The sequence below is a fragment of the Microbacterium sp. TW_SC_2 genome, assembly GCF_055361165.1.
The window spans coordinates 1,134,572-1,363,967 of sequence record NZ_CM143952.1 but is presented as its reverse complement, the minus strand read 5'-3'; the positions used below and the strand labels follow the sequence as shown (position 1 = coordinate 1,363,967).

Here is a 229,396-nt window from a genome sequence, read left to right as displayed (position 1 = left end):
AGATGGCGGAACCGTGCACGCGCGGGATGACCTGCACCTCGGCGTCGAGCGGACGGATGTCCGCCAGTCCACGACCGTCGATGCGCACGCTGTCCTTGAGGATGCGACCGCGGACGATCTTCTTCGTCACGGACTTGTACGCCGCAGAGAACTCGAGCGGAGCCGCGGCCGGGAGCGAGCCCGACTCGGTGGCCTCGATGAGCTGAGCCTTGACGCGATCCTTGATCGCGTCGTCGGCGTTCTGACGCTCGGTCTTGTCGGCGATCTGGTAGACGCCCACCAGGTCGTCGTAGGAACGCTCCGCGACGAAGTCGTAGACCTCGCTGCTGTACGCGGGGAAGACCGGGTAAACGCCCGGCTCCTTCGACGCGGTGGCGGCGAGTTCGGCCTGCGCCTTCACCAGCTGGGCGATGAACGGCTTCGAGGCCTCGAGGCCCTGTGCGACGACGTCCTCATTCGGCTTCGTGGCGCCGGCCTTGATCAGGTTCCAGCTGCCCTCGGTGGCCTCGGCCTCGACCATCATGATCGCGACGTCTTCGGTTCCGTCGGACTTGGTGACGACACGACCGGCGACGATCAGGTCGAACACGGCCTCGGAGACCTGCTCCGCGGTCGGGAAGGCGACCCACTGGTCGGCCTGCTCGCCGTTGCCGGGGATGAGCGCGAGACGCACACCGGCGACCGGACCGGAGAACGGCAGACCGGAGATCTGCGTCGACGCGGAAGCGGCGTTGATGGCGAGAGCATCGTAGAACTCGCCGGGAGCGATCGAGAGGACCGAGATGACGATCTGGACCTCGTTGCGCAGACCGCCGACGAACGACGGCCGCAGCGGACGGTCGATCAGACGGCAGACGAGGATCGCCTCGGTGGAGGGACGACCCTCACGACGGAAGAACGAGCCGGGGATCTTGCCTGCGGCGTAGGAGCGCTCCTCGACATCGACCGTCAGCGGGAAGAAGTCGAAGCCCTCGCGCGGGTGCTTGCCTGCGCTGGTGGCCGAGAGGAGCATGGTCTCGCCGTCGAGGTACGCGGCGACTGCGCCCTGAGCCTGCTGCGCGAGGCGGCCGGTCTCGAAGCGGATGGTGCGGGTGCCGAAGCGGCCGTTGTCGAGAACGGCCTCGGTGGCGGTGATTTCAGGACCTTCCAAGAGGTCTCTCCTTCTTTGTTTAGACTCGCGAATCCGTGTGACGCGCGAGCGCATTCATGAAGGAGCGGATGCAGCCGATACGGGCGCGCGGGCATTCCCGCGAATCTCACCTACGCTGGCCACCAGTGGAATGCCACCCGGCGCCGAACGCCGAGGAACCCACCACAGGGGACCAGCTCTCTGCCGATCGCTCCATGATTCGATGTGAAATTGGATCGGTTGACGCAATGCAACCCCGTCCACACTACCAGCGCGGCCCGAAAATCCCCTGATCCGCCTGCTTCCCGCGATTCCGACATCGGGCAGCCACGCACTGTTCACATCCGCGTTGCTTCGCGGCACGCGGGGTCGGCTCTGCTGTGAACATGCGCATGTCAGTGATCGGTTGCGGGTACCTCGGTGCCGTGCACGCCGCAGCCATGGCCTCGATCGGACACGACGTGGTGGGGATCGACGTCGACGAAGGCAAGGTGGCCAGCCTCTCGGAGGGCACCGCGCCCTTCTTCGAGCCTCAGCTCTCGCAGCTGCTCCGGTCGGGTCTGGCCTCCGATCGACTTCGCTTCAGCACGCACATGGAGGATGCCCGTGGTGCTCGCGTGCACTTCGTCGCTGTGGGCACACCGCAGATCTCCGGGGGCCACGCCGCCGACCTGCGTTTCGTGGACGCCGCCATCGACGCCTTGCTCCCCCACCTGGGGCCAGGGGATGTCGTGGCCGGGAAGTCGACGGTCCCTGTGGGGACGGCGGCACGCCTGTCCGAACGGGTGGCGGAGAGCGGGGCGACGCTCGTCTGGAACCCCGAGTTCCTGCGAGAGGGGTGGGCCGTGCACGACACGCTCACGCCGGATCGCATCGTGGTCGGCGTGCCCGACGGGGCGCAGGGAGCAGAGGCGTCGTCGGTGCTGGCCGAGGTCTACGCGCCCGCTGTGGACGGAGGGACGCCGTACCTCGTGACGGACCTCGCGACGGCCGAGCTGGTCAAGGGCGCCGCGAACGCCTTCCTGGCCACGAAGATCTCTTTCATCAACGCGATGGCGGAGATCGCCGACGCATCCGGGGCCGACGTCGCCCTCCTCGCCGACGCTCTGGGATACGACACCCGCATCGGTCGTCGTTATCTGGGTTCGGGGATCGGCTTCGGCGGCGGATGCCTCCCGAAGGACATCCGCTCCTTCACGGCTCGGGCGGAAGAACTCGGGCGGGGCGAAGCCGTCGGCTTCCTCCGAGAGGTCGACAAGATCAACCTCCGTCGGCGCGACCACGCAGTGCAGTTGGTGATCGACGCCCTCGGCGGGACGGTCTTCGGCCGGCGCATCGCTGTGCTGGGAGCCGCCTTCAAACCGTTCAGCGACGATATCCGCGACTCCCCCGCTCTCGAGGTCGCCGTGCGCCTGCGAGGGCTCGGCGCGGACGTGGTGGTGACCGATCCCGCCGCGATCACGAATGCGGCGGCCCTGCACCCTCAGCTCGAATACTCCCGTGATCGCGATGAAGCACTCCGTGAGGCCGATGCCGTGCTCGTGGTCACGGAGTGGGACGAGTACCGACGCGATCTGACGCCATCGCATGCCGCCGGGCTCGTACGGCGCCAGATCGTGATCGACGGGCGAAATTGCCTGGACCCCGAGGCGTGGCGCGCTGCCGGGTGGGACTATCGCGGAATGGGGCGCCGCTGAGCGCCGCGGAACGGGTGGTGTGGGTGCCGGGGAACGGGTGCGGCTGGGCACGCAGAGGGACGGTTCGGCTGGGCACGCAGAGGGGCCGCTCGACGCTTTTCGGGCCGGGTCGGTTGGAGTATCAGAATACTGCCTTGAGCTGGGCTTTTCGGGGTTCGAATGTCGGTGGTCGGGGGTTGACTGGGGGGTATGAACAGTGCTGCGGGGATCATCGATCGGGTCGTGAACGGCCGTGGTCGTGTGCCCACCGATGCGATCGCGGCGCTGTCGGATGCCGAGAAGATGGAGCTGTTGCGGCAGGCGGGTGAGATCCAGCGGCTCTTGGACGCCGTGGTGGTGGAGACCGTGGCGACGGTGCCCTCGATTCCAGCCGGTTCGGGAACTCCGGGGTTCTGCGGGTTGTTCGGGTGCGCGACCATGAACGAACTTCTCCAGCGGGTCCTGCGCGTGGACGGGCGGGAAGCGGCACGAGTGGTGAAGGTCGCCGCCGGGGTGCACCGGGAGCTGAACTTCTCGACCGGTGGGTGGCAGCCGGCGTTGTTCCCGGCGCTGCGGGAGGCGCTCATGGACGGCGTGATCGGGGTGTCGGGGTTCGCGGCCGCGACGGGGCCGATTCTGACGGCGGGGCGGCGGATCACCGTCGAGGAGCGGATGCAGGCGGACGCGCAGTTGGCGGACCTGGCGCGCGGAATGACAGCGGCAGACGATGACGGCGAGGATGCCGTCGATGGTGACGTCGCCCCGCCGGCGACGCCGGAGGACTTGCGGTTGTGCGCCCGGGTGATCATGGCGTATCTCGACCCCGACGGCGCCAAGCCCTCCGCGGAGACGGCGATGCGCGGACGTGGGGTGCGGTTCGGGCGGGAGAAGAACGGACTCATCCCGCTCCAGGGGGACCTGCTCCCGGAAGTCGCCGCGCAGATGCAGCGCATCTGGGACGCGTACTTGAACCCGAAAGTCGACGGACCACCCCTCCCGGGTGTGCAATTCACGCCCTCAGGCGATGATGAGGACTCGACATTCGGTGCGGACAAGTTTGACGACGACGTCACTCTCCCCGCTGACGACGCGGGCGGGATGATCGACACCCGTACCCGGGCACAGAAACAGCACGACGCCCTCGCCGCCGCCCTCGGGATCGCAGCCCGCCACGACGACATGCCCCGACTCGGCGGCGCCGCACCGACACTGACCGTGTCCGTGACCGCGGAAGACTACGCGACCGGGCGCGGATGGGCGCACGTCGACGGCATCGACACCCCGGTGTCCGTCGCCACCGCGGCACACACGGCGTGTGGCGGGACGGTGCAGCGGGTGCTGTTCGACCCCGACGGCCGGATCGTCGGCATCGGGGTCACCGACCGGATCTTCACCGTGCACCAGAGACGGGCGATCACCCTCCGCGACAAGGAATGCCTCATCCCCGGGTGTCACGTCCCCGCGTCCTGGTGCGAGATCCACCACGTCGACGAACACGCCCGCGGCGGCCCCACCCACACCGACAACGGAGTCGCCCTGTGCTGGCACCACCACCGCACCCTCGACACCAGCGGATGGGAGATCCGCATGACCAACGGGGTCCCACACGTGCGGGGGCCGGCGTGGTGGGACCCCGCCCGACGATGGCGCACACCCCGACCCCTGCTCCCTACCACCCTCACCGGGTGAAGGCGGTCGCTACCCCACGGACACGCCCTGCGACGCGGACGAGCGGCCGAGATACACGTAGTCGTCGTGCTTGGCCGAGCGGCCGTCCCCCGCTGCCCTGCCGTGCAGCCGACGCCAGACCCAGGGCAGTGCGTGACGACGCCACCAGATGCCTGTACTGATGCGCTCATGCTCGTGCAGCGCGGCATCGAGCAGTCCGAGCGCATCGGCGTGCGGCACCCCGAGCACCTCCCCCGCACGATAGGCGAGGAAGCGGTGGCCGCGACTGCTGAGGTGCACCAGGTCCTCTCCCCAGTTCGGTCGCTCGCCGAGAGTCGGGTGGAGATCGGTGTCGATCAGGATCGCGCCCGTGCGGGTGGCGACTCCGGCGAGCGCGGTTGCGAATGCCGCGAAGCGTGCGGTGTAGATCACCGCCGCGCGCCGATCCGGGAGGAACGGTGTGAGCAGGAGCACGTCCGCGCCGGTCGCGCGCAGGCGGGTGACCGCATCCTCCACCCGCGCGGCGAGCGCCGGGATGTCGACGCGGTGCTTCACCAGATCGTTCGCTCCGATCAGGATCGAGACGAGGTCGGGACGCAACGCGAGGGCCCGCTCCAGTTGCGAGCCGCAGACATCCGACACCCGCTTGGAACGGATCGCCAGGTTGGCGTAGTGCAGACCGCCCCGAGCCGCGAGCAGGAGTGCGAGTCGGTCCGCCCACCCGCGCAGAGCACCGTCCGGTGCCGGGTCACAGAGTCCCTCGGTCAGGGAGTCGCCGAGAGCGACGTAGCGCTGCCACCGCCGCGGCGGGGCCTGCCGCGACGGTTCCGGACGCACGCTGCGGCGAGCACGCAGCGCCGTGTCGACGCCCTGCAGCTCCCGTGCCTCCTCATAGTGGCCGAGAAGCTGATCGCAGACGCTCCCCCATGATCGCGATTGAACCGCCTGGTGGCCGGCCGTCCCGAAAGCACGTCGCTTGCGGGCGTCTCCGGTGAGGTCGGCGACGCGCATCCGTAGGTCCTCCCGATCTCCCGGGCGGTACAGCCAGCCGTCGATTCCCATCCGTACGAGGTCGAGGGGGCCACCGCGTCCCGTCGCGACCACGGGCACCCCGCTGGCATGCGCCTCCTGCAGCGTCTGGCCGAAGGTCTCGCTCTCCCCCGGGTGCACGAAGACATCGAACGAGGCCATCGCCGCGGCGAGCGCGTCTCCACTGAGCTGACCCAGAAAGAGTGCCTGGGGAAGCAACGCCTCCAAGCGCGCTCTGCTCGGTCCGTCTCCGACGATCACCAGTCGCGCCCCGGGAATGGACTGCAGGATCGCGAGGTCCTCGACCTGCTTCTCCGGGGCCAGCCGTCCGACGTAGCCGATCACCACATCCGCTCCCCACGAGGCACGCAGAGCGGTGTCTCGACGCTCCGGCCGGAATCGCTCGGCGTCGACGCCTCTCCCCCAGCGTCGCAGCCGGTCGACGCCCCACCGCTCGAGCTGCTGAGCGGACTCGCCGGAGGGAGCGAGCGTGAGCGTCGCGCGTCGGTGCAGCCGAGCGATGTGCGTCTGGGCGATGTGGGTGGTCGCGGCGATGCCATAGCGCTCGGTGTACGCCGCGACATCGGTCTGGTAGGCCGCCACCGAGGGCACCGACAGGCGCTCGGCCGCGAGAACGCCCCGCCAGCCGAGTGCGAACGGTGAGGCGAGGTGCACGATGTCGGGTCGGAAGCGCTGCAGAGACGCGGCGACCCGGTAGGCGGGCGAGGTCCCCACGCGAACGCTGCGATAACCGGGGAGCGCCAGGCTGGGGATCGCCTCGACGCCGGCTCCGGCGACCTCGCTGGGCATCCCGTGCGCGGCGGGAGCGATCACGTGCGCCTGATGACCCGTTCGCTCGAGGTGACTCAGGATCTGGAGGACCGATCCGGTGACACCGTTCATGTGGGGAAGGAAGGACTCCGTCACGATGGCGATTCTCACCTGCCCAGGATGACGGCGCCGACGACCGGGAAGCGCCGAAATCGGGGGCGAGCACCAGATGTTCATCGGATGCTGGATCGCAGGTCACCGGCTATGCGCTCGTTGGTTCCCGTTCACCGACTCGCGGCAGTGTGGGCGTGTGCTCGCAGATCTCCTCGCCCCCACCGCACTGGGCCCCTGGAGTCTCGCGCTGATGGGACTGCTGGTGCTCGGCGACGCCTTCATCGTCGTCATCCCGGGCGAGATCGCCGTCACCGCGCTGGGGGCTCTGTCCGTGAGCACCGGGTCTCCCGCGTTGTGGGCCGTGATCGTCTGCGCCGCGCTGGCGGCGAGCGCGGGCGATGTGTGCTGCTACCTGATCGGACGTTTCGTCGGCACGGAGCGCTGGGGGTGGATGCGAGCACCCCGCGTCCGCCGGGCTCTGGCATGGGCGCAGCGACGACTCGACACCGGTACCGCGACCGTGCTCTTCACCGCACGGTTCGTGCCCTTCGCGCGACTCGCGATCAACCTCGTCGCCGGAGCGTCACGCATTCCTCCGGTCCGCTACCTGCCCCTGGTGTCGCTCGCCGCCACCGGGTGGGCCGCCTACCAGGCCGCGGTGGGCGCCGCCATCGCAGCGATCGTGCCGGGTGGGCCGATGGTCGCCCTCCCCCTGTCGATCGCCGTCGCCGTGGGCATCGGCGTCCTGATCGATCTGATCTCCCGCCGCGTGCGCCGGTGAGGGCCCCACGCACGGAACAGTGCCCTAGGCTGGCGAACATGAGCACCGAAGAAGGCGCCGTCTCCCCCGAGGAGATGAAGCGCAAGTTCAAGGAAGCGCTCGAGAAGAAGAACGCGCACCACCGGCAGGGCGAAGCCCACCTCGACGGCGATTCCGCCGTGCATGGTGCCGCAGCCCCGCAGACGCGGCGCGAGTTCCGACGCAAGAGCGGTTGACCACACGGATGCGGGAGCCGAATCGCTTCGGCTCCCGCATCCCTCATCCGCCCCCCTCTCGGGGTGCGATCATCCCTGCGCGGCGCGGGCGCGTGCCCGTGCTTCCTTGGCTTCCATCTCGGTCAGTGCCGAGTCCTTCAGTTCCTGAACGTCGGATGCCTGCTTCTCGTCCGACATCCCGTGCGCGTCGACGCCGTCGAGCAGCGCCTCATCGAACGGCAGCTCTCCGCTGAGGACCTGTCGCACACGATCCCGGTCGATCTGCTTGGTCCAGGTGCCGATGAGCAACGTCGCGACGGCGTTGCCGGTGAAGTTCGTCAGTGCGCGTCCTTCCGACATGAAGCGATCGATGCCGACGATGACGCCCACGCCGTCCACCAGGTCGGGACGGTAGGCCTGGAGGCCTCCGGCGAGAGTGGCGAGTCCCGCACCGGTGACGCCGGCCGCACCCTTGCTCGCCACGATCATGAACACCAGCAGCCCGATCTGCTCGCCGATCGACATCGGCTGCCCCATCCCGGTCGCGATGAACAACGACGCCATCGTGAGGTAGATCGCGGTGCCGTCGAGGTTGAACGAGTAGCCGGTCGGGACCGTGATGCCGACCACCGGCTTGGAGACGCCCACGTGCTCCATCTTCGCGATCAGTCGAGGGAGAGCCGACTCGGACGACGACGTGCCGACGATCAGCAGATACTCCCGGGACAGGTACTTGATGAGGCTGAAGATGTTCACTCGGGTCACGGCCCACAGCAGGACCCCCAGGATGACGACGATGAACAGGAAGCACGTGATGTAGAACGCGATCATCAGGGTGCCCAGGCTCCAGATCGCCGCGACGCCGGTCTTGCCGACCACGGCGGCGATCGCACCGAAGGCGCCGATCGGCGCGAGCCACAGGATCATGCCGAGGATGCGGAACACGAGCTTCTGCAGCTGCTTGACCGCCTCCATGATGGGCGCACCGCGCTCGCCGAGTCCCTGCAGCGCGAAACCGACCAGCAGGGCGATGAACAGCACCTGCAGCACGCTCTCCCCCGTGAAGGCGGAGAAGAAGGTGGTGGGAATGATCCCGAGGATGAACTCCTGCGTGGTCTTGGCCTCCGTGTCCGTGGTGTCGTACGTCGACGACGCCATGTCGAGACCGGCACCGGGGTGGATGATGTTGCCGACGACCAGACCGATCGCGAGCGCGAAGGTCGACATGATCATGAAGTACAGCAGCGCGAGGCCGCCGATCTTCCCGACCGTCGCCGCCTTCGCGATCGACCCGACTCCCACCACGATCGTGCAGAAGATGATCGGCGCGATCATCATCTTGATCAGAGCGACGAACCCTTTGCCGAGCGCCTCGAAGCCCTGCCCGACCTCGGGCCAGATGAGCCCGACCATCGCCCCCAGCACGACAGCGAGCAGCACCGAGATGTAGAGCCAGGTGTGACGGTCCCAGGACTGCTTGCCCCGCCGCCAGTGGAACCCGGGAAGGGAGAACCCCGTCGTGATGGCCATGTTTCCTCCTTGATCATGAACGTCTTCGTCTCATGCCGTCAGCGTCTGCGCTGACTGATGACCCCACGGTGGTCGACTTCACATGCCCGCACCATTTGTGGTCGTATTGGTCACGACCACGACCACGACCGAAGAAGATCGGAGCCGCCATGGCTCTCGCCGCAGCGACCCGCAGCGCCGCGTCCCGGGTCTTCCTCGTCCTGCTGCTCGCCGCAGTGCTGATCGGAGCCCTGGTCGCCGTGTTCCTGGTGATCGAGGCACAGCGCGCGACCCACGCCGAAGCGGAGCGCGTCACCGCGGCGACCGCCGTCACGATCGCGGCGACACCGGTCGTCCAGGACACTCTCGACGCCGTCGTCGCCGCTGGTGCCGTCGACGCTGACGCGGAAGCCGCCGCGGAGGTGCTGGAGCCGTATGCGCTCGATGTGATCGCCGCCGCCTGCCTCGACTTCGTCACGATCATGACGGTGGACGGCATCCGCGTCACCCACCCTGACCTCGATCAGATCGGCGAGCCGTACATCGGCACGATTCCCGACGAGCCCCGCGCGCTCACCGAGATCTTCACCGGGACGCTCGGACCCTCGGTGCGCACGATCGTCCCGGTGACCGATGACGCCGGCGAGCTCGTCGGCTGGGCCGCGGCCGGAGTCACGACCGAATCGATCTCCGAGACCCTCGTCCGCCGACTGCCGCTGTCGCTCGGCATCACCCTGGGCCTCGTGGCCGTGGGCGCACTCGGAGCGGGCTTGGCGCGGCGCGTCACCCGACGCATCGCCGGCGACATGCCCCCGGGCCAGGTGCGTGACGCCGTCTCCTCCTACGAGTCCATCCGGACGCTGGGGGAAGCGCTGCGCGCGCAGACGCACGAGCACGGCAACCGCATGCACACCGCCGTCGCGCTCCTGGAGCTCGACCGCACCGCCGAGGCGATCGAGATCCTCACCGAGACCTCCCGACAGAGCCAATCGCTCGTCGACCAGGTGACGGCACGGCGACACGGCGATCCCGTGGTCGGCGCCCTTCTGCTCGGCAAGGCCTCCCAGGCGAAGGAGCGGGGAATCGACTGGCGGGTGCGCATCGAGCCGGAGACACCGCGCTCGCCGCTGTCGACCGTGGACAGCGTCTCCGTGCTCGGGAATCTGATCGACAATGCCATGGATGCCGCGGCGGACGGACCGGACCGCTGGGTCTCCGTCGCCCTGAGCCCGGCCGATCACGGCGGGGTCGTGCTCGAGGTCGCCGACAGCGGACCCGGCATCGCTGACGACGTGCGCGCGCACATCTTCGACCCGGGCTTCTCCACCAAGCCGTCGGGCGTCGACGGGCGCGGCGTCGGTCTCGCGCTCGTGCACTCGGTCGTCACCGGCGCCGGCGGATCGGTGGACCTGTCGCTGCGTCCGACGACGTTCCGTGTGGTCCTCCCCGCCGCATCCGCTCACCGGAGGAGATCATGATCCGCACGCTGCTGGTCGACGACGACGCCCTCACCCTCGAACTCCACCGCGACTACGTGGGGCGCCTGGACGGTTTTCTCGTCGCCGGCGAATGCACGGGAGCCCGAGCCGCCGTGAGCGCCGTTCTGGACAGCCCGGGGCCCGGCGCCTTCGACCTGGTCCTGCTCGACATGACCATGCCCGACGGATCGGGGCTCGACGTGCTGCGCGCACTGCGGTCGCGCTCCGCCGCCGTCGACGTGATCGCGATCACCGGGGTGCGCGATGCGGAGACCGTCCGTCAGATGGCCGCACTCGGCGTGTTCCACTATCTCGTCAAGCCGTTCCCCTTCGCCGTGTTCCAGGAGCGGTTGGAGCAGTACCGGGCACACCGCGATCAGGCGAGATCCACCGAGGGCGAGGCGACGCAGGCCGAGATCGACGCGCTGCTGGGGCGCGCGACCGGGGCGATCACGCTTCCGAAGGGGTTGTCCGCATCGTCACTCGAGCGGGTGACGACGGAGGTGCGAGCGGCGGGACCGCTGTCGGCGAGCGAGGCCGCCGCCCGACTGGGCATGTCACGGGTCGCGGTTCGTCGCTACCTCGAACATCTCGCCGCCGAGGGGGTGCTGGTCCGGACCGCCCGGTACGGGGCCCGCGGCCGCCCGGAGACGGAGTACGGCTGGAAGCGCTGACCGCGGCATACCCGGATCAGCGCTTCCGCCGTCATGACTCACTCGCCCGCGAGACCGCCCAGCATGTGCCCGAACGAGCGGCCTTCACCGAGGTAGGTCGCAGGGTCGTAGGGATCGACGACCGCGACGCTCTCGCGACGCGCGATCGCATCGGCGAGTTCACGCGCACCCTTCTCGACGCGCTTCGCGAGGGGTGCGACGTCATCCCCCGCGTCACCCCAGTCGCTCGAGGCCGCGAAGACGCCGGTCGAGACCGCGTCGGCGTGCAGGTAGGCGAACAGAGGGCGGATGGCGTAGTCGATCGCGAGGGAATGCCGCGCGGTGCCGGCGTTCGCACCGATCAGCACCGGCTTCCCGGTGAGCGCATCAGGGTCGAGCACATCGATGAACGACTTGAACAACCCGGAGTAGCTCGTGGAGAAGATCGGCGTCACCGCGATCAGCGCGTCCGCCGAGACCACGGTGTTGATGGCGGTCTCCAGGGCGGGCGGAGCGAAGCCGGTGAGCAGGTTGTTCGTGATGTCGTGCGCGTAGTCGCGCAGCTCGATCACGTCGACGCTCACGTCGATGTCGCGTGCACGCAGCGCCTTGCTCGTCTCCGCCGCCAGGCGATCGGCGAGCATGCGCGTGGAGGACGGGTTCGACAGTCCGGCGGAGACGACCGCGATGCGGCGCGTGGTCATCTCAAGCCCCCTTCCGGCTCAGCCCGAATGCCGCACCTGCCGGGGCAGGGGTGTCCTGGTAGGGCGAGTCGCCCGTCAGGTTGTCACCGCGGTTGGCGCCGGGGCGCGCCTGGCGGGTGGGGCCGTCGCCGAACTCCGCCTTCACGCGGGCCGCGTGCGTCGGAGCATCCGGCACGCCGGCCGGGCGGTCCTTCGCCAGCTCCTTGCGGAGCACCGGCACGACTTCGGAGCCGAGGATGTCGAGCTGATCCAGCACCGTCTTCAGCGGGAGTCCCGCGTGATCGATCAGGAAGAGCTGACGCTGGTAGTCACCGTAGTGCTCGCGCATGCCCGCGTAGCGATCGATCACCTGCTGAGGGGAACCCACTGTCAACGGCGTCATCTCGGTGAAGTCCTCCATGCTCGGACCGTGACCGTAGACCGGCGCGTTGTCGAAGTACGGACGGAACTGATTCACCGCATCCTGCGACTTCGCCGCCATGAAGACCTGCCCGCCGAGGCCGACGATCGCCTGCTCCGGGGTGCCGTGCCCGTAGTGCGCGTACCGCTGGCGGTACAGCTCGATCAGGCGCTGGTAGTGCTCCTTCGGCCAGAAGATGTTGTTCGCGAAGAAGCCGTCGCCGTAATAGGCCGCCTGTTCGGCGATCTCGGGCGTGCGGATGGAGCCGTGCCACACGAACGGGGCGATGCCGTCGAGCGGGCGGGGGGTCGAGGTGAAGCCCTGCAACGGTGTGCGGAACTTGCCTTCCCAGTCCACGACGTCCTCGCGCCACAGCTTGTGCAGCAGCGCGTAGTTCTCGATCGCGAGCGGCAGTCCCTGGCGGATGTCCTGACCGAACCAGGGGTAGACGGGGCCGGTGTTGCCCCGGCCGAGCATGAGGTCCATGCGGCCGCCGGACACGTGCTGCAGCATCGCGTACTCCTCGGCGATGCGCACGGGGTCGTTGGTCGTGATGAGCGTGGTCGAGGTGGAGACGATCAGTCGCTCCGTCTGCGCCGCGAGGGCGGCGAGGAAGGTCGTCGGACTCGACGACCAGAAGGGCGGGTTGTGGTGCTCGCCGATCGCGAAGACATCGAGACCGACCTCTTCGGCGTGACGGGCGATCGCCATCGTCGCGGAGATCCGCTCCTGCTCGCTCGGCGTCACACCTGTGGTCGGGTCGCGGGTGATGTCGCTGACCGACATGATGCCGAACTGCATCGCCGGGGCGCCTGACTGCTCGTCCATGATTACTCCGTTTTCTCCGAAACGGACGACTCCGCATCCGTTTCTATTCACTTGAATGTATATGAGTCAACGCGAACGCGACAACTTTATTCCCCGCGATACCCTCACAGTATGAGCAGCGCCGGCGCGGATATCGCAGACCCCCCGACCGGGGCCACGCCCAAGCCCCGACGACGCGTTCCGTTCTGGGACAACGCGCGCTACGCGTGCATCGTGCTCGTCGTCCTCGGGCACGCCATCCAGCGCCTGATCTACGATTCCGACATCGCTTTCGCGTTCTACCTGGCTCTGTACGCGTTCCACATGCCCGCGTTCGCGATCATCTCCGGGTACTTCTCCAAGTCCGGATCGCCCACCAAGACGCAGATGGCCCGGATCATCACCGACATCCTGATCCCGTACCTGATCTTCGAGCTCCTGTGGACCCTCACGAAGTGGCTCGTGGAGGGACAGGCGAATCCCAACATCACCCAGCCGTCCTGGACACTGTGGTTCCTGCTCGCCCTCGGCATCTTCCGCCTCGTCCTCCCCTATCTGGCACTCCTGCGCTGGCCCCTGCTGTGGACGATCGTGATCTCGATCGGCGCGGGATATCTGCCCAACGTCGACAGCACCTTCTCGCTGTCGCGCACCCTCGGGCTGCTCCCCTTCTTCGCCTTCGGCTGGTGGTTGCGCGAACACGACATCGTCGCGCGCTTCCGGCTGCTCGACGTCCGCCCCTGGTGGATCCGAGTCGTCGCGCTGGCGATCCTCGGCGGCACGGGCTGGGCCGCATGGAACTGGCTTCCCGTCTGGCAGGAGGTGGATCTGCGGCACTGGCTGTTCTACGAGGACTCGTACGCGGATCTGGGCGGTGAGCAATGGTGGGCCGGGGGCGTGCGGCTCGCGCTGATGCTCCTCGCACTGCTGCTGAGCGCCTCGTTCTTCGCCCTCGTCCCGCGGGGAACCTACTGGTGGACGACCTTCGGGCAGTACACGATGTACGTGTTCCTGCTGCACTCCTTCGTGCTCTACCCGTTCCGCGAGACCGGCGTGCTGCGCGATCTCGAGCCGACGTGGCTGTGGCTGCCGCTGGTCACGGTCCTCTCGGTCGTCGTGGCGCTTCTGCTGGCCACCGCGCCCGTACGCCGCGTGTTCCGCCCGCTGGTGGAGCCGCGGCCGACGTGGCTCTTCTCCGACCCCGCTCTCGCCTCGCGCGAGGGCCGGCGCAATGATCCGACCGGGTCCCGTCGTCCCCGGGAGGAGCCCCGCACGACCTCGGGAACGGACGCGGCCGAAGGCACCCGGGGGTGAGCCGGGCCCAGGATGTGCGCGATCGGATCGTCGAGCGCACGGATGCCACCGGATTCGCCGCGCACGGCCTGCACGTCCGCATCGGTGCGGACACGGCCGAGCACCGTTGGACGCCCGACACCCGTGAGGAGATCCATTCGGTGGCGAAGGGAGTGAGCGTGCTGGCCGCCGCCCTCGCTGCCGACGACGGACTCGTGTCCTTCGACGCGCCGATCGCGACCTTCCTCCCGGACCTGCGCCTGGGAGCCGGCGTCGAACACGTCACGCTGCGCCACCTGCTGACCATGTCGAGCGGGATCGACCTGCCGTGGTCGGAATCGATGATGACCGACTGGCCGGATCTCGCGGTCGAGTTCCTGGGGCGCCCCTCCCGGGGGCGCGTCTTCCAGTACTCCAATGCGAGCACCTACACCGCCATGCGGGTGCTCGCCGCGCGGATCGGCGATGTGCACGCGTATCTCGACGCCCGGCTGTTGCAGCCGCTCGATATCCGGGACACGGTCTGGAGGCGCTGCCCGAACGGACACATCCTCGCAGGGGAGGGCCTGCCGCTGCGCACGGAGGAGCTGGCGCGCATCGGCCGGCTCATCCGCGACCGTGGTGCCTGGGAGGGGCGGCAACTGGTCTCGCCCGAGTGGATCGATCAGATGCACTCGGACGGCGTGATCACGGGCTCGGGCCCCGGGTACGGCCGCTACGCGCTCGCGGGCTGGGACGGACCGGGCGATGCGTGGCGACTGCACGGTGCGCACGGCCAACTCGTGATCTTCTCCGACGACGCCGTGGTCACGATCACCGCGGACGACCATTTCGGGGCGGACGCGATGGCGGCCTTCGTCGTCTCGACTCTCCGGGAGTGAGGATGCCGCGCGCGTGAGCTCCGGTGTCAGTCGAAGAGCTCGGCGCCGATGTACGACCCGGGCGTCGCCCCGGCGGGGATCGCCCAGATCCCCGAGCCGACGTGGCGGAGGTACTCGTTCATCCGGTCGGTCGACAGCCGCCGCTGCAGGGTGATGAACTGCGCAGGGTCTCGCTGGTACGAGAGGAAGAAGAGCCCCGCGTCGAGACGTCCGAGGTCGTTGTTGCCGTCGACGTAGTTGTAGCCGCGGCGCAGGATCCGCACTCCCCCGTTCTGCTCGGGATGCGCGAGCCGGACGTGACTGTCGGCGTCGATCGCCGAGCCTCGGAAGTTCGGTGCCGTGAACTCGGTGCCTCCGGACAGCGGAGCCCCTTCCCCCTTGTCACGACCGATGATGGCGTCCTGCTCCGACAGCCGCACGCGGTCCCAGGTCTCGATCAGCATCGCGATCTTCCGAGCGACCAGGTAGGAGCCGCCGGCGAGCCAGCTCGGCTCGTCGGTGTCCGCGACCCACACGTGCTCGTCGAGAGCCTGCTGGTCATCCGCGAGGATGTTCGCGGTGCCGTCCTTGTACCCGAACAGGTTGCGCGGCGTCGCCTGCGCCGCCGTGGTGCGGGAGGTCTTGCCGAAGCCGAGCTGGGACCACCGCAGTCGAGCGCGTCCGAACGCGATCCGGCTCAGATTGCGGATGGCGTGCACGGCGACCTGAGGGTCGTCCGCGCAGGCCTGGATGCACAGATCGCCGTGGGAGTTCTCCGGATCGAGGTCATCGCCCAGGAACGCGGGAAGACGCTCGAGCCCCGCGGGGCGGAGCTCGGCGATGCCGTAGCGGTCGCCGTCCTCGTTCTCGAAGAGGCCGGGACCGAACCCGAACGTGATCGTGAGACCGGAGGACGAGAGACCGAGCGCTTCGCCGGTGTCGTCCGGCGGCGCCTCCGCGGGACCGCCGACCGCACCGGTCGCACTCACCTCGAGTCCTTGGCTCATGCGGGATGCCGCGTACGACCAGTCCTGCAGCAACGAGATCAGGTCGTCGCGGTCGGTCCGGGGCATCATGTCGAAGGAGGCGAAGTGGAGATGGTCCTGCACCGCCGTGGTGATCCCGGCCTGATGCGCACCGAAATACGCATACGGAGAGCGGGCGTCGTCCGCGGCCCGCGCACGTCCCAACGCGACTCCGCTCGCGAGACCGGCGCCCGCGCCGACCGCGAGCCCCGCCACGCCGCCGCCGATCGCCAGCCCGAGCAGGCCGCGCCTGCTCAGACCGGCCGTCGCGGGCGTCGTCTCCTGATCGGCGGCCGTCGTCCCATCCTCGGCCACGCCATCCACTCCTCGTTCGTCCATGTCGCGCGCCGCACCCGGTCCGCGGGTCAGTCCAGCACCGTGGACGTCAGCCGCGACAGCGGCTCGGCCAGCGCGTTGATGAGGTCGGTGAACTCGCGCTTGTCGGCGTCGGTCAGCGCGGAGTATCCGACGAAGCCGTCGCTCAGGGAACCGTGCACGGCGAGCGACTCCTCGAGCGCGGCGTAGCCCGCCTCGATCTCCGACACCAGTGCTGCTCCGTCGTCGCCCTGCGCGGAAGCGAAGTCCTGCACGAGGGAGAAGGCCATCTTGGATCCTTCGACGTTCGCGGCGAAGTCGTAGAGATCCGTTCCGGACCACCAGTCCTCCTCGCCGGAGATCTTGCCGGTCGCGACCTCGTCGAGCAACGCGATCGCCCCGTTCGAGATGCCGGCGATCCCCTGGTCCTCCAGCGCTGTGGTGAAGTCGTCGGAGTGCACGTAGTCGTACAGCTCCTGCACGTCGGCGAGCAGCAGGTCTCCGAAGTCGGCGCGCTCCTCGGGCGTGGACGGAGCCCAGTCCTGCCACGCAGGCGTCTCGCCGTCGGCGTTCAGGGCATCCTGCGCGGGCACCCACAGATCCTTCTCGACGCGGTGGAAGCCGGTCCAGTCCAGGCCCTCGGCCACGGCGTCGACCTCGCGGTAGTCGATCCGCGGATCCAGGTCTCCCAACGCCTCCGCCACCGGTTCGATGCGCTCGTAGAACGCACGTGTCTGCGGGAAGAGCGTACGGGCGGTGTCGTCATCGCCCGACTCGTAGGCGGTGACGAAGTCCTCGACGGCGGGCACCAGCTGGCCGACCTGGTCTTTCACGAAAGCGGCGTAGAGATCGACGGCCTGCTGCTTCTGCTCGGCGTCGGGGCCCTCGACCGAGATGCGGTCTCCCGTCACGGTGAAGGCCGTCTTGCCGACGCCCTCGCCGATCATGCCCGGCTTGCAGAGCGTGTAGTACTCCCCCGGCTGCGCGACGACGGTGAGCGTGCGCGACGCCGCGGGGGCGATGTTCTCCACCTCGCCCACGATACGAAGTCCGTCCTCGGCGAGCAGGTAGAACTCCGTCACCTGATCGGTGTCGTTCGTGACCGCGAAGGTGAGCGTGCCACTCTCGGCAGTCGACTCCGAAACGGTGCAGGAGCTGTCGGTCGACGACACGGCGAAGGCGTCTGCGGCGGCGACGTCGCTCTTCGCGACGCATCCGCTCAGGATGAGGGCGGTCGCTCCGGTGGCGGCGAGGGCGCCGAGGATGCGCGGGGAGGTGGTCATGCTGCTCCTTGTCGTGAGAGAGAGTGCGTCGTGTCGTCTGTGGGCGCGGCGGGGCTCCGCGGCGAGGCGGGCCTGCGGGAGCGGAGTCCGCGGACGTAGAACGATCCGACGAGGGTGATGTAGAGGGTCCAGGCGATGACCTGCAGCCAGGTCATCGCAGGCATGAAGCCGACGGTCGCCTGCAGGATCGCGGCGACCGGCCCGCCCGGAGCGACGGACGCCGAGACGTCGAACGCCCAACCGAAGGGGAAGCCGGCCCCGCCGATCGCGACGCCGCCCGTGAGCGGATCGACGGGAGCGGCGGCCGTGAAGGGGCCCGGGAGCGCCCCGGCCTCCTGCAGATCCATGACCGCGTAGGCCAGGACACCGGCGGCGACGATCACGAGGAATCCGCCGGTCCAGGCGAAGAAGCGACGCAGGTCGAGCTTCACCGCTCCTCGGGCGATCAGCCACCCGACCGTCGCCGCCACGGCGAGCCCCAGCAGGGCACCCAGGAGCGCGGAGGGCGCGTCGCCGAAGGACTGCACCATCGACCAGAGCAGCAGTGTGGTCTCGATCCCCTCGCGGGCCACGGAGACGAATCCGATCGCCACCAGCGCCCAGAGACCGCCCGCGGTGAGCGCGCGATCGATGCCGCCCTCGAGCGTGGCCTTCATGGTCCGACCGGCGCGCTGCATCCAGAAGATCATCCAGGTGACCATGGCCACGGCCACCAGCGACAGACCGCCGCCGATCAATTCCTGCGCCTCGAAGGTCAAGGAGTACGCGCCGAAGGTGAGGACGGCGCCGATCCCGAGCGCGAGCGCGATCGCGAGACCGACGCCGCCCCACATCCGCGGCAGCACGTCGCTGCGACCGATCCGTCGGAGGTACGCGACGAGGATGCCGACGACGAGTGCGGCCTCGAGGCCTTCGCGAAGGCCGATCAGGAAGGTGGCGAGCACGGAAGACTTTCTGACGACTATGAAGGTAAGGCATTCCTTACCACCGACAGACTGTAGCACTGCCCGGGCATACCGGCGAAAACCCGACGGCGGTCCCGCGGGTAACGCGACGCAACACTCAGCCATCGCAGACGCAACCGATCTACTCTCGGTGCATGGCAGAACTCTCGCTTCCCATCCTCGACCTCTCCCGGCTCGATGACGGCCCGGACGCCGCCGCACAGTTCCGCGACGACCTGCGCGCCGCGACTCACGACGTCGGCTTCTTCTACCTGACGGGCACCGGCATCTCCCCCGAACTCGAATCGCGGCTGCACCGGGCGGCGCTCGACTTCTTCGCACTGCCCGACGAGGACAAGCTCGCGATCGAGAACGTCAAGAGCCCCCACTTCCGGGGGTATACCCGGGTCGGCGGAGAGCGCACGCAGGGGAAGGTCGATTGGCGAGAGCAGATCGACATCGGACCCGAGCGAGAAGCCATCGAGGGCGGGCCTGCCTTCAACCGCCTGACCGGACCGAACCTCTGGCCTGCGGCGCAGCCGGAACTGCGAGAGATCGTCACCGAGTGGCACGACACTCTGACCGGCGTCTCGCGCAAGCTGCTCCGCGCCTGGGCGAAGACACTGGGGGCCGAGGAGACGTACTTCGACGAGCACTTCGGAGACCCCTCGACGCTGATCAAGATCGTCCGTTACCCCGGCTCGCACGAACCCGAGCCGCAGCAGGGCGTCGGAGCGCACAAGGACTCGGGCGTGCTCACGCTGCTCTGGGTCGAACCCGGCAAGGGCGGGCTGCAGGTCGAGCGCGACGGCGAGTGGGTGGATGCCCCGCCCGTTCCCGGCGCCTTCGTCGTCAACATCGGCGAACTGCTCGAGTACGCGACGGGGGGCTACTTGAAGGCGACCAATCACCGCGTGGTGTCGCCGAAAGCCCCCGACGAGCGCATCTCGATCCCGTTCTTCTTCAACCCGGGGCTCGATGCACGGCTGCCCTTGATCGAGCTTCCGCCGGAGCTCGCCGCGCACGCGAACGGCGTCACGGAAGACCCCGACAACCCGATCCACGCCTCGTACGGCGAGAACGCGCTCAAGTCACGCCTGCGCGCGCACCCCGACGTCGCCGCGATCCACCACCCCGATCTGGTGAGAAAGCCTGCCTGATCCGACCGCTCCTCTGCTGCACCCTCTCAGAACGTCTCGGTGCCGCTCAGGGCCACGATCTCTCTGAGCGCGTGCAGGTGTCCGGCGAACGCCTCGCGACCGACATGCGTCGATCGCACCCACGTGCGCGTTCGGCCTCCGAGCCGATCCTTGCGGGATACGACGTAGTCCGCGGCGTGCAGGTGCGCGATCGCCTTGCTCAGGGGCGAGTCCCCGCACTGCAGGATCTCGCGCAGGGTCGCGAAGTCGAGTTCGATGCCCTCACTGAGCGACGCCATCAGCGAGAACCGGATGGGTGAGGCGAAGTGATCGTCGAGCCGTGTACGGGGGTGCGGGCGAGGCGTCCCCTCCGAGTCATTCACGGACATCACGTCCGCGCACGAACGAGACGGCGACGAACAGCAGGACGATCCCCGCTCCGCCCACCGCTCCCGCGACGAGGGAGGACCCGTCCGCGCCGCGATCAGCGAGAACGAGGGCCAGGAGCGCCGACGCCGACAGGGCGAAGGCCGTCACGTGCGGCCACCGCCACGCCGCCCCGATGCCGGGGAGCCCCAGCTCCGTCCTGGCCGCGAGAACCCAGGCGAACAACAGCAGAGCGACGAGGAGCACGAGCACCGAGGTGATGACACCGTCCTGGGCGGAAGCGAGGAAGGTGAGAGCGCCCATCGCCACCCCGACGAGGACCGTCCCCCGGCGGGCCCAGGGCGACAGGGGCGTGCGCGCGGTTCGAGGAGCCCGCGGGCCCCGTGACGCGCGGGCGAGTTGGACGAGGCCGTGCCCTCCGAAGCCCACCAGGACGACGACGCCGGGCAGCAGCGTGACGACCGGCGGGAGGTCAGGATCGAAAGCGGCGAAACCGAAGAGGATCAGTGCTCCCAGCCCCAGCAGCACGACACCGACCAGCGACGGCCATCGGGACCGCGTCATGCGCCACTGCATCCCGCTGCGCTGCGCCATACCGCTGGCGAGTTGCGTCCATACCAGGAACGTGAAGAGCACGATCTGGGTCTCTCCGGGAATCCCCCGCTGGAGCGTCCCTGCGAGCGCCGTCAGGTACACGCCCGTGACCAGGGCGTTGGCGATCTGCAGCCACGCGAGCGCTCGTCGATCGACCGCATATCCACGACGACCGGCCACGGCCTGTGCGTGATCCAGATACTGCTGCGCGAGTTCGGGGCTCGGCGGGGCGAGTGGTTCCTGTCCCGGGACCGGCTTGTGCTCCATGATCGACCTCCTCCACTTTCCGACAGGAAAGTCTCCTTCTTTCCTACGGGAAAGTCAGAGGAAGGTCAACCCATCCCGTCGAACCACGGTGCGGGGAAAAACGAAGGCCGCCCCACACCAGGGACGGCCTTCCAAGAATGTTTTGCGCGATAGCACGCAGGGTCGCTTTATCGGCGAAGACCCAGACGTTCGATCAGCGAGCGGTAGCGCGCGATGTCGATGTCCTGGAGGTAGCCGAGCAGACGACGGCGCTGACCCACCATGAGGAACAGGCCACGACGCGAGTGGTGGTCGTGCTTGTGCTCCTTGAGGTGTTCGGTGAGGTCCTTGATGCGCTGCGTCAGCATTGCGACCTGCACCTCGGGGGATCCGGTGTCACCGGGGTGCGTCGCGTACTCTTCCATGATCGCCTTCTTGGCGTCAGACTCGAGTGGCATAGATGGGATCCCCTTTCAGTTCGTTGCGCGGCGCCCGACGCCTGATGCGAGGGCTCTCTTTATCCGCGGCCGATCAAACGGCAACCTGAAGAGTCTACCAGCCCTCGGCCGCCCTCCACGACCGTGACGCAGAGAACCCCGAGCCCTCACGGGCTCGGGGTTCCGAGATCAGTCCGCTTGCGCGCGGCGATCAGTCCTGCTGCAGGGCGCCCTGCAGGTCGAGCGTGATCGTGACGTCCTTGCCCACGAGCACGCCGCCGGTCTCGAGCGCGGAGTTCCAGGTCAGGCCGAAGTCTTCGCGGTTGATCACGGTCTTCGCCGACGCGCCGGCCTTGTAGTTGCCCCACGGGTCGCTGCCGAAGCCGCCGAAGTCGAGCTCGAAGCTGACGGGCTTGGTGATGCCGCGGATGGTCAGGTCGCCGTCGACGAACAGCTCGCCGTCCTCAGCGCGGGCACCGGTGGAGACGAACTCCATGGTGGGGAAGTTCTCGGTGTCGAAGAAGTCGCCCGAGCGGAGGTGGGTGTCGCGACCCTCGTCCTTGGTGTCGATCGAGGTCACGTCGACGCTCGCCTCGACCTTGGCCTCCAGGGGGTTCTCCGGGGCGATCAGCGTCGCGCTCTTCACTCCGAAGGTGCCGCGCACCTTCGAGATCATCATGTGGCGGACGCTGAAGGTGACCTCGCTGTGCGACGGGTCCAGCACCCAGGTGCCGGAACGGTAACCGGGGATGTCGATGGTGGTCATGGGATCTCCTTCACGTGACGGGGGCCGCGCTTGCGGCATACGAGTACAGAACTCGCATTCACGAGAATACATTCCCGCGGATGTGATTCTCCTCCATGCGCGTCGGCGGAGAAGACGGAACGCGCCTCTCTCCAGGACGGAGAGAGGCGCGTTCGATGGGTGATGTCAGCCGACGGCGACCAGATCGATGATGAAGATCAGCGCCTTGCCGGACAGGAAGTGACCGGAACCGGCGGGGCCGTACGCCAGGTGCGGCGGGATGGTGAGCTCGCGACGTCCGCCGACCTTCATGCCGGGGATGCCGTCCTGCCAGCCCTGGATCAGGCCGCGGAGCGGGAACTGGATGGTCTCTCCCCGGCCCCAGGAGGAGTCGAACTCCTCGCCGGAGTCGAACTCGACACCGGCGTAGTGCACGGTGACGGTGTCGCCGGGCTTCGCCTCGTCGCCGTCGCCCGTGATGATGTCTCGGATGACGAGCTCCGCGGGAGCAGGACCGGTGGGAGCGTCGAATTCAGGCTTTGTGCGATCAGTCATGTCTCCATCCAACCGGAGCGCACGGGACGGGTCAACGCGACCGGACCCGCTGACAGCGAACATCCGGCACAAGACCCTCTTGACACATGACGGTCACGGGAGGACGCTGTGTACAGATCAACTCAGCGCCCGATTGACATGCAGGCATCGCCGCAGCATCGGGCGCTGAGTCTGTCCCCACCCGCGTTCGACCGCTGAGGCCTGCGCCCGCTCCGGGGCGCGTCAGTAGGCGAGCAGCGCGGCTCGGACGGCACGGGTGCGGATGAGCAGAGCGCGTTCATCCTCGGCGGCCAGGGGGTCCCGACCGGTGAGCGCCCGCTGGCGCACCGCGGCCAACGCCGTGGCGTCCTTGATGAACTCCCGCATGAGGGGCCGGCGATCGCCGCGCAGCTGCGCCGCCCAGCCGAGTCCCACCTTGCGCCCGGCCGGCGTGGCGAGCATCGTCACCTCTTCGGGCGTGAACCACCCGGCGGCGGCGTACTCGCTGAGGCGGGCGCGGGTGAGCCGGGCTTCCTCACGCTTCAGCGCGATGATCGCGATGATGAAGCCGATGAACAGCGGCACCTGCAGCGTGATGTAGAGCACGAAGAAGTCGGCGAACGTCGCCGATCCGTTCCACAGCGCGTGCAGCAGGATCGCGCCGAGCATGCCGAGCAGCCCCGCACCCATCGCGGTGCCGGCGGAGGCGTGCCGACGAGCGGCGAGGCCGATCGTGAAGCCGGTGAGTGCCGTGAACATGGCGTGCGCGAACGGCGAGAGCAGGGCGCGCACCACGAAGGTCACCGTGAGCTGCTCCCCTCCCCCCTCGATCAGGCTGATGGCGAAGTACTGGATGTTCTCGGTGAACGCGAAACCGGCACCCACCAGCGCGCCGTAGACGACGCCGTCGACCGGACCGTCGAACGCGCGGCGGGCGACCACGAAGATGAGGAAGACGCCGAGGCCCTTCCAGAACTCCTCCACGATGGGGGCCTGCACGACGGCGGTCAGCGCGTCATCGCGGATGCCGAAGAGCAGCGTGATGCCGAGGTCGAACAGCAGCGTCAGCCCCACGGCGGCGATCGCTCCCCACGCGACTGCGAACACCAGGAGCCGCTTGGGCTCCGGATCCCATCGGTCGATCATCCGCACGCCGAGCAGCACGACCGTGAGCGGGATGAGCGCGAGCACCAGACCGATCACCGAAGCCACCGGCCCGAGCGCCCAGACGAAGTAGCCGATCAGCGCGAGCAGCACGAAACCGAGAGCGCCGAACAGCCAGAACGAGACCGAATGCCCCTTCTTCGTCGGCACCGGGAGCGACGGCAGCGCCTCAGCCGGGGAGGGCGCGACCGGGGCGGGCGGCGAGTACGCGGTGGGCTGAGCCAATGCCGACGCATAGGTCGGGTGCTGCGAGAACTGCGGCGGCGTGTACGGGGACTGCGAATACTGCGGCGGCGTGTACGGCGACGGCTGCTGCGATGGGGACGGTCCTCCGAAAGTCATAGCGACAGCCTAGGGCCGACAAGGGATCGGCCGACGTTGTGGCGGACTCGTCCAAGCGCCGCCCGCGCTGCACCCGGTAGCGTAGAAGCATGCGGTTCGCTCATCTGCGCCGTGCTGATTCCTCTCGCCCGGCTCTCGCCGTGGTGGAAGACGCCGACGCCATCCTCGTCTCCGATCTCCTCACCGACCCTCCTGCGACCCTGCAGCAGCTGATCGAGGGAGGAGACGAGACCCTCGACGCCCTGCGCGCCGCACTGTCATCCGGCACGGCGCCGCGGCATCCGCTCGACGACTGGACCTTCGATTCCGCGGTCCTCGCACCCCCCGCGGTCCTCGCCGTCGGGCTCAACTACGCCGCGCACTCCAGCGAGCTCGGGCTGAAGACCGACACCGCCCCGACGGTGTTCACGCTGTGGCCGAACTCGCTCACCGGGCACGAGCACACCACGTCCTGGCCGCGGACGCTCAGCGAAGCCGTCGACTACGAAGCCGAGCTCGGCGTCCTGATCGGCACTCCGGCCAAGGACGTCTCAGAAGCGGATGCCCTGGACCACGTGTGGGGATACACCGTGGTCAACGACATCACGGCCCGCAACGTGCAGTTCGCGGAGGCTCAGTGGTCGCGCTGCAAGTCGTTCGACGGCTTCACACCGACCGGACCCTTCGCCGTCACGGCCGACGAGGTCGCCGACCCGCAGGATCTGCACATCTGGACGATCGTGGACGGCCACACGGTGCAGGACGCCTCCACGGATCAGATGGTGCGCTCCGTCGCGACCCTCATCGCCCACCTGTCGCAGTCGCTGACCCTGCTCCCCGGCACCCTGATCTCGACAGGGAGCCCCGGCGGGGCCGGCTACTCGCGCGACCCGCAGATCTTCCTCCGCGACCGCTCGACGGTCACGGTCGGGATCGACGGGATCGGCGCGCTCACCACGCACTGCCGCATCCTCGACTGATCTCGCAGCGACGGCGTCACCGCCGCGACCAGGAACGGAGAAAGGCCCCGGGCGATTCGCACCGGGGCCTTTCCGCTGTCGGATCAGACGTCGAGGATGTCCTCCGGAGCGATGATCGGGATCGCCGCCGTCACGGCCTCGAGACCGGACAGCCGGGCCGGGGAGAGCTGCTTGATGACCTCGTCGCGAGACATGAGGCCGGCCTCCACCACGAGGTCGGCGACGTTGCGGTTGGTCAGCAGGGCGGTCTTCGCGAGCGCGGCGGCCGCGGCGTAGCCGATGAAGGGAGTCAGCGCGGTGATGACGCCGACGGAGGCACCGACCATGGCGCCGAGTCGGTCGCGGTTGGCCGTGATCCCGTCGACGCAGTTGACGCGCAGGGTCCACATCGCCTGACGCATCCACGTGATCGACTGGAAGATCGAGTGCGCGATCACAGGCTCGAAGGCGTTGAGCTGCAGCTGACCGCCTTCCACGGCCATCGTCACCGTCATGTCGGCGCCGACCACGGCGAACGCCACCTGGTTGACGACCTCGGGGATCACCGGGTTGACCTTGCCGGGCATGATGCTCGAGCCCGCCTGCATGGCCGGGAGGTTGATCTCGCCGAAGCCCGCCTGCGGGCCGGACGACAGCAGGCGCAGGTCGTTGCAGATCTTCGACAGCTTGATCGCATTGCGCTTGAGCGTCGAGGAGAACGACATGAACGACCCCGTGTCGCTCGTGGATTCGACGAGGTCCGTCGCGGTCTCCAGGTCGAGACCGGTGATCTCCCGGAGATGGTGCAGCACGGCAGGCGCGTAATCGACGTGCGTGGTGATGCCCGTGCCGATCGCCGTCGCCCCCATGTTGATCTCGAACATCAGCGACGCGTTCTCGGTCAGTCGACTGTGGTCCTCACCCAGGGTGGTCGCGAAGCCGTTGAACTCCTGGCCGAGCGTCATCGGGACCGCGTCCTGGAGCTGCGTGCGTCCGACCTTGAGGATGTCGTGGAACTCGACCGCCTTGCCGAGGAAGGAGCGGCGGAGGAGATCGAGCTCCTCCAGCAGTGAGCGCAGCGTGAGCGACAGACCGATCTTGACCGCCGTCGGGTAGACGTCGTTCGTGGACTGGCTGCGGTTCGTGTGGTCGATCGGCGAGAGGAAGGCGTAGTCGCCCTTCTCGCGTCCGGCCATCTCGAGCGCGACGTTGGTGATGACCTCGTTCGCGTTCATGTTCGTGGACGTCCCGGCCCCGCCCTGGATCACGCCGACCGTGAACTGGTCGTGGAACTCGCCGTCGATGACGCGCTGCGCCGCCCGGTCGATCAGATCGGCCCGTTCCGGGTCGAGCACACCGATCTGCCGGTTCGCGCGGGCGCTGGCCTGCTTGACCATCGCGAGCGCGCGGACGAGATCGGGGTAGACGGAGATCGGTCGCTTGGTGATCGGGAAGTTCGCGTCGGCGCGGGCGGTGTGGATCCCCCAGTACGCGTCGACGGGAATCTCCATGCTCCCGAGCGAATCGGTCTCGGTGCGGGTCAGGGCAGGCGCGGCAGAAGCCATGTCACATCCTCGTGGGTCGTGGCGGGTGGAAAAGGGTGGGGGATGCCGTCCAGTCTACGCGGATGCCGCTGTCCACCCCGGTGCCGCCACTCGGAGTTCAGTGCGGCGCCGCGCGCGTGTACTCGCTGATCACGACACCCGAGCGGAACGCGGTCGTCGCCACCTCGTCGAATCGCTCCGGTGCGTACGGGCCGGGCGCGAAGAGCGGGACGCCCGAGCCGAACAGCACCGGGTTGCGCTTGAGCACCAGACGGTCGATCTCTCCCGACAAGGTCGCGGCCATGGCTCCTCCCCCGCACAGCCAGAGGGATCTCCCCTGCTCACGCTTCAGCGCCCGCACGACGGCGACGGGATCGTCATCCCTCGTCTCGACGTCATCCACCTCGGCACGGCGCGTACGCGAGAAGACGATCTGCCGCAGATGCCGGTAAGGGCTGCGCACGCCCAGCGGCAGGCCGACGGCGTAGGTGTTCCAGCCCATCAGGACCGTGTCGAACATCGGAGTCGTGCGCTCGATGCCGACCGAGTCGGCGAGATCGGTCGGGATCGTGTCGGGGTAGGTCTCGGCGATCGCCTGCATGTGGTCGCCGTCGACCGGGAAACCGTCGAACTGCCCCTCCGGGCCCGCGATGAAGCCGTCGAGGCTGACGGCGACGTAGTAGACGAGTTCTCGCATAATGCTCCAATCACAACATTCGTAGTGGTCAATATACAACATGCGTAGTGGTGACGGTAGCCTCGTCACATGGCCAGAAACGACACCAGACGACGAGTGATCGCCGATGCCGGACTCCGGGTCCTGGCGGAGGACGGGTCGCGCGGCCTCACCCATCGCGCCGTCGACGAGGCCGCCGAGGTGCCCCCCGGCACCACGTCGAACTACTTCCGCTCCCGAGAGGCCCTCATCGCCGGCCTCGTGGACCGGATCGGTGAGCGGCTGGCCCCGACGGCGGAGCAACTCGCCGCGCGGGCGAACGGGGTGCCCGGCGCCGCTCTCTTCGCCGACTACCTGCGCGACATCGTCCGCCGGCTCACGGACGACCGTCAGGTGACGCTGGCGCTGTTCGAGCTCCGCCTCGAGAGCAGCCGCCGCCCTGACCTGGCCGCGATCCTCGGCGCCTGGCAGCGCTCCGGGTTCGAGGACGACGTCGCGTTCAACACCGCGGCAGGACTCCCGGGTGGCCGACGCGAGATCGCACTGTTCCACTACGCGATCGACGGACTCCTGCTCGATCGCCTGACGACCTCGATCGATCCCGACACCTCGACGGACGAGGTGATCGACGACCTGGTGACCGGCATCCTGCGCTGAGGCCTGCTCAGCGCCCGGGCTTGCGCGAGAACGCCTCCAGGCGCTCGTCCGGCGTCAATCTCGCCATCCGCTCCAGCCAGGCCTCCGAGAACACGTCCCCGGTCGGCGCCGCCGTGACCGGGACGACCGTATGGGTGATGGTCTCGGGGTGCACGTGCACGAGCTGGAAGGCCTGGGCGGCGTCCATGCCGTTGACGTCCGCAGCGGGGAGCGACACGTTCATGGTGTAGCAGGTCGCCGACGCCGCGCTCACGGGAACCCCGGCGAAGTCTCCGTGCGCGGAGTAGTGCAGGTGGCCGGCGAGGATTCCGCGCACATCGCTGCCTCGGATGATCGCGGCGAGTTCGTCCTGATGGCGCAGTTCGAGGATGTCGAACAGCGGCAGGTGACTCGGCAGCGGAGGATGGTGCATCGCGATCAGCGTGCCGTGCGGCGCCGGCTCCTCGAGCACGCCGGCCAACCACGCGAGCTGCGCGTCGTCGAGGTCTCCGTGATGCCAGCCGGGCACGCTGGTGTCGAGCGCGATCACCCGCAGGCCGTCGAGATCCCAGACGCCCGTCACCGGTTCCTCGGTCGGCGCCAGGCCCAGCAGGCTCTCTCGGAGCGCCGGACGCTCGTCGTGATTGCCGGCGACCCAGATCACGACGGTGTCGAGGGCAGCCGCCACCGGATCGATCGCCGCACGGAGACGGCGATAGGCCTCGGGCTCACCGAGATCGGCGAGGTCCCCCGTCACGACGATCGCCGCCGGGCGCGGGTGCACCCGCCGGATCGCATCGAGTGTGCGGGCGAAGTTCTGCTCGACGTCGAAACGTCCTCCCAGTCGCGCACCGCCCGCGAGGAAGTGCGGATCGCTGACGTGGATCAGCACATGCGAGGCCGGCCGATGGCGGCCGAACACGTACTCGTTCCCGGAGGTCGCAGTCATGGGCCCAGCCTAGGACGCCACCGCGGAGACGCGCATCAGCGCCTCGCGCCTCAGCGCCCGCCGATCAATGACCGACGACGATGATCAGGATGCCGCCGACCACGGCAGCCGCGCACAGGGCGAAGCACGCGTAGGCGCCGAAGAGCGACGTGCGCTTCTGCCCCTCGGTCAGCGGACTCTTCCGCGCCTGCTTCGCCGCCTGCTTCGCCGCGCGCTTGAGCTCCTTCTCCGAGATCACCGTGATGGCGTCGGTGAACTCGGCGGGACTCACCACGGGCGCCCGACCGCTGCGGACGAGCAGCCGCAGACCGACCGCGTAGAAGGTGACGATCGCCGCCGCCCCGAGGAGCGCCGCGACGAACACGAGGAGGAACGCGGTCCAGTCGATCGAGACGCTCACTTCGCCTCCTCCTTCTGCTCGGCCTTCGCCAGCGCCGCCCGCTGCTGACGACGCGTCGGGGGCGGGGAGTCGGGCAGGTCCACCGCGAGACCGGACTCTGCCACGTCGCTCATCGCGTTCGCGTGCGTCACGGCGTTGCGGCGCGAACGCAGGAAGAGGCCGATGATGACCACGAGGGCGAGCAGCGTGTCGATCGCGATGCCCCAGATGCCGAGCCAGTTGATCAGCAGCGCGGCGACCGCCCCCACGGCTCCCGCAGCCGGGAGCGTCAGCAGCCAGCCGATGGCGATGCGCCCGGCTGTCCTCCAGCGCACGGTCGAACCCCGACGTCCGAGTCCGGAGCCGATCACCGACCCCGAGGCCACCTGCGTGGTCGACAGGGCGAACCCGAAGGCGCTGGACGCGAGGATCGTGGCGGCGGTCGAGCTCTCGGCGGAGAACCCCTGCGCGGGCTTGACATCGGTCAGCCCCTTGCCGAGCGTGCGGATGATGCGCCATCCGCCGAGGTAGGTCCCCAGGGCGATCGTCACGGCACACGCCACGATGACCCAGAGATACGGATCCGCCTGCGAGCTGCTCTGCCACCCGACCGTGATCAGGGCGAGCGTGATGACACCCATCGTCTTCTGCGCGTCATTCGTGCCGTGCGCGAGGGCGACGAGCGAGGAGGTGAAGATCTGCCCCCACCGGAAGCCGTCGCGACCGTCGGGCTTGCCGTCGTAGCGCCGCGTGATGGAGTAGGCGATCTTCGTCGCGATGAACGCGATGATCAGCGCCGTGACCGGAGCGATCATGGCCGGAAGGATGATCTTGGACAGGACCATGCCGAAGTCGATGCCGCCGACACCCACTCCCACCATGGTGGCGCCGATCAGGCCGCCGAACAGCGCGTGCGAGGAGCTGGACGGGAGGCCGAGCAGCCAGGTCAGCATGTTCCAGGTGATCGCGCCGATCAGACCCGCGAAGATCATCGGCAGGAAGATCTGGGCCTGATCCTGGATGCTCTCCTCGCGGATGATGCCGTGCGAGACGGTCTTGGACACCTCCGTCGAGAGGAAGGCGCCGACCAGGTTCAGCACAGCCGCCAGGAGGACGGCGGTCTTGGGCTTCAGAGCGCCGGTCGCGATGGGCGTGGCCATCGCATTCGCGGTGTCGTGAAAGCCGTTCGTGAAGTCGAAGAAGAGTGCCAGCAAGATCACCAGCACGACGATGAGGGCTGCGGTTTCCACCGGTCGCTTTCGGTCGTTGAGGAAGAGGGAGATGTCGACGGGATCGACGTGATGAACGAAGAGTTCACCGTGGGTTTGACTTCCGTTAACCGGCCCCGTTGAATCCTCCCACCGTCCCCGGTGCCGGTCAACTCGACCTGGGATAGCGTGGAACGGTGACTCACGCCCCGATCGCCGATCGCCGTCCGACCGCCCGCACCCACCACGGGGACACCGTGGACGACCCGTACGAGTGGTTGCGTGCGAAGGATGATGCCGAGGTGGTGGCCCATCTGGAGGCGGAGAACGCGCACACCGAGGCCGCCACCGCGCACCTCGCCGACCTGCGCGAACGCCTCTTCCAGGAGATCAAGGGACGTGTTCAGGAGACCGATCTCTCCGTGCCGACGCGCCGGGGCGACTGGTGGTACTACAGCCGCACCGAGGAGGGGGCGCAGTACGGCATCCACTGCCGTGCCGCCGCCGTCGCGGACGACTGGACTCCCCCGGTGCTGGAATCGGGCGTCCCCGTTCCCGGCGAGGTCGTGCTCCTCGACGGGAACGTCGAGGCCGAAGGGCACGAGTTCTTCTCGCTCGGCGCCTTCGACACCTCGGACGATGCGGACAAGCTGCTGTGGTCGACCGACTTCGAGGGCGACGAGGTGTACACGGTGCACGTGCGCGACCTCGTCACCGGCGAGATGCTCGAGGACGAGATCCCGAACACGGGCAGTGCGTTCTTCACTCCTGACGGCACCGCGATCCTCTACACCACCCGCGATGACGCCTGGCGCCCCGACACCCTGTGGCTGCACCGGCTGGGAACGCCGCTCAGCGCCGATGTGACGCTGTTCCACGAGGCCGACGAGAAATACTGGCTCGGCGCCGGGATCACCCGCAGCCGCCGGTACCTGGTGATCGGGGTGGGCTCGAGCATCACGAGCGAGGAGTACCTCGTCGATCTGACCGGCGACCTGACGGCGACCCCGCGCCTCGTCTGGCCGCGCCGCGAAGGCGTCGAGTACTCGGTGGACCACGCCGTCGTCGAGGGAGAGGACCGCCTGCTGATCCTGCACAACGACGGTGCGCTGGACTTCGAACTGGTCTCGGTGCCGGCCGCGGCCCCCGACGGCGATCGCCATGTCGTGATCCCCCACGTCGCCGGTCGTCGCCTGCTCGGCATGGACGCTTTCCGCGATTTCGCCACGGTCGAGTACCGCAGCGAGGGGCTGGAGCGCGTCGGCCTGCTCGACTACACGACCGACGTCGTCGACGAGCTCGCCTTCGATGAGCCGCTGTATTCGGCGGGTGTCAGCGGGAACCCCGAATGGCACTCCCCGTTCCTGCGGTTGGGCTTCACGTCCTTCGTCACGCCGGGCACCGTCTACGACCTCGACCTGTCGAGCAAAGAGCTCCTGCTGCGCAAGCGCGCGACGGTGCTCGGCGGCTACGAGCCGACCGACTACGGGCAGCAGCGCGCCTGGGCCACCGCTGACGACGGCACGCAGGTACCGATCTCCCTCGTCTGGAAGCGATCGTTCGGCGGGCCGGGTGACGAGCCGCGGCCGCTGCATCTCTACGGCTACGGCTCGTACGAGCACTCGATCGATCCCGGGTTCTCCGTCGCTCGTCTCTCGGAGCTCGACCGCGGCGTGATCTTCGCGGTCGCGCATGTCCGTGGCGGCGGTGAGATGGGGCGCCAGTGGTACGAAGACGGCAAGCTGCTCCAGAAGAGGAACACCTTCACCGATTTCGTGGCCTGCGCACGCCACCTGGTCGCGACCGGGATGACCTCCCCGGATCGTCTGGTGGCGGAAGGCGGCAGTGCCGGTGGACTCCTGATGGGCGCCGTGACCAACCTCGCCCCTGATCTCTTCGCCGGAGTGCTCGCCGCGGTGCCGTTCGTGGACGCCCTCACGACGATCCTCGATCCGTCATTGCCGCTGACGGTGATCGAGTGGGACGAGTGGGGCGATCCGCTGCACGATGCCGACGTCTATGCGTACATGAAGTCGTACACGCCCTACGAGAACGTCCGCGACGGTGTGCGCTACCCGCGCATCCTGGCCGTCACCTCGCTCAACGACACCCGGGTGCTCTACGTCGAGCCCGCCAAGTGGGTGGCACGGTTGCGTGAGGCCGGCGCCGAGCAGGTCCTGCTGAAGTGCGAGATGGTGGCGGGACACGGCGGCGTCAGCGGCCGATACAACTCCTGGCGCGAGCGGGCGTTCGAGCTCGCCTGGCTGCTGGACACAGTCGGTCTCGGCGAGGTCTGACGCAGAGCGGCCCGGGCCGACGAACGAGACGCCGCTGTGCACCCTTCGGGGCACAGCGGCGTCTCGTTCGTGGGTGAGACTCAGCCGAAGAGTGCGGCGGCCTCGTCATAGCGACTGCGCGGCACGGTGTTCAGCTCGCCCAGCGCCTCGGCGAAAGGCACACGCACGATCTCGGTGCCCCGGAGCGAGACCATCCGCCCCCAGGCCTCCTCGACGAGCGCATCGGCCGCATGCAGCCCGAGGCGGGTGGCGAGGACGCGGTCGAAGCCCGAGGGCGATCCGCCGCGCTGGATGTGACCGAGCACGGTCGAGCGTGTCTCGATGCCGGTGATCCGCTCGATCTCCGGGGCGAGGATCTCGCTGATGCCGCCGAGGCGCGGACGGTTGAAGGCGTCGAGGCCCTTGTCGCTGTAGGCCTCGTCCATGCCGGTGAGCGTGAAGCCCTCGGAGACCACGACGAGCGGGGCGCGCCCTCGGTCGTGTGCGCTGCTGACCAGCGCGGTGATGTCGTCGATCGACATCGGCACCTCGGGGATGCAGATGACGTGCGCGCCGGCGGCCATGCCCGCGTGCAGAGCGATCCAGCCGACGTGCCGGCCCATGACCTCGGCGACCATGCACCGCTGGTGCGAGTCGCCGGTGGTGCGGAGGCGGTCCATCGCATCGGTGGCGATGTTCACCGCGGTGTCGAAGCCGAAGGAGTAGTCGGTGGCGCGGAGGTCGTTGTCGATCGTCTTGGGGACGCCGATCACGTTGATGCCGTCCTTCGCGAGACGATCGGCCGCTGCGAGCGTGCCTTCTCCGCCGATGGCCACGATGCCGTCGATGCGGTGCCCGTAGAGGGTCTTCGCGATGTTCTCGGCTCCGCCGCGCGGTCCTTCGTAGGGGTTTGTGCGGCTGGTGCCGAGGATGGTGCCGCCGACCTTCGACAGGCCCTTCACCTCGTGGCGGGTCAGGGGGAAGAAGTCACCGTCGACCACACCGCGCCACCCATCGCGGATCCCCACGAACTCGATGTCGTAGGTCGTGGTGCCCTTGAGCACGATGCCGCGGATCACCGCGTTGAGACCGGGGCAGTCGCCGCCGCTCGTCAGGATGCCGATCTTCATGCTGCCGCCTTCAGACGTTCGGGAATGGGGGAAAGGCGACGTTGCCTGGATCGACCCTAGCGCTCCCACGACGCCAGGCGCCATTCGAGCCGAGCGAAAAACCGTGATCTTGACGAGCGAAATGGGGCGAAGTACCGAACTTCGCATCTGCAGCGAGTTTCAGCCGAGAACCGGCGTCAAGAACCCCTGTTCTTTCCGCCGGTTCTGAACCCGGGTCGTCTCGCCGTCACTCCCCGCCCAGCGCCTGCCGGAGCAGGTGCATGAGCGCGGCGAGCTGGATCGGCTCCGCCGCGGCTTCGTCGGATGCCTCGCCGTCCAGCGCACGGGCCGCCAGCCCCTGCTTCTGGTCGATCAGTTCGGCGATCTTCGTGTCGATCGTGTGCGCGGCGATGATGCGCCACGCCGTCACCGGCTCGTCCTGACCGATGCGGTGCACACGGTCGATGGCCTGCGTCTGCTCGGCGGCCGTCCACGACAGCTCGGCCAGGACGACGTTGGACGCCGCCTGCAGGTTGAGTCCCACGCCCGCAGCCGTGAGCGAGCAGACGGCGATGCCGACCTCGGGGTCGCCGTTGAAGTCGTCGATCGCCTGCTGGCGGGTCGTCGAGGTCTGGTCGCCGCGGATCGAGACCGCGCGGATGCCGACGGAGGCGAAGTGCGCTTCGGCACGATCCATGACGTCGATGTGCTTCGCGAAGAACACCACCTTGCCCACCGAGCGCTGCAGCTGGGCCGCGTAGTCCGCGGCGAGCTGCGCCTTGGCCTGACCGATGCGGCGCACCATGGTGAACACGTTGTCGCCGCCGGTTCCCGCTGCCTTCGACTCCTCGAGCTCGTTGTGCGCGACGAGGCGCACGATGTCGTCGTCGATCTCGCCGGCGGCGAGGCCCCGGTCGCCGCGTGCGTCGAGGATCCGGCGGTACTTCGCCGCCAACCGCTCTCCCAGCTCGCGCTCGGCCTGGCGGATGCCGCGGCCGAACTCGTCGTCCAGCTGCACGGGCAGGTCCGCCACCAGCTTGTCGGGCAGGTCGGCTGCGACGTCCTTCTTCTTCCGACGAACGATGCCCATCGAGATCACGGCTTCGCGCGCCTCCGGGTAGAACGCCTTGTCGGCGGGCGTGAAGCCGGTCGCGTCGAGCTTCTCCATCAGCTCCGGACCGGGCTTCTCCCCCGTGGTCCATCCGAGGAAGCGCCAGATCGCGTCGAAGTCCTCGACATCGTTGATCAGCGGCGTTCCCGTGAGAGCGAGCATCAGCGGCTTCCCGCCGGGAGTGCGCTCCCGCACCCGCGACGCCAGGGAGAGCACGTTCTGCGAACGCTGCGAGCTGAGGTTCTTGATGAAGTGCGCCTCGTCGACGACCATGCCGCGCAGACCCAGAGACGCGAGCCACGAGAGGTGGCGGTCGAGGATCTCGTAGTTCACGATGAACACGTCTGCGAACGCGTCGATGTCGGTGCCGTCGCCCTGGATCACGGTCGCTCGCCGCTGCGGCGTCCAGCGCTCCACCTCGCGGGCCCAGTTCATCTTCACGACGTTGGGGACGACGGCCAGCAACGGGTATGCATCGGCGACCGAGGCGGCGAGCAGTGACTGCGCCGTCTTGCCGAGGCCGGGCTCATCGGCGAGCAGGAAGCTGCGGTGTCCGGCGCGCACCGACTCGATGAAGCGCGACTGGTGGACCATCACCTCGAGACCCTTGGGCGAGAGGTGATCGTACTCGGGCGCCGGAGGGAGCTCCATGCTGGCGACGACGCCGCCCGCACCGGTCTCGAACGACTTGTACAGCGGCCCCATGAGCTCCCAGCCGTCCAGGCGACGGCGGGGTGTGGTGTCGGCGCGCGGTGTCAGATCCGGAGCCAGGAAGGGGTTGGCCAGCTGTCGGGCCTCGACCGACGGGGGCGTCACCTGACGCTCCGCGATGGCCGCGGAGACCACAGGCATCTGCACAGGGGCGATGTCCGCGATGATCAGCTCCTCCGGTGCGAGTTCGGCACCGGATTCGAGCAGCCAGTCGCGGCGCATGCGCTTCGCGACGGGCGAGGTCGCCTGGTCGGCCTCCAACAGCTGGATCAGCGAGGTGTCGCGAGCGGCCGTCTTCGCGAGGATCGTCGCGACGCCGTCGAGGCGCTTGAGCAGCTCGGCGCGGGTGGGGTCGCCGATCTCGCTGTCGGCCTTCACCCGAGCGCGCTCTTCGCGGACCAGGAACGCGATGACCTGGAACTTCACCCTGTTGGTGGGCCCCAGCTTCCCGCGCTGGGACTTGGCCTCGATCTCGCGCACCTTGCGCGCGAGGATCGGGATGAGAGGTGCCTCGTCATCGCGACGGGACGTCTTCTTTCGCCGCGTGGCGGCGGTTGCCGTGGTCGGCATGCTCCTCCTGAGCGTGAAGGCTGTGCGTCTCAGATGCACGAGCCGTTCTCGATGTCCGCGTGTGGCATGAGCCATGACCGTACGGACCGTAGATCCGTTCCGCCCGATGCACGTGTCGCGTGTGGGGACCGGTCGGAACCACTCCGAGTCTACGGCATCACCGGGGCGCGGGTGAAGACGCCGCGCAGAGCCGCTAGAGCGAGACGCCGAGCACGCGCGCCGCGTCGGTCACGTCTTCGGCCATCTGCGCCATCAGCTTCTCGATGCCTTCGAAGGCGACCATCCCGCGCAGACGCTCGACGAACTCCACGGTCACATCGTGCCCGTACAGGTCGAGACCGGTCTCCCCGAGCACATGCGCCTCGACCTGTCGGACGAGGACATCGTCGAACGTCGGGTTGGTGCCCACGGAGATCGCCGACGGATGCCGGATGCCGGTGTCGTGATCGACCAGCCAGCCCGCGTAGACACCGTCGGCCGGCACGAAGGCATCCGTGATGGTCGAGAGATTGGCGGTGGGGAAACCCAGCTCCCGTCCGCGCTTGAGCCCGTGCACGACCTCGCCGCGCACGTCGGGGTGTCGGCCGAGCACGCGCGCCGCCGCGGCGACATCGCCCTGGATCAGGAGCTCGCGGATCCACGTGGACGACACGCGACGGGCGGAGTCCGCGAGGTACACCTCTTCGACCACCTCGACCGAGAACCCGTGGCGCGGGCCCAGCTCGCGCAACAGAGCGGGGGTGCCGGCGCCGCCGTGCCCGAACCGGAAGTCCTCGCCGACGAGCACGGTCGACACGGCCAGCGCGTGGACGAGGATGTCGGCGACGAACTGCTCCGCACTGCGGGAGGCCAGTTCCTCGTCGAAGGTGAGCAGCAGGGTCGCGTCCAGGCCGAGTTCGCCCAGCAGCTCGAGCTTGCGGTCGACCGACACCACGTTCTCCGGGCACCGATCCGGCCGCAGGACGGCGAGGGGGTTGCGGTCGAAGGTCACCGCCACGGCTCGTGCACCGGTCGAGGCGGCGAGATCCTTCACGCGCGCGATCACGGCGCGGTGCCCGGCGTGCACACCGTCGAACTTCCCGATCGCCACCACGCTGGGCCCGAAGTCGGCCGGAACCTCCGCGATGTCGCGGAAGACGATCACGCGGAGACCGCCGTGCGGAGCTGCCCCGCGGAGACCGGGCGGTGCGTGCGCAGCCACCAGATGCCGAACACCGGGAGGACCAGAGGGATGAACAGATACCCGCGGCCGAAGAGCGACCAGACCGTCTCGTGCTGGAACAGCGCGGGAAGCAGGATGCTGAGCAGACCCACCACGATGACGCCGGTGAGTTCGAACACGATCGCCACCCACGCGACCGTGTACCAGCCGCGGCGCCGCGCGAGGACGAGGGCGAGCGTCGCGAGGATGTAGACCAGGGCGGCCAGTGCCGACAGGGAGTATGCGAGCGGCGCCTCGTCGAACCGACGCACGATCTGGACGAAGCTGCGGCCCGTCGCGGCGAGCGCCATGACGGCGTAGACGATCACCAGGACGCGACCGATTCCGGTCATCCGAGTGGAGGGGGCGGTGGAGCTCATAGCGCATACCATCCTAGAGCCGCCGGAGGAGGCCGGCTCTCGCCGGCTGATCCCTCAGGCGATCTGGATCGTCCAGATCGCCTGCATGCGCCACAGCATCACGGCGATCGCCAACGCGGCGACGCCGAGGATCACGGTGCTCCACCGGCTGCGCTCCATGAGCGCCCAGAGCACCGCGCCGATCGGCAGCAGCGCCGCCGACACCAGGTACACCCAGAACTCCAGCAGATCCCCGGTCGGCGGGTTCCCGGCGAGCGGCGCGATGATCGCCACGACGACCTGGATGACCAGCAGCAGCTCGACGAGCGCCAGGACGCCGACCGTGTAGTCGCTGGGTCTGCGACCGGCGAGTCCGGCCACGAGGGCGAAGACCCCGGCCGCGCACGCGAGGACGATCTGCGTGACGGTGAACCAGAGGATCATCGCGAGACCTCCGGCATGTTCATCGCGCTCTTCAGATCGGCGCCCCGCTTCTCCACGATCCCCACCAGGGCGCCCTGCTCGTCGATCGCGGCCGCGATCGCGTGCGTCACCCGCGTCGCCTGACCAGCGAGACGCTTGCCGTGGCGCAGATCGCGAGCCTCCTCGGTCGACACCGGCAACGGTTGCAGGATCCGAGCGGCGGCGTCCGCCGGAGTCAGGGTCGCCGCGCCTTCGAGCTCCTCCACGGTCACCGCGCCCTGCACCGAGAAGGGCCCGACGTGCGTGCGACGCAGCGCGGTCAGATGACCGCCGACGCCGAGCGCCGCGCCCAGATCGCGGGCGAGCGACCGGATGTAGGTGCCCGACGAGCAGTCCACGATCACGTCGAGGTCTCTGACCCCGTCGCCCTCGCGGTCGGAGATGACATCGAAGCGAGAGACGACCACATCCCGCGCCGCCAGCACGACCTCTTCGCCGGCGCGCACGCGGTCGTAGGCACGACGTCCGTCGACCTTGATGGCGGAGACCGAGCTCGGCACCTGCGAGATCGCGCCGGTGAGGTCCGCGACACCTGCCGCGATCCCCTCGGCGGACACCGAGGCCATCGCGGCGGAATCCGCGCGTTCGACGATCTCGCCGTCCGCGTCGTCCGTGTCGGTGGTCTGCCCGAGGCGAATGGTCGCTTCGTAGGTCTTGTCCGCTCCCACGACGTACGTGAGAAGGCGGGTCGCCCCTTCGATGCCGATCACGAGGAGACCGGTCGCCATCGGATCGAGCGTCCCGGCATGACCGACCTTCCGCGTCCCGAAGGCGCGGCGGGTGCGCGCGACCACGTCATGGCTGGTGAGCCCAGCCGGCTTGTCGACGAGGAGGATGCCGGGCGAGACCATCTCTCCAGCCTACGCGGAGACACGCCCTCGACCGCACGCGATCCGGGGCGCGGGAGGCACTCGCCTAGGCTGTTCGAGTGACCGCGATCGTCTCTCCCCCTCCCCCGCGGAAGGACCTCCTTCTCGCGGAGTGGTATCGCTCGAACGCCCGTGATCTGCCGTGGCGACGCGCGGACTTCCACGAGACGTTCGGGGCCTGGGGCGTCCTCGTGAGCGAGTTCATGCTCCAGCAGACACCCGTCGCGCGCGTCATCCCTCATCTGGAGGCCTGGCTGGCCCGCTGGCCCGACCCGACGGCGATGGCGGCCGCGACGCCCGCCGATGTCGTGCAGCAGTGGGCGAACCTCGGCTACCCCCGCCGCGCTCTCTGGCTGCACCGCGCGGCCGTGGAGGTCACGGAGCGCCACGGCGGCGTCGTTCCGCGCGACGTCGACGCGCTGCTCGCCCTGTCGGGGATCGGCGACTACACCGCGCGGGCGGTCTCCGTGTTCGCCTACGGCGACCGGCACCCGGTCGTCGACACGAACACACGCCGGGTGCTCGCGCGCGCCGTCGAGGGCCGCGCGCACCCCGCGGCGCCGTCACGCCGCGATCTGGTGCTGATGGACTCGCTGCTCCCCGCATCCGCCGCCGATTCCGCCGTGTTCAATGCGGCAGCGATGGAGCTCGGCGCGACGGTGTGCACGGCGCGCGCCCCGCGATGCGACATCTGTCCGCTCCTGGCCGACTGCGCCTGGGTCGCGGCAGGACGGCCCGACACGGGCGATGCCCGCCGTCGCCAGGCGACCTACGAAGGATCGGACCGACAGGCGCGCGGCGCCGTGCTGCGGACGCTGCGCACCGAGGCCCCGGCCGGGGTTCCCCTGGAGATGGTGCTGCCCGACTGGCCCGACGACGCGCAACGCGATCGCGCGATCGACTCGCTCATCGCCGATGGGCTGGCGGAAGCCGTCGACGGAGTGCTCGCTCTCCCCCGCTGAGCCTCACGCATGCTGGTCGGTGCGATGGGCCAGGACCGTGAGCTCCACGCGGGTGCGCACGTCGAGCTTGGTGAAGATCCGCCCCAGATGCACCTCCACCGTGCGCACGGACACGCGGAGCGACTCGGCGATCTCGCGGTTGCTCGCTCCACCGGCCACGAGCATCGCCACCTCGACTTCCCGAGCCGTGAGTCGCGCCGACCACGCTCGCCGGCATGCGGCGAGAGACTCGGTGCGGGGACTCGCCTGTGCGCCCGCCTCCCGCCGACGAGCCCGCCTGCGCTCCACCGCTCGCGACCACGCGGTGGCCCCGGAGATCTCGAACAGTCGCAGCGCGGCGCGGAGATGCTCGTCGTCCGCGGCCCCGTCGCCGTGGTCGGCGCACAGCGCGGCGAGGGCGAGTTCCACCTGACCCCGGGAGAACGGCGAACGGATCTCCCGCGCCGCCCGGTGGATCTCCTGGCGACGCTGCCGCCAGTCGGCCGTCGTCGCCTCGGCGGCACGGCGGCCGAGGTGTTCCGCGAGCGCGACATCCGGCGGACGGATCGCGCGTCGCATCGGCACGCCGGACATCGGCGACTCCTGGGCATCGAGTCCCGGCACGGCGAGGCAGGGCTCGGGAGCGCCGCGGTCGAGCCAGAGACGTCGCGCCGCTTCGGCGTCGTCGGCGGCACCCGCCAGGGAGGACTGGATGCTGCGGTCGACGAGGAGGTCGATCCGGGCCGTCGGAGGCAGGGAGGACGTCAGCGCGCGCGCGAGCGGACCGAGTTCACCCAGGACGGCGACGTCCAAGCGCCGAGCGAGCACCACGCCGAGGCCGGCGAAAGGGATCGCGATCGGAAGCTCGAGCGCCGCGGCGTGCAATCGGTCGCGGGCGATCGCCACGTCGCCCCGCCAGAAGAGCAGCAGCGCCTCGACCACGCGGCGGTAGGCGCGGACGACGGGACTGCGCTCGAATCCCACGATGAGCGGATCGGAGTCGTCCTCGACCCCGGTGGCGCCGGCGTCGAGCACCTGGAGTGCACGATCGATCTCGCCCCGCCCAGCCGACCGCAACGCTCTCAGCATGCGCCCGCTGAGCGGACCGGAGCCCGACGCCCCGTCGATGTCGGTGTCGCCCACGAGCAGCCAGCTGAGCGCGATCACCGGATCCCGCAGCTCCTGCTCCCGCTGGAGGCGAGAGCTCCCCTCGCGCACGGCGTCGAGCCAGGCGCGCATGCGTCGTCGATCGCCGCGCTCGGCGCACAGGACAGCCGCGAGTGCCGCGGCCTGTGTCCACAGGAGCCAATCCTCCGCATCCTGCGTCGTCGGCCGGAAGGCGCGAGGCTGGATGTCGGGGACCGCGCCCTGCAGGTGGGCCTGAGCGACGAGGAGTCCTGCGAGCCCCCGCAGACGCCCGCGCTCCGTCCCCGCCGGGAACAGAGCCGAGAGGCGCTCGGATGCTTCCACGGCGTAGCCGGCTCCGATCGCCGCAGCACCGGCCAGCAGCTCGGACCGCTCCCGATCCGAACCGTCGCCGTGCGCACGGGCCTCGCCGGCGACCTCCAGAGCTCGGTCGCACCGGCCGGCCGCGGAGAGTTCCCGGGCGACCCCGATGAGTCTGCGCGCGCTGTCCGGGCTTCCCTGGAGCGATGCGCGCGCCCGATGCCAATCACGGCTCACGGCGTCCCCGCACGCGTCGAAGACCCGGGCGAGGCGTTCATGGACGGCGATGTGTTCACCGGGGCCCGTCGTCCGCTCGATCCAGATCGCGCAGCGCCGATCGACGAAGCGGATGCGCCCTGCTCGGATGCGCAGGTCCGCGCCCACCGGCCCCGACGCGAGCTCCGCGGCATCACGTCCGTCGAGCGCGAGGACGGGCGCGAGCCGATCGTCGCGACCGAGGGCGACGGCGAGGAGCACGGTGCGGTCGGCGGCGGAGAGCTCCCGTGCCTGGAAGGCCTCCGCGATCGCGGGGACCAGGGGCAGCGGTGACGGCAGCGGACGGAGGCCATGCCGCTGCGCCGGGGTCAACGCCCCGGCCACCTGTCTGATCGTGGCGGCATCGCCGCTGACCCTGCGTGCGAGAGCCGTCAGCACATGCGGAGCGCAACTGATCCGTGCGGCGAGGAGTTCGTCGATCAACGACTCCATCGCCGACGGTACGGCGGAAGAATGCGGGTGTGCGCGCGAAACGTCGATGCTGGTCCCCCTCAGCTATGCGAGCCACCCATCTCGCATCGCTGAGAATACCAAACCGAGGTCAGCTCGCGTCGGATCCCTCCACGGATTCCTTGCCCGAGTCCTCACCCGAGTGCTCATCGGATTCGTCCGCACGTCGATACGGGTCCGCCTCGCCGGCGTGCGCCGCCGAAGACGCGAGCTTCGCCACCTCGGAGTCGCGCTCCCGGGCCTCGCGCAGCAGCGCGGAGATGTGGTCCGCGTTCTCGGGCAGCGCGTCCGGGATGAACTCCAGCGTCGGCACGAGACGCGTGCTGAGCTGTCGCCCGACCTCGCTGCGGAGCATCCCGGTCGCGGAGGCGAGCGCGGCACCGCTGGCGATGCGCTCCTCCTCGGTGCCGAGAACCGTGTAGAACACGGATGCGTGCTGCAGGTCGCCGCTGACGCGGCAGTCGGTCAGCGTCACGAACCCGAGCCGCGGGTCACGAAGCCCCTTTTCGAGGCGTTCCGCAAGGATCACTCGGATGCGGTCCGCGAGACGAGCCTGTCGTTCACCAGCCATTTTCTCTCCCTCTTGGACGACGTCTTCGGGCGCCCTCCTCCCCGTTGCGCTCCTTGCGGAGCCGGAGCGAAGGACGCCCGAAGATGTCGAATGTGACTATCAGCCTCGCGGCTTCTCGATCAGCTCGGTGGTCTCGATCTCATCGCCGATCTGGATGTCGTTGAACTTGCCGAGGCCGATACCGGCCTCGTAGTCCGTACGCACCTCGGTGACATCGTCCTTGAAGCGTCGCAGCGACTCGATGGCGAGACCATCGGCCAGCACGACACCGTCGCGGATGACGCGCGCCTTGGCGTTTCGCGTGATCGTTCCCGACCGCACGATGACACCGGCGATGTTGCCGAACTTGGAGGACCGGAAGACCTCGCGGATCTCCGCGACGCCCGACTGGACCTCTTCGTACTCCGGCTTGAGCATGCCCTTGAGCGAGCTCTCGACCTCGTCGATCGCGTTGTAGATGACCGAGTAGAACCGGATGTCCACGCCCTCGCGGGAAGCGCGCTCACGCGCCTTCGTGTCGGGGCGGACATTGAATCCGACGATGATCGCGTTGTCGATCGTCGCCAGGTTCACGTCCGACTCGGTGATCGCACCGACGCCGCGGTGGATGATGCGCAGCTGCACCGAATCATCGACCTCGATCTTGAGGAGCGACTCCTCCAGCGCCTCGACGGCACCGGAGACGTCACCCTTGATGATGAGGTTGAGCGACTCGACCTTGCCCTCCTGGAGAGCACGGGTGAAGTCCTCGAGCGAGATGCGCTTGCGGGCCTTGGCCAGCTGGGCGTTGCGCTCGACGGCTTCGCGCTTCTCGGCGATCTGTCGGGCCAGACGGTCCTCCTCGGTGACGAGGAACACATCGCCGGCGCGGGGCACGGAGTTCAGACCCTGCACCTGGACCGGACGCGACGGGTACGCCTCAGCGACCGCATCGCCGTTCTCGTCGACCATCGCCCGCACACGGCCGTAGGCCGTGCCGGCCACGATCGGGTCACCGATCCGGAGCGTTCCGGACTGGATCAGCACCGTCGCGATCGAACCGCGGCCCTTGTCGAGCTTCGCCTCGATGGCGACACCGCGAGCGGCCTTGTTCGGGTTGGCCGTGAGGTCGAGGCCGGCGTCCGCGGTGAGCAGCACCGCGTCCAGAAGCTCCTGGATACCGGTGCCGGCACGCGCCGACACGTCGACGAACATCACGTCGCCACCGAACTCCTCGGCCACCAGACCGTACTCGGTGAGCTGCTGGCGCACCTTGGACGGGTTGGCATCGGGCTTGTCCACCTTGTTGACCGCGACCACGATCGGCACTCCTGCCGCCTGCGCGTGGTTCAGCGCCTCCACCGTCTGCGGCATGATGCCGTCGTCGGCGGCGACCACGAGGATCGCGAGGTCGGTCACCTGCGCACCACGGGCACGCATGGCGGTGAACGCCTCGTGACCAGGGGTGTCGATGAAGGTGATCGCGCGCTCGATGTTCTCGTGCTCGGTCCAGACCTGGTAGGCACCGATGTGCTGCGTGATGCCGCCGGCTTCGCCGTCGATCACGTTGGTCTGGCGGATGGCGTCGAGCAGACGGGTCTTACCGTGGTCGACGTGACCCATGACGGTGACGACCGGCGGACGGATCTCGAGGTCGTCCTCGTCCTCCTCCTCGAGCTCCTGCTCGAGGTTCAGGCCGAAGCCCTCGAGGAGCTCCTTGTCCTCGTCCTCGGGCGAGACCATCTGGATCTTGTAGCCGAGCTCCTCACCGAGGACCTCGAACGTCGCCTCGTCCAGCGACTCGGTGGCCGTGGCCATCTCGCCGAGGTTGAAGAGGATCGTCACCAGGGTTCCGGGCTGCACCGTGTAGCCGGTCAGCGTCTCGATCTTGTCGGCGAAGTCCGCGATGGATGCGCCGCGACGCATGCGGATCGTCTCACCGTTTCCCCGGGTGACGTTGACGCCACCGACGACCGGGGCGCTCCGCATCTCGAACTCTTGCCGCTTCGCCCGCCGCGACTTGCGCTGCTTGCTCTTGCCGCCGCCCTTGCCGAAGGCACCTGCGGTACCTCCACCGGGACCACGTCCGCGACCGCCACCGCCACCGGGGCGGCCTGCGAAGCCTCCGCCGGGACGAGCGCCGGGACCGCCGGCACCACCGGGACCGCCGGCACCACCGGGACGGCCGGGGCCGCCGGAGCGCTGCTGGAACGGTGCGCCGCCGGGACGTCCACCCTGACCGCCGCGCGGAGCGCCGGGACGAGGGGAACCGGGACGGGGTGCACCCGGACGCGGGGCGCCGGGGCGAGGCGCCTGCGGGCGCGGGATGTTGCCGGGGGTCGGGCTGGGGCGCTGGCCCATCCCCTGCGCCGAGGCGAAGGGGTTGTTGCCGGGGCGCGGTCCTGCGGGCCGCTGGCCCATACCCTGAGCCGACGAGAACGGGTTGTTGCCGGGGCGCGGCGCGCCCGGCTTCGGGGCACCGCCGTCCGCGGGCTTGGCGTCGGCGGGCTTGGCGTCGGCAGCAGCCGCGGGGGCTTCTGCGGCGGGCGCCTTCTCGGCCGGAGCCTTCTCGGCCGGAGCGGCCTCGACGGGTGCCGGCTCGGCGGGTGCCGGCTCGGCGGGTGCCGGTGCCGGCTTCGGACCCGGCTTCGGCCCGGGGGTCGGAGCCGAGGAACCGGGCTTGGCGGCCGATCCGTTCGACTTCGCCGCCGGCTTGGCGGGTGCCTTCGCTGCCGGGGCCGCCTCAGAGGCAGCCTTCAGCGAGCCATCGGCCTCGATCGCCGCGCGCAGCTTGCGCGCCACGGGAGGCTCGATCGTGGAAGAGGGGCTCTTGACGAACTCACCGAGTTCTTTGAGCTTTGCAAGTGCGATCTTGCTGTCGACGCCGAGTTCGGCGGCGATCTCATGTACGCGTGGTTTACCAGCCACAATTCTCCTGTCTGAGTCGGTCCACCCAGACAGGGCAGACCACTAGTCGCGGACGGGTCTCATTTCGAGCCGTTCACTTTGTTTCCATAGCTGTTCAGCCTTTGTTTCTTGGTGGATGCTGTTCGAAGGTCCGCGTGTCCAGCTGAGTGGTCACACGCAGTGCTCGCCCGAAAGCCCGACGCCGCAGAGCGGCATCCATGCAATCGGGTGTCGGATGCACCCACGCGCCACGCCCCGGCAGTACCGCACGCTCATCGATGATGAGGATGTTGTCCTGGTTCACCACCCTGAGAAGAGTGGAGCGGGAAGCACGCATGCGGCAACCGACGCACGTTCGTACGGGTTCCATCTTACACCTGCGTTTCGTCTCGCATCCCCAGCGGGGCCGCGTCGACCGGAGAGGGCGAGCCTCAGTCGAGGACGCTGTCCGGCTGGATGTCGATCTTCGCGCCCGTGAGCTTGGCGGCGAGACGGGCGTTCTGCCCCTCCTTGCCGATCGCGAGCGACAGCTGATAATCGGGCACGAGAGCCCGCACGGCCTTCGTGTTCGCGTCGAGGATGAAGGCGCTGGTCACCTTGGCCGGAGACAGCGCGTTGGCGACGAACGCCGCAAGTTCCGGGTTGTGATCCACGATGTCGATCTTCTCGCCCGAGAGCTCCTCCGTGACGGCGCGGACGCGCCGACCCATCTCGCCGATGCAGGCGCCCTTCGCGTTGATGGCGGGGTCGTTCGCGACCACGGCGATCTTCGTGCGGTGTCCGGCTTCCCGGGCGAGCGAGACGATCTCGACCAGACCCGCGGCGATCTCCGGGACCTCCAGGGCGAAGAGCTTGCGGACGAGGCCGGGGTGCGTGCGCGAGACCGTGATCTGCGGCCCCTTGAGTCCCTTGGCGACGCTGGTGACGTACACGCGGAGACGGGCACCGTGCGTGTACTCCTCGCTCGGGACCTGCTCCTCGGGAGGGAGGATGGCCTCCACCGAGCCGAGATCGACGTGGATCATGCGGGGGTTGGGTCCCTGCTGGATCACGCCGGCGACGATGTCGCCCTCCTTGCCGCGGAATTCCCCGAGAACCGCCTCGTCGGCGATGTCGCGCAGGCGCTGGCTGATGACCTGCTTCGCTGCGAAGGCGGCGATGCGGCCGAAGTCATCCGGCGTCGCGTCCTCTTCGCCGATGATCGCGCCTTCCTCGTCGCGGACGACCTGCAGGACGGCGACGTGGCCCGTCTTGCGGTCGAGCGAGACGCGCACGCCTTCGACAGGTGCGCCGTCGAAGGAGACGTGCTTGGAGTACGCCGTCAAGATGGCCTGTTCGATGATCGACACGAGTTCGTCGAAGGGAATCGCCTTCTCCTTCTCGATCCCACGCAGCAGACTCAGTTCGATATCCATGACGGCCTCTCTATTCAGCTCTCGTCGCGTCCGTGTGCACACGCGACATCCGTACAACGATACCGTGTGTGTCGCCGCGGTGCCACGACGCGCAGCTCGTCGCCGGCACGATCCGAGCGATGAGTGGACGGATCAGGCGGCAGGCGCGGACGGCAGCGCGTTGACCGCGGCGATCAGGCGGAACAGATTGCCGACCTGCCGTTGATTGAGGTGCAGGGCGAGCCGCGGCAGCTCCACCTCGTCACCGTCGGCGCGTTCCACCGGGTGCGCGGTGGCGCGTTCGATGCGGCCCGAAGCGAGCATCGCGGCGAACCGCTCGTTCAACATCTCGAGCTCGGCATCGGTCGGGGCGGCACGCAGACGCAGCACGAGCGTGTCGCCGATCCACCGCAGCGAGACGTAGTTCCGCCAGAAGCCCGCGATCTGCTTTCGGGCGTCCTCGACGGAATCCGTGATGATCACCCGATCGAAATCACCCTCCGAGATCACGCCGGTCGGCGCGAGGTCCTCCTCGACGAAGCGACGAAGGCCCTGCCAGAAACGTCCGCCCTTCTCATCCAGCAGGACGATCGGGGTCGGTTCGGCCTTCCCTGTCTGCTGGAGTGTGAGCAGCTCGAACATCTCGTCGAGAGTGCCGAAACCGCCCGGGAGGCAGATGAACCCCTGCGACTCCTTGATGAGCATCAGCTTGCGCGTGAAGAAGTACTTCATCGCCACGACCTGGTCCTGGCCGGCGACGACGCTGTTCGGCTTCTCCTCGAAGGGCAGGCGGATCGAGACACCGAGCGAGAGCTCCGGCCCGGCCCCTTCGGCGGCCGCCTGCATGATGCCGGGACCGGCGCCGGTGACGACCATCCAGCCGTCACCGGCGAGGGCTGCGGCGACGTCGCGCGCCTGCACGTAGAGCGGATCGTCGTGCAGCGTGCGCGCCGACCCGAACACCGTGACCTTGGGGATCCCGCGGAACGGAGCGAACAACCGGAACGCATCACGCATCTCGGCGAGGGCCGCCGACGCGATCTTCAGGTCCAGCCGATCCGTGTCGTCCTCGCCGAGCAGGATCGACGTGCGCAGCAGCCGCATCACCAGTCGGCGATCCGATCTCACGCCGGCCTCGTCGAGAACCGCGTTGATCTCGGCGCTGAGCGCGTCCGGGAGAGCCTCGTCGGTCATGCGATCAGCGCCCGGTGAGTCGCGAGACCGCCTCCGCGACGGAGAGCGGATCGCGATCGCCCGAGCGGCGATCCCAGAGCTCGACCTGGCCGTCCGCGGCGCCACGCCCCACGATCACGATCTGCGGCACGCCGATCAGTTCGGCGTCGCCGAACTTGACGCCGGGCGAGACCTTCGGGCGATCGTCGTAGAGCACGTCGAGCCCCGCCGTCTCCAGCTGGGCAGCGAGCTCGCCTGCGACGTCGAAGGCCACCTGATCCCGACCGGCCGCGACGACCTGCACATCGAAAGGCGAGACCGAGGCCGGCCAGATCAATCCCTTGTCATCGTTGTTGAGCTCGGCGATGATCGCGAGGATGCGGGTGACACCGATGCCGTAGGAGCCCATCGTGACCGTGACGAGCTTGCCGTTCTCGTTCAGCACCTTGAGACCGAGCGCCTCGGCATACTTGCGACCGAGCTGGAAGACGTGCCCGATCTCCATGCCGCGGGCGAGTTCGACCGGACCGGAGCCGTCGGGGGCGGGATCGCCCGCACGGACGTTCGCGATCTCCACGATCCCGTCCGCCACGAAGTCGCGGCCGGCCACCACGGAGTGGGCGTGCTTCTGATCGATGTTCGCACCGGTGATCCAGCTGGTGCCCTCACTCACGCGGGGGTCGACCAGGTAGCGGATCTCCGTGGCCGACTCCTCGCCGAGCACGGCGCCGGTCTCGGACCACGGGCCGATGTAGCCCTTGACCAGCAGCGGATGCGCCAGGAAGTCCTCCGGCGTCGCCGTCTCGACCTCGGCCGGCGCGAACGCCACCTCGGCGCGCTTGGGGTCGACCTCGCGGTCGCCCGGGATGCCGACGACGACGAGTTCGCGGGAACCGTCGAGGTGCCGGAGTGCGAGGACGACGTTCTTGAGCGTGTCGGCCGCCGTGACATCGCGGTCGAGCACGACCTTCGCGTGGGCGACCAGGGTCTCGATCGTCGGAGTGTCGGGCGAGTCGAAGACCACCGGACGCGCGTCGGCGTCGAACGCGATCGGCTCGGGGACGGCAGTCGTGAACGCCTCGACGTTCGCCGCGTATCCGCCGGCACTGCGCACGAAGGTGTCCTCGCCGACCGGCGTCGGGTGCAGGAACTCCTCGCTGCGGGAACCGCCCATGGCGCCGGCATCCGCCTGCACGATCACATATTCGAGGCCCAGGCGCTGGAAGATGCGCTCGTACGCGTCGCGCTGCGCCTGGTAGCTGACGTCGAGCCCCTCGTCGGAGGCATCGAACGAGTAGGCGTCTTTCATCGTGAACTCGCGCCCGCGGAGCAGGCCGGCGCGCGGACGCGCCTCGTCGCGGTACTTGTCCTGGATCTGATAGATCGTCAGGGGCAGGTCCTTGTACGAGGAGTACAGGTCCTTGACCAGGAGGGTGAACGCCTCCTCGTGCGTGGGCGCGAGCAGGTAGTCGCCGCCCTTGCGGTCCTGGAGGCGGAAGAGCAGATCGCCGTATTCGTCCCACCGCCCGGTCGCCTGGTACGCCTCGCGGGGCATCAGCGCCGGGAAGTGCACCTCCTGGGCGCCGGCGGCGGCCATCTCGTCGCGGACGACCTTCTCGATCTTCGCCTTCACGCGCAGCCCGAGCGGCAGCCAGGCGAAGATGCCCGACGCCTGCGGGCGGATGTACCCGGCGCGGATCAGCAGCTTGTGGCTGGAGACCTCGGCGCCTGCCGGGTCTTCACGGAGTGTGCGGAGGAAGAAATTCGAGAGACGAGTGACCACGGGCCAAGTCTAGTGACCCGTGGCCCTCGTCTTCGCGGGCGCCTCCGGGCGGGCGCTCCGTCCGGAACGGCCTCCCCGCGGTCAGTTCAACGCGGGGAGCCCGGACGGCACGACGCCGCCCTTGTACAGGCTCGCGGCGAGCTCCTGGAGCGCCGTGAGCGCAACCCGCTGCGGAAGCGGCCCGTAGGAGATGCGGGCGACGCCGATCTTCTCGTACTCCGAGGCGGCCAGTGCCCCCGGGACGCCGATGACGCTGATCTTGCGCTCTCCGATGCCCTCGACCAGCTGGCGCGTCACATTCGCATCCAGCAGACCGGGGATGAACACCGACGTCGCGCCCGCGTCGATGAAGGCGCGGCCCCGCTGGATCGCATCCGCGACGCTCTCCTGGACGGGGCGTCCGCCGGAGCGGACGAAGGCGTCGGTGCGGGCGTTGAGCGCGAACGGCACGCCCTCGGCCTCGGCAGCCTTCACGATCGCCTCGACCGCGGCGACCGACTCGTCGAGCGGCTTGAGCCGGTCTTCGACGTTGGCACCGACGACGCCGGCGCCGATCGCGAGGCGGGCGGTCTCCCCCGCGTCGCCGTATCCGTCGTCGAGATCGGCGGTGACCGGGACCCGGACGGCAGCGGCGATGCGCCCGACCATGTCGATCATCACCTCGCGCGGCGTGGCTCCGTCCTCATAGCCGAAGGAGGCGGCGATGCCGTGTCCGGCGGTGGCGATCGCGTGCGTCTCGGGGAGAGCGGCGACGGCGCGAGCCGACACGACATCCCACACGTTCACGACGCGGAGGATCTCCGGAGCGTCATAGAGTCCGATCAGGGTCTGGGCTTTCGAAGCTGCAGTGGTCATGCCTCCACGCTAACGCGGGCTCCCGACCTCGGGGCCGGAGCACGCGGAACGCGTTCGAGGCGACCTAGGGTGGGGGCATGCCTCAGCGCCGATCGCACGTCGCCTCCTCCGCCGCCCAGACCGAGCTCGCCGCCGCCCTGGCAGCCCTGCGCGAGTCATCGGATGCACCGGTCGGATTCCCGGCCGATGTCCTCGCCGAGGCCGAGGCGTCCACCGCCACCGCCCCGGACCTCGACCTGCGGGACGTCCCCTTCGCGACCCTCGATCCGGAGGGCTCTCGCGACCTCGACCAGGCGTTCCACCTCGAGCGTCGCGGCCGCGACGGTTACACCGTGCGATATGCCATCGCCGATGTCCCCGGCTTCGTCACCCCGGGTGGAGCGGTGGACACGGAAGCCCGTCGTCGCGGTCAGACGCTGTACGCGGCGGACGGCTCGATCCCGCTGCACCCGCGCGTGCTCAGCGAGGATCGCGCGTCGCTGCTGGCAGATGTGGAGCGCCCGGCGCTGGTGTGGACCTTCGCACTCGACGACGCGGGCAGCGTCTCCGACTTCCGTCTGGAGCGCGCGCTCATCCGCTCGCGCGGTCAGCTGGAGTACGTCACGACGCAGCAGATGCTCGACCGCGGTGACGAGGGGCCCTGGACGCTGCTGCCGGAGATCGGCGCACTGCGGATCGAACAGGAGCGCCTCCGCGGCGGGGCGAGCCTCAACCTCCCCGACGAGGAGGTCGTGCGCGCGGACGACGGCTCCTACGCGATCGAGCGGCGGCACCCGCTCCCCGTCGAGGAGTGGAACGCGCAGCTGTCTCTGATGACGGGGATGGCGGCCGCCTCGGTGATGCTCGACGCCGGCGTCGGGGTCCTGCGCACCATGCCGGAACCGGACGAGAAGTCCTTCGAGGCGTTCCGCCATCAGACCGAGGCTCTCGGCCGCCCCTGGACGACCGGTCGCTACGGCGACTATCTGCGGGAACTCGATCGCGCCGATCCGATGACGCTCCCCGTCCTGGAGGCGGCGGCCATGCTGTTCCGGGGCGCGGGCTATGCGGTCTTCGACGGCACCGCGCCGGAGGACACCGTGCAGGCGGCGATCGGAGCGCCCTACGCCCATGCCACCGCTCCCCTGCGCCGGCTGGTCGATCGCTGGTCCCTCGCGATCTGTCTCGACACCGCGAACGGCCAGGGCGCTCCCGCGTGGGCGCGCGACTCCCTCGGCGACCTTCCGTCTCTCATGCAGCAGTCCGGACAGCGGGCATCGCAACTGAACTCCGCGACCGTCAACGCGGTCGAGGCCGCCCTGCTCACGCCGCTCGTCGGCCGCACCCTCGCGGCGACCGTGATCGAGCTGCGCGGAGACGACCGCGCGTCAATCCAGATCGCCGATCCGGCGGTGACGGCATCCGCTCCCCTGCCGGCGGGCGCCGCCCCGGGGGACGTCATCTCGCTGCGGGTCGTGAGCGCCGAGATCGCCCGGGGAGAGATCGAGTTCGCACTCTGACCCCGCGGGGCCTCAGCCGGCCGGCACCGCTGTCGTGGTCATGACCAACAGCTGCGGATCGCTGAGATCGAGCGAGACGGTGATCGAGGAGAATTCCGCGAGCGAGGAGACATGCGTTCCTCCGCAGAGGATCACGGCCTCGCCCTCCGGCAGCGCACAGTGCCACCGGCGCCGGTCGACGATCGTCGGTCCGTCGACCTCGATGCGGCTCGGCGCGGCCGACGCCACCCAGGCGGCCAACTGCGCGTTCACACTCGCCTCGCGCGCCGCGAGAGTCGAGCCGAACGTCTCGGTGTCGAAACCGGCGCGCCGCAGGCTCTTGCCCAGGCGATACTCGTCGACGCTGCCGTCGTCGTGGATCCTGCTGGACTGATTCGCTCGACCTTCGAAGTCGGGCGTGCCCAGTGCATCCGTCCCGGGGTCCTTGCGCCACAGGTCGGCGACGGCCAGGTCGAGCGCGAGCGAGGCGAGATGGCACGCTGTGTGGCCTCGGCTGAGCCCGGCGCGGCGCCCGGCGTCGACGTCGAGACGGACCGAGGCGCCGGCCACGAGCGAGGCCGGAGCGTCGCCGTCCAACCGGTGTCCGACCAGCCACGTCCACCCTTCGGCTCCGCGCTTGACCGGGATGTCCGCGCCCGTCGCGAATTCGCCCGTGTCGCTCACCGCGGCCATGAGCGCTTCCGTGACGTGCGTGCGCTCGGCTCCGATGGTGAGGACGCCGGAATCGCCCGGCTGATCCGGCCAGGTGTGATCCACGGGGTGGAACGGGGTGGTGTCGGTGACGATCACGACGCCGTCCGGGGTCGACTCGACCCGCATGACGAGGCCGTCCGCCGTGAGCGAGCCGTCGGGGAAGGAGACGACGGTGGCAGACATGGAACTCCTCTGGGCGCGAGGTCGGTCAGGGCGCGAGGTCGGTGAGGTGACGACGTCGATCAGGCGTGGGGACGATCAGACCGTGATGACCTGGGCGGTGCCGAGCGCGGCATCCGGCCCCATCTCGGCGGCGATGCGGTTCGCCTCTTCGATCAGCGTGGCGACGATGTCGGCCTCGGGGACGGTCTTGATGACCTCGCCCTTGACGAAGATCTGCCCCTTGCCGTTGCCGGAGGCGACGCCCAGGTCGGCCTCGCGAGCCTCACCGGGGCCGTTCACGACGCAGCCCATCACGGCGACACGCAGCGGCACGGTCATGTCCTTGAGACCCTCCGTCACGTTCTCCGCGAGCGTGTACACATCGACCTGCGCGCGTCCGCACGAGGGGCACGACACGATCTCCAGCTTGCGTTCGCGCAGGTTCAGCGACTGCAGGATCTGGTGGCCGACCTTGACCTCTTCGGCGGGCGGTGCGGAAAGGGAGACACGGATCGTGTCGCCGATTCCTTCGCCGAGCAGGATGCCGAAGGCCGTCGCACTCTTGATGGTGCCCTGGAAGGCGGGTCCCGCCTCGGTGACGCCGAGGTGCAGGGGCCAGTCGCCCCGTTCAGCGAGCAGCCGATAGGCCTTGACCATCACGATCGGGTCGTTGTGCTTGACCGAGATCTTGAAGTCGTGGAAGTCGTGCTCTTCGAAGAGCGAGGCCTCCCAGACGGCGCTCTCCACGAGGGCTTCCGCGGTCGCCTTGCCGTACTTCGTGAGGATGCGGCGGTCGAGGGAGCCCGCGTTCACGCCGATGCGCAACGAGACGCCCGCGGCCTTGGCCGCGGCGGCGATCTTGCCCACGTTGCCGTCGAACTCGCGGATGTTGCCCGGGTTCACGCGCACTGCCCCGCACCCGGCGTCGATCGCGGTGTACACGTAGCGCGGCTGGAAGTGGATGTCGGCGATCACGGGGATCTGGCTCTTCATCGCGATGATCTTGAGCGCATCCGCGTCGTCCTGATGCGGAACGGCGACGCGCACGATCTCGCAGCCGGACGCCGTGAGCTCGGCGATCTGCTGCAGGGTTCCGTTGATGTCGGTCGTCTTGGTCGTGGTCATCGACTGCACGGACACCGGGGCGTTGCCGCCGACGAGCACTTTGCCGACCTTGATCTGACGGGTCTTCCGGCGCGGGGCGAGGACTTCGGGGATCTTCGGCATCCCGAGATTGACTGCTGGCACACCCCGATTCTACGTCCCCCGGATGCACGCGGGCTGGATGCCGGTCGGACGGTGCGCCCCGTCATGCGCCCGGAGCGAACATCCGCGGTGTGATAGTTTCACCCCATGCTCGCGAACGTCACCTGGTGGCCCGCCTCCTAGGCGGTGTGTTCGCGTTCCCACGAATCCAGACCGCCTCCGGGGCGGTCTTTTCGTTTGCGCCGAGCCGGAGCCTTGCACAGGAGACATCGATGACCCTCTCACGACTCGGCGAGCTCAGCCGTGATCCGAACGCGTCCTTCGTCCTGATCGCGCGCGACGGCGCCGACACGGTCGAGCTGCTCAGCGGCGACGTGGTGGACGTCGATCTGCTCGCCGACATCCCGCTCACGATCGACGGGACCGCGCGCGAGGTCTTCTCCCTGGTGCCGTACCGCCAGGTGCGCGAGCGCGGATTCGTCGCCCAGGACGACGGAGCCCCGTTGCGGTGCCTCATCGTCGAGGAGCACCTGCACATCCCGACACCGGAACTGCTCGACGCCCTCCCCTCCTCTCCCGTTCCGCTGCACGACGAGGGCTTCGACATCGCGGACGACGAGTACGCCGCGATCGTCGAGACCGTGATCGCCGACGAGATCGGCCGGGGAGAAGGCGCGAACTTCGTGATCCGCCGCGACTTCACCGCCCGCATCGATGTCGACGACCGCACAGCGGCGCTGACGTGGTTCAGAGCCCTGCTCGCACACGAGCGCGGCGCCTACTGGACCTTCGCCGTCTTCACCCCCGGCCACATCTCGGTGGGGGCCAGCCCGGAGGCTCATGTCGTGGCTCGCGGTGGTGTCGTCACGATGAATCCGATCTCGGGCACCTTCCGTCACCCCGCCGGCGGCTCGACCCGCGAGACGCTGGTCGACTTCCTCTCCTCCACGAAGGAGACGGAAGAGCTGTTCATGGTGGTCGACGAGGAGCTCAAGATGATGAGCGCCGTGTGCTCGGACGGCGGTCGCATCACCGGGCCGCATCTGAAGGAGATGTCCCGCCTGACGCACACCGAGTACATGCTGCGCGGTCGCAGCCGCCTCGACCCGCGCGACATCCTGCGCGAGACCATGTTCGCGCCGACCGTCACGGGCTCGCCGATGCAGAACGCCTGTGCCGTCATCCGTCGCCACGAGCAGAAGCCGCGAGGCTACTACTCCGGCGTCGCGGCACTCTTCACCCCGAACGACCAGGGCGGCCACGATCTCGACGCGCCGATCCTGATCCGCACCGTGTATCTCGAGGACGGTGCTCTGCGGGTTCCTGTCGGTGCCACGCTCGTGCGACACTCGGACCCCCAGGGCGAGGTGAGCGAGACCCACGGCAAGGCTGCGGGAGTGCTCGGCGCGATCGGGGCGATCGACCGGGACCGGGTCGCCGAGGCGCGCAGTGACGCGGACGCGCCCGGTGCGCCGCTCAGCCTCGCCGACGACTCGGTCGTCGCGGAGCTGCTCGCCTCCCGCAATTCGCGACTCGCGGAGTTCTGGCTGAATCCGCAGGACGACGATGCGGTCGGACCGTTCACGGGGCACTCGGCAGTGGTGGTCGACGCCGAGGACCGCTTCACCACGATGCTGGCGCATCAGCTGCGCCACCTCGGGCTCGACGTCGCCATCGCACCGTGGAGCGCGGTGACGGATGCGGAACTCGATGAGGCGGATCTCGTGATCGCCGGACCCGGCCCCGGTGATCCGCGCGACGTCGAGAGCCCGCGCATCGCTCGTATGCGCGCGATCGTCCACCGCCGCATCGACGCCGAGCGTCCTCTGCTCGCCGTGTGCCTCAGCCATCAGATCCTCAGCGACCGGCTGGGCATCGCGCTGACGCCGCTCGCCGCACCGCACCAGGGTCTGCAGAAGTCGATCCCGGTGTTCGGCGAGGACGCCTCGATCGGCTTCTACAACACCTTCACGGCGCGAGTCGCCCCGGGAACGACAGAGGTCGACGGCGCCGAGGTCTCCGCCGACGCGGCGACCGGTGACGTGTACGCCCTCCGCGGAGCGCACTTCTCCTCGGTGCAGGGGCACCTGGAATCCATCCTGTCCCGCGACGGGATCCGCACTCTGGAACGGCTCGTCACCCACGCGCTGAACTGACGCGCGTCGGGGCTCCCGGCCTCAGCCCAGGATGTCGATCGGGCGGAACAGGTCGGCGATGATCAGCAGCGCACCCATCGCGATCAGCAGGGTCGCCACGATCACCGTCAGGGGCACCAGGCGGGTGGCGTCGACCGGCGCAGGCGGGGGCCGGCGGAACAGTTTCGCCCAGCCTCGGCGGATGCCCTCCCACAGTGCGACGACGATGTGACCGCCGTCGAGCGGCAGCAACGGGATGAGGTTGAAGACGAAGAGGGCGATGTTCAGGGATCCCAAGAGGCCGAGCAGCACCGCGAACCGGTTGAGGACGGGTGAGTCCGTCGCCGCGACCTCCCCGGCCAGACGTCCGACTCCGACGACGCTCAGCGGCCCGTTCGGATCTCGTTCCCCGCCGGTCACGAGGGCGACTCCGACGTCCCAGAGGCGCACCGGGAGCGTGACGATGAGCGATCCCACTCGGGCGATGGTGTCGCCCGTCATCTCCACGCCGGCGCCGACGGGCTGCGGGACGAATCCCATCTGCGACGCCATCCCGACGTAACCGACCTCCTTGACGATCTCCTCGCCGCCCTCGTCGAGCAACGGCTGACCGCTCGCGTCGGTCAGCGTGCGCTCCGCGGAGATCGGCGTGATGCGGAGATCCTGTTCGGCGCCGTCGCGGACCACGACCAGATCGAGGGTTTCTCCCGGCGCCGCCTGCACGATCGCGGTGGCCTCGGCGAACGTCGAGACCGGTGTGCCGTCGATCGACACCAGGACGTCGCCCGGCATGATGCCGGCCTCGGCGGCGGGTGTCGCGGGATCATCCGGCTGACACTCGGTCTGGGCCGATCCCGCCGGGACCACGCACTCGTTGACCGAGGCGATCGTGGTCGTCCCCTGCTGCACGCCGATCCCGGAGACCAGCACGGTGAAGATCACCACCGCGAGGAACAGGTTCATGAGCGGCCCGCCGAGCATCACGATCACGCGCTTCCAGACCGGCAGGCGGTAGAACACACGGTCCTCGGCACCCTCGGCGATCGTCTCGTCGTTGACCGAGCGCGCATCCTGGATCAGCGAGCGGAACAGTCCCTTGGCCGGGCCGGTGCTGCTCGACGCCGGGTACATCCCCGACATCGAGATGAATCCGCCGACGGGCAGCAGCTTGACGCCGTACTCGGTCTCGCCGATGCGCTTCGACCACAGACGCGGTCCGAAGCCGATCATGTACTGACCGACGCGCACGCCGAAGAGCTTCGCGGGGACGAGATGGCCCACCTCGTGCAGACCGATCGACAATCCGAGACCGATGAGCATGAAGAGGATGCCACCCAGATAGAGGAGGATTTCCACCTGCTCACGGTACAGGGCCGCGTCTAGGAATCCGCCCACACGCGTCGGGGATCGCCGGTGTTCCCGGCCGGGCCGCACCGGGAACCGCGCCCTGCCGTGAGATCATGGATGCGACATGTCGATTGAACAACAACCGAGCCTGCCTCCCGTGCTCCGCCCCGCGAACCCGCCCCGGCGTGAGCTGTCCGAACTCGCTTCTCGTTTCGCCCGCGAGGTGCGCGGCGAGGTGAGCGGCGTCGCCGTCTCCGGCATCACGCTGGCGACGGCCGATCTCCGCCCCGGCGAGGCCTTCGTGGCGATCCAGGGGGTGAACCGTCACGGCGCAGAGTTCTCGGCAACCGCTGCCGAGAAGGGTGCCGTCGCGATCATCACCGATGAAGCCGGCGCGGGCATCGCCGCGTCCGCCGGCCTTCCCGTGCTCGTCGTGGACGACCCGCGCAGTGTGCTCGGGGGCCTCAGCGCCTGGGTGTACGGCACCGAGGCCACCGATCCGCTCCCCCTGCTGTTCGCGACCACGGGGACCAACGGCAAGACCAGCGTGTCGCATCTGCTGGAGGGCATCCTCGATCAGCTCGGCGTCGTCGCGGGGCTCTCCTCGACGGCCGAGCGGCACATCGCCGGCGAGGTCATCGTCTCGCGGCTCACCACCCCCGAGGCCTCCGAGATGCACGCCCTCCTCGCCCTCATGCGCGAGCGGGATGTCGAGGCAGTCGCCGTCGAGGTCAGCGCGCAGGCGCTCTCGCGGCATCGTGTCGACGGCCTCGTCTTCGACGTCGCCGGATTCACCAACCTCAGCCACGACCACCTCGACGACTACGCCGACATGGAGGAGTACTTCGAGGCGAAGCTTCCGCTGTTCCGACCGGATCGGGCGCGGCGCGGCGTCGTCTGCCTCGACTCCGCCGCCGGGGCGACCGTGGTCGATCGCTCCGAGATCCCCGTGGTCACGGTCGGCACGCCGTCGATCGCCGCGGATCCGGATGCCGCGGCGAAGGCCGACTGGGTCGTCGTGATCGACGACGAACGCGCCTCGGGGACCACATTCACGATGACCGGCCCATCCGGCGCGCTCACCACCACGGTTCCCGTCATCGGGCCGCACATGGCAGCCAACGCCGCTCTCGCGATCGTGATGCTGCACGAGGGCGGGTACGCCTGGGAGCGCATCGCGCAGGCGCTGGACCGCGACGGCGGCATCCGCGCGTACCTGCCCGGGCGGACGCAACTGGTCTCCGGCGACCGCGGCCCGGCCGTGTTCGTCGACTTCGGACACTCCCCCGACGCCTTCGAGAAGACCCTGGCCGCCGTCCGTCGGGTGACCCCCGGCCGGGTCGTCATGCTGTTCGGCGCCGACGGAGACCGCGACGCCAGCAAACGCTACGACATGGCACGGACCGCCGTCGACGGCAGCGACATCCTCGTCGTCACGGATCACCATCCGCGCTTCGAGGATCCCGAGTCGATCAGGGCGACGCTCATCGCCGGTGCACGCGAGGCGCGACCGGATGCCGAGATACACGAGTATTCGCCGCCGGAGCGGGCGATCGTCGCCGCCGTCGCTCTCGTCGGCGAGGGCGACGCGATCCTGTGGGCCGGACCGGGGCATCAGGACTATCGGGACATCCGGGGCGTCCGCACCCCGTACTCCGCGCGCGAACTGGCACGGCGTGCTCTCAAGGCAGCGGGCTGGCCGGTGCCCGACTCGCATTGGCCGGTGCCCTACGCCGACGAGGACTGACGCTCCGCGAGCGGTCTCGCGCGCGCCTCAGGACGCGCCGGCGATGAGGCGGTCGGCGGTGTCGCGGGCCCACAGCTCCGCGGCATGCAGCGTCTCGACCGTGAGCGCGTCGGGCGGCTCGTGCGCGTCGACGACCCGAGCGATCGTGTCGACGATGCCGAGGAACGGCAGCCGTCCGTCGTGGAAGGCGTGGACGGCCTGCTCGTTCGCCGCGTTGTAGACGGCCGGGAAGGTCTGTCCGGCTCGGCCCACCGACTTCGCCAGAGCGACCGCGGGGAATGCGGTGTCATCGAGGGGTTCGAACGTCCATGACGTGGCCGCCGTCCAGTCGATCGGTGCGCCGACGCCGCCGACACGGTGCGGCCAGTCGAGCCCGAGGGAGATCGGCAGGCGCATGTCGGGCGGCGAGGCCTGCGCGATCGTCGACCCGTCGATGAACTCGACCATGGAGTGCACGATCGACTGCGGGTGCACCACCACCTCGATGTCGTCGTACGGGACGTCGAAGAGAAGATGCGCCTCGATCACCTCGAGGCCTTTGTTCACGAGGGTCGCCGAGTTCGTCGTCACCATCCGGCCCATGTCCCAGGTCGGGTGCGCCAGCGCCTCGGCGGGGGTGACGGACTCCATGTCGGCACGACCGCGTCCGCGGAAGGGTCCGCCCGATGCCGTCACGACGAGCCGTCGGACCTCATCGCGACCGCCGCTGCGCAATGCCTGCGCGATGGCGGAGTGCTCCGAGTCGACCGGGACGATCTGCCCGGGCGCGGCCGCAGCCTGCACCAGCTGACCCCCCACGATCAGGGATTCCTTGTTCGCAAGAGCGAGCGTCCGCCCGGCCTCGAGCGCGGCGAGCGTCGAACCGAGACCGATGGATCCCGTGATCGCGTTGAGGACCACATCCGCGTCGACGTCGCGGACCAGCTGCTCCGCCTCGTCCGCGCCGAGCGCGGTGTGCTCCACCTGGAACTGCGCTGCCTGGGCCGCCATCATCTCGGCGTTCGTGCCCGCTGCGAGACCCACGAGCTCGAAGCGACGAGGGTTCGCGCGGATCACGTCCAACGCCTGAGTGCCGATGGAGCCGGTGGAGCCGAGGACGATGATGCGACGCATGTCGCCAGCCTATGTCACGCGGCGCGAGCGCCTCTTCCCGGCAGAGGCCCGAGACTCACTGGCCCTGAACCGGGGTGGTCGCGAGGATGTCCACGACGAACACGAGGCTCTCCTCCTGGAGTTCGTTGCCCTCGGAAGCGCCGTACGCGTCGGCCGGCGGCATCTGGACCACGACCTGGGAGCCCACCTTCTGCCCTTCGAGCGCGGTGCGGAACCCGGTCACGACACCCGTGGTCTGGAACTGCGAGGGCACGGCGTCGCGGCCCCAGCTGGAGTCGAACTCCTCGCCGTCCGACCACTTGACTCCGCGGTACTGGACCACCACGAGGTCGCCCGAGGCGACCGTCGCTCCGTCACCCTGCTTGAGCACGGCGACCTTCGTCTCGGTCGGCTCGTCGCCGTCCGGGATGGTGATGGTCGGCGCGCCGTCGTCATCCAGCTCGACCGTCGGCATCCCGGGTGTCGGGTCGACCGGTGTGCCGGTGGCGACCTCGGGCAGGTGCTCCACGGCTTCCGCATAGACGACGACGTTGCTCGCTCCTTCGCCGAGAACGCTGCTCGGCAGCGCCAGCACGGTCTGGGTGCCGACCGGCTCGCACTCCAGCGCGGCGACGAACAGCGACGACTGGTTGGTGTCGAGGAGCACGGGGAGGAGGCCGTCCTCGCCCCGCACGGACGAGTCGAGCACCTCGCCGGTCGCGGCATCCACGATCTGATAGCGGACCGACACGAGGTCGTTGACGCCGATCTCCTCGCCGTCGCCGGCCGAGACCACCGTGCGCTCCACCCCGGCGAACGCGGCGTCGGCGGGAACGCTCACCGTGGCGTCGGCACCTTCACCGTCGATCACGACCGCATCGGAGGTGGCGCCCGGCTGTGCGTCGAGGGCGCATTCGTTGGCAGCGGGGTCCGGCGTGCTCGACGCCTCCGGCGAGCCGCCCCCGGCGCAACCGGAGAGCAGCAGGGTCGCCGCGGCGACCGTGGACAGGATGACGAGCGGACGCTTGCGCACAGTGAGACCTCTGATTCGCGGGCAGGACATCCCATCCTCTCGCATTCCCCTTTGCTCGCGCTGTGAGACGCGCTCGAGCGTTCATTCCAACGAAGACATGGATCCGGGGGTAACCTGCTCTGATGACCTCTGAGCCGTCCGTCGAGCCCGAATCCGTGCCAGACGAGACGACGCCGGAGGAGACTGCGAAGCCTCGCCACGCCGGTTTCGCCTACTCGCTGGGTCGCGGACTGATCACCCCGCTCGCGCGCCTCGTCTACCGACCGCGCATCGAGGGACGTGACCGGGTGCCGCAGACCGGCGCAGTGATCTTCGCCAGCAACCACCTCTCGTTCATCGACTCGATCGCGATCCCGGTGGCGGCACCGCGTCCGGTGCACTTCCTGGCGAAGTCGAGTTACTTCGAGGGAACCGGCTTCCGCGGCTGGCTGAGCAAGACGTTCTTCGAATCCATCGGCGCGATCCCGGTCCGGCGCGGGGCGGGCCAGGCCGCGCTCGATGCCCTCGACCTCCAGCGCCAGCTGCTTGACGACGGACTTGCCGTGGCGCTCTACCCGGAGGGCACGCGCTCCACCGACGGACGTCTCTACAAAGGACGCACGGGCGTGGCCTTCCTCGCTCTGCAGACCGGCGCTCCCGTCGTGCCGGTGGGACTCGTCGGCACTGACAAGGTGATGCCGGTCGGCGCCACGGTCCCGCGCATCTCGGAGCGGATCACGGTCCGATTCGGCGAGCCCCTCGACCTCTCCCCGCACGGCCCCGCCACGAGCGGACGGGCGCGACGACTCGCCACCGACGAGATCATGGCCGCGATCCACGCGCTCTCCGGTCAGGAACTCGCGGGTGCCTACAACGAGGCCCCCGCGCAGAGCACCATCGAGAAGATCAAGCAGGCGCTGCCGCACGAACGGCGCTGACGGCTCCCCCGCTCAGCTCCCCGCGGTCACGGTCGCCTCGTGGCGGACCGGGAAGTTCACGGAGTTCGCGATGAAGCACCACTCGTTCGCCTGCACGTGCGCCTGTTCGGCGGCCTCGATCATCGATGCGTCGGCGACGATGACTTCCGGGCGCAGCATGACCTCGACGAAAGCTCCCCCGCCCGCGCCGTTCTCGCGCATGACTCCGCTCGCGGTATCCCGGTAGGAGACCACCACCACGCCGGCCGTCACGCAGGCGTGCAGGTACGACAGCAGGTGGCACTCGGACAGAGAGGCGAGCAGGAGGTCCTCGGGGTTCCACCGCGTCGGATCACCACGGAAGGGCTTGTCGGCGGAGGCGAGGAGATCGGGTTTGCCCTCGACCTCGATCGTCACGTCTCGCCGGTATGCGCGGTACCCGCTCGTACCCGTGCCGCTGTTGCCCGTCCACGTGGACGTCACGGCGTATCGATGCTCGCCGAGGATGTGAGATGCGCCAGCCATGCGGACCAGTCTGCCATCCGTCTCCGGCGCCGTGCACGGACGCAGCGGCGACCACCCCGGAGATGGGGGCGGTTACCCCGGAGGTAGGCTTGTCGGGTGCTGGAGACTCTGACTGTGCAGGATGCCGTGGAACTCGCCGTCGTCGAGCGAAGCGGATTCGTCGAATCCCGCCATGCGGGAGCGGCGGTGGTGCTCTCACCGGACGGCGACGTCATCGCCCGGCACGGCAATCCCGATGCCCTGATCCTCCCGCGCTCGAGCCTCAAGCCGCTGCAGGCCATCGCCTGCATCACCGCGGGCGCCGTGCTCGAGGGCGAGCAGCTGGCGCTTTCGACGGCCAGCCACACCGGGACCGACCGGCACGCGGAGACCGTGCGCGACATGCTCACCGAGGGCGGACTCACCGAGGACCATCTCGGTTGCCCTGTGGCCTGGCCGACCGACACCGCGACGCGCGACGACATGGTGCGCGAGCACGGCGCCCAGGCTCGTATCCGCATGAACTGTTCCGGCAAGCACGCCGCGATGCTCCGCGCCTGCGTGGCGACAGGCTGGCCCACCGACGGCTACCTCGATCCCGCCCACCCGCTGCAGGCACACATCCGCGACGTGATCGAGCGACTCACCGGCGAGAAGGTGGCGCATCTCGCGATCGACGGCTGCGGCGCCCCGGTGTACGCGATCACGCTCCTCGGGCTCACGCGCGCGATCCACCGCATCGGAACCGCATCCGACCGCTCCCCCTTCGCGCTGCATCGGGTCGCGGGCTCGCTCGTTCGCGCCGTGCGCGAGCACCCCTGGACCATCGAGGGTCCTGGTCGCCCTGACACGATCGCGACAGAGAAGCTCGGGGTGTTCACGAAGGGCGGAGCGGAGGGCGTCATGGTGATGGTCGCCCCGAACGGCACGACCGTCGGCCTGAAGATGCTCGACGGCTCGGCACGCGCTTCGACGCTCGTCGCGGCGACGTTGCTCGCTCGCGCGGGCGCGCTCTCCGATGCGGATGTGGCATCGCTGACGGATGCCCTGACGCTCGGCGTGCTCGGCGGCGGCGTCGAGGTCGGTCGCATCCGTGTCGGCGCAGGCATCTGAGCTTCGGAGTCGATGTCGCGCCGGTGCCGCTCTTCCTGCCGGTGTCGCTCACACAGGACCACTCTCGCGTCGATGGTCACGGCGCAGACGCGCGGTCGTCGCCTCCGGCGACCGTGATGCCGGCAGGTTCGGTGCGCGCGGTGCGGGCACCACGGGCGTGGCCTCCGCACGAGGGGTGAACCCCGGCACGACCACCCGACGCGGCTCACCGTCGCCCTGCACCACCCAGGCTCGTCCGGCGTGCGGGAGGGCATAGGGCGGCAGGCTCCGCACCCCCGCGAGCAGCCGAAGCTCCGAGGGATGCTCCACCCGCACGATGATGCCTCCCTCGAGGCGCGCCCGCTGAAGGACGGTCCCGCGGCGCTGCCAGGTCTCGGCGTCGCCCACGATCAGCCGATCGAGACGGACGGTGTGCGCCGCGGCATCCACCGGGGTGGGACGGGCGACGGGCTCTGATTCGCCCAGAACGACGACCTCGTGATGCGGGTGGTCGGCGCGGAGCCGTTGCGCGATCGCCGGGGCGTTCGGCGTCACGATCGCCGTGATCCCACTCCCGGGTGACCAGCGGGGCACGATGTCGCGCGGAGCGGAGCGCTCGGCCGTCTCTTCGACCCAGGCGATCTGGACCTCGCGTACACCGATACGTGCTCGGCCGGAAGGGCGCGTCCGCAGAAAGCTCTCGCCGTCCCCGCCCGCCGTCAGGTGCTCCACGCGGCTCGACATCCGGAGGAGGGCGCGGAGCGGGAGCGCCTCGAGCACACGTCCCACGGGGCCGGCGCTCCGCGACGCCGTGATGGCGAAGGTGGTCTGCGTCGCGGTCCGTATCACCTGCTCCCAGTTCCGCAGGAACATCTGCCCATGGTCCGGCGGGAACCGGGCGACGAGCAGATCCAGGTCATCGCAGAGCACGAGCGCCCCCGGCACCTGCGTCCCACCCGCCCACGCGGCGAGAGCGTCCCAGGCCTCTTCCGGGTCGCCGCTCACCCACACCGCGTCGGGCCGTTGCGCCGCGAGCACCCGGAGAGCGGACGTCCGACCCGCCCCGCTCGCTCCCAGGATCGCGATGCCCCGGTCCGCCCCCGCTCGGAGCATCTCCGTGGGCTGGCGCTGATGCTCCGGGTCATCCGCACGCCCGAGCACGAGAGCGTCTGCGTGCATCGCATCATCCGCGAGGTCGCCGAGTGGCAGGACGGTCGGAAGCGATGGCAGCCAAGGGGCAGGTGCGGCGTCGCTGTCCTCCCACCGCGTCGCCGTCTCTCTCAGATCCGCGGCATCCGTGCGCGCCACCCGCACAGCCACGGGTGCGACATCCTGCGGACGACGCACGAAACCCCGACCTCGGGAGCTCTGACCGCCCGCGATCTCCGCCGCCGCGGCGGACCCGATCACGAGGCGGCTGTCCGCCGCGTCGACGACGCGGAGTCCGATGCGCAGAGGACAGTTGGTGGCGAGTCCGTCACGGATCACGCCCGAGGCGCGCTGCGTCCCGAGGATCAGGTGCATTCCGAGAGCACGCCCTCGCGCTGCGACACCGGTGAAGACGGCACCGAGGTCGGGGTGCTCCTGGAGGAGCGCCGCGAACTCATCGACCACGATCACCAGACGGGGAATCGCCACCTCGCTCACATCGCGGGCACCCGCTGCCGCGAGAAGCGCCTCCCGTCGTCGCAGTTCCGCCGTGAGGCTGGAGACCCCGCGGCGCGCGCCGTCCTCTTCGAGGTCGGTGATCACCGCGGCAACCTGACGCAGCGCCCGCAGCGGCTCGAACGAGGTGCCGCCCTTGAAGTCCACCAGGACGAACGACACACGATCCGGACCGTTCGCCTGTGCTATGGCGGTGACCCAGCTCACCAGCAGCTCGCTCTTGCCCGACCCGGTCATGCCGATGACGATCGCGTGCGGTCCGTCCGCCACGATGTCCACGACCACCACCTCACCCCACCCGCCCCGGCCGATCGTCGCCGGGAGCCCGTGAGGCGCGGAGCGCTGCGACAGGTCACGCAGGGACACGCTCAGCGGCACATCCTCCGCATCGACGGCGGATGCCTCTCCCCCGCCCTCCCGCAGCACGGCCGCGAACTGCGCTCGAGACACCCCCTCCGCTGCCACCTCCACGGTGCGCTCCGGCGTCCGCACGAGTGCGCGGCCCGGTTCGACGATGTCGACGACGGTCGTGATCCCCTCCGGCACGTCGGAGCCCGTCGGCAGAACCCAGATGACGGCGTCGGCGTCGGTCCGAACGCTGTCGGGCGCCACGATCGCCAGGCGGAAGGCTCCCGTCCGCACGCGCCCGTCGCGCAGACGACCGGCTCCCCCCTCGTCGCCGTCGGCGACCGGCCGGGCGGATCCGTCGCCGTCGACGACGACGTGAGCGGCACCGAATCGCAGCCAGAGCTGGACCGCGACCGCTCGCGCCACGGCCGCGACGACGGGCCGGGGACCCCGCAGGCACAGCCCCCGCCCGAGCAGCACCCGCACCGGCGCATCCGGCAGCTTCGCACAGCGCGCCTGGAACTCCCGGCCACGGGCCCCTTCTCCTCCGGTCGTGTGGATGCCGCTCGGCACCGTTCCCCGGCCGATCACGACCTCGGTTGCAGGTCCGAGAGGCTCCGGACCGCGCAACGGACGCTGAGCCAGGCAGGCCGCAGCATCGGGGTGGCGGTGCCACAGCCGTTCGGCCACGTCCCGGCGTCTGTCCGTCAGCTCCTGCTCTGCCCCGTTCCACAGGACCTCCAGGTCGGCATCAGTCGTGCGCCGCTCTCGGCGCCGATTGCGCGCGCCGTCGACGAGCGAGGCGACGAGCATCAGTGGGCCGAGGGCCGCGAAGCAGAGGGCGTAGATGGACCCGGAGAGGAGCCACAGCACCACGCCCGCCGCGACAGGGACGATCGCGGCGATGAAGGGTAGCGGCGGTCGTCGCGTCGGAGGAGGTGCGACGGGGAGGGCGATGCTCGACGAGTCCATGTGGACCATTCGACCCGACGTGCCTCAGCGCCGGGCGTCATCCACAGGAGAGGAACGCCTACTCGGCAGAATCTGCTTCCGGGGACGAAGAGTCGGCCTGGTCGCTCACCTGAACGATGATGAGGGTGACGTTGTCGCGGCCACCGTTCTCCAGCGCCGCCGCGAGCATCGCGTCGACGGCCGGACCGGGCTCCGCATTCTCACGCAGGAAGTGCTGGATGCCGTAGTCGGTGAGTTCCTTCGTCAGCCCGTCGGAGCAGATGACGAAACGATCCCCCGCCTGGACATCGATCGTGATGTAGTCGGGAGCGGTGAGTTCGCTCGCTCCGACAGCGCGGGTGATGACGTTGCTGTAGGGGTGCCCTTCGGCTTCCTCCGGGCTGATCTTGCCCGCTGCGATGAGTTCCTGGACGACGGAATGATCCGTCGTCACCTGGACCAGACGGTCGTCGCGAAGCAGGTAGACGCGGGAGTCGCCGATGTTCAGGGTGACCCAGTTCGGATCCTCGGCGTCCAGATCGAGGAAGACGCCGGTGAGCGTGGTGCCCGTTCCCTCGTCCGTCGTCTCAGGATGCCCCGCGATGTCGGCGACGGCGCGCTCGAGCGCGTGTTCGATCGCCGGACGACTCACTGCTCCGTCGGCGAGCATCCCCTGCAGCTGGGCCACGGTGCTCTGACTCGCGATCTCGCCGCCCGCGTGTCCGCCCATACCGTCGGCGACGATGAAGAGCGGGTACTCGGCCAGGAACGCGTCCTGATTGTTGTCTCGACGTCGACCCTGATCGGTGACTCCGGCCCAGGAGAGCAGCAGGCGGCGCTGTGCAACCGTGACGCTGCGCGTCATCGTCGTCGTCTCAGCCACGTGCTGCCTCCGATGGATCTGCGGCCAGTCGGACGGTCGCAGCATACTCACACATCGTAGTGGAACCCCTCATCGCGTTCACACCTGAGCGGCGGGATCGGCCGCCAGCGGGAAGAGCGCGTCGATGATCTCGAGCTCTCCGGCGTCCGGAGTCCAGGACCCTCCCGCTTCGGCGTTCGACTCGATCTGGGCCACGGACGTGGCCCCGGCGATCACGCTCGACACCACGGGATTGGCGAGCAACCACCCGAAGGTCGCCTGGACCATCGTGATGTCACGCTCGGAGCAGAAGCGCTGGAACTCCTCGAGAGCGTCCCAGGGCGCATTCTCCCAGACATGTCGGCGGCTCGACATGATCCGACTGCCGGAAGGGCCGCCGTCGCGGGTGAACTTCCCGGTGAGCAGGCCGTTGTGCAGCGGGAAGAAGGGGAAGAAGCCCAGGCCGTAGCGCGCGGCGGCCGGGAGGACCTCGCGCTCCGCCGCGCGTGCCAGCAGGGAATAGTGGTTCTGGGCGGAGATGAAGCGACCGGTCGAGCGTGCCCGGGAGGTGAACTCCGCTTCCGCGATCTGCCATCCCGAGAAGTTGGAGTGCCCGTAGTAACGGATCTTCCCCTCGCGGACCAGCTCATCGAGGGCGTCGATCGTCTCGGCGATCGGGGTCTGCGGATCAGGGAGGTGCAGCTGGTACAGATCGATCCAGTCTGTCCGCAGACGACGAAGCGACTCCTCCACGGCACGGCGCACGTAGCGGCGTGACCCGAGGCCCGCCGGGAAGTCGTATCCCATGTCGCGGTCGTGCCCGAACTTCGTCGCGAGCACCACGCGATCGCGACGGCCCTCCAGGGCTTCTCCCATCAACGTCTCGCTGGTCCCGGCGACGGCGCCGTAGATGTCCGCGGTGTCGAACAGGGTGATGCCGTTCGCGATGGCGGCATCGATCACCTCACGCGTGCCCTCGAGGGTCTCGGTGACGGTTCCGGCGCGACCGAAGTTGTTGCACCCGAGACCGGTCGGGGAGACGAGAAGACCGGACGCACCGACACGGCGCTGTGACATGACCATGTCTTCCACGTTAGTCGAGACACCGGGCACCAGATGTCCGAACGCGACAGTGCCCCCGACCGGGATCGGGGGCGCTGTCTCACATGTCAGGCCGGAGGCTGCGTGGGGTTGGTCGGCGGTGCCGGGGGCGCCGGCGGAGTCGCCGGGGGCGCCGGCGGTGCCGCGGGGGGCGGCGTCACCGGAGGAACCGGAGGATTGGCCGGCGCGCCGGTCTCGGGAGCAGGAGGCGGCGCGTACCCGGGCTGAGCCGGAGGCGCGTAGCCGGGCTGCGCCGGAGGAGCGTAGCCCTGCGGAGCGGGCGGGGCGTACCCCTGCGGAGCCGGGGCTCCGTAGCCCTGCGGGGCGCCGTATCCCTGCGGGGCCGCGGCCGCGGGCTGCGTCGGAACGCCGTCCCAGACCGTGCGGTCGCCGAGGAAGCCGTTGCCGGCCCACGGAGCCGGGGCGACGTTGGTGTTCCAGCGCGACTTGTCGAAGGCGTTGATACCGAGCCACACGATCGACAGGAAGATGTAGAGGATGACCCAGACGGCGTCCTTCTGCAGCTTGAGACCGACGCGCCAGGCTGCGAGGACCGAGAGCACCCCGAGGGCGAGCGAGAAGAGCGCGCCGATGCCGATCCAGGACAGGAGGATCGTGCCACCGATGCCGTACAGCACGAGCCAGGGACTCAGGTCACCGAGCTTGAAGAAGACCATCGTGTTGTAGACGGGCACCCAGGCGCGCCATCCACCCTGGACTCCGGCCTTCTGGAAGATCTTCATGTAGAAGAGGGACCCCACCACGTATGCGGCGATGGCCACCAGGAAGACCACGAAGGAATATGCGAGGAGCAGGCCGATATAGCCCGAACCGTAGTCGTCGTAACCCATGAGACTCACATTTCTTTGGTCTCGGGAGACGGCTTTCGTCCCCCGGTACGAAGCGACCGCTTCGCCTTGCACATGGTATCGGTGCGCATTCCACCGGGCAACGCCCCACGCGGGCAGATGTCCCCATGCGGCACGGCTCAGTGCGCGACCACGAGCTCCAGCACTCCGTCGCTCGTGGCGTCGCGGAGGTCGATCCCCCGCTTCGCCGCCCAGGCGCGGAAAGCTCGAACCGAATCGATCCGCGGACGATCCTCCGCCAGCGCCCGCACGAGGAGGCCCTTCGACTTCTTGTTGAAGTGGTTGAGCGCGCGTGAGCCGGCGCCGTCGTCGGTGACCACTCGCACGTAGGCGGAGGGCACGCCCGGCGGAATCGGGCCGAGCGCGGCATACGCCTCGCTGCGCAGGTCGAGGACGAAGGACGGCCCCTCCTCTGCGATCGCGGCGGTCGTCGCCTGCGCCCAGTGCCGACGGAGCGCGGGGACACCGGGCAAGGAGGTGCCGGCGGCGAGCCGATACGGCGGGATCCCATCGAGCGCACCGATCGGCCCGAGCGGCGCGCTGTGGATCCAGACATGCGCACCCAGCCATCGACGGGAGGCTGCGGACAGAGTGCCGGCATCGAGAGCGTCGAACACGACGCCCGTATACGGTCCACGGCCGGCATCGTCGCCGCCGTCCGCAGGTCGCGGTTATGGGCGACGTCACCGACCTGACGGGCGCTCAGCTTCAGCACCCGACGCGCCGCGTCCTCGTCCGCGGAGAGGGAGACGAGCGCGTCGAGAACCGCCTGGCGCTGCCCGGTCAGCGCGGGGAGCGCCAGCTCCGGCACCGCGAGGGCCGGGCCCTCGCCGCCCGGCCGTTTGGTCTCCGAAGGAGGGAGCAGGACTTTCATGAGGGCTCCAGGGTTGCGAACACGGGAAGGCGCCGCGAAGATGCGGCGCACACACAGACGCGTCCGCCTCAGGACCCGGTGAAGGGTGCCCGAGGCGGACGCGTCGAGATGAACTGCTCAGGCGATGAGCGCCGCGTTGCCGGCAACGATCGTCAGGGTGTCGCCCTCCATGGAGAGGAACCCGTCCTGCGCGTTGGCCAGCACCTTGGTGCCATCCGTCTGGGTGATCCGGACCTGACCCTCGGCGAGGATGGCCAGCACCGGCTCGTGGCCGGTCATGAAGCCGATCTCACCCTCGACGGTCTTGGCGACCACGAGGCTCGCCTCTCCCGTCCAGACCTCCGCGTCTGCGGAGACGAGGCTGACGTGGAGCGCCATGGTCAGCCGTTCTCCTTCTGGATCTTCGCCCACTGCTCTTCGACGTCGTTGATGCCACCGACGTTGAAGAAGGCCTGCTCGGCGACGTGGTCGAAGTCACCGCGGGTGATCGCATCGAACGACTCGATGGTCTCCTTGAGCGGCACGGTCGAACCCTCGACACCGGTGAACTTCTTCGCCATGTAGGTGTTCTGCGAGAGGAACTGCTGGATGCGACGTGCACGCGACACGACGATCTTGTCTTCCTCGGACAGCTCGTCGACACCGAGGATCGCGATGATCTCCTGCAGTTCCTTGTTCTTCTGGAGGATCTGCTTGACCGTGGTCGCGACGCGGTAGTGGTCCTCGCCCAAGTACCGGGGGTCCATGATCCGCGACGTCGAGGTCAGCGGGTCGATGGCCGGGTACAGACCCTTCGACGCGATCTCACGGGAGAGCTCCGTCGTGGCGTCGAGGTGCGCGAACGTGGTCGCCGGAGCCGGGTCGGTGTAGTCATCGGCCGGCACGTAGATCGCCTGCAGCGAGGTGATCGAGTGGCCACGGGTCGACGTGATGCGCTCCTGGAGGAGACCCATCTCGTCGGCCAGGTTGGGCTGGTAGCCCACCGCGGACGGCATACGGCCGAGAAGCGTGGAGACCTCGGAACCTGCCTGCGTGAAGCGGAAGATGTTGTCGATGAAGAGCAGCACGTCCTGCTTCTGCACGTCGCGGAAGTACTCCGCCATCGTCAGAGCCGAGAGGGCCACGCGCAGACGCGTTCCCGGCGGCTCGTCCATCTGGCCGAACACGAGGGCCGTCTTGTCGAAGACGCCGGCCTCTTCCATCTCGTGGATCAGGTCGTTGCCCTCACGGGTACGCTCGCCGACACCGGCGAACACGGACACACCACCGTGGTCCTGCGCGACGCGCTGGATCATCTCCTGGATGAGGACGGTCTTGCCGACACCGGCACCACCGAACAGACCGATCTTTCCACCCAGGACGTAGGGGGTGAGGAGGTCGATCGACTTGATGCCCGTCTCGAACATCGTGGTCTTGGACTCGAGCTGGTCGAAGTTGGGCGCCTTGCGGTGGATGGGCCAGCGCTCGGTGACCTCGAACGTCTCGCCGGGCTCGAGGTTGAGCACCTCGCCGATGACGTTGAAGACCTTGCCCTTGGTGACGTCGCCGACCGGGACCGAGATGGCCTCGCCGGTGTCGCGGACTTCCTGGCCGCGGACGATGCCGTCGGTCGGCTTCAGGGCGATGGCGCGAACGAGGTCGTCGCCGAGGTGCTGCGCGACCTCGAGCGTGATCTCGACCGAGGACTCACCGATCGTGATGGTGGTCTTCAGTGCGTTGTAGATGTCGGGGATCGAGTCGTGCGGGAACTCGATGTCGACAACCGGACCGTTGACGCGCGCGACGCGCCCGACGACCGCGGTCGCCGGCTGGTCAGCCGTAGCGGTGGGGGTCATTTTCGTCTCTCTCCTGATGGTCTATTTGCTCGACGAGAGGGCGTCGGCGCCGCCGACGATCTCTGCGATCTGCTGCGTGATCTCCGCCTGACGCGCGTTGTTGCGCAGACGGGTGTAGTCGGTGATGAGCTTGTCGGCGTTGTCGCTGGCGGACTTCATGGCCTTCTGCGTCGCTGCCTGCTTGGCGGCGGACGACTGCAGGAGGGCGTTGAAGACCCGGCTCTGGATGTACACCGGCAGGATCGCGTCCAGCACCGTCTCGGCATCCGGCTCGAACTCGTAGAGCGGGTAGACGGTGTTGCCCGCCTCCGACTCATCGGCTTCCGAGATCTCCAGCGGGAGCAGACGCACGGACTCCGGCGACTGCGTCATCATGCTGACGAAACGGTTGTACACGAGGTGGATCTCGTCGAGACCGCCGTCTTCGCCACCGCGGGAGAAGTCCTCGAGAAGCTTCTGCGAGATCTCCTCCGCCGTGTGGAACGACGGGGTGTCGGTGTCGCCGGTCCACTCCGCCGCCGCCGCGATGCGACGGAACTGGAAGTAGCCGACGGCCTTGCGACCGACGAGGTAGAACACCGGCTCCTTGCCCTGTTCGCGCAGGAGCTCCGCGACCTCGAGACCCTCACGGAGGATCTGCGAGTTGAAGGCTCCGGCGAGACCGCGGTCCGAGGAGAAGATCACGACCGCGGAACGGCGGATCGTCTCGGGCTCACGGGTGAGCGGGTGGTCGACATTGGAGTGCGTCGCGACGGCGGACACGGCCCTCGTCACGGCTCGCGCGAAGGGGCTGGACGCTTTGACGCGCGCCATGGCCTTCTGAATGCGCGAAGCCGCGATGAGTTCCATCGCCTTCGTGATCTTCTTGGTCGTCTGAGCAGAAGAGATCTTCTGCTTGTAGACCCGGAGTTGAGCGCCCATAGGTTCAGTACCTCACGCGATTACGCGCGACGACCCTTGACGATCTTCTCCTGGTTGACGTCGTCTGCCTCCGCAGCCGCGTGCTCCTCGTGACCCGGGGCGCCGATTCCGGCTCCCTTGCCACCCTGGAACTCCAGGACGAAGGCATCCGTGTGCTTCTCGAGCTCGGCGACCGTGTCATCGTCGAGGACGTTGGTCTGGCGCAGCGTCTCGAGCACCGACGTGTTGCGACGCAGGTAGTCGAGCAGCTCACGCTCGAAGCGGAGCACATCGGACACCTCGATCGTGTCGAGCTTGCCCTTGGTACCGGCCCAGATCGAGACGACCTGCTCCTCGACCGGGTACGGCGAGTACTGCGGCTGCTTGAGCAGCTCGGTCAGACGCGCACCACGCGAGAGCTGACGACGCGACGCCTGGTCGAGGTCGGACGCGAACATCGCGAACGCCTCGAGCGAGCGGTACTGCGCGAGCTCCAGCTTCAACGTTCCGGAGACCTTCTTGATCGACTTGACCTGTGCGTCACCGCCGACTCGGGAGACCGAGATACCCACGTCGACCGCCGGACGCTGGTTCGCGTTGAACAGGTCGGACTGCAGGAAGATCTGGCCGTCGGTGATCGAGATCACGTTGGTCGGGATGTAAGCCGAGACGTCGTTGGCCTTGGTCTCGATGATCGGGAGGCCCGTCATCGAACCGGCGCCGAGCTCGTCGGAGAGCTTGGCGCAACGCTCCAGCAGACGGGAGTGCAGGTAGAAGACGTCACCCGGGTAAGCCTCACGGCCCGGCGGACGACGCAGGAGGAGCGACACGGCGCGGTAGGCCTCGGCCTGCTTCGACAGGTCGTCGAAGATGATCAGCACGTGCTTGCCGCCGTACATCCAGTGCTGGCCGATGGCCGAACCGGTGTAGGGCGCCAGGTACTTGAAGCCTGCGGGGTCGGATGCGGGAGCGGCCACGATCGTGGTGTACTCCAGCGCGCCCGCCTCTTCGAGCGCGCCCTTCACCGAAGCGATGGTCGAACCCTTCTGGCCGATGGCGACGTAGATGCAGCGGACCTGCTTGTTGACGTCGCCGGACTCCCAGTTGTCCTTCTGGTTGATGATCGTGTCGATCGCGATGGCCGTCTTGCCGGTCTGGCGGTCACCGATGATCAGCTGACGCTGCCCGCGACCGACGGGGATCATGGCGTCGATGGCCTTGATACCGGTCTGCATGGGCTCGTGGACCGACTTGCGCTGCATGACGCCGGGCGCCTGCAGCTCCAGCTCGCGGCTGCCCTCGGTCGCGATCGAGCCGAGACCGTCGATCGGGTTGCCGAGCGGGTCGACGACGCGTCCCAGGTAGCCGTCACCGACGGGAACCGAGAGGACCTCACCGGTGCGGGTGACTTCCTGGCCGGCCTCCACGCCGGTGAAGTCGCCGAGGACGACGACACCGATCTGGTTCTGGTCCAGGCTCAGGGCGAGGCCCTTGGTGCCGTTGCCGAAGGTGACGAGTTCGTTCGCCATGACGCCGGGCAGGCCCTCGACGTGCGCGATTCCATCCGCGGCGTCGATGACGGTGCCGACCTCGGTCGCCGCGGCCCCGGTGGGCTCGTAGGCGGCGGCGAAGTCCTTCAGCGCGTCACGGATGACGTCGGGGCTGATCGATAGTTCTGCCATTGTCTTCCCTTTGTATCTGGGTGCGCGGTTCCCCGCGCGAAGTCGTGTTAGCCCGCGAGCTTCTGGCGAAGGTCGGCGAGTCGAGCGGAGATGCTGCCGTCGATGACGTCATCGGCGATCTGCACACGCAGACCTCCGAGGACGGCGGGGTCGATGACGACGTTGAGCGAGACCTTGCCGTCGTAGCGACGCGAGAGCGCGTCGCTCAGACGGGTGCGCTGAGCCTCGTTGAGCTCGGACGCACTGTGGACTGTCGCCACGACTCGACCGTGCTGGCTCGAGACGATGCGCATGGCGCGGTTCAGCAGCTGGCGGATGCGACGCCCGCGCGGCTGGCGCACGAGCGAGGAGACGATCAGCGACGCGGGGGCGCTGATGGAGCCGGCGAGCAGGCGCTCGACGAGCTCGCCCTTGGCCGCTCCTCCCCCGAGGCGGCTGCCCAGGGCGAGTTCGAGATCCGAGTTGGCGGCGACGACCCGGGAGAAGCCGAAGAGCTCCCCCTCGATGTCGGCATCGCTGTCGGCGATGGCCGCCGCCCGGATCGCGAGCTCCTGGATACCGTCGACGAGCTCGTCGGCGTCGGACCAGCGCTCACCCACCACGGTCACCAGGACGTCGCGCGTGTTCTGCGAGAAGTCACCGAAGACCGCGGAGACGACGTTCTGCCTCGCCTCGGCCGGAGCCGAGGCATCGGCCAGCGCGCCGCTCAGATGCGACGACTCGCCCACGGCATGCGCCGCGGCGAAGAGCTCCCGCGCGGTGTCGAGGGTGACGCCGGATGCTGCGGCAAGCGCCTGAACGGATGCCGCAAGCGCCTGAGTGGTCGCGCTCCCCATTACTGGGCCGCCTTCTCGGATGCTTCGAGGTCGGCGAGGAAGCGGTCGACCACGGCCGTCGCGCGGGCGTCGTCGGACAGCGTCTCCCCGACCACGCCACCGGCGAGGTCGATGGCGAGCGTGCCGACTTCGCTGCGGAGCGAGACGAGTGCGGTCTGACGCTCGGCCTCGATCTGCGTGTGCGCGGTGGCGGTGATGCGCGCAGCCTCGCTGCTCGCAGCCTCCTTCGCCTCGGCGACGATCTTCTTGCCGTCCTCACGGGCGGCCTCACGGATCTCACCGGCTTCGGTGCGAGCCTCGGCCAGCTGACGCGTGTACTCCTCGAGTGCCGCCTCAGCCTGCTTCTGCGCCTCGTCAGCCTTCGCGATGTTGCCCTCGATGGCGGCGGACCGCTCATCGAGCATCTTCGTCAGCTTCGGAAGGGCGACCTTCCACACGACGATCAGGATGATGAGGAACCAGAAGCCAGACCAGATGATGTCGTACCACGCAGGGATGAGCGGGTTGCTCGCCTCACCCTCTGCTGCGAGGTTCGTGACAAGAGCGTTCAGCATCCTGTCTCCTTCAGAAGTCGGTGTGGATTACGGGAAGGGGATGAATCCGACGGCGATGCCGACGAATGCAAGCGCCTCGGTGAAGGCGATACCGATCCACATGAGGACCTGAAGGCGACCGGCCAGCTCGGGCTGACGAGCAACGCCCTCGATGGTCTTGCCGACGACGATACCCACGCCGATGGCCGGGCCGATCGCTGCGAGGCCGTAGCCGACCGAAGCGAGGTGGCCGTTGATTTCAGCGAGAACCGTAGTTGCGTCCACGGGGTTTTTCCTTTCGTTGGGTGGGTGGCTTTCGCCGACCCGCTCAGTGCTCTTCTGCGACCGCGAGCTGGATGTAGACCGCGGTGAGGACGGTGAAGACGTATGCCTGGAGAACCGTGACCAGGATTTCGAACAGGGTGAAGGCGCCGCCGAAGGCCAGCGTGCCGATACCCAGAGCGGCCCATCCTCCACCGGCGGTGAAGAAGAAGAACTGGGTGGCCGCGAAGCACAGCACCAGGATCATGTGGCCGACGACCAGGTTCATCAGGAGTCGGAGCGTCAGGGTGACCGGACGGATGATGAAGGTCGAGATGAGCTCGATCGGGGTGACGATGATGTACACCGGCCACGGCACACCCGACGGGAAGAGCGCGTTCTTGAAGAAGTTCTTCGGGCTCTTCTTGATTCCGGCGTAGATGAAGGTCACATAGCTGACCACGGCCAGCGTCAGCGGCACGGCGATGATCGCGGTGCCCGGCATGTTCAGGAACGGGATGATTCCCGTGACGTTCATGAACAGGACCATGAAGAAGATCGTGGTCAGGATCGGCAGGAAGCGATCGCCGTCCTTGCGACCGAGAAGGTCGTGCGCGATGTTGGTGCGGACGAATCCGAGCGCCATCTCGACGATGCTCTGCCCGCGACCGGGGATCATCTTCATGCGACGGGTGCCGAGCCAGAGGAACAGCACCACGGCCACCACAGCGAGAAGCTGGATCAGATGGATCCGGTGAACGGGGATGCCCGCGACGTTGAAGAGGATCTCCGGGAAGAACTCTTCGATCGAGGGGCCATGGAACTCGCCATCGGAGGAGGCGAGTCGTGGGGTCAAGGTCGCAGCAAGATTAAACAGCGCGGGCTCCAGCTTCGGGGCACCGGTCAGAACCGGGGCGACGATGGTCGGTGTGCTTCACTGCGCAAGCGCTCGCGGGAGAGCGGCGGGCACGTCTCAACTCTATCAGAGTCAAGGGGTGCGCGAGTCCGCCGGGCCCTCGTCAGAAGGGCTTTCCGGCACGATGTGGTGCCGTCCCGGTGCACGATCCTCCGGTACCTCGGTCGGCAGGAACACACCGGGCGCGCGATCCTCCGGCGCCTCGGTCGGCAGGGAGATGTCGCTGACGTTCGGCAGACGCATGCGGGTGAGCACCAGGACGTCGATCACGAGCGACATGATCACGCCGGCCACGATCGCCAGGAAGAAGACCATGGGGTGGATCCAGGGCTGACCGCTCAGCACGATCATGATGACCAGGAAGAGTCCGAGCTTGAGCAGCCACCCGCCCATGACGATCGCGAAGAAGAGTTGCACGTACAGCGGCTGACCGAACCAGCGGTTCGCCACCAGGATGCTGATCCCGGTGATCGCGAGGAACAGCATGGCGAGGACGACACCCAGCAGCCCGCTGATGAGGCCCTCGGTCTGCCCGACGACGAACCCGAGGACGCCGGCGACGACCGCGAGCACCACGGTCGCGATCCCGGACAGGATCAGGGTGCGTCTCAGGATCGGGTTGCTGGACACGGGGTTCGGGCTCATCAGGACTCCAGGGAGGTCGGTTCGGGCGCGGATGCCGTCGCCGGCGTGTGACGACGTGTGGGCATGAGGGTGATCAGCAGGCAGGCGACGATGCCGACGATGCCGAACCCGACACCCGGAAGGTACTGGCCGGGCCAGTCCTCTCGGGCGCCGACGTACATGAGCAGCACCGCGAGCGAGATCACGGCCGTCCACGCGTAGAAGATCAGGACCGCGTCGCGGTCGCGGTGCCCGAGATCGAGCATCCGGTGGTGCAGGTGCTTCCGGTCCGGGGAGAAGGGAGAGCGCCCCGCACTCATGCGCCGGAGCACGGCGAGGCCGAAGTCGAGCAGCGGCAGCAGCACCACGAGAAGCGGGATCAGGATGGGGATGAACGCGCCCAGGAGCTGGGATCGGCCGAGCTGCTCCGGGTCCAGCACCGCGGGCTCGAGCTGACCCGTCACGGCGATCGCCGAGGTCGCCATGAGGAGACCGATCACCAGGGCACCGGAGTCCCCCATGAAGAGCTTCGCCGGGCTCCAGTTCAGTGGCAGGAACCCGAGACAGGCACCGATCAGCACGGCCGCGAGGAACGTGGAGAGGTTGAAGTAGCTGGACGCACCGGAGTCGCGCGTGAGGATGTAGGAGTAGGCGAAGAACACGCCGTTCGAGATCAGGCACACGCCGGTGACCAGGCCGTCGAGGCCGTCGATGAAGTTCACCGCGTTCATCACGATCACGATCGCGAACATCGTGATCGTGATGCTCACCCAGCTCGAGAACACGATCAGATCGCCGAAGGGCAGCGAGAGGATCTGCAGCCCGCCTCCGACCGTGATGATGCCTGCAGCGAGGAACTGTGCTCCGAGCTTGATCATCCAGTCGATGTCCCACAGATCGTCGAGGACACCGATGACCGCGATCAGGAAAGAGGCGGCGAGGATCGACCACATGGTCTGCGGCGGCATCCAGATCGTCTGGAAGAACGGGTTCGTCGCGGAGATCCCGAACGCGATCGCGATGCCCAGGAAGATCGCGACGCCGCCCAGTCGCGGCGTCGGTGTGGTGTGCACATCACGGTCGCGGATGCCGGGGTAGAGCTTGAACCGGAGGCTCAGCTTCCAGACCGCCCAGGTCAGTGCGAAGGTGATCGCGGCGGTCAGGATGATCGTGAAGAGGTACTGCTTCACGGATTCCCGTCCTGCTGCTCCCCCGGAGTCGCCTCTCCACGGTCGGGTGAGTCCTGCTCCGCCCCGGGCTTCGCCTCTTCGTCGGGCTTCTCCTCGGGCTCGAGCGCATCGCCGAGCACCGCGGCGAGCTGTTCGCGCGTCACCGCGCCGTGTCGGAGGATCCGCACCACGCGCGGCTCGTCCTCGGCCCCCATGCGCTGCACGAGAGAGGTGGCGTCCACGATCGTCGAGGCGATGCCGTCTCTGCTCATCCCGTCGGCGAGGTAGACCGCGACGCTCTCTCCCAGCATCTGCTCGGCATCGTGCGCCGACACCGCGGCATCCTTGCCCGTCAGGTTGGCGCTGGAGACCGCCAGCGGTCCGGTCTCGGCCAGCAGCTCGAGAGCCACGCGCCCCTCCGGCATCCGCACGGCGACCGTTCCCTGGGTCTCCCCCAGATCCCACACGAGCGACGGCTGTGCGGGGAGCACGATCGTCAGACCGCCGGGCCAGAAGGCATCGACGAGTCGCTGCACCGGCTCGGGTACCGACTCCGCGAGCGCGGGCAGGGTGTCCTTCGATCCGATGAGGACGGGGGGCGGCTGATCGCGCCCCCGGCCCTTCGCATCGAGCAGCCGCTGGACGGCGGCCGGGGAGAAGGCGTCGGCGGCGACGCCGTACACGGTGTCGGTGGGCATGACGATGAGCTCGCCCCGGGCGATGGCCTGGCGTGCGTGCCGCATTCCCGCGAGGAGCTGGGCCTCGTCGTGGCAGTCGAAGATGGAGGACATGACGGATCGATTCTATGCGTCGGCGCCGTGGCGATGCTCGGAGCGCGGTGAACGGGCGGAGATCAGGGGCGCAGCGCCGTGGTGGCGCGGTCTCGCAGGGTCAGGTCGCGATGCGTGGCCGCCGCGCGCCACCCGTCGGCGCTGAGGAGTTCACGGATCGACTCCCCCTGCAGCTCGCCGTGCTCGATCACCAGCAGACCGCCGGGGCGGAGCAGCTGCAGCGCCCGCGTGCTCAGCACGCGCACGATGTCGAGGCCGTCGGGCCCGCCGTAGAGCGCCATGGCCGGATCGAAGAGTCGCACCTCCGGATCGCGCGGGATCGCGGCGTCCGGCACGTAAGGCGGGTTGGAGATCACGACGGCGACGGTGCCGTCCAGCTCGGGGAACGCCGAGGCGAGATCGGAGAGCACGAGGGTGAGATTCTCGACTCCCGCCACGTTCCGGCTCGCCCAGGCATGGGCCTCCGGGGAGAGTTCGGCCGCGTGGATGCGAGCGTGCGGGACCTCGGTGGCCATGGCGAGGGCGATCGCCCCGCTTCCCGTGCAGAGGTCGACGCCGACGGGCTCCGATTCCGGGGCGCTCAGCAGGGCGTCGATGGCGTACTGCACGACCGTCTCGGTCTCCGGACGCGGCACGAACACCCCGGGTCCGACCGCGAGCTCCAGGTGTCGGAACGGCGCGACGCCCGTGATGTGCTGCAGCGGCTCCCTGGCCGCCCGTCGAGTGACCACCGCGTCGAGCCGTGCGGCAGCCGCGTCGTCGACGACATCGCCGCGGATCGTCGCGGCCTGTACCTCGCCGCGACGCAGACCCAGGACGTGACCGCTCAGGAGCTCGGCATCGAGCAACGGATCGGGCACGCCGGCGTCGGCGAGTCGCTGTGCCGCGGCGCGCACGAGGGACGCGAGGGAATTGTCAGGCATGCGATCCAGCGTAGAGCGCAAAGAGCGGTCACAATCTCGACCCTCCCGGACTGCTCGCCTAGGCTGAAGCGGCAGCTACCCGCAAAGGAAGGCGTCACCATGCCCGGCATCCACTCCGACATCACGACAGCATTCGGCAACACCCCGCTCGTCCGGCTCAACAGGGTCACCGAGGGTGTGGGCGCCACGGTGCTCGCCAAGCTCGAGTTCTACAACCCCGCGTCCAGCGTCAAGGATCGCCTCGGCATCGCCATCGTCGACGCCGCCGAGGCCTCGGGCGAACTGAAGCCCGGCGGGACGATCGTCGAGGCGACCAGTGGCAACACGGGCATCGCGCTCGCGATGGTGGGTGCCGCCCGCGGGTACAAGGTGATCCTGACGATGCCGGCCTCGATGTCGAAGGAGCGGCGCATGCTGCTGAAGGCGTTCGGCGCCGAGCTCGTGCTCACGGACCCGACGAAGGGCATGACTCAGGCCATCGCCGAGTCCGAGGAGATCGCGGCGAAGACCCCGGGTGCCGTGCTCGCGAAGCAGTTCGCCAACGAGGCCAACCCGGCGATCCATCGCAAGACCACCGCCGAGGAGATCCTCCGCGACACCGAGGGCAAGGTCGACTACCTGGTCGCCGGCATCGGGACCGGTGGCACGATCACGGGTGTCGGGCAGGTCCTGAAGGAACGCGTCCCCGGCGTCACGATCGTGGCGGTCGAGCCCAAGGACTCCCCCATCCTCACCGAGGGGCACCCCGGTCCGCACAAGATCCAGGGCATCGGACCCAACTTCGTGCCCCCGATCCTCGACCGCAGCGTGCTCGACGAGGTCATCGACGTCACGTTCGACGACGCCATCCGTGTGGCCCGCGACACCGCCGCGCAGGAGGGCATCCTCGTCGGCATGTCGAGCGGAGCCGCGATCTGGGCCGCGCTCGAGGTCGCGAAGCGCCCCGAGGCCGCCGGCAAGAACATCGTCGTGATCATCCCGTCGTTCGGTGAGCGCTACCTCTCCACGGCGCTGTACGAGCACCTCCGCGACGAGTGAGCGTGTCGATCCGGGCCCGCCTGCGCGAGGACATCGCGGCGGCGCGGTTGCGCGACCCCGCGGCGCGCAGCGGGGTCGAGGTCGCCCTGCTGTACCCGGGCCTGCACGCCGTGTGGGCGCACCGCGTCTCCCACGCGCTGTGGCGACGGGGATTCCGGTTGCCAGCCCGCGCGGGGTCGCAGATCTCGCGCTGGCTGACCGGCGTCGAGATCCATCCCGGCGCGCAGATCGGGCGACGGTTCTTCATCGATCACGGCATGGGTGTCGTGATCGGCGAGACCGCTGAGATCGGCGATGACGTGATGCTGTATCACGGTGTCACCCTCGGTGGCCGCACCCGGAACGCCGGCAAGAGGCACCCGACGCTGGGCGACGGTGTGGCCGTCGGCGCGGGCGCGAAGATCCTCGGACCGATCACGATCGGAGCCGGCTCCGTGGTCGGCGCGAACGCGGTGGTCACCCGGGACGCGCCGGCCGACAGCGTCCTGATCGGGATCCCCGCGAAGCCGCGGCAGCGCACGCCGGGCGAAGACACCCGGGCGCTGCTGACCGCGCCGGACTACTCGATCTGAGGAGACCGGCGTTCTCAGCGCGAACGCGCGCCCGTGACCTTCTTCTTGACCAGGAGCATCGGGAGGAAGATGGTGGCCAGCGCCGTCACCAGCCAGACGATCACGGCGCCGAGGATCCACCCCGAGGCATCGACGATGCGCAGGCCGCCGATCGGCAGCAGCACGACGATCACGAGCGCGATCAACGTCGAGAAGATGCCGATCCCGCCCAGCAGGACCGGCGCATAGCGATCGGCGATCTTGCTGATCCAGGGCGCGAGGATGCTCTGCAGCAGGGCGAAGATCAGGATGCAGAGGACGAAGCCCCACCACTGGGACCACTCGATCCGGAAACCGTCGAGGACGAGATCCGCGACGATGAGCCCGATGCCGGCGGACAGCACCGAGATGGCGACACTGAGCAAGAACCTGATCACGCGCTGAGCATACCGCTCCGCGCGCGCCCTCAGGAGTCGGATCCCACGGCGGCCAGGCGGGCTTCCTCGTCGGCGGCGATCGCGGATTCGATGATCGGCTCGAGCGCGCCGTCCATCACCTGATCGAGGTTGTACGCCTTGAAACCGGTGCGGTGGTCGGCGATCCGGTTCTCGGGGAAGTTGTAGGTGCGGATGCGTTCGGACCGATCCATGCCGCGGATCTGCGATTTGCGCGCATCGGATGCCGCGGCGTCGATCTCCTCCTGCTGCTTGGCGAGGATTCGCGCCCGGAGCACGCGCATGCCGGCCTCACGGTTCTGCAGCTGCGACTTCTCGTTCTGCATCGACACCACGATGCCGGTCGGGAGGTGGGTGATGCGCACGGCGGAGTCGGTCGTGTTGACCGACTGGCCGCCCGGACCAGAAGACCGGAAGACGTCGATCTTGAGGTCGTTCTGACTGATCGCGACCTCGTCGGGCTCGTCGACCTCGGGGAACACGAGCACACCCGTCGTGGAGGTGTGGATGCGGCCCTGCGACTCGGTCGCCGGCACGCGCTGCACGCGGTGCACTCCGCCCTCGTACTTGAGGTGCGCCCACACGCCCTGCGCCGGATCGGTCGAGGATCCCTTGATCGCGATCTGGACGTCCTTGTATCCGCCGAGATCGGATTCGTTGCGCTCGAGCAGCTCCGTCTTCCACCCCTTGGACGCGGCGTACTGGATGTACATGCGCAGCAGATCGGCGGCGAACAACGCTGATTCGGCACCGCCCTCCCCCGCCTTGATCTCCATGATCACGTCGCGCGCGTCATCCGGGTCACGCGGGATCAGGAGCCTGCGGAGCTTCTCCTGCGCGAGCTCGACCGATTCCTCGAGTGCGGGGACTTCGGCCGCGAAGGCCTCGTCTTCCCTGGCGAGCTCGCGAGCCGCCTCCAGGTCGTCGGTCGCCGCCGCCCACGCATCGTAGGCGGCGACGATCCGCGAGAGCTCGGCGTACCGCCGATTGACGCGTTTCGCCCGCGCGGCATCGGCGTGCACCGCCGGGTCGGAGAGTTCCTCCTGCACCCGGCGATGCTCGTCGATCAGCGCCTGAACGGACTCGAACACCGAGGCTCCGCTCAGCGGATGTTGTTGTCGTGCCCGTGCGCGCCGGAGGGCAGCGTCGGGATCGACTTCTGCATCTGCACGAGGAACTCGACGTTGGAGTTCGTCTCCCGCAGCTTGCCGAGGACGACCTCGAGAGCCTGCTGCTGGTCGAGACCCGCCAGGGCACGTCGCAGCTTCCAGGTGATCTTGACCTCGTCGGTCGACAGCAGCATCTCCTCGCGGCGCGTGCTCGACGCGTTCACGTCGACCGCCGGGAAGATGCGCTTGTCGGCGAGCGAGCGCGACAGGCGCAGTTCGCTGTTGCCGGTGCCCTTGAACTCCTCGAAGATGACCTCGTCCATCTTGGAACCGGTCTCGACGAGCGCGGTCGCGAGGATCGTGAGCGATCCACCGTTCTCGATGTTGCGTGCGGCACCGAAGAAGCGCTTGGGCGGGTACAGCGCCGAGGCGTCGACACCGCCGGTCAGCACGCGGCCCGAGGCGGGGGCGGCGAGGTTGTACGCGCGGCCGAGACGAGTGATCGAATCGAGCAGCACGACCACGTCGCGGCCCAGCTCGACGAGACGCTTGGCGCGCTCGATCGCGAGCTCGGCGACCGTGGTGTGGTCCTCCGCCGGACGGTCGAAGGTCGAGGCGATGACCTCGCCCTTGACCGTGCGCTCCATGTCGGTGACCTCTTCGGGGCGCTCGTCGACGAGCACGACCATGAGGTGGACCTCGGGGTTGTTCTGCGCGATCGCGTTCGCGATCTGCTGCAGCACGATCGTCTTGCCGGCCTTCGGCGGGGCGACGATGAGACCGCGCTGCCCCTTGCCGATCGGCGCGACGAGGTCGATGATGCGCTGCGTGAGCTTCTCGGGTGCCGTCTCGAGGCGCAGGCGCTCCTGCGGGTAGAGCGGGGTCAGCTTTCCGAACTCGACGCGGGTAGCGGCGTCGTCGATCGACAGGCCGTTGATCGAGTCGACCTTCACGAGGGCGTTGTACTTCTGGCGCCCCTGCTGCTCGGTCTCGCGCGGCTGCTTGATCGAGCCGACGATCGCGTCACCCTTGCGGAGGTTGTACTTCTTCACCTGGCCGAGAGACACGTACACGTCGCTGGGACCGGCGAGGTAGCCGGTCGTGCGCACGAACGCGTAGTTGTCGAGGACGTCGAGGATGCCCGCGATCGGGATGAGGACGTCGTCCTCGCCGATCTCGGTGTCGAACTCGTCGGTCGGAGCACCGCTGCGACGCTTGTTGCGCTGGCGGTTGCGGCTGTTCCCCCCCGCCTGCTCGTCGTCTGCGGCCGGCTGCTGCTGCTCGGCGGCGCCGTTCTGACCGCGTCCGCGGTTGCGGCTGCGGTTGCGGTTGCGTCCGCGGCCGGTCTGCTCGTCACCGTCGGAGGAGTCTCCGTCGTTCGACGAGGACGCCACCTCGGAAGGAGCGTCGCCGTTCTGCGCAGCGGGGGCCTCGGTGTCGGCCGCAGGCTTCTGCGCGCCGCGGCGGCCGCGGCCCGTCGTCTTCGACGCGGGCTTCTCGGCGGCGTCGCCGGCGGAAGCCGCATCGTTCTTCGCCGACTCGTTCGTGCCCGCGTCGTTCTTCGCGGACTCGTTCTTCGCGGAGTCGCTCTTCGCGGAGTCGTTGGTGACGGACTCGTTCTTCGTCGTGTCGTTCTTCGCCGACTCGTTCTTCCCGGCGTCGGCCGGAGCGTCACCGGACGATGCGTCCGCGGCCGGAGTCTCGGCATCGGCCTTCTTCGCACGGCTGCGACGCGGCGCCTTCGCCTTCGGGGCAGCCTTGGCGGTGTCGCCGTCGTTGCTCGGAGCCGCAGCGGGTGCGGTCTCCGTCTTCGCCTCGGCGGCGGCCTTCTCGGCCTTGGCCGCCGCGGTCGCGCTGGTCGCGCGGCGCGGTGCGCGCTTGCGCGGCGGGGCGGTCTCGGTGGGCGCCTCAGCGCTCACCGACGGGGCTGCGGAAGCCGAAGCCGCCTGGTCGTTCTGGGTCTCGGAGAAATTCTCCACGAGCACTCCCTCTTGGTCATGGGAAAAGAGCGGCACTCGCGCACAACGGGTGTCGCGCACGATCGCACGGGCTGACGCTCGGCGTCAGCCGGCCTTGGGCACGTATGCCTTGGGGGTTTGCGTGCGGGTCTTGCAGAGTTGCAATGGGGCCGGATTCACGAAACGACGTGAAGGCCCTCCGCTCGATCCCCCACTGTACCACCACGCACGTCGACAGCCAGCAGCAGGGCGTCCCACGGGGTGTCGGTCACACTGTCCGCGAGCTCGACGGCGTCCAGACGGCTCCCCGGCCCGTCCGCGAGGACGAGCACGCTGGGGCCTGCTCCCGATACGACCGCAGCGAATCCCGCGGCACGCAACCTCTGCACGAGCCGCTGGGTCTCGGGCATGGCGCCGGCCCGATAGTCCTGATGAAGTCGATCGGCCGTGGCATCGAGAAGCAGCTCGGGGCTCTGCATCATCGCCGCGATGAGCAGCGCGGAGCGCGACACGTTGAAGATGGCGTCCGCCGTGGACACCTGGGGTGGCTGCAGCGACCGCGCCTGAGACGTGGACATCGTGTAGGACGGCACCAGCACCAGGGGCGACACACCGCGGTGCACCAGCAGCTTCTTGTGCTGCGGGCCGCGCTCCCCCACCCAGGCGATCGTCAGTCCACCGAACAGCGCGGGAGCGACGTTGTCGGGGTGGCCCTCGATCTCGGTCGCGAGTCGCAGGAGATCCTCGTCACCGATCTCGACGTCGCCCGCGAGCAGGCCCTTGGCCGCGAGCACGCCGGCGGTCACCGCGGCGCCGGATGACCCCAGCCCACGACCGTGCGGCACACCGTTCTCGGCGACGATACGCAGCCCCGGCATCGGGCGCCCCGCATCGGCGTACACGTGCGCGATGGTCCGCACGATCAGGTTCGACGCGTCGGTGGGGATGTCCTCGGCGCCGGTCCCGGTCACCTCGATCTCGAGCTCTCCCGCGGGAAGCTCGGTCACGGCGAGCGAGTCGTAGATGCTCAGCGCGAGGCCGAGCGTGTCGAAGCCGGGACCGAGGTTCGCGCTGGTGGCGGGAACCCGGACGTCGACCGTGCGCCCCTGCGCCACCGTCACTCGCCTTCCACGCGCAGTACCGAGACCACGCGCTCGACGACGGAGCTGTCGGCGAGAGCGTCGACGGTCGCGGACAGCGCGCTCTCCGTGGCGCGGTGGGTGCCGATGATAAGACGAGCGGTCGGCTCGTCCTCTCCCTCGACGGTCTGGACCACGGTCGCGACGGAGACGCCGCCGTCACTGAGCGTGCCTGCCACGGTGGCGAGCACGCCCGGGGCATCCGCGACCTCGAGGGTGATCTGGTAGCGGGTGGTGACGTGTCCGATCGGCACGACCGGCAGGTTGGCCCGCGTGGACTCGCCGACCCCGACGCCTCCCGCGATGTGCCGACGTGCCGCCGAGACGACATCGCCCAGGACAGCGGAGGCGGTCTGCACACCACCGGCCCCGGCGCCGTAGAACATCAGCGATCCGGCGGCCTCGGCCTCGACGAAGACGGCGTTGTTGGCGCCGTGCACCGCCGCGAGCGGGTGCGAGTTCGGAACCAGCGCCGGGTAGACGCGCACCGAGATCGACTCGTCGCCGTTCGCCTCGATCCGCTCGCACACGGCGAGGAGCTTGATCACGAAGCCGGCGGCACGGGCTTCCTCGATCATGGACGCCGTGATCGAGGTGATGCCCTCACGGTGCACCGCGTCGAGCGGGACGGCCGTGTGGAACGCGAGGCTCGCGAGGATGGCAGCCTTCTGCGCCGCGTCGTAGCCCTCGACATCCGCCGTCGGGTCCGCCTCGGCGTATCCCAGCCGCTGCGCGTCGGCCAGCACGTCGTCGAAGTCGGCGCCCTCGGTCTCCATGCGATCGAGGATGTAGTTGGTCGTGCCGTTGACGATACCCATGATGCGCACCACACGGTCGCCCGCGAGCGAGTCGCGCAGCGGGCGGATGATCGGGATCGCACCAGCGGCGGCGGCCTCGTAGTAGACCGAGGCGCCCACGCGGTCCGCCGCCTCGAACAGCTCGGGTCCGTGCGTGGCCAGAAGCGCCTTGTTGGCGGTCACGACGTCGGCCCCGGAGCCGATCGCGTGCAGGATGTTCGTCCGAGCCGGCTCGATGCCGCCGATGAGCTCGATCACGATGTCGGCGCCGAGGATCAGTGCCTCGGCGTCGGTCGTGAACAGCTCCTTCGGGAGGTCGACGTCGCGCGGCGCGTCGAGATCGCGCACGGCGATGCCGGCCAGCTCCAGCGAGGCACCGGCGCGGTCGGCGAGCTCGTCGCCGTGACGCAGCAGGAGCCCCGCCACCTGGGAGCCGACTGCTCCGGCGCCGAGAAGTGCCACACGAAGTCGTCGGTACTCAGTCATCTTGCTCCTTCAGGGGTGGACGGGTGCGATCCGTCGGCGGCGGACGCCGCATCGATGCCCGCGTCCCGCGCGAGCAGATCGGCGATGGTCTCGCCGCGGACGATCACGCGGGACGCGCCGCCGCTCACGGCGACGACGGGAGGACGCGGGACATGGTTGTAGTTGCTCGACAGGGCGACGCAGTAGGCACCGGTGGCGGGTACGGCGAGCAGATCGCCCGGGACGAGATCGGCGGGGAGGTACTCGTGATCGACGACGATGTCGCCCGATTCGCAGTGCTTGCCGACGACCCGGCTCAACAGCGGTTCCCCGGCGCCGGAGCGCGAGGCGAGACGGGCGGAGAACTGTGCGCCGTAGAGCGCGGGCCGGGCGTTGTCGCTCATCCCGCCGTCGACGCTCACGTACCGGCGAACCGCGCCGGATTCGGTCGTCACGTCCTTGGTGGTGCCGACCTCGTAGAGGGTCACTCCTGCCGTGCCCACGATGGCCCGGCCGGGTTCGAACGAGAGTGCGGGGACGTCGATGCCGCGCGCCGCGCAGTCCTCGGCGACCGAGGCCACGATCTCGGCCGCGAGATCCTCGATCGGCGCGGGGTCGTCGACGCGGGTGTAGGCGATGCCGAAGCCCCCACCGAGGTTGAGTTGCGGCACGGGCCCGCCTGCGAGAAGGCGTTCGTGCAGAGCGAGGACGCGCGATGCGGATTCGCGGAAGCCCGCGATGCCGAAGATCTGAGAGCCGATGTGGCAGTGCAGTCCGGCGAAGTCGAGCCCCGGCACCTCGCGGATGCGGGCGGCGGCGACCTCGGCATCCGCGAACGGGAAACCGAACTTCTGGTCTTCGTGCGCCGTGGCGAGGAAGTCGTGCGTCTCGGCGTGCACGCCGCTGATGACGCGGACGAAGACGCTCTGCACGCTGCCCGTGCGTGCCGTGATGGCCGCGAGCCGTTCGATCTCGATCGCGCTGTCGACGATGATCGAGCCGACCCCGACCTGGACCGCGCGTTCGAGTTCGGCCACGGACTTGTTGTTGCCGTGGAAGCCGATCGACGCGGGTGCGACGCCGGCCGCGAGCGCGACCTCGAGCTCACCCCCCGTGCAGACATCGACCCGCAGACCTTCCTCGACCACCCAGCGCGCGATGGTGGTGCACAGGAAGGCCTTCCCGGCGTAGTACACCCGCGCCGTCGTCCGGTGCGCCGCGGCGGCGCGATCGAAGGCGCCGCGGAAGGCACGGGCGCGGGAGCGGACCTCGTCCTCATCGATGACCATGACGGGGGTGCCGTAGGTCTGAGCGATCGTGCTCGCGCGGATGCCGGCGAGAACGAGTCCGCCCTCGGCATCGCGGCCGGCCGAGGCCGGCCACACCCCGCGCGCGAGGTCGTTCGCATCTTCGGGCACGACGAGCCATTCCGGGGCGAGCGAGTCGGCAGGGGGAAGCAATGAGCACCAATCGTGGGACGGGATCGCGGGCGGAGCGCGCGCTTCGAGGATGACCCGATTCTAGAGCACCCCCACTCGGCGCCCCCTCATCGTGACGGTTCACGTCAACCCCCTCCGGCCGTGTTCCCGGGCCTCGTAGGCTGGCGTGGTGACGAACACGGAAACCTCACCCCAGCCCGGCTTCATCCCGCGAGTCAGCGGCGCGGCGATCCGCTGGGCGCTCGCTCGACGGCCGGTGCGCGCCTTCCTGCTCTACTCGGAGCGTCGCGGAGCCATGCTGGCCGACAGCGTGACCTACCGAGCGCTCTTCAGCGTGTTCGCGGGAGTGCTTCTGGGCTTCTCGATCGCCGCGCTGTGGTTGGCCGGCAATCCCGAGGCCTGGCAGTCGATCATCCGCTCCGTGCAGTCCGTGGTGCCCGGGCTCATCGGCGATGACGGGATCATCGATCCCGCCGATCTCGAAGCACCCGCGAGTCTCTCCATCGCGGGCATCGTCTCCCTGATCGCGCTCGTCGGCGCGGCCCTCGGCGCCATCGGCTCGCTGCGCACAGCGGTCCGCGTCATCGCCGGCACCACGCACGACGACATCCTCTTCATCTGGGTGATCCTGCGGAACCTCGCCCTCGCGATCGGCATCGCCGCATCGTTCATCGCCGCGGCGCTGGTGACCTTCGTCGGGCAGCTCGGTGTCACCTGGATCAGCGGCCTGCTGGGCTTGCCCGAGGACTCGACGGCCACGACGTGGACGGTGCGCATCGTCTCGCTGCTCGTGGTCTTCGCACTGAACACCGCTCTCGTCGCGGCGATCTTCCGTGTCATGTCGGGGATCAAGCCGGCCGCCCGCTCGCTGTGGAGCGGTGCCCTGATCGGCGCGGCGGGACTCTTCGTCCTGCAGCAGCTGTCGAGCCTGTTCGTGGGCGGTGCGACCAGCAACCCGCTGCTCGCCTCCTTCGGTTCGCTTCTCGCGCTGCTGATCTGGCTCAACTTCTCCAGCCAGGTGATCCTGATCGCGTGTGCATACATCGTCACGGCCGAAGAGGAGTCGAAGGACCGCGTGCACGCGCGGTTCGGGGCATCGACGTTCCTCCAGCGACGGGTGCAGCGCGCCGAGGTCGACATGCGGATCGCGCAGGACGAGCTCCGGGCGGCGCAGAAGGCCGCTGCCGAGGAATCGGCGGGCTAGCCACTCACCGGCCGGGGCAGACGCCCTTCTCGAGCAGGCTCTCGTCTGTCGCGATGGCGCCGTCGACGTCGATGTCGATCACGGCGCTGCTTCCCTCGATCTCCAGGCCCGTGAGGGTGAGACCGGCGGGCAGTTGGTCGGCGATGCAGATGCGCTGCGTCTGCGTGAGGTCGGATCCGAGCGACCCCAGCGAGGAATCGACCTGACCGGCGTCGATCACCACGCCACCGACGCTCGCCTGCACCGGGGTCAGCTCGAGATCGCCCTCGGCCACGCCGGGCAGAAGGGTGAGCGCGAACGGGATGTCGACTCCGAACACGGTGAAGGACCCGCCCACCGTGGCGTTCGGCGCCTCCAGCGTGACCGAGTCGATCGGAAGGTCGGTACCGGCGAGGAGCGTGGTGAACTCGGCCTGGTCGATCCGGATCACACCTGCCGCTCCCCCGAGGTCTCCTCCTCGCAGGGGGACACCGGTCGCGGTGACATACACCGCGCCCGTGATGCCTTCGAGCGTGACCGAGTCCGTGGAGAGGCGGAGGCTGTCCAGAGTTCCCCCGAGAAGCTGAGGCAGCAGGATGCCGTCCGCCTCGACGTCGAGCTGCTGATCGGCGGGAAGCCGGAGCTCATCGATGACGAGCGTGCGGACGACCCCGGGAAGCACTGCGCGCGCGATGGCCTCGGCCGCCACGACCAGGACGCCCAGCACCACGACGACGATCAGGAGGACCCACGGCCAGCGACGCCGCCGACGCCGCGCGACGGTGCCGTCCCCCCGCTCCGTGGAGCCGGGGATCACGACCGTCGAGTGCTCGGCGGCGGCATCCGGATACGGGAGGGTCGGGTTGTCGTCGCTCATGGGGACCATCCTGCCCTACCGCTCCGTGCGCCGCCGGGGCTCCGTCGACGCTGCTCACATACGTTCGGGAGCCGAGACTCCGAGCAGGCCGAGTCCGTTGCGCAGGACCTGTCCTGCCGCGTCGTTGAGCCACAGACGCGTGCGATGCACGGTCTCGATCGGATCGTCTCCCTGCGGGATGACGCGGCAGTTGTCGTACCAGCGGTGGTAAAGCCCGGCCAGCTCCTCCAGGTACCGGGCGACGCGGTGCGGCTCGCGCACCTCGGCCGCGAAGGCGACGATGCGCGGGAACTCCTGAAGAGCGCCGAGAAGGGCGGCCTCGGACTCGTGCGTCAGCGTCTCGGGTGCGAACTCGGAGCGGTCGACCCCGGAGTCGGCGGCGTTGCGGGCCACGTTGTGGGTGCGCGCGTGCGCGTACTGCACGTAGAACACCGGGTTGTCGTTCGTGCGCTTCTGCAGCAGTTCCGGATCGAGCGCGAGCGGTGAGTCCGCCGGCGAACGCTCGAGGGAGTAGCGCAAAGCGTCGGTGCCGAGCCATTCACGCAGGTCGTCCATCTCGATGATGTTCCCGGCGCGCTTGCTCAGTCGGGCCCCGCCGACCGACACGAGCTGGCCGATGAGCACCTCGACGTCCTTCTCGGGATCATCGCCCGCGGCGCCGGCGAGCGCCTTCAGACGGTGCACGTAGCCGTGGTGGTCGGCGCCGAGCAGGTAGATCTTGTGCGCGAATCCGCGATCGCCCTTGTCGAGGTAGTACGCGGCGTCGGCGGCGAAGTAGGTGTACTCGCCGTTCGAGCGGCGGATCACCCGGTCCTTGTCATCGCCGAAGTCGGTGGTGCGCACCCACACCGCATCCCCCTCGTCGAAGACGTGCCCCTGGGCGCGCAGGCGATCGACGGCCTGGTCCACGAGGCTGACCCCGTCGGCGTTCTTCGCGTGCAGTCGGCGCTCGGAGAACCAGACGTCGAAGTGCACGTTGAACTTGGCCAGGGACTCCTGCTGCTCGGCGAGCTGGTACTCGTAGGCGAGTTCGCGGGCGATCAGCACCTGCTCCTCGCCGGGCAGGTCGAGGAGATCCGGGCGGGCCGCCACGACACGAGCGGCGAGGTCCTGGATGTAGCTTCCGGCGTAGCCGCCCTCGGGTGTGGGCTCCCCCTTCGCCGCCGCGACGACGGACTGCGCGAAGCGCTCCATCTGGGCGCCCGCGTCGTTGATGTAGAACTCGCGCGCGACGGTCGCCCCGGAGGCGGCGAGCACTCGGCCGATCGCGTCACCGAGTGCCGCCCAGCGCGTGTGACCGATGTGCAGCGGACCGGTCGGATTCGCGCTGACGAACTCGATGTTGATGCTGCGACCGGACTGGCTGTCGTTCGTTCCGTAGGCCGCACCGGCCTCGACGATCGTCTTCGCGAGCGCGCCGGCCGCGGCCGCGTCGAGGCGGATGTTGATGAACCCGGGCCCGGCGACCTCGACGCTCGCGACGCCGTCGACGGCGGCGAGGCCATCGGCGATCTGCTGTGCCAGCTCGCGCGGGTTCGCACCGAGCGGCTTGGCCACGCGCATGGCGATGTTCGAGGCCCAGTCGCCGTGGTCGCGGTTGCGCGGGCGCTCGAAGACGAGGTCCGCGGCGGAGAGTCCGAGCGGCTCGCCCGGACGTCGCTCGTCGGCGATGGGCGTCAGAACGGCGAGGACGGCATGGGCGAGCGTTTCAGGAGTCATAGACGCACCAGTTTACGGCGCGTCGCGGGGCGGAATTTGCGCGGGCGTGTCGGTGATCTACTCTCGTCCCATGAAGGCCCGAGTCACCCGCCGCCCACTCCGATCCACGGGAGTCGCTCTCGCGCTCCTCCTCGTGCTCGCCGCAGTGGTTCTCGGCATCTGGCGGCCCTGGGCTCCGCTCCCCTCCGCTGCCCCGATCGGAGCCGGCTCCGATGGCGAGGCCGCTGCCCCGGCCGCGGTCGTTCCCGCTCCTCTCGTGCTCCCGGAGCACCCGAGGGTCCTGGTCTTCGGCGACTCGTGGACCTTCGGCTCCGCGGCGACGCTCCCCACCGAGGGCTACGCGTACCAGCTGGCGGGTCTCCTCGACGGCGAGACCGTGGTGCGGGGCGTCCGCGGGAGCGGATACCTCAAGCCCGGGCTCGACGGACCGGCTTTCGGCGAGCGCATCGCGGCGCTCGATCCGGCCCTGTCTCCTGATCTCGTCATCCTGCAGGGTTCGATCAACGACCGGAAGCAGGGCGAGGCCGGGTACCGCGAGGCCGTGACCGCCGCTTGGGACGCCCTGGCGGCGACGTACCCGGAGGCCGCCATCGTCATCCTGGGGCCCGCTCCCCACGCGCTGCCGGTGGAGGCGGGAACGGCACGCATCGACGCCGACCTCGCAGAACTCGCCGCCATGCGCGGATGGTGGTACATCTCCCCCCTCGCCCAGGACTGGATCACCGAGCAGAACTATCTCGAGGTGATCGACGTCGAGGTCGGGCGGCGGCATCCGTCCACCGCGGGGCACCGCTATCTCGCCGAGAAGGTCGCCGCAGCGCTGGCGGAGATGAGCGGCGCGCCGGTGACGGTGGCCGGGGAGTCGGAGACGACCCCCGAGCAGTGATATTGTCGATCGGTACGCCTCCGTAGCTCAGTGGATAGAGCGCCGGTTTCCGGTACCGTAGGTCGCAGGTTCGACTCCTGTCGGGGGCACACACAGAAGACGTGAAACGAGTTTCGATTCGTCGGCGCAGTCCGTCCGCACGAGAAAAGCCGCCTGGTTCCAGGCGGCTTTTCTCGTCGGTGGAGCAGGATCGCGTCCGGGCGGGTCGCGGGGTCGATGTCGGCGACTCCTGTCAGCGGGTCACGTCGCCCTCGTACTCCGCGTCGGTGACGTGTTCCTTCCAGTCCGTCGTGACTTCCGGGTCATCGGCGTTCTCGAGCATCGCGATGTGCTCCATGAACGTGCCGCCCGCGGATGCGTGCCAGTGTTCCTGTCCCGGTGGGGTGTACAGGGTCTGCCCCGGATGGACGTCGATGATCCGGCCGTCTCGGGTGCCGAAGCGGGCGATTCCCCGCGTTACTCGCAGGTACTGACCCCGCGCGTGCGAATGCCATGCGGTGCGGGCACCAGGGGCGAACTTCACGACGGCGACGGACATCCGCTGGTCCGCATCATGCGGGACCGCGATCATCTCCGCCCAGACGTCGCCGGCGAACTGCTCGAGCGGGTTCTTCACGCTCGGTGCGGCGGGTTCGATGTTCATGAGTCCTCCAGACAGGACCGGGTGGCCGACGTATCGGCCACCCGGTCGGTTCAGACGGTCAGCAGCACCTTGGTCGCGGTGCGCTGATCCATGGCGGTGTATCCCTCGGCCACCTGTTCCAGCGGAAGCGTGAGATCGAACACCACTCCAGGGTCGATCTCGCGGTCCCAGATGAGCTGGATGAGCTCCGGCAGGAAGCGACGGACCGGTGCCGGACCGCCGTGCAGGTGCACGCCGGAGAAGAAGAGCTCGAACCCGTCGAGAGCGACATCGTGGGAGACGCCGACATACCCGACGTGCCCGCCGGGGCGCGCGGACCGGATGGCCTGCTCCATCGACGCCTGCGTTCCGACGGCCTCGATGACGGAGTGGGCGCCGAGACCGTCGGTGAGCTCCTTGACCTTCGCCACGCCGTCGTCGCCGCGCTCCTCGACGATGTCGGTCGCGCCGAATCGTCTCGCGAGCTCCTGCCGGTCCGCATGACGGGACATCGCGATGATGCGCTCGGCACCGAGCTGCCGGGCGGCAAGGATGGCCAGCAGACCGACGGCTCCGTCCCCGACGACAGCGACGGTCCTCCCCGGGCCCGCGTTCGCGGCGACCGCGGCGAACCAGCCTGTTCCGAGCACGTCGGATGCGGCGAGCAGTGACGGGATGAGATCCTCATCGGGTTGCCCCGGAGTGGCCACGAGAGTGCCGTCGGCGTGGGGGATGCGCGCGAGCTCGGCCTGCGTGCCCTCCGCCCCGATGGGGGTCCGGTGCACGCAGTGCGACTGGTAGCCGGCGCGGCAGATCGCGCAGGTGTTGTCGGAGGTGAAGAAGCTGCCGACGACGAAGTCGCCGACCCGGACATTCCGCACGTCGGCACCGATCTCGGTGACGACACCGACGTACTCGTGTCCCATCGGCTGCGGCGTCGCCGCCAGGGGTTCGGCTCCGCGGTAGGGCCACAGGTCGGATCCGCAGATGCAGGTGGCCGTCAGCCGGATGATGGCATCGGTCGGTTCGAGGATGACGGGGTCGTCGCGGTCCTCGACGCGCACGTCGCCGGGGGCGTACATCATGACTCCACGCATGGTGGTGTCCTTTCTCTCAGGGTTCAGACGGTGATCTCGGATGCCGTAGGGACGGCGGAAGCAGGAGCGGGCGAAGGCCGACGGGCGATCAGCAGGCAGGAGACCCCCGCCAGCACGGCGGCCGTCGTGGTCACGATGCCGAGCGGGAGGATGCTGAGCGCGCCGGCGACGCCCACGAGGGGGGCGGCGAGTCCCCCGAAGCCGAATCGGGCCGCGCCGAGCAGAGACGCCGCGGTGCCGGCCATCTGCGGGTACCCGCCCAGCACGAGGGCGGTCGCGGGCGGCGAGGAGATGGCCACTCCCCCGGCGAGCGTGAACAGTGCGAGGACGACCACCCAGAGCGGCACCGCGGCGAGCCCGGCGAGCAGCAGCCCGAGCGCTCCGACCGTGGTCGTGACCACGCCGACCGCGAGTGTGCCGCCCACGCTCCCTCGTTCCGCGGCGCGTCCCGCCAGATGTCCGAAGACCATGAATCCGACCGAGTTCAGCCCGAACGCGGCGGCGTACTCCTGCGGCGAGAGGCCGTAGATGTCCTGCAGGACGAAGGTCGCCCCGGACAGGTAGGCGAACAGAGCGGCGTACGAGAACCCCTGCGTGAGCACAGCGCCGAGGAAGACACGGTCACGCACCAGGGTGCGGAAATCCTGAAGAGTGTGCACGAGTCCGCCTGTGGTGCGCTGCTCGTGGGGCAGCGTCTCCGGCACGAGGACGACGGTGCTGAGCAGGATGACCGCACCGACGAGCGCGAGGAAGACGAACAGGCCGCGCCAATCGGTGAACGTCACGAGGAGACCTCCGAGCAGGGGTCCGACGACGGCCGCCAACCCGCCGACGACCGTGAGGCGGGCGGAGAAACGGATCAGCCGCGGGCCGCTGTAGATGTCACGACCCGCGGCGTTCGCGATGACGATCCCCACTCCGCCGGCGAGGCCCTGCACGACCCGGGCGACGATGAGCATCTCGACCGTCGGGCTGAGCGCGCACAGCAGCGATGTGGCCACGTACGCGATGACGCCGGCGATGAGAACACGGCGGCGCCCGTAGCGGTCGGACAGCGGACCGGCCGTCAGCTGGCCTGCGGCCAGGCCGATCAGGCACGCGGTGACCGTCAGCTGGGCGACGGACGTCACCGCTCCGAGCTCCCGCGTGAGCGCGGGGAGCGCCGGCAGGTAGAGGTCCATGGAGATCGGACCGAACACCGTCAGCACCAGCAGGAGCGTCGGCAGCACACGCCTGTTCGCGACGCGAGGAGAGGAGGTCATGTCGTCCAGTGTTCCCCTCCCCGAGACGCGACGGGAGTCCCTGGCGAGAGGTGTACCGGGAGGGCACCCCTCCCTCGGAACGGTCGCCGTACCCTGAGTGCATGGACAACCGATCCGAGGTCCGCGAGTTCCTGATGACGCGCCGCGCCCGCCTGACCCCCGAGGTCGCGGGTCTGCCTGCCGGATCGAACAGACGCGTGCCCGGCCTCCGCCGCAGCGAGGTCGCGATGCTGGCGGGGGTGTCGGTGGAGTACTACAGCAAGCTCGAGCGCGGTGCGATCGCCGGAGCATCCGCTTCGGTGCTGGATGCCGTCTCGCGCGCGCTGCAGTTCACGGATGCCGAGCATGCGCACCTGCTGGATCTGGCGCGCGCCGCCGACGGCATCCCCTCCTCGGGGCGCAACCGACGCCGGGCGGTGAAGACCTCGGCACCGCGCCCCAGCCTGCACTGGGCGCTGGACTCGATCACCGATGCCGTCGCCTTCGTCCGGGATCAGCGGCAGAACCTCGTCGCCACCAATGCGCTCGGCCGCGCCTTCTATTCCCCGGTCATCGGTGACGGGGGCCGGGTGCCCAACCTCGCCCGCTTCCAGTTCCTCGACCCCGCCTCCCGCGACTTCTACCCGGACTGGGAGCTGTTCGCCGAGATGTGCGTGGCCGTGATGCGCGCCGAGGCCGGCCGGGACCCGCACGACAAGGGCATTCAGGATCTCGTCGGCGAGCTCTCCACGCGCAGTGATCTCTTCCGCACCCTCTGGGCAGCGCACGACGTCCGCACCCACGGCTCCGGCACCAAACGATTCGTCCACCCGGTGGTGGGAGAGCTGACGCTCGTCTACGAGGAACTCGCGATCACGGCCGAGCCGGGTCAAGTGATGCTGATCTACAGCGCGGAGCCCGGCTCGCCCTCGGCGGAACGACTGAAGCTCCTCGCATCGTGGTCGGCCGACAGTCGGCTGCGCGCCGTGCCGCCGGTGTAGAGCCGGCACCATGCGGCGCGGTGCCGGCCGCGGGCTCACCGGCCGGAAGCGGCTCCCCCGGAGGACTCTCCCCCGGCAGACGCCACTTCCCCCTCCGGCCGCGACACCGCGGAGGACGCCCCGAGCGCGATCGTGGAGAGCAGCCCGAGGGCGAGGAAGCCCGCGGCGGTCCAGGCGGCGTAGCGTGTGCCGTCTGAGAACGCCTGCTTTGCGTCTTCGGCGATCGCGGCCGTCTCGGGCTGGGCCGCGAGGCCGGCGATCGCCGCGCCCGCGCTGTCCACCACGGCCGAGACGGTCTGATCGCGCTGCTCCGGGGGCAGACCTCGATCGTCGAGCGCCGATGAGAGGATGCCGGCCGTGCTGCTGAACAGCACGGTGCCGAGCACCGCGACCCCGAGGGCAGCGCCCAGCTGGCGCGACGTGGACTGGGTTCCCGAGGCCGCGCCGCTGTCGGCCACCGGCACCTCGGCGAGCACCACGCCCGTGAGCTGGGCGGTGGCGAGCCCCACCCCGAGGCCGTAGACGAAGAGCAGCGGAACCAGAGGGATCCACGAGGCCTGGGGCGTGATCACGAATCCGACTCCCGCGACGCCGATGATCTCGGCGGCGAGACCCACCCGCACGATCCACACCGGAGTGATCTTGCCGCTGGTGGCTCCGGCGACGCCGCTGGCGACGAAGGAACCGCCGGCGAGGGCGAGCAGGAGGAACCCCGTGTGCAGGGCATCGAAGCCCAGCACGAACTGGAGCCAGAGCGGGAGCGCGAGGATGAGTCCGAACTCGCCGAGCGAGACCACGGCGGCCGCGATGTTGCCGTTGCGGAACGACGAGATCGAGAACAGGCGGAAGGTCAGCAGCGTCGACTTCCCCGCCCGCTCGCGGTGCAGACCCCAGATGATGAACGCGATGATCGCGACGATCGCGATCAGGAAGGCGAGGGGAATCGGCGAGAGATCCCACGGCCACGACCAGTCCCCGATCTGCGGACGCTGCTCGACGAGCCACCAGCCGTAGGTGCGTCCTTCGATGAGCCCGAAGACGAGACTGCCCATCGCCACGACGGAGAGCACGGCCCCGACGACATCGATCCTGGCGACACGGTCGCTGCGGGATTCGGCCACCGTCAGCAGCACACCGATCACGATGATGACGGCGAGCGGGATGTTGATGCCGAAGGCCCACCGCCAGGAGAAGGCAGTCGTCAGCCACCCGCCCAGCAGCGGACCCACCGCCGCCATGCCGCCGATGGTCGAGCCCCACACGGCGAACGCGATGCCGCGTTCGCGGCCTCGGAAGGTGGCGTTGATGATCGACAGTGTCGTCGGCAGGATCATCGCCCCACCCACGCCCTGCACGAGTCGGGCGAGGATGAGCATCCCCCCGTCCGGTGCCAGCGCGGCGAACACCGAGGACGCCCCGAAGACGACGACGCCGATCAGCATCACCCGGCGGCGACCGAACCGGTCGGCCAGGCTGCCGAAGACGAGCAGGAGGGCGGCGAAGACCAGGGTGTAGGCCTCCTGGACCCACTGGACCTCCGTCGAGGTGATCCCCAGGTCGTCGACGATCGCCGGGATGGCGACGTTGACGATCGTGGAGTCGACGATGATCAGCGAGACGGCGATGCTGATGAAGACCAGGCCGACCCAACGCAGACGCTCATGACTTTTCACGGTCGCTAGCCTAGTTAGCTATTCGACCGTCGTAAAGATGATCTTCGACGACTATTCGGCGGGCCTCGCCGCCCCGATCAGCCGATCTCGGCGATGGCGGCGAGTGGGATCGACACCCACGTTGGTCGGTTGCGCTTCTCGTACAGCGCTTCGTACACGGCCTTGTCCGCCACGTACGCGTCGAGCAGCACACGCTGATCCGCGAGCATCGCCGGCACCTCCGCCGCCTCGTCGTCCTCCGGGCTCAGGGCCGCGAGGTACGCATCGAGGAAGTGCCGGCGCGCACGCTCGGACCACTCCTGCGCACGCGCTGTCCGAAGCTCCCGCTCCTCGTCTTCGACCCCACCGGGCGTGGCCTGTGACATCTCCACGACACCGGGGGCGTAGTCGAACGAGCGCAGCATGCCCGCCACATCGCGCCACGGCGAATCCGGCAGTGACCGCTCCGCGAACGGCCGACCGGGTTCTCCCTCGAAGTCGACGATCCGCCAGCCGTGCGAGGTGCGCAGCGTCTGACCGAGGTGCAGGTCTCCGTGCACGCGCTGCACGTCGATGCCGTCGAGCGCGGCGACGGCACGGTACGTCGCGCGCAGCCGCTCGGCATACTGCTCGAGCTCGGGAACAGCCCACAGGGCCCGTTCCAAGCGCTCGTCCATGCCGCGGGCGAGCTCGGCCGTGGCCTCCGCGCCCCGCCGCTCCACGGGGAACCGTTCGCGCAGCTTGGCGTGCACCTCCGCGACGGTGGCCCCGAGTCGCGCGGCCTCCCCCGCGAAGTCGCCTCCGGACTCGGCGACGCTCTGCGTGGGATCGACCAGGAGTGTGCGCACGCTCCCCGTGGCCAGCTCGAAGCCGTCCGCGGCGGTACGGAGGAACTCCTGCAGCATCGCCAGCTGCACGACCTCACCGTCGACGTCGGCCTCGATCCAGCCGTACAGGTCGGCGATGGACTCGGATCCGGCTCGCGTCAGCTCCTCGTGGATCTCGATGTCGGGGTTCACGCCGGCGCTGACCTTGCGGAACACCTTCATGATGGCGACATCGTCGAAGCGGATCGAGGAGTTCGACTGCTCCCCCGACAGAGGCGAGGAGCGGAGCTCGGGATCGAGCACCTCGGCGCCCGGCACGCGGCGGAATCGCAGCCCGCCGATCTCCGTGGCCCCCTCGCCGCCGGCGGCGATGAAGCCGTTCAACCACAGCGCCATCGCGTTGCGATCATGCACCGCGTCGAACAGGTGCCGCACGTGCCCCTCGTGGTCGACCGTACCGACGAACGCGTGGCCGATGCGCTCCTCGTGCTCTTCGTAGCTCGACAGCGGCACCTGGTACATCTCGGTGCCGCCCTCCTCGTCGGAGTACTCGACGGTCACGAGGTGGACGGTCACGGTCGGATGGCCGCCCTCGCCGGAGAGCTCGGCCAGGGGCCGCACCTGCGACACGTGGAACGGCCGGCTCTTGCCGGCGAACCAGCGGGTGCGCACCAGATAGTCCTCAAGAACAGCATGGTCGAGCGTGCTCACAGCATCCCCGCTTCTTCCGAATCATCGCCGGATTCCTGCAGCTGGAACCAGAAGAACCCGTGGCCTCCCAGCGTCAGCAGGTACGGCAGCTCCCCGATCCGCGGGAACCGGACTCCGCCCACCAGCTCCACGGGCACGAGCCCTTCGAAGCGCCGCATGTCGAGTTCCACCGGCTGCGGGAACTGCGACAGGTTGTTGACGCACAGGATCACGTCGATCGAGCCGTCGTCGTTGGTGTGCTCGCGCGAGTACGACAGCACGGCGGGGTTCGATCCGCCGAGGTCGTTGAAGCTCCCGAGCCCGAAGGCCGGGTGCTTCTTGCGGGCGTTGATCATGTCGCGCGTCCAGTGCAGGAGCGACGAGCGGTCCTCCTGCTGGGCCTCGACGTTCACGGCGAGGTAGCCGTACACCGGGTCCTGCACGACCGGGCGCGAGAGCTTGCCCGGGTTCGCCTTCGAGAATCCCGCGTTGCGGTCCGAGGTCCACTGCATGGGCGTGCGGACGCCGTCGCGATCACCGAGCCAGATGTTGTCGCCCATGCCGATCTCGTCGCCGTAGTAGAGCACGGGAGAGCCCGGCAGCGACAGCAGCAGCGCGGTGAACAGCTCGATGCGGTCGATGTCGTTGTCGAGCAGCGGCGCGAGACGACGACGGATGCCGATGTTGGCCTTCATGCGGGGGTCCTGCGCGTACTCGCTCCACATGTAGTCGCGGTCCTCGTCGGTCACCATCTCGAGCGTGAGCTCGTCGTGGTTGCGCAGGAAGATCCCCCACTGGCAGCCGGAGGGGATCGACGGCGTCTCGGCGAGGATCTCGCTGATCGGGTAGCGCGACTCCCGGCGCACCGCCATGAAGATGCGCGGCATCACCGGGAAGTGGAAGCACATGTGGCACTCGTCGCCGCCGACCTCCGGGTCGCCGAAGTAGTCCACCACGTCGGCCGGCCACTGATTGGCCTCGGCCAACAGCACCCGACCGGGGTAGTCGCGGTCGACGAAGCGGCGGACCTCGCGCAGGAACGCGTGCGTCTCGGGGAGGTTCTCGCCGTTCGTTCCCGGCCGCTCGTAGAGGTAGGGCACGGCGTCGAGGCGGAAGCCGTCCAGGCCCATGTCGAGCCAGAACCGCATGGCATCGATGATCGCCTCCTGCACCTTCGGGTTGTCGAAGTTGAGGTCGGGCTGGTGGGAGAAGAACCGGTGCCAGAAGTACTGCTGACGCACCGGGTCCCACGTCCAGTTGCTCGGCTCGGTGTCCACGAAGATGATGCGGGCGTCCTCGTACAGCTCGTCCGTGTCGCTCCAGACGTAGAAGTCGCCGTAGGGGCCGTCCGGGTCAGTGCGGCTCGCCTGGAACCACGGGTGCTCGTCGCTGGTGTGGTTCATCACGAAGTCGACGATGACGCGGATGTCGCGGGCGTGGGCGGCATCGAGGAACTCCTGGAAGTCCTCCGTCGTCCCCAGGTCCGACTGGACCCCGGTGTAGTCGGCGACGTCGTACCCGCCGTCGCGCAGCGGCGAGGGGAAGAAGGGCGGCAGCCAGAGGCAGTCGACGCCGAGCCACTGCAGGTAGTCCAGCTTCTCGATCAACCCGCGGAAGTCCCCCGAGCCGTCTCCGTCGCCGTCTTTGAACGAGCGCACCAGCACTTCGTAGAACACCGCGGTCTTGAACCACTCCGGCGCCGGACTGCCGGGGGTGTCCGGGAAGGGCTCCTGCGTCAGGATCGGAATGGAGGCGGTCTGCGGTGCAGGCTCGACAGCACTGGTCATCTGCTTCTCCTCACGCTCAGACGGTGAGCGTCGTCGGCGGGGGCGAGGTGCGCGCCGAGACGCGCGAACTCCGAGTACGTGCCAAACATGTCACACGATCGCACCCTGTCGTCACCCCTTGCGTCGGCGGCGCGCCCTGGTGTAGCCGATACGCCTCACCCTCGCCCTATTCACATTGTGCACAATTGAATCGCGTGCAATACTTGCGTCATGGCCGTGACCGACGAGATGGTGTGCTTCTCCCTGTACTCCGCTGCGCGCGCGACCACGCAGGCCTATCGCGCGGTTCTCGCCCCGTGGGGCTTGACCTACCCGCAGTATCTGGTGCTCGCGATCCTGTGGAACGAGGGCGAGCAGACCATCGGCTCCCTGGGCGAGGCGATGCAGCTCGACTCGGGCACGCTGTCCCCTCTGGTTCGCCGCCTCGAGCAGGCGGGCTACGTGACGAAAGAGCGTCGCGCGACCGACGAGCGGGTCGTCACCGTGCAGCTCACGGCTGCGGGCCAGGCGCTGCGCACCGAGCTGGCGCGGGTTCCCGCTCGGATCGCCGAGCTCTCCGGCATCCGAGACGATGCGCACCGTCGGCACCTCATCTCCGAGCTGCAAGCGCTCACCGCGTTCTTGCAGACGGCCACTCCCCCGTCCACGGCGAGCGCCGACGAGCGCTCAGCCGCCGACTCCTGACCACGAACCGGAAGGAACACAGAACATGGAAGTTGTCTACACCGCAGAGGCTCTCGCAACCGGCGCCGGCCGCAGCGGACACGTCGCCACGGATGACCGTCGCGTCGAGTTCGACCTCGCGATCCCGAAGGAGATGGGCGGCAGCGGCGACGGCGCCAACCCGGAGCAGCTGTTCGCCGCCGGATACGCCGCGTGCTTCCACTCGGCCCTCCAGTCGGTCGCTCGCAGTCAGAAGGTCTCGATCGAGGGCTCTTCGGTGGGCGCGCGCGTGGGGATCGGCTCCAACGGCGCCGGCGGCTTCGGCCTCACCGTCGAGCTCGAGGTGGTCATCCCCGAGCTCGCCTCCGAGCAGGCCCAGGCTCTCGCGGACGCGGCCCACCAGGTGTGCCCGTATTCGAACGCGACCCGCGGCAACATCGACGTCACCATCACCGTCTCCGACGACTGACCTGAGGAGGACAGCATGAAGGCACTCATCCACCCCACCTTCGGCGAACCCGAAGATGTGCTCGCGCTCGAGGAGCAGCCGGCTCCCGAGCCCTCCGCCGGGCAGGTGCGCCTGCGCATCGTGCTCTCACCGATCCACAACCACGACCTGTGGACCGTGCGCGGCACCTACGGCTTCAAGCCCGAGCTGCCGGCACGCTCCGGCACCGAGGCCCTCGGCATCGTCGACGCCCTGGGCGAGGGCGTCGAGCACCTGAGCATCGGACAGCGGGTCGCCACCGGCGGCACCTTTGGTGCGTGGGCCGAGTACATCGTCGCCCCCGCCGCGGGACTCATCCCGGTGCCGGACGGCCTCTCGGACGAGAGCGCCGCTCAGCTCGTGTCCATGCCGTTCAGCACGATCAGCCTGCTGCACTTCCTCGACGTGAAGGAAGGCGACTGGATCGTCCAGAACGCGGCGAACGGCGCCGTCGGCCGGATGCTGGCGCAGCTGGGCGTGGCGCGCGGCATCAACGTCCTGGGGCTCGTGCGCCGCACGGACGGTGTCGAGGAGCTCCGCGCGCAGGGCATCGAGAACGTCATCGCGACCGATCAGGACGATTGGCGCGATCAGGCGGCGCGTCTGATCGGCGGCGCCCCGGTCGTCGCCGGGGTCGACTCCGTCGGTGGAGAGGCGTCGGGCGAGGTCCTGTCGCTGCTGAGCGAGGGCGGCACCCTGGTCGCGTTCGGGGCGATGAACTCCCCCGTGATGCAGCTCGCCTCCTCCGACGTGATCTTCAAGCAGGTCACGGTCAAGGGATTCTGGGGGAGCAAGGTCATCCAGCAGATCGACCCCGACACCCGGGGTGCGCTGTTCGGCGAGCTCATCCAGCGTGTCACCGACGGAACGCTCACGCTGCCGGTCTCGGGGATCTTCGACGCCGCCGATATCGCCGACGCCGTGCGCGCGAGCAAGACCCCCGGCCGCGTCGGCAAGGTGTTGCTCCGCTTCTGAGCGAACCGCTGCAGAAGGGGCCGTCCGGCGGGCGGCCCCTTCTGCAGCTCAGCCCACTCTGCTGCTCTGCTGCTCTGCTGCTCAGCTGACGCGGTTCGCGGTCGCCGTCACATCCGACCGCGCACCGGTGTGCGCTCGACCGGGTCGGCGTGCTCCGGCGGCTCCATCTCGGCGCGCACCCCGAGCAACCGCACCTCGCGTGCGGGATCCAACGCCGCGCCCAGCGCGAGCGCCGCGTCCACCACGTCCTCGCTCCGCAGCGTCGGCGTGGGGAGCTTCCGCCCCCGCGTCTTGGTCTCGAAGGGCGCGTATCGCACCTTCAGATGCACACGGACGACCGCACGGCCCTCCGCCGCGCAATCCTCGTGCACATGCCGCGCGAGCTCCCGGATCGCGGCCTCGATGTCCTCCCGTGACGTGAGATCGGCCTGGAAGGTCGTCTCCCGGCTGTGACTGCGCGCGATCCAGGGCGTGTCATCGACCGTGCGCGGTCCGAGCCCGGAGCCGAGCCCGTGGTACCAGACACCCATGCGCGGTCCGAACTCCGTGACGAGATCGATCTCGCGCGCCTCGGCGAGCTGCCGCACCGTCAGGACGCCGTGCTCCGCCAACCGCTTCTGCACCTTCGCACCGACGCCCCAGAGATCACGGGTCGGTTTCTCCCCCATCACCTCGAACCAGTTCTCCGCGGTGAGGCGGAACATCCCCCGGGGCTTGCCGAAACCGGTCGCGATCTTGGCCCGCACCTTGTTGTCGCCGATGCCGACCGAGCAGTGCAGCCCCGTCGCGGCCAGCACCGCGGTCTGAGCGTCCCGAGCAGTCCGCTCCGGATCGTCGGTGGTGATCCCGAGGAAGCACTCGTCCCAGCCGATCACCTCCAGCACGACGTCGGGAAGCGCCCGAAGGGTCGTCATCACCTCGGCGGATGCCGCCTCGTAGGCGTCCTGGTCGACCGGCAGGAAGACCGCGTTGTCCGGTGCCTTGCGTGCCGCGATCTTCAGCGGCATACCGGAGCCGATGCCGAACTCTCGCGCCTCATACGACGCCGTCGAGACGACTGCCCGCTCGGCGGGGTCGCCTCGCCCTCCGATGATCACGGGGATGCCGGCGAGCTCGGGCCGCCGTCGCACCTCGACGGCGGCGATGAACTGATCCATGTCCACGTGCAGCACCCAGTCGGCCATGCCTCGAGTGTGACGGGTGGGGAGCGGGTTGTCACCCGGGTCTCCCGCGGGTGTGCCGGGTCGCGGCGCGGGCTCAGCCGAGCGAGACACCGATCGCGGTCGCGACGATCGCGAGCAGCGGCAGGGTGCCCTGCATCGTCGCCGCGCGAGCCTTGCTGCGGTCGGACAGGATGAGCACGAGCGCCGCGGCGAGCATCATCCCGCAGCCGGCGAAGACCAGCGTGAGTCCGACCGTCGCCGACCCGACGATCGTGAGACCGACGCCGAGCAGCGCCGTGAGCGCGAGGAACAGATTGTAGAAGCCCTGGTTGAAGGCGAGCGACTTCATGGTCACGGCGTCCGCCTCGGTCGCGACACCGAAGATCTTGCGGGTCTCGGGCTCGGTCCACCTCAGCGACTCGAGCGCGAAGATGAACACGTGGAAGGCGGCAGCAGCCGCGGCGAGGACCAGACCGACGATGAGCATGGGCTGATTCTCCCGCGCCGCACCGGCGCACGGCAAACGGCGCACCCTGCGGCGCGTCCGCCGGACCACCGGCCGCGACCTAGACCAGGAAGATCGGCAGCAGCCCGGGGTTGTGCGCGTGCACCAGCACCGCGAACACCACGGCGTCGAACAGCAGATGCACGGTGACGACATACGCCAGCGAATGCGTGCGGAGGAAGATGAACCCCTGCAGCAGAGCGAACGGGATGGTCAGCAGCGGCCCCCACTCGCGGTACCCCAGCTCCCACAGGAACGACACGAAGACGATCGACTGGAGCACGTTCGCGAGGGCGTCGGGGAAATGCCGCCGCAGCAGCGCGAACACGGTGCAGATGAAGAACAGCTCATCCCAGATGCCGACCGCGCCGACGCCGACGAACAGGCGCGCGATCAGGTCGGGAGTGTCGACGACCGGCCAGTTCTGGTAGACGCCGCTGGTGATGAAGTAGAAGGGCAGGATCAGCCAGCCGAGCACCAGCACGGCGATCAGCCAGCCCCACTGCAGGCGTCCCCACCGCTTGCCGGTGCGCCAGGGGAAGCTGATCGCGCGGTCGCGGTACACGTAGCGCGAGACCAGGTAGGGCACGGCGACCGCGCCCCCGAGGGCCAGGGTGAAGCGCAGCATCGCGAGATTGTCGAGCTCCGCCGCCAGCGGGATCACACTCACGATCAGCAGTCCGAGAGCGATCAGGGACAGGTCTCGGGTGAGCGATGGACCGGATCCGGTCACTCTGCCCCGCTCGATGAACCAGGAGACGGCGATCCCGAGCGCCAGCAGCAGCCACCCCAGCCACGGGATCTCGAGCACGAAGAAGGCGGGGGCCGCGGCGCACACGAGCACGGCCGGCGCGATCCCGGGCACGACGGTCGGGCGCTGCGCGACCTCGTTCATGCGCGCTCCCGGCGTCGATAGACGAGGTCGCGGATGTCGCGCCCCTTCGCGAGACCTTTGCGTTCGAACGCCGTCATCACGCGACCGTCGAACCGCTCGGCCCACTCCCCCTCGAACGCTCGCTCGAACAGGGGCTCGGCGTCGAGGACGGTGCGCATCTGCAGCGCGTAGTCCTCCCAGTCGGTCGCGAGGCGCAGCAGTCCGCCGTCGGCGAGCGCCCGGGCGGCGTTGTCGGCGAATCCGGTGCGCACCAGGCGGCGCTTGGTGTGCTTGTGCTTGTGCCAGGGGTCGGGGAAGAAGATCCAGGCCTCGCTCACAGCGGCTTCCGGCAGGTAGGAGGACAGCACCTCGGGTGCGTTGGCCTCGATCACGCGGAGATTCCGCACGCCCTCGCGGTCGGCGTCGAGCATGGTCCGCGCAAGACCCGCCCGGTACACCTCGACGGCGAGGAAGTCGGTGTCGGGACGGGCGGCGGCCGCGGCGACGACCGCGTGCCCCTGACCCGAGCCGATCTCGACGATCAGCCCGGCCGCACGACCGAATTCGGCGGCGACGTCGAACCGCGCGTCGGTGTGCACCGACGTCGCCGCATCGCCGCGTGGCACATCGAGCAGGTAGAACGGGGCGAGTTCCGTGAAGGCGCGCTCCTGCGCCTCCGACATCCGGCCGCTGCGGCGCACGAAGGACACCGGCTCATCACGGAACGTGCGGGGTTCAGGCATGATTCCAGGGTAGTCGGCGCGGGCGCACCGCCTGTGCGTCGAGCTCGGAGCGGATGCCGCTCAGCCGGCGGGTGCCGTGACGAAGTCGATGAGCTCCTCCACCCGCCCGAGCAGCGCCGGTTCCAGGTCTCGGTAGGTGTGCACCTTGCTGAGGATGTGCTGCCACGCCCGCCCCGTGTCCGCCTGCGTCTCGTGCGGCCACCCGAAAGCACGACAGATGCCCGTCTTCCAGTCGGTGCCGCGCGGGATCTCGGGCCACGCGGTGATGCCGAGCGCCCGCGGGGTCACGCACTGCCACACGTCGACGAACGGATGCCCCACGATGCGCACATGGCGACCGTGCGGGCCCCGGGAGACGGCATCCGCCACCCGCGACTCCTTCGAGCCCGGCACGAGGTGATCGACGAGGACGCCGTATCGCCGCGTCGCGCTGGGCGGCTCGGCCGCGAGCAGCTCGTCGAGCAGATCGACACCCTGCAGGAATTCGACGACCACGCCTTCGACCCGGAGATCGGCGCCCCACACCTTCTCGACGAGTTCGGCATCATGCTTGCCCTCCACGAGGATGCGGCTCGGCAGCGCGACGCGCGCGCGCTGATCACCGGCGACGAACGACCCCGATGCGGTCCGACGCGTGCCCTGCGGAGCCGCTGCCGGGACCACGAGACGGACGGGGGCGCCGTCGATCAGGAAGCCGCCGCCCAGGGGGAACAGCCGGCGGCGGCCGAGGCGGTCCTCGAGCTCGACCGTGCCGCCCTGCACGCGGGTCACGGCTCCGCAGAATCCGTCGTCCGCCACCTCCACGACGAGATCGGGGGTGGCGGGTACCTGCGGTACCGGCTTCGCGGCGCGCTCGCGCCATCCTGCGGCCAGCACATCGGATCCGTACCTGTCGTCCATGCCTTCCAGCGTATGCGCCTCCGCTCAGGGCGAACGGCGATAGGGCCTGAGTGCTGTCGCGTGTCGGGGGTGTGTGAATAGACTCGGGACATGGTGCACCGCGGTCAGCCGGCAGGAACGATCAGGACCCGATGGCTGGCGCTGGCCGCTGTGGTCGCGGCCACTTTCACGGGGATGCTCGGCGCCGCCTCCGCATCCGCCACCGACCCGATCACGCTCGATTCCGGATACGTCACGGATGATGCCGGCGTGCTGAGCGCTGCCCAGGAAGACGCCGTCGAATCGCGGTTGCAGACCCTGAGCGAGAACTCCTCCGCGGACCTCTTCGTGGTGCTGGTCGATGACTTCACCTCTCCGTCCGACAGCGTCGGATGGGCCGACACCGTCGCGGACGGCAACAACCTCGGCCCCGATCAGTATCTGCTGGCCATCGCCGTCGAGGGCCGCAGCTACTACATCTCCGCCGCCGCGGACGGCCCGCTCAGCGACGCCACGCTCGACGGCGTGGAGGACAAGATCCAGTCTCTGGCGAGCCAGGAGGACTGGGAGGGCGCCATCGTTCTGGCCGCCGACGAGATCCAGGGGGACGGCGGCGCGGGAGCACTGCGCGTCTTCCTCGTGATCCTGGCGATCGTCGGCGTCGCGCTCCTTCTGTGGCTCATCATCGCGCTCGGACGCCGGAGCCGCCGCCGGGCGGCGATCCGCGAACGCGGCGCCATGCCCGAGACTCCCGACCCGGCCGACCCGTTCTCGACGCTCACGGACGACCAGGTGGAGACGCAGGCCGGCCTCGCCCTGGTGCAGGCCGACGACGCGATCACCTCCAGCCGCGAAGAGCTCGGCTTCGCCGTGGCGCAGTTCGGGGATGCGGCGACGGCGGAGTTCACGCATGCCGTGGATGCGGCGAAGGTGAAGATGTCCGAGGCGTTCGATCTCAAGCAGAAGCTCGACGACGAGATCGAGGACACGATCCATGATCGCCGCGCCTGGCACATCCACATCATCCGGATCGCCGAGGAGATCGACGACCTGCTCGACGAGAACACCGAGGCCTTCGACGCCCTCCGATCCCTCGAGCAGAACGCTCCGGAGGCACTCGAGCGGGTGCGCACCGAGCGCGAGGCGCTCCAGACCGCTCTCGCGGACGCGGCTCCGGCGCTGTCGTCGCTTCGCACGACCTATGACGCGGCCGCGCTCAGCACGGTGACCGACAACCCGGCGCAGGCGCAGGAGCGCGCGGCGCTCGCCGACCGCTCGATCGACACCGCGGCCCGGGCCATCACGGCCGGCGAGACAGGCGAGGCCGCATTCGCCATCCGCACGGCCGAACAGGCGGTCGCGCAGGGTGTTCAGCTCGTGAACGCGATCGCCGCCCTCGGCGAGGACCTCGCGTCGATCGAGGCACAGGCCCGCAGCCTGATCGCAGATCTTGAAGGCGACGTGGCGGCGGCACAGCAGCTTCCGGACTCCGAGGGGACCATCGCGGCCGCGGTGGCTGCGACCACTCGGGAGCTCCAGCACGCACAGGCCGATCTGGGCAGCACGGCACGCAATCCGCAGCGCGCGTTCGACGCGCTCTCCGCCGCGAACACGCAGATCGACGCGGCCCTCGCCCAGGGGCGGCAGAGCGTCGAGCGCGAACGCCGGGCGCAGCAGATGCTCGAGCAGACCCTGGCACAGGCGGGCGCCGAGATCCGTTCCGCGCGGGAATTCATCGAGACCCGGCGCGGCACGGTCGGATCGACCGCACGCACCCGCCTCTCGCAGGCCGACGCGAGCCTCACGCAGGCGCTGAACCTGCGGGCGACGTCATCCGAGCAGGCTCTGTCGGAGGCCACCCGTGCGCTCGACCTCGCGCGGCAGGCGACGGCCTCAGCCTCCGCAGACGTCTCCGCCTACAGCAACGGCTCCGGCGGCGGCTGGGGAGGCGGCGGCTTCGGCGGCGGAGGCTCCGGCAGCGGAATCGGCGGCGACATCATCGGCGGCATCATCGGCGGCCTCCTCTCCGGAGGCGGCGGGTCCTCCTCGCGCAGCAGCAGTTGGCGATCGGGCGGGAGCAGCGGCTTCCGCAGTTCCGGGTTCGGCGGCGGCGGGCGCTCCAGCAGCGGGCGATCCGGCGGCGGGCGATCCGGCGGCAGCCGCAGCGGCCGCTCGGGAGGTCGACGCTTCTGAACCTCATAGACAAGTACGGCATGCTTCGACACAGTCCCTCTGAAAGGAACCACGAATGACCAAGCAGTCCATCTTCGGGCGAATCTCCACCCTCGTCCGGGCGAACATCAACTCACTTCTGGACTCTGCGGAAGACCCGCAGAAGATGATCGACCAGCTCGTTCGCGACTACACCAACAGCATCGCCGACGCCGAGTCCGCCATCGCCGAGACGATCGGCAATCTGCGTCTGCTCGAGCGCGACCACGAGGAAGACGTCCAGTCGGCCACCGAATGGGGCAACAAGGCTCTCGCCGCCAGCCGCAAGGCCGATGAGATGCGCGCCTCCGGCAACGCGGCGGACGCCGACAAGTTCGACAGCCTCGCCAAGATCGCTCTGCAGCGTCAGATCAGTGCGGAGCGCGAGGCCACCGGCGCGGAGCCGCAGATCGCGTCGCAGACCGAGATCGTCGACAAGCTCAAGAGCGGCCTCAACGGCATGAAGGACAAGCTGGGCGAGCTCAAGAACAAGCGCAGCGAACTCCTCGCCCGCGCCAAGGTCGCCGAGGCGCAGACCAAGGTGCAGGATGCCGTGGGCTCGATCAACGTGCTCGACCCCACCAGCGAGCTGGGGCGTTTCGAGGACAAGGTCCGCCGCCAGGAGGCGCTCGCGCAGGGCAAGATGGAGCTCGCCGCGTCGAGCCTCGACGCCCAGTTCGAGAGCCTGGAAGACCTGGGGGAGCTGACCGAGGTCGAGGCTCGCCTCGCGGAGCTCAAGGCCGGCGGCACGGCGCCGCGCACCGCGATCGAAGGCTCGTAACACTCGCAGCGGATGCCTCGGACACTCGTGTTCGAGGCATCCGCTCTTCGCTTCGGAGGTTCTCATGACGCGATTCCTCGTCGTTCCCCAGTGGCAGGGCTCTCCCTCCGCCCGCGCCATGCTGCTCGTCGACGGAGCATCCGCGATCGCGGGTGACCTGCCGCGTGCTTCGACCACCGTGCTCGATGTGCCGGTCGAGGCGGGCGAATCCCTCGGAACGGGCGTGCGGCGGCTCAGCGCTCTCCTGCGCACCCACGAGCTCGTGCGCGAGCATCTCGTCGAGACCACCGTCGTGATCGGAGGCGACTGCAGCGTGACGGTCGCCGCCCTCGACGCGTTGCCCGGCGGCACCGACGATCTCGCCGTCGTCTGGTGCGATGCGCACGCCGACCTCCACTCGCCCGACTCCTCGCCATCCGGTGCCTTCTCCGGCATGGCACTGCGCGCGGTCCTCGGCGAGGGCGAGGAGCAGCTCGCGCTCTCCCCCGGCGTTGCGCGTGACCGCGTCATCACGGTCGGGATGCGCAACCTCGACGACGAGGAGGTCGACCAGCTGGCCTCGCTCACGGCTCTCTCGGCGACGGACATGGACCGCGTCGATGCCCTGGTCGAGGCTGTGCGCACCACCGGCGCCGCCCGGGTGTGGGTGCACATCGACGTCGACGTGCTCGATCCCGCGGAGTTCGCCGGAGTGTCCTCCTCTGTCCCGTTCGGAGTCTCACCCGCATCCCTGAGTGCCGCCATCCGCCGGTTGCGGGAAGAAGTGCCGCTCGCAGGGGCGACCATCGCGGGCTTCGCACCGCGCTCGCCCGTCGACGCGGTCGACGATCTCGGCGCGATCCTGCGTCTGATCGGCGCGGTCGCATGACCGCGGACTGGCGCGAGGCCGCCGACATCGCCCTCGCCCGGGGGCGACGTGCGGATCGTCGCATCCCCTCGTTCCTGCTGCGCTCGCCGATCAGCCGCCTCGGCTACGCGTGGGGCACGGCCGTGGGCTGGATCTGGGGATCGCTGTGGAGCACCGGCCGGGTCGAGCGACGGGGCGGCCTCTGGGTCTTCCGCGGCCTCCCGGAGTGGGCGTTCAACCGGGGCGGCGTCTGCGTCGGTGGATGTTTCCTGACGGGGAACACTCGCCCGACGGATGCCGTGCTGCGCCACGAGGCCGTGCACAAGGCGCAGTGGCTGCGCTACGGCATCCTGCTCCCCGTGCTCTACCTGTGGGCAGGACGCGACCCGTTGCGCAATCGCTTCGAGATCGAAGCGGGTCTGGAAGACGGCAACTACGTGCGACGGTCCCGCTAGAGGACCTCAGCGCCGGGCAGGCGCGCGGATCAGCGGTCGGCGGGAAGCAGGCCGAAGCGCTCCGGAGCGTGGATCCTCGCCGGTTCCACCTCGAGCGCGGAGGTCAGGTGGTCGACGATGTCAGCGGTGCCGAGGTATCCCCCGAGCAGGGTGACGTGCGTCTCGAACTCGTCGTCGCAGAGCATCTCGTCTGCCCACGCGCAGGTGGCGCGGGCGAGTGCCTCACCCGGAACGCACGTGCGTCCGGTTCCCGGCGCTCCGGATCGCTTCTCGCGGGCGAGCCAGGTCACCGTCATCCGCCCAGGGGCGTCGATCATGCCGATGTCCGACACCGACGGCACCTCGATGAAGATGCGGCCCGAGGCGCAGAGCGGCAGCGTGGCCAGGAAGGTCTCGAGCTCCAGCAGGGAACGCTCGTCGGCCGTCACCAGGTGGTGCGCACGACGACGGGCGGCACGGCGCGCGGCGCGCGTGCTGCGGGTGTCGAAGGTCGTTTCCATGGTGAGACCATCGTACACCAAGTGAAGGCTTGCCTAACCTTCGTCGTCGACCTCGACGAGGGCCGTGTGCAGGGCCGCCAGTTCCGCCTCGGTGAGGCCGTTCGCGCTCAGATAGCCGGCCGCCGACCCCCAGCGCTCATCGATGCTCTCGAGCAGGCGACGCATCACGGGCGCCGGCGACTGGGTGGCGAGGGCGACCGCATGAAGCGCCTCGGGATGCCGCGCCCGCAGGTACGCCGTGATCTGGCGTGAACGCTCGGGGGGCAGCTGCGACTCGGTGAGCGCGTAGTCGGCGATCACCGCCTCCCGCTCCGCCCCCACGGCGGACAGCGCCAGAGCCACGGTCACCCCCGTGCGATCCTTGCCCACCGTGCAGTGCACGAGCGTCGGCTCCCCCGCGGCGATGATCCGCACCGCCTCGACAAGACGCTCGCCACTCTCCTCAAGCAGGTGCAAGTACAGCTCGTCGAGACTGGTGTCGGACTCGAAGAACGAGCGCACCGACCCCAGGAACAGCGGCAGGTGGGTGGTGTCCGGTCCGATGATCTCCGACGGCTCGGCCGCGACCTCCTCCCCGTCGCGCAGATCGATGATCCGCCGCACCCGCCCGCGCAGCTCGGCAGCGCCCGTGGCACTCGCGCCCGAGAGGTGGCCGGAGCGCAGCAGCACGCCGGTGCGGATGCGCCCCCGGGGTGTCGGGATGCCGCCGACATCCCGGACGTTGTGGATGCCGCCGAGATCGAGGACCGTCATGCCGGGGACTGCGCGGCGCGAGGCGGCACGGGGTAGCGACCGGCGATCACGATCCGGTTGAAGGCATTGATCGACACGCACGCCCAGCTGAGCGCCGCGTATTCCTTCTCGGTGAAGACGCTCCCGACGGTGTCGTAGACCTCATCCGAGACACCCTCCTCGGAGATGAAGGTGAAGGCCTCCGCGAGTTCGAGCGCCGCGCGCTCCCGTTCGCTGAACACGCCGCTCTCGCGCCACGTGGTGATCTGGGTGAGGGTGTCGATGTCCACGCCGGCGGCGAGCGCGCGGTCGATGTGGATGCGCACGCAGAACGCGCACCCGTTGAGCTGCGAGCAGTGGATCATGACGAGCTCTTTGAGGCGGTCGTCGATTCCGTTGTCGGCGCAGATCGTCCCGACGGTGCGGGAGAAGGCATCCAGCGCCTGGTAGGCCGCCGGCTCCGTCTTGGACAGGTGCACGCGCTTCTCGGTCATGCCCCCATGATATTCCGGTCCGGCTCGCCGTCGCGCCGGCACCTCAACGCGCGGGAAATGCAGAATGCACACGGAAAAGCGTCTGTGACTGGCATTTTCGCAAGGCAATGCGGCTTACATCCATGCAGAATGCTCCGGCATTTCTCGCTGACCGCGTGTCGGGAGCAGAATGTGTGGGTGGTGATCGACATCTCTGAGTTCAGCTATCTTCCCGCACAGGCCGAGGCGCTGGGCGTCGCGGTACCGGAAGTGGAGCGCCTCACCCTCCCCCTGCCGGACGGCAGGACGATCAGCGGCCTGCGCTTCGGCACAGAGTCCCCCCGGATCACCCTGCTGCACGGCGCCGGGATCAATGCGCACACCTGGGACACCACGGCGCTCGCTCTCGGTCGTCCGCTGCTCGCCCTCGACCTCGCCGGCCACGGCGACTCGTCGTGGCGTGAGGATCGCGACTACACCCCGCGCACGCTTGCCACCGACGTCGCCGCCGCTCTCGACGCGTGGACCGACGGCGCGCAGGTGATCGTCGGCCAGTCGCTGGGCGGGCTCACCGGTGCCGCGCTCGCGGCATCGCGTCCCGACCTCGTCAGCGAACTGCTCATCGTCGACATCACCCCGGGAATCGACATCTCGGCGGGCCCGGCTGCCCTGCGCGCGTTCTACGCGGGGCCCACGGACTTCGCCACTCGCGATGAGCTCGTCGACCGCGCGATCGCCCTCGGCTTCGGGGGCACCCGGCCCGACACCGAACGCGGTGTGTTCCTCAACACCCGGGTGCGTCCGGACGGTCGCATCGAGTGGAAGCACCACTTCGCCCATCTCGCCGCACAGGCGCTGTCGGCCCACGACCGGGGGACGGAGGCGGCGCCCTCCGCGCTCCACGAGACCGGCTGGGACGACCTCGCGGGCGTGCAGGCTCCGATCACACTGATCCGTGCCGCGCGCGGATTCGTCGCGCAGGCCGACGTGGATGAGTTCCAGCGCCGCGTCCCCGCCGCCGGGGCGACCACGATCGATGCCACCCACAACGTGCAGGAGACCGCCCCGCGAGAGCTCGCCGCACTCATCGCCTCGTCCTCCGTGCTCTCCGCATTGTGACGTTCCGTTCCACCCCCCGCCCGACCCCCGTTCCCTGATCCCTAGGCTCGACCCACCGGCACACAGCACCTGCCGCACCGAGAGGAAATGTCCATGTTCCGACGCCCCCGCCGTCTCGCGCTGATCTCAGTGCTCGCGGCCACCGCCGTGGTCCTCAGCGCCTGCTCCGGCGCCCCGGAGCCGGAGGCGACCACCACCGGCGCCCCCGATCCGGACGCGACGCTCACCGTCGGGCTCGTGCTCGAGCCGACCAACCTCGACATCCGGCGCACCAGCGGCGCGGCCCTCGAGCAGATCCTGATCGACAACATCTACGAGGGGCTGGTGACCCGCACTCAGGAGAACGAGATCGAGGGACGCCTGGCGTCCGACCACACCGTGTCGGAGGACGGCCTCACCTACACCTTCACCCTCGCCGAGGGCATCGTGTTCCACGACGGCACGCCCCTGACCTCGGCGGATGTCGTCTCCTCGTACGAGACGGTGCGGACGGACGAGACCGTGCAGGGCAACGCGGAGTTCGCCGCCGTCGCCTCGATCGCCGCTCCCGATGCGAGCACGGTCGAGATCACTCTCTCGGAACCCGACCAGAACTTCCTGTTCGCCCTGACCGGTCCGGCCGGGCTCGTGTTCAAGAGCGGTGACACCACCGACCTGAAGACGGCGGAGAACGGCACCGGGCCCTTCACGCTGACCAGGTGGAGCAAGGGCAGCACGATCACCTTCGCGCGCAACGACGCCTACTGGGGCGAGCCGGCCGGGGTGGCGTCCGTCGAGTTCCAGTACATCCCCGACTTCACCGCCGGTGTGAACGCGGCTCTCGCCGGAGACGTGCAGGTGCTCACGGCGGTCGATCCCAACCTCGCCTCTCAGCTCGAGGACTCGGGCGACTTCACCCTGACCACCGGCCGCACCACCGACAAGGCGACGCTGGCGTTCAACAACGCGAAAGCGCCGCTCGACGACGTCCGGGTGCGCGAGGCCTTGCGTCTCGCGATCGATCACGATGCCCTGGTCGAGGCCGTCGGTGCCGGCACCCCCCTGTACGGGCCGATCCCCGAGCTCGACCCCGGCTACGAGGACCTCTCCGACGTGATCTCCTACGATCCGGAGAAGGCCAAGGAGCTGCTCGCCGAGGCCGGCCAGGAGGATCTCGAGCTGACCCTCACGATTCCCACCTTCTACGGCACCACCGTGCCGAAGGTGCTCATCTCGGACTTCGCCGAGGTCGGCGTGACCCTCGACGTGGACTCGGTCGAGTTCCCCGCCTGGCTCGAGGACGTCTACACCAACAAGGACTACGACCTCAGCTTCGTGCTGCACGTCGAGCCGCGCGACTTCGGCAACTTCGCGAACCCGGACTACTACTTCGGCTACGACAACGCCGAGGTGCAGGACCTCTACACCCGCGCGCAGGCCGAGGTGGACCCCGAGAAGTCCGCCGAACTGCTCGCGCAGGCCGCGCGCATCGTCTCCGAGGATCACGCCGCCGACTGGCTGTACAACGGCGAGACCATCACCGCGGTGAGCCCGCTCGTGTCGGGCTTCCCGGAGGACTCGATCAACTCCCGCATCAACCTGGCGGGCGTCGCGGTCGCGGCCGAGTAGACGACAGCACACGCCTCCGTGTTCCGCTACGTGCTCGTCCGAGGAGCCCTGCTCATCACAGGGCTCCTCGTCTCGAGCGCGCTCATCTTCCTCACCCTCCGGGTCTTCCCCGGGGACGTGGCGCAGCTGATCGCGGGCACCCAGGCCTCCCCCTCCGAAGTCGACGCTCTCCGCGAATCGCTCGGACTCAACCGTCCGCTCCTCACGCAGTACACGGATTGGATCGGCGGACTCTTCCGCGGCGACCTCGGCACCTCGCTGCTGTCGGGGGCGTCCGTCGGAGAGGAACTCGCCCTCAAAGCTCAGGTCACGGTCCCGCTCGGCATCATGGCGCTCGTGATCGCCGTCCTGATCGCCGTGCCCTTCGGCATCCTGGCGGCGCTCCTGCGCGGTCGCCGCGGCGGCACCGCGCTCAGCGTCGGCGCTCAGGCGCTCGCGGCGGTACCGGTGGTCTGGGCGGGCATGATGCTGATCGTGGTGTTCTCGGTCTGGCTCGGCTGGCTTCCGCCGCAGGGTTTCCCGCGCACCGGGTGGTCGACACCCGGGGAGGCGATCCAGGCGCTTCTGCTGCCCGCACTCACGATCGGCATCGTGGAGGGCGCCATGCTGATGCGCTTCGTGCGCAGCGCCACGCTCCAGGCCGCTGGCCAGGACTTCGTGCGCACGGCCGCAGCCAAGGGCCTCACGCGCACGCGCGCCCTGATCCAGCACGGCATCCCGGCCGTCGGGCTGTCGATCATCACGGTGCTCGGCCTGCAGATCGCCGGGATCATCGTCGGCTCCGTCGTGATCGAGCAGCTCTTCACGCTGCCGGGGATCGGGCGGATGCTCGTGACCGACGTCGGCACGCGCGATCTCATCAAGGTGCAGAGCGAGCTGCTCGTGCTCACCGGCTTCGTGCTCGTGATCGGATTCCTCGTCGACCTGCTGCACCGCACGATCGACCCCCGACAGCGGGAGGCCGCATGACTCCGCGCTGGCTCTCCCGACTCTGGGCGACGAGCACCGGACGCTTCGGACTGATCACGGTCACCGTGATCGCGCTGACGGCGGTCGTGTCGCTCTTCTGGACACCCTTCAATCCGCAGACCTCCGACATCGGCGACCGCTGGCTGCCGCCGGGCTGGCCGCATGTGCTGGGCACCGACGACACCGGGCGCGACATCCTGAGCCTGATCATGGCAGGAGCGCGCACGACCGTCTTCGTGAGCGTCGGCGCCGGGCTCGTGGCCACGCTCGTCGGCATCAGCCTCGCCGCGCTCGGTGCGCTCACCTCGCGCTGGGTGCGCGAGACGGTCGCCGTCCTGGTCGACATCCTGATCGCGTTCCCGGTGCTCCTGATCGCCATGATGATCTCCGCCGTCTGGGGCGGTTCCCTCTGGGTCGTCATCTGGTCGGTCGGCATCGGCTTCGGCGTCAACATCGCCCGCGTGACGCGGCCGGAACTGCGCCGAGTGCAGCGGAGCGACTTCGTCCTCGCCGCGACCGCCTCCGGGCTCACCCCGAGGCAGAATCTGGTGCATCATCTGCTGCCCAACGTCGCGCCCGTGTTCATCGTGCAGCTGTCGTGGTCGATGGCCGTCGCGGTTCTCGCCGAGGCGGGGCTGTCGTACCTCGGATTCGGCGCTTCTGTCGTGGAACCCAGCTGGGGCGTCCTGCTGGCCGACCTGCAGCGGTACATCGGCGTGCATCCGCTGTCGGTGATCTGGCCCGGACTCGCGATCACGCTCACCGTGCTGGCGCTGAACCTGCTCGGTGACGGCCTCCGCGAGGCGACCGACCCGACGCTGCGCCATCGCGCGGCCGAGGTCCACACCCCGGCGGTGGTCGCATGACGCTCGAAGTCCGGGATCTGGTCGTCGAGATCGACGGCCGCGCTGTGGTGGACGGCGTCTCTTTCGACGTCGCCGACGGCTCCCGCCTCGGTCTGATCGGCGAATCCGGTTCCGGCAAGTCGCTCACCGCGCTCGCCGTGCTCGGACTCCTCCCCGAGGGGGCGGCCGCCCGCGGCAGCATCCGCTGGAACGGCGTCGAGCTGATCGACATGCCCGACCGGGAGCTGGCGAAGCTCCGCGGCGATGACATCGGGATCGTGTTCCAGGAACCGCGCACCGCGCTCAACCCGATCCGGACCGTCGGCCGTCAGATCGCGGAATCGATCCGCATCCACGAGGGGATCGGGCGCCGCGAAGCCCGGATTCGCGCCGTCGCCGAAGCGGCCCGCGTGCGCCTGCCGGATCCCGAGTCGATCGTCGACCGGTACCCGCATCAGCTCTCCGGAGGCCAGCGGCAGCGCGTCGCGATCGCCATGGCCCTCGCGTGCCGACCGCGTCTGCTCATCGCCGATGAGCCGACCACCGCGCTCGACGTCACGATCCAAGCCGAGATCCTCGCCCTGCTGCTCTCCCTCGTCGCCGACGAGGGGATGTCCCTGGTGTTCATCACGCACGATCTCGCGGTGCTGTCGCAGGTCGCCACCGAGGGGGTCGTCCTGGAGCACGGCCACGTCGTGGAGTCGGCCTCCGTGCAGACGCTGCTGACGTCGCCGACGTCGCCGATCACCCAGGGGCTCCTGCGTGATGCGACGGCCACGCTGTGGCGGCCGGACGGGGGTGCGTCATGAGCCTGATCCGAGCGCGCGGACTGCGTCGCGACTTCGTCGTCCCGAAGAAGTCCGCCTTCGAGCGCACCCGCATGCAGACGGCCCTCGCCGAGACCGATCTCGACGTCGTCGAGGGCTCCTCGGTGGGCATCATCGGCGAATCTGGGTCCGGCAAGTCGACGCTGATCCGCCTGCTTCTCGGGCTCGATCACCCCACGGCGGGCACGGTCGAGATCGACGGCCGCCCGGTCGACGCCGCGGCATCCGCGCGGTCGCTGCACTGGCTGCGCCGCGAGACCGGCCTGGTCTTCCAAGACCCCTACGCCTCACTCGATCCGCGTCTGACCGCCGCGCAGATCATCGGCGAGCCACTCTGGGCACTCGGCATCGACGGCGATCACGACGAGCGGATCCGCCGCGTCCTCGTGCAGGTCGGCCTCGACCCCGACGTGTCGACGCGCTATCCCCACGAGTTCTCCGGTGGCCAGCGCCAGCGCATCGCGATCGCCCGGGCGATCGTGCACGGCCCCCGCGTCCTCGTCGGCGACGAACCGCTCTCGGCGCTCGATGTCACCGTCCGCGCGCAGATCCTCGCCCTGCTCATCGAGCTGCGCGAGACCACCGCGCTGACCCTGGTGCTGGTGTCGCACGACATCGGCGTGGTGCAGAACCTCTGCGACACCGTGATCGTCATGAAGGACGGCGTGATCGTCGAACGCGGCGCGACGGATGACGTGCTGCTCCACCCGCAGCACGCCTACACCAGGAAGCTGCTGTCGGCGATCCCGGTGATCCCGTCCGGCGACCGCTAGGTCCCCGGCATCGTGAGCGGCGTCAGCGCGATCGCACCGACGGCAGCAGACGCCAGCGCCGCCCCGACGGACGCAGGGCACGCTTCATGTAGACGGTGCCGAGCTCGCGTCCGAACTTGACGCCGACGCGTCCCATGCGCCCCGCTTCCACGAATCCGAGCTTGGCGTGCAGCCGGATCGACGCCTCGGCGCCGTCGTCGCTGATGACGGCGACCATCTCCCGGATGCCGAGGTTCTCGCAGGCCTCGATCAGCGCCTGCAGCAGCACGGCGCCGAGACCCTTGCCTCCCGCGCCGGGGCCGAGGTAGATCGAGTCCTCGACCGTGTAGCGGTACGCGTTCTTGCCCGCCCACGGCTGCGCGATCGCGTAGCCCAGCAACACCCCCGACGGCGACACCGCGACGAGGAACGGCAGCCCGAGCCGGGTCTGCAGGGCGAACTTCTCCCGCCAGTACGGAATGCTGCTCCGTCGCTCGTCGAGCGTGACCGCCGAGTTGCTCACGAAGTGGTTGTAGATCTCGCGGATATACGGCAGGTCCGCCGCCCGCGCAGGGCGGATCGAGTACGCGAAGGTGTCGGGCGGCTCGGCGGGACGCAGGTGACGCGGCAGTACGCGGCGACGGTCCCCCGGTTCGAACTGCATGCGCTCAGCTTAGAGAGCCGGGGCCCTCTCCCTCCACCCGCCAGTCGACGGGATCCGCACCCTGCTGCTCCAGCAGCGCATTCGCGCGGGAGAACGGACGTGAGCCGAAGAATCCGCGGCGCGCGGACAGGGGTGACGGATGCGCCGACGCGATCGACGGCGTCTCTCCGAGGAGCGGCTGCAGATTCGCGGCGTCCTTCCCCCACAGGATCGCCACGAGCGCCTGGTCGCGGGCGACGAGCGCGCGGATCGCGAGCTCGGTGACCTTCTCCCAGCCCCACCCGCGGTGGGATGCCGCGGCACCGGGCTGCACGGTGAGCACCCTGTTGAGCAGCAGCACGCCCTGGTCGCTCCAGGCCGTCAGGTCACCGTGCGGCGCGGGCGGGATGCCGAGGTCGCTCTCGCGCTCCTTGTAGATGTTCGAGAGGCTCCGGGGCAGAGGGCGCACATGGCGCTCGACGGCGAAGGAGAGACCGATCGGATGCCCGGGGGTCGGATACGGGTCCTGCCCCGTGATCAGCACCTTGACCTCGGACAGCGGGCGCTGGAACGCCCGCAGCACCCGCTCGCCGTCGGGGAGATATCCGCGTCCTGCGGCCTGCTCGCCTCGGAGCCTTTCCCCGAGAGCGCTGATCTCGTCCTGTACCGGCGCGAGAGCCTCGGCCCAGCCGCTGTCGATCCGCCCGTCCTCGGCGAGCTCGGCGAGGGTGCGTGCCATGGTCAGTCGGTCGGCCGCACGCGCAGCGGACCCCGTGCCAACAGGTGCTGTGCGGACTGTGCCACCGGACGCATCGTGATCTGGTCGAGGTTCACGTGGGCCGGTGACTCGAGCGCGTAGGCGATCACGTCGGCCACGTCGCCGGCGAGGAGCGGCGCTTCGACGCCGGAGTACACCGCCTCGGCCGCGACGCTGTCGCCGCCCAACCGGTTCAGGGTGAACTCCTCGGTGTGCACCATGCCGGGGGCGACCTCGACCACACGGATCGGCTCCCCGTTGAGTTCCTGGCGCAGCACCTTCACGAGCATCGCTTCCGCCGCCTTCGCGGCGTTGTAGCCCGCACCTCCCGCGTAGGCCGTCTGTGCGGCGGTGGAGGTGACGAAGACCGTGTCGGCATACCCGCCCTCCGCTGCCGCACGGCGCAGCAGCGGGAGCAGTCCTGCCACCAGCCGCTGCGTCGCCAACACGTTCGCGTCGAACATCCACTGCCAGTCGTCGATCGAGGCATCCTCGACGCGGTCGGTGCCGCGGGCGCCGCCGGCCACCTGCACGAGGGCATGCACCGGACCGGACTTCTCGAGTTCGACGACCAGGGCGTCGACCGCGGCACCGTCGGTCAGGTCGCAGGCGATCGCAGACGCGCCGGTCTCCTCGGCGAGCGCCGTCAACCGGTCCTCCCGCCGCGCGACGCCGACGACGTCCCATCCACGCGAGCGGAGCTCGCGCACCGTCGCGGCGCCGATACCCGAGCTTGCTCCTGTCACCACTGCACGTCTGTTCACCATGCCTCCACCGTACGATGTCCGCGGGTCTTTCGGCGGCTCCCACTGTTACGTCACATGTCCCGGCCGTTGTTGACAGATACCGATATTCCGTACTCTCGCTGAAACGGCATCCGCCACCCGATCGTCCACTCCGTTCCAGGGGGAACACATGTCCGCATCCGAGACCTGGCGTTTCGAGACCAAGCAGATCCACTCGGGCGCAGCTCCCGACCCGGTGACGAAGGCCCGCGCCACGCCGATCTACCAGACCACCTCCTATGTCTTCGACAGCGCCGACCACGCCGCGAACCTCTTCGCGCTGGCCGAGTTCGGCAACATCTACACGCGCATCCAGAATCCGACGCAGGATGTCCTGGAGCAGCGCCTCGCCGCCCTCGAAGGCGGAACCGGCGCCCTCGTCCTCTCCAGCGGACAGGCCGCGTCGACGTTCGCCGTGCTGAACATCGCACAGGCCGGCGACCACATCGTGTCGTCGAGCTCGATCTACGGCGGCACGTACAACCTCTTCAAGTACACGCTCGCCAAGCTCGGCATCGAGGTCACGTTCGTCGAGAACCAGGACGACGCCGAGGAGTGGCGCCGCGCGGTCCGGCCGAACACCAAGCTCTTCTTCGCCGAGACGATCGGCAACCCGCAGATCAACGTCCTCGACATCCGCGCCGTCGCCGATGCCGCGCACGAGAGCGGCGTGCCGCTCATCGTCGACAACACGATCGCGACGCCCTATCTGATCCGTCCGTTCGAGCACGGCGCCGACATCGTCGTCCACTCCGTCACCAAGTTCCTCGGCGGCCACGGCACCACGATCGGCGGCGTCATCATCGACGGCGGCACCTTCGAGTGGTCGAAGAACGTCGAGCGCTTCCCCGGGCTCACGGAACCGGACCCCTCCTACCACGGCGCCAGCTACACGGCCGCCGTGGGCGACCCGCTCGCGTACATCATCAAGGCCCGCGTGCAGTTGCTGCGCGACCTGGGATCCGCCATCGCGCCGCAGAGCGCCTGGAACCTCATCCAGGGCGTCGAGACGCTGTCGCTGCGCATCGAGCGCCACGTGCAGAACGCGCAGGAGATCGCTGAGTGGCTCGACAACCGCGACGACGTCGCGACGGTCAACTACTCCGGCCTCCCCTCCTCGCCCTGGTACGCCAAGGCGAACCAGTACGCCCCGCGGGGCGTCGGCGCTGTCCTGTCGTTCGAGCTGAAGGGCGGTGTCGAGGCAGGGCGCGAGTTCGTCAACAGCCTGTCTCTGTTCAGCCACCTCGCCAACATCGGCGACGTGCGCTCGCTCGTGATCCACCCCGCGTCCACCACCCACGCGCAGTTGACGCCCGAGCAGCAGCTGACCGCGGGCGTGACCCCGGGTCTCGTGCGTCTCTCGGTGGGCATCGAGAACGTCGACGACCTGAAGGCCGATCTCGACCAGGCTCTCGCCGCCGCACGTCGCGTCTCGGAGGCCGCTCGCGCCTGAGCCTCACCCGAGCGTCGACGATGCCCCGGACCCGTGTGGTCCGGGGCATCGTCGCGTTCACGGGACGCCGTGATCCGCGGAGCCGACATCCGGCGTCATCCGCTGACATCCGGGCGCCACGGAAGGCCGCCGCACCGTAACCTGCCGCGCTCCGGTCCCCGACCAGGCGACAATGGAGACATGGACTGGCAGACGACCTCGGAGGACACGGTACCGTCGGCGCCCGTGACCGAGGCCGACGTCCGGCTGCTGCGCGCGCGACCTCCCGCCACAGGAGCCTGGCGCGACGGAGACCCGATCGGCGGGCGCGCGTTCGCCGGCTTCGGCCCGTTCCGCACCGAGAGCGGCACCGAGCTCCCCGGTATCCGCCTCGCCTACGAGACCTGGGGCGAGCTCAATGCCGCGCGAGACAACGCGGTACTGGTCCTGCACGCCCTGACCGGCGACAGTCATGTGCGCGGCCCGGCCGGAGCCGGGCATCCGACCGCCGGCTGGTGGGAGGACCTCCTCGGGCCCGGTGCTCCGCTCGACACGGAACGCTGGTTCGTGATCGCGCCGAACATGCTCGGCGGATGCCAGGGTTCGACAGGGCCGGCGAGCGTCGCGCCCGACGGCTACGAGTGGGCCTCCCGGTTCCCCTACCTGACGATCCGCGATCAGGTGGCGTCGCAGGTGCTCCTCGCCGACGCTCTCGGGATCGCCCGATGGGCCGGGGTGATCGGCGGATCGATGGGCGGGATGCACGCCCTCGAATGGGCGATCACCCACCCCGAGCGCGTCGAGCGCCTGGCCGTGCTCTCCTCTCCCCCGGTCACGACGGCCGACCAGATCGCCCTCAACACGGTGCAGCTCGAGACGATCCGGATGGATCCCCGTTTCCAGGGCGGCGAGTACTACGACCTCGCCGACGGCGAAGGCCCCCACCGCGGGCTCGCGCTCGCACGCCGAATGGCGCTGCTGAACTACCGCAGCCCGATCGAGCTGAATCAGCGCTTCCAGCGCTCCTGGCAGTCCGACGTCTCGCCCCTGGGCCACGGCGGCCGGTTCGCCGTCGAGTCGTATCTCGACTTCCACGGCAACAAGTTCACCCGGCGCTTCGACGCGAACAGCTACATCACCCTGGTCGAAGCCATGAACTCGCACGATGTCGGGCGGGATCGCGGTGGCGTGGAAGACGCCCTGCAGCGCGTCTCGGCGACCACGCTCGTGCTCGGGATCGACACCGACCGCCTCTTCCCGGTCGACGGACAGCACCGCATCGCCCGCAGCATCCCGCAGACGCTCGACGGCAACGACGCCGTCGTGCTCACGAGCGACTTCGGCCACGACGGCTTCCTGATCGAAGGCGAAGCGGTCGGCCTCCATCTGCGGCGTCTGTTCGACAGCTGACTCAGGCCGGCAGATAGCGCCAGGGCAGCACGCCCGCGTCGAGTCGCCCCTGCTCCCATGCGAACGCCCGCCCTGCCGCGCCGTCGACGACACGCGTGCGGAAGAGTTGCGCGGCCCCGCCGGAGGTGAGCGCGGACTCCGCATCGGCGAACGCGGAGAGCTGATGCAGCGTGATCCAGGTGGGCGGGAACAGCGTCAGCTCGCCCGCTCCGTGACGCGTGAGGGCCTCATCCGGCCGGATCCAGGCGAGCTCGGCCACCTCGTCGGCCGAAGGTGAGGGATCCTGCTCCGGGGCCTCCGCGAGGAAGAACCAGGTGCGGATCCGAGTGGGCGCCTCGATCGGCGGGTGCCACTGCGAGAGCGGGACGAGGCCGTCGACGATCAGCCCGACCTCCTCGAGCGTCTCGCGGATACCGGCTCGGCGGGCATCCTCGCTCTCCGGGTCGCCGTCGCGCCGGTCACCCGGTTCGACCTTCCCCCCGGGGAAGACCCACGCGCCCGCGAACGAGCCGCGATCCGGACGTCGGAGCAGCAGGACCTCGAAGCCGGGCTCGGCGGGGCGCAGCAGCACGACGGTGCCGGCGACCGGCAGCGATTCCTTCGGGGTGTCCACCCCGACACTCTACGACGCGACGAGCGCGGGAACCGGGCGGTGAGGAGCCTCCACGCGATACGAGAGCAGCGCGATGAGCAGTCCGACGAGAGCGAGCGCGACGCCGATCCAGGCGGGAGCCGTGAAGCCCCAGCCTGCGGCGATCACGGCGCCGCCCAGGAACGCGCCGAGGCTGTTGCCGATGTTGAGGGCCGAGTGGTTCATCGCCGCGGCGATCGACTGGTTGTCGCCGGCGACGTCCATCAGGCGCGTCTGGATGGTCGGGCTGAGCACCGCCGACACGAATCCGACGACCAGCACGAGCACACACAGACTCACGATCCAGAAGGACAGTGCAGCCAGGAGAGCGTAGGCGGCGGCCGATGCCGCGAGGCCCCAGAGCAGCGTGCGGCGCAGATCGAGGTCGGCGAGGTGCCCGCCCACGAGGTTGCCCACGGTCATGCCGATGCCCATCAGCACCAGCACGATCGGCACCACCCATGCGGGCGACCCGGCGACCTCGGTCACGAACGGCGCGATGTAGCTGTAGACGGCGAAGAACCCGCCGAAGCCGATCGAGCCGACCCCGAGGGTGAACCAGACCTGACGGATGCGGAACACCCCGAGTTCCTGACGCATCGTGCGCCCCGGTGTGCCGGCATGGTGCGGCACGAACACGGCGATGCAGACGGTGGCGATCGCGAAGACCAGAGCGACCACGCCGAAGGCCGCGCGCCACCCCCACTGCTGCCCGAGGAAGGTTCCCAACGGCACACCCACGACGTTCGCGACCGTGAGGCCGGTCAGGATGAACGCGACGCCCTTGGCGCGGTTGCCCGGGCCCATCACCTCGGCGGCGACGAGGGCCCCGATGCCGAAGTACGCGCCGTGCGGAAGACCGGCGAGGAAGCGGGAGACTCCCACGAGCTCGAAGGTCGGCAGGAACACGGTGAGCGCGTTGAAGACCGTCAGCGCGAGGGCGAGCACGATCATCACGCGATGCCGCGGGTAGCGCGCGACGAACCCCGCGATGGTCGGCGCACCGATCACGACGCCGAGGGCGTACAGCGAGATGAGCCACCCGGTCTGGCTGAGCGCGTCCTCCTGGCTGCTCGCCCAGAGGGAGGGCAGGAGGTCGCCGGCGATGTCGGGCAGCAAGCCCATGATGACGAATTCGGTCATGCCGATGCCGAAGCTGCCGATGGCGAGAGAGAGGAGCGCCCTCTTCGCCGCACCCCTCGATTCAGTCGAGGGATTCACCGGATCAGCTTAGCCGGTGTCAGGTGCGCGACCCGACCGCAGATCGGAGGCGGCGAATACGGTCGGCGTCGAGCTCCCGACAACGCCGGAACGAAAGTCGCTCGTCAGCGCCTGCGTCGTCTTCGTCCGTTGCTCGATTGCTCGGCAGGCTGCGACGGCTTCTTGAGCGCCTCCCACGGCACATTCCAAGCCACAACTAATGAGTTGTGCAGAACATAGTCCGCGTGGAACGAGAATCCACCCCCCGCGACTCTGCGGTAGTAAAAGTTGGTACGCGTCGAGCGGGCCGCCCTGGGCTTTGTCCCGACTCCTCCGATGAGAAACAACTGCTTCATCAGTCTGCGCAGGTCTGCGCGCGATACGTCTCCGTCGACCTCTCTCTCAAGCAACTCGAACGAGAATTCCCGCGAAGGAAGCGCGCTCAAGGCATCGAGAAAGGTGCTCACCTTCGCGGCACTAGCGCCAGGAAGAACACGACTCAAGCCGTTCGAAATCTCGCGGACAAAATAGCCTTCGGAGTAATTTCGGACCGCTTCACGCGCGGTCGACTCGCTGACCTGACCGCTGCCGGGATGGCGTTCCTTTACGGCGTTCATCAGAGCGATGAGATCTCGTGGCAGGTATCGCGTGTGCGACATCAGATATGAGGGCAAGTACGAGAAGGGTCCGATGCCAATCGGCGAGCTTAGGTACGCCTTGCGAACGTCGCCCAGCTGGAGGCCCACAAAACTACCCGGAATGCTCGCCCTCACCTTCGTGTTGAGCAGGTCCCAGAGCTCCTCACCATCGCCGAGGCCGTTCCGACTCCAATCCAACTCAATGGCTCGATCACTCAGCTTCGCCGAATCGGTACTGGGCACCTGTACATACATGTCATGGCGGATGGCGAGGACAATCGAGACGCGAAGGTCCGCGCTTCGAAAAAAACCGTTGAGGTCATACGCAGCATCGAGGAGCGCACCGAGAGACTCGAGTTGAGATTCGGTCTGCGCAAAAAAAGAATCTAGGCCGTCGATCGCGAGCACATGCTGCGATCCCGTACTCATCTGCATGAGCGCGCTACGAAGCAGTTGGCTGAGCTGCACGGCAGTGACCGAATTCTGCTGCAGTGCAGCATCGACGCCACTTCCCATGATGCTGACCTTCAACGTCGACCGAGACCAGTCGACGAACCGGGTGCGCAGATCTGGTCCGTCGATCAGACCGCCGGCAACCAACGATTTGTACAGTCCAACGATCCCCGACGGGTGATGCGCGCCCTGGTCTTTCATCAGCGACGCGAAGACCCTGAGCAGAATCAAAAACTCCCAAGCCGCGCGAGTGTTAGTCGGACCAGGCGATCCACCGATCTGCAACTGTGTGACGTCTGCAACGGGAAAGCTGCCCAGGTCCCACTCCAGCAAGAAACGCTCGGGCTGGCTATCCCACAGCAGTTCGAGATGTGAGAACGTAGCCGTTTTGCCTGCACCTTTGGATCCGACGATTGCCCACGCTTCACCTTGAGCGACGCGGTACGCGGCGGAGCGGAAGTCGTAGTAGCCAGTCTTGAGCATGTCTGGTCGTTCTCGAGCTTCTTCTGCCGCGTCGAGCATGCCGAAATCGAGCATGCGTAACGGCGGAAACTTGAGCTTCGTCACCACGCCTCCATCCAAACTGAGTTTTCGCTGCCTCTCGCGATCAGCATCGCTCACTCAGAATGTTCGACCTCGAGCGATTCGCAACACATTGACGTCGGCGCGGCGCCCTCTGATCCGCTCGCTCAGCGCTCCTTTGACCCACTCGAGGGCGCTGATGCCGACATCTCGCGACCTGCTCTCGCCCCAGTGTGCTTAGACTCCCGTGGTCTTCGTGATCTCCTCGCGTATGACGTCGTGCACAAGCATCTTGAGGTGCCAAAGCCATTCCCAGTTCCCGTTCAGCCCGGCTGTCGTCTTTACGGCCCACGGATACCATGGCTTGCCCTGCTGAACGGGGTCCTTAGCATCAAGGCGACCGTAGTGCGCCGCGGCGTTTCGACGCCCATACACAGAACGAATGAATTCGTAGTGGCTTGAACCTGGCGTAGTCATGTATCTCAACGCAATCCCCCTCGTCAGCTGGAATACTCGCGGTGCGGCCTGACTTGTTGTCTGACCATCGGGCCAAGTGGAACCATCGTCGAGAACAACATGTAGACCAGCAGCAATGTTGTTGATGGCGATTGTCTCGAGGACGCTCCAGTACTTGAAGTACTGCGAATCGGGTCGGCTCTCTCGTTGCGCCTCGAGATACAGACTCACATACAGCGCAATCCGAGGATCTGACCGGAGTGCTACGTCGACGGGAGTAAACTCGGCCTGGCTCTCGCCCGCAGCGAATCCACCAACCAGATTCCCCTTATACGAGTTTCGCAAGCTCCGGACAGCCCAGCCGGAGACGGGATCGTCGATCTCGACGATCAAGGTGACCAATCGTGGAGCGGCATGGCGGATCAGCGCGATAGCGTCTAGCAATCGTGACGCTTCAGGGGTCACAGCGTCTCCGACATCAGTGATATCCGACGCCCAGACCTCTGGGAACTCAATCACCGCGAAGTCATCTCGCCGCATATTACGCTGCCAAGTTGGCTGATCAATCCGAGAAGGCCAGCCAAGCATCTCGAGTGCCCCGTTGACTGCCGCAAGCTCGTCCTCGTAGTAGATCGTTTGAGGCAGCGGATGAATGGTGGCGTGGTCTGTGTGCAACCGCTGCGTAAGCTGTAGTCCTTCGACTAGAAAGGCCGCGCGATGCTTGCGTCGCGCTGCGCTGGGTTCACCCAACCGCTTTCGATACCGCGCTTCGTAGCGACCTTGGAGTTGCTCTAGGCGCACCGTCAGGTCGTGCGGCGGAGGATCCTGCTCGCCGTCCACAATCGCCAACCTAACTTCCTCGAGTCGCTGAGGTTGCAGATCTGGCCTACCAAGTGACGAAATCCAGATGACTGTTTCACGCTCAACGACGAGACCCGGGTGCCGGGCAGAACCTGACCCGTCAGCGCCAATCGCGATTGTGGTCGTGGAAATCCAGTGAATTCCCTCGAAGTCATCAAACGCGTCAATGACAACCTGCACATCGTCACTCTGAGCAAACTCCTCCGCTCCCGCGACACGGATCATGAAGGGCTCGTTCGATATAACGTCGAGGGGATCGATCGAGGCATCGATTGTCATGGGATTGGCCATCCATTCCTGCGAGAGATTGCGCTGACCCGGCGTTGAGCTTCGTTACCCTAGGACTCCTCGATCGCGGACTCCAGGCGGTCGATCTTGGCGTCCAACTCGCCCGAGTACCCGGGACGGATGTCGGCCTTGAGCACGAGCGACACACGGGACCCGAAGGGCATCACCGCCTCGGTGGCGCGCTTGACGACAGCCATCACGGAATCCCAGTCGGGTCCCTCGATCTCGGTGAACATGCTCGTGGTGCGGTGGGGCAGCCCCGACTCGCGCACGACGCGCACGGCGGCGGCCACCGCATCGTGCACGGAGGCGTCGGTGCGCTCGATCCCCTCGGCAGGGGTTCCGCTCGGTGCGACGGAGAAGGCGATCAGCATGGTTCACTCCCGGTGTTTCGATGGACGGACGGCGGGCACCCGCGTGAGTGCGCGGACACCGACGATGAGCAGGACGACGAGCAACGCGTTGCGCAGCGTGAGAACCAGGACCGGCAGCAGTTCGGCGCGCAGCAGCGCGTCATAGCTCAGCGGATACACGAGACAGGTCAGCGCGCAGAGCATCAGCACCAGCATGGCGGGAACGCGCGCGCGTGTTCGGTCGAACACGAGCCAGAGCAGCACCGGCGCGATCAGCCAGGTCTGGAACTGCGGCGACCCGACCTTGTTGCTGACGATCAGGGCGACGACGAGCGAGAGCGCCAGCGGAGGGAACAGCCGAGGGAAGGATGCCCCGCGCGAGGCCTTGACGACACCGAGCACGGTGATCGCCGCCACGAGGATCAGCATCACCGGGGTGAGCACGGCGGCGACGCCATCCACCCCGTCGGCGGCGATCTGGAAGGTCAGGATCTCGAAGCTGTACTCGATCTGGGCCGCACCGGTCAGCGCCAGCCACAGGAACGGCGTCGCCGCGACCGCTTCGATCTGCAGGCCGCGGCCAGTCTGCTGGGTGAGGAAGCCGAACAGCTCGGCATCGGCGCCGAGGACGAGCAGCAGCACCAGCACCAGCACCGCGACGGTGACGGCCGCTGCGGCGAGCAGCATGCGCACCCGGGAGCGCAGGGCGATGATCGAGGTGACCACCAGGACCCCGGGCCAGATCTTGATCCAGGCGCCGACCGTCAGCAGGGCGGTGGCGAGGGCGGGTCTCGTCGCGAGCCAGAGACCCGCGACGACCGCGATCGGCACCGTGATCGCGTCGATGCGGTACAGGGCGATCGGCCCGAGCAGGAGCAGCGCGGCGCTCCAGAACCAGCCGGCGACGAGTCGTGGCCGCGAGGGCGAACGGCCGAGCACGACACGGAAGGCCAGGGCATCGAGGATCGTCACCAGCACCGCCCAGGCGATCAGGTACGCCCCCGATGCGCCGAGGAGCGGGATCAGCGGCATCGACAGCAGCTTCGCCAGCACCATCGGGACCAGCGCGAGCTGCGGGTACACCCAGGTCTCGGTGACGCCGACGATCGGTCCGCCGCTGAGCGCCTGGCTCGCCCACGGCTCGTACACGAGCACGACATCGCCCATCGGCTGGCTCGGATAGATCCACCCCACCCAGACGGTGAGCACGTGCACCGCGAGGAACACGCACCACGCGAGGATCAGACGCGCCGTCCGCGACGTCATACGAGCAGGTCGGCGATCGCTCGCGGCACAGCCTGCGCGACATCGAGAGCGACGATGGGACGCCCTGGATGCCCCTCGGCCGCACCGGCGGCCAGACGCGCGGCAGAGCCGTGCAGCCAGGCCGCTGCGGCGGCGACCTCGGCCACCGGCGCCTCGGTGTTCCCCGCGAGCAGCGCCCCGAGCATGCCGGCGAGCACGTCACCCGTGCCCGCGGTCGCGAGCCAGCCGGTGCCGGCGGCCACCACGATCGCCCCGCCATCGGCATCGGCGATCACCGTGCGCGCACCTTTCAGGAGCACGGCACCGCCGAGAGCGGCCGCGACCTCGACGGCCGCCTGCGCGCGAGGACGATCATCCGACCCGTCGCCGTCGTCGCGCTCGGGCAGGCGCAGCGCCGAGCGGAGTGCGGCGAACTCGCGGGCGTGCGGGGTCACCACGATCGGTGCCCGACTGCCGCGGGCGAGATCGAGGGCTCCGGCGTCCACCACCACGGACGCCGATCCCGCCAGGATCTCCCGCAGTGCCGCGGTCTCGTCGTCCGTGCGTGCGGCGGGATCCGTCCCCGATCCGATCACCCAGGCATCGATGCGCGAGCGCCCGGTGTCGGCGCCGACGACCGTCTCCGGGCGTCGTGCCAGCACCGCGTCCGCGGCACGCTCCTCCCCCACGTAGCGCACGAAACCGGCACCGGTCCGCCAGGCTGCCTCCGTACCGAGCACGGCGGCACCCGGATAGGCGGCGGATCCGGTCCGCAGCGCCACCACTCCGCGGGAGTACTTGTCATCGCCCGTCGTCGGCACCCGCAGGAACCGCGCGGTATCGCTGCGTGTCCATTCGCGCACCTCGACCATGACTCCACGTTAGCCCGACGACCCTCGGCACGCTCACCGCGGAGTAGCGTCGAGGAGTGAGTATTCTCTTCTCCCCGCTGACCATCCGATCCCTGACCCTGCGCAATCGCCTGTGGGTGTCGCCCATGTGCATGTACAGCGCGGAGGAGGGCGTGGTGCAGGAATGGCATCACACGCACCTCGCGCAGTTCGCCTCCGGGGGCGCCGGGCTGATCGTCGCCGAAGCCAGCGCCGTGGTGCCCGAGGGCCGCATCTCCCCCCGCGACGTCGGCCTGTGGAACGACGAGCAGCGCGACGCGTGGGTGCCGATCGTGCAGGCGATCCATGACCGGGGCGCGGCGGCGGGCATCCAGCTCGCGCATGCCGGTCGCAAGGCCTCGACGTGGTGGCCCTGGGCCGGCGCACAGGGGTCCGTGCCGGCCGACCAGGGCGGGTGGACCACGGTCGCCCCCTCGGCTGTCGCCTACGAGGGATTCGCGCCGCCCGAGCAGCTGGATGCCGCGGGCATCGACACGCTCGTCGCCGCCTTCGCGTCCGCCGCGCGCCGTGCCCTCGACGCGGGCTTCGATGTGCTCGAACTGCACGCGGCCCACGGCTACCTGCTGCACGAGTTCCTGTCGCCCCTGTCGAACCTGCGCGACGACGAGTACGGCGGTCCGCTCGAGAACCGCGCGCGCCTGTTGCTGCGCGTGATCGACGCCGTGCGTGCGGAAGCCGGAGACGACGTGCCCGTCTTCGTGCGCATCTCGGCGACCGATCATGCCGACGGCGGCTTCACGCCCGAGGAGGCGGCACAGGTCGGCGAATGGGCGGTCTCGCACAGCGCGGATCTGATCGACGTCTCCAGCGGCGGGCTCGTCGCCCACCAGCAGATCAGTGTCTTCCCCGGCTATCAGGTGCCGCTCGCGGAGTCGGTGCGGCAGTCCGGGCGCATCCCGGTGTCGGCGGTCGGCCTCATCACCGCGGCCGAGCAGGCCGAGCGGGTGCTCGCGGAGGGCGCCGCCGATGCGATCTTCGCCGGACGCGAGTGGCTGCGCGATCCGCACTTCGCCCTTCGCGCCGCGCACGAGCTCGGCGCCGAGGTCGCCTGGCCTCCGCAGTACGACCGCGCGCACTGGCGCTGACCAGGCGTCCCTGGACGACGACGGCCGCCGGATCCCAGGATCCGGCGGCCGTCGTCTGCGGTCGGGGGCTCAGCGTCCGCGGATGCGACGCGTCGCGTCCTGCACCTCTCCGACGAGCTCCTCGAGGATGTCCTCCAGGAAGAGCACGGCGGTGGTCTGTCCCTGCGCGTCGCGGACCTTCGCCAGGTGACGTCCGGCGCGGCGCATGACCGCGAGGGCGTCCTCCAGATCAGTGTCCTCCTGGACCGGAACCATGTGGTGGACGCGCTTGGCGGGAACGGGCTGGATCATCTTGATCTCGGCATCCGGTCCCTCCGACGCCCGCAGGATGTCCTTCAGGTGCACGTAGCCGATCGGTGTCGCCTCGTCGTCCACGATCACGTAGCGCGAGAAGCCGTAGCGCGCGACCGCCTTCTCGATGTCATCGGGCGTGGTCGACTGCGGCAGCGTGACGAGTTCGCTCAGCGGGACCGCCACGTCCCGCGCCTTCTTGTCGGTGAACTCCACCGCGGCGGCGACGGTGCCCGCGGCATCCATCAGCACGCCCTCACGGCGGGACTGGCTCACGATCGTGGCGACCTCGTCGAGCGTGAAGGTCGAGGCGGCCTCGTTCTTCGGCTCGACCCGGAACAGTCGCAGGACGCCGTTGGCGGCCGCGTTGAGCACCCAGATCACCGGCATGAAGACCTTCGACACCCACACCAGGGCGGGCGCGAGGATCAGCACGGCGCGATCCGGAACCGAGAACGCGAGGTTCTTCGGAACCATCTCGCCGAACACCACATGCAGGAACGACACGATCAGGAGTGCGATCGTGAACGACACGGCATCCACCACGCCGTCTGCCCAGCCGAACGCGTGCAGCGGCACGGACAGCAGGTGGTGGATCGCGGGCTCCGAGACGTTCAGGATCAGCAGCGAGCAGATCGTGATGCCGAGCTGCGAGGTCGCGAGCATCAGGGTCGCGTGCTCCATGGCGTACAGCGCGGTCTTGGCGGCGCGCGAGCCCTGCTCGGCCTTCGGCTCGATCTGCGAGCGCCGCGCGGAGATCACCGCGAACTCGGCGCCGACGAAGAACGCGTTCGCGGCGAGCAGCACGACCAGCCAGGCCAGTCCTCCCCAATCGCTCATCGGGAGACCTCCTGCTCGTGCGACGGACTCGGGACGTACCGGACACGGTCGACACGGCGCCCGTCCATGCGGACCACCTGCAGGACTCCGCTGTCGACCGGCACCTCATCGCCGACGACCGGGACCCGCTCCAGCACGCTCATCACGAATCCTCCGACGGTGTCGTACACCTCGCCCTCCGGCACCTCCACGCCGGCGCGCTGCCGGAGCTCGTCCGGTCGCAGCTCACCCGGGAAGGTGACGCCGTCACGATTGCGGACCACGCCGGCCCTCGTGCGGTCGTGCTCGTCGGCGACCTCGCCCACGAGCTCCTCGACCAGGTCCTCCAGGGTCACGAGCCCCGCCGTGCCCCCGTACTCGTCGACCACGACGGCGAGCTGGTATCCGCGAGCGCGGAGCTCGGAGATCAGCGCGTCGACGTGCACGGTCTCCGGCACCCGCAGCGGATCGGTCGAGAGCGCGCCCACCGGCACTTCCGTTCGGCGCTCGCGCGGCACCGAGATCGCGGCCTTCAGGTGCACGACGCCGGTGATGTCGTCGAGATCATCGTCGTAGACGGGGAAACGACTGTGCCCGGTGCGGCGGGCGAGCTGGATCACGTCGTCCGCGCTGTCGCCCGCTGCGATCGCGTGCATGCTCGGGCGCGCGGTCATGACGTCGGCCGCCGAGAGCCGCGAGAACGTGAGGGTCCGATCGAGCAGGGTGGCCGTGTCGGCTTCCAGCAGGCCCGCGTTGGCGGAGCGACGCACGAGGGAGGAGAGCTCCTCGGCGCTGCGCGCTCCCGAGAGCTCCTCCTTCGGCTCGATGCCCATGCCGCGCAGCACGCCGTTGGCGCTGCCGTTGAGCACGGCGATCGCCGGTCGGAACACCGCGGTGAAGGCGGTCTGGAACGGGATGACGAGCTTGGCGGTGGCCCGCGGGAGCGCGAGCGCGAAGTTCTTGGGAACCAGTTCGCCCAGGATCATCGACAGAACCGTCGCGATGAACATCGCCACGACCGTCGCGATGGGTGACACCGCCACCTCGGGGATGTTCCAGGCGATCAGGGTCGGGCGCAGCAGGTTCGACAGCGCCGGCTCCATCGTGTACCCGGTCAGCAGCGTGGTCAGCGTGATGCCGAGCTGCGCGGACGAGAGATGCGTCGACGTGTGCTTGAGGGCACTGATCGTGAGCGCGAGGCGGGTCTCGCCCCGCTCCTGCCGCGCCTCGAGTTCGGCACGGTCGAGGTTGACCAGCGCGAACTCACTCGCGACGAAGAGGCCGGTGCCGATCGTGAGCAGAAGCCCCACGCCCAACATGATGTAGTCCATCAGCGGTTCCCCTCCGAGCGGAGAGGCGGACAGTGGGGCGAAGTTCTGCAACTGGGAGGGTCGTCCATGGTGACGACGATTCTATCGAATCCTCACCAGCTCACGGGCAGCGCCTTGCCCTCTTCGTATCCGGCGGCCGACTGGAGTCCGACCAGCGCCCGGTCGTGGAACTCGGAGACGGAGGAGGCGCCGGCATACGTGAAGGAGGATCTGACGCCGGAGGTGATCATGTCGAGCAGGTCCTCGATGCCCGGGCGCAGCGGATCCAGGTAGATCTTCGACGAGGAGATGCCCTCGGCGAAGAGCTCCTTGCGCGCCCGCTCATAGGCGTCGAGGCGCCCGAACCGCGCCTGGACCGCCTTCGTCGACGCCATGCCCCACGATTCCTTGTAGACGCGCCCGTCGTCATCGCTCTGCAGCTCTCCCGGCGCCTCGATCGTGCCGGCGAACCAGGAGCCGACCATGACGGATGCCGCGCCGGCGGCGAGCGCGAGCGCCACATCCCGCGGATAGCGCACCCCGCCGTCCGCCCAGACATGCGCGCCGACCGCACGGGCGGCCTGCGCGGTCTCCAGGACCGCGGAGAACTGGGGGCGGCCGACCGCGGTCATCATGCGTGTGGTGCACATGGCGCCGGGACCGACACCGACCTTGAGGATCGATGCGCCCGCGTCCACCAGGTCCCGGACGCCGTCCGCCGTGACGATGTTCCCCGCGACGATCGGCAGACCGAGGTCGAGCTCCGACACCGTGCGCAGGGCACGCAGCATCGCGTCCTGATGCCCGTGGGCGGTGTCGAGCACCAGGACGTCGACGCCGGCTGCGGCGAGGGCCCGCGCCTTGGCGGCGACATCGCCGTTGATGCCGACGGCGGCCGCGACCGACAGGCGTCCGTCCGCGTCGAGGGCCGGACGGTAGAGGGTGGAGCGCAGGGCGCTGCGCGCGCTGAGCGTGCCGACCAGGTATCCCTGGTGGATGACGGTGACCATCTCCACGTTCGCGTCGGTGATCACATCGAACGCATGCCGCTCCGATCCGATGTCCTCGGCATCGATCGAGGGCGTGCCGGAGTGCACGAGGTCGCCCAGCTGCGCATCCGGGAGGGCCGTCGCCAGGCGCGTGGCCGGCAGGGTGCCCAGGATCCGGTCGACGTGCAGGGGCGCGGGGCCCTGCGCCACCACGATGCCGTGTCCCGCGGTCGCGGGAAGAAGGCGGAGCGCCTCGGCGACCGGTGTCTCGGGGGGCAGCACGAGCGGCGTGTCCCAGAGCACGGGCTGGTCCTTGACGTCCCGGATCGCCTGGTCGAGCTCCTGCAGCGGCATGTCCTGCGGCAGCACCCCGATCCCACCGCGGCGGGCGAGCACGGCGGCGAGGCGCGGGCCGGTGACGGAGTTCATGTTCGACGCCACGATCGGCAGCGTGGCCGGCGTGCCGTCGCGCGGGGCCAGATCGACCTGGAGCCGACTGGTCACCGACGATCGTCTGGGCACCAGGAACACGTCGGAATAGGTGAGATCGACAGCTGGCAGCGCACCGGAGAACTCCATGTCTCCACGGTACCGAGATCCCCGGCTCACCGGCGGGTCCGTTCGACTATTCCGCCAGTGAAACACGTTAGGCTTGATCCTTGAGAGTGTGCGATCCCGGGCGCATCCTGCGCCCCTGATCAGCACAGTGAGCTTCAGCGATGAAAGAGGGCGATCAAGCGTGTCGAACCAGGTGACCGGCGTCGGGGGCGACGGGGGGTTCGGAGCCAATTCGTGGCTCGTCGAAGAGCTCTACGAGCAGTTCAAGGAGAACCGCGATTCCGTCGACAAGGAATGGTGGCCGGTCCTGGAGAAGTACCACGCCGACACCACCGTGTCCGCCCCGGCAGCGCCGGCGCCCGCAGCGGGAGCACCGGCCGACGCACCCGCGTCGGCGGCCCACCCCGTCACGGCCCCCATCCCCGTGATCGGTTCGCAGCCGGTCGCCCGCACCACCGCGAAGCCCGCGGCGGCGGCTCCGATCCCCGCGCAGGCCCCGAAGGTCGCCGCGAAGGAAGCCCAGGACGCGGCCGAGGAAGACAAGGTCACCCCGCTCCGCGGCCTGCCGAAGACCCTCGCCGCGAACATGGACGAGTCGCTCACCGTCCCGACCGCGACCAGCGTGCGCACGGTGCCCGCGAAGCTGATGATCGACAACCGCATCGTCATCAACAACCACATGGCGCGCACGCGCGGCGGCAAGGTCAGCTTCACCCACCTCATCGGGTGGGCCCTCATCCGGACGCTCGACGAGTTCCGCAGCCAGAACGTCTTCTACGCCGAGATCGACGGCAAGCCCTCGGTGGTCTCCCCCGCCCACGTGAACCTGGGCATCGCGATCGATCTGCCCAAGCCCGACGGCACCCGCGCCCTCATGGTGCCCAGCATCAAGCGCGCCGACACCCTGAGCTTCTCCGAGTACCTCGTCGCCTACGAGGACCTGGTCAGCCGCGCCCGGAACAACAAGCTCACCGCCGCCGACTTCCAGGGCACCACGGTCTCGCTGACCAACCCCGGCGGCATCGGCACCGTGCACTCCGTGCCGCGTCTGATGAAGGGCCAGGGCTGCATCATCGGCGCCGGCGCCCTCGAGTACCCCGCGGAGTTCCAGGGCGCGAGCGAGAAGACGCTCAACGAGCTCGCGATCGGCAAGACGATCACGCTCACCTCCACGTACGACCACCGCGTCATCCAGGGCGCCGGCTCGGGCGAGTTCCTCAAGAAGGTGCACGAGCTGCTCATCGGGCAGCGCGGCTTCTACGACGACATCTTCGCGGCCCTGCGCATCCCCTACGCGCCGATCCGGTGGAACCCCGACATCGCGGTCGACCTCGCCGAGCGCGTCGACAAGCAGTCCCGCGTGCAGGAGCTCATCAACTCGTTCCGCGTCCGCGGTCACCTGATGGCCGACATCGACCCGCTCGAGTACATGCAGCGCTCGCACCCCGACCTCGAGATCGAGAGCCACGGCCTCACCTTCTGGGACCTCGACCGCGAATTCGTCACCGGCGGCTTCGGCGGGCGACGCGTCGCCAAGCTGCGCGACATCCTCGGTGTGCTGCGCGACTCGTACTGCCGCACGCTGGGCATCGAGTACATGCACATCCAGGACCCGGAGCAGCGCCGCTGGTTCCAGGAGAAGGTGGAGGTCAAGTACCAGAAGCCCGGGCATGACGAGCAGCTGCGCGTGCTGCGCAAGCTCAACGAGGCCGAGGCCTTCGAGACCTTCCTGCAGACGAAGTTCGTCGGGCAGAAGCGCTTCTCGCTCGAGGGCGGCGAATCTCTCATCCCGCTGCTCGACGAGATCCTCCAGGGCGCCGCCACCGCCGGACTCGACGGTGCCGCGATCGGCATGGCCCACCGTGGTCGCCTGAACGTGCTCACCAACATCGCCGGCAAGACCTACGGCCAGGTGTTCCGTGAGTTCGAGGGCACGCAGACCCCGGGCAATCAGCGGGGCTCGGGCGACGTCAAGTACCACCTGGGCACCGAGGGCACGTTCGTCGCCGATGACAAGTCGGAGCTGCCGGTCTACCTCGCGGCGAACCCCTCGCACCTCGAGACCGTCGACGGCGTGCTGGAAGGCATCGTCCGGGCGAAGCAGGACCGCAAGCCGATCGGCACGTTCGCCTGGCTGCCGATCCTCGTGCACGGCGACGCCGCCTTCGCGGGCCAGGGCGTGGTCGTCGAGACGCTGCAGATGTCGCAGCTGCGCGGCTACCGCACCGGGGGAACCATCCACGTCGTCGTCAACAACCAGGTCGGCTTCACGACCACCCCGAACGACGGACGCACCTCGATCTACTCCACCGACGTCGCCAAGACCATCCAGGCGCCGGTGTTCCACGTGAACGGCGACGACCCCGAGGCCGTCATCCATGTCGCGCAGCTGGCGTTCGAGTACCGCGAGCGCTTCCACCGCGACGTCGTGATCGACCTCGTGTGCTACCGCCGCCGCGGCCACAACGAGGGCGACGACCCCTCGATGACGCAGCCGCTGATGACCGACCTGATCCAGGCCAAGCGCTCGGTGCGACGCCTGTACACGGAGTCGCTCGTCGGTCGCGGTGACATCACCGAGCAGGAGTACGACGAGGCGAAGGCGGACTTCCAGAACCGCCTCGAGATCGCCTTCGCCGAGACCCATGCGGCGGAGACCGGCGCGACCTCCGTCGTGGCGGAGCTGCCTCCGCTCGAGGATCAGGTCGGGGCGCCCGAGATCACCGGCGTGCCGAGCGAGGTCATCCGGTTGATCGGCGACGCGTTCGTCAACAAGCCCGAGGGCTTCACGGTGCACCCGAAGATCAACCAGCTGCTCGAGAAGCGTCTCGACATGAGCCGCAACGGCTCGATCGACTGGGGCTTCGGCGAGCTGCTGGCCTTCGGCTCGCTCCTGGTCGAGGGCACCACGGTGCGTCTCGCCGGTCAGGACGCACGACGCGGCACGTTCGTGCAGCGGCATGCCTCCCTGCACGACCGCGCGAACGGACAGGAATGGCTGCCGCTGTCGAACCTGTCCGATGCACAGGGACGCTTCTTCGTCTACGACTCGCTGCTCAGCGAGTACGCCGCTCTCGGCTTCGAGTACGGCTACTCCGTCGAGGCTCCCGAGGCGCTGGTGCTGTGGGAGGCGCAGTTCGGCGATTTCGTGAACGGCGCGCAGTCGGTCATCGACGAGTACATCTCCGCGGCCGAGCAGAAGTGGGGCCAGCAGTCGAGTGTCACGCTGCTGCTCCCGCACGGCTACGAGGGCCAGGGACCGGACCACTCCTCCGCCCGCATCGAGCGGTTCCTGCAGATGTGCGCGCAGGACAACATGATCGTGTCGCGCCCCTCCACCCCGGCGTCGTACTTCCACCTGCTCCGCCGCCAGGCCTACGCCCGTCCGCGCAAGCCGCTCATCGTCTTCACGCCGAAGGCCATGCTGCGCCTGCGCGGGGCCACGAGTCCGGTCGCGGCGTTCACCGAGGGCCGCTTCCAGCCGGTCATCGACGACGACCGCAACCTGGATCGCGCCGCTGTCAAGCGCGTGCTCGTGCATTCCGGCAAGGTGCACTGGGATCTGCGCACCGAGGTCGAGAAGAACCCGAACCCCGAGGTCGCACTCGTGCGTCTGGAGCAGCTGTACCCGACGCCGATCGAGGAGCTGAAGACGATCACCGACTCGTACCCGAACGCCGAGCTGGTGTGGGTTCAGGAAGAGCCCGAGAACCAGGGGGCCTGGCCGTTCCTGGCGCTGGCCTTCGCGGATGTCCCGGGCGATCGCGCTTTCCGTCCCGTCTGCCGGACCGCTTCGGCGTCCCCGGCGACGGGGTCGTCCAAGGTGCACGCGGTCGAACAGGCCACGCTGCTGCGTGAGGCGCTCACGCTCCGCTGACCGTTCACGAAGAAGGGGCGCACCGACATGTGTCGGTGCGCCCCTTCTTCGTGGATGCGGTGTCTCAGTACCAGATGTCGAGGGACGGCGCTGGGAACGTGACGAACGCCCGATCGAGGAGATCCGCGACCGCCGCGTCCGCGGTGATCCGCCCGGCCCCGCGCAGCGTCTCGGCCCGCACGCCGCCGGCGTAGATCGCTGACAGCGCCGCGATGCCCATGGTCGCGTCCACCACGGCGCCGTCGCTCTTCTCGACCGAGGCGCTCCCCTCGGCATCGACACGGAGGCGCCAGGCGCCCGAGGCGAAGTCGAGGGGGTCGTCGATACGGATGACGAGATCGAGGGGCGCGGAGAACTGCCGAGCTTCGAGGGCGCGAGGCAGATCGAGGATCCGCAGCCACCCGTGATCGTGCAGCTCCTGCTTCACGCCGCGCTGATCGGCGACGAGCCAGGGCAGCGGATCGTCGGGCGCCTGGAGATCGGCGGTGACCTCGTCGACGAGGTCGTGCTGGACCGCGAAGCGCCAGAGCGCGGCACGGGCGTCGGCGGTGTCGGCCACGAGGGCGCGCACACGGAGGACGGATCGGAATGTGCCGGCAGCGTCTTCCAACGAGTACACGAGCACGCCGTGCAGCTCGCCCGACTCGTCGAGATAACGGACGCCGCGCACCTTGTCACGGTCGTTCTCCGCGGGTGACAGACCGGCGAAACCCACCCACCGTTCGGGCCATCCGGGAATCCTTCCGGCCCGCGAGCCCCGGTCGCTCTCGTGCACGACGGCGAGGTCTGCCGCCAGGTCTGCCCGCTCGCGATACTCCAGCCGCCCGCTCGGCTCGAAACCCGCCCAGCCAGCCCGCCGCGTGTCCACCGTGTAGCGCAGCGCAGGAAGAGCCGAACCGAAGCCGTAGCGCCCGTAGATCGTCGCCTCCGACACGGTGAGACCGGCGATCGGCACGCCCGCGGATGCCGCCGCCCGCAGTTCGCCCTCGAGAAGCGCCCTGGCGACGCCGCGACGTCGGTGCGTGCCGGCGACCGTGACCCCGCTGATCGCCCACATGTCGATCGCGCCGCCCGGGATCGTCATCGGCGTGACCCAGGCGTCGATCGTGCCGATCGGGGAGGCGTCGTCGGCCGCACCGTTCTCGAACACGCCCACCGTGCGTCGGTTGACGAGCGTCTTGCGTTCGTCCGCCAGTGTCTCGGCGGTGGGTTCGCCGCCGAGGAATCCTCGGTGCACGGCGCGTTGGAAGGGGACCGCACGGGTCTCGTCGTTCTGATCGACGACTCGATAGTCGAGTCCGCCGGCGTGCAGGCGCTCGCGAGAGGTCCGGTCAACGGGTACGTCACGGGAGTCGATGATCGTCATGAGACCAGCCTACGGTCGCGTGCGGACACCGCCGCACGGCGTTTCACGATCAGTGCTGCGCGGACTGCACCTCGCGCAGGCGCGCGAACACCTGATCGCGCAGCTCCTCCGGAGCGGTCTCCTTGCAGGCGCGCGCGACCACCTCGGTCAGTGTCGTGGCAACCAGCGCCTCGTCCCGACAGGACGGGCAGTTCTCGAGATGCTCGCGGATGTCGGTGTGCTGGGTCTTGCAGACCTCGTTGCGGAGGTATTCCTCCAGGTCCTGACGGGCTTTGTCGCAGCCGCAGTCGCTCATTTCGTGCTCCTCGATTCCTTTGCCGCGGCGATGCCCCGCTCCGCCGCGTAATCTGCCAGCAGCTCCCGCAGGAGTCGCCGGCCACGGTGCAGGCGACTCATCACGGTGCCGATGGGCGTCTTCATGATGTCGGCGATCTCCTGATAGGCGAAGCCCTCCACGTCGGCGAGGTACACCGCCAGCCGGAAGTCCTCGGGAACCGCCTGAAGCGCATCCTTGACCACGGACGCCGGCATCCGGTCGATCGCCTCGGCCTCCGCCGAACGGCTGTGCGATGCCGTGGTCGACTCCGCACCGCCGAGCTGCCAGTCCTCGAGCTCGTCGATCGTGCCCTGGAACGGCTCGCGCTGCTTCTTGCGGTAGATGTTGATGTACGTGTTGGTCAGGATGCGGTACAACCACGCCTTGAGGTTGGTGCCCTGCGAGAAGGTCGCCCACGACCCGTACGCCTTCACGAAGGTCTCCTGAACGAGATCCGCGGCGTCGGCGGGATTGCGCGTCATGCGCATGGCGGCGGCGTAGAGCTGATCCATGAAGGGGATCGCCTGCTCCTCGAATTCACGTCGAGGGTCGCCGACGGTGGCTGCGGTTACGGTGTCATCCATCACGGGCCAGTCTAGGCCGCGGATGTCCACCGATTCACGCTCCAGCGTGGCGATCATGCCGTCTCCTTCTCGGCGGGTGCGCCGCCGTTCACTAAGGTGGAAACCGATGAGCGTCGACAGGTATTCCCCTCCCCCGGTCCAGGGCGCCTACGTCGCGCCCACCAGTGCTCAGGCCGTGCACGCGACCCTGACGATTCCCGGGTCGAAGTCGTTGACGAATCGCGAGCTCATCATCGCCGCGATCGCCGACGGCCCCGGTCGCCTGCTCGCTCCGTTGCACTCCGATGACTCCCGCCGGATGGTCGACGCTCTCCGCGCCCTCGGCGTCGGCATCGAGGAGGTCGACGCCGGCGGCGAGTTCGGTCCCGACCTGCTCGTGACCCCGGCCAAGCTCGCCGGGGGCACCACGATCGACTGCGGGCAGGCGGGCACCGTGATGCGTTTCATCGCCCCGCTCGCCGGACTCGCCGCGCACGACGTGCACCTGACGGCGCATGAGACCGCCCTGCACCGCCCCATGGGCGCGCTGATCAGCGCGCTGCGCGATCTCGGCGTCGACATCGACGACGAGGGCACCTGGGCGCTCCCCTTCACGATCCGCGGGCACGGACGCATCCGCGGCGGGCGCGTCGAGATCGACGCCTCGGCATCCAGCCAGTTCGTCTCCGGGCTGCTCCTCGCCGCTCCGCGCTTCGACGTCGGGCTCCACCTCGTGCACACCGGCGAGCACCTGCCGAGCCTGCCGCACATCGACATGACGATCGAGGCTCTGAGCCGGCGCGGCATCCGCATCGAGCGTCCGGCGGTCGGCGAATGGCTCGTGGAGGCCGGGGTCCCCCGTGCCAAGGAGATCGCGATCGAACCGGATCTCTCCAATGCCGCCCCCTTCCTCGCCGCGGCGCTCGTCACCGGCGGCGCCGTCACCATCACCGGATGGCCGGCGCACTCCACGCAACCGGGCGCGCTGCTCCCCGAGATCCTGCAGGCGATGGGTGCGCACACCAGCCGCCACGGCGGCGCCCTCACGGTGCGGTCCGGCCACGACATCCATGGACTCGACATCGACCTCTCCCCCGCGAGTGAGCTCACCCCGACGATCGTCGGACTCGCCGCTTTCGCGGAGACGCCGACGACGATCCGCGGGATCGGTCACATCCGCCTCCATGAGACCGACCGCATCGCTGCGCTTGTCGGCAACATCCGTGCTCTCGGCGGCGAGGCGGAAGAGCTTCCGGACGGCCTGCGGATCATCCCCCGACCGCTGCACGGCGGCCCCTGGGCGGCGCACCACGACCACCGGATGGCCACCACCGGTGCGCTCATCGGGCTCCGCGTCCCCGATGTCGAGATCGACGAGATCGGGACGACCGCGAAGACGCTCCCGGAGTTCACGCTGCTGTGGGAGCGCATGCTGCGAGGCGCGGGAGCGTGAGCTGGCTCGACGGCACGGACGACCTCGACGGCGAGTTCGACGACTACGACGAGAGCAGCATCCGCACGCGACCGAATCCGAAGGCGAACCGGCCACGGACCAAGCGACGCCCCGCGCACGACGATGCGGTGATCGGTCGAGTCCTCGGCGTCGATCGCGGACGCTACACGGTCCTGATCGACGAGGGCACCGACGACGAGCGCACCGTCAGCGTCACCCGGGCCCGCGAGCTCCGACGCAATCCCATCGTGACCGGCGACTTCGCCCGCGTGGTCGGCGACGTCAGCGGCGACGAGGGCACCCTCGGGCGCATCGTCGGGATCGAGGAGCGGACATCGCTCCTCCGCCGCAGCGCCGATGACACCGACCAGGTCGAGCGCGTGATCGTCGCGAACGCGGATCAGATGCTCGTGGTCGTCGCCGCCGCCGACCCGGAGCCGCGCGCCCGCCTCGTCGACCGCTATCTCGTCGCGGCACTGGACGCCGGCATCCGTCCGCTCCTGGTCGTGACGAAGACCGATCTGGCCGATCCCACCGATTTCCTCTCCCACTTCGAGGGTCTCGATCTGCGCGTCTTCACGAGCGCCATGGACGAGATGCCGACCGCCGAGATCGGCGCAGCTCTGATCGGTCACTCGACCGTCTTCGTCGGGCACTCCGGCGTCGGCAAGTCGACGCTGGTCAACGAGCTCGTCCCGACGGCGCTGCGCGCCACCGGCCACGTCAACCAGGTCACCGGTCGCGGCCGGCACACCTCCTCGTCCACGGTCTCCCTGCGCTATGACGCGGCGGAGGGCACCGGATGGGTGATCGACACCCCCGGCGTGCGGTCGTTCGGGCTCGGACACGTCGACCCGGCCAACATCCTCGCCGCCTTCACCGAGCTCGCCGACATCGCGAGGAACTGCCCTCGGGGGTGCACGCATCTCGCCGACGCCCCCGACTGCGCCCTCATCGAGGCTGCCGAGCGGGGGGATCTCGGAGAGACCGGCAGGGCACGTCTCGACTCGCTCCAGAGACTGCTGCAGACCTTCGCGGACAAGGCGGAGAACGCCCCCGGCCGATAGGCTGTCAGCGTGACTCAGCGCCTGGAACCCGGTACCGCCGCCCCCGATTTCTCCCTGCTCGACCAGGACGGCTCGACCGTCCGGCTCGTCGATCTGCGGGGAGAGAAGACGATCCTGTACTTCTACCCCGCCGCCATGACGCCGGGCTGCACGACCCAGGCCTGCGACTTCCGCGACAACATCTCCTCACTGCAGGGCGCCGGGTACCGCGTCATCGGCATCTCCCGTGACGAGCCGGCGAAGCTCGCCGAGTTCCGCGAGCGCGACGGACTCACCTTCACCCTGCTGAGCGACCCGGACCATGCGGTGCACAGCGCCTACGGCGCCTGGGGCGAGAAGATGAACTACGGCAAGGTCGTGGAGGGCGTCATCCGCTCGACCTTCGTGCTCGACGCCGACGGTGTCATCAGCCTCGCCCAGTACAACGTGAAGGCGACCGGACACGTCGCACGGCTGCGGAAGCTCCTCGGCATCGACTCCTGACCCCCGACGGCGATCGCCGGGGCCGGCCGGGGTCAGCCGAGGTCAGCCGCCGCCCCGTCGCCGGGACGGGCGCTCTCCCGGCGCGCGCTCGCGATGAGCAGGATGAAGCCGACCAGGCCCGGCAGACCGACGCCCGCCGTGAACGCCCAGGGCACGGGCTGGAGGGTGAGCGAGGCCAGGGCCAAGGCCACGGCCAGCACCTGGAACACGACACCGCCGGAGCGCGCCCAGGACCGTCCGACACGGGCCCCCGCAGCGAAGGCGAGCAGACACCCGGCGCCGATCAGGGTGAGCACGATCAGCGCGATCGCCGTCGGCAGCGATGCGGCGTCTCCGGCGCCGAGCCCGCCGAGTTCGATCACCGCGAACACCAGCAGCACCGCGCCTTCCAGGGCGAGGACGCCCGCAGCGCCCAGAGCAAGACCGGGTGCGCGCACGACGTCTCCTGAGAATCGGGTGAGAAGGAGGAAAACCCTTGATTTCGCGGGTTTCATGTAACAGAATGGACAGCGTCATGTGCTCCCACAGCGGCGTGGGGCGGGCGTTCCGTCCGCATCACAAAACGCGGGCTTCCGTCCGCATCTGAACAGGGTAGCGGAACCCGAGCCACTACCCGAATCCGAGCCTTCGCGTCGCGATCGTTCTCTGAAATCCACACCGAGGAGCCCCCATGGACTGGCGCGACAAAGCCGCCTGCTTGACTGTCGACCCCGAGCTGTTCTTCCCTGTCGGGAACACCGGTCCGGCCGTCGACCAGATCGAGAAGGCGAAGACTGTCTGCGCCACCTGCACGGTGACCGAGATCTGCCTCCAGTACGCACTCGAGTCCAGCCAGGACTCCGGAGTCTGGGGCGGCCTGTCCGAAGACGAGCGCCGCGCTCTGAAGCGCCGCGCCGCCCGCGCACGCCGCGCTTCCTGACGACTCTCCCCTGCCGAAACCCGACGTGCCGCACCGGCTCGTCGGGTTTCTCGCATTCCGGGGTGGTGTGAGCGCCCTGTGAGTGCCGCTCCGCGCGCCTCAGGCGGTCAACCACCGCAACGGGATGTCGATGACCACCTCGGTGCCGGTGCCCTCACTGCCGTGCCACTCGATGCTGCCGCCGAGCTCGCCCTGGATGAGCGTGCGGATGATCTGCGTCCCCAAGCCCTGACCGATGCGCCCCTCCGGCAAGCCGCTGCCGGTGTCGTGCACCGTGACCCGGAGGTTCTCCTCCGTGCGGGTCGCGTCGATCGTGACGAGCCCCTCCTGGCCGGCGAGACCGTGCTCGACCGCGTTGGTGACGACTTCGGTGAGGGCGAGGGCGAGCGGCGTCGCGTACTCGCTGGGCAGCACACCGAAACGTCCGGTCGATCGCGTCTGCGCGCGCGTGTTCGGTGCCGAAGCGACTTCCGCGACCAGCTTGAGGACGCGATCGAAGACCTCGTCGAAGTCCACTTTCTGCGTGAGTCCCTGGGCGAGCGTGTCGTGCACGACCGCGATCGAGTCGACCCGGCGCATCGCCTGCGTGAGCGCATCGCGCGCCTCGTCCGAGTGCGTCCGTCGCGCCTGGATACGCAGCAGCGATGCCACGGTCTGCAGGTTGTTCTTCACCCGGTGATGGATCTCGCGGATCGTGGCGTCCTTGGTGATCAGCTCCTGCTCCTGATGGCGCAGCTCGGAGACGTCACGGCACAGCAGGATCGCACCGATGCGCGTCCCATGGTCCTTCAGCGGGATGGCGCGCAGCGAGACGGTGACTCCGCGTGCCTCGACGTCCGTCCGCCAGGGCGCGCGCCCCGTCACGACGACCGGCAGCGACTCATCCACCTGTCGGGACGGCGGTACGAGGCGCGTGGTGACCTCTGCGAGGGACTCCCCCTCGAGCTCGTCGTCGAACCCCATGCGGTTGAAGGCTGACAGGGCGTTCGGGCTCGCGAACGTCGTGATGCCGTCGACGTCGATGCGGATGAGACCGTCGGACGCACGGGGAGCGCCCCGGCGCGGGGAGGTCGGAGCCGCGAGGTCGGGGAAGCTGCCGTCGGCGATCATGCGGAACAGGTCGTTCGCACACTCGTCGAAGGTGATCTGCTGGCGCGAGGGGATGCGGGCCTCGCCGAGGTTGGTGTGTCGCGTCACGACGCCGATGACGCGGGGAGCCGGTGAGCCGCCGCGCTGCTCGATGACGATCGGCACCGCGCGCACGCGCGTCGGGGTCTCCTCGAACCAGTCAGGGGAGGAGGAATCGATGATCTCCGCCGTGTCGAACGCGCCCTGCACCTGGGTGCGCCACTGGGGCCGCACACGCTCACCCACGATGTCGCGGTAGAAGAGCGTCGCCGCGCCGCTCGGACGCGCGTGGGCGACCGCGATGAACGACGCGTCATCCGCCTGGATCCACACGACGATGTCGGCGGAGGAGAGGTCGGCCAGCAGCTGACCGTCGCCGGCGAGTCGGTGGAGCCACTCGACATCGCTCTCGGTCAAGAGTCCCTGGGCCTGGGCGAGATCACTGAGCGTCGACACTCCCCCAGCCTACGGGGACTTGCCTCACAGCACGGCCAGGGAGGTGGCGCGCCAGCGTCGATCGAGGCCCTCCAGGCGGATGGCGACCGCGCGCGTGCGGCCCGGACCGGCCACCACGACGACGGCCTCGATGATGCCGTCCGCCGGCTCGGTGACGCGGATCGAGAGGATCGAGAAGGCCGGCCGCGCCGGCGCCACTCCCCGTGCGCTGCGCGCCCGCGCCGACAGGTTCGCGCGACTCACCAGCGTGCGGAACGCGTCCTCGCTGAACCACCGCGCGAGTTGGTCGACTTCGCGCACCCCGGCCATGACCTCCAGCACACCCTGGGTCAGGCTGCGCAGCAGGGGTGCAGGATCGGGCAGTGCCGCCGTCGCCGTCGGCTGGGGGGCGAAATACTCGTGAAGCGTCATCATCTCGTGCTCTCCGTCGGGGGATCTGCCTGACAGTGGAGCACGCCGCGCCCGTGCCGCGAGCGGTGCGAGCGAAGGAATGTGGATAACTCGTACGTCGCGATCCGCACTGTCCTACGCTCTGACCCGTGCACTGGGATCGTCTGTTCGAAGACCTCGAAGGTCAGCTCGCTGCGGAGTGGGAGAGCGAGCGCGCGGCGCTGAGCGCGGAGTCGGAGCGACTGCGGATCTCGCGCCTCGAGTTACGCGGCCGACTCCGCCACCTGTGCGACTCCCGAGTGTCCGTCGTGATCGAGCTCGCGAGCGGTCGGAGGCTTCCCGTCTCGCTCCGCGCCCTGGGCGCGGACTGGCTCGCGATCGAGTCCGCTCCGGGCGATGATGTGCGCACCGGTGGAGCGACGCGGATCGTGCCGCTGCACGCCATCCGGGGCATCCGCGCCGACCATGGGGCGTTGCTGTCGAGCCTGGAGGACGCCCCTCGGCCGGCGAGCACCGTGCGCGACCGGATGACGTTCGGCTTCGTGCTGCGCGATCTCGCCCGACGCCGTGTGCCCGTCCACCTGAGTATGACCGTCGGCGACGACGTGCACGGCACGATCGATCGTGCCGGGGCGGATCACCTCGATCTCGCGGTGCACGACGCCGGGACAGCACGCCTGGCAGGTCTCGTGCACGGATTCCGCCTCATCCCGTTCACCGCCCTGGTCGCCGTGCGCACTGTCGGCGATCACCGCCCCTGAGCCGACGTCCCCCAGAGCTCGGGAAAGCTGGCGGTCTGCGACTGCCGCCAGAGTGCCATCCGGCGCGACATCTCCGATTGCTCCGCCAGGTAGCCCTCGATGCTGCTCTCCTCGATCCGCCACCGCGCGGGGGAACCCAGTTGCGCTCCCCGCAGCCGCCCGTCCTGGACGAGCGCGATCACCTCGTCGACGGTGAGCTGGAGCAGCTCCGCCACCTGCGCAGGCGCAAGATACTGCGGAACGGGCGGGCGAGACTCGGGCATGCGCCCATTGTCCCGCACCGATATGCACATCGCCACTGCCGCATCCGCCTGTGGATAACTCCGGAGCCCGGGCGCCGGACTCTGTGACGATATCGGCATGAGATTCCTCTCCCGTCCCCGGCGTGCGTTCCGCGGAGACCTGCGCTTCCTGATCGGCATCGCCCTGGTGATCATCTCGATCACCGGCGTCTGGTTCCTGATCGCCGCATCGGACGACATCACCCCGGTTCTCCAGACCACCAGGACGATCACGGAGGGCGAGGTCGTGACGACCGATGACTTCACCGTCGCGGAGGTGGGTCTCGGAGCACTCGCCGAGGACTACGTCTCCCCCGGTGACGTGACGGAGGGCCAGGTGGCGACGCGTACGCTGCGCGCCGGCGAGCTCATCCCGGACTCCGCCGTGGGGCCGGCCTCCGCCTCCCGGTCCACGACGATCGTGGTGGAGAGCTCCACCCCGATACCGCACGATGTGGCGGCGGGAACCGTGGTCGAGCTCTGGAGCGCTCCGCCGCTCGAGGACGGACGCTCGTTCGATTCGCCCCGGATCCTCGTGGCCGATGTGATCGTGCGCGACGTGATCGAGGCGGACGGCATGCTCGCGGAATCCGGCGTCTCCGTGGAGCTCGTGATCGACCGCGCGGACGTGGCCGGCGTTCTCGATGCGGTGACGGGCGGCGCGGTCCTGTCGGTGGTTCCGGTCGGGCCCGGCTCGTGACCGCCGTCATCGTCGCGACTCCCGACCCCCGAGCGAGCGCCCTGGCATCCGAACTGGAGCTCGAAGGGGTGCGGGTGATCGCGAAGGTCGGCCCCACGTCTCGATCGCTCCTCGCGCTGCTCCCCGAGGCCGAGGCGATCCTGCTTCCGGCGACTCGTTCCGCCCTGACGACGGAGCTGCTCGGAGCCTGCGATCGTGCCGGAGTGCGCGTCCTCACGCTGGGCGAGATCGACAGCCGTGCGCTGGGGCGGCTGCCCCTGGCCGCCTCCCTGCCGGCCGACGCGACGGGATGGCAGGTGGCGTCCGTCCTCGCGGCGGATCCTCCCCGCCCCACGGCCACCTCGACGTCCGGGCCGCGCCTCACGGTCGTCTGGGGACCGCACGGTGCTCCAGGACGCTCCACGATCGCCATCCAGTTGGCTGCCGAGTTCGCGCGCCGCGGTCGCCGCACCGCTCTGGTCGACGCCGACACGGTCGCTCCCTCCTCGGCGCTGCTGCTCGGGCTCGGCGACGATGCTCCCGGAATCGCGGCTGCCTGTCGACGCGCCGAACTCGGCGGCCTCGACGCCGGGGAGCTCACGCGCCTCTCATCGATGGTCACGACCAGTGGCGGCGAGATCGCCGTGCTTCCCGGCATCAACCGCCCGAGCCGCTGGCCGGAACTCTCCGCGACACGGCTCGGGTCTGCTCTGCGCGCCTGCCGGGAGTGGCGCGAGGAGACCGTCGTCGACGTATCCGATGCCTTCGATGCCGACGACGAGGCGACGTTCGACCTGGCCGGCCCGCGACGGCACGCCGCCACCACGGCCGCCGTGCGTGAGGCGGACGCCATCATCGCGGTAGCGTCGGCCGATCCGCTGGGTATCAGCCGATTCGTCCGCGATCACGCCGAACTCTGTCGTCTCTCCGGCTCCGCCCCGATCTCGGTGGTGGTCAACCGAGTGCGCTCCGGACCTCTCGGAATCGATGCGCGCACGCAGGTGCGTCGCACGCTCGAGAGGTTCGCCGGGATCACCGAGGTGACCTTCCTGCCGTTCGATCAACGTGCTGCGGACGCCGCCCTGCTGCACGCCCGTGTCATGGCCGACGTGACGCCCCGCTCGACGTTCGTGGCGGCGATCCGCGATCTCGCGGGCTCCCTGACACCTCCCGCGACCGCGACTACTGCCGATAGCTCGAGAGGAAGTTCCCGAGGCGCTCGATGGCTTCGCTCAGGACGCGCGTCTCGGGAAGAGTGACGATGCGCAGGTGGTCGGGCGTGGGCCAGTTGAATCCCGTCCCCTGCACGAGAAGGATGTGCTCGGAGACGAGCAGGTCATAGACCAGCTTGCCGTCGTCACGGATCTCGTGCACGTTCGGATCGAGCTTCGGGAATGCGTACAACGCGCCCTGCGGCCGGACGCAGGAGACCCCGGGGATGCGCTCGAGCCCCTCCCACGCGACATCGCGCTGCTCATGCAGACGTCCGTTGGAGGCGATCAGCGCATCGATCGACTGCACGCCGGAGAGTGCGGCCTGCACGGCGTGCTGGGAGGGCACGTTCGGGCACAGACGCGTCGAGGCCAGGAGCGTGATCCCCTCGAGGAACCCCTTGGCGTGGGACTGCGGACCGGTGATGACGAGCCAGCCCGATCGGTAGCCGGCCACCCGGTAGGTCTTCGACAGGCCGTTGAAGGTCAGACAGAGCAGGTCCGGCGCCAGGGTCGCGGTCGGGATGTGCACCGCATCGTCGAAGAGGATGCGGTCGTAGATCTCGTCGGAGAGGAGCAGCAGCTCGTGCTCGCGGGCGATCTGCACCAGCCCCTCGAGGATCTCGCGCGAGTACACGACACCGGTGGGGTTGTTCGGGTTGATGATGACGAGCGCCTTGGTGCGCGGCGTGATCTTCGCGCGGATGTCTTCCAGGTCGGGCTGCCACTCGTCGTCCTCATCGCAGAGGTAGTGCACGGGTGTTCCACCGGCGAGGCTGGTCATCGCGGTCCACAGCGGGTAATCCGGAGCGGGGATGAGCACCTCGTCGCCCTCGTCGAGCAGCGCCTGCATCGTCATGGTGATGAGCTCGGAGACGCCGTTCCCGAGATACACGTCGTCCGGTCCGAACCGGGGAAAACCGGGGATCTCCTCGTAGCGGCTGACGACCGCGCGGCGGGCGGAGATGATGCCCTTGCTGTCGCTGTAGCCGTGCGCGTCCGGCAGGGCGGCCAGCATGTCGTGGACGATCTGGTGCGGGGCGTCGAAGCCGAAGATCGCCGGGTTGCCCGTGTTCAGCTTGAGGATCTTGTGACCCTCCGCCTCCAGTCGCGCCGCCTCGACGAGCGCGTTTCCGCGGATCTCGTACAGGACGTTCTTGAGCTTCGACGACTGGTCGAAATGGCGCGATGGGGTCATCGAGCAAGCCTACAGGGACGACATGAGGGCCAGTCCGCGTGGACTGGCCCTCATGATCGGTGGGATTACTTCTTCTTCTTGCCCTGCGCCCGGCGCTGCTCGCGGTTGCCGGCGGGGGCTGCCGATGACGAGCCCTCCGTCCGCTGCCCGAACGCTCCGCGGGCGCCCTGCTCCTCTGCCGGCTCGACGGCGTCACGCGCCGCGGCGGCCTGACGCAGCCGATCCGTGGCCTTCTGCTGCACCTGACCGCGGTCGTCGCGCACCTCGACCTCGCCGGCGTCATTCGCGGCCGAGTACTCGAGATGCTGGTCCCCGGCACCGTCGGACAGCCCCTTGGCCTCGACCTCGGTGGCGTCGGTCTCTCCCGCGCGCCGGACCTCGACCTCGAGGTTGTACAGGTAGCCGACCGATTCCTCCTTGATCTGCCCCATCATCGACTGGAACATCGCGTACCCCTCGCGCTGGTACTCGATCAGCGGATCGCGCTGCGCCATGGCCCGCAGACCGATGCCGTCCTTCAGGTAGTCCATCTCGTACAGGTGGTCCCGCCAGCGCCGGTCGAGAACCTGGAGCACGACACGTCGCTCGAGCTCCCGCGTCGCTGCCTCGCCCAGCGTCTCCTCGCGCTTCTCGTAGGCGATCTTCGCGTCGGACAGCAGCTCGCGCGTGAGTCCGTCGGCGGTGATGCCGCCCTTGCGTCCGCCGGCCTCGGCGACGACCTCATCGATCGTCACGCTCACCGGGTACAGCGTCTTGAGCTCGGTCCAGAGCGCGTCGAAGTCCCAGCTCTCGTTGTGGCCCTCGCCGGTGTGGTCGTTGACGACGCCCGTGATGGCGTCCTCGATGAAGTGCTGCACGCGCCCGGCGATGTCGTCGCCGTGGAGGATGTGCCGACGGTCGGCGTAGATGGCCTCGCGCTGACGGTTCAGGACGTCGTCGTACTTCAGCACGTTCTTGCGCATCTCCGCGTTGCGGGATTCGACCTGCGACTGCGCACTGCGGATGGCCCGTGAGACCAGCCCCGATTCGATCGGCACGTCGTCGGGGAAGTTGGTGCGCGCGAGGATCGCTTCCGCGGCCCCCGACTGGAACAGACGCATCAGATCGTCGGTGAGGCTCAGGTAGAACCGGCTCTCACCGGGGTCGCCCTGGCGACCCGAACGACCGCGCAGCTGGTTGTCGATGCGACGCGACTCGTGTCGCTCCGTGCCGAGGACGTAGAGGCCACCGGCCTCGATGACCTTCTCGGCCTCCCCGGAGACGACGTCCTTCATCGCCTCGTAGGTCTCGTCCCACGCGACCTCGTACTCCTCGGGCGTCTCGACCGGGTCGAGGCCCTTGCCCTTGAGCTCCTGCACCGCGAGGAACTCGGCGTTGCCGCCGAGCATGATGTCGGTGCCTCGACCGGCCATGTTGGTCGCGACCGTGACGGCGCCCAGGCGACCGGCGCGGGCGACGATCTCGGCCTCGCGCGCGTGGTTCTTGGCGTTGAGGACCTCGTGCTTGATGCCCTTCTTCGCCAGGAGGCGGGACAGGTACTCGCTCTTCTCGACGCTCACGGTTCCCACGAGCACCGGCTGCCCGGCCGCGTGACGCTCGGCGATGTCCTCGACCACCTGCGCGAACTTCGCCGTCTCGTTCTTGTAGACGAGGTCGGACTGGTCCTTGCGCACCATCGGACGGTTCGTCGGGATCGGGATGACGCCGAGCTTGTACGTCGACATGAACTCCGCGGCCTCGGTCTCGGCCGTACCGGTCATGCCGGCGAGCTTGTCGTAGAGGCGGAAGTAGTTCTGCAGGGTCACGGTCGCGAGGGTCTGGTTCTCGGCCTTGACCGGGACGCCCTCCTTCGCCTCGATCGCCTGGTGGATGCCCTCGTTGTAGCGACGTCCGACCAGGATGCGGCCCGTGTGCTCATCGACGATCATGACCTCGTCGTTCATCACGACGTAGTCGGTGTCCTTCTTGAACAGGGCCAGGGCCTTGATCGAGTTGTTCAGGAACGAGATGAGGGGGGTGTTGGCCGACTCGTAGAGGTTCTCGATGCCGAGGTAGTCCTCGACCTTCTCGATGCCGGGCTCGAGGACACCGACCGTGCGCTTCTTCTCGTCGACCTCGTAGTCCTCGCCCACTTCGAGGGTGCGCGCGATCTTCGCGAATTCGGCGAACCAGCGGTTCGCCTCCCCGGAAGAGGGACCCGAGATGATCAGCGGGGTGCGAGCCTCGTCGATGAGGATCGAGTCGACCTCGTCGACGATGGCGAAGAAGTGCTCGCGCTGGACGAGGTCTTCCTTGCGCCACGCCATGTTGTCGCGCAGGTAGTCGAATCCGAACTCGTTGTTGGTGCCGTACGTGATGTCGGCGGCGTACTGCTCGCGCCGAACGGCAGGGGTCTGTCCGGAGACGATGATCCCCGTCGTCATGCCCAGCGCACGGAACACGCGGCCCATCAGCTCGGCCTGATAGCTCGCGAGGAAGTCGTTGACCGTGATGATGTGCACGCCCTGGCCGGCGATCGCGTTGAGATAGGCAGGGAAGGTGGCGACGAGGGTCTTTCCCTCACCCGTCTTCATCTCGGCGATGTTCCCGAGGTGCAGAGCGGCCCCGCCCATGATCTGGACGTCGTACGCCCGCATGCCGAGCGTACGCTTCGCGGCCTCGCGGACGGCGGCGAACGCTTCGGGCATGAGCTGGTCGAGGGTCTCGCCCTTCTCGAACCGGGCACGCAGCTCCGTGGTCTCGTTGCGGAGCTCCTCGTCGGAGAGTCGGGAGATGTCGTCTTCCAGCGCCCCGACCGCCTTGACCACCTGGTTCAGGCGGCGGATGACTCGCCCTTCTCCCGCGCGCAGCAGCTTCTCAAGAGGATTGGCCACGGATGTCTTCTCCCTGTCGGTAGTCATGAGCCTGCGCCGTTGCGGCGTTCGCCAGGCATTCTTTGTCATGTTACCGGCCCGTGACCTCCACGTCGCCTGCGAGCACGGTCGGTCGTCGGCTCCGCGACGCGCTCGGAGCGGCGCTGCCCTTCCGTGTTGCCCGGTATCCATATACTCGGTAATGCTTTCCCGCCTGAATGGAGTCCCGATGTCCGTGCGACAGAGTCTGCTCGCGATCCTCGATCAGGGGCCGTGCTACGGCTATCAGCTGCGCCATGAGTTCGACCGCCGCACGGGATCGAGCTGGCCGCTCAACGTGGGGCAGATCTACAACACCCTCGAACGGCTCGAGCGCGACGGTCTGGTCGCCCGGGGCGGCGCCGACGCGCACGGGCACGTGTACTGGCACATCACTCCGGCCGGATCGACCGAGGTCGCCGAGTGGCTCTCCTCCCCTGTGACGCGGAGCACGGCCACCCGGGACGAGCTCGCGATCAAGCTCGCCGTCGCGGCGACTCTTCCCGGGATCGACGTGAGCGCGGTCATCGCGACGCAGCGGCTGGTGACGGCCCACCGGAAGGCATCGCTCGACGAGGCTCGGTACGAAGGGGCGGACACCGAGGGCCCCGAGGCGCTGGCGTGGTCGCTGATCGTCGACTCGATGCGCTTCGCGGCCGACGCCGAGGACCGCTGGCTCGACCACGTCGAGCAGCGCCTCACGGCGCACCCTCGCGCTGCGATGGCTCTCGAACTCGCCACGGAGCGTCCCAAACGGGGACGCCCGGCGAAGGCGTCCGCCGCCGCATGACGCTCAGTCGCCTCGGCGTTCGCCGCGAGCGGATGCACAGCTCCCGCATCGTCCACGGAAAGTAGGATCAGCACATGGCAGGTTTCTGGGGTAGACGCAAGCGCGACGAGGAAGCCCTCGCCGCACAGGATGCCGACCTCGCGCGCCGCGCGGAGCAGGCGCTCGTCGCGGCCGACGAGCGCATCCGCACGACCTCCGACGAACTCGCGTTCGCCGAGGCCGAGCTCGGCGAATCTCTCACGTCCGACCTCCGGAAGGCGCTGGCCGCCGTGCGCACGCACCTCCGCGAGGCGTTCCAGATGCACCAGCTGAATCACGACGAGATCCCGGACACCGCCGAGGAGCTGCGCACCCGCAACGCCCGCATCATCCAGCTCTGCGACTGGGCTCAGGATCTTCTGGACGAGAAGACCGATGTGCTGGCGACCTCGATCGCCAAGGTTCGTCGGGCCCCTGAGATCATCGCTCAGGTCCGCGCGGAAGCCGAAGCGCTCAGCGCGCGGATCCCCCAGACGAACGCCGCGATCGCCCGGCTCTCCGGTCGCTATGCGGAATCCGCCATGGCACAGATCACGGCGAGCGCATCCGAGGCGGAGCAGCTGATCGCCTTCGCCGTGCACGGCGCTTCGGTGTCGGAGCGTCGACGCGCCGCCAAGCAGAACGAAGAGGCCAACGTCGCGCTCGAGACGGCCACCGAGGCCACCCGGCGTGCGGCCGCGCTGCTGGACGCCGTCGAGGACTTCGAGATCGAGGCTCTGCGTGCCGAATCGACGCTGGCCGAAGTGGTCGCCGACTCCCGCGGCGACCTCATCGCGGCGCGCACCGCGCCCCGTGTGCCTGCCGTGACCTCGGCGGTCGAGGAGCTGCAGGCGGCCCTCAGCTCGCTCTCGCCCGCCGGCACGCCCAACGACCCCTTCGCGGAGCTGTCGCGGCTGCGGACCGCGAACACCGCGCTCGACGATGCCATCGCGCACGCGCGACACCGAATCGAGAATCCGCTTCCGTCGATCCCCCTGGTGCAGCACGCGATCGACGATGCCGACCGCCAGCTCGGTGTGGCCCGCGGCCTGATCGCCGGACACCGCGGGTGGATCGGGGCGGATGCCCGCACGCGCCTCGCCGAGGCGGAGCGCCTGCGCATCGATCTCTCCGAGATGCTGCCCGCCGAAGAGACCCGCGAGGCCGCGCTCGCAGGTGCCCGTCGTGTCGCCTCGCTCGCCTCCGAAGCCCTGCAGCTCGCGCAGCGCGACATCGATTCCTCGCGCCCCCAGAACGACGGCTGGGGCGGTGGCGGCGGCTGGGGCGGCGGCGGACGGCGAGGCGGCGGAAGCGACATCGCCTCCGGCCTTCTGGGTGGCCTCGTGATCGGCAGCCTGCTGGACGGGATGTTCGACTGAGACCTCGCAGCCCGGAGACGATGAAGGCCCGCCCCGTTCGGGGCGGGCCTTCTCGGTCTCCGTGCTATGAGGCGAGTGCCTGGTCCGGCGGAGCCTGCGTGCTGAGCGCGATCACACCGTAATCCCAGCCCTTGCGCCGGTACACGACGCTCGGGTGGTCGGTGCTCGCGTCGACAAACAGGAAGAAGTCATGACCGACGAGTTCCATCCGGTCGACGGCCTCTTCCACGGTCATCCATTCCGGATCGAAGCTCTTGGTGCGGATCACGACGGGAGAGTAGACCTCTTCCTCGTCGTTCTGCACCGGGACCGCTCCGGTCGCGACGGCGTGCAGCACCTCGGCGGATGCCGGCTGCACATCGATTCCCTCGAGCGAGCCGCTCTCCTTCTCGAAGTGCGCACCGCGGGGGTGCTGCCGGTTGTCGACCCGCTTCTCCTTCGCGCGACGCAGCTGCTCTGCCATCTTGTCGACCGCGAGGTCCAGTGCGACGAACTTGTCCCCGTCCGTGGCCTCCGCTCGCACCACGGGACCCTTACTCACGAGCGTGAGCTCGACGGTCTCATCAGGGACATGCCCGTTGCGGTATGCGCGATGAGTGACCTTCACATCCAGACGCTGCGCCTTCGAGGCGAACGTCTGCACTCGGGCGATCTTCTCCTCGACAACGGTGCGGAAGCGATCGGTGATACCCACTCCGACGCCAACGATGCTTGTTTCCATTGCTGCCTCCTTGTCCCGGTCCTCCCGGCCAAGGGCGGACCGTGGTCGCCTTGTGGTCCCCAACCGTAGTCCGCCTGCCAACGGAAGTCACGGTCCATTTGCTCCGTGTCGCCGATGTGTCCGCGATGAACGGGCCGGGAATCAGCGCGGGGACGGCGTGGCGGCGAGCGCCGCGCCCCCCAGGACCACGAAGCCTGCGGAGGAAAGTGCTCGCACCGCTTCATCCATCGTCGCCCCGGTGGTGACGACATCGTCCACGAGCACCACGCGTTCTCCGTCGGATCTCCGCCGAGCGCGCATGGCGCCGTTCACGTTCTCGGCACGCTCCCGCATCCCCAGTCCGCGCTGATCCGCCCGCCCTCCCCGGACGGCCAGCACCGACAGCGGGCGCAGTCCTGCGCGGCGGACGAGCAATTCGGGCACGCGATATCCCCGTCGTCGGAAGGCGGAACGCCCGGTCGGTACCGGCACCGCCACGGCGCCCGCCCCGCGGGCGGGACCGAGGACGGCGGCGAGCGCGGCCCCGAGCGGTCGCGCGAGCAGCGTCTCCCCGTCTCCCTTGAGGCGGCGGATGCAGCGCGCCGCGATGCCGTCGAACGTCAGGGCCGCGCGCACGGAGAGCCCGTTCGGCGTGCACACGTCCACGGGCTCCGGGGCGAGCTGCGACCGACACGGTCGGCACAGCAGCTCCCCCGGGCGATCGCAGCCGGCGCAGGTGGCGGAGAGAAGAAAGGCGCCGAGCTCGGACAGCAACGGCGAGGAGAAGGCGGTCATCCGCCGATCTTCGTGCTCTCCGGCACGGGGAGGACACGGTCGGACGCGATCGGCGCGCAGCCGGGCTCGCGGTGGCGTTGTGCAGGACGAGTGCGGTCGCGGTCACTCCCCGACGCGGGTGGCCAGCACGCGGACACCGGTGGCCACCTCTCGCCACGCGGATCCCGCATGCGCGTAGAGTGCGCCCGTCGCCCCCCCGAGGACGCGCACGCCGGAGGGGATGCGCCCCCCTGCCAGGGACACCGCATCCGCGGGCGGCGCTTCGAGCGACCCGGGGCCGACGACGAGTTGCGTGAGGAGGACCGGGCTGGGGGCGTCGACCAGCACTCCCACCCGATCGGGCGCGAGCCACACGAGACCCGCGGCATCACCGTCGATGCGGGTCAGCTGCTTGACCGTGCCGAGCTCGAGAGGCATGCCGTTGTCATCCCGGACGACAGCGGCCACCACGATCCAGCGCTGACCGCCGACGGTGATGACCGCGGCGACCCGGGAACCGTCTGCCGACACGCGCAGCGCCGAGATCCCCGAGGCGTCCGGCCAGGCTTTCTCGATCCCGTGCGGGGCGACGTCGCTCCCCCACGCCTGCACCGTCGACGGTGCGCCTGCCGGCACGGTCCACGTGTAGCCGTACGGGTCGAGCGAGGGTTCGATGAGACCGGGACGCGCGTCGAGCTCGTCGATGCGTCCGTCGCCCACCAGGTACACGTGACCGTCCGCCAGCTGCACCGCCGCGTTCTGCGAATCCCGCGCGAGATCCACCGAGCGCACGGCCTGCGGCAGCGTCAGCATCTGCTCGCTGATCCCCTCGATCGGCACGACTTCGCCTCCGACGATGGTGCCGAACGCGTCGTCCGTGAGCACCACGGCGCCGGACCCGGCCGGGGCGTCCGGGAGCGACACGACGCCGGCGTCCAGCGTGCGCCCGTCGACCGTGAAACGCACCTGTGAGACACGCACGCCCGCCAGGTCGAGCGTCTGCTGCAGCTGCGTGCGCATCCGGGCCAGCGTGGTCGGGTCCAGGAGCGAGGCGGCTCCCGTCAGAGCGACCTCCGCGACCTGCTGGCGGTCGATCGGCACCGCGTCCTGGGCGAGCTGCACGTCGGCCGGGAACGCGGTCTGCACGGCGGGTTCGAGCCAGGAGCTGGGAGAGCCGCTCACGAGCGCCTGGGTGACGGTGGTGGCGATGCTCACCCGCCGAGGGAACCAGCGGGTGTCGGGCACGAGGTCCGTCCAGCTCCGGTCGAAGTAGAGCAAGGAGTACCCGTCGAAGACCTGCACGAACCGCGCCTTGTCGATGACGATGCCGTCCGGCGCCTGCGAGATGCGCCACTCGCCGTCGTCCTGGCGTGCGAGGCTGAACGGGACGCTGGAGGCTCCCCGCGACTCCGAGTAGGCCCCCGAGCTGTCGACGCTGGCCACGAGGTCGAACTGCACCTGCACATCGCCCGTGTCCGCGGTCTCGACCGCGTCCTCCTGGATCGAGGAGGAGATCGTCCGCGAGGCGACGGCGTCGTCGATCGACACCCCGGCGCCCGGTCGCCACGTCGCCTGCAGCTCGGTGGTGAGGAACTTGCGCGCGGTGCTCCAGTTGTCCGCGGGCGAGATGGCCGCCTCCATGAACCCCTCCACGATCTCGCGGGGGCTGGATCCCGGCGCCGGTCCCGAGGCGATGAACAGGAAGTCGTTGTCGTCCGGAGCCTCACCGAGCTCGAGACCGACGTTGACGTCTCCGCTCGTCGGCAGACCCGTGCACGCCGTCAGCACGGCGGCGACGACCACCAGGGCGATACCGCTCAGCAGACGCCTGACAGACCGCTTTCTCATCACAGCCCCCATTCCTCTCGGAGCTCCGGAGGAAGATCGACCAGGGAGATGGGCTGCGTGGCGTCACCGATGTCGGTCAACGGCTCCTCGGGCTGGAGCGAGATCGGGCTCGCCCCTTCCGGGAGGACTCCGTGGCGCGGAAGCGTGAGCACGAAGTTCGTGCCCGCTCCGAGTTCGGACCACACCGCCAGCGTGCCTCCGTGGAGCGAGGCATCGCCGAGGGCGATGGACAGCCCCAGTCCCGTGCCGCCGATGGTCCGCTGCCGCGAGGGGTCGGCTCGCCAGAAGCGGTCGAAAACGCGCTCCGCATCGGCGGGATCCATGCCGAGACCGAAGTCGCGGACACCGGCCGCGACCGCGCTCTGGTTGCTGTCCACCGTCACGACGATGGGTCTCCCCTCCCCGTGCTCGATCGCGTTGCCGATGAGGTTGCGGAGCACGCGGCGCACCCGGCGCGGATCCATCTCCACCGGCGAGTAGCCGCCGGGAGCCTCGAGACGCAGGTCTGTCCCGTGACTCAGCGCGAGGGGGCGCATCTGCTCGATGATGTCCTCCGCGACGTGGGCGAGGCTGGTCTCCTCGAGCTCCAGCTGCACGGATCCGGCGTCGTACCGGCTGATCTCGAGCAGGTCGGACAGCAGCACGTCGAAGCGCTGCACCTGTGCATGCAGCAACTCCGCCGTGCGCGCCGTGGTCGGATCGAAGTCGGAACGCACGTCGTTGAGCATCTCGGCGGCGAGGCGGATCGTGGTCAACGGCGTCCGAAGCTCATGCGACACATCCGAGACGAAGCGCTGCTGCACCATCGACAGCTCGCCGAGCTCCTTGATCTGCGCCTCGATGCTGTCCGCCATCGCATTGAAGGAGCGCCCGAGCGTGGCGAGTTCGTCCTCGCCGTGCACCTCGAGCCGCACTCCCAGATCGCCGGCCGCCAGGCGCGCACTCGTCTCCGCCGCCTGCACGATCGGAGTCGCGACGGCGCGCAGCACGATCCACGAGATGCCGGCCAGGATCGCCACGAGCGAGATGCCGGCGATCCACAGCGTCCGCTGCACGAACACCAGGGTCTGATCGGCATCCCCGAGCTCGTAGGCGAAGTAGATCTCGAACGGACCGGCGCTCGGGACCGACAACTGCTGTCCCACGACGATACCCGGGACCTCGCGGCCTCCGTCGATGGGGAGGGAGACGGACTGCCAGGCCTGACGATCGTCGAACTCCACCACGCGGGTGCGCAGCCCGGAGCTGAGCTGATTGCCGCTGAGGCCGTTCGTGAAGCCACTCAGTCGCACGGAGTTGGGCTCGAGATCGATGCGGAACCCGGCGAGCTGATCCGCGCTCGAGTTGCGAGCGAGATCACCCTGGATGCTGGTCCACAGATCCTGCAGGGCGGCAGGATCATCACCGATCTCCGCGACGTCCAGGGTGCTCTGCGCCTGATCGATCGCGCGTCTCGCGTCTTCGAGAGCGACGTTCTTGCGCGACACGAAGAGGTCGTTCTGGATGACCAGCGCCATCGTCACGCACGTGACGAAGATCGCGAGCGATGTCGCCAGCAGAGTGATCGTGAGGGTGCGGAACCTCAGGGATCGACGCCAGAGAGCGCCGAGCACCGTCGGCCAGCCGCGCCAGTCGCGCAGGACCGCGACCGCCGTGGTGGTCGCTCCCGTCACGGCCATGGGGCGGCTATCCGACACTCCCGGCGCGGTAGCCGACGCCACGCACGGTCATGACGATCTTCGGGTTGTCCGGGTCCAGCTCGACCTTGGCGCGCAGACGCTGCACGTGCACGTTCACCAGTCGGGTGTCGGCCTTGTAGTGGTAGCCCCACACCTGCTCCAGGAGCATCTCGCGCGAGAACACCTGCTGCGGCTTGGAGGCGAGCGCCACGAGCAGCTGGAACTCCAGGGGGGTGAGCGCGATGGGCGTCGTACCGCGTCGCACCTCGTGCGCGTCGACGTCGACCGTGAGGTCGCCGACCCGCAGCTGCTCGCTCGTGCTCTGCGGGGCGGGGCGCAGCCGCGTGCGGATGCGCGCGACGAGCTCCTTCGGGTTGAAGGGCTTGACCATGTAGTCATCGGCGCCGACTTCGAGTCCGCGAACGACGTCGGCCGTGTCGCTGCGGGCCGTGAGCATGAGGATCGGGACGCCGGACTCCGCTCGGATCCGCGTGCAGATCTCGATGCCGTCCATCCCCGGGAGCATGAGGTCGAGCAGCACGAGGTCCGGTCGCTGCGCGCGCCATTCATCGACGGCCCGTGCGCCATCGGCGCAGAACACCGGCTCGAAGCCTTCGGTGCGCAGCACGATGCCGATCATCTCGGCGAGCGCCGTGTCGTCGTCGACCACAAGGATGCGTGAGGTCATAACTGTTACCTTATGGCACTCAGTCCCGGCATCCGCAGGTCTGCGCACCAGCCGTGCGGATATGACACGATGGGAGCGCACGACGGAGGGAATGCCTGTGAGTGGCCAGACGTGGACCCCTGCCCCGAGAAGAGGGATCATTCCCCTCCATCCGCTGACGTTCGGGATGCTGCTGGGAAAGGCCTTCGCGGCGCTCCGGCACAACCCCAAGGTGCTCTTCGGCTTCGCCGTGGTGATCCAGCTCATCGTGGTCCTCGCGACGGCCGGCGTCATGGGGGTGGTCCTGTTCACCACGTTCTCCCGCCTGGAGACCGTGCCCGCCGGCTCCCCCGACTTCGAGGCCGTGCTCGCGGGAACCGTCGCGATCAACATCATCGCCGGGCTCGCGGTCGGCATCGCCTCGATCGCCTTCACCGCGATCATGCAGGGCGTGGTCGCCGCCGAGATCGGATACGCGGCCATCGGAGTCAAGGCGACGCTGCGGATGCTGTGGCGCCGGATGGCTCCGGCGTTCTGGCGGCTCGCGGCCTTCGCCTCGATCGCGGTTCTCGCGATCTTCGGTGCGATCGCGGTCGTCGCGCTCATCATCGCCGCGTTCGTCGCCGGCGGGCTGGGCGGAACCCCCGAGCTCATCGGGCTCGTCGTGATCGTCGTGATCCTGATCGTGCTCGCCAGCATCCCCCTGGTGGTCTGGCTGTCGACCAAGCTGCTGCTGGTGCCCTCGATCCTGGTGCTGGAGCGCGCCCGCTTCCGCGAAGCGTTCGTGCGGTCCTGGCGATTGACCCGCGGCCGGTTCTGGGTCGCCTGGGGCGTGACGTTCCTGATCAGCGCGATCATGGGCCTCGCGATGCAGGTCGTCGGGATCCCCGTGTCCCTGTTCAGCTCGCTGGTGGGCTCGGTGGTGGCACCCACCGGATCTCCCGAGCCGACGGCGGTCGTGGGCTACGTCTTCGCCCTCGTCGCCCCGCAGATCCTTCTGCTCGTGCTGCAGGCGATCGCGCTCGTGGTCCAGAGCACCGGCGCGACCCTCGTCTATCTGGACTGCCGCATGCGGTACGAAGGTCTCGACCAGACACTCATCTCCTATGTGGAGCGGCGCGACCTCGGTGCCGGCGAGGAGCAGCTCGGCGACCCGTACGCTCTGGACCCCGCACGCGCCGTCACCGACGCCCCGCCGCCGCGCCAGGTGCCCGAGTACGTCGCGATGTCCCCGGGGGCGCCCTACCCGACGCCCTCTCCGCCGCAGTACGCGCCGGCGCAGCCGCCGTATGCCGCACACCCCCCGTACGCCGGACAGCCGTCCGCCGGACGACCGTCGTTCGCACCTGCTCCTCCCCCGGCACCGCCCGCGTCCACTCCTCCGTCCGCCGCGCCGCCTTCTTCCGCCGCGTCATCTCCCGCTCCGTCGACGACCGCTGACAGCCCGTGGGCCCCGCCCCCGGCAGGGTGGGCCGCCCCGGGCGCATCGAACGACGCGTCGAGCGGCGACGGCTCGGTATGATCCGTCTTCTCGACGATCCGTTCGTCCCCGACGGGGACGAGGCGCGCCGCTGGGCGGAGGAGGAGCTCTCCAACCCGCGGTACGCCGACGCGAAGCCCACCTGGTTCGACCTGATGGCGCGCGATGTCGGACGATTCATCGCCGATCTGTTCAGCTCGCAGAACGGCGCGAACCTCGGTCCCTCCGCCCTGATCGTGGTGACCGTGATCATCGCTGCGGCACTGATCGCGGCACTGATCATCTGGGGCAAACCCCGTGCCTCACGTGCGGTCCGACGGGCCGGCGACGGTCTGCTCGGCGCGACCGATGACCGCAGCGCCGCGCAGCTGAGAGCCGACGCGGAACGAAGCGCCCGGGACGGCGACTGGGATGCCGCGACGGTCCTCCGCTTCCGTGCCATCGCCCGCGCCCTGCTCGAGCGCGACGTCATCGACCCCGCGCCCGGTGCGACGGCGCAGGCCATCGCCCGCGAAGCCAGTGCGGTCTTCACCGAGGAGTCGATGGCGATGCGCACCGCTGCGACCGCCTTCGACGACGTGCGCTATCTCCGGCATCCGGCCACCGAGCAGAGCTATCGCGAGATCGCCGCCACCGACGAGCGGCTGCAGTCGCGTCGCCTCGAGGCGGTGCCGGCATGACGCTGACCGCAGGGAGCGCATCGCCTCCCACCGCCGAGCGCCCTCCGCGGCGACTCCGCTCGCTGATCGCCTGGGCGATCATCGCGGCCCTCGTGGTCTCCGTGTCCTTCATCGCGATGAGCGTGAGCGCCGGTGCCCCGGGCGGTCGCGGCTCGCTCGACCCCGAGGGGCGCAACGACGCGGGCGCGCTCGCCCTGGCCGAGATCCTGCGCGATCAGGGCGTAGAGATCGAGGTCGTCCGGTCCCGCGTCGATGCGCGCGCCGCGATCGACGGCGAGACCACACTCGTGATGGCGAACCCCTTCGCGCTCTCCGACGACGCGGTCGACGAACTGATCGGCCCCGCGGAGCGCGTGGTCTTCCTGTCGTCGAGCAGCAGACTGCTCGACCTGCTCGAGATCGGGTCCGGTGCGTCGGGCAGCAGGACGACCGCCGCCCCGGAGTGCGCGATCCCGGAGTTCGCCCTGGTCGGCGAGATCCGACCGGACCGGCTCTTCTCCCCCGCCGACGGCGTGACCGCATGCTTCGGCGACGACGACGGCGCCGCGGTGCTCATCGACGATCGTGCCGACCGCCGCCGCGTCGTGATCGAGGGCTCGAAGCTGTTCACCAACTCCTTCCTGGCGGAGAACGGCAACGCCGCGCTCGCGCTCGCGCTGATCGGACAGACGGACCGCGTCGTGTGGTACGTGCCGAGCTTCAGCGACACCGACATCGAGGGTGAACAGGTCGACACTCTGGGCACCCTCACTCCACCGTGGCTCACCCCGGTGATCCTCCTGCTGCTGCTCTCGGGCATCGCTGCGGCCCTCTGGCGCGGCCAGCGCTTCGGACCTCTCGTCGCCGAGACCCTCCCGGTCACCGTCCGCGCGTCCGAGACGATGCACGGACGCGCGCGCCTCACGGCCCGGGCGGGCGATGCGCCCCATGCCGCCCGCGCCCTCCGCGACGGCACGCACCGGCGACTGGCGCGACGCCTCGGCCTCGCCGAGCAGGCGAGCGCCGACGAGGTCGCCGACGCGGCATCCGACCGCCTCCGCACGCCGCGCGGCACTCTTCAGCCCCTGCTCGCCGGCCCGCTGCCGGAGGACGACACGGGTCTGATCGAGCTCGCGCGCAGGCTCAGCGAGCTCGAACGCGCCGTCGCGGCGAGCGCCCCGCACCCGGGAGGTTCCGCATGAGCCGCGCCCGACCGACCCTTCATCCATCCCGACGGAAGCCGAGGACACCCCGTGACCGCTGAGTACACCACCATCGACGACCACGCATTGCGGCAGGCGATGCACCGGGTGCGCACGGAGGTCGACAAGGCCGTGATCGGCCAGGCGGGGACCGTCACCGGGCTGCTGGTATCGCTGCTCGCCCGCGGTCATGTGCTCCTGGAGGGCGTTCCCGGGGTCGCGAAGACGCTCGTCGTCCGGTCCTTCGCCCGCGCTCTGGGACTCGACACCAAGCGCGTGCAGTTCACACCCGACCTGATGCCGGGCGATGTCACCGGGTCGCTGGTGTACGACGCGCGCTCCGGCGAGTTCGACTTCCGCGCAGGCCCCGTCTTCACGAACATCCTGCTGGCGGACGAGATCAACCGCACCCCGCCGAAGACCCAGGCGGCCCTCCTGGAGGCGATGGAGGAGCGGCAGGTCTCCGCCGACGGCGTCAGCCGCACGCTCCCGGATCCTTTCCTGGTCGCCGCGACCCAGAATCCGATCGAGCACGAGGGCACATACTCCCTCCCGGAGGCTCAGCTCGACCGATTCCTGATGAAGCTGGTGGTCGGGATGCCGGAACGCGACGCCGAGGTCTCGGTGCTGCGCCGGCACGCCGAGGGATTCTCGCCGCGCGAGTTGACCGGCGTCGAGGCCGTCGTCACCGCGGAGGAGATCCGCGCGGCGCAGCAGGCGGCCGCGGGGGTGGAGGTCACGGACGACGTGCTCGGCTACGTCGTCGACCTCGCCCGCGCGACCCGGCAGTCCCCCTCGGTGGAGCTCGGGGCGAGCCCGCGCGCCTCGACCGGGCTTCTCGCGGCGGCGAAGGCGTGGGCCTGGCTCAACGCCTCGTCCGCGGTGACCCCCGACCATGTGCAGACGATGCTGGTCCCGGTCTGGCGTCATCGCCTCCAGCTCCGACCGGATGCGCAGATGGAGGGAGTCTCGGCGGATGCGGTGCTGACCTCCGTCGTGCAGCAGACCCGGGTTCCGATCTAGGTGTTCGTCACCGGCCGCCTCGCCGTCGCGCTCGCCGTCGGCGTCATCCCGCTCGTCCTCGCCGGGCTCGCGGGCTATTCGGCGTACGCGGTGCTGGGCGGGTGGCTGGCGCTGTGCGCCGTGCTGGTCGTCATCGACATCGCCGTGGCTGCCAGCCCGCGCACCGTGACCGTGAGCCGCCGCGTGCCTGCCCGGGCACGGCTGGGCGAACAGGTGCCGGTGAGCATCGCGCTGCACAACCTCGGGACGCGCACCCTGGATGCCCGCGTGCGCGACGCCTGGCAGCCGACAGCCGGAGCAGGAACGGAGAGGCTGCGCCTGCGCGTCCCCGCCGGAGAGCGGGCGCGTGTCGCGATCCCGCTGCTGCCGCGTCGTCGCGGCGAGCTCGTCAGCGAGTTCGTGATGGTCCGCTCCCTCGGCCCGCTGGGGCTCAGCGGCAGGCAGGCGAAGCACGAGGTGCGCGGCGCGATCCGCGTGCTGCCGGCGTTCACCTCGCGCAAGCACCTTCCCTCGCGCCTCGCGCGACTGCGGGAGCTCGACGGAAACACCAGCATCCAGGTGCGCGGTCAGGGAACCGAGTTCGACTCGCTGCGCGAGTACGTGCGAGGTGATGACGTCCGCTCGATCGACTGGCGCGCCACGGCACGCGCGGGTACCACCATGCTCCGCACGTGGCGGCCCGAGCGCGACCGTCACGTCGTGATCATCATCGACACCGGCCGGACGGCGGCCGCGCGCGTCGGTGACGGCACGCGCGTGGACGCCGCACTCGAGGCGGCGCTGCTGCTGGCCGCCCTCGCCTCCCGCGCCGGCGATCACGTGCATCTGCTGATGTACGACCGCGTCGTGCGGGGCCGCGTCACCGGCGTCGACGGCCCTGCGTTGCTCCCCGCGCTGACCGACGCGATGGCGCCGGTCCACGCGCGACTGGTCGACACCGACTGGCACGGAGCATTCGCCGCCGTGCGCTCGCTCACCACGCGCCCGTCGCTGCTTGTCGTGCTGACGGCGCAGGACGCGGCGGAGTCGGCGCGGGGCTTCCTCGGTGCCTTCCCCGACGCCTCCCGCGCGACCACGGTGCTCGTCGGGTCGGTGACCGATGATGCGGTCGCCACGCTCGCCCAGCAGCGCGGGTCCCGTGAGGAGATCTACCTCGCGGCGGCGGCCGAGCGTACGATGCGCGATGCGGAGAACGTCGCCGACGCGATCCGCCGAGCGGGAGGAGAGGCCATCGCCGCCGATCCGGAGACGCTTCCTCCGCGTATCGCCGATCGCTATCTGGAGCTCAAGGCCGCCGGACGGCTGTAGGCACCTCGGACCGCGACGACCGCGACGCCGTTCTCAGCCGGCGACCAGCCGCGGGGTGCCCGCTTCGAACTCGACCAGATCCCCGGTCTCGCCGCGGCCGTGGGCACGGCCTCCGATGACGATCATGTAGATGAGGAAGACGGCGAGCGCGGCGGCGCCGATGCCGATCTTGACCGGCCACGGCAGACCCCAGCCGGTGACGAATCCCTCGACGAGCCCCGCGAGCAGGAGGGCGAACACGAGTCCGATGGCCACGGTCGCCAGGGCCCGCCCTTCGGCGGCCAGCGCCTCCCCGCGGGAACGGTGGCCCGGCGCCACCCACGCCCAGAACACGCGAAGCCCCGCGGCGGCGGCGACGAAGATGCAGGTCATCTCCAACATGCCGTGCGGGAGGATGTACAGCACCATGATGTCGGCCTTGTCGTACGCGGCCATCACGGCGGCGGAGGTGCCGAGGCCCATGGCGTTCTGCATCAGGACATAGATCGGCCAGATGCCGGTCACCCCGAACAGCACGCACTGGAGCGCGATCCACGCGTTGTTCGTCCACACCATCCCCATGAACTCCGCGGCGGAGTTCTCGGTGTAGTACCCCGTGAAGTCCTCGTCGGCGTACTGCTGGAACGCGTCGGCGGGCCCGAGGGCCGCCATGAGCGCCGGGTCGTTCGAGATCCACGCGGCGACTCCGACCACCACGGCGACGAACGCGATCGCGATGACGAGGGTGAGCCGGCGCAACCGGTACAGCGCGGCCGGGAGCTGCAGCGCGAAGAACCGAGCGGTCTGCGTCAGGATGCTGTCGGAGGCCCCGGTGAGCCGCAGCCGGGCGCGCACGAGGATCGTCGACAGGTACGCGCCCTGGGGCGAATCGCCGACCGACGTCTTCAGCTCGGCGAGGTCGGCGGAAGCGGCGCGATAGCGCACGACCAGCTCGTCCACGCCCTCGCCGTCGAGGCGGGCGCGGCTGAGTTCGTCCAGCCGCTGCCACTCGGCGCGGCGGGCATCCGACAGCGCATCAGCATCCACCTGATTTACTGTACTCATGTCCTCGCCGATCGATGCCTCCGACGAGGTGCTCTCCGGAGAAGCCGTCGCCATCGATGTGCAGCCGGTCGGTTTCCTGCTGCGTGCTCTCGGTGCGCTGATCGACATGCTCGTGGGCTTCGCGGTGTTCCTGCTCTGGATCTTCCTTCGGATCTGGCTGCTCGACATCGGCGTGCTGAACGAGGCCACCGATCGGATCGCTCTCGTGTCGGCCTTCGTGGTGAGCTTCGTGGTGCTGCCGATCACGATGGAGGTCGCCCTGAAGGGACGCAGCCTGGGCAAGCTCGCGGTCGGCGGTCGCATCGTGCGGGTGGACGGCGGCGCGGCGGGCTTCCGTCACGCGTTCATCCGGGCGCTGCTGGGCGTTCTCGAGATCTACATGACCTTCGGCGGACTGGCCGTGCTCACCGGCGCCTTCAATGCCCGCTCGCAGCGGCTGGGCGATCTGGTCGCGGGAACCTACTGCCAGCGCGTCCGCACCCCGCAGCTCTCCTTCCACGCACCCGTGCTGCCTCCCGCGTTGTCCGGCTGGGCACAGGTCGCCGACGTGGCACGGATGCCGGATCGCCTGGCCCGTCGGATCTCGCAGTTCCTGGTGAGCGCCCCTCGGATGGTGCCGGCCGCGCGGGCACGCGTCGCGCACGACCTGCTCTCCGAGGCGGCACCGTTCGTCTCACCGATGCCGACCGCATCGCCCGAGGAGACGCTGGTGGGCATCACCGTGCTGCGGCGCGAGCGCGAACGTCGCGCACTCGAGAATGCCGACCGCCGCGCGGAGCGACTCACCGGACGGCACGTCGGCGCCTGACCGCGGCTCAGACGCGCAGCGCCTCGTGGCGGACGACCAGCCACCCCGCGGGAACCGAGAGTCGGTCCGCATGCGGGGCACACAGGTCGTGCGCGTGCGGGTGCTGGGCGAGACCGAGGGGCCCGAGCGCTGCCATCTGGTCGCCGTAGTCGTACGTGAGCGTCGCCACGGCTTCGCGCGCGCAGCCCATCTTCGAGCAGAGTCGTCCGTTCATCAGGGCCAGCGTATGCCGATCGGGTGAGGTCGCCGTGGTGCCGCGCCGCGACAGCGCAGAGCACCGCCTAGACTTCAAGACATGCCTCGTCGACGCAGTGCATCCGCATCCGCCGCACCCCGTCGCGGCGCACGTCATGGGCGCCATGGGCGTCTGGGGCGCAGCGAGGTCGTCCGGCCGCCGCTCGCGCCGCTCGACGGACGCCTCGACCGCTTCGACCTCACCGTCGGCACGGCGGTCGAGTTCCTGCGGGGCGCCTGGCCGGAGCTGCAGGAGGTCCGCTTCGAGATCGGCGCGATGCCCGGCTTCGACGCCGCCGACGAGGTTCCCCGCTGGTACCTGGACCGGGAGCACTCGCGCATCATCCTGTTCCGGTTGCCGATCGAGCGTCTGCTCCCGCCCGGACACGACGACGGAGCTCACCGCCGCATGGCGATCGAGAGTGCCGTCTTCCGGGCCGCCGCCGAATACGTGGGCCGCGAACCCTGGGACTTCGGCCACGAGCACTGATCCCGGTCCCCGTCAGGACGGGAACCTCCTGCTCGTGCCCTACGGGTAGACGGTGATGCTCTGCGCTGCGCCCGCCCCCGGCTGGATCGGCCACCCTGCGAGCGCGCCGCCGGCAGCCATGGTCACGGCCGCGTGCACGGTTCCCTCGGGCTGCAGCAGGTAGGCACCCTCCGCATCGACCGGGACCTCGATCGAACTCTGCGCGCCGACGGTCACCTCCCGGGGCTGCCCCGCGCCGTCCGCCGGTGCCACCGTGACTCGAAGGTCGGCATCCGTCGTGTTCATCAGATGCAGTGTCGCGCTCGGGCCTTCCGGGACAGCGAACAGCACGTCCGCGTCGATCTCCGGGGCGGGCGTCACCCACGCGAAGTCCGTTCCGGCTCCGAGCCCGCCCTGCTGACGGACGCCGGAGACCACGGGCGCATCGGCATCGATCTCGACGGTGTAGGAACCGGGCGCGAGGCCGCTCAGCGACACGTCTGCCGGGAGATCCGCCGCGAGCGACACGGAGAACTCGTTCGCCACGGACGACGACCCCGTCTCGCGGACGACGACACGCGCCTCCGCAGCACTCTGCGGCGACAGCAGGCGCAGGACGGTCATGTCGGCGTCGTCCCCGTCGGCTGCGAAGGACTGAACGCCCGCGATGACCGGATTCTGCTGCGGCCCTGCCACGGAGTCCTGCAGGTCCATGCCCGCCGGGTCCAACGTGCGGACCACGGAGGACTGCAGCACGGCGCGAACCGAGGCGCCGTCGGAGGTCACCTGCACCACCGGGGCGCTGTTGCCGGCGGCGATCGAGGTCAGCGCCAGCGAGACCTGGGTGGATGCGGGGACGATGACCGTCCGCGCGCTCCTGCTCTCGCCGTAGACCGACAGGGTCACCGTGGCCGCCACCTCCGAGGCGTTGGAGAGCACCACGATGTCCGAGCGTCCGGTGTCCACACTTCCGCCGACGAGCCAGGACTCCAGACGCGGCGTGCCGCACGGGAGCGCCGCGAACCCGCTGAGATCCTCGGCCGCGGACGAGACCGACTCGGTCGCCGCGATCAGAGGAGCGATGCGATCGGCGACGACTCCGGTGAGCGCCGTCGCATCTCTCGCGTCGATCACGTCCGCGACGCGGATGGCCGACGCCGTGGGGAGGGCGGAGGTCGACCCCTGCGTGAGCCGAGGTGAGCCGGCCGACCGCATCCCGAGCGGATCGGAGGAGTCGCGACCGATCGCGCGCAGATCGCCGTTGCAGACCAGCACGCTGTCGCCGGGCAGCGGGGTGACCTCGACCTGCGCCGGGCTCTGGCTCAGCTCCGGCCAGGGCGCGTGGATCGCCGCGACCACGCCGACCACGCAGGCGACCGCCACCGCTGCTCCGGTGACGAGTCGTGCGCCGGTCGTCACGACGCGGACGGCCCGAGTGGCGCTCATCGCTGCTCCCCCGTGTTGCGGTCGGTGTCTGCGGGTTCTTCGTCATCCGCGTCCGGTTCCGCGTCCACCGGCTCCGTGCCGGCCGGGTCCGTGACGGCGGGATCGGCGTCGGCAGGGTCGGAGTCGGAGTCGGAGGCATCCGTGCGGGAAGGATCGTCGAGCGCCGGGACGGCTTCGGTCGTGACCTCCGCGTCACCCGCCGGATCATGGTCGTCATCGTCCGTGCGCCGAGGCAGGATGATCAGCTCCTGAGGAACCTGTCCCACGATGCGCGAGCGCGCCCGGGCTGCGCGCCGCGAGGCTCTCGTCGGGATCGACAGAAGCAGCGCCGCGAAGACCACGATCAGCTGCAGAGTGACGGCGAGACGTGCCGAGCCCTCCTGCGACGTCGAGAGCACCCCGCGATCCGCGACATCCGCCTCGACCCGCCAGAGCACGCCGCGCTCCGTCGTGCCCGCGTGGACGAATCCGGCGCGCTGATCGATGGAGGCGATCGCCGAGGTGCGCAGGGCTCGGGCCTTGTCACCCTCCCCCTCGCTCTGCTGGGCGAGGAGGACATAACTGATCCCGTGGGAGGCGAGTTCACCCGGGGCGTCGAACGCACGGGCGGACAGCAGGTCGACGGACAGCGTCGTGATGTCCACCCCGCGGGGCTCCGTCGCGGTCGTGAGCATCGTGGTCTGCGACCCGAGCGTCTCACTCGCACCCCAGACCACGTCGGACGCGAGGGAGCCGTCGTTCTGCGGTGTCAGCACCAGCGTCCCGAGATTCTCCGCGGCCGCCGCCTGAGCGGCGACGTAGGCCGGCAGAGTGGATGTGGGTCCGTTGCGCAACGCGGACGCCTCCAGGTGCACAGAGGTCAGCGAGGGCACGGAGAGGAACACGAGAGCGAGCGCCGCGACGGTCGTGGCGACGGTGCGCAGTCTCGGCAGCGTCACGGCCGTGTCCAGGGTGACCACCGCCGCCCCGACGACACCCGCCCAGGCGAGGCTCAGCCCCGTTCCGGGCCAGATGGGGGCCGGGGTGCCCTGCGCGAAGCTCACCGTGATGCCCACGGCGAGGAACGCGGTGGCGAGCCCGGCGAGCGCCACCACGAGCAGCATGATGCCTGCGCGCCACCGGGGGGCGACGGGCGCGGCCACCGCGAGGAGCGCGAGCGGCGCGCACAGGATCGGAGCCCAGGTCGCGAGCGATGCGGGTGCGAACCCCATCCATCCGGCGAGGTCTGACGTCGGGAAGCCGGTGGCGACGGCGAATCGGCCGGCGGCGTCGGCTCCGGCCTGAGCGCCGCTCCAGATCAGCCCGGGATCACCCAGGAGAGAGAGGGGGGTGCCGTGCACGATCTGCCAGATCACCAGCGGCGCGAACATCGCGGCGGCGGGGAGCGGCAGCCAGAGCAGACGCCCGGCGCCACGGAACTGAGCCGTACCGAGCGCGACCCCCAGAGCGATCACCACGAGCAGGGCGAGCGCGGGAGCGAGCGACGGCGCGCAGGCGAGGACGGCCGCCAACAGCAGGGAGGCCGCACCCGCCGCGCCCCAGGATCGATGCGCCACCGCAGCGGAATGGAACAGCCACGGCAGCAGCAGGTGCGCCAGGACGGCGGCCGGGCGGCCCTCGACCAGGGCCGTGAGGAACGTGGGGGCCAGTGCCCAGGCGACCCCGGCGAAGATGCGCAGAGCGGCGCGGTCGGTGACCCGTGTCGCGGCGAACCAGCCGCCGAGGACGGCGAGCGGAAGCGCCAGAACCCACAGGAGCACCAGCGAGAACGAGGGCCCCGCGGGCCACAGGCTGCCGAGCACGGCCACGACCGCGGCGAAGGGATCGGCGGGTCCGACCACATCGATCCCGCCGCCACGCAGGCCCCAGGCGGCGTCTCGCCAGAGTGCGGCGACGGTCTCCTGCAGCGGGAGCAGCCCGCCCCCTCCGACGGTGGGCCAGGCCAGGAGGGTCGTGAACGAGGCGACGCTGACGGCGAGCGCGGCGAGCACTGCCCACGCCCCGCCTCCGGAGAAGAAACGGAGCTCGCTCACGGCACCGCCCTCGCTGCCGTGACCGTCATCCAGTCGGCGACGGAGGTCGGACGCGGTGACCCGCAGGGGGGTGATGCTCGCCCAGGTCGAGGTGCGGAAGGCGCGGATGTCGCGCCGTGATCGTGCGATCGCCGTGGGTCGCACCATCGCCGTCAGCGCCGCAGCCCATTCCGGGACGACCGCTTCGGGGCGCTTTCCGACCAGGTGCGTCAGAGATCGCCACAGGGCGAGCGGGAGCAGGGACAGCCAGTGCAGCACGACGGCCGGCGCGGGCGCGTAGGCGAGCCGGCGGTGCAGTTGCGCGAGCCGGGTGACGAAGGCGCGGCGGGTTCCGCCCGGCGGCAACGCGGCGGGCCCATCCGGCTCCACCGAGACCCGCGCGCCGGGAGCGAGAACGACACGTCCGCCGCCCAGGCGAGCCCGAACACCCAGATCCAGCCCCTCATCGGCTCCGCCCAGCGCGGGGTCGGGCCGGAGCGCGTCGCGCACCTCGCTGCGGATCAGGATGCCGCGGACGTCGGCACCCAGCACGTCGTCGACGCCGTCATGCTGTCCCTGGTCGAGCTCGCCGGCGGCGAGCTCGACGGTGCGCCCGAGCGCGGTCATGCTGACGCCGAGGGAGACGATCTCGCGGTCGTTGTCCGCGGACACGAGCTTCGGGGCGCTGATGGCCGCCGAGGGCGAGCGTTCCAGGGTCCCCAGCAGTCGCTCGAGCGCGCGCGGGTGGGGCGCCGTGTCGTGCGCGAGCAGCCAGACGGCGGATCCCTCGGCGACGCGCGGGCGAGCGAGCTCGATCGCGTCGGCGAAGGACGTCGTCCCCCGCGCTTCGATGATGCCTTCCACGGTGCGCGACACGGACTCGCTCTCGCGCGCCGACGCCGCATCGCCGCACATCACGAGAGTCACCGCCGCGGCGGGCATGGTCTGGGATCGCAGGGCGTCCAGTGTGCGGAGCAGCTGCGCGCGGGCAGAAGCTCCGGGGCGCGCGACGATGATGGCGTGAACTCGGGCTGGCATGACGTCGTCAGCCTAAGCGCGCGATGCCGTGGGTGACCGGAGTGCGTGCGGCGCGCCCAGGAAGGGAATCCTCCGGCGACCGGCGTTCACGCCGAGTCAGCTCGCGCGGCGCTTGAGCTTGCGGCGCTCGCGCTCGGAGAGGCCGCCCCAGATGCCGAAGCGCTCGTCGTTGTTCAACGCGTACTCGAGGCACTCCCCGCGCACGTCGCACGTCGTGCAGATGCGCTTGGCGTCTCTCGTCGAGCCGCCCTTCTCGGGGAAGAACGCCTCGGGATCGGTCTGCGAGCACAGCGCGTCGCTCTGCCAGGCCAGCGCGTTGTCGTCGTCGACGTTCGGCTTCCGCACCCCCGGCACTCCGAGGTTGATCGGATCGACGAACCAGTTCTCCGGTACGTCGGAACGGTATCCCGTCATCTCGATCTCCAACCCTGTCTGTGCCCCCCCATGGGCTTCTGATTCACTAATTACACCCGTGTCATTCGCTCGGGTCAAGTCGCGGATCGTAAACCCTCAATGGTCTCTTGAAGGTTCTTGACGATCATCGGCGTGTCGCGTCCGGGCGTGTCGCATGGACACGCCCGGGACACGCGCTCGGCACCGTCCGTCAGCGGCCCGGCGACGCCACGAACGCCTCTCCCGCACCCGAAAGACGCAGCCGCCGCTCGTCGGCCGTGGCGAAGGCCGCGGAGCCCACCGCGATCGATCTCGGCTCGCCATCCTCCGTCGCGACCTCGACCGATCCCGCGGTGGCGAGCACCATGGTCGGTCCGGTCACCTCGATGTCGACGGGAGTCCCGCTCAGCGTCACCCGCCGGAGGGCGAAGTCGGGCACCGGTGCCGGATAGTCCGTGATCGCGCCCTCTTCGGTGGGCCGCAGCACGGGGACGGCCCCGGGGGTGGCGTCCAGGATCGACAGCAACTCGGGCACATCGATCCGCTTGGGCGTCAGCCCTCCGCGCAGCACGTTGTCGCTCGCCGCCATGATCTCGACGCCGAGCCCCTCGAGGTAGGCGTGCAGGAGACCGGCGCGCAGGAAGATGGCCTCCCCCCGGCGGAGCGTCACGTGGTTCATCAGCAGCGCGACGACGACTCCGGGGTCACCGGGATAGGTGCGCGCGATGCCGGCAACGGCAGCGATCGTCTCCGTCCACTCCCCCGCGTCTGCCGCCGCGGCAGCCCCCATGACGGCGTCGATGATCTCCTCGACCTCGCGCTGGGCCTCTCCGCTGAGCAGCCACCCGATGGTGTCCGCCAGCACCTCTCCCTCGCCGCGCAGGCGGGCACGGAGCTCGGCGACGGCGCCGCCGTCGCCGAGGCGGTCGAGCAGAGCGAGCGTGTCGGACACCGGTCGCAGTCCGCTGAGCGACTGGAAGGTCTCACTCAGCGCCACGATGAGCTCGGGCTTGTGATTGGCGTCGCGGTAGTTGCGGGTGGGATCGTCGCCGGGCTTCGCCTGCTCGCTCTCCCACCCTCGCTGTGCCTGGGCGATCGTCGGATGCACCTGGATCGACAGCGGCTGGGCGGCCGCCAGAAGCTTCAGAAGGTAGGGCAGCGAACCACCCGTCACCCGGTCCAGGGTGCCGCCGCCCTCGACGTCGGCGGGGTCGCCGGGGTGGTCCCCGAACCAGACCTCCGCCTCGGGGGCACCCGACGCGGAGCGTCCCTCCATCTCGGCCAGCAGGGAGCTCGAGCCCCAGGCGTAGTCGCGGGGCGTGTTCGTCAGACTCAGCAGCATGCACCCAGCGTAGAGCGGCGGTGCGATGCACAGCGACGTCGACGACCGGGCGCGGTAACCTGAACGCGATGGCGCAGTACACCAGACACCCGGTTGCGGCCCCGCCCACCGCGCCCGAGCGCGAGTCGACGGGTCACCTTCTCCTGCGCGGATACGTGATCCTCGTTCTGATCGCGGTCTTCGCGCACACCGCGGTCTACAATCTGATCGGGATGCTCGGAGCGGGTCTCGTCATGGTGGCGTTCACTCTGGCGACGGCGGCCATCGGTGTTCCGATGCTCGCCCGCCGCAAGCCGCAGCCGTTCCGCTGGCGCCGTCTGCCCTGGGCCGCCCTGGGCTACACGGCCCTGGCGCTCATCTCCGTGGCCTGGTCGCAGTGGCGCGGCCCGACACTGCTCACGGGAACCCTGCTGGCGGCGGTCACCGTGAACGCCCTGTTCATCGCGCATGTGCTGTCCTGGCCCGAGATCGTCCGCGCGCTCTCGTCCGCGTTCAAGTGGATCCTCGGGCTCTCGCTCGCGCTGGAGCTGTGGGTGTCGCTCGTGCTGCACGCCCCGCTGCTTCCCAACTTCCTGACCCTGCCCGAGGGCTCGATCGATCCGCAGTGGTACTGGGTGCGCGACAACCTGTTCGACGGCGGCCGCATCCAGGGCATCGTCGGCAACGCGAACCTGCTGGCGATCATCTCGCTCTTCGCCCTCATCACCTTCGGGATCCTCTTCGCCGCACGCGCACGGTGGCGCACCACCCTCGCCCTCTGGATGCTGCTCGCCGCCTACTTCCTGCTGCGCACCTCCTCGGCCACGGCGCTCGCGTGCGCCGCAGCCGCCGCGGTGGTCCTCCTCGTCGCCCTGCTGATGCGGCGAGCGCGGACGCCGGGCGCCCGGACCCGCATCTACGCGATCTCGATCGGGGGGACGATCCTCGCTGTCGCGGCCGTCTGGGTGCTACGCGAGCCGCTCCTGTCGCTGCTGGGGCGCAGCACCGATCTCACCGGACGCTCGGACACGATCTGGACAGCCGTCCTGGAACGGGCCGTGCAGCGCCCCTTCTTCGGCAACGGATTCTCCAGCCCGTGGATCCCCGACGATCCCGCTTTCGATCGCTGGATCGTCGATCACGGCATCACGGTGTTCCACGCCCACAACATGTGGCTGGACGTCTTCCTCCAGCTCGGCGCGCTCGGCGTGGCCCTGATGGCGATCGTCTACGTCAGCCTGCTCTGGCGCTCCTGGTTCTTCGCGGTCGATCGCCCCCGCTGGGACTTGAACTCCTCGCGCAACTTCTCACCGCTGACCCTGCTGCCGAGCCTGTTCACGGTGGTGCTCCTGGTCCAGGGGCTCTCCGAGTCCACACCGATCATGCTCTGGGGGTGGTTGCTGGTGATCCTGTTCAGCTTCAAGATCAAGTCGGTGCCCCTGGTGGGCGTCGGCGAACGGGATCTGGTGTTCGAACGCGGGACGCGACAGCGGCGAGTGCCGTGACGCCGCTGCGACGGATGACGCGACTGCTGGGCTCCGTGGAGATGGCGCGCGCCTTCACCCTGGCTGCCCTCGGTGCCGTGTTCGGTTCGTTCGCGATCGAGCGGCTCACCTCGACCGTGACCCTCTCCACCATCATCGCGATCCTGTGCGTCATCGGCGCCGGGATCCTCTGGGTGCGCCGCGAGGAGCTCTCACTGTTGCGGATCGCGCCCTCCTCGCTGCTCGCGTTCCTCGCCTGGGCGCTGATCAGCGTGATCTGGACCACGGATCGCGGCGACACCCTCCTGGGCTGGTCCTCGCTGTTCGGCTTCGCGTTCCTCGCCATCACGATCGGCCACATCCGCGACACCCTGCAGACCGTCCGCGCGATCGGCGACACTCTGCGCCTGCTCCTGGCGGTCTCCCTGGGCGTGGAGATCGTCTCCGGGATCCTCCTGGACGTCCCCTTCCCCGCCCTCGGCGTGGACGGGCTGCTCGCGGAGGGAGGTCCGATCCAGGGCATCTTCGGCAGCCGGAACATGCTCGGGTTCATGGCGGTGATCGCCCTCATCACGTTCGTGGTCGAGTGGCGCACGCAGTCCGTCAAGGCACCGCTCGCGATCGGATCGGTCGCTCTCGCCGGATCGCTGGCCTTCCTCTCGGCGTCGCCGACCGTGCTGGTGCTCGCCGCCGCGGTCGGGATCGTCACCCTCGCCCTGACGATCGTGCGGCACGCCTCCCCCGAACGACGCAGCATCGTGCAGTGGGGGCTCGGCATTCTCGTGGCCCTCGCCCTCACGGTCGCCTTCGCGCTCCGGCATCAGATCATCGCCCTGCTCGACGCCGGCTCGGACTTCTCCCTGCGCGGCGACCTGTGGAACACGATCCTGGACTTCACGACGCTCAAGCCGATCGAGGGGTGGGGGTGGTTCGGGTCGTGGGCGCGGGGCGAGTATCCGTTCACCTACATCAATTTCCGACTCGACGAGCGTCATCAGAGCGCATTGAACGCGTTCTTCGACGTCCTGCTGCAGCTCGGTGCCGCCGGGCTCGTCCTGTTCCTCCTGCTGGGCGGCATCGCCCTCGTGCGCTCCTGGCTCGTCGCGAGCGTGCGACGGTCCGTGGTCTACGCCTGGACCCCGATCATTCTCGTGACGCTCGCGGTCGACTCGATGTTCGAGAGCTTCACGCTGGTCGAGGCGGGATGGTTCATGCTCGTGCTGTGCGCTCTGCGGGCCGGGCAGTCGCGCTCCTGGCGGGAGAGCATCGACGCCGCGAACACCGGCGTCATCCCGATCCTCCGCCCCCAGGAATGACCGGACGCCCGGAGATTCAGCCCAGGGAGCGCAGCTTCTCCGCCCAGGCGAGGGCGTCACGGACGCCGTCGTCGACCGAGCGCTCGGCCTGCCACCCCAGGACTTCCGCGGCGCGGTCGACGATCGCGAACGCTCCCGCCTGATCTCCCGGGCGGCGGGCCGTCTCGACGACCGACAGGGTCTCGCCGGTGACGCGTTCGAAGGCCGCGACGAGCTCGCGGACCGTCACGCCGTCGCCCCTGCCGATGTTCACGACCTGGTACGGCTGCTCCTCGGTCGCGACCTCGTCGAACCTCTGCACCGCCGCCACATGGGCGAGCGCGAGGTCCCACACATGGATGTAGTCCCGCAGTCCGGAGCCGTCTCGCGTCGGCCAGTCGGTGCCGGTGATCGAGAAGGGCTTTCCCGCGGCGTGCGCGCGCATGACCACTCCGAGCGCATGGGTCGGGGTCGGATTCTGCAGGCCCGTGCGCAGGCGGGGGTCGGCGCCGATCGGATTGAAGTATCGGAGCGCGATCGCGCGGAAGTCGCCGGCCGTCGCGGCGTCGCGCAGGATCTGCTCGACCATCGCCTTCGAGGTCGCGTACGGACTCGACGGCGCCAGACGTCCGCTCTCGTCGACGCCCTCACCTCCGTCGCCCGCGTACACGGCGGCGGACGAGCTGAACACGACGCGTCCGATCCCCGCGGCCCGCAGGCGACGCAGCAGGATGATCGTCTTGCCGACGTTGGTCTCGTAGTAGCCGAGCGGATCGTCGACCGATTCCGTCACCACGATGCGCGCGGCGCAGTGGATCACGGCATCGATGTCGGCATGCTCGGTGAGGATGCGATCGACGAGTTCGACGTCGGCGATGTCGCCGACGTAGAGGTTGCGCCCCGCCCCGAAATCGCGTCGCCCGGTGGACAGATCGTCGAGCACCACGACGTCGATGCCGGACTCGATGCATGCCGTCGCCACGGTGGATCCGATGTAGCCGGCCCCGCCGGTGATCAATACCTTCATCGCGGTCATCCTATCGCGGGCCCCGCCGCCGGACCGGGCTCCTCCGAAGATCCCAAGGCGGCGGACGGTAGGCTACTCTCTGCTCGTCGAAACCGCCGTCGACCCCTGTCCGGGACCGGCGGCGAAACAACATCGGAGAATCCCCGCGTGGTCCACGTCCTGCAGAACGTCGTCTTCCCCCTCGATCGCGACCCCGACCTCCTTCCGCTGTACGCCGACCCGGAGACCTGGTCCGTGATCGAGGACGAGCCGGTGCGCGTGTCGAACCGCGCGCACCTCGCCAACATCCTCGGCCGGCATCGTGCACGCATCGTCTCGGGGCGACGGGTCTCCTTCGGCACGTACTTCAACGCCTTCCCCGCCGCCTACTGGCAGCACTGGACCAGCGTCCGTCACATCGCCCTCACCGTGCGCACGACGGGACACGCCACGGTGCTCGTGTACCGCTCGAACGGCTCCGGCATCCGCCAACGCGTCGCGACGCGGGAAGTCTCGGGAGAGGCGACGACCACGTTCGACCTCGACCTGACGCAGTACAGCGACGGCGGGTGGATCTGGTTCGACATCGTCGCCGACGAGACGCACGCGGTCCTCGAGGGCGCGGAGTGGACGACCACGCAGGAACCGGCCCGCGCCGGCCTCGCCTCGCTCGGCATCACCACCTACAACAAGCCCGACTACTGCGTGGAGACGCTGCGCGCTCTCGCCGGCTCGCCCGACGCGCTGGAGTTCGTCGACCGCATCTTCCTCGTCGACCAGGGCACGCAGCTGGTCTCCGAGCAGGAAGGCTATGCCGAGGTCGCGACCCAGCTGGGCGACACCCTGCAGGTGATCACGCAGGGGAACCTGGGCGGCTCCGGCGGATTCGCCCGGGCGATGCATGAGACGCTGCGGCGACCCGACAGCGACTTCGTGCAGCTGCTCGACGACGACGTGCGCCTCGAGCCGGAATCCCTGCGCCGGTCCATCGTGTTCGGCAGGTACACGACCACTCCGATGCTGGTCGGCGGGCACATGTTCGACCTGCTCGACCGCCCCAAGCTCCACGGGTGGGCCGAGGTCATCGACGAGGACCCGTTCATGTGGCGCAACCTCTACCAGGACAAGATGCCGCACGACTTCGGGGTCGCCAACCTCCGACAGTCGCCCCTGCTGCACATGCGGATGGACGCCGACTACAACGGCTGGTGGATGTGCCTGATCCCGCTGGACGCGATCCGCAAGGTCGGCCTCTCCCTCCCCGCCTTCATCAAGTGGGACGACGCGGAGTTCTGTCTGCGTGCCGGAGAGCAGGGATTCCCCACGGTGTCGCTGCCGGGTGTCGCCCTCTGGCACGTCTCCTGGGTCAACAAGGACGACACGATCGACTGGCAGGCGTACTTCCACGCCCGCAACCGCATCGTGGCCGGTCTCCTGCACTCCGATGCACCCCGCGGCGGACGCCTCATCGTCCACAGTCGCCGGGTCGACCTCAAGCACCTCATGATGATGCAGTACTACCCCGTCGCCCTGCGCGCCCGGGCCCTGCGCGATGTGCTGTCGGGACCCGATCACATGCGCGGCAACCTCGAGACCGCGATGCCCGCCGCACGGGCGCTGGCCGCGGACTTCCCCGAGACCGTCGTCCACCGCGACCCCGCGACCGTGCTGCATTCCCGGCGGGGTCGGCAGGTCTACAAGCGCCTGTCGAAGAACGATCTCGACAGCCCGTCCGGGCTGCGACTGCGCTGGTTCACGCTGACCACCCTCATCCGGCACTGGCTGCACGAGCCCGACCCTGCCAATGTCGCGCGACCCGAGGTCGAGTTCGGGAAGGAGGATGCGCACTGGTGGCGTGTCCCTTCGTTCGACAGCGCCCTGGTGAGCGCGGCGGACGGCTCCGGCAAGAACATCTACACGCGCGATCGACGCAAGTATCGGAAGATGCTACGCGAGACGCTCGCGCTGCACGCCGAGCTCCGCCGACGGTGGCCGGAACTCCAGAAGCAGTATCGTGCGGCGCTCCCCGAGCTCGTCTCCCCCCAGTCCTGGAATCAGATCTTCGAGGAGAAGGCATGACCGCCGCTCTGTCCGCGTTCGATCCGAGCACCGCGACCATCGTCATCGTCACGTTCAACCGTTCGCATCTGCTCACCGGGCTGCTCACCAGCATCGCGTCGATGGACCCGAAGCCGGGACGGGTCGTGATCATCGACAACGCCTCGGCCGACGACACCACGCAGGTCGTGGAATCGTTCCGAGACCGGATCGGCACCGAGATCGTGTACCGGCGTCTGGAGACGAACACGGGCGGCTCCGGCGGGTTCAGCGAAGGCATGCGCACCGCCTACGAGCTCGGTTCCGAGTGGATCTGGATGATGGACGACGACGTCGAGGTGCTCCCCGACGGACTCGCGAGGATGGGTGCCTGGGCTCCCCGCTTCAAGAGCATCCAGGGACGCCGCTACGACTACGACGGCAGCGAGTTCTACTGGCAGTACCGGATCGCCGAGCGCATGGGCATCCCGATCCCGTTCGCCCCCTCGGGCTTCGACGCCTCGGGCTACAAGGAGATGAACAGCGGATGCTTCGAGGGCATGTTCATCCACCGCTCGATCGTGCGACAGATCGGACTCCCCGACCCGCGCTTCTTCATCTACTGGGATGACCAGATGTACGGCTGGCTCGCGTCCCGGAAGACCACCGCGGTCATCGTCGACGAGTTCGTGCTCCGCCGCACCCGTGAGATCAAGCAGTGGGACATGGGCATCCGCCACATGAACGCCTCCAGCAACGCGTACCGGTTCTACATCATGCGCAACCGCGGATACATCAAGCAGTACTACCGCGTGCATCGGGTGTACAACCCGATCCTGTTCGGGCTCGGCACGGCCATGACGTTCGCCAAGGAACTCATCCGCCTGGTGTTCGTCGAACGCACGGTGCGGGGCACCAGCAACCTGTTCCGCGGCATCAGGGAGGGCGGCCGACTCGGCCGCGACCGTACCTGGCAGCCGATGGCACCCCTGGAGGACTGAGCATGAGCGACCAGCAGCCGGAACTCCGATGGGCCCCCCTGCCGCCGCAGCCCAAGCGTCGCGGACGCGTCTGGGTGATCGTGGGGCTGAGCGTGCTCGCCGTCGCGCTCGTCGCCGCGCTGCTGTTCTTCCTCTTCCCCCGGGGCAGCAAGGGACCGAGTCCGACCCCGTCGGCGACGACGTCGGTCTCCCCGTCCCCGTCGGCGTCGGCGACTCCGACCTCGGTACCCACGCCGTCCCAGACACCGCTCGTCACCGCGCCTCCCGTCGCTGACCCGGACCTGGGCACCTTCCGCTCGCTCACGCAGCCCCGTCTGGACGACGCGGTGACCGGACTCGGCTTCCTCCCCGACATGTCCGGCCCGGATGCGGCGCAGGTCGTCGACCAGCTGCAGCAGGATGCCGAGGTGTTCGCGAGCAATGTCGCGCCCAGCTCGATCGCCGAGGACTGGTCCGCCGCCGTGGGCGACTACGCCCAGAAGCTGTCCGCCCTCCGGGGGGCCTACGACAGCGGCTCCTCGGCCACCGAGGCATTGAACGCCGCATCATCGGCGTTGCAGACGATGCGGAGTCTCGTCGGGTTGTGAGCCCGTCGCGCCGCCCTTCCCTGCTGCCGGCGCTCTGCTCGGCTCCCGACTCTGCGGTGGCTCCGTACGGGCGCTGCCGCGTGCTCAGGAGTTGTAGTCGGCGTTGTACCGGTCGAGCACCTCGGAGATCGGCGCGTCGAGCACCAGCCTCCCCTTGTCGAGGTAGAGGCCGCGCGTGCAGAACCGACGCAGATCACGCTCGCTGTGGCTCACGAAGAACAGGGTCCGCCCGTCGGCGAGGAGCTCGTCGATCCGCTTGTAGCACTTGTCACGGAAAGCCTTGTCCCCCACCGCGAGGACCTCGTCCACGAGGAGGATGGGTTCGTCCAGCTGCGAGACCACGGAGAAGGCGAGGCGCACCTTCATACCGTTCGACAGGTGCTTGTACGGGGTGTCCTCGAAGCCGTCGAGCTCGGCGAACGCGATGATGCCGTCATAGCGGCGCGAGACCTCCGCCCGGGACATCCCGTGCAGTCCCGCGGTGAGCCGGACGTTCTCCCGCACGGTGAGGTCGCCGACGAAACCGCCGGTGATCTCGATCAGCGGAGCCACACCCCCGTTGACGGTCACCTCGCCCTCGTCGGGCAGCAGCACTTTCGCCACCAGACGCAGCAGGGTCGATTTCCCCTGTCCGTTGCGACCGACCACCCCGATCGACTCCCCGGCCTGGACCGTGAAGGACACATCGCGCAGGGGCCAGAACTCGCCCGGCCGCACGCGCCGGGAGGAGTTCGCGAACAGATCCTTGAACGTGCGGCGCCCCCGCCGGTTGCGTCGGAACGTCACGCCGAGATCCCGCACTTCGATGGCCGTCGACATCACAGCTCCTTGAGGACGGAACGCTCGAGGCGCCCGAAGGTCCAGATCCCGAGCGCGAGGATGACGAACGTCATCACCACACTGATGAGGATGGGCATCGGCTCCCACAGCTCGGGAAAGAAACCGACTCGGTAGAGGGTGAAGATGCCGGCGAGCGGGTTGAAGGCGCCGATCGTGTCGAACGGCGTCGGCAGATCCCCGAAACTGTAGATGACCGGCGACGCGTAGAAGAGCGCCCGCAGGATGAGAGCCGTCGTCCTCTCCAGATCCGCGTAGAGCGCGCACAGGGGCGCGACGAGGAGCCCCAGGCCGATGAGCAGGATGGTCTGGAGGAGCATCGCCACCGGGAACCACAGCAGCATCCAGGTGACCGTCGCCCCGCTGAACACCGCGAACAGCACCAGCACCGGGATGGAGAACAGGAACTCGATGCCCTTACTCAGAACGATCCGGTTCACCCAGATCGACCGGGGGATCGCCGTCGAGCGCACCAGTCTCGAGTCCTTGCGGAACGCGCGGGTGAAGTCGGACACCGAGGTGTTGAACCAGACCCAGGGCAGCAGGGCGACGATGAGGAAGACGATGTACGGGTCTTCGCCGACGGAGCGCTGGAACACCTGCGTGAAGACGAACCAGTAGATCAGGCTCATCACCAGGGGGTCGAGCACCGACCAGAGGTAGCCGAGGAAGCTGGTCGCGTATCGGACTTTGAGGTCTCGGGCGGACAGCAGCCACAGCGAATGCAGATAGCGCCGGGGCGTCCCGGGCGCCCCGACGGCAGCGTGACTCACGATGTCGAGTCTAGGAGAGACTGTTGTTCCAGAGCGACAACGCCGAGCCGATGGCCATGTGCATGTCGAGGTACTGGTACGTGCCCAGTCGTCCTCCGAAGTGGACGCCGGACTCCCCCTTGGCCAGCTCGCGGTACGCCAGGAGACCCTCCCGATCGCTCGGGGTGTTCACCGGGTAGTACGGCTCGTCCTCGCGGTCCGCGAACCGGGAGAACTCGCGCATGATGACGGTCTTGTCCTGCGCGTAGACATCCTTGCGCTCCGGGTGGAAGTGCTTGAACTCGTGAATGCGGGTGTACGGCACGTCCATGTCGGGATAGTTCATGACGCTGGTGCCCTGGAAGTCGCCGACGGGCAGGACTTCCTGCTCGAAGTCGAGCGTGCGCCAGCTCAACGAGCCCTCCGCGTAGTCGAAGTAGCGGTCGACCGGACCCGTGTAGACCACGGGGAGCTGTCCGACGGTGGCCTTCTTGTTCCACGGCTGCGACTCGTCGAAGTAGTCGACGTTCAGCTTCACCTCGATGTTGGGGTGGTCGGCCATGCGCTCGATCCACGCGGTGTAGCCGTCGGTGGGCAGCCCCTCCCACGTGTCGTTGAAGTAGCGGTTGTCGTAGGTGTACCGCACGGGCAGTCGGCTGATGATGTCGCCCGAGAGCTTGTGCGGATCGGTCTGCCACTGCTTGGCCGTGTAATCGCGGAAGAACGCCTCGAACAGCGGACGTCCGACGAGCGCGATGCCCTTCTCCTCGAAGTTCGCCGCGGTCTTCACGTCGAACTCCCCGGCCTGCTCCTTGACGAGGGCACGAGCCTGGTCCGGCGTGTAGGCGGACTGGAAGAACTGGTTGATCGTGCCGAGGTTCACCGGCATCGGGAACACGGTGCCCTTGTGCGTCGTGTAGACACGGTGCACGTAGTTCGTGAAGCTCGTGAAGCGGTTCACGTACTCCCACACGGTCTCGTTGGAGGTGTGGAAGAGGTGCGCACCGTAGCGGTGGACCTCGATGCCCGTCTCCGGTTCGGCTTCGCTATACGCGTTGCCTCCGATGTGGTGGCGGCGGTCGATGACGGTGACCTTGCGGCCCGCTTCCGCGGCGCGCTCCGCGATGGTGAGGCCGAAGAAGCCCGACCCGACGACGAGGAGATCCATCAGGCGGCCGTTCCGACGACGATGCGAGGCGTCCCGGTCCACAGAGCGGGATCGGTCGCCGCGCGACCGTCCACGATGAGCTTGATGCCGGGCAGCTGGGCCGGGGAGAGCTCCTTGTAGTCGGCGTGGTCCGTCTGCAGGACGGCCAGGTCGACCTCGCCACCGATCGCGTACGGCTCGAAGCCGAGGCCGCGGAGCTCCTCGTCCGTGTACAGCGGATCGTGCACGACCACCTCGGCGCCGCGGTCCGTGAGCGCCTTGACGGTCGGGAAGACGCCGGAGAACGCCGTCTCCTTCACCCCTCCGCGGTACGCGGCTCCCAGCACGACCGCGCGCATCCCGCTCAGGTCGCCGAGGATGCCCTCCGCCTGCGCCACGAGACGCTCCGGCATCGATGCGTTGAGCTGACGAGCGACCCGGACGATGTCGGCATCGGGGTCGGTCGACAGGTACAGGCGGGGGTAGACCGGGATGCAGTGACCGCCGACCGCGATACCCGGGCGGTGGATGTGGCTGTACGGCTGCGAGTTGCAGGCTTCGATCACCTTGTACACGTCGATGCCGTGCGATGCGGCGAACAGGCCGAACTGGTTGGCGAGGCCGATGTTGACGTCGCGGTACGTCGTCTCCGCGAGCTTCGCCATCTCGGAGGCCTCGGTCGTGCCGAGGTCCCACACGCCGTTCGGGCGGGGAAGATCGGTGCGCTCGTCGAACTGCAGCACGGCCTCGTAGAACTCGCGGGCACGGCGATTGCCCTCGTCGGACAGCGCGCCGATGAGCTTCGGGTACTTGCGGAGGTCGGCGAAGACGCGTCCGGTGAGAACGCGCTCCGGCGAGTAGGCGAGGAAGAAGTCCTTGCCCTCGACCAGCCCCGAGCCCTCCTCGAGCATCGGCTTCCAGCGGTTGCGGGTGGTCCCGACCGGCAGCGTGGTCTCGTACGAGACGAGTGTTCCGGGGGTCAGGTGCTCGGCGAGCGATCTCGTCGCCGAGTCCATGTACTTGAAGTCCGGCTCCCAGGTCTCGTCGTTCACGAAGACCGGTGCGACGAGCACGACCGCATCGGCGCCGGGGATGGCTTCGGCGTAATCCGTCGTCGCACGCAGGCGGCCGGCGGGGATGAGCTCGGCCAGCCGCTCCTCGAGGTGGGCTTCGCCCGGGAAGGGCTCACGCCCCTCGTTGATGATGTCGACAGCCTTCTGGTTGACATCGACGCCGATCACGTCGTGATCGGAGGAGGCGAACTGGACGGCGAGAGGGAGCCCGATCTTTCCGAGGGCCACGACGGCGATACGCATGAGGTCCAGTCTAGGGCGGCGATCAGACCACGCGCCGCACGCCGGGCACCCTCCGCATCAGGAAGACGACGGCGAAGGAGAGCACCACGACCACGAACCACTCGAGCAACGAGAGCACGAACGAGCCCTCGGCGCGCGAGAACGGGTCGATGGATCGCAGGACGACCATGATCGCGAAATGCACGAGGAACACGCCGAAGGCGCAGTCCGACAACTCCCGCAGGACCTTCCGGCTGCGAGCACCGGGGCGCCAGTCCGCCAGTGCGCTGTTCAGACACACGAAGACGCCGATCGATGCCACCGCCACCACAGGGCCGTAGTAGCTGAGAGGGGCGACCGCGTCGAGCAGAGGCATCCCGGGGCGCACACCGTACTGCCAGATCGACAGCCCCAGCGCGGCGAGGGTCAGGAGCGACGCGACGACGAGCCGCACCCCGGACAACCGCGCATTCCGCAGCGCCCAGCCGGCGAGGAAGTAGCCCGCGTACGGGAGCCACTGCGTCAGGGCCAGAAGCGTGAGCGGTCGTGCATCGCCCATCGCGCCGAGGACGCTCGAGGACATGCCGGTGACGACCGTGACCGCGAGGACGGACCCCGCGAAGACGAGCGCTCGCCTGGCGCCCCCTCCGCGGAGGAACGAGGCGAGGATCGGGGCCACCGCGTAGAGACCGATGATCAACCACAGGAAGTACAGGTGGGTGTAGGGCTTCCCGCCGAGGACGAAGTCGGCGAGGTCGACGCGCGTGACGGGCACGTGCGAGAACAGGGTCCGGATGACGACGAAGTAGAACAGCGACCAGGCCACCAGTGCTGTCGCGAGCCGCGGGAGGCGACGACGATAGAACGGTCCCGGCCCGTCTTCGTAGTGTCGGGGCTCCAGGATCAGAGCGCCCGAGATCATCACGAACACCGGCACGACCCAGACGAATCCGATGTCCGCTGCGACCGCCGCCCACCACCCGCCGGTGCCACGGACCTGTCCGTTGCCGACCATCTCCGCGAACACGTGGATGGCGACGACCCCCATCACGGAGATCACCCGGGTCACGTCCAGGGACCATTGCCGTGTGCGAGACGCGGCGACCGTCGAGATCTCGGAACTCACCGGAGGGTCTCTCCGCCCCCGACGCCGAGCAGCAGGCGCATCGTCACGCGCCGCTGCCCCGGAGCACCCGGATGACGCGCTCGGCCGCGTGTCCGTCGCCGTAGGGCGCCACGTCCGTGTCCGCCGGACGTCCCCGGGTCACGCCGGCCGCGATCTCCGCCGCGGTGGTGGCGAGCACGTTCCATCCGAGCTCGACGGTCTCCACCCACTCCGTCTCCGTGCGAACGGTGGTGCAGGGCACCCGCATCAGGAAGGCCTCCTTCTGCAGACCGCCCGAATCGGTGACGACCCCGGCGCTCGCGAGCGTCGCCGCGATGAGATCGGCGTAGGCGAGCGGGGCGTGCGAGACCAGCGCACCCGCGTCCAGAGCGACACCGTGTGCGGCGGCCTTGGCGACGACCCGCGGATGGGCCAGCAGGACGACCGGCTTGTCGAGTCCGGCGAGCGCGGCGGCGACCTCCGCCAACCTCTGCGGGTCATCCGTGTTCTCCGCACGGTGGATCGTGGCGAGATAGAATCCGCCCGGGGTCAGGCCCAGCTCCTCCAGGAGCACGGAGGGGGTCGTGGACACCTGTTCCCGGACCTCGAAGAGGACATCCGTCATGACGTCTCCGACGAGCACGGTGCGATCGGAGAGGCCTTCGTTCGCGAGATGATCGACGGCGACCTGCGTCGGGGCGAGCAGCAGATCGGCCGCGTGATCGGTCATCACCCGGTTGTGCTCCTCGGGCATGCGTCGGTTGAAGCTGCGCAGGCCGGCCTCGAGATGCGCCACCGGGATGTGCATCTTCACCGCGCTGAGAGCCGCCGCGACCGTCGAGTTGGTGTCGCCGTAGACGAGCACCCAGTCGGGCCGGTGCTCGTCGAAGACGGCATCCAGCGCCGCCAGCATGGCTCCGGTCTGCACGCCGTGCGAGCCGCTGCCGACGCCCAGGTGCACGTCCGGTGCGCCGATTCCCAGTTCATCGAAGAAGACGTCCGAGAGCATCGGGTCGTAGTGCTGGCCGGTGTGCACGATGACGTGATCGACACCGGCGGCCTGGGCTGCCTTGTGGATGGGGGCGAGCTTGACGAACTGGGGGCGGGCGCCGACGACGCTGACGATCTTCACGAGAGCCAAGTCTACGGAACCGGGGGAAGAACGCCCTCAGGACCGCAGCGCCCACCACGTCGCCGCACTGAAACGCAGCGGCGCCTCCCGCGCGAGAAGCCGCCGGGGGTCCGAGGGCATCAGCGCCGCGATGCGGAAGAACCTGCGTCGGCGCCGTGAGAGCGCGTCCAGCTGCGCGGTCGTCGTGGTCGAGTCGGCGATGGCGGTGATGAGCGCCGCATCGGCACGGGAGAGCGTCCGGATGGCCGGCCGAGAGAAGGCCTGCAACTCGGCGGCGATGCGGCGCAGGGCAGGGAGATCCTCCGGCGCCCACGCCCCCGCACGGTAGTGGATGGCCCCGAAGACCGGCAGCCGCCAGAGTTTGACCGCCAGCGCCAGTCGGTCACCGGGCGCGAGAGCCCGGGTCCCGCTGTCCGCGAGCAGGAGTTCGACCGCGCGGAGTTCATCCGCCAGGGGACGCGAGGTGAACGTCACCCGCTCCGCGTCATCGTGGACCAGGTACTCCCCCGGTCCGACGTGCCGCGCGATGCGCGCACCGGAGAACCACATGCGCGTGGTGAAGGCCAGATCCTCCCCTGTCGCGAGTTCGGGCGTGAAGCGCAGATCGCCGAAGCGCGGACGGGAGATGAGCCCCAGGGGTGCCGTGCGGTAGGCGAGGCGGTCGCGGGCACCGTGCAGCTTCCGGCGCCGCGGGGTCGGCGGGGTCGGAACCCGGCGCCCGCCGGCGTGACGCAGGGGCGCGATCACCATGTCGGCACCGGTCTCCCTCGCCGTGCTCCGCCAGCCGTCGATGGCCCCGGACGTCACCTCATCATCGGATCCGAGCACGGCGACGTAGCGGCACTCCGCGTGGTCCAGCCCCGCGTTGAACGGCCCGGCGGGGCTGCGCACACCGTCCCGCAGTTCGTGGAATTCCACGCGCGGATCGTCGGCGACGGCACCTGTCGCGGCTCGGATGTCGTCGGCGTCGACATTGTGGCAGATGACGCGGACGCGATGAACGCTTCGCGACGTCAGAGCCGAGGAGACCGCGCGCTCGATGTCGCGGCGTGCGTCATGCGCGGCCACGATCACCTCGACGTCACGAGGGAGACGCTCTCCGGCTCCGGTCGCGGCGGCTTCATACGCCGCACGCGTCGCCGCACGCCGATTCTCCGGATCGAAGAGCCGCGTGGCCCGGGCGGCGATCTCGCCGGCGGATCGATTCTCGTTCAGAGCGAGGACGCGCTGGACGGCGTCCGCGTAGGCATCGGCCGAGCGTTCCGCCACGAGAGCGCCGTCGGGTTCGCTGACGAACGATGACTGCTCCCCCTCGTTCGAGGTCACGACGGGTCGACCGGACACCAGAGCCTCGGCGATGGCCACCCCGAAGGTCTCCATCGCCGTCGGGAGGATGAAGACATCGCCCTCCGCGAGGACATCGGCGACGTCCTCGGGCAGTATCCTGCCGCGCAGCTCCACCCGATCCGCGACACCGAGACGCTCCGCGAGCATCGTCAACTCGTCTCGGAGCGGGCCGTCGCCAGCCCAGACGAGCCGTGCGTCCATGCCTCTCGACACGAGCTCGGCGAGTGCTTCGATCGCGATGTCGGGCCCCTTGCGCGCGATGAGTCCGCCGACACCCACGAGGGTCGTCACGGACGTCCGCGGTCGCTCGCGCAGGACGTCGGGACGATGCACCTCGTTGGGGATCACGACGGTGGGTCCGCGGCGGCCGGAATCGATGCGCGCGGCCAGATCGTGGCCGACCGCGACGACGACGTCGGGTCGGCGCAGGAGCCGGAAGGTGAGGGGAATCGCGAGCCGCGACGCGAGGGGTGCCGTGCGCGGTGCCAGAAGGGCCGACCAGTGCTCGGTGTGGACCCAGGGGGCCGTCAGCCGCAGCGCACGGAATGGCAGCAGCGCGGATGCCGCCATGGAATGCACGAGGTCCGCCGATCCCGCGTGGCGAGCGATCACCCGACCGGCATTCCTGATGCTGCGCGGGTCCGCCGGGGACATCCGGATCGTGTGCACCGGGAAGGGGACATCCGCCGCCCCGCCGTCGGCGGAGAGATGGATCACAGCGACCTCATGATCCCGCCGCAGCATCTCGATGTCGCGGACCACGAAGGCGCCGACCTCCGGGCGCGCCGACGTCGGGAGCCAGGTCGTGACGACGAGAACCTTCACCTCTCGACGCTATCAGCCGATCGGCGACGGGCAGCGTCGAGGGTGGCCCGCACGAGATCAGCGGCGACGGTGCCTGTGCGCCGCGCATCGTAATCGCGCTCCCACCGCTCTCGGGGCGCATACGTGCCCACGGGAGCGTCGAGCACCCGGCGAAGCGTGTCCGCGACGGACGCGGGAGACGCGGCGGCATCGACGAGCTCTCCGGTGCGCAGCGCGGCACCGACGATCTCCGGGGTGCCGCCGACCGCGGTCGCCACGACGGGGATTCCGTGCGCGATGGCCTCCATGATGCTGACCGGGACCCCTTCGGAGGCACTCAGGTTGATGAACGCATCGACCTCACCGCCCCGGTAGAACGCGGCGATCTCCGCGGGATCGACGTGCCCGCGGAGTTCCACGCTCAGTCCGTCGGGGAGCGCGGACGACGCCGCCCGGAGCTCCGCCATGTCGACGCCGTCCCCGAAGTGCACCCAGCGGATCGGACGCACGGCATCCCGCTCCGCCAGCTCCCGCACCGCGTCGAGGATGGACCGCACGCGCTTCACCGCGATCAACGACGAGCAGGAGACGATCGTGGTCTCCTGCCGGGCCGTCCGTTCCGGCGCGGCCTCCGGCCCGAATGCACCCAGCCGGCTCAGGGCCACCTTGCCCGCGGTCTCCGGATGATGACGAGCGAGGTAGGTCTCGGCATCGTGGGAGATCGCGAGGATCCGATCGGCGCGAGCGAAGAGGAAAGGACGATAGGGCAGGTAGCCGGCGATCGCCTGGTCCTCGTAGAGGTCGTAGCGGTGCACACGGACCACGCGGCTGCGCACCCCGCGAAGCCACGGCACCCCGAGGCCGCCGCCCATGCCCCAGAACCCGTAGGCCGTGGTGTCCGGGTCACCGGCGATCGCCTCCCGCACAGCGGTCCGGTGAGCCTGCGTGAGCCCGACCTTCGCCCCCATCAGGAAGAGTTTCGGATGGCGCCACAGACGACCGCTCCACAGTTCCCGCCAGGTCGCGCGGAGCAGGAGCATCAGCGGGCCGGGTTCCAGGAGCAGGCGTGGCGCATCCTCCGGGGCGGGCTCGAAGAGGTTGCCCCCCAGACGCACGCCCGCCGGGAGATCGACGGCGCCCGCGCTGGTGTCCCGCGCGTGGCAGAAGACCACGACGTCGTCGAACCGCGCGGCCAGGGCCTCGATCTCCTTCTCCACGAACACGACGTCTCCCGTGCGGTACGGGTAGTCGTTGGTGAAGAGGAGCAGCCTGCTCACGGCCGGTTCCCCGGGTGCGGCGCGGCCATCAGCGCATCCAGTGCGCGCGCCCACACCTCGACCTGGTGCTCGCCCGAGAGCAACTCCGCGCTCTCCTGCGCGGCCTGCTTCCAGGTCGTCACCTCGGCCGCCGTCAGCCCGTCGAGGAGCCGGGTCAGATCGCTCGCTGCGAACCCCTGGGTGACCGCTCCGAATCCGCGCTCGTTCAGCACGCGAGCCATCTCGGGCGACGGACCGATGATCACGCCCAGCCGCGCCTGGACGTAGTCGAAGAACTTGTTCGGCAGCGCCCACGTGTTGTTGAAGTTCACCGGCGGCAGCAGGTGGACACCGACGTCGTGCGAGTTCAGCGTCGACGAGAGTGCGGCGTACGGCACCGGGTCATGCAACGTCACTCGGCTCGAGGCGCCGGCGCGGTCGCGGATCTCCTCGAGGAAGGCCGGGTCGTTGGGCGTCAGATAGAGGGCGAGGTGCACATCGGCGCTGGTCACCTCGACGGCCTCGACGATCGCGAGGATGTTCCGATCTCGCAGGGCGGCTCCCGAGTGCACGAGCCGGATCGGCGTGCCGACCGGGCGCGCATCCACCTCCGCGTAGGGGGCGGCGTTGGTGACCACACCCGCCTCGATTCCGTAGACGCGACGGTACTCATCCGCGATGCCCTGCCCGACCGTGGTGACGGACTCGGCGCGCACCACGAAGGTCCGGCACATCCACCGGACGAACGGGGCGACGAACAGGCGCCACTTCCAGACGTCCTCTTTCTGGCGAGGCGCGTACTCGTGCAGATCGGCGTGCACGCCGTGGGCGCTCTTCTGCGCGAGCGCCAGGCCCACGGCATCCACATCGTTCGCCAGGATCAGGTCCCACTCGCTGCCACGAAGGGCCGTGGAGGCCGCGGAGATCGCCTCGTTGCTCCAGTACGCCTTGCGGAAACGGCGCAGGATCACCGAGATCCGGTCATAGCGCCAGATCGGGAATCGGTCGGGGATGCGGAAGTGGTGGGCGACTCCCGAGGGTGTGTCCCCGTATCCGAGCGTGTGGATCTCGAAATCCTGACCGAGTCTCGCGACCTGCTTCAGCAGTCGCGCGTCGGCCGTGATCGTCGAGAACGAGATGATCAGCAACCGCGGACGGCTCATCGCCGCTTCCCCGCCATGAGCCCCGCGACGATGCGATCCCACTTCTCGACCTGCCGCTCGCCCGCGAGTTCGCGGGCGCTGCGGTCGGCGTGGGTCTTGTATGCGGCGACGGTCTCCGCGGTGAGGTTCTCGATGACCTCGCGCAGCGCCTCGACGGTGAAGTCGGAGGCGACGTCGCCGAGGCCGAAGTCCCGGACGTAGGCGGCCATCTCCGGGGAGGGGCCGACCACGACGCCCAGACGGGCCTGCACGAAGTCGAAGAGCTTGTTCGGCAGCGCGTGGCGATAGTTGAAGGTGAGCGGCGGGAGCAGGAAGACCCCGACGTCGTAGTCGTTGAGCGTGCGGACGAGGTCGGCGTAGGGCACGGGGTCCAGGACCCGGACGCGATCGGTGGTCTCGGCGAACGCCTTGAGCTCGTCGAGGTAGGCCGGGTGATTCGCCGTGAGGTAGAAGTCCAGCGTCACGTCGGCATCGGCCGTCGCGACCGCTTCCGCCATGAGGTGCAGCTGCCGGTTCGTGAGCCCGGCACCGCTGTGCACGAGACGCAGCGGCGAGGACACGGGCACGGGCGCGAGATCGTGGTACGGCGTCGCGTTGCTGACGAGTTCCGCACGGAAGCCGAAGTTGCGCTCGTATTCGGCCGCGAGCCCTTCGCTCACGGTCGTCCAGGCCTGCGCCTTGGTGACATACCGCCGGACGACCCAGTCGAACCACGGGGTGATGCGCTGGAACCAGAGTTCGTTGTCGTCGTGCAGCCGAGGGCTGTATTCGTGGAGGTCCGCGAGCACACCCTGACGGGGCCGGAGCTTGACGGCGACGGGAACGGCCTCCACGTCGTTGGCGATGATCACGTCGAACCGACGACCTTTGAGCGCCTCTTTCGCCCACCGCACCGCCGAGAGCCGCCAGTACGCGCGACGGTAGCGCTTGAGGGTGATCAGCTTGCCGTCGAGGTCGTTGTACCGGACGTCCCGCGGCAGGGAGAGATGCTCGACGACGCCGGTCGGGGCGTCTCCGTATCCGAGCGTGGTGACATCGAAGTCATGGGTGAACCGGGCGACCTGCTTCAACACGCGCGCATCGCCGACGATGGGCGAGAACGAGATGATCAGCATGGAGGGACGGGAACTCATCGCAGCTTCTTTCGCTCGCGCTTGCAGAAATACAGGACGTAGCGGCGCAGCGTCGACTCGCGGGCGAAACTGTGCACGAGGTCGGGAGTGAGCCACCGATCCGCTCTGCTCGCTCCGCGGGCGCGCATGACATCCGCCCGGAGACGGTCGCCGGTGGGCTCGGCCAGGAGCCCGTCGAGGATCCATCGGTCCTGGCGATTGAACGCTCGGAGCGCCGTCGGTCCCTGATCGAGGAGGCGACGCAGGGTCGAGGCGAGGTGGCTGACGTCCGCATCGCGCAACTCCGCGGCCAGTGCCTGGGCGTTTCCGACGACGCTCACCCGGACCAGCTTGATCACGAGCGCGCGGCGGTGCGCGGCCGAGAGGGTGGCGAAGACACCGTCGTCGAGGAGGCGGAGGATCGGCTCGAACCGCTCCTGCACGGTCATGGTGCCGAGCGTCGTCCGTTCGTCCGCGTCCTGACCGATCACGTACGCTCCGGTGCCGCTCAGGAAGTCGATCCGACCGCCGTGGGACCAGAGTCTGATGCCGAACTCGAAGTCCTCACCGACGCGGACGCCCTCCACCATGCGCAGCCCCAGTTCACGCATGCGCGCGGTGCGGATCAGACCGAGAGGAGCTGTGCGGTAGAAGAGCCGATCACGGGCGGCGTCCAGCCGACGACGACGCCCCAGACGGACGAGCGGGTTGGGCATGATGTCGTGCCCCTGGAGACGCACCTGCGCGATCGCCGCGTCCGGCCGCTGCGTGCGCACGTGTGCGATCCACGCGGCCATCGTCCCCGGTTCGAGGAAGTCGTCGGACCCCATGACACCGCAGTACATGGCGTCGACGGCATCCAGCCCGTGGTTGAACGGGCCGGCCGCACTGCGCACCCCGTCCGCGAACGGAAGGATCCTGATGTCTCCGGGAATCCCCTCCAGCCTGCTCTGCAACGACTCCGGAGCGATCCCATGGGCGACGACCGTCACCCGCACCACGTGGCGAGCTTCATCGTCCTGGACGAGGGAGGCCACCGCACGTTCGATGGGTCGTCGCGCGTCGTGGCACGCGATGACCACGTCGACCAGCGGTCGGGTCACGCGAGCCCTGCCAGCTGAGCCTGCTCCGCGAAGTTGGGAACGCGAGCCACCAGCTCGTCGAACGCACCTCGATCGGCGATCGTCCCATCCTGCATGAAGCACACGAGATCGCTGTCCCTGATGGTGGAGAGCCGATGCGCGACGGACACGATCGTGACCTCGCCCTTGAGCCCGCGGATCGCCTCTGTCACGAGGGATTCGGTCTTGGTGTCCAACGCGCTGGTCGCTTCGTCGAGCACGAGGATGAGCGGGTTTCCGTAGAGCGCTCGCGCGATGCCGAGGCGCTGACGCTGACCGCCGGACAGCGCCAGGCCCCGCTCGCCGATACGCCCGCGCATCTCGCCCTCTCGTGACGCGATGGTGTCCCAGAGCTGCGCGCGGGTGAGCGCCTGACGCACCCTGTCGTAGTCGATTCCGTCGTCATCCCAGCTGAGCGCGACGTTCTGCGCGATGGTGCCGTCGAACAGCGAGACGTCCTGCGGGACGTACCCCACCCGCGAGCGCCAGTCGGACAGGACATCGGTCAGAGCCTGGTCATCGAGCATGATCGATCCCTCCTGCGGGACCAGAAGCCCGAGGAGGATGTCCACGAGAGTGGACTTGCCTGCGCCGGAACTGCCGACGAGAGCGATGGAGCTGCCGATCGGGATGTCGAGATCGATGTCGTGGACAGCCGGATCTCCCTCATGGCCCGGGTAGCTGAAGCTGACGTCGCGCAGGCGCAGGACCTGAGGATCGTCCGGGATCGGGTCCTTCCCGAGGTTCTCGACGTGCTCGATGTAGATCAGCGATGACTTGATGTCGGTGATGACCGACTGCACGTGGTACACGTTGGCGGTCGTCGAGGTGACGATCGACTGGAAGCCCGTCAGAGACGGGACGAGGCGGAAGCCGGCCACGGCGAAGAGCGCGACGGCGGCCAGTGCCTCATCGAGTCCGCCGATCGCGTACCCGACACCGCCGACGAGGATGAATCCGCCGACGAGGGCGGCGTTGAGCACGAAGCCCGGGAGCGAGCTGAGGAAGTTCATGTTCGCTCGGGCGCGCGTGCTGAAGGATCGGTTGTACTGGACCACCGCGGCCACTTCTCCGGTCTTGTTCCGGAGCGTGATCTCCTTCAGCGCCTGCATCATCTCGGTCATCAGGGTGGCGACCTTGAACGAGTAGTCGCGCGACACCCGTCCCGCCTGCACGGAGCGTCCGGCGACGACCCAGTACATCAGGGCCATGATCGCGCCGAGATAGACGACGGTGATCAGAGCGGTGAAGGGCTGCGCGACGACGATGATGCTGACGATGAGCAGGAAGCTGACGGTCAGCGCCGGGAGCTGCATGATGGGGAGCAGGAAACCGCTGATGGTGTTCGCGATTCCCACATCCGCGATGCGCACGACCTGTGCCGTGTTGCGCCCCAGCCGGTAGGTCCAGGGGGCCTTGATGTAGGAGTCGAACAGCCGGCGCCCGATCTCCAACTCGAACGTCGCGAATCGGCGGGTGGCGAACCACTGCTGGATCATCGCGAGCACCGACTTGACCAGGATGAGCACCGCGACGGCACTGATGAGCCAGATGTAGGAGTCCTTGCCGACCGGGCCGATGATCGGCACGTTGATGGCGACACCGGCGATCATCGGGGCGAGGCTGAGCGCGAGGAGCATGATCGCCGCGATGTCGAGAATCGCGAGGGCGCAGGAGATCGCGATGTATCGGATCAGATAGGAGCGGGCGTCGCCGGGAAGCCACGGCATGATCTCTCGGAAGGTCTTCCACACGAGTTTCATTGCGTGATCCTCCGAGGCGAACAGGCAGAAGAGGGCATCTGGTCAGTCTCCCATGAGTTGGTGTGAGCCGCTCACAGCGCCCCGAGGAACGTCGAGAGCACCGACGCCGACCGGGTCCCGTCGTGAACCGCCGCGACGAATTCCTCTCCGTCGCGCGCTGTCCGTCGCGCCGAGGTCCGCTCCGACACGATGGTGCGAATCACGTCGCCCAGCTCGCCCGCCCGCGCCTCGACGATGGGGAGGGCCGAGGAGGTCTCGGCCTCGACGGTGGAGCGGACCCGCGCGGAGACGTGCCCGACGACGACCCGACCCGCGGCCATGGCTTCGCAGGCGGCCACGCCGTAGCTGCCGAGGGCGAACTGGTCGAGCACGATGTCGGCCCGTCCGTAGAACGACCGCATCTGGGAGGACCGCAACCCGACCGCTTCGGTGAACTCGATCAGCCCCTCGTCGTGCAGGGGCTGCATCGCCGCGCGAACCGCCGCCGTGCCCTTCATGCCCGCTCGACTCGGGGCATGGCAGACGACGGGAACGCGACGCTCGAGCGGCTTCCCCGATCCGCTCGCGCGCCACCCCCCGACATCCACCACGGGCGGAAGCCACTGCGCGGTCGGGACGTCGTCGAGCAGGTCCGGAGTGGAGACGAAGTTCATCAAGGGAAGATCGCCCACGAGGGCGCGATTCCGCTCGACGACCTCCACCAGCTTCTCCACGTCGGCGTAGGCCCCGTGGAACGGGGAATCGGGCTCGTGGGCGGCATGACGCCGTGGATCACGGATGTCACTCCCGTGCCAGAGCAACGCCACCTGGACCCCTCGAGCGAGCAGCGAACGGATCTGGTCCGCGACGGGCACGTCGACACCGACGAAAGGGCGCCCCGACTCCACGACGACGTGTGTGAATCGCGTCTCGATCGCGTGCCTCTGGGCACGCTGCCAGCGCCTGTTCTCGGCGAAGTACGCGACCGGCACGGATTGATCCGCCGAGAAATCGAAGACGTCCCCGCGGTCGCGATACATGAAGTTCGCCGCCGCGACACCGGGAAGCCGCTCAGCGGCCCGGGCCCAGGCATGACCCTGACCCGCGGAGTTGACCGGAGCGATCAGCAGACGGGTGGGGGCGTCCTCCGTCCGCGCCGTGCCGGCCTCGGCGAATGCGCGTCGCTTCCACGGCAGGACACGCTCCGCCACGGGGGCGGGCAGCCGATTGGCCGCACGCCCCAACGGAGCGAGCAGACGCGACACGGCGGTCATCCGCGTGGCTGACCGCCTGCGGTCAGGAGACGCGAGTCCCCGGTGCGGGCGGAGTCGAGCGCCGCTTCCACGACCGCGAGCGTCCGCTGTCCCTGCTCCATGGTGACGACGTCGGTCTGCTGACCGAGCACAGCATCGCGGAAGGCCTCATGCTCGACGCGCAACGGCTCGCGCTTGGCGAAGGCGTAGCGCGTGACGTCTCCTTCGGAGACCCCGCGGAACGACGACACCGACTCCCACTCCAGGGGGATCGTGCCGTTGGCGTGGAAGGTCAGGTCGCCCGTCGACGTGTCGGCGACGAACGCACCCTTCTCACCGGTGACGACGGTGAGGCGCTCCTTCATCGGGCTGAGCCAGTTCACGATGTTGTTGACGATGACGCCCGATGCGGTGCGCCCCGTGATCGTGATCATGTCCTCGTGCTCGCGACCGCTCTTGAAGGCGGTCTGCGCGAAGACGCGTTCGTAGTCGCTCTGCACGATCCAGGCCGTGAGGTCGACATCGTGGGAGGCGAGGTCCTTCGCGACACCCACGTCGGCGATGCGGGCCGGGAAGGGTCCCTGACGACGCGTGACGACCTGGTAGACCGCTCCGAGCTCGCCGGCCTCGATCCGGCGACGCATCTCCTGCACCGCCGGGTTGAACCGCTCGATGTGTCCGACGGCGCCCACGAGCCCCGCGGCGGCGAAGGCGTCGACCATCCGCTGTCCGGCCTCCACGGTGTGCGCGATGGGCTTCTCCACCAGGGTGTGCACTCCTGCGGCCGCCAGCTTGAGTGCCGCGTCCTCATGGAATCGGGTGGGCACCGCGACCACGGCGACATCGATCCCGGCCGCGATGAGGGCCTCGATGTCGGGCAGGATCTGCAGGTCTCCGGCGACACCGTGGGGGTCTCCCCCGGGATCCGCGATCGCCACGAGGTCGACGCCGTCGACCTCACGCAGCACACGGGCGTGGTGACGTCCCATCATCCCGACGCCGAGCAGCCCGGCCCGCAGCGCCATCAGGAACCCGCCTTCGACAGGGCGTTGACCGCGGCGACGATGCGCTCGAGGTCGTCCTGGCCCAGCGAGGGGTGCACGGGCAGCGATGCCACCTCGCGGGCGGCACGTTCCGTCTCGGGCAGATCCAGTCCGGGAGCGAAGTGGGTGAGCGACGGCAGACGGTGGTTCGGGATCGGGTAATAGACGCCGGCTCCGACGTTGTACTCCGACTTGAGAGCGGCCACGAAACCGTCCCGATCCTCCGGCACACGGATCGTGTACTGGTGATACACGTGGAGGGCACCGTCGGCCACGGGCGGCACGATCACACCCTGGAGGTTGGCATCGAGGAACGCGGCATTCGCCTGGCGCTGACGCGTCCAGGCGTCGACCTTCGTCAGCTGGACCCGCCCGATGGCGGCGTGGATGTCGGTCATCCGCGCATTGAAGCCGATGACCTCGTTCTCGTACTGGCGCTCCATGCCCTGGTTGCGGAGGAGCTTCACCTGGCGCGCGATCTCGTCGGTCGCCGTCGTGACCATGCCGCCTTCGCCGCTGGTCATGTTCTTCGTCGGGTAGAGGCTGAACATCGCGAATTCGCCGAACGACCCGACCGGTCGTCCGTCGAGCGCGGCGCCGTGTGCCTGCGCGGCATCCTCGTAGAGTGCGACGCCACGATCGGCCGCGATCTTCTCCAGTTCGCGCATGCGCGCGGGGTGGCCGTAGAGGTGCACCGGAAGGATGCCCTTGGTCTTCGGGGTGATGGCGGCCGCCACCGCCTCGGGGTCGAGCGTGAACGTCTCGGGTTCGATGTCGACGAACACCGGGGTTCCTCCCGTGAGCGCCACGGAGTTGCCGGTCGCGGCGAACGTGAACGAGGGAACGATGACTTCATCGCCCGCTCCGACGCCGACCGCGAGCAGACCCAGGTGCAGGCCCGCGGTTCCGGAGTTGACGGCGACGGACGGACGTCCGGGGACGAAGTGCGCCGAGAATTCCTGCTCGAAGGCGGCGACCTCGGGGCCCTGCGCCACCATGCCGCTGCGCAGGACGCGATCGACGGCCTCGCGCTCCTCGTCGCCGATGATCGGCTTCGCGGGGGGAATGAACTCGCTCACACGGTCTCCTTGCTCAATGTTCCGTCGGTTTCGGTATAGCGGGCGCCCGTCGAGGGGCACACCCAGATGCTGTCGTCGTCTCCGGGCACCAGGGGCACACCGGATTCCCCGACCCAGCCGATACGGCGCGCGGGAACACCGGCGACGAGTGCGTATGCGGGAACATCCTTCACCACGACGGCGCCCGCGGCCACGGTCGCCCACGCGCCGATGGTCACGGGGGCCACACAGGTCGCCCGAGCGCCGATCGCGGCGCCGCGTTCGATGGTCACTCCGACCGGTTCCCAGTCGTGCGCGCTCTTGATGCTGCCGTCCGCATTGATGGCGCGAGGGTAGGTGTCGTTGGTGAGGACCACGGCGGGTCCGATGAAGACCCCGTCTCCCAGTCGGGCGGGCTCGTAGACGAGAGCGTAGTTCTGCACCTTGCAGTTGTCCCCGAGGACGACGCCGGTACCGATGTACGCGCCGCGTCCGATGATGCAGTTCTCGCCGAGCCGGGCATCCTCCCGCACCTGTGCGAGGTGCCAGATGGATGACCCGTCACCGATCTGCGCCGCAGGAGAGACGTCTGCGGATTCGACGATCCGCACACTTCCGGTGTTCGTCACGAAACTGACCCTCCATCGTTTCCTGGTCGCGCGAGATGCGCTCCATCGATCTTAGTCGCCCGCCCTCCCGCGACCTTCGACACGACGGTCGCCACGCGCGCCGCCACCGCGGACAACGAGACGTTGTCGCGTGCCCAGGATGCCCGCACGTCGCGAAGCTCCTCGGAGCGCCCGCTCTCCGCGTCCGAGAGCAGGGAGCGCATCCCCTCGGCGACCGCTGCGGGCGAGAACTCGACGGCGCGACCGAGGTCCGCCTCTCGCACGAGGCGAGCGCCGGCTTCGGGGCCCGCGAAGAGCACCGGGGTCCCGACCGCCGCAGCGGCATAGGTCTTCGTCGGGCGGGCGAAGTCGTAGCCGATGCCCGGGACGATGCTCACGAGCGATCCGATCGCGCCGCGGATCCAGGATGCCGAGCGCGGCGGACTGACCACGCCGCCGAAGTGCACGCGACCCGGCACGAGCTCCTCGGCGAGCACCCGCAACTCGGCCTCGACGGCGCCCTGGCCGAAGAACCTGATGCCGACATCGGGGACGTCGTCCGCGATCAGGGCCAGAGCGCGGATGAAGACGTCGGGTCGCTGCCACTCCGACATGGTGCCGGTGTAGACGAAGTAGCGGTCCTGCGTCGGCGGCAGCTCGACGGTCGGGCGGAAGACCTCGGTGTCGATGCCGTTGCCGACCGTGGCCACCCTCTCGGGATCGGCGTCCAGGGCGAGCAGGCGCGCGGTGACCTCATCCGAGACGGAGATGATCGCGGAGGCGCGACGGAGAACCGTGCGCTCGAGAGCCCTCATCACGGCGATCACGACCCGGGGCGCGCCCATCGATATCACGCCGTCCGTCCACACGTCGGCCGCGTAGTAGACGACCGGGCGTCGGCGCACGCCGGCGACGAGCACGGCCATGAGTCCGGTGGTGGGCGGCGACTCGGCGATGACGACGTCGAAGCGTGAGAAGAGCATGCGGAACAGCAGGGGGGCGTCGTAGCTCGCGTACTGGATGTACCCGCGGACGTTGCCGCCACGGTCCCGCAGCACGGGCCAACGACGGACCGCGACGCCCGGGTCATCGTCGATCCTCGGGGCGTGATGCGGCGGGATCGTCGTCAGCACGGCGACCTGACCGCCGACCTCTGTCAATGCCTTCGCGAGCGCGCCGAGTCGGAAGGCTCCGGCGCTCACTTCCGGCGGGAACAGGCGCGAAGCGATGACGGCACGCCGGCCGTCCATCACGATGTCCGCCCTTCGGGATCCTCGTCGTCACCGGTCGGCGGCACGTCGCGTGCCTCGAGCTGTTCGAGGCGCTGTTCGTGGAACGCCGATCGCTCCGCGAGCGCGCGCATCTTCTCCTCGATGCGCGTGAGCTCGGCGCCGTGCTGCAGGCTCACGAGGAAGAGGAGTCCGATGGCGACGAAGAACACCAGGTTGACCGGCACCGCGACACCCAGGACGCCCGCTGCCCAGTTCAACGTCTGCGGGAAGACCGCGATGACGAGGGCGAGCACGCCCCCGATGAACCACCAGACCGCATGGCGCTCGCGCAGGGTGCCTCGGCGCATCAATTCGATGATCGCGATCAGCGCGAGGATCGCGGCGACGATTCCGAAGGCGTAGGTGACGGGATTCACGGGAGGTCCTCGATCCGCTTGCGCGGCCGCATCATGGCCAGCAGGAACGCGGCGCACGCGCGTGTCAGGTAGACGGCCGCCTTCCAGGGACGGTGCGACGGCTCGCCGCCCTGGCGCCGGCGCATCGCCACCGGAACCTGGCGGATGGTCAGGCCGGCTCGCGCGCCGATGACGAGCGCTTCGATCGTGTCGCCGAGGTACTCAGCCGGAAGATTGTCGGCGAAGAGGTCGACCGCGCGCGGCCCTGCGGCCTTGAACCCGCTCGTGACATCGGTGAGACGTGTGCGCGCGACACGGCTCATCACCCGCGCGAGCACGCGCATCGCCCAGCGACGCGGCCCCCGCACCCCGTAGTCGCCGACGCCGGCGAAGCGAGCGCCGATCAGCAGGTCGGCATGCACGAGTCCGTCGAGCAGCTCAGGGATCGCCGCAGGGTCGTGCTGTCCGTCGGCGTCCACCTGCACGACGGCGGTGTAGCCATGGTCACGGGCGAACCGGAAGCCGGCACGCATCGCTCCCCCCACCCCCAGGTTGTACGGGAGCACCAGCACCACGGCCCCCGCCGCGCGGGCGCGCGAGGCCGTCGCATCCGACGATCCGTCGTCGACGACGAGACACCGTGCGGACGGCACGGCCGTGCGCACGGCACGGACGACCTCTCCCACGGAGTCCTCTTCGTTCAGCGCCGGAATCACGACGAGAACGGACAGTTCTTCGGCAAGCATCGTGTGAGATCTTACCGAGGCCGCGTGATCGATCACCGAGCGCACGCCGTGATCCGCCAGAGGGAGACGTCACCCACCTCCGCGACTCTCTCGAATCCCGGCTCCCCGGCGAAGTCCGTCATGCCCGGCATCTCGAAACGTCCGGGCGTGCTCTCCCCCAGGCCGAAGTCGAGGACGTAGCCGGGGTCGCCGTAGACCTGCAGCGCGTCGCATACCGCCGGGTCGCTCGCCGCATCGCGGAGGCTCTCCGCAAGGGTGGACCAGGCCTCGGTGCGCGGGGCCGACCATGTCCGCGGGTACACGTCCACTCCGCTGAGCATGTAGCCGAAGCCCGATCCTGTCGACGGATTGCCGAGCACCCGCTCCCCCGGACCGACGTACTCGTCCAAGGATTCCAGGAGTTCACGCTCATCGAGGGAGAGATAGGTGTCCTCGGCGGAGATGTAGCGCGATTCCCGGTCGAACGTGCGCTCGATGACCGCCGGCATCGCGACCGGACGCACCAGCACGAGGATGATCATGAACACCACGGCGACGGCGAGAGCGACCGCATCCCGATCCGCCTCGGAGGGATCGGCGGATCGTCGGATCCTCCCGACGATCCTGCCGACGAGATCGTGCAGACCGATCGCCGCCAGGGGGATCACCATCACCGGTGCGAGAGCAGCGATGCGATAGGGATCGGCGTACCAGGCACCCAGCAGGTTCACCCGGACGAGAGGGGCGGCGACCGTCGCGACGAGCACGTAGAGCGCCGACAGACCGAGCCACCCCGCGACCAGCCACCTCAGCTGACGGGATCGCCACGCGATCACGATGCCCCAGAGCATCAGGGCACTCACGCCGAACGCGAACGGGATACGGAGGTGGCCGTTGAACAGCACGTCCAGGGTGACCTCGAGCTTGCCGCGGAACGGTGGCCAGTGCGACCCGCTGGTGCTCCGCGAGATCACTACCCAGACGCCGACGAGGGCGACCCAGGAGATCGCGATGAAGGTCCAGCGGCGCACCCGCGACAGGGACGGCGCGTCCTGGAGGAGCCATGCGGTGACGCGCACCAGCACGAGCGCGAACCACGGCAGAAGGGTCGCCGGCTGTGCGAACAGCAGGGCGCAGAACGCCACCAGGGCCAGGAGCAGGCCACGCACGAGGACATGCCAGCGGGGGCCGTCGCTCCGCCAGCCCGGAAGGGAGATCATCAGCGCGACCGCGGCCGGCAGCATCGCGGTCGAGAGCGCGTTGGGGAACAGGACGCCCCACTGGAACATCAGGAGCGGGAAGGTCTGCAGCGCCCCCGAGAGGATGGCGGCGACGCCGGCGATACCCGCCGAGCCGGTGGCCGTGCGCGCGAGCCAGGCGATGCCGAGCGGCCAGACGACGGCGCCGATCACCAGGGTGAGCGCGTTCGCCGCGACGGGGATGCCAGCCCCCGTGAGCAGGGTGATCAGCGACACGATGCCGTGCCACGCGGCCGGATAGAACGAGCTCCCGCCGACGACGCCGTTGACATGAAGGGAGGAGGCGTCGGCGGTCTCGACGATGAAGCGGACCGCGTTCATGTGGAACACGGCGTCGTTCGTCTGCGAGATCCCCGCCGGGTCCTCGATGTACGCCACGAGTCGCCAGAGCCCCACCAGCACGCCGACGATCAGCGCGACGGGGAGCACCCAGCGCCGTGACTCCGACGGCGGAGTGTCCTGCCGCCCGCGGAGGAGAAGTCCCGCGGCGACAGCCGCTGCGATCAGGACGAGCGTCGCCATCGCCCAGGAGGCGGGTGACCAGGGCAGCCCGAGGATGCCCAAAGCGAGCGCGGTGATCGCCGTGGAAGCCACGCTGAACAGCGGTGCGGCCGCGACCAGGGCGAGCCCTCGGAGGCCGACGGCCGCCAGGGCGATCAGCCCCGGCACGAAGGCCACGGCCACCGCTGCGAGGAGGGCCGGGGCGTGGACGAGCCAGTCGACGATCACGCGTCCACCAGGGCGATGGCGCCCCCGACCTCGCCGTCGTAGATGACCTCGCCCTTGTTGATCACGACTCCGCGGACGCAGAGCTCGCGCACCATCTCCATGTCGTGACTGACGACGACCAGCGTCTTGCCCTCGGCGATCAGCTCCTCGAACTTGAGGCGGCACTTCTCGCGGAACGGCGCATCGCCCACCGAGAGGATCTCATCGACGAGCAGCACGTCGAGCTCCACATGGATGGCCACCGAGAAGGCCAGGCGCATGAACATCCCCGAGGAGTAGTGCTTGACCTCCTGGTCGATGAACTGCTCGATCTCGCTGAAGGCGACGATCTCGTCGTAGCGGGCTTCGATCTCGTGTCGCTTCATGCCGAGGATCGCGGCGTTGAGGAAGACGTTCTCCCGCCCCGACAGTTCGGGGTGGAAGCCGGCGCCGACCTCGATGAGGCCCGCGACGCGTCCGCGCGTGAGAACCTCTCCGTCGTCGGGCTCCATGACACCGGAGACGAGCTTGAGCAGTGTCGACTTGCCCGAGCCGTTGAGCCCGAGGATCGCCACGGACTCCCCTTCGCCGATCACCAGGTCGACGCCCTTCAGCGCTTCGAACTCACTCGTGAGCTTCCGCCGCTTGATCCACGACACCACGGTGTCCTTCAACGAGAAGGCATGGTTGAGGGTGAACCGCTTGCGGACCCCCCGGATGATGATGCTCGGCAGTGTGGCCGTCTGCTCGCTCATAGGTCTTGTGCGAACCTTCCTTCGAGGCGGCGGAAAACGAACTGGCCGAACAGGAGCACGCCGACCGAGATCAGGAACGTCCACAGGGTGTTCCAGGCGAGACCCGGGGGGATGGTGAGCGCCGTGTCGGTCACCGGCCGCCAGAACGCGTAGTGGAAGAGCTCGACGCCCTGGGTGATCGGGTTCAGCATGTAGACCTCGACGAGCCACTGCGGCCATCCGAGCTTGTCGACCACCGCGTCCTGCACCTGCGTCCAGGCATACAGCACGGGCGACGCCCAGGTCGCCAGGAGCAGCAGGAGCTCGACGATGTTCTCGGCGTCGCGGAAGCGCACGTTGATCGCGCTGAAGAACAACCCGAGTCCGAGGGCGAACATCATCACGATCAGCATCCCGGCGAGGATCGCCAGGATCGAGAGGACCGAGATGTTCACGATCCAGCCGAGCAGCAGGCACACGACGAGGAGCAGACCGACCTGCGGAAGGAAGTGCACGAACGCGACGATCACGGCGGAGACCGCGAACAGCTGACGAGGCAGGAACACCTTCCTCACCAGCGGCGCATTGCCGACGATCGAGGTGGTCGCGTTCTTGAAGGCCTCGGAGAACAGATTGATGACGACGATTCCGGAGAACAGATACACGGCGTAGTTCGGGATGCCGCGATCGAGGTTCATGAACAGCCCGAGGACCACCCAGAAGACGAGGAACTGCGCCGCCGGTCGCACATACGACCAGGTCCACCCCAGCACCGAATTGCGGTAGCGCGTCGTCACTCCGGTGCGCACCAGCAGGTTCAGCAGATAGCGCCAGCGCACCACGTCGATCAGCCCACGGCTGGTGCCGGGTGTGTCGAACTCGGAACGCGGGACGGCGGCGAAGGGATCTCGGGTATCAGTCACAGGCCCACTCATTCGGAATCGCGGCGGTGTCCGTCGCGACATTCAGTATCCCATGCGGCAAGCTGGTGACCTGCTCGACGCGATGAGATCCTCAGCCGAGGCTGTTGATCGTCTGCCAGCCCGACCCGATCTGTGCGCTCGCTCCCCACCCGCCCTTGCCGTTTCCGGCGTAGAGCATCATGCTGCCGTCGGCGCGGACGGCGAGCACATCGGGAGACCTGTCCCCGGTGACGTCACCGGGACCGACGAGACGGGTCATCCCCGTCCACCCCTTCCCGATCTGCTGAGCCTGCCCGAAGCCGCCCTGTCCGTTCGTGGGGTACAGGCGGAGTGTCCCGTCGCTCAGGCGGGCGATCAGATCGCCGCGCCCGTCGCCGTTGAAGTCGCCGGCGTGGATGACGATGTCCGCGATCCCCCAGCCGTGCCCGATCTTCGTGCTGCCGCCCTGCCATCCGCCCTTCCCGCTGCCGCGGTAGAGCATCATGGTGCCGTCGGCGAGGATGCCGATCACATCGGTCTTCCGATCACCGTCGAAGTCGATGCCGCCGATGAGGTGGACGAAGGACGACCAGCCGTGTCCGATGCGGACGGGCTCACCGAATCCGGTGCCGGATGCCGGGTAGTACGAGAAGACGCCGTCGGCATCCACGCGTCCGAGATCGGCACCGCCGGTGCCGTTGAAGTCGCCCATCGAGAAGATCTTGTCGTTCGGGCCCCACCCGGAGGCGATCGTCGTGGATGACCTCCACCCGCCGGCGCCGTTTCCGCCGTACAGGCGAAGATCACCGGTCGAGGTCAGCGCGACGACATCGTTGCCGCCCTGTCCGTCGACATTGCCGAAACCCGCCTTCGGTGCGCGGGGGGCGATCGCCGCCGGGCCCGCCGCCGCCTTCGCGACGAGAGCCTGCCAGCCGGAGCCCACGGTTCCCGCACTCGCCAGGTAGGCCGTTCCGCGCCCCTCGTAGGCGACGAGCGCACCCGAGGCCGTGTGCGCCAGGATGTCCGGCGTGCCGTTCCCGGTGAAGTCGCCGGGGCTGAACACGCCCGTCATCGACGACCAGCCGCTTCCGATCTGCGACCGGACACCCCAGCCCCCGCGCCCGTCTCCGGGATACAGGAAGAGGCGGCCCGTCGTGTCACGGGCGATCAGGTCGCTGCGGCCGTCACCGTTCATGTCCACGCCGCCGACGAGCATGCTCATGCCTGCCCATCCGCTGCCCACCACGATCGGCGCACGGAATCCCCCGCGGTCGTCGCCAGCGCGCAGGAACAGTGTCCCGGCGGCATTCGTCGTGAAGAGGTCGGGGACGCCGTCCGCGTTGAAGTCACCCGCCGGAGCCACCGTCACGACGCCTGACCAGTCCCCTGCGAGGGGAACCGGAGCTGTCAGCTTGGTGGTCCCGTCGCCGTAGAGGGCCGACGGTCGACCGCTCGCATCCACGGCGATGAAGTCACGATGCCCGTTTCCGTTGAGGTCGCCGACCCCGAAGAACGCGCTGAGTGTTCCCAGTCCGGACGCCATGTTGACGCGGACGCCCCACACGCCCTTCGCGAAGGGATATCCCCACACGGTTCCGGTCGCATCCGCGCCGACCACGTACGACGACGTGTTCGCCGCGCTCAGAACCGGCGGGGCGACGGTCGGCTGCTGCGACTGCGTCGAACCGAACCAGTCCGTGAAGTAGTTGTAGAAGTTGCGGTTGCCGTAGGCGGAGCACGAGTTGCCCTCGCCGTAGCCGGCGCGGAGAGCCGCGGCGTTCGGCTGGTACGGCGTGTAGTAGTAGAGCGCTGCCGTGGCGGCGTTCTCGACACGCACCGGAGCGGACCCGCACGCGTAGTTCGGGTTGTAGAGGATGTTCCAGGTCTTGCCCGGCGCGTACCACTGGAACCACCGCCCCTCCATGTAGATCTGCATCTGCCGCGCGGCACCGTAGATCTGGTGGAAGAAGCCGACATAGTTCGGGTCGCACGCGGCGGTGTCGGGACACCCCTGCCCGAGGGCGATGTTGTAGCGCCAGGCACTCGGCCACGTGTGGGTGATGAGTCCCTGCTCCTTCTGGAGCATGACGATCAACACGCGCGGGTTGATGTCGCACGACTGCGCCACGCGATAGATGATCCGGGCTGCCGATTCGTTCGCGGCGCCCGTGTACCCGTCGCAGTAGGCGTCGGCGGAGCGGCTGACCGACGTGATCTTGAAGTCCTTGAGGCAGACGTAGCCCGTCTGGCAGCGCGAGACCTTGCTGTTGAAGAAGGACTGGATCTGCGCCTCCGTCATCGTGCCCTTGTTCGTGAAGACGGCGTCGCTGATGATGTTGCCCGCCTTGAACCCGACCAGCGTCGTCTTGACATCGCGGAATTGTGCGACGGACGTCGCCGCGGTGGACGCGGAGACGGATGCCGTGGCGGCTCCGGCAGGGATGACGGTACTGAGGACAACAGCGATGGCAGCGAGGAAACACGTGAGGAGCTGGGGGACCCTCAGGATGTTTCGAGAGCGTGGGGCACGTCGAGACATGTGAACAGTGTGACGGAAGTTGCGTGATGATGCCACTGTTGCGCCGAATACCCGCTTTTGCTCCGGCGTGTCGCCTCGATGCGCAGTTCGCTCTCAGGTGTTCAGAGGTCCGCGTGGAGCCCCCACACGCGCTCCGCCGAGCCCTCCCAGGAGAAGGCGCGAGATCGATCGGCCGCCAGCACCCGCAATCGTGCACCGCCCTCCCCCGCGGCGTCCGCGATCGCCTCGGCGATGTCCGCGTCCGGCACCAGGCGCCCGCCATCGGCGATCACATCGGAGTGCGCGCCCGAATCGATCGCGATGATCGGCACCCCGGCACGCATCGCCTCGAGAGCGCGCCACGGCCAGGCCGCGACGGGGTCGGTCGAGGCGAAGACCTCGGCTCCTGCGAACACGGCCGCCCGGTCCTCCATCGACAGGGATCCCCGGATGTGCGCGCGATTCTCCGCGAGGCCGGCGGCGGCGGCGACCTCGGCGAGGTGCGGTTCGGCACCCTCGGCGGCGTCCAGGACGACCGCGTCGAGACCCGCGGCCGCAGCGCCGCGGAACCCTTCGGACAGGGACTCGGAGGTCCCCACCAGCACGACATAGCGTGCGGGGAGAGAGAGCGCGGCCCGTCTCCCCGACGCATCCTCCGGGACGACGAAGCCTTCCGGCGCCGCGCCGGCGATCACGCGGATGCGGCCCGCGAGCTTCGCCAGCTCGCCCAACCTGCCGGCGATCGCATGGGACGGGACCACGACCGCATCGGCGTGCTTCACCGCCCGGCGCAGCATGCCGCGCTGCCAGGCGACGACCGACTTCGGAAGGGTGTCCGGTGCGTCCCAGGCACGCAGGTCCCAGAGGGTCGCGGTCGTCTGATCGTTGTCGTGCACGCGATCGTGGCGGACGAGAGGCGCCAGCAAGGAGGGGGAATGGATGAGACCGCCCCCGACGCCGGGGGTGAAGCCCAACTGCCAGGAGGTCGCCAGCTCGCGGCGGGCGAGCGGGAGGGCGCGCACCCCGGCGATCCCCCGCATCGAGAGGTCCGCACCGGAGGGGACGATGGCTTCGACCGTGCACCCGGAAGGCGCCGTCGCGACCAGGCCGGCGGCGAGATCGAGCGCCGCAGCGGCCTGATCGGCATCGACCACATGCACGAGCTGATCGAGAACCACACGAAGTCGAGCACCCATGGGTTCAGGCTATCCGGGCCGGAGCCGTGCACCGGGGAGCGCCGCCACCGCGCCGCCGGAATGTCAGCATTCCCCCAGCATCGACGGGGCCGGGAAACAGGGTTCATGCTTGAATGCTCCTGTGAGCGACGGTCGACTTCCTGCACGCCGCCGATGGATCGGATGGGCCGTCGGCATCTTCCTGACCCTCCTCGTGCTGTCGCTCGGCTGGGTCACCGTCCGCGGCATCGGCGCGGTGAACGATCTGCAGCAGGTCGCGAAGGGCGCATCGCAGCTCAAGTCCGCGATCGGCGAGGGCGACCTCGATGACGCCGAGCCGATCGCCGAGCGCATCGCCCACCACGCTCGTTCCGCGCATGAGCTCACCTCGGATCCGATCTGGAGCGCCTTCGCGGTGGTCCCCTGGCTCGGACCGAATTTCCGCGCCGTGAGCGACGTGGCGGACATCGCGGACGATGTCGCCGCCGACGCCCTCGCACCCCTCCTCGACGTGGCCGACGGATTCGACCTGGCACAGATCGGTTTCTCCGGTGGAACGATCGACCTCGCCCCGTTCGCCGACATCGAGCCGCCCCTGGCCGAGGCGAGCGCGGTCCTGAGCGACGCGCGGTCGCGGGCTCAGCAGATCGATGCGGACGCGACCCTCCCTCCGCTCGCCGACGCCGTCCGCGAGATGCGCTCGGTCGTGGAGCAGACGGCCACCGCCGTGGGAGCGCTGCACGGCGCATCCGTGCTCGTGCCGAGCATGCTCGGCGGCGACGGCCCCCGCAACTATGTGCTCGCGATGCAGAACAACGCCGAATTGCGCTCCTCCGGCGGGATCATCGGCTCCATCGCCCTCCTGCACGCCGAGAACGGGAGCATCACGCTGGAGCAGACATCCACCCGGGAGTTCCCGCCGCTCGAGACCGCTCTCCCCCTCAGCGACTCGACGCTCGCCCTGTTCGAGGACCGCCCGGGGCGCTACCTCCAGAACATCACCAGCATCCCGGACTTCACCGAAGCCGCGCCCCTGATCGCGGAGCGCTGGCAGGCCCGCTTCGGCGATCGGATCGACGGGGTGATCGCGGTCGACTCGCTCGTCGCGGCGCACCTCATGACGGCGACGGGAGACCTGTCGTTCGGTCCGTTCACGGCGACCGCCGACACGATCGTCGACATCCTCCTCTCCGAGATCTACGCCGCCGTTCCCGATCCTGCGGCCCAGGACGAGGTGTTCGGGCAGGCAGCGGGCGCTCTCTTCGGTGCGGCGCTCGCCGGCGGAGATCCTGTGGGCCTCATCAGTGCCCTCTCCCAATCCGCCGATGAGCGCCGGATCCGCATCTGGAGCGCGCACGAGGACGAGGAGAAGGTGCTCGCCGCGTCCACGCTCGGCGGGGCCATCCCCACCGACGGCGCGGACGCGACGTACGTCGGCGTGCTGATGAACGACGGCACCGGCGGCAAGATGGACTTCTACACGCGGGCGACGATCACGACCGCGGTGGGCACGTGCGGCGGGGAGCCCACGACACAGGTGCGGGTGACGTGGACCAACACGGCCCCCGACGACGCTGCCACCTCGCTCCCGGCCTACGTCACCGCGGACGGCTTCTACGACTTCGGCGTCCCCACGGGCTCCGTCCGGACACTCATCGCCGTGTACGGCCCCGAGGGCGTCACTCCCTCGCACATCGACCGCGACGGCGCGGAGGACGGTGTGCAGACGGCCACGCTCGGCGACCGCTCCGCCGTGCAGCACGAGGTCATCCTCGCCCCCGGCGAGTCCACGACGATCACCGTCGAGTTCCAGGGAACCGGTGCAGGAGAGCGTCTGACGGAGGTCGTCCACACCCCGATGGTGGAGATCCCGGAGACGACACGCGGAGATCTCGTCTGCGCTTCGTGACATTCGCCGACGGTTGAGGTACTGTCATCTCACTGGGGAATATCTGGGTTCTGTCAACTTGCCGTGGGGGCAGGGGAACTCACGCAGTCGAATGCAGGGGTGTGTTCGAAGGCGATTCCGCGTGAAATCTGGGGAGAATCATGCTGAAGAAACTGGCTGCCATCAGCCTTACCGCCGGCGCACTCGTGCTCATCGCACCGACTGTCGCCACCGCCGCACCGGCCTTTCCGGTCGCGACATCCGACTCCTATGCGGAGACGCCGGGTGTGAAGGTCTCCGACCCGATCATCGACATGTGCGAGGTCTCCACCGTCGTCTTCGGTCCCGGCTATTTCCTGCCGTCCGAGAACGTGGGAGTCTCGGTGTCCGGCCTCAACGCCGGCGACTCTTCCGTCTCCGGCAACACCGCCGGCACCGACGGAGGACTGACACTGACATTCCGTCCGCCGTCCGACGGCGAAGGGTCGTACGCGATCGCATTCGCCGGCTCACGTTCGTACACCGCGACCATCACGGTGTCGCAGGGTCACGACGCAGCGGTCAGCTGCGACCATGACCCGGGGGTCGCCGCAGCCGGATCGGAGCTTCCGCTCACCGGCTCCGGTCTCGAGCTGGCGCTCACCGGCGGCAGCGTCTCCCCGTGGGTGCTCGGCGGGGGTGCGGTCGCGCTCGTCGCCGGCGGTGCACTCGTCGCCGCGGGAGCCGCACGCCGCAAGCGCGCCTAGGTCCGATTGCCGCCTCGCGCGGTGGTCGCGACTGGACGACGGTGATCCCTCCCCCTCCGATCACCGTCGTCTGGCGAATCCGGTCTCAGACCGGAAGGCCCACGGCCGCTCCTGATCATCCGGAAGCGGCCGTGGGCTGTTCCGCGCCCGCAAGGAGGGACAGCCCACGGCACTCCGTGTGTCAGGGAGCAGGCGTCGGCGTCTCGGTCGGCGGGTGGAGCGACTGCTGCATCAGCTCATGGATGAACGCGTAGTCGGGTTCGAACTCGTCCACGCCGTTGTCGGGAGTGAGCTCGATCGTCGTCACGGGCAGCTCTTTCGCCTTGAGCATGAGGTCGAAGAACTCGGGCAGCTTGTCCTGCGGGAGATCCGTGTCGATCAAGGCGGTCCCGGCTTCCGCCACGTCGTTGAAGCGCGTGAGCACGGTCTGCGGCGTGAACTGGCCGAGAATCGCCTCCTGCAGCTCGCGCTGACGCTTCATACGGTCCCAGTCGCTGGTGGTGTATCGCGACCGGGCGTACCACTGCGCGGTGTCTCCGTCCATGTGCTGGGCGCCGGGCTCTATCCACCCGATCGCCCACTCGTTCACATCGCTGCCGGTCCACCCCTCGGGCGGTCCGCCCTTGGGCAGGCGCTCGGTCACCGTGATGTCCACGCCGCCGAGCGCATCCACGAGTTCCGCGAAACCGTGCATGTCGACGAACACGTAGTAGGGGATCTCGATGCCGAGAACACCTTCCGCGGCATCCTTCGTCGCCTCGATGCCGGGGTCGGAACCCTGCGCATCAGCCTCCGGATACAGGCCGGTGCCGTTGTCGTCGCGGCAGATCTCGGCCGCGTTGCGCACGTGGTTCATCCAGCCGTTCCATCCGCAGCTGGAAGAACCGTGGCCTTCGAAGCCGTTCGGGTAGAGCGCCTGCATGGGACTGCCGTCACTGAACGGGGCGTGCGGCAGTTCGCGCGGAATGCCGGTGATCGTGACCGCACCCGTGTCGGCGTTGACCGAGACCACGGAGATGCTGTCGAATCGCATCGAATCCCGACCGTCCCCGCTGTCCGCGCCGAGAAGCAGGATGTTGTAGTAGCCGTCACTGGGCGGGAGACTCGGACCGCTCTGCCCGAAGATCGATCCGATCGCATCGCGTGTGGAGCCGACCGCGGTGGCCGCGTAGCCGGCTGCACCGCCGACGAGGCCGAGCAGCACCAGGGCGACGACGGGGATCGCGAATCGATGCGCGGTGGGGACGCGCACGAGGCGCACCAGTCGGAGGGTGTCGAAGGTCAGTACGATCCACAGCACCGCGTACCCGACGAGCGCCACCTGCAGCAGGGTCAGAAGGAGCGCGGAGAACCATCCGGCGCTCACCAGCCAGAGCAGGACGGAGCGGGCGAAGAGAGCGAGTCCGGCCGCGACGATCACCAGGAGCCAGGCGCTCAGGGTCGCGCCGAGGCCGAGGCGGCCCAGGCGGCGGTTGCCCGCCAGCACCTGCGCGGACCCGGGGATGAGCACGTTGAGGACGACGAGCCACCAGCCGCGCTTCGCCATGGTCCCGCCGTTCGACGGATCGGGATGCCGGAGCGGTCGCGTCTCGATCAGCGGGCGGGCGGAGGCGCGCGGCGGCGCCAGGGTCACAGCGACCCCTTCAGCCGTTCGTTCTTCGCCGTGACCTGCGCCTCGAGCTCGGCCGCATACTCCTCGACACGGTCGGCGAGAGCATCGTCCGATACACCGAGGATGCGGGCGGCGAGCAGCCCCGCGTTGCGCGCCCCGCCGATCGAGACCGTCGCGACCGGGATGCCGGCGGGCATCTGCACGATCGACAGCAGCGAATCCATGCCGTCGAGGTAGGCGAGCGGGACGGGGACCCCCACCACAGGCAGCGGCGTCATCGACGCGACCATGCCGGGGAGATGTGCTGCCCCACCGGCTCCGGCGATGATCACGCGGATGCCGCGCGCTCGCGCTTCGCGTGCGTAGCTCATCAGCTTGTCCGGAGTGCGGTGGGCGGACACCACCTCGACCTCGTGCGGGATCCCGAAATCGGTGAGGGCCTGAGACGCGTCGCTCATCACCCGCCAGTCGGAGTCGGAACCCATGACGACGCCGACGAGGGGCGCGGCGGAGGAATGCAGTGGCTCGGTCACTCCGTCAGGCTACGGTCTGGCGCTGAGGATTTCCCTCACGGCACGCGGCTGCACGCGCAGAATCCGTTCTCACACGAAATGCGCAGCCGCTGCGCGAGCCACGTACACCGCGTCGTCGAGATCGTCGCCCGAGACGTTCACGTGACCGACCTTGCGGCCGGGGCGCGGGTCCTTGCCGTAGGTGTGGATCTTCGCGGTGGGGTGCTCCGCCATCGCGCCGGCGAAGCGCTCACCCAGGGTGCCGTCTGCGGGCCCGCCCAGGATGTTGATCATGACCGCCCACTCCGACTTCGGTGCGGTGCTGCCCAGCGGCAGATCGGCGACCGCACGCAGGTGCTGCTCGAACTGCCCGGTGACCGCACCGTCCTGGCTCCAGTGTCCGCTGTTGTGCGGGCGCATGGCGAGTTCATTCACGAGGATACGTTCGTCGTCGGTCTCGAACAGCTCGACCGCGAGCATCCCGGTGACCGCGAGCCCCTCGGCGATGCGTCTGCCGATCTCCTCCGCGACCTGCGAGAGCCGGACGGAGGCCGCGGGGGCCGGCGCGATCACCTCGGCGCAGACGCCGTCACGCTGCACGGTCTCCACCACCGGGTAGGCGACGATCTCACCGCTCACACGCCGCGCCACCTGCTGCGCCAGCTCGCGGGTGAACGGCACGAGCTCTTCCACCAACAGGGCCTCCCCGTCGGCGAGACCGTCGAACCAGTCCCGGGCGTCCGAGGGGGCACGCACCACGCGCACTCCCTTGCCGTCGTAGCCGCCGCGCGGCGTCTTCACCACGCCGGCCCCGTGGTGCTCGCCGAGGAACACGGCGAGCTCCTCCTCGGTGCGCACCGCTGCCCAGTCGGGCTGCGGGACACCGAGCTCGGCGAGCTTCGCCCGCATCACCAGCTTGTCCTGCGCGTACTGCAACGCATCGGGGCCCGGGTGCACGGCGATCCCGTCGTCCACCAGCGCGCGGAGCACACTCTGCGGCACGTGTTCGTGGTCGAAGGTGATCACATCCACGCCCCGCGCGAAGGCCCGCACGGCATCGAGGTCACGGTAGTCCCCCACCGCCGTCGCGGCGAGCTGGGCCGACATGCCCTCCGCCTCGGCGAGCACCGAGAGATCGAGTCCGAGCTCGACCGCCGGAGCGATCATCATCCGGGCGAGCTGTCCTCCGCCGATCACGCCTACACGCAGCGCCATGTGCCGCCTCCATTCGTCGTCACCATTCTCTCGCATCCGCGGGAGAAGCATCACCGTCCCCGGGAAGGCATCAGCCCGTTCAGGAGCCGGAGGCGCCGTCGGCACCGGCCGACTGCGCGTCGCGGTGCGCGAGGATCTGGCTGACCTCGATCTGGTCTGCGAGCGTCTCGTGCACGAGGGTGACGTTGGGTACGTTCTGCAGCACCAGAGGCGAATCGACGCCGTTGGAGAGGGTGATCGATCCCGTGCCCCACATGCGCTGCAGCGGCCCACGCCGGACGGTGATCGTGTATCCCCGCGCATGGGACATCTCCCGGCGCTGCGTCGAGCCGATCCCCCGATGCGAGATCACGCGACGGGTCGTCACGGTGGTGCTCCGCGAGAGCCAGATGAAATAGGGCACGATCACCAGCAGCAGCACGAGTGTCCCGGCCGCGGCGAGCAGCATCCAGTTCTCATAGGGCGCGGGCAGATTGTCGTAGAAGTACGTCGTGGCGCCGAACGCGGCGACCAGGATCAGCGCCGACCAGAACAGGCGGCGGGCGTGGCCACGGAAGCGTGCGATCAACAGCTCCTCTGACGGCACGCCCGGCGGCGGCATCATGGGGCGCCCTCCGAGGGTCACAGGCTGCGTCACCCCACCATTGTGCCCGTGATCTCCGACATCGCCGTCTGGTGCGCGGCGTGTCAGGGTCAGATCAGGCGGGCGTGCACCACATCGCCGGCCGAGATCGACTGTGCGACGCCGTCGACGGTGACGATCAGACGCCCGTCGGCATCCAGCGCCGTCGCCTGGGCGTCCAGCACCCGTCCGTCCGGCAGCGACACCTGTACACGGCGGCCCACCGTCGCGCAGCGCGCCGTCACGGCGGCGTGGACCCCGCTGCGGACCGCGTCGTCGGAGGCGATCAACGAATCGAGATGCGATCGCAGTGCCCGAAGATAGTCGTCGAGGAGTCGGTCGATGTCGACGTCGACGCCCGCCACGGCGAACGAGGTCGCGGTGGGAACGGGAAGCTGCTCGGCGGTCATCGCCGTGTTCACCCCCGCGCCCACGATCACCGTGCCGTCCGCCGCCTCGGCGAGGATGCCGCAGATCTTGCGATCGTCCACGAGCACATCGTTCGGCCATTTCACCGCGACGGACCGTAGCGGCAGCTGCGCGGCGACAGCCTCGGCCATGGCCGCGCCGGCGATCAACGGGATCCATCCGCGCGCGGCGTGATGTGCAGGAAGCCGTCGGAGCAGGACCGAGACCGCGAGGGACGCTCCCGCCGGCGCGGTCCACACACGATCCAGCCGGCCGCGGCCCGCCGTCTGCTCGTCGGTCACGAGCGTCGACAGGTGAGGCCATGCACCGACGTCTCCGGCATGCATGCGCAGATCGGCATTCGTCGACCCGGTGGCCGCCACCACCTCGAGCCGGCCGACCGCGGAGCGTGCGCGCGGGAGATCCACGCTAGATCTCCTCGTCGGTCTCGTCATCGTCGTCGTCCTCGTCCGGGTCGACCGTTCCCATCTCGAGGTCGTGCCACCGCTGCCACTCCCCCAGGAGCTGCTCGATCGCCCGGTGGAACTTCTCGGTGGCCACCCCGGGCGTCGTGTCGCCGAAGTAGTGACGCACCCACATCTGCAGTCGCGCCACGGCGGCATCGTCCTCACGGACACGTTCCACCTCGGCGAGGATGTCGGGCGCCGCATCCGCCGTCAGCCATTCGCAGTCCGAGAGATAGCCCTTGGTGTCGATCGACGCCTGGTCCGCCGTCGGACGCGTGATCATCAGCGGCTTCCCGGCGGCGAGGCGGTCATAGACCATGGCCGAGATGTCGACGATCGCGACATCGGACTCGGCGAGCTGCCAGCCGAGCTCGACGCCGCTGTCGTACACGTGCTGCGCCCGGGGATCGGCGGCGTTGGCGGCAGCGATGGCCGCGATGATCCGTCGGTGCGCCGCGCCGTACTCCGCGTCGACGACGCCACTGCGCGGGTGCGGCCGGTAGATCAGGCGGTGCGTCTTCGACGCGAGCAGCGGGGCCACGAGGGCCTCGCCGTGGCTCGCGATCGACCCGTAGTGCGCGCTCGGACGATCGCCCTCCCACGTCGGTGCGTAGAGCACGACGGTGCGCTCATCGGGCGTGTACGGAAGCGTCCCGGAGAAGTGATCGGCCTGCGGCCGTCCGATCTCGAGGGTCCGCCGGTCGACGTCGTAATCCCACAGCGTGCGCGACAGACGATCGCGCGCGGCTTGGCCTGCCACCAGGGCGTAGTCGTACGCCTTGTACTGATTGGTGGTCATGTACATCTTGTCGGACTCGCCGTGGTTGATGAACACGTGCCAGCGACGTCCGTAGCGGAACATCTGGAAGTTGCGGGTGTTCTGGTTCACATAGAGCACGATGCGGATGTCCTGTACCGCGATGAACCGCTCCAGGTCGCGGACGGTGGGCACGAAGGCTACGGGTGGGGCGTCCTCGTCGAGCAGCTTCTCGGCACCTCCCGCCTGGCGGGCGAGCACGACCACGGGCCAGCGCTCGGCGAGCTCGGCGAGTGGCCGATACCACTGACGCATCTGATACATGTTGACCGCGCCGTCGGCGAAGTAGACGGCGATCTGGAAGTGCCCGTGCGGGTGCGGCGGCACATCCGCCAGGCGTCGCCGCACACGCTGCACGGCGGCCCGGGAGGCCAGAGCACGCTTCAGCAGACGGTACGCCTTCTTGCCATCAGTGAGAGCACCCATCCCTCCAGCGTACTGAGTGCGGAGAAGTTCCAGGCAGCGCCTCCACCACCGTGACATGATCGAGAGGTGCAGGAGAATGAAGCCGCCGAAGCCGCGACAGGGGTCTCCTTCGTGATGCCGGTCCTGAACGAGCGGGCCTACCTCGCGCATGCTGTCGCCTCCGTCCTCGACCAGCGGCTCGCGGTCCCGGCGGAGCTGGTGCTCGCGCTCGGCCCCTCCAGCGACGGCACGACAGCGCTGGCCCACGAGCTCGCCGCCGGCGACGACCGGATCCGATTGGTCGAGAATCCGGCCGCGCACATCCCCGTCGGGTTGAACGCCGCCATCCGCGCCAGCCGCTACCCGACGATCGTCCGCGTGGATGCGCATTCCGAGCTCTCGCCCGGGTACGTGGAGCGAGCCCTGCTCACTCTCGCGCGCACTGGGGCGGCGAACGTTGGCGGTGTGATGCACGCCGAAGGCCGCGCCCCCTTCCAGAAGGCCGTCGCGCGCCTGTACAACTCCCCCGTCGGCCTGGGCGGCGGCGCCTACCACGGCGGCGCCACCGAGGGCGAGGCCGAATCGGCGTACCTCGGCGTGATGCGCCGCGCGGTGCTCGACGAGGTCGGGCTGTTCGACGAGTCGATCCGACGCGGCGAGGATTGGGAGCTCAACCTCCGCATCCGCCAGGCAGGTCACCGCGTATGGTTCGATCCGACGCTCTCGGTCACCTACTGGCCCCGCGAGAGCTGGCTGCGCCTGGCGCGGCAGTTCCGTGCGACCGGCGCCTGGCGCGGCGAACTGGTCCGCCGCTTCGGTCGGCGCAACGGCCTCCGCTTCTTCGCTCCGCCCGCCCTCGTGCTGCTCGTCGCGCTGGCGGCATCCGTGGGCATCCTGCAGCTGACCGGGGTGCTCAGCGGGATGGCGTCGGTGATCGCCTCCGTCGTCCATCTTCCGCTCGTGCTCTACGTGCTGCTGGTGCTGGCCGTCGCCCTGGCACCCGGCGGCGGCGGCCTCCGGCAGAGGCTGTGGACCATCGCCGTGCTCCCGACCATGCATCTGTCCTGGGGCGTCGGCTTCCTCGCCGGCGTCCTGCGGGGAGCCCGTGACACCGTCGATGCCTCCCGACTCGGCACCCGCAACACCCCGCTCCCCTGACCACCGCGGCGCGCGGTCGGGCACCCGCCGCGATCAGCGCGTGACGAAGCCCTGGTCGAGGATGCGATCGACGACACGCTCGGCGGATCGCCCGTCGTCGCGAGCGTTGAACTGCGCGCGCCAGGCCGCGTAGCGCGGGGCGTACGTCTCCTCGTGCCCAGGATCGGCGAGAGCACCCACCAGCTCCGCCTGCGTGTGCACCAGCGGGCCGGGCGCCCGCTCGGCGAGATCGAAGTAGAACCCTCGCAGCTGTCCGCGGTAGTGGTCGAGATCCGGCACCAGGAAGTACATCGGCTTACCGGTCACGCTGAAGTCGAACATCACCGAGGAGTAGTCCGTGATCAGCGCGTCGGCCGCCAGCAGGAGGGCCGCGGTCTCGGGGAAACCCGTGACGTCGATCACGCGGGCGCCGGCGTGATCGCGCCCCTGCTGCAGCGTGCGCGAGTGTCCGCGGACGAGCACCACCGAGTCCGTCTGCTCGGCGAGCGACTCCGCATCGATGAAGTCGACCATCTCGGCGCGATCGTCGCGCCACGTCGGCGCGTAGAGGAGCACGCGTTCGTCTCGGCCGATTCCCAGCGCTTCGCGGACGGCTCCGGCATCGCCGGTCGTGAGCGTGTCGTTGCGCGGGTAGCCCTCGACCCAGATCGGCCGTCGGAAGAACGCGTACGCCTTCCTGAGGATGCGAGAAGAGTAGGGATTCTGGGCGAGGAGCACATCCCACCGGCGGGCTTCCTTCACCACCGCGACCATCCGACGCGGATCGAAACCCGGACGGTGGAGCGCGAGCCGCTTGAGCGGGGTGCCGTGCCAGGTCTGCAGAACCCTCTGCCCGTCTTTGCGCGCGAACCGGCGCCGCAGCCAGTCGTTCACCACCAGGAGTCGGGCCGCCGCGCGGGCGCGCCACCACTCGGGGCTCCCCTCCACGACGGCGATCGCGCCCGCGGGAACGGGGACGGAGAGATCGACGACGCTCCAGTAGCGCACGACCGCCGGGGCGCGCGCAGCGATCTCCCGATCGATCGCCTGCGGGTTGCACCCGACGCTTCGCCCGTAGAAGCTCTCGAAGAAGATCGCGTTCTCGGTGCCGCCGGCCTGAGCGACGTAGCGGCCCTCGAGCGTCGACTGCCCTTCCGGAGTCTCGTACATGGGGTCGATCGGGGCGCCGATGCGCACGTGCGTGCCCTCGACACCGATGCGCACGCCCGCGAGGACCGTGGTGGGCAGCAGCACGTCGTCGAGATCGACGCCGTCGATGCGCAACTCGTAGTCACCGGCCGGGAGGGGCAGAGACGGGCCGCCCCAGCGTGCGGCCTCCAGGAGGAACGTCGCCTTCCAGGTCTTCCCCCCGCCCGTGACGCGGGCGACGACTCCGGCACGGGGGCCGATCAATCGCGCGTCCGCCGGACGCGGTCCGGTCCCTGCGATGATCAGCGACGATGCCGACTCATCGATCCGGGCCGTTGTCATGCTGCTCCCTTCGGCGCGGACGCACCCCGCGCGCGGATTGCCTCGTACACCCGTCGGGTGTTGCGTCCATCACGGTACGCGTGCATCTCTGCGCTGAGCGTATCGGACCGGGCGGACCGCTCCGCGAACACGCCCGCGTCGGACAGCAACGCGTCGAGCTGGCCCCGCAACGTCGCCCAGTCGGGTGCCGCATCGGGCCCCGCGACGTCTTCGTAGCGGCCGTAGAAGCCACGCGTGCGCGCATACTCGGCGGCATCCGGTGCGAGATACAGCACGGGCATGCGGAGCAGACCCACGTCGTAGGCGAGCGACGAATAGTCCGTGATGAGGACATCGACGGCGGGCAGGACCGGTGTCACGTCGGCGATGATCGCGGATCCGAGCATCCGCACGCGGGCGCTCGGCAGCGGCGGAGCATAGCCGCCTTCTCCCAGCGGATGGGAGCGCACGAGCAGGATCGCATCGTTCGCCTCGAGCAGGCGGATGATCTCGATCCACTCCGAGGCGGTGGGCACGGCCGGATCCGGCTCGCCGTCGCGCCAGGTCGGCGCGTAGAGGACGACACGCGCGCCCTCGGGTATCGCGCCGACCGTGGCCCGAAGAAGCACCGACGCGCGGTCGCGGCGCTCGTCGGGCGTACCGGCCGACAGCACATCGACCCTCGGCTCCCCCGTGACGACGACGCGATCGTCGGGCAGACGGAAGGCCGATTCCAAGCGCCCGCGTGATCGATGCGAGGCGGCGGGGAGCACGCGGATGCGCTGGGCCGCGCC

The 229,396-nt window shown here is 69.1% G+C and carries 208 protein-coding genes and 1 tRNA gene (2 of these 209 cut by a window edge); 65 read left to right on the top strand and 144 right to left on the bottom strand.

Annotation, left to right across the window (positions count from 1 at the left end):
* Positions 1-1,150, bottom strand: partial view of a polyribonucleotide nucleotidyltransferase gene (locus ACWA14_RS06320; RefSeq protein ID WP_463796862.1) — the 5' portion only. It extends 1,127 nt beyond the left edge of the window; 1,150 of the gene's 2,277 nt are visible here — the first part of the coding sequence; its start codon is at positions 1,148-1,150; the stop codon falls past the left edge of the window.
* A 365-nt stretch (positions 1,151-1,515) separates the two neighbouring features.
* Here ACWA14_RS06320 and ACWA14_RS06315 point away from each other — a divergent pair, with 365 nt between their 5' ends.
* A complete protein-coding gene (locus tag ACWA14_RS06315; protein WP_463796860.1) occupies positions 1,516-2,826 on the top strand; it encodes a UDP-glucose dehydrogenase family protein in 1,311 nt (436 codons plus the stop codon).
* Between the two features lie 189 nt (positions 2,827-3,015).
* Positions 3,016-4,494: an HNH endonuclease signature motif containing protein gene (locus ACWA14_RS06310; protein WP_463796858.1), complete on the top strand. Its 1,479-nt coding sequence runs from the start codon at positions 3,016-3,018 to the stop codon at positions 4,492-4,494.
* 9 nt (positions 4,495-4,503) lie between these two features.
* Here ACWA14_RS06310 and ACWA14_RS06305 read toward each other — a convergent pair whose 3' ends face one another.
* Entirely contained in the window at positions 4,504-6,429 is a 1,926-nt protein-coding gene (locus ACWA14_RS06305; protein WP_463796857.1) for a GDSL-type esterase/lipase family protein, read from the bottom strand.
* A gap of 154 nt (positions 6,430-6,583) precedes the next feature.
* Here ACWA14_RS06305 and ACWA14_RS06300 point away from each other — a divergent pair, with 154 nt between their 5' ends.
* The gene (locus ACWA14_RS06300) at positions 6,584-7,168 is read left to right on the top strand and encodes a DedA family protein (protein ID WP_463796855.1); all 585 of its coding nucleotides are present in this window, start codon (positions 6,584-6,586) and stop codon (positions 7,166-7,168) included.
* A gap of 38 nt (positions 7,169-7,206) precedes the next feature.
* Complete coding sequence (locus ACWA14_RS06295) at positions 7,207-7,383, top strand: DUF5302 domain-containing protein (RefSeq protein ID WP_463796853.1); 177 nt, start codon at positions 7,207-7,209, stop codon at positions 7,381-7,383.
* Positions 7,384-7,452: 69 nt separating this feature from the next.
* Here the strand turns inward: ACWA14_RS06295 and ACWA14_RS06290 are convergent, their stop codons facing one another.
* Positions 7,453-8,892 (bottom strand): cation:dicarboxylate symporter family transporter, encoded by a 1,440-nt coding sequence (locus tag ACWA14_RS06290; RefSeq protein ID WP_463796851.1) that lies wholly within the window; start codon positions 8,890-8,892, stop codon positions 7,453-7,455.
* Positions 8,893-9,041: 149 nt separating this feature from the next.
* On the opposite strand from ACWA14_RS06290, the gene ACWA14_RS06285 reads away from it, so the two are divergent.
* Positions 9,042-10,349, top strand: coding sequence for a sensor histidine kinase (locus ACWA14_RS06285; RefSeq protein ID WP_463796849.1), 1,308 nt, complete (start codon positions 9,042-9,044; stop codon positions 10,347-10,349).
* Positions 10,346-11,023 (top strand): response regulator, encoded by a 678-nt coding sequence (locus tag ACWA14_RS06280; protein WP_463796847.1) that lies wholly within the window; start codon positions 10,346-10,348, stop codon positions 11,021-11,023. The genes ACWA14_RS06285 and ACWA14_RS06280 overlap by 4 nt, the downstream gene beginning before the upstream one ends.
* A 38-nt stretch (positions 11,024-11,061) precedes the next feature.
* Here the strand turns inward: ACWA14_RS06280 and ACWA14_RS06275 are convergent, their stop codons facing one another.
* Both ACWA14_RS06275 and ACWA14_RS06270 read right to left on the bottom strand, forming a co-directional pair.
* Complete coding sequence (locus ACWA14_RS06275; protein WP_463796845.1) at positions 11,062-11,706, bottom strand: FMN reductase; 645 nt, start codon at positions 11,704-11,706, stop codon at positions 11,062-11,064.
* Position 11,707: 1 nt separating this feature from the next.
* Entirely contained in the window at positions 11,708-12,934 is a 1,227-nt protein-coding gene (locus tag ACWA14_RS06270; RefSeq protein WP_463796843.1) for an LLM class flavin-dependent oxidoreductase, read from the bottom strand.
* Between the two features lie 111 nt (positions 12,935-13,045).
* On the opposite strand from ACWA14_RS06270, the gene ACWA14_RS06265 reads away from it, so the two are divergent.
* Together ACWA14_RS06265 and ACWA14_RS06260 are read left to right on the top strand one after the other, a co-directional pair.
* Positions 13,046-14,227: an acyltransferase family protein gene (locus tag ACWA14_RS06265; RefSeq protein WP_463796842.1), complete on the top strand. Its 1,182-nt coding sequence runs from the start codon at positions 13,046-13,048 to the stop codon at positions 14,225-14,227.
* Complete coding sequence (locus ACWA14_RS06260) at positions 14,224-15,087, top strand: serine hydrolase domain-containing protein (protein ID WP_463796841.1); 864 nt, start codon at positions 14,224-14,226, stop codon at positions 15,085-15,087. Before ACWA14_RS06265 ends, ACWA14_RS06260 begins: the two co-directional genes overlap by 4 nt.
* 26 nt (positions 15,088-15,113) lie before the next feature.
* Here the strand turns inward: ACWA14_RS06260 and efeB are convergent, their stop codons facing one another.
* The 3 genes from efeB to efeU are packed head-to-tail and all read right to left on the bottom strand — an operon-like array spanning position 15,114 to position 18,633.
* Entirely contained in the window at positions 15,114-16,406 is a 1,293-nt protein-coding gene (efeB, locus tag ACWA14_RS06255; RefSeq protein WP_463796839.1) for an iron uptake transporter deferrochelatase/peroxidase subunit, read from the bottom strand.
* 50 nt (positions 16,407-16,456) lie between these two features.
* Positions 16,457-17,689 carry an iron uptake system protein EfeO gene (efeO, locus tag ACWA14_RS06250; protein WP_463796837.1) on the bottom strand — a complete coding sequence of 411 codons (1,233 nt, stop codon included), beginning with the start codon at positions 17,687-17,689 and terminating at the stop codon, positions 16,457-16,459.
* Positions 17,686-18,633: an iron uptake transporter permease EfeU gene (efeU, locus tag ACWA14_RS06245; protein WP_463796835.1), complete on the bottom strand. Its 948-nt coding sequence runs from the start codon at positions 18,631-18,633 to the stop codon at positions 17,686-17,688. The genes efeO and efeU overlap by 4 nt, the downstream gene beginning before the upstream one ends.
* Before the next feature lie 155 nt (positions 18,634-18,788).
* On the opposite strand from efeU, the gene ACWA14_RS06240 reads away from it, so the two are divergent.
* Positions 18,789-19,793: an isopenicillin N synthase family dioxygenase gene (locus ACWA14_RS06240; protein WP_463796833.1), complete on the top strand. Its 1,005-nt coding sequence runs from the start codon at positions 18,789-18,791 to the stop codon at positions 19,791-19,793.
* Between the two features lie 26 nt (positions 19,794-19,819).
* On the opposite strand, the gene ACWA14_RS06235 is transcribed toward ACWA14_RS06240, so the two are convergent.
* The 6 genes from ACWA14_RS06235 to ACWA14_RS06210 all read right to left on the bottom strand — a co-directional run bounded on the left by ACWA14_RS06235 (position 19,820) and on the right by ACWA14_RS06210 (position 24,221).
* Positions 19,820-20,161 (bottom strand): transcriptional regulator, encoded by a 342-nt coding sequence (locus ACWA14_RS06235; RefSeq protein WP_463796831.1) that lies wholly within the window; start codon positions 20,159-20,161, stop codon positions 19,820-19,822.
* The gene (locus ACWA14_RS06230; protein WP_463796829.1) at positions 20,148-21,020 is read right to left on the bottom strand and encodes a hypothetical protein; all 873 of its coding nucleotides are present in this window, start codon (positions 21,018-21,020) and stop codon (positions 20,148-20,150) included. The genes ACWA14_RS06235 and ACWA14_RS06230 overlap by 14 nt, the downstream gene beginning before the upstream one ends.
* 167 nt (positions 21,021-21,187) lie before the next feature.
* Complete coding sequence (gene rpsO, locus ACWA14_RS06225) at positions 21,188-21,457, bottom strand: 30S ribosomal protein S15 (protein ID WP_045280509.1); 270 nt, start codon at positions 21,455-21,457, stop codon at positions 21,188-21,190.
* Positions 21,458-21,647: 190 nt separating this feature from the next.
* Positions 21,648-22,202, bottom strand: a complete 555-nt coding sequence (locus tag ACWA14_RS06220; RefSeq protein ID WP_463796826.1) for a YceI family protein — start codon at positions 22,200-22,202, stop codon at positions 21,648-21,650.
* Between the two features lie 165 nt (positions 22,203-22,367).
* On the bottom strand, positions 22,368-22,736 hold the full coding sequence (locus ACWA14_RS06215; RefSeq protein WP_463796824.1) for an FKBP-type peptidyl-prolyl cis-trans isomerase: 369 nt from the start codon (positions 22,734-22,736) through the stop codon (positions 22,368-22,370).
* A 222-nt stretch (positions 22,737-22,958) separates the two neighbouring features.
* Positions 22,959-24,221: a PrsW family intramembrane metalloprotease gene (locus ACWA14_RS06210; RefSeq protein WP_463796822.1), complete on the bottom strand. Its 1,263-nt coding sequence runs from the start codon at positions 24,219-24,221 to the stop codon at positions 22,959-22,961.
* Between the two features lie 89 nt (positions 24,222-24,310).
* Between ACWA14_RS06210 and ACWA14_RS06205 the strand changes: the two genes are divergently transcribed.
* Positions 24,311-25,180 (top strand): fumarylacetoacetate hydrolase family protein, encoded by an 870-nt coding sequence (locus ACWA14_RS06205; protein WP_463796820.1) that lies wholly within the window; start codon positions 24,311-24,313, stop codon positions 25,178-25,180.
* 83 nt (positions 25,181-25,263) lie between these two features.
* Here ACWA14_RS06205 and ACWA14_RS06200 read toward each other — a convergent pair whose 3' ends face one another.
* Both ACWA14_RS06200 and ACWA14_RS06195 read right to left on the bottom strand, forming a co-directional pair.
* Complete coding sequence (locus ACWA14_RS06200) at positions 25,264-26,724, bottom strand: aspartate ammonia-lyase (RefSeq protein ID WP_463796818.1); 1,461 nt, start codon at positions 26,722-26,724, stop codon at positions 25,264-25,266.
* Between the two features lie 97 nt (positions 26,725-26,821).
* Positions 26,822-27,400, bottom strand: coding sequence for a dihydrofolate reductase family protein (locus ACWA14_RS06195; protein ID WP_463796815.1), 579 nt, complete (start codon positions 27,398-27,400; stop codon positions 26,822-26,824).
* A 69-nt stretch (positions 27,401-27,469) separates the two neighbouring features.
* Here ACWA14_RS06195 and ACWA14_RS06190 point away from each other — a divergent pair, with 69 nt between their 5' ends.
* On the top strand, positions 27,470-28,036 hold the full coding sequence (locus ACWA14_RS06190; protein WP_463796812.1) for a TetR/AcrR family transcriptional regulator: 567 nt from the start codon (positions 27,470-27,472) through the stop codon (positions 28,034-28,036).
* 7 nt (positions 28,037-28,043) lie between these two features.
* On the opposite strand, the gene ACWA14_RS06185 is transcribed toward ACWA14_RS06190, so the two are convergent.
* The 3 genes from ACWA14_RS06185 to ACWA14_RS06175 all read right to left on the bottom strand — a co-directional run bounded on the left by ACWA14_RS06185 (position 28,044) and on the right by ACWA14_RS06175 (position 30,593).
* Positions 28,044-28,964 (bottom strand): phosphodiesterase, encoded by a 921-nt coding sequence (locus ACWA14_RS06185; RefSeq protein ID WP_463796810.1) that lies wholly within the window; start codon positions 28,962-28,964, stop codon positions 28,044-28,046.
* Between the two features lie 64 nt (positions 28,965-29,028).
* Complete coding sequence (locus ACWA14_RS06180) at positions 29,029-29,364, bottom strand: peptidase (RefSeq protein WP_463796808.1); 336 nt, start codon at positions 29,362-29,364, stop codon at positions 29,029-29,031.
* Complete coding sequence (locus ACWA14_RS06175) at positions 29,361-30,593, bottom strand: anion permease (RefSeq protein ID WP_463796806.1); 1,233 nt, start codon at positions 30,591-30,593, stop codon at positions 29,361-29,363. The genes ACWA14_RS06180 and ACWA14_RS06175 overlap by 4 nt, the downstream gene beginning before the upstream one ends.
* Positions 30,594-30,748: 155 nt before the next feature.
* Between ACWA14_RS06175 and ACWA14_RS06170 the strand changes: the two genes are divergently transcribed.
* Positions 30,749-32,848: a S9 family peptidase gene (locus ACWA14_RS06170; RefSeq protein WP_463796804.1), complete on the top strand. Its 2,100-nt coding sequence runs from the start codon at positions 30,749-30,751 to the stop codon at positions 32,846-32,848.
* An 80-nt stretch (positions 32,849-32,928) separates the two neighbouring features.
* Here ACWA14_RS06170 and ACWA14_RS06165 read toward each other — a convergent pair whose 3' ends face one another.
* The 6 genes from ACWA14_RS06165 to truB form a co-directional block, all read right to left on the bottom strand.
* Complete coding sequence (locus ACWA14_RS06165; RefSeq protein ID WP_463796802.1) at positions 32,929-33,957, bottom strand: ATP-dependent 6-phosphofructokinase; 1,029 nt, start codon at positions 33,955-33,957, stop codon at positions 32,929-32,931.
* 226 nt (positions 33,958-34,183) lie between these two features.
* Positions 34,184-36,328 carry a DEAD/DEAH box helicase gene (locus ACWA14_RS06160; RefSeq protein WP_463796799.1) on the bottom strand — a complete coding sequence of 715 codons (2,145 nt, stop codon included), beginning with the start codon at positions 36,326-36,328 and terminating at the stop codon, positions 34,184-34,186.
* 193 nt (positions 36,329-36,521) lie between these two features.
* A complete protein-coding gene (locus tag ACWA14_RS06155) occupies positions 36,522-37,472 on the bottom strand; it encodes a bifunctional riboflavin kinase/FAD synthetase (protein WP_463796797.1) in 951 nt (316 codons plus the stop codon).
* On the bottom strand, positions 37,469-37,909 hold the full coding sequence (locus tag ACWA14_RS06150) for a hypothetical protein (protein WP_463796795.1): 441 nt from the start codon (positions 37,907-37,909) through the stop codon (positions 37,469-37,471). The genes ACWA14_RS06155 and ACWA14_RS06150 overlap by 4 nt, the downstream gene beginning before the upstream one ends.
* 54 nt (positions 37,910-37,963) lie before the next feature.
* Entirely contained in the window at positions 37,964-38,332 is a 369-nt protein-coding gene (locus ACWA14_RS06145) for a hypothetical protein (protein WP_463796793.1), read from the bottom strand.
* Positions 38,329-39,222 carry a tRNA pseudouridine(55) synthase TruB gene (truB, locus tag ACWA14_RS06140; protein ID WP_463796790.1) on the bottom strand — a complete coding sequence of 298 codons (894 nt, stop codon included), beginning with the start codon at positions 39,220-39,222 and terminating at the stop codon, positions 38,329-38,331. The genes ACWA14_RS06145 and truB overlap by 4 nt, the downstream gene beginning before the upstream one ends.
* 77 nt (positions 39,223-39,299) lie before the next feature.
* On the opposite strand from truB, the gene ACWA14_RS06135 reads away from it, so the two are divergent.
* On the top strand, positions 39,300-40,202 hold the full coding sequence (locus ACWA14_RS06135) for an HhH-GPD family protein (protein WP_463796789.1): 903 nt from the start codon (positions 39,300-39,302) through the stop codon (positions 40,200-40,202).
* A gap of 3 nt (positions 40,203-40,205) precedes the next feature.
* Here the strand turns inward: ACWA14_RS06135 and ACWA14_RS06130 are convergent, their stop codons facing one another.
* The 8 genes from ACWA14_RS06130 to ACWA14_RS06095 form a co-directional block, all read right to left on the bottom strand.
* A complete protein-coding gene (locus tag ACWA14_RS06130) occupies positions 40,206-42,335 on the bottom strand; it encodes a helix-turn-helix transcriptional regulator (RefSeq protein WP_463796787.1) in 2,130 nt (709 codons plus the stop codon).
* Positions 42,336-42,444: 109 nt separating this feature from the next.
* On the bottom strand, positions 42,445-42,924 hold the full coding sequence (gene rbfA, locus ACWA14_RS06125; protein ID WP_463796785.1) for a 30S ribosome-binding factor RbfA: 480 nt from the start codon (positions 42,922-42,924) through the stop codon (positions 42,445-42,447).
* Positions 42,925-43,023: 99 nt separating this feature from the next.
* Positions 43,024-45,831, bottom strand: coding sequence for a translation initiation factor IF-2 (gene infB, locus ACWA14_RS06120; RefSeq protein WP_463796783.1), 2,808 nt, complete (start codon positions 45,829-45,831; stop codon positions 43,024-43,026).
* 94 nt (positions 45,832-45,925) lie between these two features.
* Positions 45,926-46,180 (bottom strand): YlxR family protein, encoded by a 255-nt coding sequence (locus ACWA14_RS06115; protein WP_463796781.1) that lies wholly within the window; start codon positions 46,178-46,180, stop codon positions 45,926-45,928.
* A 61-nt stretch (positions 46,181-46,241) separates the two neighbouring features.
* Positions 46,242-47,225, bottom strand: a complete 984-nt coding sequence (gene nusA / locus ACWA14_RS06110; RefSeq protein ID WP_463796779.1) for a transcription termination factor NusA — start codon at positions 47,223-47,225, stop codon at positions 46,242-46,244.
* A gap of 132 nt (positions 47,226-47,357) precedes the next feature.
* Positions 47,358-48,398 carry an LOG family protein gene (locus tag ACWA14_RS06105; protein ID WP_463796777.1) on the bottom strand — a complete coding sequence of 347 codons (1,041 nt, stop codon included), beginning with the start codon at positions 48,396-48,398 and terminating at the stop codon, positions 47,358-47,360.
* Between the two features lie 4 nt (positions 48,399-48,402).
* On the bottom strand, positions 48,403-50,160 hold the full coding sequence (locus ACWA14_RS06100; protein WP_463796775.1) for a proline--tRNA ligase: 1,758 nt from the start codon (positions 50,158-50,160) through the stop codon (positions 48,403-48,405).
* Positions 50,161-50,241: 81 nt separating this feature from the next.
* On the bottom strand, positions 50,242-51,015 hold the full coding sequence (locus tag ACWA14_RS06095; RefSeq protein WP_463796773.1) for an isocitrate lyase/PEP mutase family protein: 774 nt from the start codon (positions 51,013-51,015) through the stop codon (positions 50,242-50,244).
* Positions 51,016-51,092: 77 nt separating this feature from the next.
* Between ACWA14_RS06095 and ACWA14_RS06090 the strand changes: the two genes are divergently transcribed.
* Entirely contained in the window at positions 51,093-52,514 is a 1,422-nt protein-coding gene (locus ACWA14_RS06090; RefSeq protein WP_463796770.1) for an RNB domain-containing ribonuclease, read from the top strand.
* Between the two features lie 12 nt (positions 52,515-52,526).
* Here the strand turns inward: ACWA14_RS06090 and ACWA14_RS06085 are convergent, their stop codons facing one another.
* A complete protein-coding gene (locus ACWA14_RS06085) occupies positions 52,527-53,390 on the bottom strand; it encodes an alanyl-tRNA editing protein (protein ID WP_463796768.1) in 864 nt (287 codons plus the stop codon).
* 75 nt (positions 53,391-53,465) lie between these two features.
* Positions 53,466-54,617 carry a flavodoxin-dependent (E)-4-hydroxy-3-methylbut-2-enyl-diphosphate synthase gene (ispG, locus tag ACWA14_RS06080; RefSeq protein ID WP_463796767.1) on the bottom strand — a complete coding sequence of 384 codons (1,152 nt, stop codon included), beginning with the start codon at positions 54,615-54,617 and terminating at the stop codon, positions 53,466-53,468.
* A gap of 230 nt (positions 54,618-54,847) precedes the next feature.
* On the opposite strand from ispG, the gene ACWA14_RS06075 reads away from it, so the two are divergent.
* Positions 54,848-56,731 (top strand): chorismate-binding protein, encoded by a 1,884-nt coding sequence (locus ACWA14_RS06075; protein ID WP_463796765.1) that lies wholly within the window; start codon positions 54,848-54,850, stop codon positions 56,729-56,731.
* A 21-nt stretch (positions 56,732-56,752) separates the two neighbouring features.
* Here the strand turns inward: ACWA14_RS06075 and ACWA14_RS06070 are convergent, their stop codons facing one another.
* A complete protein-coding gene (locus ACWA14_RS06070; RefSeq protein WP_463796763.1) occupies positions 56,753-58,066 on the bottom strand; it encodes a M50 family metallopeptidase in 1,314 nt (437 codons plus the stop codon).
* Between the two features lie 115 nt (positions 58,067-58,181).
* Here ACWA14_RS06070 and ACWA14_RS06065 point away from each other — a divergent pair, with 115 nt between their 5' ends.
* Complete coding sequence (locus tag ACWA14_RS06065; RefSeq protein ID WP_463796762.1) at positions 58,182-59,804, top strand: Mur ligase family protein; 1,623 nt, start codon at positions 58,182-58,184, stop codon at positions 59,802-59,804.
* A gap of 27 nt (positions 59,805-59,831) precedes the next feature.
* Here the strand turns inward: ACWA14_RS06065 and dxr are convergent, their stop codons facing one another.
* Entirely contained in the window at positions 59,832-60,917 is a 1,086-nt protein-coding gene (gene dxr, locus ACWA14_RS06060; protein WP_463796760.1) for a 1-deoxy-D-xylulose-5-phosphate reductoisomerase, read from the bottom strand.
* A 55-nt stretch (positions 60,918-60,972) separates the two neighbouring features.
* Complete coding sequence (locus tag ACWA14_RS06055) at positions 60,973-61,929, bottom strand: FKBP-type peptidyl-prolyl cis-trans isomerase (RefSeq protein ID WP_463796758.1); 957 nt, start codon at positions 61,927-61,929, stop codon at positions 60,973-60,975.
* 122 nt (positions 61,930-62,051) lie between these two features.
* On the opposite strand from ACWA14_RS06055, the gene ACWA14_RS06050 reads away from it, so the two are divergent.
* On the top strand, positions 62,052-62,846 hold the full coding sequence (locus ACWA14_RS06050) for a lysophospholipid acyltransferase family protein (protein ID WP_463796755.1): 795 nt from the start codon (positions 62,052-62,054) through the stop codon (positions 62,844-62,846).
* 12 nt (positions 62,847-62,858) lie between these two features.
* Here ACWA14_RS06050 and ACWA14_RS06045 read toward each other — a convergent pair whose 3' ends face one another.
* Positions 62,859-63,350, bottom strand: a complete 492-nt coding sequence (locus ACWA14_RS06045; protein WP_463796753.1) for an OsmC family protein — start codon at positions 63,348-63,350, stop codon at positions 62,859-62,861.
* Between the two features lie 96 nt (positions 63,351-63,446).
* Between ACWA14_RS06045 and ACWA14_RS06040 the strand changes: the two genes are divergently transcribed.
* Positions 63,447-64,442 (top strand): asparaginase, encoded by a 996-nt coding sequence (locus tag ACWA14_RS06040; RefSeq protein WP_463796750.1) that lies wholly within the window; start codon positions 63,447-63,449, stop codon positions 64,440-64,442.
* A 48-nt stretch (positions 64,443-64,490) separates the two neighbouring features.
* Here ACWA14_RS06040 and ACWA14_RS06035 read toward each other — a convergent pair whose 3' ends face one another.
* From ACWA14_RS06035 to prmC, 17 genes are all read right to left on the bottom strand, one after another.
* On the bottom strand, positions 64,491-67,406 hold the full coding sequence (locus tag ACWA14_RS06035) for an FtsK/SpoIIIE domain-containing protein (RefSeq protein ID WP_463796747.1): 2,916 nt from the start codon (positions 67,404-67,406) through the stop codon (positions 64,491-64,493).
* A 58-nt stretch (positions 67,407-67,464) separates the two neighbouring features.
* The gene (locus ACWA14_RS06030) at positions 67,465-68,268 is read right to left on the bottom strand and encodes a PP2C family protein-serine/threonine phosphatase (protein ID WP_463796745.1); all 804 of its coding nucleotides are present in this window, start codon (positions 68,266-68,268) and stop codon (positions 67,465-67,467) included.
* Positions 68,269-68,346: 78 nt separating this feature from the next.
* Positions 68,347-69,330, bottom strand: a complete 984-nt coding sequence (locus ACWA14_RS06025; protein WP_463796744.1) for an aldo/keto reductase — start codon at positions 69,328-69,330, stop codon at positions 68,347-68,349.
* 86 nt (positions 69,331-69,416) lie between these two features.
* Positions 69,417-70,199 (bottom strand): large exoprotein, encoded by a 783-nt coding sequence (locus ACWA14_RS06020; protein ID WP_463796742.1) that lies wholly within the window; start codon positions 70,197-70,199, stop codon positions 69,417-69,419.
* A gap of 137 nt (positions 70,200-70,336) precedes the next feature.
* Entirely contained in the window at positions 70,337-70,834 is a 498-nt protein-coding gene (gene yaaA / locus ACWA14_RS06015) for a peroxide stress protein YaaA (RefSeq protein ID WP_463796740.1), read from the bottom strand.
* Positions 70,835-71,208: 374 nt separating this feature from the next.
* Positions 71,209-71,469 (bottom strand): F0F1 ATP synthase subunit epsilon, encoded by a 261-nt coding sequence (locus tag ACWA14_RS06010; protein ID WP_045280545.1) that lies wholly within the window; start codon positions 71,467-71,469, stop codon positions 71,209-71,211.
* A gap of 2 nt (positions 71,470-71,471) precedes the next feature.
* A complete protein-coding gene (gene atpD / locus ACWA14_RS06005; RefSeq protein ID WP_463796737.1) occupies positions 71,472-72,926 on the bottom strand; it encodes a F0F1 ATP synthase subunit beta in 1,455 nt (484 codons plus the stop codon).
* 21 nt (positions 72,927-72,947) lie between these two features.
* Positions 72,948-73,847 (bottom strand): F0F1 ATP synthase subunit gamma, encoded by a 900-nt coding sequence (locus ACWA14_RS06000; RefSeq protein ID WP_463796736.1) that lies wholly within the window; start codon positions 73,845-73,847, stop codon positions 72,948-72,950.
* Between the two features lie 20 nt (positions 73,848-73,867).
* Positions 73,868-75,508, bottom strand: coding sequence for a F0F1 ATP synthase subunit alpha (gene atpA / locus ACWA14_RS05995; RefSeq protein WP_463796734.1), 1,641 nt, complete (start codon positions 75,506-75,508; stop codon positions 73,868-73,870).
* Positions 75,509-75,555: 47 nt separating this feature from the next.
* On the bottom strand, positions 75,556-76,344 hold the full coding sequence (locus tag ACWA14_RS05990; protein WP_463796733.1) for a F0F1 ATP synthase subunit delta: 789 nt from the start codon (positions 76,342-76,344) through the stop codon (positions 75,556-75,558).
* The gene (locus ACWA14_RS05985; RefSeq protein WP_463796732.1) at positions 76,344-76,898 is read right to left on the bottom strand and encodes a F0F1 ATP synthase subunit B; all 555 of its coding nucleotides are present in this window, start codon (positions 76,896-76,898) and stop codon (positions 76,344-76,346) included. The genes ACWA14_RS05990 and ACWA14_RS05985 overlap by 1 nt, the downstream gene beginning before the upstream one ends.
* Before the next feature lie 27 nt (positions 76,899-76,925).
* Positions 76,926-77,162, bottom strand: coding sequence for an ATP synthase F0 subunit C (gene atpE / locus ACWA14_RS05980; RefSeq protein ID WP_017203132.1), 237 nt, complete (start codon positions 77,160-77,162; stop codon positions 76,926-76,928).
* Between the two features lie 43 nt (positions 77,163-77,205).
* Positions 77,206-77,994 (bottom strand): F0F1 ATP synthase subunit A, encoded by a 789-nt coding sequence (gene atpB, locus ACWA14_RS05975; RefSeq protein ID WP_463796729.1) that lies wholly within the window; start codon positions 77,992-77,994, stop codon positions 77,206-77,208.
* Positions 77,995-78,126: 132 nt separating this feature from the next.
* Positions 78,127-78,699, bottom strand: coding sequence for a hypothetical protein (locus ACWA14_RS05970; RefSeq protein WP_463796727.1), 573 nt, complete (start codon positions 78,697-78,699; stop codon positions 78,127-78,129).
* Entirely contained in the window at positions 78,699-79,868 is a 1,170-nt protein-coding gene (locus ACWA14_RS05965; RefSeq protein WP_463796725.1) for an MraY family glycosyltransferase, read from the bottom strand. The genes ACWA14_RS05970 and ACWA14_RS05965 overlap by 1 nt, the downstream gene beginning before the upstream one ends.
* Positions 79,865-80,638: an L-threonylcarbamoyladenylate synthase gene (locus ACWA14_RS05960; protein ID WP_463796722.1), complete on the bottom strand. Its 774-nt coding sequence runs from the start codon at positions 80,636-80,638 to the stop codon at positions 79,865-79,867. Before ACWA14_RS05960 ends, ACWA14_RS05965 begins: the two co-directional genes overlap by 4 nt.
* 62 nt (positions 80,639-80,700) lie before the next feature.
* Positions 80,701-81,561: a peptide chain release factor N(5)-glutamine methyltransferase gene (prmC, locus tag ACWA14_RS05955; RefSeq protein ID WP_463796720.1), complete on the bottom strand. Its 861-nt coding sequence runs from the start codon at positions 81,559-81,561 to the stop codon at positions 80,701-80,703.
* A 99-nt stretch (positions 81,562-81,660) separates the two neighbouring features.
* Here prmC and cysK point away from each other — a divergent pair, with 99 nt between their 5' ends.
* Entirely contained in the window at positions 81,661-82,599 is a 939-nt protein-coding gene (gene cysK, locus ACWA14_RS05950; protein ID WP_463796718.1) for a cysteine synthase A, read from the top strand.
* 2 nt (positions 82,600-82,601) lie between these two features.
* A complete protein-coding gene (gene epsC / locus ACWA14_RS05945; protein WP_463796717.1) occupies positions 82,602-83,171 on the top strand; it encodes a serine O-acetyltransferase EpsC in 570 nt (189 codons plus the stop codon).
* A 14-nt stretch (positions 83,172-83,185) separates the two neighbouring features.
* Here the strand turns inward: epsC and ACWA14_RS05940 are convergent, their stop codons facing one another.
* From ACWA14_RS05940 to lysA, 6 genes are all read right to left on the bottom strand, one after another.
* Positions 83,186-83,587: a hypothetical protein gene (locus ACWA14_RS05940; RefSeq protein WP_463796715.1), complete on the bottom strand. Its 402-nt coding sequence runs from the start codon at positions 83,585-83,587 to the stop codon at positions 83,186-83,188.
* Between the two features lie 29 nt (positions 83,588-83,616).
* The gene (prfA, locus tag ACWA14_RS05935) at positions 83,617-84,696 is read right to left on the bottom strand and encodes a peptide chain release factor 1 (protein ID WP_463796713.1); all 1,080 of its coding nucleotides are present in this window, start codon (positions 84,694-84,696) and stop codon (positions 83,617-83,619) included.
* Positions 84,697-84,707: 11 nt separating this feature from the next.
* Positions 84,708-86,693, bottom strand: a complete 1,986-nt coding sequence (gene rho / locus ACWA14_RS05930; protein WP_463796711.1) for a transcription termination factor Rho — start codon at positions 86,691-86,693, stop codon at positions 84,708-84,710.
* Positions 86,694-86,848: 155 nt separating this feature from the next.
* Positions 86,849-87,793, bottom strand: coding sequence for a homoserine kinase (gene thrB, locus ACWA14_RS05925; RefSeq protein ID WP_463796709.1), 945 nt, complete (start codon positions 87,791-87,793; stop codon positions 86,849-86,851).
* A complete protein-coding gene (locus ACWA14_RS05920; protein WP_463796707.1) occupies positions 87,790-89,094 on the bottom strand; it encodes a homoserine dehydrogenase in 1,305 nt (434 codons plus the stop codon). The genes thrB and ACWA14_RS05920 overlap by 4 nt, the downstream gene beginning before the upstream one ends.
* The gene (gene lysA / locus ACWA14_RS05915) at positions 89,091-90,533 is read right to left on the bottom strand and encodes a diaminopimelate decarboxylase (protein WP_463796705.1); all 1,443 of its coding nucleotides are present in this window, start codon (positions 90,531-90,533) and stop codon (positions 89,091-89,093) included. The genes ACWA14_RS05920 and lysA overlap by 4 nt, the downstream gene beginning before the upstream one ends.
* A 148-nt stretch (positions 90,534-90,681) precedes the next feature.
* Between lysA and ACWA14_RS05910 the strand changes: the two genes are divergently transcribed.
* Positions 90,682-91,716: a YihY/virulence factor BrkB family protein gene (locus ACWA14_RS05910; protein ID WP_463796703.1), complete on the top strand. Its 1,035-nt coding sequence runs from the start codon at positions 90,682-90,684 to the stop codon at positions 91,714-91,716.
* Positions 91,717-91,720: 4 nt separating this feature from the next.
* Here ACWA14_RS05910 and ACWA14_RS05905 read toward each other — a convergent pair whose 3' ends face one another.
* The gene (locus ACWA14_RS05905) at positions 91,721-92,572 is read right to left on the bottom strand and encodes an LmeA family phospholipid-binding protein (protein WP_463796701.1); all 852 of its coding nucleotides are present in this window, start codon (positions 92,570-92,572) and stop codon (positions 91,721-91,723) included.
* Between the two features lie 54 nt (positions 92,573-92,626).
* Complete coding sequence (gene argS / locus ACWA14_RS05900; RefSeq protein WP_463796699.1) at positions 92,627-94,291, bottom strand: arginine--tRNA ligase; 1,665 nt, start codon at positions 94,289-94,291, stop codon at positions 92,627-92,629.
* A gap of 70 nt (positions 94,292-94,361) precedes the next feature.
* Between argS and ACWA14_RS05895 the strand changes: the two genes are divergently transcribed.
* Together ACWA14_RS05895 and ACWA14_RS05890 are read left to right on the top strand one after the other, a co-directional pair.
* The gene (locus ACWA14_RS05895; RefSeq protein ID WP_463796697.1) at positions 94,362-95,177 is read left to right on the top strand and encodes an SGNH/GDSL hydrolase family protein; all 816 of its coding nucleotides are present in this window, start codon (positions 94,362-94,364) and stop codon (positions 95,175-95,177) included.
* Between the two features lie 16 nt (positions 95,178-95,193).
* Positions 95,194-95,266 (top strand) — tRNA-Arg (locus tag ACWA14_RS05890).
* Between the two features lie 143 nt (positions 95,267-95,409).
* Here ACWA14_RS05890 and ACWA14_RS05885 read toward each other — a convergent pair.
* The 3 genes from ACWA14_RS05885 to ACWA14_RS05875 are packed head-to-tail and all read right to left on the bottom strand — an operon-like array spanning position 95,410 to position 98,158.
* Entirely contained in the window at positions 95,410-95,820 is a 411-nt protein-coding gene (locus ACWA14_RS05885) for a cupin domain-containing protein (protein ID WP_463796695.1), read from the bottom strand.
* A gap of 50 nt (positions 95,821-95,870) precedes the next feature.
* A complete protein-coding gene (locus tag ACWA14_RS05880; RefSeq protein WP_463796693.1) occupies positions 95,871-96,896 on the bottom strand; it encodes a zinc-dependent alcohol dehydrogenase family protein in 1,026 nt (341 codons plus the stop codon).
* Between the two features lie 23 nt (positions 96,897-96,919).
* Entirely contained in the window at positions 96,920-98,158 is a 1,239-nt protein-coding gene (locus ACWA14_RS05875) for a multidrug effflux MFS transporter (protein WP_463796691.1), read from the bottom strand.
* A gap of 101 nt (positions 98,159-98,259) precedes the next feature.
* On the opposite strand from ACWA14_RS05875, the gene ACWA14_RS05870 reads away from it, so the two are divergent.
* Positions 98,260-99,138 (top strand): helix-turn-helix domain-containing protein, encoded by an 879-nt coding sequence (locus tag ACWA14_RS05870; protein WP_463796689.1) that lies wholly within the window; start codon positions 98,260-98,262, stop codon positions 99,136-99,138.
* A 35-nt stretch (positions 99,139-99,173) separates the two neighbouring features.
* Here the strand turns inward: ACWA14_RS05870 and ACWA14_RS05865 are convergent, their stop codons facing one another.
* The 3 genes from ACWA14_RS05865 to treS all read right to left on the bottom strand — a co-directional run bounded on the left by ACWA14_RS05865 (position 99,174) and on the right by treS (position 104,094).
* The gene (locus ACWA14_RS05865) at positions 99,174-100,811 is read right to left on the bottom strand and encodes an MFS transporter (RefSeq protein ID WP_463796686.1); all 1,638 of its coding nucleotides are present in this window, start codon (positions 100,809-100,811) and stop codon (positions 99,174-99,176) included.
* 77 nt (positions 100,812-100,888) lie between these two features.
* Positions 100,889-102,328 carry a maltokinase N-terminal cap-like domain-containing protein gene (locus ACWA14_RS05860; RefSeq protein ID WP_463796684.1) on the bottom strand — a complete coding sequence of 480 codons (1,440 nt, stop codon included), beginning with the start codon at positions 102,326-102,328 and terminating at the stop codon, positions 100,889-100,891.
* Complete coding sequence (gene treS, locus ACWA14_RS05855; RefSeq protein ID WP_463796682.1) at positions 102,325-104,094, bottom strand: maltose alpha-D-glucosyltransferase; 1,770 nt, start codon at positions 104,092-104,094, stop codon at positions 102,325-102,327. The genes ACWA14_RS05860 and treS overlap by 4 nt, the downstream gene beginning before the upstream one ends.
* Positions 104,095-104,304: 210 nt before the next feature.
* On the opposite strand from treS, the gene ACWA14_RS05850 reads away from it, so the two are divergent.
* The 3 genes from ACWA14_RS05850 to ACWA14_RS05840 are packed head-to-tail and all read left to right on the top strand — an operon-like array spanning position 104,305 to position 106,219.
* Positions 104,305-104,778 carry a MarR family winged helix-turn-helix transcriptional regulator gene (locus ACWA14_RS05850; protein ID WP_463796680.1) on the top strand — a complete coding sequence of 158 codons (474 nt, stop codon included), beginning with the start codon at positions 104,305-104,307 and terminating at the stop codon, positions 104,776-104,778.
* 25 nt (positions 104,779-104,803) lie between these two features.
* On the top strand, positions 104,804-105,226 hold the full coding sequence (locus tag ACWA14_RS05845; protein ID WP_463796678.1) for an organic hydroperoxide resistance protein: 423 nt from the start codon (positions 104,804-104,806) through the stop codon (positions 105,224-105,226).
* Positions 105,227-105,241: 15 nt separating this feature from the next.
* A complete protein-coding gene (locus ACWA14_RS05840) occupies positions 105,242-106,219 on the top strand; it encodes a zinc-binding dehydrogenase (RefSeq protein ID WP_463796677.1) in 978 nt (325 codons plus the stop codon).
* Positions 106,220-106,326: 107 nt separating this feature from the next.
* On the opposite strand, the gene ACWA14_RS05835 is transcribed toward ACWA14_RS05840, so the two are convergent.
* The 5 genes from ACWA14_RS05835 to ACWA14_RS05815 form a co-directional block, all read right to left on the bottom strand.
* Positions 106,327-107,403 (bottom strand): DNA polymerase IV, encoded by a 1,077-nt coding sequence (locus ACWA14_RS05835; RefSeq protein ID WP_463796675.1) that lies wholly within the window; start codon positions 107,401-107,403, stop codon positions 106,327-106,329.
* Positions 107,404-107,476: 73 nt separating this feature from the next.
* Positions 107,477-107,869, bottom strand: a complete 393-nt coding sequence (locus ACWA14_RS05830) for a DUF1304 domain-containing protein (protein ID WP_463796672.1) — start codon at positions 107,867-107,869, stop codon at positions 107,477-107,479.
* Positions 107,870-107,948: 79 nt separating this feature from the next.
* On the bottom strand, positions 107,949-108,782 hold the full coding sequence (locus ACWA14_RS05825) for a CPBP family intramembrane glutamic endopeptidase (protein WP_463796670.1): 834 nt from the start codon (positions 108,780-108,782) through the stop codon (positions 107,949-107,951).
* Entirely contained in the window at positions 108,779-109,504 is a 726-nt protein-coding gene (gene trmB / locus ACWA14_RS05820) for a tRNA (guanosine(46)-N7)-methyltransferase TrmB (protein WP_463796668.1), read from the bottom strand. Before trmB ends, ACWA14_RS05825 begins: the two co-directional genes overlap by 4 nt.
* 60 nt (positions 109,505-109,564) lie before the next feature.
* Positions 109,565-110,404 (bottom strand): DUF3097 domain-containing protein, encoded by an 840-nt coding sequence (locus ACWA14_RS05815; RefSeq protein WP_463796665.1) that lies wholly within the window; start codon positions 110,402-110,404, stop codon positions 109,565-109,567.
* 90 nt (positions 110,405-110,494) lie between these two features.
* On the opposite strand from ACWA14_RS05815, the gene ACWA14_RS05810 reads away from it, so the two are divergent.
* The 4 genes from ACWA14_RS05810 (at position 110,495) to ACWA14_RS05795 (ending at position 114,677) form a co-directional block, all read left to right on the top strand.
* The gene (locus tag ACWA14_RS05810) at positions 110,495-112,576 is read left to right on the top strand and encodes a TPM domain-containing protein (RefSeq protein WP_463796662.1); all 2,082 of its coding nucleotides are present in this window, start codon (positions 110,495-110,497) and stop codon (positions 112,574-112,576) included.
* Between the two features lie 55 nt (positions 112,577-112,631).
* The gene (locus tag ACWA14_RS05805; RefSeq protein WP_463796660.1) at positions 112,632-113,375 is read left to right on the top strand and encodes a PspA/IM30 family protein; all 744 of its coding nucleotides are present in this window, start codon (positions 112,632-112,634) and stop codon (positions 113,373-113,375) included.
* A 64-nt stretch (positions 113,376-113,439) separates the two neighbouring features.
* A complete protein-coding gene (locus ACWA14_RS05800) occupies positions 113,440-114,243 on the top strand; it encodes an arginase family protein (protein WP_463796659.1) in 804 nt (267 codons plus the stop codon).
* The gene (locus ACWA14_RS05795) at positions 114,240-114,677 is read left to right on the top strand and encodes a Fe-S oxidoreductase (protein WP_463796657.1); all 438 of its coding nucleotides are present in this window, start codon (positions 114,240-114,242) and stop codon (positions 114,675-114,677) included. The genes ACWA14_RS05800 and ACWA14_RS05795 overlap by 4 nt, the downstream gene beginning before the upstream one ends.
* Before the next feature lie 29 nt (positions 114,678-114,706).
* Here ACWA14_RS05795 and ACWA14_RS05790 read toward each other — a convergent pair whose 3' ends face one another.
* Genes ACWA14_RS05790 through ACWA14_RS05780 form a run of 3 tightly spaced genes read right to left on the bottom strand, consistent with a single transcriptional unit; the run spans position 114,707 to position 116,403 of the window.
* Positions 114,707-115,177, bottom strand: coding sequence for an SIP domain-containing protein (locus ACWA14_RS05790; protein WP_463796655.1), 471 nt, complete (start codon positions 115,175-115,177; stop codon positions 114,707-114,709).
* Positions 115,178-115,210: 33 nt separating this feature from the next.
* Entirely contained in the window at positions 115,211-115,930 is a 720-nt protein-coding gene (locus tag ACWA14_RS05785) for a tyrosine-protein phosphatase (RefSeq protein WP_463796653.1), read from the bottom strand.
* The gene (locus ACWA14_RS05780; protein WP_463796651.1) at positions 115,927-116,403 is read right to left on the bottom strand and encodes a carboxymuconolactone decarboxylase family protein; all 477 of its coding nucleotides are present in this window, start codon (positions 116,401-116,403) and stop codon (positions 115,927-115,929) included. The genes ACWA14_RS05785 and ACWA14_RS05780 overlap by 4 nt, the downstream gene beginning before the upstream one ends.
* Positions 116,404-116,583: 180 nt before the next feature.
* Here ACWA14_RS05780 and ACWA14_RS05775 point away from each other — a divergent pair, with 180 nt between their 5' ends.
* The 6 genes from ACWA14_RS05775 to ACWA14_RS05750 all read left to right on the top strand — a co-directional run bounded on the left by ACWA14_RS05775 (position 116,584) and on the right by ACWA14_RS05750 (position 122,523).
* Positions 116,584-117,501: an alpha/beta fold hydrolase gene (locus tag ACWA14_RS05775; RefSeq protein ID WP_463797380.1), complete on the top strand. Its 918-nt coding sequence runs from the start codon at positions 116,584-116,586 to the stop codon at positions 117,499-117,501.
* Between the two features lie 93 nt (positions 117,502-117,594).
* The gene (locus tag ACWA14_RS05770; protein WP_463796650.1) at positions 117,595-119,109 is read left to right on the top strand and encodes an ABC transporter substrate-binding protein; all 1,515 of its coding nucleotides are present in this window, start codon (positions 117,595-117,597) and stop codon (positions 119,107-119,109) included.
* Positions 119,110-119,127: 18 nt separating this feature from the next.
* Complete coding sequence (locus ACWA14_RS05765) at positions 119,128-120,078, top strand: ABC transporter permease (RefSeq protein ID WP_463796648.1); 951 nt, start codon at positions 119,128-119,130, stop codon at positions 120,076-120,078.
* Positions 120,075-120,944 carry an ABC transporter permease gene (locus tag ACWA14_RS05760; RefSeq protein ID WP_463796645.1) on the top strand — a complete coding sequence of 290 codons (870 nt, stop codon included), beginning with the start codon at positions 120,075-120,077 and terminating at the stop codon, positions 120,942-120,944. The genes ACWA14_RS05765 and ACWA14_RS05760 overlap by 4 nt, the downstream gene beginning before the upstream one ends.
* Positions 120,941-121,732: an ATP-binding cassette domain-containing protein gene (locus ACWA14_RS05755; protein WP_463796644.1), complete on the top strand. Its 792-nt coding sequence runs from the start codon at positions 120,941-120,943 to the stop codon at positions 121,730-121,732. The genes ACWA14_RS05760 and ACWA14_RS05755 overlap by 4 nt, the downstream gene beginning before the upstream one ends.
* The gene (locus ACWA14_RS05750) at positions 121,729-122,523 is read left to right on the top strand and encodes an ABC transporter ATP-binding protein (protein WP_463796643.1); all 795 of its coding nucleotides are present in this window, start codon (positions 121,729-121,731) and stop codon (positions 122,521-122,523) included. The genes ACWA14_RS05755 and ACWA14_RS05750 overlap by 4 nt, the downstream gene beginning before the upstream one ends.
* Before the next feature lie 22 nt (positions 122,524-122,545).
* On the opposite strand, the gene ACWA14_RS05745 is transcribed toward ACWA14_RS05750, so the two are convergent.
* Genes ACWA14_RS05745 through ACWA14_RS05735 form a run of 3 tightly spaced genes read right to left on the bottom strand, consistent with a single transcriptional unit; the run spans position 122,546 to position 124,669 of the window.
* Positions 122,546-123,166 (bottom strand): N-acetyltransferase family protein, encoded by a 621-nt coding sequence (locus ACWA14_RS05745; protein WP_463796641.1) that lies wholly within the window; start codon positions 123,164-123,166, stop codon positions 122,546-122,548.
* Positions 123,167-123,170: 4 nt separating this feature from the next.
* Positions 123,171-123,884 carry a uracil-DNA glycosylase gene (locus ACWA14_RS05740; RefSeq protein WP_463796639.1) on the bottom strand — a complete coding sequence of 238 codons (714 nt, stop codon included), beginning with the start codon at positions 123,882-123,884 and terminating at the stop codon, positions 123,171-123,173.
* A 2-nt stretch (positions 123,885-123,886) separates the two neighbouring features.
* Entirely contained in the window at positions 123,887-124,669 is a 783-nt protein-coding gene (locus ACWA14_RS05735) for an SDR family oxidoreductase (RefSeq protein ID WP_463796637.1), read from the bottom strand.
* Between the two features lie 148 nt (positions 124,670-124,817).
* Between ACWA14_RS05735 and ACWA14_RS05730 the strand changes: the two genes are divergently transcribed.
* Together ACWA14_RS05730 and metX are read left to right on the top strand one after the other, a co-directional pair.
* Complete coding sequence (locus ACWA14_RS05730; RefSeq protein ID WP_463796635.1) at positions 124,818-126,140, top strand: bifunctional o-acetylhomoserine/o-acetylserine sulfhydrylase; 1,323 nt, start codon at positions 124,818-124,820, stop codon at positions 126,138-126,140.
* Between the two features lie 180 nt (positions 126,141-126,320).
* Positions 126,321-127,529: a homoserine O-acetyltransferase MetX gene (gene metX, locus ACWA14_RS05725; RefSeq protein WP_463796633.1), complete on the top strand. Its 1,209-nt coding sequence runs from the start codon at positions 126,321-126,323 to the stop codon at positions 127,527-127,529.
* A 1-nt stretch (position 127,530) separates the two neighbouring features.
* On the opposite strand, the gene ACWA14_RS05720 is transcribed toward metX, so the two are convergent.
* The 7 genes from ACWA14_RS05720 to ACWA14_RS05690 form a co-directional block, all read right to left on the bottom strand.
* Positions 127,531-128,142 carry an NUDIX hydrolase gene (locus ACWA14_RS05720; RefSeq protein WP_463796631.1) on the bottom strand — a complete coding sequence of 204 codons (612 nt, stop codon included), beginning with the start codon at positions 128,140-128,142 and terminating at the stop codon, positions 127,531-127,533.
* 9 nt (positions 128,143-128,151) lie between these two features.
* A complete protein-coding gene (locus ACWA14_RS05715) occupies positions 128,152-129,381 on the bottom strand; it encodes an MFS transporter (protein WP_463796629.1) in 1,230 nt (409 codons plus the stop codon).
* 104 nt (positions 129,382-129,485) lie between these two features.
* On the bottom strand, positions 129,486-131,072 hold the full coding sequence (locus ACWA14_RS05710; protein ID WP_463796627.1) for a P-loop ATPase, Sll1717 family: 1,587 nt from the start codon (positions 131,070-131,072) through the stop codon (positions 129,486-129,488).
* 138 nt (positions 131,073-131,210) lie between these two features.
* The gene (locus tag ACWA14_RS05705; RefSeq protein WP_463796625.1) at positions 131,211-132,581 is read right to left on the bottom strand and encodes a hypothetical protein; all 1,371 of its coding nucleotides are present in this window, start codon (positions 132,579-132,581) and stop codon (positions 131,211-131,213) included.
* Positions 132,582-132,628: 47 nt separating this feature from the next.
* A complete protein-coding gene (locus tag ACWA14_RS05700; protein WP_463796621.1) occupies positions 132,629-132,952 on the bottom strand; it encodes a thiamine-binding protein in 324 nt (107 codons plus the stop codon).
* Between the two features lie 3 nt (positions 132,953-132,955).
* Entirely contained in the window at positions 132,956-134,197 is a 1,242-nt protein-coding gene (locus ACWA14_RS05695; RefSeq protein ID WP_463796619.1) for a hypothetical protein, read from the bottom strand.
* Complete coding sequence (locus ACWA14_RS05690) at positions 134,194-135,048, bottom strand: ADP-dependent NAD(P)H-hydrate dehydratase (RefSeq protein ID WP_463796616.1); 855 nt, start codon at positions 135,046-135,048, stop codon at positions 134,194-134,196. The genes ACWA14_RS05695 and ACWA14_RS05690 overlap by 4 nt, the downstream gene beginning before the upstream one ends.
* A 56-nt stretch (positions 135,049-135,104) precedes the next feature.
* Between ACWA14_RS05690 and ACWA14_RS05685 the strand changes: the two genes are divergently transcribed.
* Positions 135,105-136,172 carry an NADH:flavin oxidoreductase/NADH oxidase gene (locus ACWA14_RS05685; protein WP_463796614.1) on the top strand — a complete coding sequence of 356 codons (1,068 nt, stop codon included), beginning with the start codon at positions 135,105-135,107 and terminating at the stop codon, positions 136,170-136,172.
* 69 nt (positions 136,173-136,241) lie between these two features.
* Here ACWA14_RS05685 and ACWA14_RS05680 read toward each other — a convergent pair whose 3' ends face one another.
* The 3 genes from ACWA14_RS05680 to guaB1 all read right to left on the bottom strand — a co-directional run bounded on the left by ACWA14_RS05680 (position 136,242) and on the right by guaB1 (position 140,160).
* Entirely contained in the window at positions 136,242-137,303 is a 1,062-nt protein-coding gene (locus tag ACWA14_RS05680) for a hemolysin family protein (protein WP_463796613.1), read from the bottom strand.
* A complete protein-coding gene (locus ACWA14_RS05675; protein WP_463796612.1) occupies positions 137,300-138,613 on the bottom strand; it encodes a hemolysin family protein in 1,314 nt (437 codons plus the stop codon). Before ACWA14_RS05675 ends, ACWA14_RS05680 begins: the two co-directional genes overlap by 4 nt.
* Positions 138,614-138,705: 92 nt before the next feature.
* A complete protein-coding gene (guaB1, locus tag ACWA14_RS05670) occupies positions 138,706-140,160 on the bottom strand; it encodes a GMP reductase (RefSeq protein ID WP_463796610.1) in 1,455 nt (484 codons plus the stop codon).
* Between the two features lie 160 nt (positions 140,161-140,320).
* On the opposite strand from guaB1, the gene ACWA14_RS05665 reads away from it, so the two are divergent.
* Positions 140,321-144,016 carry a multifunctional oxoglutarate decarboxylase/oxoglutarate dehydrogenase thiamine pyrophosphate-binding subunit/dihydrolipoyllysine-residue succinyltransferase subunit gene (locus ACWA14_RS05665; RefSeq protein ID WP_463796608.1) on the top strand — a complete coding sequence of 1,232 codons (3,696 nt, stop codon included), beginning with the start codon at positions 140,321-140,323 and terminating at the stop codon, positions 144,014-144,016.
* A 64-nt stretch (positions 144,017-144,080) separates the two neighbouring features.
* On the opposite strand, the gene ACWA14_RS05660 is transcribed toward ACWA14_RS05665, so the two are convergent.
* From ACWA14_RS05660 to ACWA14_RS05650, 3 genes are read right to left on the bottom strand one after another with little or no spacing between them, the layout of a single operon-like run.
* Positions 144,081-145,382, bottom strand: coding sequence for a GNAT family N-acetyltransferase (locus ACWA14_RS05660; protein WP_463796606.1), 1,302 nt, complete (start codon positions 145,380-145,382; stop codon positions 144,081-144,083).
* Positions 145,383-145,431: 49 nt separating this feature from the next.
* Complete coding sequence (locus ACWA14_RS05655) at positions 145,432-145,677, bottom strand: zf-HC2 domain-containing protein (protein WP_463796605.1); 246 nt, start codon at positions 145,675-145,677, stop codon at positions 145,432-145,434.
* Positions 145,674-146,339, bottom strand: coding sequence for a sigma-70 family RNA polymerase sigma factor (locus tag ACWA14_RS05650; RefSeq protein ID WP_463796603.1), 666 nt, complete (start codon positions 146,337-146,339; stop codon positions 145,674-145,676). The genes ACWA14_RS05655 and ACWA14_RS05650 overlap by 4 nt, the downstream gene beginning before the upstream one ends.
* Positions 146,340-146,388: 49 nt before the next feature.
* Here ACWA14_RS05650 and aroA point away from each other — a divergent pair, with 49 nt between their 5' ends.
* The 3 genes from aroA to bcp are packed head-to-tail and all read left to right on the top strand — an operon-like array spanning position 146,389 to position 149,264.
* Positions 146,389-147,714 (top strand): 3-phosphoshikimate 1-carboxyvinyltransferase, encoded by a 1,326-nt coding sequence (gene aroA, locus ACWA14_RS05645; RefSeq protein WP_463796600.1) that lies wholly within the window; start codon positions 146,389-146,391, stop codon positions 147,712-147,714.
* The gene (rsgA, locus tag ACWA14_RS05640; protein WP_463796598.1) at positions 147,711-148,781 is read left to right on the top strand and encodes a ribosome small subunit-dependent GTPase A; all 1,071 of its coding nucleotides are present in this window, start codon (positions 147,711-147,713) and stop codon (positions 148,779-148,781) included. Before aroA ends, rsgA begins: the two co-directional genes overlap by 4 nt.
* Positions 148,782-148,790: 9 nt before the next feature.
* Positions 148,791-149,264, top strand: a complete 474-nt coding sequence (gene bcp, locus ACWA14_RS05635) for a thioredoxin-dependent thiol peroxidase (protein WP_463796597.1) — start codon at positions 148,791-148,793, stop codon at positions 149,262-149,264.
* Between the two features lie 32 nt (positions 149,265-149,296).
* Here bcp and ACWA14_RS05630 read toward each other — a convergent pair whose 3' ends face one another.
* Positions 149,297-149,701, bottom strand: a complete 405-nt coding sequence (locus ACWA14_RS05630; protein WP_463796596.1) for a hypothetical protein — start codon at positions 149,699-149,701, stop codon at positions 149,297-149,299.
* A 233-nt stretch (positions 149,702-149,934) separates the two neighbouring features.
* Here ACWA14_RS05630 and ACWA14_RS05625 point away from each other — a divergent pair, with 233 nt between their 5' ends.
* Positions 149,935-150,183 (top strand): WhiB family transcriptional regulator, encoded by a 249-nt coding sequence (locus ACWA14_RS05625; protein WP_028503730.1) that lies wholly within the window; start codon positions 149,935-149,937, stop codon positions 150,181-150,183.
* A 99-nt stretch (positions 150,184-150,282) separates the two neighbouring features.
* Here the strand turns inward: ACWA14_RS05625 and ACWA14_RS05620 are convergent, their stop codons facing one another.
* Entirely contained in the window at positions 150,283-151,767 is a 1,485-nt protein-coding gene (locus tag ACWA14_RS05620; protein ID WP_463796593.1) for a sensor histidine kinase, read from the bottom strand.
* 24 nt (positions 151,768-151,791) lie between these two features.
* Positions 151,792-152,178 (bottom strand): Rv3235 family protein, encoded by a 387-nt coding sequence (locus tag ACWA14_RS05615; RefSeq protein ID WP_463796591.1) that lies wholly within the window; start codon positions 152,176-152,178, stop codon positions 151,792-151,794.
* A 128-nt stretch (positions 152,179-152,306) separates the two neighbouring features.
* On the opposite strand from ACWA14_RS05615, the gene ACWA14_RS05610 reads away from it, so the two are divergent.
* Positions 152,307-152,918, top strand: a complete 612-nt coding sequence (locus ACWA14_RS05610) for a hypothetical protein (RefSeq protein WP_463796589.1) — start codon at positions 152,307-152,309, stop codon at positions 152,916-152,918.
* Here ACWA14_RS05610 and ACWA14_RS05605 read toward each other — a convergent pair.
* Complete coding sequence (locus ACWA14_RS05605) at positions 152,906-153,181, bottom strand: helix-turn-helix domain-containing protein (RefSeq protein WP_463796587.1); 276 nt, start codon at positions 153,179-153,181, stop codon at positions 152,906-152,908. The genes ACWA14_RS05610 and ACWA14_RS05605 overlap by 13 nt on opposite strands.
* A gap of 97 nt (positions 153,182-153,278) precedes the next feature.
* Between ACWA14_RS05605 and ACWA14_RS05600 the strand changes: the two genes are divergently transcribed.
* A complete protein-coding gene (locus ACWA14_RS05600) occupies positions 153,279-153,899 on the top strand; it encodes an SAF domain-containing protein (RefSeq protein ID WP_463796586.1) in 621 nt (206 codons plus the stop codon).
* A complete protein-coding gene (locus ACWA14_RS05595) occupies positions 153,896-155,137 on the top strand; it encodes an AAA family ATPase (RefSeq protein WP_463796585.1) in 1,242 nt (413 codons plus the stop codon). Before ACWA14_RS05600 ends, ACWA14_RS05595 begins: the two co-directional genes overlap by 4 nt.
* Here ACWA14_RS05595 and ACWA14_RS05590 read toward each other — a convergent pair.
* Positions 155,061-156,287 carry a pyridoxal phosphate-dependent aminotransferase gene (locus tag ACWA14_RS05590; protein ID WP_463796584.1) on the bottom strand — a complete coding sequence of 409 codons (1,227 nt, stop codon included), beginning with the start codon at positions 156,285-156,287 and terminating at the stop codon, positions 155,061-155,063. The two genes, ACWA14_RS05595 and ACWA14_RS05590, sit on opposite strands and share 77 nt — an antisense overlap.
* 65 nt (positions 156,288-156,352) lie before the next feature.
* The gene (secA, locus tag ACWA14_RS05585) at positions 156,353-159,160 is read right to left on the bottom strand and encodes a preprotein translocase subunit SecA (protein ID WP_463796583.1); all 2,808 of its coding nucleotides are present in this window, start codon (positions 159,158-159,160) and stop codon (positions 156,353-156,355) included.
* Positions 159,161-159,368: 208 nt separating this feature from the next.
* Between secA and ACWA14_RS05580 the strand changes: the two genes are divergently transcribed.
* Complete coding sequence (locus tag ACWA14_RS05580; RefSeq protein ID WP_463796582.1) at positions 159,369-159,968, top strand: PadR family transcriptional regulator; 600 nt, start codon at positions 159,369-159,371, stop codon at positions 159,966-159,968.
* A gap of 74 nt (positions 159,969-160,042) precedes the next feature.
* On the top strand, positions 160,043-161,365 hold the full coding sequence (locus ACWA14_RS05575; RefSeq protein WP_463796580.1) for a coiled-coil domain-containing protein: 1,323 nt from the start codon (positions 160,043-160,045) through the stop codon (positions 161,363-161,365).
* Between the two features lie 64 nt (positions 161,366-161,429).
* Here ACWA14_RS05575 and hpf read toward each other — a convergent pair whose 3' ends face one another.
* The 5 genes from hpf to mtrA all read right to left on the bottom strand — a co-directional run bounded on the left by hpf (position 161,430) and on the right by mtrA (position 167,054).
* The gene (gene hpf / locus ACWA14_RS05570) at positions 161,430-162,086 is read right to left on the bottom strand and encodes a ribosome hibernation-promoting factor, HPF/YfiA family (protein WP_463796579.1); all 657 of its coding nucleotides are present in this window, start codon (positions 162,084-162,086) and stop codon (positions 161,430-161,432) included.
* Between the two features lie 141 nt (positions 162,087-162,227).
* Positions 162,228-162,860, bottom strand: a complete 633-nt coding sequence (locus ACWA14_RS05565) for a ComF family protein (protein ID WP_463796576.1) — start codon at positions 162,858-162,860, stop codon at positions 162,228-162,230.
* A gap of 102 nt (positions 162,861-162,962) precedes the next feature.
* Complete coding sequence (locus ACWA14_RS05560; protein WP_463796574.1) at positions 162,963-164,687, bottom strand: GerMN domain-containing protein; 1,725 nt, start codon at positions 164,685-164,687, stop codon at positions 162,963-162,965.
* Positions 164,687-166,366 carry an MtrAB system histidine kinase MtrB gene (mtrB, locus tag ACWA14_RS05555; RefSeq protein ID WP_463796572.1) on the bottom strand — a complete coding sequence of 560 codons (1,680 nt, stop codon included), beginning with the start codon at positions 166,364-166,366 and terminating at the stop codon, positions 164,687-164,689. The genes ACWA14_RS05560 and mtrB overlap by 1 nt, the downstream gene beginning before the upstream one ends.
* A 7-nt stretch (positions 166,367-166,373) precedes the next feature.
* Entirely contained in the window at positions 166,374-167,054 is a 681-nt protein-coding gene (gene mtrA, locus ACWA14_RS05550; RefSeq protein ID WP_463796570.1) for an MtrAB system response regulator MtrA, read from the bottom strand.
* 166 nt (positions 167,055-167,220) lie between these two features.
* Between mtrA and ACWA14_RS05545 the strand changes: the two genes are divergently transcribed.
* From ACWA14_RS05545 to ACWA14_RS05525, 5 genes are all read left to right on the top strand, one after another.
* The gene (locus ACWA14_RS05545) at positions 167,221-168,555 is read left to right on the top strand and encodes a glycerophosphoryl diester phosphodiesterase membrane domain-containing protein (RefSeq protein WP_463796568.1); all 1,335 of its coding nucleotides are present in this window, start codon (positions 167,221-167,223) and stop codon (positions 168,553-168,555) included.
* Positions 168,552-169,193, top strand: coding sequence for a DUF4129 domain-containing protein (locus ACWA14_RS05540; RefSeq protein ID WP_463796565.1), 642 nt, complete (start codon positions 168,552-168,554; stop codon positions 169,191-169,193). Before ACWA14_RS05545 ends, ACWA14_RS05540 begins: the two co-directional genes overlap by 4 nt.
* The gene (locus tag ACWA14_RS05535) at positions 169,190-170,374 is read left to right on the top strand and encodes a DUF4350 domain-containing protein (protein WP_463796563.1); all 1,185 of its coding nucleotides are present in this window, start codon (positions 169,190-169,192) and stop codon (positions 170,372-170,374) included. Before ACWA14_RS05540 ends, ACWA14_RS05535 begins: the two co-directional genes overlap by 4 nt.
* A gap of 99 nt (positions 170,375-170,473) precedes the next feature.
* Positions 170,474-171,397 (top strand): AAA family ATPase, encoded by a 924-nt coding sequence (locus tag ACWA14_RS05530; RefSeq protein ID WP_463797378.1) that lies wholly within the window; start codon positions 170,474-170,476, stop codon positions 171,395-171,397.
* A complete protein-coding gene (locus tag ACWA14_RS05525) occupies positions 171,398-172,705 on the top strand; it encodes a DUF58 domain-containing protein (protein ID WP_463796561.1) in 1,308 nt (435 codons plus the stop codon).
* Positions 172,706-172,738: 33 nt separating this feature from the next.
* On the opposite strand, the gene ACWA14_RS05520 is transcribed toward ACWA14_RS05525, so the two are convergent.
* Positions 172,739-173,731 carry a stage II sporulation protein M gene (locus tag ACWA14_RS05520; protein WP_463796559.1) on the bottom strand — a complete coding sequence of 331 codons (993 nt, stop codon included), beginning with the start codon at positions 173,729-173,731 and terminating at the stop codon, positions 172,739-172,741.
* 16 nt (positions 173,732-173,747) lie between these two features.
* On the opposite strand from ACWA14_RS05520, the gene ACWA14_RS05515 reads away from it, so the two are divergent.
* A complete protein-coding gene (locus ACWA14_RS05515) occupies positions 173,748-174,557 on the top strand; it encodes an RDD family protein (RefSeq protein ID WP_463796557.1) in 810 nt (269 codons plus the stop codon).
* Positions 174,558-174,564: 7 nt separating this feature from the next.
* Here the strand turns inward: ACWA14_RS05515 and ACWA14_RS05510 are convergent, their stop codons facing one another.
* Positions 174,565-174,771: a DUF3499 family protein gene (locus ACWA14_RS05510; RefSeq protein WP_463796555.1), complete on the bottom strand. Its 207-nt coding sequence runs from the start codon at positions 174,769-174,771 to the stop codon at positions 174,565-174,567.
* An 81-nt stretch (positions 174,772-174,852) separates the two neighbouring features.
* Between ACWA14_RS05510 and ACWA14_RS05505 the strand changes: the two genes are divergently transcribed.
* Positions 174,853-175,281 (top strand): hypothetical protein, encoded by a 429-nt coding sequence (locus tag ACWA14_RS05505; protein WP_463796553.1) that lies wholly within the window; start codon positions 174,853-174,855, stop codon positions 175,279-175,281.
* A 39-nt stretch (positions 175,282-175,320) separates the two neighbouring features.
* Here ACWA14_RS05505 and ACWA14_RS05500 read toward each other — a convergent pair whose 3' ends face one another.
* The 4 genes from ACWA14_RS05500 to manA all read right to left on the bottom strand — a co-directional run bounded on the left by ACWA14_RS05500 (position 175,321) and on the right by manA (position 181,491).
* Positions 175,321-176,706: a DUF5719 family protein gene (locus ACWA14_RS05500; protein WP_463796552.1), complete on the bottom strand. Its 1,386-nt coding sequence runs from the start codon at positions 176,704-176,706 to the stop codon at positions 175,321-175,323.
* A complete protein-coding gene (locus ACWA14_RS05495; protein ID WP_463796551.1) occupies positions 176,703-179,756 on the bottom strand; it encodes a glycosyltransferase in 3,054 nt (1,017 codons plus the stop codon). Before ACWA14_RS05495 ends, ACWA14_RS05500 begins: the two co-directional genes overlap by 4 nt.
* A gap of 96 nt (positions 179,757-179,852) precedes the next feature.
* A complete protein-coding gene (locus tag ACWA14_RS05490) occupies positions 179,853-180,170 on the bottom strand; it encodes a WhiB family transcriptional regulator (RefSeq protein WP_463796548.1) in 318 nt (105 codons plus the stop codon).
* 190 nt (positions 180,171-180,360) lie between these two features.
* Entirely contained in the window at positions 180,361-181,491 is a 1,131-nt protein-coding gene (manA, locus tag ACWA14_RS05485) for a mannose-6-phosphate isomerase, class I (RefSeq protein ID WP_463796546.1), read from the bottom strand.
* Between the two features lie 68 nt (positions 181,492-181,559).
* Between manA and ACWA14_RS05480 the strand changes: the two genes are divergently transcribed.
* Positions 181,560-182,975, top strand: a complete 1,416-nt coding sequence (locus ACWA14_RS05480) for an O-antigen ligase family protein (protein ID WP_463796544.1) — start codon at positions 181,560-181,562, stop codon at positions 182,973-182,975.
* 14 nt (positions 182,976-182,989) lie between these two features.
* Entirely contained in the window at positions 182,990-184,270 is a 1,281-nt protein-coding gene (locus tag ACWA14_RS05475; protein WP_463796542.1) for an O-antigen ligase family protein, read from the top strand.
* A gap of 16 nt (positions 184,271-184,286) precedes the next feature.
* On the opposite strand, the gene galE is transcribed toward ACWA14_RS05475, so the two are convergent.
* Positions 184,287-185,276 carry a UDP-glucose 4-epimerase GalE gene (gene galE, locus ACWA14_RS05470; protein ID WP_463796540.1) on the bottom strand — a complete coding sequence of 330 codons (990 nt, stop codon included), beginning with the start codon at positions 185,274-185,276 and terminating at the stop codon, positions 184,287-184,289.
* Between the two features lie 147 nt (positions 185,277-185,423).
* Between galE and ACWA14_RS05465 the strand changes: the two genes are divergently transcribed.
* From ACWA14_RS05465 to ACWA14_RS05455, 3 genes are read left to right on the top strand one after another with little or no spacing between them, the layout of a single operon-like run.
* Positions 185,424-187,334, top strand: coding sequence for a glycosyltransferase (locus tag ACWA14_RS05465; RefSeq protein WP_463796537.1), 1,911 nt, complete (start codon positions 185,424-185,426; stop codon positions 187,332-187,334).
* On the top strand, positions 187,331-188,293 hold the full coding sequence (locus tag ACWA14_RS05460; protein WP_463796534.1) for a glycosyltransferase: 963 nt from the start codon (positions 187,331-187,333) through the stop codon (positions 188,291-188,293). Before ACWA14_RS05465 ends, ACWA14_RS05460 begins: the two co-directional genes overlap by 4 nt.
* A gap of 2 nt (positions 188,294-188,295) precedes the next feature.
* Positions 188,296-188,880, top strand: a complete 585-nt coding sequence (locus ACWA14_RS05455; RefSeq protein ID WP_463796532.1) for a hypothetical protein — start codon at positions 188,296-188,298, stop codon at positions 188,878-188,880.
* 84 nt (positions 188,881-188,964) lie between these two features.
* Here the strand turns inward: ACWA14_RS05455 and ACWA14_RS05450 are convergent, their stop codons facing one another.
* From ACWA14_RS05450 to ACWA14_RS05335, 24 genes are all read right to left on the bottom strand, one after another.
* Positions 188,965-189,699: an ABC transporter ATP-binding protein gene (locus ACWA14_RS05450; RefSeq protein WP_463796529.1), complete on the bottom strand. Its 735-nt coding sequence runs from the start codon at positions 189,697-189,699 to the stop codon at positions 188,965-188,967.
* A complete protein-coding gene (locus tag ACWA14_RS05445; protein WP_463796526.1) occupies positions 189,699-190,490 on the bottom strand; it encodes an ABC transporter permease in 792 nt (263 codons plus the stop codon). The genes ACWA14_RS05450 and ACWA14_RS05445 overlap by 1 nt, the downstream gene beginning before the upstream one ends.
* Before the next feature lie 10 nt (positions 190,491-190,500).
* Entirely contained in the window at positions 190,501-191,637 is a 1,137-nt protein-coding gene (glf, locus tag ACWA14_RS05440) for a UDP-galactopyranose mutase (RefSeq protein ID WP_463796524.1), read from the bottom strand.
* Entirely contained in the window at positions 191,637-192,932 is a 1,296-nt protein-coding gene (locus ACWA14_RS05435) for a nucleotide sugar dehydrogenase (protein WP_463796522.1), read from the bottom strand. Before ACWA14_RS05435 ends, glf begins: the two co-directional genes overlap by 1 nt.
* A gap of 22 nt (positions 192,933-192,954) precedes the next feature.
* Complete coding sequence (locus tag ACWA14_RS05430) at positions 192,955-194,037, bottom strand: acyltransferase (RefSeq protein WP_463796520.1); 1,083 nt, start codon at positions 194,035-194,037, stop codon at positions 192,955-192,957.
* Positions 194,038-194,080: 43 nt separating this feature from the next.
* Positions 194,081-195,148 carry a non-hydrolyzing UDP-N-acetylglucosamine 2-epimerase gene (wecB, locus tag ACWA14_RS05425; protein WP_463796517.1) on the bottom strand — a complete coding sequence of 356 codons (1,068 nt, stop codon included), beginning with the start codon at positions 195,146-195,148 and terminating at the stop codon, positions 194,081-194,083.
* Positions 195,149-195,184: 36 nt separating this feature from the next.
* Positions 195,185-197,320: a glycosyltransferase gene (locus ACWA14_RS05420; protein WP_463796515.1), complete on the bottom strand. Its 2,136-nt coding sequence runs from the start codon at positions 197,318-197,320 to the stop codon at positions 195,185-195,187.
* A complete protein-coding gene (locus ACWA14_RS05415) occupies positions 197,317-198,576 on the bottom strand; it encodes a glycosyltransferase (protein ID WP_463796513.1) in 1,260 nt (419 codons plus the stop codon). Before ACWA14_RS05415 ends, ACWA14_RS05420 begins: the two co-directional genes overlap by 4 nt.
* Entirely contained in the window at positions 198,573-199,718 is a 1,146-nt protein-coding gene (locus ACWA14_RS05410) for a glycosyltransferase family protein (RefSeq protein WP_463796511.1), read from the bottom strand. Before ACWA14_RS05410 ends, ACWA14_RS05415 begins: the two co-directional genes overlap by 4 nt.
* Complete coding sequence (locus ACWA14_RS05405; RefSeq protein ID WP_463796510.1) at positions 199,715-200,851, bottom strand: glycosyltransferase; 1,137 nt, start codon at positions 200,849-200,851, stop codon at positions 199,715-199,717. Before ACWA14_RS05405 ends, ACWA14_RS05410 begins: the two co-directional genes overlap by 4 nt.
* Positions 200,848-201,933 (bottom strand): glycosyltransferase, encoded by a 1,086-nt coding sequence (locus ACWA14_RS05400; protein ID WP_463796508.1) that lies wholly within the window; start codon positions 201,931-201,933, stop codon positions 200,848-200,850. Before ACWA14_RS05400 ends, ACWA14_RS05405 begins: the two co-directional genes overlap by 4 nt.
* Positions 201,930-203,714 (bottom strand): ABC transporter ATP-binding protein, encoded by a 1,785-nt coding sequence (locus ACWA14_RS05395; protein ID WP_463796506.1) that lies wholly within the window; start codon positions 203,712-203,714, stop codon positions 201,930-201,932. Before ACWA14_RS05395 ends, ACWA14_RS05400 begins: the two co-directional genes overlap by 4 nt.
* Positions 203,715-203,785: 71 nt before the next feature.
* Positions 203,786-204,967, bottom strand: a complete 1,182-nt coding sequence (locus tag ACWA14_RS05390) for a hypothetical protein (RefSeq protein WP_463796504.1) — start codon at positions 204,965-204,967, stop codon at positions 203,786-203,788.
* Positions 204,964-205,971, bottom strand: coding sequence for a Gfo/Idh/MocA family oxidoreductase (locus tag ACWA14_RS05385; protein ID WP_463796502.1), 1,008 nt, complete (start codon positions 205,969-205,971; stop codon positions 204,964-204,966). The genes ACWA14_RS05390 and ACWA14_RS05385 overlap by 4 nt, the downstream gene beginning before the upstream one ends.
* Positions 205,971-207,068 (bottom strand): DegT/DnrJ/EryC1/StrS family aminotransferase, encoded by a 1,098-nt coding sequence (locus tag ACWA14_RS05380; protein WP_463796501.1) that lies wholly within the window; start codon positions 207,066-207,068, stop codon positions 205,971-205,973. Before ACWA14_RS05380 ends, ACWA14_RS05385 begins: the two co-directional genes overlap by 1 nt.
* On the bottom strand, positions 207,065-207,676 hold the full coding sequence (locus tag ACWA14_RS05375) for an acyltransferase (protein WP_463796499.1): 612 nt from the start codon (positions 207,674-207,676) through the stop codon (positions 207,065-207,067). Before ACWA14_RS05375 ends, ACWA14_RS05380 begins: the two co-directional genes overlap by 4 nt.
* Positions 207,673-208,905, bottom strand: coding sequence for a glycosyltransferase family 4 protein (locus ACWA14_RS05370; protein ID WP_463796498.1), 1,233 nt, complete (start codon positions 208,903-208,905; stop codon positions 207,673-207,675). Before ACWA14_RS05370 ends, ACWA14_RS05375 begins: the two co-directional genes overlap by 4 nt.
* Positions 208,905-209,303 carry a DUF2304 domain-containing protein gene (locus ACWA14_RS05365; protein ID WP_463796496.1) on the bottom strand — a complete coding sequence of 133 codons (399 nt, stop codon included), beginning with the start codon at positions 209,301-209,303 and terminating at the stop codon, positions 208,905-208,907. The genes ACWA14_RS05370 and ACWA14_RS05365 overlap by 1 nt, the downstream gene beginning before the upstream one ends.
* Positions 209,300-210,028, bottom strand: a complete 729-nt coding sequence (locus tag ACWA14_RS05360; protein WP_463796494.1) for a glycosyltransferase family 2 protein — start codon at positions 210,026-210,028, stop codon at positions 209,300-209,302. Before ACWA14_RS05360 ends, ACWA14_RS05365 begins: the two co-directional genes overlap by 4 nt.
* 32 nt (positions 210,029-210,060) lie before the next feature.
* Positions 210,061-211,995 carry a DUF6541 family protein gene (locus ACWA14_RS05355; protein WP_463796492.1) on the bottom strand — a complete coding sequence of 645 codons (1,935 nt, stop codon included), beginning with the start codon at positions 211,993-211,995 and terminating at the stop codon, positions 210,061-210,063.
* Entirely contained in the window at positions 211,992-212,729 is a 738-nt protein-coding gene (locus ACWA14_RS05350; RefSeq protein WP_463796490.1) for an ABC transporter ATP-binding protein, read from the bottom strand. Before ACWA14_RS05350 ends, ACWA14_RS05355 begins: the two co-directional genes overlap by 4 nt.
* The gene (locus tag ACWA14_RS05345) at positions 212,726-213,643 is read right to left on the bottom strand and encodes an ABC transporter permease (RefSeq protein WP_463796489.1); all 918 of its coding nucleotides are present in this window, start codon (positions 213,641-213,643) and stop codon (positions 212,726-212,728) included. The genes ACWA14_RS05350 and ACWA14_RS05345 overlap by 4 nt, the downstream gene beginning before the upstream one ends.
* A gap of 79 nt (positions 213,644-213,722) precedes the next feature.
* Complete coding sequence (locus ACWA14_RS05340) at positions 213,723-216,149, bottom strand: FG-GAP repeat domain-containing protein (RefSeq protein ID WP_463796487.1); 2,427 nt, start codon at positions 216,147-216,149, stop codon at positions 213,723-213,725.
* Between the two features lie 101 nt (positions 216,150-216,250).
* Positions 216,251-217,324 (bottom strand): glycosyltransferase, encoded by a 1,074-nt coding sequence (locus ACWA14_RS05335; protein ID WP_463796484.1) that lies wholly within the window; start codon positions 217,322-217,324, stop codon positions 216,251-216,253.
* A 121-nt stretch (positions 217,325-217,445) separates the two neighbouring features.
* On the opposite strand from ACWA14_RS05335, the gene ACWA14_RS05330 reads away from it, so the two are divergent.
* Both ACWA14_RS05330 and ACWA14_RS05325 read left to right on the top strand, forming a co-directional pair.
* Positions 217,446-219,212 (top strand): DUF4012 domain-containing protein, encoded by a 1,767-nt coding sequence (locus ACWA14_RS05330; RefSeq protein WP_463796483.1) that lies wholly within the window; start codon positions 217,446-217,448, stop codon positions 219,210-219,212.
* Between the two features lie 140 nt (positions 219,213-219,352).
* Positions 219,353-219,937 carry a hypothetical protein gene (locus tag ACWA14_RS05325; protein ID WP_463796481.1) on the top strand — a complete coding sequence of 195 codons (585 nt, stop codon included), beginning with the start codon at positions 219,353-219,355 and terminating at the stop codon, positions 219,935-219,937.
* A gap of 181 nt (positions 219,938-220,118) precedes the next feature.
* Here the strand turns inward: ACWA14_RS05325 and ACWA14_RS05320 are convergent, their stop codons facing one another.
* The 6 genes from ACWA14_RS05320 to ACWA14_RS05295 all read right to left on the bottom strand — a co-directional run bounded on the left by ACWA14_RS05320 (position 220,119) and on the right by ACWA14_RS05295 (position 226,016).
* Positions 220,119-221,570, bottom strand: a complete 1,452-nt coding sequence (locus ACWA14_RS05320; RefSeq protein ID WP_463796479.1) for an LCP family protein — start codon at positions 221,568-221,570, stop codon at positions 220,119-220,121.
* Entirely contained in the window at positions 221,567-222,034 is a 468-nt protein-coding gene (purE, locus tag ACWA14_RS05315; RefSeq protein ID WP_463797375.1) for a 5-(carboxyamino)imidazole ribonucleotide mutase, read from the bottom strand. Before purE ends, ACWA14_RS05320 begins: the two co-directional genes overlap by 4 nt.
* A 117-nt stretch (positions 222,035-222,151) precedes the next feature.
* Positions 222,152-223,276 carry a 5-(carboxyamino)imidazole ribonucleotide synthase gene (locus tag ACWA14_RS05310; RefSeq protein ID WP_463796477.1) on the bottom strand — a complete coding sequence of 375 codons (1,125 nt, stop codon included), beginning with the start codon at positions 223,274-223,276 and terminating at the stop codon, positions 222,152-222,154.
* A gap of 79 nt (positions 223,277-223,355) precedes the next feature.
* Positions 223,356-223,913, bottom strand: a complete 558-nt coding sequence (locus ACWA14_RS05305) for a PH domain-containing protein (protein ID WP_463796474.1) — start codon at positions 223,911-223,913, stop codon at positions 223,356-223,358.
* Between the two features lie 56 nt (positions 223,914-223,969).
* Positions 223,970-224,734, bottom strand: coding sequence for a biotin--[acetyl-CoA-carboxylase] ligase (locus ACWA14_RS05300; RefSeq protein WP_463796472.1), 765 nt, complete (start codon positions 224,732-224,734; stop codon positions 223,970-223,972).
* 1 nt (position 224,735) lies between these two features.
* On the bottom strand, positions 224,736-226,016 hold the full coding sequence (locus ACWA14_RS05295; protein WP_463796470.1) for a CDP-glycerol glycerophosphotransferase family protein: 1,281 nt from the start codon (positions 226,014-226,016) through the stop codon (positions 224,736-224,738).
* 114 nt (positions 226,017-226,130) lie between these two features.
* Between ACWA14_RS05295 and ACWA14_RS05290 the strand changes: the two genes are divergently transcribed.
* The gene (locus tag ACWA14_RS05290) at positions 226,131-227,153 is read left to right on the top strand and encodes a glycosyltransferase (protein WP_463797373.1); all 1,023 of its coding nucleotides are present in this window, start codon (positions 226,131-226,133) and stop codon (positions 227,151-227,153) included.
* Positions 227,154-227,186: 33 nt separating this feature from the next.
* On the opposite strand, the gene ACWA14_RS05285 is transcribed toward ACWA14_RS05290, so the two are convergent.
* Both ACWA14_RS05285 and ACWA14_RS05280 read right to left on the bottom strand, forming a co-directional pair.
* Complete coding sequence (locus ACWA14_RS05285; RefSeq protein ID WP_463796468.1) at positions 227,187-228,623, bottom strand: CDP-glycerol glycerophosphotransferase family protein; 1,437 nt, start codon at positions 228,621-228,623, stop codon at positions 227,187-227,189.
* Positions 228,620-229,396, bottom strand: the 3' portion of a protein-coding gene (locus ACWA14_RS05280) for a CDP-glycerol glycerophosphotransferase family protein (RefSeq protein WP_463796467.1). Its footprint extends 477 nt past the window's final position; 777 of the gene's 1,254 nt are visible here — the last part of the coding sequence; its start codon lies beyond the right edge, outside the window — the gene reads right to left on this strand; its stop codon occupies positions 228,620-228,622. The genes ACWA14_RS05285 and ACWA14_RS05280 overlap by 4 nt, the downstream gene beginning before the upstream one ends.

Bases quoted from the DNA above. Each gene is read 5' to 3' on its own strand.
- ACWA14_RS06315 (WP_463796860.1), top strand. From the start codon at position 1,516: ATGCGCATGTCAGTGATCGGTTGCGGGTACCTCGGTGCCGTGCACGCC.
- ACWA14_RS06310 (WP_463796858.1), top strand. From the start codon at position 3,016: ATGAACAGTGCTGCGGGGATCATCGATCGGGTCGTGAACGGCCGTGGT.
- ACWA14_RS06295 (WP_463796853.1), top strand. From the start codon at position 7,207: ATGAGCACCGAAGAAGGCGCCGTCTCCCCCGAGGAGATGAAGCGCAAG.
- ACWA14_RS06290 (WP_463796851.1), bottom strand. From the start codon at position 8,892: ATGGCCATCACGACGGGGTTCTCCCTTCCCGGGTTCCACTGGCGGCGG.
- ACWA14_RS06285 (WP_463796849.1), top strand. From the start codon at position 9,042: ATGGCTCTCGCCGCAGCGACCCGCAGCGCCGCGTCCCGGGTCTTCCTC.
- ACWA14_RS06280 (WP_463796847.1), top strand. From the start codon at position 10,346: ATGATCCGCACGCTGCTGGTCGACGACGACGCCCTCACCCTCGAACTC.
- ACWA14_RS06275 (WP_463796845.1), bottom strand. From the start codon at position 11,706: ATGACCACGCGCCGCATCGCGGTCGTCTCCGCCGGACTGTCGAACCCG.
- ACWA14_RS06270 (WP_463796843.1), bottom strand. From the start codon at position 12,934: ATGGACGAGCAGTCAGGCGCCCCGGCGATGCAGTTCGGCATCATGTCG.
- ACWA14_RS06265 (WP_463796842.1), top strand. From the start codon at position 13,046: ATGAGCAGCGCCGGCGCGGATATCGCAGACCCCCCGACCGGGGCCACG.
- efeO (WP_463796837.1), bottom strand. From the start codon at position 17,689: ATGACCACCTCCCCGCGCATCCTCGGCGCCCTCGCCGCCACCGGAGCG.
- ACWA14_RS06240 (WP_463796833.1), top strand. From the start codon at position 18,789: ATGGCAGAACTCTCGCTTCCCATCCTCGACCTCTCCCGGCTCGATGAC.
- ACWA14_RS06235 (WP_463796831.1), bottom strand. From the start codon at position 20,161: ATGTCCGTGAATGACTCGGAGGGGACGCCTCGCCCGCACCCCCGTACA.
- ACWA14_RS06230 (WP_463796829.1), bottom strand. From the start codon at position 21,020: ATGGAGCACAAGCCGGTCCCGGGACAGGAACCACTCGCCCCGCCGAGC.
- rpsO (WP_045280509.1), bottom strand. From the start codon at position 21,457: ATGCCACTCGAGTCTGACGCCAAGAAGGCGATCATGGAAGAGTACGCG.
- ACWA14_RS06220 (WP_463796826.1), bottom strand. From the start codon at position 22,202: ATGACCACCATCGACATCCCCGGTTACCGTTCCGGCACCTGGGTGCTG.
- ACWA14_RS06215 (WP_463796824.1), bottom strand. From the start codon at position 22,736: ATGACTGATCGCACAAAGCCTGAATTCGACGCTCCCACCGGTCCTGCT.
- ACWA14_RS06210 (WP_463796822.1), bottom strand. From the start codon at position 24,221: ATGACTTTCGGAGGACCGTCCCCATCGCAGCAGCCGTCGCCGTACACG.
- ACWA14_RS06205 (WP_463796820.1), top strand. From the start codon at position 24,311: ATGCGGTTCGCTCATCTGCGCCGTGCTGATTCCTCTCGCCCGGCTCTC.
- ACWA14_RS06200 (WP_463796818.1), bottom strand. From the start codon at position 26,724: ATGGCTTCTGCCGCGCCTGCCCTGACCCGCACCGAGACCGATTCGCTC.
- ACWA14_RS06195 (WP_463796815.1), bottom strand. From the start codon at position 27,400: ATGCGAGAACTCGTCTACTACGTCGCCGTCAGCCTCGACGGCTTCATC.
- ACWA14_RS06190 (WP_463796812.1), top strand. From the start codon at position 27,470: ATGGCCAGAAACGACACCAGACGACGAGTGATCGCCGATGCCGGACTC.
- ACWA14_RS06185 (WP_463796810.1), bottom strand. From the start codon at position 28,964: ATGACTGCGACCTCCGGGAACGAGTACGTGTTCGGCCGCCATCGGCCG.
- ACWA14_RS06165 (WP_463796802.1), bottom strand. From the start codon at position 33,957: ATGAAGATCGGCATCCTGACGAGCGGCGGCGACTGCCCCGGTCTCAAC.
- ACWA14_RS06160 (WP_463796799.1), bottom strand. From the start codon at position 36,328: ATGCCGACCACGGCAACCGCCGCCACGCGGCGAAAGAAGACGTCCCGT.
- ACWA14_RS06150 (WP_463796795.1), bottom strand. From the start codon at position 37,909: ATGAGCTCCACCGCCCCCTCCACTCGGATGACCGGAATCGGTCGCGTC.
- ACWA14_RS06145 (WP_463796793.1), bottom strand. From the start codon at position 38,332: ATGATCCTCTGGTTCACCGTCACGCAGATCGTCCTCGCGTGCGCGGCC.
- truB (WP_463796790.1), bottom strand. From the start codon at position 39,222: ATGGTCTCGCCCGGCATCCTCCTCGTCGACAAGCCGGCTGGGCTCACC.
- ACWA14_RS06130 (WP_463796787.1), bottom strand. From the start codon at position 42,335: ATGGAGTCGTTGATCGACGAACTCCTCGCCGCACGGATCAGTTGCGCT.
- rbfA (WP_463796785.1), bottom strand. From the start codon at position 42,924: ATGGCTGGTGAACGACAGGCTCGTCTCGCGGACCGCATCCGAGTGATC.
- ACWA14_RS06115 (WP_463796781.1), bottom strand. From the start codon at position 46,180: ATGGAACCCGTACGAACGTGCGTCGGTTGCCGCATGCGTGCTTCCCGC.
- nusA (WP_463796779.1), bottom strand. From the start codon at position 47,225: ATGGATATCGAACTGAGTCTGCTGCGTGGGATCGAGAAGGAGAAGGCG.
- ACWA14_RS06105 (WP_463796777.1), bottom strand. From the start codon at position 48,398: ATGACCGACGAGGCTCTCCCGGACGCGCTCAGCGCCGAGATCAACGCG.
- ACWA14_RS06095 (WP_463796773.1), bottom strand. From the start codon at position 51,015: ATGACCACTGCAGCTTCGAAAGCCCAGACCCTGATCGGACTCTATGAC.
- ACWA14_RS06090 (WP_463796770.1), top strand. From the start codon at position 51,093: ATGCCTCAGCGCCGATCGCACGTCGCCTCCTCCGCCGCCCAGACCGAG.
- ACWA14_RS06085 (WP_463796768.1), bottom strand. From the start codon at position 53,390: ATGTCTGCCACCGTCGTCTCCTTCCCCGACGGCTCGCTCACGGCGGAC.
- ACWA14_RS06075 (WP_463796765.1), top strand. From the start codon at position 54,848: ATGACCCTCTCACGACTCGGCGAGCTCAGCCGTGATCCGAACGCGTCC.
- ACWA14_RS06065 (WP_463796762.1), top strand. From the start codon at position 58,182: ATGTCGATTGAACAACAACCGAGCCTGCCTCCCGTGCTCCGCCCCGCG.
- dxr (WP_463796760.1), bottom strand. From the start codon at position 60,917: ATGCGTCGCATCATCGTCCTCGGCTCCACCGGCTCCATCGGCACTCAG.
- ACWA14_RS06050 (WP_463796755.1), top strand. From the start codon at position 62,052: ATGACCTCTGAGCCGTCCGTCGAGCCCGAATCCGTGCCAGACGAGACG.
- ACWA14_RS06045 (WP_463796753.1), bottom strand. From the start codon at position 63,350: ATGGCTGGCGCATCTCACATCCTCGGCGAGCATCGATACGCCGTGACG.
- ACWA14_RS06035 (WP_463796747.1), bottom strand. From the start codon at position 67,406: ATGGACTCGTCGAGCATCGCCCTCCCCGTCGCACCTCCTCCGACGCGA.
- ACWA14_RS06025 (WP_463796744.1), bottom strand. From the start codon at position 69,330: ATGGTCATGTCACAGCGCCGTGTCGGTGCGTCCGGTCTTCTCGTCTCC.
- ACWA14_RS06020 (WP_463796742.1), bottom strand. From the start codon at position 70,199: ATGGGTTACGACGACTACGGTTCGGGCTATATCGGCCTGCTCCTCGCA.
- ACWA14_RS06010 (WP_045280545.1), bottom strand. From the start codon at position 71,469: ATGGCGCTCCACGTCAGCCTCGTCTCCGCAGACGCGGAGGTCTGGACG.
- atpD (WP_463796737.1), bottom strand. From the start codon at position 72,926: ATGACCCCCACCGCTACGGCTGACCAGCCGGCGACCGCGGTCGTCGGG.
- ACWA14_RS06000 (WP_463796736.1), bottom strand. From the start codon at position 73,847: ATGGGCGCTCAACTCCGGGTCTACAAGCAGAAGATCTCTTCTGCTCAG.
- atpA (WP_463796734.1), bottom strand. From the start codon at position 75,508: ATGGCAGAACTATCGATCAGCCCCGACGTCATCCGTGACGCGCTGAAG.
- ACWA14_RS05990 (WP_463796733.1), bottom strand. From the start codon at position 76,344: ATGGGGAGCGCGACCACTCAGGCGCTTGCGGCATCCGTTCAGGCGCTT.
- ACWA14_RS05985 (WP_463796732.1), bottom strand. From the start codon at position 76,898: ATGCTGAACGCTCTTGTCACGAACCTCGCAGCAGAGGGTGAGGCGAGC.
- ACWA14_RS05970 (WP_463796727.1), bottom strand. From the start codon at position 78,699: ATGAGCCCGAACCCCGTGTCCAGCAACCCGATCCTGAGACGCACCCTG.
- ACWA14_RS05960 (WP_463796722.1), bottom strand. From the start codon at position 80,638: ATGTCCTCCATCTTCGACTGCCACGACGAGGCCCAGCTCCTCGCGGGA.
- prmC (WP_463796720.1), bottom strand. From the start codon at position 81,561: ATGCCTGACAATTCCCTCGCGTCCCTCGTGCGCGCCGCGGCACAGCGA.
- cysK (WP_463796718.1), top strand. From the start codon at position 81,661: ATGCCCGGCATCCACTCCGACATCACGACAGCATTCGGCAACACCCCG.
- ACWA14_RS05920 (WP_463796707.1), bottom strand. From the start codon at position 89,094: ATGACTGAGTACCGACGACTTCGTGTGGCACTTCTCGGCGCCGGAGCA.
- ACWA14_RS05905 (WP_463796701.1), bottom strand. From the start codon at position 92,572: ATGAGCGACGACAACCCGACCCTCCCGTATCCGGATGCCGCCGCCGAG.
- argS (WP_463796699.1), bottom strand. From the start codon at position 94,291: ATGACTCCTGAAACGCTCGCCCATGCCGTCCTCGCCGTTCTGACGCCC.
- ACWA14_RS05895 (WP_463796697.1), top strand. From the start codon at position 94,362: ATGAAGGCCCGAGTCACCCGCCGCCCACTCCGATCCACGGGAGTCGCT.
- ACWA14_RS05885 (WP_463796695.1), bottom strand. From the start codon at position 95,820: ATGAACATCGAACCCGCCGCACCGAGCGTGAAGAACCCGCTCGAGCAG.
- ACWA14_RS05880 (WP_463796693.1), bottom strand. From the start codon at position 96,896: ATGCGTGGAGTCATGATGTACGCCCCCGGCGACGTGCGCGTCGAGGAC.
- ACWA14_RS05875 (WP_463796691.1), bottom strand. From the start codon at position 98,158: ATGACCTCCTCTCCTCGCGTCGCGAACAGGCGTGTGCTGCCGACGCTC.
- ACWA14_RS05870 (WP_463796689.1), top strand. From the start codon at position 98,260: ATGGACAACCGATCCGAGGTCCGCGAGTTCCTGATGACGCGCCGCGCC.
- treS (WP_463796682.1), bottom strand. From the start codon at position 104,094: ATGACCAGTGCTGTCGAGCCTGCACCGCAGACCGCCTCCATTCCGATC.
- ACWA14_RS05850 (WP_463796680.1), top strand. From the start codon at position 104,305: ATGGCCGTGACCGACGAGATGGTGTGCTTCTCCCTGTACTCCGCTGCG.
- ACWA14_RS05845 (WP_463796678.1), top strand. From the start codon at position 104,804: ATGGAAGTTGTCTACACCGCAGAGGCTCTCGCAACCGGCGCCGGCCGC.
- ACWA14_RS05840 (WP_463796677.1), top strand. From the start codon at position 105,242: ATGAAGGCACTCATCCACCCCACCTTCGGCGAACCCGAAGATGTGCTC.
- ACWA14_RS05835 (WP_463796675.1), bottom strand. From the start codon at position 107,403: ATGGCCGACTGGGTGCTGCACGTGGACATGGATCAGTTCATCGCCGCC.
- ACWA14_RS05830 (WP_463796672.1), bottom strand. From the start codon at position 107,869: ATGCTCATCGTCGGTCTGGTCCTCGCCGCGGCTGCTGCCGCCTTCCAC.
- ACWA14_RS05825 (WP_463796670.1), bottom strand. From the start codon at position 108,782: ATGAACGAGGTCGCGCAGCGCCCGACCGTCGTGCCCGGGATCGCGCCG.
- trmB (WP_463796668.1), bottom strand. From the start codon at position 109,504: ATGCCTGAACCCCGCACGTTCCGTGATGAGCCGGTGTCCTTCGTGCGC.
- ACWA14_RS05815 (WP_463796665.1), bottom strand. From the start codon at position 110,404: ATGGACGACAGGTACGGATCCGATGTGCTGGCCGCAGGATGGCGCGAG.
- ACWA14_RS05810 (WP_463796662.1), top strand. From the start codon at position 110,495: ATGGTGCACCGCGGTCAGCCGGCAGGAACGATCAGGACCCGATGGCTG.
- ACWA14_RS05805 (WP_463796660.1), top strand. From the start codon at position 112,632: ATGACCAAGCAGTCCATCTTCGGGCGAATCTCCACCCTCGTCCGGGCG.
- ACWA14_RS05800 (WP_463796659.1), top strand. From the start codon at position 113,440: ATGACGCGATTCCTCGTCGTTCCCCAGTGGCAGGGCTCTCCCTCCGCC.
- ACWA14_RS05795 (WP_463796657.1), top strand. From the start codon at position 114,240: ATGACCGCGGACTGGCGCGAGGCCGCCGACATCGCCCTCGCCCGGGGG.
- ACWA14_RS05790 (WP_463796655.1), bottom strand. From the start codon at position 115,177: ATGGAAACGACCTTCGACACCCGCAGCACGCGCGCCGCGCGCCGTGCC.
- ACWA14_RS05785 (WP_463796653.1), bottom strand. From the start codon at position 115,930: ATGACGGTCCTCGATCTCGGCGGCATCCACAACGTCCGGGATGTCGGC.
- ACWA14_RS05780 (WP_463796651.1), bottom strand. From the start codon at position 116,403: ATGACCGAGAAGCGCGTGCACCTGTCCAAGACGGAGCCGGCGGCCTAC.
- ACWA14_RS05770 (WP_463796650.1), top strand. From the start codon at position 117,595: ATGTTCCGACGCCCCCGCCGTCTCGCGCTGATCTCAGTGCTCGCGGCC.
- ACWA14_RS05760 (WP_463796645.1), top strand. From the start codon at position 120,075: ATGACTCCGCGCTGGCTCTCCCGACTCTGGGCGACGAGCACCGGACGC.
- ACWA14_RS05755 (WP_463796644.1), top strand. From the start codon at position 120,941: ATGACGCTCGAAGTCCGGGATCTGGTCGTCGAGATCGACGGCCGCGCT.
- ACWA14_RS05750 (WP_463796643.1), top strand. From the start codon at position 121,729: ATGAGCCTGATCCGAGCGCGCGGACTGCGTCGCGACTTCGTCGTCCCG.
- ACWA14_RS05745 (WP_463796641.1), bottom strand. From the start codon at position 123,166: ATGCAGTTCGAACCGGGGGACCGTCGCCGCGTACTGCCGCGTCACCTG.
- ACWA14_RS05740 (WP_463796639.1), bottom strand. From the start codon at position 123,884: ATGGCACGCACCCTCGCCGAGCTCGCCGAGGACGGGCGGATCGACAGC.
- ACWA14_RS05735 (WP_463796637.1), bottom strand. From the start codon at position 124,669: ATGGTGAACAGACGTGCAGTGGTGACAGGAGCAAGCTCGGGTATCGGC.
- ACWA14_RS05730 (WP_463796635.1), top strand. From the start codon at position 124,818: ATGTCCGCATCCGAGACCTGGCGTTTCGAGACCAAGCAGATCCACTCG.
- metX (WP_463796633.1), top strand. From the start codon at position 126,321: ATGGACTGGCAGACGACCTCGGAGGACACGGTACCGTCGGCGCCCGTG.
- ACWA14_RS05705 (WP_463796625.1), bottom strand. From the start codon at position 132,581: ATGGCCAATCCCATGACAATCGATGCCTCGATCGATCCCCTCGACGTT.
- ACWA14_RS05700 (WP_463796621.1), bottom strand. From the start codon at position 132,952: ATGCTGATCGCCTTCTCCGTCGCACCGAGCGGAACCCCTGCCGAGGGG.
- ACWA14_RS05695 (WP_463796619.1), bottom strand. From the start codon at position 134,197: ATGACGTCGCGGACGGCGCGTCTGATCCTCGCGTGGTGCGTGTTCCTC.
- ACWA14_RS05690 (WP_463796616.1), bottom strand. From the start codon at position 135,048: ATGGTCGAGGTGCGCGAATGGACACGCAGCGATACCGCGCGGTTCCTG.
- ACWA14_RS05680 (WP_463796613.1), bottom strand. From the start codon at position 137,303: ATGAGCGATTGGGGAGGACTGGCCTGGCTGGTCGTGCTGCTCGCCGCG.
- ACWA14_RS05675 (WP_463796612.1), bottom strand. From the start codon at position 138,613: ATGGACTACATCATGTTGGGCGTGGGGCTTCTGCTCACGATCGGCACC.
- guaB1 (WP_463796610.1), bottom strand. From the start codon at position 140,160: ATGGAGTTCTCCGGTGCGCTGCCAGCTGTCGATCTCACCTATTCCGAC.
- ACWA14_RS05660 (WP_463796606.1), bottom strand. From the start codon at position 145,382: ATGACGATCATCGACTCCCGTGACGTACCCGTTGACCGGACCTCTCGC.
- ACWA14_RS05655 (WP_463796605.1), bottom strand. From the start codon at position 145,677: ATGAGCGACTGCGGCTGCGACAAAGCCCGTCAGGACCTGGAGGAATAC.
- ACWA14_RS05650 (WP_463796603.1), bottom strand. From the start codon at position 146,339: ATGATCGCCACGCTGGAGCGTGAATCGGTGGACATCCGCGGCCTAGAC.
- aroA (WP_463796600.1), top strand. From the start codon at position 146,389: ATGAGCGTCGACAGGTATTCCCCTCCCCCGGTCCAGGGCGCCTACGTC.
- ACWA14_RS05625 (WP_028503730.1), top strand. From the start codon at position 149,935: ATGGACTGGCGCGACAAAGCCGCCTGCTTGACTGTCGACCCCGAGCTG.
- ACWA14_RS05615 (WP_463796591.1), bottom strand. From the start codon at position 152,178: ATGACGCTTCACGAGTATTTCGCCCCCCAGCCGACGGCGACGGCGGCA.
- ACWA14_RS05605 (WP_463796587.1), bottom strand. From the start codon at position 153,181: ATGCCCGAGTCTCGCCCGCCCGTTCCGCAGTATCTTGCGCCTGCGCAG.
- ACWA14_RS05600 (WP_463796586.1), top strand. From the start codon at position 153,279: ATGAGATTCCTCTCCCGTCCCCGGCGTGCGTTCCGCGGAGACCTGCGC.
- ACWA14_RS05590 (WP_463796584.1), bottom strand. From the start codon at position 156,287: ATGACCCCATCGCGCCATTTCGACCAGTCGTCGAAGCTCAAGAACGTC.
- ACWA14_RS05580 (WP_463796582.1), top strand. From the start codon at position 159,369: ATGTCCGTGCGACAGAGTCTGCTCGCGATCCTCGATCAGGGGCCGTGC.
- ACWA14_RS05575 (WP_463796580.1), top strand. From the start codon at position 160,043: ATGGCAGGTTTCTGGGGTAGACGCAAGCGCGACGAGGAAGCCCTCGCC.
- hpf (WP_463796579.1), bottom strand. From the start codon at position 162,086: ATGGAAACAAGCATCGTTGGCGTCGGAGTGGGTATCACCGATCGCTTC.
- ACWA14_RS05565 (WP_463796576.1), bottom strand. From the start codon at position 162,860: ATGACCGCCTTCTCCTCGCCGTTGCTGTCCGAGCTCGGCGCCTTTCTT.
- ACWA14_RS05560 (WP_463796574.1), bottom strand. From the start codon at position 164,687: ATGAGAAAGCGGTCTGTCAGGCGTCTGCTGAGCGGTATCGCCCTGGTG.
- mtrB (WP_463796572.1), bottom strand. From the start codon at position 166,366: ATGGCCGTGACGGGAGCGACCACCACGGCGGTCGCGGTCCTGCGCGAC.
- mtrA (WP_463796570.1), bottom strand. From the start codon at position 167,054: ATGACCTCACGCATCCTTGTGGTCGACGACGACACGGCGCTCGCCGAG.
- ACWA14_RS05545 (WP_463796568.1), top strand. From the start codon at position 167,221: ATGCTGCTGGGAAAGGCCTTCGCGGCGCTCCGGCACAACCCCAAGGTG.
- ACWA14_RS05540 (WP_463796565.1), top strand. From the start codon at position 168,552: ATGATCCGTCTTCTCGACGATCCGTTCGTCCCCGACGGGGACGAGGCG.
- ACWA14_RS05535 (WP_463796563.1), top strand. From the start codon at position 169,190: ATGACGCTGACCGCAGGGAGCGCATCGCCTCCCACCGCCGAGCGCCCT.
- ACWA14_RS05530 (WP_463797378.1), top strand. From the start codon at position 170,474: ATGCACCGGGTGCGCACGGAGGTCGACAAGGCCGTGATCGGCCAGGCG.
- ACWA14_RS05515 (WP_463796557.1), top strand. From the start codon at position 173,748: ATGTCCTCGCCGATCGATGCCTCCGACGAGGTGCTCTCCGGAGAAGCC.
- ACWA14_RS05510 (WP_463796555.1), bottom strand. From the start codon at position 174,771: ATGAACGGACGACTCTGCTCGAAGATGGGCTGCGCGCGCGAAGCCGTG.
- ACWA14_RS05505 (WP_463796553.1), top strand. From the start codon at position 174,853: ATGCCTCGTCGACGCAGTGCATCCGCATCCGCCGCACCCCGTCGCGGC.
- ACWA14_RS05500 (WP_463796552.1), bottom strand. From the start codon at position 176,706: ATGAGCGCCACTCGGGCCGTCCGCGTCGTGACGACCGGCGCACGACTC.
- ACWA14_RS05495 (WP_463796551.1), bottom strand. From the start codon at position 179,756: ATGCCAGCCCGAGTTCACGCCATCATCGTCGCGCGCCCCGGAGCTTCT.
- ACWA14_RS05490 (WP_463796548.1), bottom strand. From the start codon at position 180,170: ATGACGGGATACCGTTCCGACGTACCGGAGAACTGGTTCGTCGATCCG.
- manA (WP_463796546.1), bottom strand. From the start codon at position 181,491: ATGCTGCTGAGTCTGACGAACACGCCCCGCGACTACGCCTGGGGCTCG.
- ACWA14_RS05480 (WP_463796544.1), top strand. From the start codon at position 181,560: ATGGCGCAGTACACCAGACACCCGGTTGCGGCCCCGCCCACCGCGCCC.
- ACWA14_RS05475 (WP_463796542.1), top strand. From the start codon at position 182,990: ATGACGCGACTGCTGGGCTCCGTGGAGATGGCGCGCGCCTTCACCCTG.
- galE (WP_463796540.1), bottom strand. From the start codon at position 185,276: ATGAAGGTATTGATCACCGGCGGGGCCGGCTACATCGGATCCACCGTG.
- ACWA14_RS05460 (WP_463796534.1), top strand. From the start codon at position 187,331: ATGACCGCCGCTCTGTCCGCGTTCGATCCGAGCACCGCGACCATCGTC.
- ACWA14_RS05455 (WP_463796532.1), top strand. From the start codon at position 188,296: ATGAGCGACCAGCAGCCGGAACTCCGATGGGCCCCCCTGCCGCCGCAG.
- ACWA14_RS05450 (WP_463796529.1), bottom strand. From the start codon at position 189,699: ATGTCGACGGCCATCGAAGTGCGGGATCTCGGCGTGACGTTCCGACGC.
- glf (WP_463796524.1), bottom strand. From the start codon at position 191,637: ATGGATCTCCTCGTCGTCGGGTCGGGCTTCTTCGGCCTCACCATCGCG.
- ACWA14_RS05435 (WP_463796522.1), bottom strand. From the start codon at position 192,932: ATGCGTATCGCCGTCGTGGCCCTCGGAAAGATCGGGCTCCCTCTCGCC.
- ACWA14_RS05410 (WP_463796511.1), bottom strand. From the start codon at position 199,718: ATGAGCCGTCCGCGGTTGCTGATCATCTCGTTCTCGACGATCACGGCC.
- ACWA14_RS05405 (WP_463796510.1), bottom strand. From the start codon at position 200,851: ATGAGTTCCCGTCCCTCCATGCTGATCATCTCGTTCTCGCCCATCGTC.
- ACWA14_RS05395 (WP_463796506.1), bottom strand. From the start codon at position 203,714: ATGAAACTCGTGTGGAAGACCTTCCGAGAGATCATGCCGTGGCTTCCC.
- ACWA14_RS05390 (WP_463796504.1), bottom strand. From the start codon at position 204,967: ATGACCGCCGTGTCGCGTCTGCTCGCTCCGTTGGGGCGTGCGGCCAAT.
- ACWA14_RS05385 (WP_463796502.1), bottom strand. From the start codon at position 205,971: ATGGCGCTGCGGGCCGGGCTGCTCGGCGTCGGGATGATGGGACGTCAC.
- ACWA14_RS05370 (WP_463796498.1), bottom strand. From the start codon at position 208,905: ATGGACGGCCGGCGTGCCGTCATCGCTTCGCGCCTGTTCCCGCCGGAA.
- ACWA14_RS05360 (WP_463796494.1), bottom strand. From the start codon at position 210,028: ATGCTTGCCGAAGAACTGTCCGTTCTCGTCGTGATTCCGGCGCTGAAC.
- ACWA14_RS05350 (WP_463796490.1), bottom strand. From the start codon at position 212,729: ATGAGCGAGCAGACGGCCACACTGCCGAGCATCATCATCCGGGGGGTC.
- ACWA14_RS05345 (WP_463796489.1), bottom strand. From the start codon at position 213,643: ATGAGTGGGCCTGTGACTGATACCCGAGATCCCTTCGCCGCCGTCCCG.
- ACWA14_RS05340 (WP_463796487.1), bottom strand. From the start codon at position 216,149: ATGTCTCGACGTGCCCCACGCTCTCGAAACATCCTGAGGGTCCCCCAG.
- ACWA14_RS05335 (WP_463796484.1), bottom strand. From the start codon at position 217,324: ATGGGTGCTCGACTTCGTGTGGTTCTCGATCAGCTCGTGCATGTGGTC.
- ACWA14_RS05325 (WP_463796481.1), top strand. From the start codon at position 219,353: ATGCTGAAGAAACTGGCTGCCATCAGCCTTACCGCCGGCGCACTCGTG.
- purE (WP_463797375.1), bottom strand. From the start codon at position 222,034: ATGGGTTCCGACTCCGACTGGCGGGTGATGAGCGACGCGTCTCAGGCC.
- ACWA14_RS05310 (WP_463796477.1), bottom strand. From the start codon at position 223,276: ATGGCGCTGCGTGTAGGCGTGATCGGCGGAGGACAGCTCGCCCGGATG.
- ACWA14_RS05295 (WP_463796470.1), bottom strand. From the start codon at position 226,016: ATGGGTGCTCTCACTGATGGCAAGAAGGCGTACCGTCTGCTGAAGCGT.
- ACWA14_RS05290 (WP_463797373.1), top strand. From the start codon at position 226,131: ATGCCGGTCCTGAACGAGCGGGCCTACCTCGCGCATGCTGTCGCCTCC.
- ACWA14_RS05285 (WP_463796468.1), bottom strand. From the start codon at position 228,623: ATGACAACGGCCCGGATCGATGAGTCGGCATCGTCGCTGATCATCGCA.